This window comes from Chitinophaga eiseniae (assembly GCF_012641265.1).
GTDB classification, from domain to species: domain Bacteria; phylum Bacteroidota; class Bacteroidia; order Chitinophagales; family Chitinophagaceae; genus Chitinophaga; species Chitinophaga eiseniae_A.
Genome location: NZ_JABAHZ010000004.1, coordinates 634,386 through 803,114 on the forward strand (window position 1 = coordinate 634,386; position 168,729 = coordinate 803,114).

Sequence of the window (168,729 nt, forward strand, 5' to 3'; positions counted from 1 at the left end):
TCAGCTTAGGATCGTATTTCAACCGGTGTTTCTGCAGTGCCCTGATATAGCCGGTTGCCCGCTCTTTGCTGGCCACCATGGTTTCGGGACCATTGATCATGCCAATAACGCGGTGGCCTTGCTTTAGCAGGAAATCTACTGCTTGTACGGTGCCGGATTCCAGGTTACAGGAAACGGCGTGCATATTGGGAAGATCGGGAATGCGATCGAAGAATACTACCGGAATGCGCGCCTGTTGCAGCATCTCAAAATGTTCGTAATTGCTGGTATTTTTACCGATAGACACAATACAGCCGTCTACCCGGTGTTGTTTCATACTCTGGATGATCTGTTTTTCCCGGGCTTCATCATCGTGTGATTGCCCGAGTAACACCGTATAGTTGTTGCTATAAGCCATATCTTCAATACCGCTGATGGCACTGGCGAAGAAAGCTTCCGATAATTCGGGCAGCAGGATACCAATGGTAAATGTTTTACCCTGCTGGAAATAAATAGCTGTCTGGTTGCGCTCATAGTTCAGTTCAGCCGCCAGCTCTTTCACCCGGGCTTTGGTTCTTAAACCAATACTATGATGATCATGTAATGCTCTTGATACCGTAGATACAGAGATGTTCAGCCTTTTTGCAATTTCCTTTATTGTTGGTTGACCCGAAGAAACCACCTTTCTCATACATTTCAGCAATTAATAGAAAATAGATACAGCATATACTCTGGCGGACAAGTTACTTAGATATTACAAAACATTAACTTTTTTTTATGAATAAAGGTCATTAGATAAGATGAAGCTACTTTTTTGAAGGAAGAACAGCCCCTGTTTTAGGTATTCTAACAATTTTCTAACTATTGATGAGCTGCTTCGGCCTGCTATTTGCTGTGAACGGGTGCCTTCCATTGTATCCCTAAAAGATCATATATAGCCTATTATTAGATTAACAAAATTTGTCATTTTTATGAAAATAGCACACCTAGCCTTGCCGGTAGCTTTAGTAACCATTTTCGCTTCTTGTTCTGCCCCGCGCAAATTGCGGGAATCCCAGGCAAGAAATGCTCAGCTAGATAGCCTGTATAGGGCAACATACGGTAAGTTGAGAAATTGCGAAGAGGATGCTGCGCGTGCTGCCGCTTCCTATAAGGAGAAGGTCACTAACTTAACAGAACAGCAGCAGCAGTTGAAAGCCAATAACACGCAGATGCTGGATCACCTGAAGGAATTATCGGTTATTTCCAGCTCACAGGCGGAAAGTATTAAGAAGTCGCTGGATAATATCGGGGCTAAAGATGCCTATATCAAGGACCTGCAATCTGCAATTGCCCGTAAAGATTCCCTGAACATGCAACTGGTGATGAACCTGAAGGGCGCCATCGGTAACCTGGATGATAAAGACATCAATATCAAGGTAGATAAAGGTGTTGTGTACATTGATATTTCCGATAAGCTCCTGTTTAAGAGTGGTAGCTATGATATCAACGAAAGGGCGAAGGAAGTGTTAGGAAAAGTGGCCAAAGTATTGATTGCACAACCGGATATTGAATTCATGGTAGAAGGACATACCGACAATGTTCCTTACCGTCCTAATGTATTGCTGGACAACTGGGATCTGAGTGTAAAAAGAGCTACTTCCGTGGTGCGTATCCTGCAGAACCAGTACGGTATTCCGCCTGCGCGTATGACAGCTGCGGGTAGAAGTGAATATGTACCGGTTACTTCCAACGATACGCCGGAAGGTAAGGCGGCTAACCGCAGAACCAGGATCGTGATATTGCCACAGCTGGATCAATTCTTCAAGCTGTTGGAAAAGCCAGCCAATTAAGAGCTTAAAGCATAAAGCCTAAAGCAAAAAAGCCTAAAGCAAAAAAGCTATTGAGGTGAATGATCAAAGCGACTATTAAAAATCGCTAAGGTCATTCACCTCAATAGCTTTTTTACTTTATGCCCTTTGGTGATTGAAGTAGCAGGTAAGGCCTATTTAGCGGTAGGGTTGCTTTTCCCGAAGAACCAGGAGAGGCTGACCAGGAAGTATTGGGCCAGAACGGAGTTAGTTTGCTGTTCTATATAGGTAAAGGTTTGCGTGGTGAATAATGATTGGTTTTTTCGAAACAAATCATATACATATAGTTTTGCCTGTAAACTTTTTTTCCGAAGGAAAGTTTTCGATGTCCAGGCATTCATTACTACAAATTGTTGGTGCTGGCTGGTGTTGTTAACATATAGTGTACCAAGGCCAATATTTATATCCAAAGGGAGGTAGGTGTTGGTATTTAAGTTGACTAAATAATTAAGGAAGTCATAATGAGCATTGTCCTGGATGGAGTAGGTATTGTTGGTATATTCTATATTGGTCATGCCTTCTACTTCCAGGAATTTCTTATACATCCAGGAGACGTTTAGCCGTTGCTGGTAGTGGAATTGAGAAGTGGTGTTTTGTACTTTATTAACGAATGTATTTACGTGATTGAGATCATACCCGGTATAATAGTTCAGAGACAATCCAGACTTAGCAAAGCGTTTGCTAAGGGATATACTTTGACGTACTATATAGTTTCCGTTTGTATTAATCATCTGGGTGATTTGTTTTCCGGATGAATCAGAGAAGGTACTTTGCGTAACAGCATTTTGTGGTAGCTCAAGATTCAGGTTAGCGCTGAAGGAAAGTCCGCTGACACTGAAGGAACGGTAATCTATGCCGGCGTTGTTGGAAATTGTAGGCTTGAGATCGGGGTTACCTAATTGTATATATAATGGATTGGCAGTAGATATAACAGGTAAGAATGAAATGCGGGGTGGACGGGTATCCCGGGAGAAATTAGCACTAAGCGTTTTGTAGTTATCTATTTTATAATTTATAAATAAATTAGGCGAGAAGTAGTTGGCTTTTTGACGGTATTGTTTTGCCAGCGTAAAGTTGTTGCTATTGGAGCTGGTGCTGGCATAAGAGACGTTGAATGATACATCCAGTTTTTTCCCCGAACGGAATATACCTGTGGTAAAGGTATGGGTATTGAAGTCATTTTGGAAATCATAGGTCAGGTCTTTGTTGCTGCTATAGAATCCTTTTTTTACTGGATCAAAATCAAAAGCCTCCTGATCGTTGTCTGTATGTTGTCCATTGAATTTATACCCGAATGTCAGGGCCAGTTCCTGGATGACCAGGTATTGATAGGTGACTGAGGTATTGACGTTGCGGGTTTTAGTGGTTGTATTTATTTCCTGGTTAATGGTATCTGACGAATGTGTGCCTACATCGAAATTAAGGGTATTGTTATGCTGATCACTGCGTGTATTGTCCTGGTTAATGCTAATAAGAAAGTTAAAGGTGCCTTTCTTATTATGTGATATATTGGTATATGCGCCGTTGAATGCAAATGCGTTTCTTTTATTGTCAGCTGTATTATTGGTATTGCCGCTGTTGACGGTATCATTATTTTTCCCCCCGACAGAAATATATTTGTTTTGAGAATTGATGTTGCTGCCGGAGATAGTTCCTGAAATGTCTAGCCCAATGGTGTTCCTGTCGTTTGGCTGTATCGTGAGGTTGGCAAATAGTACGTTATGAGAGGCAGAATGGTTTGTTTGCGAATGGCTATTGTAGCTGAAGCTGCTGTCTGGCAGTATATTATCCCGGTGCAGCTGCTGGTCATTGCTGGCGCGATCATAATAAAGCATCAGGTTGGCATTCAGTTTAATTTTTGGCGAGAGGTCGATGGATGTGTTTCCATTCAGCATCTTTTTCCTGGAAATCCCCCGGCCAAAGTTTTCTACTGCCATGCCATCATCATTGGCGTAAGGTCCCTGTTGGGCATTCGTATTGTTGATATAACCGGTGGTGATGATTTGTTTATCATCCCTGAATAAATTGGCATTGGCGGCCAGGTTGTAGCGTTTGTCGGTACCGTAGCCGGCGCCGGCTACTCCATTAATTTTCTTCTTCATGTCCTGTTTCACGGTAATGTTAATGACCTTTTCATTTTTCCCGCCTTCAATCATGCCGTCTATGCCTTTTTTGTCGGCAATCTGTATTTTATCTACCAGGTTGGCCAGCAGCATTTTTGATATTTTTTGCGGATCGCCGGAGGAGTTAGGACCTTGTGAGAAAACCGGGCGCCCATTGATATAGAGTTCACGGATGCGACGGCCCAGATAATAGAAATTCCCGTCCTGGTCTATTGTTAAGCCGGGAATTTTTTGCAGCAGGTTTTTCATCGACGCGTTTTCCGCTGTAGGAAAATCTTTGGCGGAGAATTCGATGGTATCTTTCCGGATGATAAAAAGTGGCTTGTTTATTTTGATGCTGATACTATTCAGGGTGATGGCATTTTTTTGCAGCCCGGTTTGGGGAAGCGGTATTTGCCATAGTCTTGCTCTTTCTGTAAATTCTACGGGGAGCGTGGCCGCCCGGTAGCCCATAAAGCTGATAGTCAGCACATAGTTGCCAGGGGGTATATTTTTAATGACAAAGTCGCCATGCTGATCCGTCACTGCCTGTCCTTTCAGGATAGATTTTTCTGCTGTAAAAAGGAATACGTTGGCTTCCTGCAACGGTTTCCTGTCATCTTTATCGTATACGTGACCTTTTATTTCCCGTTGGGCAAAAACTGTGAAGTGAATAACTGTCAACCATGTAATGATAGTAACCGTGAATTTGACCATTGGTGTGATTTGGTTAAAAACAAGAATTACTGCAATGATACCGCGGGGGCGTCGACAGTTAGTTAATCAAATATGAATATTCGCAAAAACGTGAAAAAAGAATAATAATGATCGGATTAACGAATCATTTACAACTTTCGGGTGGGTGAGGATGTTATAGCGAAAACCCAGTACTATTTTATGACAACACCAACTTTAGTAAAGTCTTTAAAGGAAATGTTGTTGAAAGCCAATGCACATGTGACTTTCAAAGATGCGGTCAGGGATTTGCCCGCTGCGCTGAGTGGGGTAGTACCCAACCACATGCCCTATAGCATCTGGCAGCTGGTAGAGCATATCCGGATTGCCCAGTATGATATTCTTGATTTTTCACGTAATCCTGACTACAAGGAGCTCGACTGGCCAAAAGATTATTGGCCGGCGGCAGCTGCACCAGACAATGAAGCGGCCTGGAAGCATAGTATTGAGCAGGTGGATAAAGATCTGCATGCTTTTGTAGGCCTGCTGGAGACTTCAAAAGATCTGTTTGCCCCTTTTCCGCATGGTACAGGGCAGCATCTCTTCAGGGAGGCTGTTTTACTGATAGATCATAACAGTTATCACGTAGGGGAAATAGTGGCCCTGCGGCGGTTATTAGGCGCCTGGGGATAAACGCTCAGACACATTTCCATAAACAGTCGGTATACCAGTGCCGGTGATCAAAAAAGCGGGCTACTGGTTTGAAACCAGCTTGTGCGGCCAGTTGGTCCGTTTCTTCCAGGCTGTATTTCTGGGATATCTCCATGTAAAGCGATTCATTTTCTGCAAATGGGATGCTCACTTCTTCCCCTATGTGTACCACCTGGTCTTCCAGGCTGATAAGGTAACTTTTGCATGCGCCGGTAGCTGGATCGTAAGTAGGATAATGTTCAAATTTGCTGGTGTCAAAATCTGCCTGTAGTTCCCGGTTGATACGGTGCAACAGGTTAAAATTGAATGCACGGGTAATGCCGGCTGCATCATTGTACGCGTTCAGGATAATCTTTGGGTGTTTTTTCAGATCGAACCCCGTCAGCAGCAGATCACCAGGTTGCAGGTAGCCCCTCAGTTGCTGGCAGAAAGTCCTGGCAGCATGCAGGCTATAGTTTCCAATGTTGGCGCCCATGAACAGCAGCACTTTTTTCCGGCTGGTATGGAGATTGGCCTGTTGCAGCATATGAAAATATTCGCCGTTTAACCCATGCAGGCGCAGGCCGGGAATCATGGCCGGGAGTGATTTTTCCAGCTGGCTGATGACATTGGCAGAGATGTCTATCGGTAAATACGTATAGTCGATGCCGTTATTGATCAGCTGTTGTAGCAAATGTACCGACTTGGTAGCATCGCCGGCGCCCAGTTCCACGAGGTCGAAGGTGCCGGCATAGTATTGCAGGGCCTGCGCAATCTGTGCCGATTGCTGGCGGAGAATCTCCATTTCGCATCCGGTAAGATAATATTCATGGCATTGCATGATTTGTTGAAAGAGAGCATCGCCGGTGGCATCGTAGAAATATTTGGGATCCAGGTATTTCTGCGGTGCGGTAAGGCCCTGTATTACATCGTGGTAAAATACATCGGTTGCAGGCTTGCGCTTGCCGGGAGCCAGCATTGTCGGAATTACAGTCATACGCACTTTTTAATGTTCGGAAGCCGGGATGCCGGGTCTGTTACAGACGATGCCGGCAAGCGGATTTATCTCATAACGGTTGCTCAATCACCTTGCCAATCTTATTCCCGTAAATTGCCATCTCAACGGGGGATGAAAAAAATTACGATAGGTAATACGGCTGTGGTTGGGAGAAGTAACCTCGGAACTACCGCGCAACACCATCTGGTTTACCATAAACTTCCCATTATACTCCCCGATAGCGCCGGGCGCCTGTACAAAGCCGGGGTAGGGCAGATAGGCGCTGTTACACCATTCCCAGCGAAGGCCGAAAGAAAGATGCGGCGCCGCTGCTTCCCATTCAAATTCTGTGGGTAAGCGACAACCCTTCCAGGCAGCAAATGCGGCGGCCTCGTAAAAACTGATATGCGTTACCGGCGCTTCCGGCATCAATGGTTGTAGCCCCTGCCAGTTATAATGCATCCACCGTCCTTCTATTTGATACCAATATAGGGGGGTAGTGACCTGGTTATTTTTTACCCAATCCCAACCTTCAGCATGCCAGTAGCGGAAATCCCGGTATCCACCGGCATCGATGAAGGCAAGATATTCTGCGTTGGTCACGAGCTGATGACTGATGCTGTAATCGCCCAGATACACTTTATGTCTCCCCAGCTCATTATCAAAACAAAAGCCATCACCTGAAAATCCAATTTCGTAAATATCAGCCTTCATAGTTAACCATGAATCGCCGCGATTGTTCACCGGTAATATATCTTTACGGGTGATGTCGTAAGGAGGAAATAGTGGATTATGCCCCAGTATATATTTAATGTCGGTATAAAGCAGCTCCTGGTGCTGTTCTTCATGGTTGAGCCCTAAGATAAACAGTGCCTGTAGCTCCGGGGTGAGGGAATGCTTTTCCAGGAACGCGCCCATGGCTTCATCTACATACCGGCGATACCGCATAATATCTTCTACGGCCGGGCGGCTCAGGTTTCCCCGGTTGGTGCGGATAACGCGCGCACCTACAGATTCATAATAGCTGTTGAATACATAGTTGTACTGCGGATCAAATACCGTATAGGCCTCGTCGTTAGGAACCAGAATAAAGGTTTCAAAGAACCAGGTAGTATGGCCCAGGTGCCATTTCGGGGGACTTACATCCACTACGGGCTGTACTACATAGTCTTCGGTTTTTAGTGGAGTACAGATGCTCTCTGTTCTGCGGCGCACGGTTTCGTATTGTGTTTGTAGTGGTGTCATTGCCGTTTGTTTACAAAGTCTGTCAATGCTGAAATATTGTTGATATGCCATTTTTCTGCGTCTGCTTTGCGCATCATTAAGGCATATGTATTATTAAAACCTATTGGCGTCAGCCAAACGATGTCAAATTCTTTTTTGAAGGCCTGGCTCACATAGTCATATACTTTCTGTTTGTCGCCAATAATGCTATCGGTAATATGTTGTGGCGTTTTTAACAATACCAGGAGTCCGGTACCGGTATATTCCGGGTAGAGATCTATCTGGTCATTGGTCAGTGCATCGAAAACAATTTTGGTGCCGCCCAATCCTGTTTTGGTAACGGCTGCATAATTGGTATAACCTTCAATGAGCATTTTATAGATGCTGGCCAGGATATAGCCATCGCCAAAAATTTTGGAACCTATGCGGATGGTACCTTCCGTGCCACTACCGGTGGGTTGCAGCAGGTGCTGCGACCGTAGAAAATCCCTGGCTACCGTTTCCGGATTTTGTTTGAGATAATCTACCCGGTAGTTCAGTTCCGTCATGATACTATCATTCATCCTGCCGGCGAGGCGGTTCAGGGCAGGGGCCAGTGCAGGATATTTGGTGAGGGTAGCGCTACGCAGGATGGGGGCTGCATAGTAGGGTGGAAAAATATGTTTATCATCTTCCAGTACCACCAGGTCAAATGCTTTTACACGGCCATCGGTGCTGCTACCGCTGATTACATCCAGTTTTTTCTCATAGGCTGCTTTGTACATAATCATATCGCTGATCACCAGGGTGCGCATATGCAGGCCATAAACGGACCGGAGGCCGAGGTATCCATCTTTTCTTCCCATAAATTCCGGTGTAAATCCGGCCAGCATTTTACCCCGGTACGTGTCGGGCAGTAGGTAGAAGGAAGATAACACCCCGAAAATTAATGGCAGCAGGTATACCATTTTCCTGGTTTTGCGGATATTGATATGTTGCAGCAGGGACAGCAGCCAGTCGAACAGGATAGCCAGCAATGCTGCGGGGATGGCGCCGGCCAGCATCATATTGGTATTGTTGAGGGCAATGCCGCCAAAGATAAATTCACCTAATCCGCCGGCGGCAATATAGGCCGCGAGCGTAGCCACGCCTACGTTGATGACGGTGGCTGTACGGACGCCTGCCAGTATAACGGGCATGGCTAAGGGAAGTTGTACTTTGTATAATAGTTGGCTTCGGCTCATTCCCATACCGGTAGCGGCTTCCATTACGGTGGCATCTACTCCCTGTATACCAGTGTAGGTATTACGGATGATAGGTAGCAGGGCATATAGGAACAGCGCCACTATAGCAGGTTTGGGACCAATGCCCAGCAGGGGGATCATAAAGCCCAGTAATGCAATGCTGGGAATAGTTTGCATTACACCTGCAAAGCCGAGTACCAGGCCCGATATTTTTTTTCTCCTGGAGATGAATATACCGGCGGGTACTCCTATGGCTACGGCCAGCAGCACGGATATAAAGGTTAAACCGGTGTGTGTAAGGGTTTGTTCCAGTAATTTGCCGGACTGTTGTTGTAAGAAATCGAATAGTGTTTCCTTTGTTTCCATTCGTGGTATCAGTTTTTCCAGGCGGCAATGGCTTGTATTAGCCCGCTGCCATCCAATATTTTTTGTTCCTGCGCATATTGTACCAATATGGGTTGGGAGATGACGGCTTCCATGGCTTCCCAGCAGGTTTGATCGGCGCTGAGGGCTGTTGTCTGGCCTGGGCTGTGCTGATGTGGAAGCCAGGGCCAGAGATCCTTTATTTTTAATGCTTTTAATTCCAGCTGCAGGCGTTGGGGAGCCAGAAAGGCGGCCACAAATTCATTTGCCGGGCGGCGGAGGAGTTCTAAAGGAGTGCCCAGTTGCTGGATGGTTCCTTCGTTCATCAGGCAAATGCGGCTGCCCAGTTCAAACGCTTCTTCCACATCGTGGGTCACCAGGATGATGGTCCGGTTGCTGAGTTCATCGAGTGCTTTGAATTCCTTTCGTACGCTGATACGCGTGAGGGGGTCCAGGGCGCCGAAGGGTTCGTCCATCAGCAGTACCGGTGGATCGGCTGCCAGGGCGCGGGCGAGCCCTACGCGTTGTTGTTGTCCGCCGCTGAGCTGTTGGGGCCAGGCGTCGGCATATTCGGCAGGCGAGAGACGGAGTTTATCCATTAGTGTTATCACCCGTTGCTGAATGATAGCTTTATCCCACTGCAGTAAAGAAGGAACAATGGCTATATTTTCACTGACAGTGTAGTGGGGAAACAGCCCGGTATTTTGCAGTACGTAACCGATACTGCGACGGAGTGTTTCCGGGGCCAGTTGCCTGATTTCTTTACCATTTACATAGATGTGTCCGCTATCTGGTTCCAGCAGGCGGTTAATCATGCGCAAGGTGGTTGTTTTCCCGCATCCGCTGGTGCCGAGTAATACGAGGGTTTCTCCATCGGCTACTTCCAATGAAAGATCGTTGACGGCATTTTTTTGTGGTCCAAAATTTTTGAAAACATGATCCAGTTTAATCATCGGCGATAAATAAGATGGGGAAAAATTTGCTCAATATGCCGCCTATTTTTCCAGGGACATAAACAGGTTGTTCAGCGCTTCTGCATACAACGGGTGTGCAAATACCATGTCGCGTATCTGGGAAGCTGTAATGCCTCCCAGCATGGCCATTTGCAGGATAGACATGATTTCACCGCCTTCGGGTCCGAGTATGGCTACGCCCAGTATTTTATCGGTTTGCGGGTGCACCAGCGCTTTCATAAATCCTCTTGTTTGCCCGGTTTCAATGGCCCTGGCAACTCTTTCCATTGGCAGGTGCGCTACCTTCACCGGGATGTTATTATTCTTCGCTTCTGTTTCGGTCATGCCTATACGACCCAATTGTGGATCTGTAAACATGCAGTAGGGTACCTGCCTGGTTTGTATGGATAAGTTAGCGTTTTCAAACAGGTTTTTATAGATAACCAGGTGATCATTGTATGAAATATGGGTAAACGCAGGTCCGCCCTTTACATCGCCCAGGGCGTAGATGCCTGGTGCGCTGGTTTCCAGGCGGTCGTTTACCTGTATATATCCTTTTTCGTCCAGGAGTACCTGCGTGTGCTGCAGTTGCAGATCGGCGGTATTGGGCGTGCGCCCGGTAGCTATCAGTATATGGGTGCCCGTTAGCATTTCCCGGGTGGTGCCTGTCGCTATTTCTACGTTGATTAGCTTACCTGATTTGCTGATGCGGGTAGCCTGGGTGCCGGTATATATCTGCATATTTTCAGATTCCAGCATCTTCTTTATCACTGCGGCTACATCCGGATCTTCCTTACCGACCAGCTGCGGCGCCGACTCAATAACAGTAACGTTGCTGCCTAAACGCTGGTAGAGTTGTCCCATTTCCAGGGCAACGTAACTACCGCCAAGGATGATGAGATCTTTAGGAATGACTACTTCTTCCAACAGGGTGGTGGAGGTGAGATAAGGCACCTCTTTGAGGCCGGGGATATCGGGGATATATGGGCGTGCGCCGGTATTGATGAAGATATGTTCTGCGGTGAGGGCATCAGATTCGCCCTGGTGGCCGGTTACCTGGATACTATGCGGACCGTTGAATATAGCAGTGCCCAGGAACACCTCAACATGATCCTCGAGCAAGCCTTTCAGGGTTCCTTCCCGGAAATCTTCCACGATATTGTTTTTCCTGGATATGATGGCGGGGAGGTCGGCGGAGAGCCCATGCGAATGGATGCCCCAGAATTTGCTGTGAAACACGGTGTTCGCCACTTTTGCAGAAGCTATCATCGCTTTGGTGGGTGTACATCCGTCGTTGATGCAGGTACCGCCCGGGTATCGTTGTTCGACGAGGGCAGTTTTCCATCCTTTCTTAGCCAGTTTTCTTGCCAGCGGGTTACCACCCTGACCGGATCCGATGATAATAGCGTCGAATTTCAGCATACTGTGAGCTTTTGAGAGCGGGGCCAAAGATTATACCAATGGAATGTAGTTAAAATTTACGAATGCTGGCGTTCCATTGGTTCGGCAATATTTGTTTATCTTTGCGGTTTCTCTGAAAAAAACAGATTTTGGTAAAGATTGATAACATAACGCTGCCTGATTTTCCGTTGCTGCTGGCGCCTATGGAGGATGTAAGTGATCCTCCGTTCAGGGCTATCTGTAAGGATGCAGGGGCCGACCTGATGTACACGGAATTTATCTCCAGCGAGGGGTTGATCCGTGATGCCATTAAGTGCCGGAAAAAGCTGGATATTTTTGAGTATGAGCGACCGGTGGGCATCCAGATATTCGGAGGCGATGAAGATAGCCTGGCGATGGCTGCCAAAATCGTAGATGTTACCAATCCCGATTTGCTGGATATTAATTTTGGCTGCCCGGTGAAGAAAGTGGCTGGCCGTGGTGCGGGAGCTGGCGTGCTAAAGGATCTCGACCTGATGGTGCGGCTCACCGAAGCCTGTGTGAAAGCAACCCGCTTGCCGGTAACCGTGAAAACGAGACTGGGCTGGGATGAGGATTCCAAGAATATAGAAGAAGTGGCAGAACGCCTGCAGGATGTAGGGATAAAAGCCCTGGCAATACACGGGCGTACCCGCTGCCAGATGTATAAGGGGCAGGCCGACTGGGAGCTGATTGGTAAAGTAAAGAACAACCCGCGTATACATATTCCTATTTTTGGTAATGGAGATATCAACAGTCCCCAGAAAGCGGTGGAATATAAAAACCGCTATGGCGTAGATGGTATCATGATTGGCCGTGCCGTGATCGGGTATCCCTGGTTGTTCCGGGAAATCAAGCATTATGTAAAAACCGGCGAATTGTTGGCAGGACCTACGCTGGAGGAGCGAATTGCTGTTAGCAAGAAGCATTTGCGCCTGTCGGTAGAATGGAAAGGGCCCGTACAGGGGATTAACGAAATGCGGGGCTGTTATGCCAACTACCTGAAAGGGCTACCGGATATTAAACAGTTTCGTCCCCGTTTGGTAACCGGCAAAACGATTGAAGAAGTAGAAGCCACCCTGGACGAGGTAGCCGCTTATTACAAGGGCATTGAACTGGAAAATACGCCTATTGAACTGATTGATTATCACCAAAAGTGTCCATTATAACAGCGGAATTTTATGATATAATAAAACTTATTATGCGTTTGTTTTGTTATATCATAAAATTCAACAGATGTTCAAAAACTCCCTAATCACCGCTGCCTTGTTTGGCAGTGTAGCAGGCTTTCTTTCCTGTAATTCATCTCCAAAAGAAAAACCTTTATCAGACTCCAATAATATTTCTGCAGCATCTGCTGCCAGCACCGATTTTCATTACAGGGACCAGCGCCAGATTGAAAAAGTGGTATATGGTTTTTGTGAACACTTCGACAATGGAGAATTGAACAAATGTGTAGCGTTTATGGATGATAGTATCCGGGGCGAAATAGACGGGGTGAAATTAAAAGGTAAGCAGAACTGGACGGCCAAAATCGATTCCCTGTTATTAAGCGTACGTAATTCGCATTACCAGCAGCGCCATATGATTACCAATATGCAGTTTACGCCTGGTATGAACGACACCGTAAAAGTAAGTATGTATGCCAGCTGTTTATGGACCGATTTAACCAACGGACAGATTCAGCTGATGTCGGTGGGGTATTATAAAGGAAAGGTGGTGAAGAAAGGAGACGAATGGTATATTACCGTATTGAATTCGCTGCCGGACAGCAGGCTGGTAAAGCAATTTTACCAGGATGTGAGAGCAGATGCTCCTGTTTTAAAATAAGTTGCATATACTGGTGAAAAATGAGAATGGTGAAGGCTTGTAGACCTTCACCATTTCTTATTTAGCGAGTACCTGTTGACTGATGTTGCCAGGTACCGCCTGGTATTGTTCAAACGTAAGCGAAGCGGTGGCCCTTCCGGAGGTGAGGGTACGCAACGCGGTGATATAACCGAATAGTTCCGACAGGGGGACCATCGCAGTGATGGTTTGCACCTGCGTTTCCGTGGCTATCTGTTTGATCAGGCCACGGCGCCTGTTAAGATCGCCCGTTACGGCGCCGGTATATTCTTCCGGCAGGGTAACGCTTACTTTCATCCAGGGCTCCAGTAAGCGGGGGGCCGCCTGGGCTGCCACGTTTTTGAAACCGATGACCGCCGCATGTTCGAAATCAAGCGCGTGCGAGTCGGTGGGGTGTATAGCCCCATCCAGCAAGCGTATGCGCATTGACTTCAGCGGGTAGCCCGCCAGGGCGCCATTATGCATGGCTGACTCAAAGCCTTTGCTGATAGCAGGAATGAACTCTTTTGGTATGGCACCACCTTTTATTTCGTTGATGAATTCCAGTCCGGGTTCATCATCGGTTCTTGGCGACAATTCAAATTCAATGTTGGCAAAATTACCGGAGCCGCCATTTTGTTTTTTATAGATTTCGCGGTGAGTAATCGCCCTGGTGAATATTTCCTTGTACGCAATTTGTGGCTGGCCTTTGCTGACCTGCACCTGGTATTGCGTAGCCAGTTTTTCCAGCACCACTTCCAGGTGTAGTTCGCCCATGCCTTTGAGAATCGTTTGCCCGGTAGCGTTATCCACTGTTACGCTGAGGGTTGGATCCTCATCGAGGAGTCTGCTCAGTGCTTCGCCCAGTTTGTCGTTATCCCTGGAGGATTTGGCCTCGATGGCATAACCGATCATGGGTTCAGGGAAACTGATTTTTTCCAGCAATACGGGATGGTCCGGATCCGCGAGACTGTCGCCTGTTTTTACATCTTTCAGTCCCACTACGGCGCCGATGTCGCCGGCGCCTATTTCCTCCACCGTTTCATATTTATCAGACATGATACGCATCAGGCGGCTGATCCGCACTTTGCGGCCGGTACGGCCATTCCAGAGGGTGTCACCGTTGCGTAATACGCCGGCGTATACACGTACTAACGTTAACTTCCCTACGAAATCATCGGTGATGATTTTGAATGCCAGTGCGGCTAAAGGCGACTGCTCGCTGGCGGTAATAGTTACCGTGTTATCCGTATCGGGATCGGTGCCTTTCACTTCGGCAATGTCCGAGGGTGCGGGCAGCCAGGCGGCCACTGCATCGAGCAGGGGTTGTATGCCTTTATTTTTAAAGGCGGCGCCTGCCAGTACCGGCACCGCTTCGAGGCGGATGGTAGCATTGCGCAAAGCACGATGTATATCTGTGGCGTTGATGCTGGCCGGATCGGTGGCGTATTTATTCAGCAACGATTCATCTAACAGCGATAGTTCTTCCAGCAGGTAACGGCGTGCAGCCTGCGCGTCTTCCAGCAACGCAGCCGGGATATTCTGGGTGTCGTAGGTTTTACCATCGTCTGTCGTCCATACCAGGGCTTTCATGGCGATCAGGTCTATCACGCCGCTGAAATCATCTTCTGCACCGATGGGTATTTGTACCGGCAGTGCGTTGGCGTTGAGGCGTTCCCGTATTTCCTGCACTACACGTCGATAGTCGGCGCCTTGCCGGTCCATTTTATTGATGAACGCAATGCGGGGAATCTGGTAGTGGTTAGCCTGGTGCCATACCGTTTCCGATTGCGGCTGTACCCCGGAGCGGGCGCAGAATACGGCGATGGCGCTGTCGAGCACCCGCAGGGAACGCTCTACCTCCGCGGTAAAGTCCACGTGGCCCGGCGTATCAATAATATTGATCTGCCAGGTGTTATCATTGTATTTCCAGTAAGTAGTGATGGCTGCAGATGAAATAGTGATACCTCTTTTCTCTTCCTGTGGATCAGTATCCATCACGGTATTCCCATCGTCTACATTACCCAGTTTATGTGTAAGGCCGGTGAAGTAAAGCATACGTTCGGTGAGCGTTGTTTTACCTGCATCTACGTGCGCCATGATACCTATATTTCTGAAATCTGCTAAGCGTTTCATAAAGTCTTGTTTAAAAGAAGAATAAAAAAAGCCTCTCATCTGGTAATGAGAGGCTTTTGCAAACATGCAACAGGTAGCCCTGCATTACCGACAGGTAAGTGATAAAATTGCTTTAATAATAAATTTCCTGTTGCTGTTCATGATTAATAAATGTTAGTAGTGCTAATTATATTTGGGAGCGTGGGGGAAGCAAATAAAAAAGGCCTCTTCGGATGAAGAGGCCTCTTGAATAAATTCAGGAGTATTATATATTAACCTCTCATATCCGGGATGGATTTGCCTCCCCGTCTTGAATTAAGACAATACGCGTACTTGCAATTACCGCTCTGATAACGGCATTTGAATAGCTGCTTGTCTGATATGTGAGTATACGTTTCATACGTTTTTAAAATGCTCCGCAAAGATAGTAATAATTCATTAAAAAAACTAATTCATTGCATCATCAGTGATAGCAATACTTTTACAAAGTTACGAAATCGATGAAGAATGACGACCGGGACGTTTGTTGAAGCCTGCTAAGGCCACCTTCTTATATTTATACAAAAAAATCTTTAACTTTTACCGGTTATACGTCTGTGAACCGTTGTAAATTTGATGGTTGCTGAACGGGTAATTATTGTTCCGTTTGAACAAATATGCCTGACCGGCGTTTCAAATAACTGGATAAAATACTGTTTTATGGATATTACGAATTTGAAGGGGACCGTGCGGCTGTCCAATGGTATAGAGATGCCCTACCTGGGATTGGGTGTTTTTAAGACGAAGGAAGGAAAGGAAGTGGTAGATGCCGTAACCTATGCCCTGGACGCCGGTTACCGGCATATCGATACCGCTGCTGTTTACGGTAATGAAGAAGGGGTAGGAGTAGCCATTGCACAGCATGTGGTAGACCGGAAGGATATTTTCCTGACCACGAAAGTATGGAATGCGGATCAGGGCTACGACAGCACGCTGAAAGCATTTGACGCCTCCCTGGACCGTTTGAAGACAGACTACCTGGATCTATACCTGGTACACTGGCCCGTAAAAGAGAAGTACAAAGAAACCTGGCGTGCGCTGGAGCAGTTGTATGCGGATGGAAGAATTAAAGCCATTGGCGTGAGTAACTTCCTGCAACATCACCTGGAAGATCTTTTCCAGACGGCTAAAGTAACGCCTATGGTGAACCAGCTGGAGTTTCATCCTTACCTGGTACAACAACGTTTACTGGATTTCTGCCAGCAACACCAGATCCAGTTTGAAGCCTGGAGCCCTCTTATGCAGGGGAAAGCTTTTGAAGTGCCTTTGCTGCAGGAGCTGGCGGTAAAGTATAACGTGTCGGTAGCACAGTTGATCCTGCGATGGGATTTACAGAAAGGGGTGGTAACGATTCCCAAGAGCGTTCGCAGAGACCGGGTTATTTCCAACGCCGATCTCTTTAATTTCTCCATCAGCGAGGAGGATGTAGAAAAGATATCTGCGTTAGACAGGGGACAGCGGGTAGGACCGGATCCGGATAATTTTAATTTTTGAGGATTTTTTCTCGCAGAGGCGCAAAGCAGCAAAGACCAGAGCGAATATTAAGCCGCAGAGCGCGAAGATTATATAAATTCAGCGACATAATACTGACTTATATATCTTCGCGCTCTGCGGCTTAATATTCGTATTAATCTACGCTCCTTAGCTGCTTTGCGTCTCTGCGAGAAACTTATGCGATAGCTGCCAGGAGGCGGTCGATATCTTCCTGGTTATTGTAAAAATTGAGGGCAACGGTGAGCTGGTTGTTTTTATACCTTGCCACGATATTTTGCTGCGCAGCCCGGGCATATTGTTCCGGGGTGATATCCAGTCGCTGAATAGCAGAATGGTGCGCTTCCGGGTAAGCAGTAAGCAGTGGAACGCCGTGTGCAGCGGCTTGCTGCGCCAGGTAGCTGATCAGCGATTGTATATAATCATCAATATCGGCGATGCCTATACGCTCCAGGTATTGCAGGGCATGTCCCAGCAGCTGGATATTGATATAGGGTGGCGTACCGCTTTCAAACACCCCCGCATTTTTCCTGGGGGTGAAGTGGGTATAATCTTTCACCGACTGGAAATCGGGTATTTCGTATTCCACGTTATACCAGCCCATCAGCGCAGGAGGATATTGCTCCAGTATTTTTTGTGATACATACATCGCACCTGCGCCATAGCCGGCGGTTACCCATTTGTACCCGTGGAAAATGAGGATGTCGATGTTGTATTCCTGTACATCTATCGGGTTTACGCCGAATGACTGGGTAGCATCTACGATATGGATAATGTTATGTTGCCGGCATAGCTCCCCGATGGCTTTCAGGTCCTGGCGGAAGCCGGTTCTAAACATCACATGGCTGGTAATGAGGATGCGGGTTGCCGGTGTAATTTGTGCGGCTATATCTTCCAGGGAGATATGGCCGGTATCGTTGCTGTCGACGAAGCGGACCGTAAAGCCGTTGTGCAGCCATCCTACGAAGCTGGTAGGAAATTCATCCCGCATGGTGATGATTTCGTAGTCTTTCGGAAACATGCCATAGAGCATGGTCATGGCATGTGCGGTATTGATAACGAAAGCAATTTCCTGGGGCTGTGCGTGGATCATGCGGGCTACCAGGCTGCGTATTTCGTTGCTGGTATTATCCCAGGCAGGCATTACCTCCCGCCCCTTTTCCGACAATTCGGTCAGCAAGTGGTGTGCATGTTGCACAAAGGGCGTGCTTACGGGGCCTCCGCCATTGGTGAACAGGTATACGCATTTGCTGGTTACCGGGTAGTCGGCCCTTATTTTTTCCCATTTATTCATATGTGCCGGTTATACTATTTTATTAATTATTACACGATAATAAACAAAATAAACAACTGACGGGGCAACGCGTCGGGATTATGTTTTTTATATGATAACTTGCGCACAGGGCAGGGAACAATATCATTTCAAATTCACTTTTTTAGCATGTTGAGGAAACAGTATCTTGTTATTTATGCGGCCATATTTTTATTTGTGTTGAAGGCCGGGGCACAACAACCTGCGCTATTCAAAAGGCCGGACGCTCCTGTACAGGAGCGGGTTAATGATTTGTTGCATACGCTGACCCTGCCTGAAAAAATTTCGATGCTGGGGTATAATACACCGGCCATAGACCGGCTGCAGATCCCGGCGTACAACTGGTGGAATGAAGCCTTGCATGGCATTGCCCGTGGCGGAGAAGCCACCGTGTATCCGCAGGCCATAGGTCTTTCCGCTACATTCAACGCCCCTTTAGCCAAAGAGGTAGCCAATACGATTTCTACAGAGGCGCGTGCCAAATACAACCTGGCCGTACAGCAACACCGGCATGTACAGTATATGGGGTTGAATTTCTGGACGCCCAATATTAATATCTTCCGTGATCCCCGCTGGGGCCGTGGGCAGGAAACCTATGGAGAAGATCCTTACCTGACCGCTGCGATGGCCGGTGCTTTTGTGCAAGGTTTACAGGGAGATGTTCCCGGGCAGCTGAAAACCGCTGCCTGCGCCAAGCACTTCGCGGTACATAGCGGACCCGAAGCTGACCGTCACAGTTTTAATGCGATCATCGATGAAAAAGACCTGAGAGAAACCTATCTCTATGCTTTCAAAAAGTTGGTAGATGGGAAAGTAGAATCAATTATGTGTGCCTACAACCGGGTAAACAGTCAACCTTGCTGTACCGGTAATACCCTGCTACAGGACATTTTGCGGCATGAATGGAAATTTGGGGGCCAGGTAGTAACCGACTGCTGGGCATTGGATGATATCTGGTTAAGACATAAGGCGATACCTACCCGCGAAGAGGTGGCTGCTGCGGCTATTAAAGCCGGGGTAAATCTCGACTGCGCCAACATTTTACAGGATGATGTGATGAAGGCCATCCAAAAGGGATGGTTAACCAATGCGGATGTAGACAGCGCCCTGGCGGCCAGTTTACGTACCCGTATGAAGCTGGGATTATTTGATGCCGCGCCATCTGCCCTTTACAGCCAGTTTGGAGCAGATAGCGTTAACAATAACTGGCATGCGCAACTGGCCCGCCAGGCGGCCAGGGAAAGCATGGTGCTGCTGAAAAATGATGGAGTATTGCCGTTGAAGGCCGACAAATACGCGTCTATGCTGGTAGCCGGTTCTAACTCCGCTTCACTGGAAGCGTTGATGGGTAACTATCACGGCGTATCCGGCAACATGGTAACCTTTGCCGCTGGCCTTGCCAAAGCTGCAGGTCCGGGTATGGCCATGCAGTATGACCAGGGATGCGACTTTACCGATACCCTGCATTTTGGCGGTATCTGGGCTTCCCAGAACTGCGATGTAACTGTAGCAGTGATAGGATTAACGCCTTTGCTGGAAGGAGAAGAGGGAGATGCCTTCCTGTCGGCTTCCGGCGGAGATAAAAGCACGCTGAGCTTACCCCGTTCGCAGGTACTGTTTATGAAGAAGTTGCGGGAAGCACACAAAAAGCCCATTATCGCCGTGATCACAGCTGGCAGCGCGGTTGACGTATCTGCGATTGCTCCTTATGCCGATGCGGTGATACTGGCCTGGTATCCCGGTGAGCAGGGTGGTAATGCACTCGCTGATATCATCTTCGGAAAATATTCACCGGCAGGTCGTTTACCGGTCACTTTTTATCAATCCTTGCAGGACTTGCCCGATTATAAGGACTACAGCATGAAAAACCGTACCTATCGGTATTTTAAAGGCAAAGCGGAATATCCTTTTGGCTATGGCTTAAGCTATACTACCTTTGACTATGCCTGGCAACAGGCGCCTGCAAAGGAATATGGCAGTAAAGATACCATTCGTGTATCCGTAGCTGTAAAGAATACCGGCGCTTACGATGGAGATGAGGTAGTACAGGCATATATCAGCTACCCGGACGTAGAAAGGATGCCGGTAAAAGAACTGAAGGCATTTAAAAGAGTGATGGTGAAACAAGGAGGACAGGAAGTAGTACAATTGGAAATACCTGTTACCGAGTTGCAGAAGTGGGACCTGCAAAAGCACGCCTGGAAGTTATATAAGGGAACGTATAAAGTGAATATAGGCAAGAGTTCTGACGACTTTTTGCTAAGTGAAAATATCAAAATAAAGTAAGCAATAGTATATAAAAGCAAAGGGGCTGGTGTGATTGCACCAGCCCCTTTGCTTTTATGCCATGCGATCTACCACTCTCTTTAGCGTGAGTCCCTGTACAATGATAGAGAACAGCACCACGAAGTAGCTGGCGGATAAAATGAGTTCTTTATAGGGAGATTCCGGTAAAGACAGTGCCAATGCTACGGAAATGCCGCCCCGGAGTCCTGCCCACACGAGGATGGTAATTCTTTTGTAATTGAGTTTCAGCGTGCGTTTAAATATAGCGGAAGGCCCTACAATACTGGCTGCGCGGGCCATCAATATAAAGATTGCCGATACCAGGCCGGTAAACCAATAGTTTTGCAGGAAGGGCATAATTACAATCTGCAAGCCAATCATCACGAATAAAATAGTGTTGAGGAGTTCATCGATGAGATTCCATACATTATGAAAGTAGCGTTGCATATCTTCCGACTGTTTGGTACCCAGGGAGGTATTACCCAATATCAGCCCGGCAGAAACGGCCGCCAACGGAATAGATACGTGTAACATGGCGCCCAGCACAGAAATAACCATCACCATGGACAATGATACCATTACAATAATCTGGAAATCGTCCACCCGTTTCATAGTCCGGTAAGCGACAATGGCGGAAATGACGCCGAGTAGTATGCCTCCGAATACTTCCTGGGAAAAAACGGCGGCCGCATGACCAAAGGTAACATGTGGATCAGTGGTGCCGGCTACTTCCTTGAGAATGACGAAAAGGAGGATGCCGGTACCATCGTTGAGCAGCGACTCGCCACCGATAATCGTTTCCAGGGAGGGAGGCACTTTTGATTTTTTCAGGATAGACAATACTGCTACCGGGTCGGTAGGTGAAATCAATGCGCCAAAAAGGAGGCAATACACGAGTGGGATATCGATATGCATCAGCTCAGTGGCCCAGTACAGCAGGAAACCGAAGATGAAAGTAGAACCTACTACACCAATGGTACTAAGCACCAGCACGGGATAGCGTTGTTCTTTCAGTTTATTGAAATCGAAATGCAGGGCGCTGGCAAAAAGGAGGAAACCTAACATAATGTCCAGCAGGGTGCCTGTAAAATCGATGCCGTGGGTAACCTCTTTGATAAAAGAAAAGACATCCGGGAATATTTTACCAGTCAGGGAAATGAGGACCGATAATAAGATAGACACTACCATTACACCAATAGTGCCGGGTAGTTTGATAAACCGGTTGTTGAGATAGGAGATTAATGCACTAATGGTAACTAATGCCGTTATCAGCGTGAAAGTGTTCATAAGCAAATCGAATAATGCCAGTTAAAAAATCAGGTTCCTAATGATGCTACAGTTAATCCGGAGGGCTTTAAAGATAGAAAAAAAAGTAGGCAATCATGGGCTGATTCGCATTTTCGATTTACTTTTTCCTGGAAGATGGCGCTTTATCGTTAAATTCTAATGCCATTTTAATCCAATACTGCAATTGCTTTTTGGAGTGAAGGGTGTCTTCATCAACGAAGATGAATCCTTTCATTTCTTTGCCGCCATGCACCATTACTTCCGCGCCGCTGGCCTCTTCCAGCACTTCATCCGATTTGGCGGGATCTATTCTTACCATTATTTTATTGGGTCGTACGCCTATACACATTTTATCGTTGACCATAAAGCACAGGCCTCCGAACATTTTCTTTTCAACAATATTCGTGGTAGCGGCGGATAATATTTCGCGAACGCGGTCTGCCAGTTTTTCATTGTATGCCATGGCGTAAATTTTTTGGGAGATAATAAAGATACGATTTCCTGCTAATTGCCGTACTGCTTTTCCAGGGCTTCCCTTAATGCTGTAATAGCTTCGTATACGTTATCGCGTTGCAGGTTGGTGAAGAAGATATATGCCCTGTCAGCTTCCGGGATCACCCATACCTGGGTAATGAAGGTACCTGGGTTACCGGTGTTTTCAGATACCAGGTGGCCGGCGGCATTGCGCTGCCAGAACCAGCCGGCGGCAAATACCGGCATACCGTAATGCAGGCGGGCATAGGTATTGGCATCGAGCAGGGTGGATTTGCCGGCCAGGCCTTTCAGTTGTTCCTGGATAAAGCGGGCATAATCGGGCAGACTGATGTGTAGGTTGCCGGCTGCCATGAGCCAATTGAGTTTATAGTTGTTAGCAGGACCTTCGGGTTGTCCGTTAGCATCATGTCCCCAGGTTTGGGTGCTATCCCGGTCGTTCGGATTGCCTGTTCCAAACTGAATGTGCAGTTGTTGCCCCAGCTCAGTTACCAGCTGAGTGTAGCTTTTATGCGCTGCTTTTTCCAGCATGAGTCCTGCGAGGCAATACCCTGCGTTGGTCAAATTTATTTCGGTGGTATCTGTTACTGGTGGTTGTTGTAATAACCATTTTACAAATGCGTAACGTTGGGCAGCTTCCGAACCTTTGATCTGAGCGGGTGTTGGTGCGGAGTTGGTATAACTATATTTGGGTAATTTATTACGGAAAGTAATTGCCTGCCACAAGGTGATGTTGGCATACGCGCGGTGGCTATGCGGTTGCAGTTCCGGGAAAAGCTGGAAGAAGCGGGTGTCCCAACTGATCAGTTGTTGCTTTACCAGCAGGGCGGCGATCATGGTTGTTACGGCTTTGGTATTGGAGCCAATGCGAAAGTGATCATTACCGCTTATCGGCATGCCGGCTTTCTTTTCTCCCAGCAACTGTAGTTCCAGTATGCTGTCGGACGACACTACGGCATATCCCAACGCCGGGATGTGATATGCTTTCCGGAGACTGTCGGCCAGTGCGCGCGATGACTGGGCATGGGCCATAAAACTAAGCAACAGCAGAACGAAACAGGTAATTGTCTTCATAAAACTTAATGGCAGTTAATGTACCGGTACCGCTTCTTTGGTAGCGGCAACGGCGGTTTTAATATTCCTGCGGCAGACCAGCAAAATCAGTAATGCCAGGAGGGAAGTGCCACACATGGTTATGGCCATAGGGGTAGCAGTATGTGTATTAAACAAGCTCACTACACTAGATGCTAGTGCGCCGATCCCCATCTGAATGGCGCCCATCAGGGAAGATGCGCTGCCGGCATTTCTGGTGAAAGGGGCCAGCGACAGGGCGGAAGTATTGGGATTGATACAACCCAGGCAGCACAGGTATATAAAGAGCAGGGTAATAGTTCCCGCGAGGGATAGCCAATTATTCCAGGCACAGATAATAAAAATAAGTCCGGTGATGCTTTGTCCCACCAGGGCTACCGGTACTATCTGCTGGCTGCTGAAGCGTTTGAGCAGCTGGCTGTTGACCTGGCTGGAGCCAATCAATCCAATGGAAAGAAAGGCAAAGATCCACCCGTACGTTTTGTCACTCACTTTATAAATATCCATGAACACCTGCGGGGAGGCGGATACATAGGCGAAGAGGCCGGAGAAAGCTACTGCGCCGGCAAAGGTGTAAGTATAAAATTGCGGTTCACCCACAACAGCCAGGAAATTGTTGATGATAGGACGGGGTTTGAGCGACAGGGTAGTATCCGGTTTATAGCTGTCGGGCAGCCAGCGTATACTGGCTATCAGCATCAATGCGCCCATCAGGCCCAGCACCAGGAATACCGTATGCCAGCTGAAAGCGCTGGTTATATAGCTACCGGCGGTAGGGGCAATCATGGGAGAGGTGCCTACTACCAGCATCAGCAGGGCAAATACTTTGGCATTTTCACTCACGGGAAACAGGTCCCGTACCATGGCTACCGCTGCCACGGCCGCTGCGCAGCTGCCTATGGCCTGGATAAAGCGAAGGATGATCAGGCTGTTGAGGGAAGTGGCATACATACAACCGATAGAGGAAATGATGTACAGGGCGAGACCGATACAGAGCGGCTTCTTCCTGCCGAAGCGATCTAGCAGCGGGCCATACAGCAATTGTCCGGCAGATATGCCGATGAAAAAGCTGGAAAGGGATAGCGCCACTCGTGCAGGATCTACGCCCAGGTCTTTTCCTATGGCGGGAAAGCCCGGCAGGTACATGTCGATAGAAAAGGGGCCTAATGCCGTTAGGGCACCCAGTATGAGAATAAGAGAAATATATTTTGTGCGGGAAAGTTCGTTGGCCAAGGCGATACGGTTTTATAAAATGCAGCGCAAAGGTAGGCTGAAAAAATGAGGTTGGTGCCTGGCAATTGTCTGTTAAAGATCACTATTATGCCGTTCGATTATTTTATCGCGATTTTTCAAAATGGATGACACGATAATTTTATTGATTAGCAAAAATGATCATATATTTGCTCTACTTTAATACATCTGTCTTTAATGCACTTGCCACTTTTGAAAAACCTGCATGCACTGTTATTGCTATGCCTCTTATTTCCTGTGGCTGCATGGGCACAGGAAGGAATGCCAGTGAACATACGTCCTTGCGGCGCCGACGCTTTACAGGAGCGATGGCGGAAGGATGCCTCTTACCTGGCACGGGAGCAGGCCATTAACAATGCTATCCTGAAGCGCCAATACATTACCGCCCCAGGCTCGGTGGCTTCTTTTGCACCGGTAGTATTGCCGGTAGTTTTTCATATTATCAACGAAGATCCGGCGGCATTTCCAGATGCGGCGGTGATAGCGGCGCTCAAGGAACTAAATGATGCCTATGCTGCCACCGGCGCATTCACCGGCGCACGTACCGATACCAAGATCCAGTTTTGCCTGGCTAAAACAGCCCCTGACGGCGGTAAAACCAGCGGCATCGTACGCACACATTCCTATTTATCTGATTTTGATAACGAAATGGAAGGTAGCGATCTCACTGCATTGGGTAAGTGGGATGGCAGCCGTTACATCAACATATGGGTAGTTACCGATATCAAATCGGAGTATATGCAGGACTTTAACTGCGGCGTTTGGACCCGTCTTAAAATGGGCGGTTACGCCAGCGCCGGCGGCGATATTGTTGTGGCCGGGCTGGGAGTAGGCGTACTGGCGCATGAGATGGGGCATTACCTGAGCCTGTTGCATACTTTTGCCAACAGGGACTGTAAGAATGACGATTGTTTGGTAGATGGAGATAAAGTGTGCGATACGCCCCCGGAAAGAACGATTACCGGTGGATATGCCTGTTCTGCTCCGCAGAACTCCTGCAGCACCGATACCTTATCCGGGTTTACTACCGACGTGCCCGACCTGCCGGATAATTTCATGGACTATGGCCAGGGCACCGGATGTGTGTTATCATTTACGACCGGGCAAGCCCAGCGCATGCACGACTTTATTGGGGTGGCACTCACCGGGATGCTCGCCAGTACGGTATGTAACGATCCCTGTACAGATAACATCACTGCTGCTTTTACCCGTGACATTGAATACCCGGTAGTAGGCGACAAGGTTACCTTTACCAGTACCAGTACGGGTGGAAATGCCTATCAGTGGCTGGTAGATGGTGTGCCACAGGGGAATGCCCCCACTTTACAGCTTACTGTAACGCAAAAGAAGAACTATGAAATTATATTGCGTGTAACCAATACCGTGAGCGGTTGCTTTGCCACCACCAATGATGTGATACAGGTAAGTTGCGGCGTGGTAGCCCGCTTCTGGCCCAGCAAGAGAAAGATTGCTTCTAAAGTCGGCTTTTCGCTGGACAGCGTGTTATTTCATAACCGGTCGCGCAACGCTACCAGCTGGAGCTGGCTGATGAGCAACGACAAAGGCATGGCGGAACAGGAAATCAGCACCATCGAACAACTTACATACGTTTTTAAAACGCCCGGCAATTACCATGTCCGTTTAGCCGCTACCGATGGACACTGTTTTGACACCTCCAACGCCGTACAGATCATTGTAGATGATCCTACGCCTGATGGCGCCGTGTATGTGACTAAAGTAGAATGCTATCAGCAAACCAAGGTAAAGGTTACCTTATACTTCCACAATTTTGGGTACGATACTATCCCCAAAAACACACCGGTATCTTTTTACGACGGCGATCCCCGCAAGCCCGGTACAAAGAAGGTAGGCGCTGTATGGCCGCTGCCATCGGACCTTCCCGGTAAATGCTCCACGCCGTTGTTATCTACCGTGGTAGATGCAGGTAGAGCGGGAATAGATACGCTAAGCGTAGTGCTGAACGACAATGGCTCCACTTTGCCATTACTTCTCCCCAATACCAGCCTAGTGGAAACCAACTATGGCAATAATATCGCCATAAAAAAAGGGTTTAAGTTCAGGGTGGTCCTGGATCCGGCAGACTTTACCCTGACGCCCGAACAACAGGTGGTGTTAACGCCCAAAGGCGTGAATGGTACCCTGCAAAGCGCCAGCTGGACGGGCAACTATCTCAGCTGTACTAATTGTTTAACACCTACTTTCACGGCGCCCTACCGGAAAGATACCGTGACGACCGACCAGGTGCTGGCCTATTCGCCATATGCCTGTTACGACAGTACCATTGCCACCCTGCATATCCCCGTGGTAGATGATTATACCGTGCAGGTGAAAAGTGTAGATTGTTCCCACGGAGATAGTTTGCATGTCACTTTCTCCCTTTGCAACGGTTATAAGAAGGGTAATATTCCGGCGCAATTAACCGTGGCCTTCTACGACAGGACCCCGGGAGATCCCGCTGCCAACGTGTTGGGTAATGGGTTTATTACGCCTATCGCCAGTACCGGCGCTTGTGAAGACTATGGCAGTGATATCAAAGGCACGTCTACCGGCAATGTATATGCCATCGTGAATATGGATACCCGGCCACAGGTGCCGGAAACCGGGCTGAATGAAGCCGATTATCATAATAACACCACACAATGGCAATACGAGCGGCCTGCCGTATCTATCTTTCCACAAGATACCATGGTGATGCGGAAAACAACGTTTCCGCTGCGTTACCAGGTATCTGCCTTTACGCCCAGGGACATTTTATGGCAGAACGATAACGCCTATACGTTGAGCTGCTATACCTGCGCTACGCCCCAGGCGGTGATGAAAGACAGTGCTTTTGTAGGTGTGCAGCTGACTAACCGGTACGGTTGTACGATCCGGGACCGGCAGTATGTGCATATCTTCCCGCCGGATTTTACGATAGACCTGTTGCAGACCGACTGTTATGACAACCAGCATACGTTGGTGAAATTTAAGGTGTGTACCGCCAATGGTTATGACAGTATACCGGCAAAATTGCCGATATCTTTTTATGATGGGGATCCGGCCAGCGAACGGACGGGTGTGTTGTTGCCGTTGTTTTATACGCCGGTGACAGATGGCGTTTGCAGGGAATTTACCACGGTGGTGGCCTCGCCACAGGGCAGGGATATCACGGCGGTTGTAAACAGGCAGTCGGCGAACTATGTGGCAGAAGAAACAGATTATGCCAATAACCAGGCGAACATTGCCTATACGCCGTTTTCTGTTACCATGGACCGTACATTAATTGAGCTACCCCGTCCGGCGGCTACCGGGTTGCTGGCCATTGTAGCAGGAGGACCGGCAGTTTCTTACGCCTGGACGCCGGCTATAGGCTTATCCTGTAGCAATTGCGTGGCCCCGGTGGCATCGGCTTTATCATCTATGCGTTATACGGTGATGGCCGCCAACAAATATTATTGTACTGATACCGCATCCGTGTATATCAAAACATTCACCAATACAGGCATTACCATGCCTAATGCCTTTACGCCCAATGGGGACGGGCAAAATGATTGGTTTTATGTGATAGGCAGCTGGGATATTAAGATGATCCGGGACTTTTATATCTATAACCGGTCGGGAAATAAAGTATTTGAAGCGCATAACACGCCGGCCAACGACCGGAGCTACGGTTGGAATGGCATGATCAACGATAAGCCGGCAGCAATGGGAGCTTATGTTTATTACGCTACGGTGGAATTTATGGATGGCAGTACACAGTTGGTAAAGGGCGCAGTGACGCTGATCCGGTAGTTGCGCCACCTATCCCTTCACGCTGTTTAAAGCGCTGCAAAAGGTGTATCTTGATGTCAAATCCTGTTATGTTTGTTATGAGAATATTGAAAGCCACTGTTCTTCTTTTCGCAGCCTGGTTGCTGGCTACTACAGCTTATGCGCAGGTGAAAGTACAGTTGATAGATCCTGCAGCTACGCAGGCAGGTATACAAACCGTTCACTCCCCACATATGGCGATGCAGCCAGCGGCGGCTACCAACCAGCATCGACTGTTGCTGATGATCCCTGGTACCGGTGGGGCTGCAGTACAGATGCGTTCATTCGACAGCTGTTTTGCCGCCATGGGATATTATGTGATCAGCCTGGATTATATGAATAACGTGATTACCACCGTTTGTTCCAAGAGTGAAGACAGCACTTGTTTTGATCATTTCAGGCAGGAAATTATGTTTGGAACCCCGGTGAGTGACAAGGTAGCGGTAGATTCAATGAATAGTATTGTGCATCGTGTGACAGCGCTGTTGAAATATCTGGCAGGAAAAGATGCCGGTTGGAAAACGTTTTTAAGCCGTGGGATGCCTGCCTGGGATAAGATCGTTGTGGCAGGCCATTCACAGGGTGCCGGTCATGCTGCTTTTATGGGGAAGCATTTCCGGATGGGTGGTGTGCTGTTGTTTTCCGGACCGCAGGATTACCTGCAACAATTTCACCGGCCGGCTGGCTGGCAATGGGAACATGGATTGACGCCGGTAGGGAGGTATTATGCGTTCCTGCATGTACGCGATCCCTATGTGTTCGATTACCAGGCGCAGGATGTGGCGGCAGTTATAAGGCCTGCAACGGCAGATACCACCATGGTATCTCCTGGTGTAACGGTGGTGGGTAAACGGCAGGTACTGGTGACCGATATAGATCGCAAAGATACCCATGGCGCTACCCTGAGTACCGAATTTGTACCCGTGTGGCGTTATATGATCAGCAACGCAACAAAAAAATAGATTTATGCGCAAACTGGAGGCGGGAGTGTTTTTAGGAGAACCGGATGGGGTGTTTCACCAGGAGGGGGTGATTGTAAGCAAGGCTGTTTACAGGCAGCCCCCCGTGTACCAGGGTTGGCATTGTCACGAGCATCATCATTTAACGGTGGTGGTAAGAGGAGGAAATGTAGAACATCGTTCCGTTAAGGAGAAAGAGGTGCTGGCCGGGCAGGTATTGTTTTATCATAGCGGGGAGTTGCATAAAAACAGTCATACCCAGTGTCCTTCCGTTAACATCAACCTGGAGATACCGGATAGCTTTTTAAAGCATTATGGGTTGTCGTTCAGTGCGGTAGACCGTTTCCCGGAGCAACTGGAGCAAATGAAATATGCGGTGCTAAAGGCTTATCAGGCGTGTAAGCTGGGAGATGCCTCTCTCATTCCATCCCTGTTATTGCCCGGGTTTACCGCGCCGCTGGTGCGTAAAGCCGAAACGCCGCCCTGGGTATCGCAATTGAAAATGTTGTTGAACGACCGCTGGAATGAAACATTGTCGCTACAGGAGATGTCTGTTATCCTGGGCATACATCCGGTGACTATTTCCCGGTATTTTCCTGCTTATTTTAATTGTTCGTTGGGAGAATATATGCGTAAGATAAAAATAGACCGGGCGATGGTGATGATGCAAACGCAGGAAGCATCGCTTACCGACATTGCTTACAGCTGTGGATTCTTCGACCAGAGCCACTTTATACGTACTTTCAAGTCAGTTACCGGGTTTCTGCCCCGCCGGTATCAACAAATATAGCAGGCTAATTTTATACTATTTCAGGAAGGGAGAACATCGGATCTTTGTCAGATAAATTTATAAGTATGAAAAGATTTATCTGGCTGGGATTATGTTGTATGCCCCTGCTGGTAAAGGCACAACAGGAGTTGGCCCCCAAAGAGGTAGCCAGGGCGGTGGACAGTGCTGCGGCCCTTATCAAACGTCACTATGTTTTTGCTGACAAAGGCGCCGCTATTGCCACTCATCTTAAAACGCAATATAAAGCCGGTGCATTTAATCATTTGCCCGGCTGGAAAGCCTTTGACTCTATCGGTACTGCCATACTGCATCAATTTAGCCAGGATGGCCACCTGTATATGCGATACAGCCCTGAAAGGGTAAAGGGTATTCGTGCGCAGCGTGAGGAGAGCGGAGGTACAGATGATTTCTTTCACAGTCCGGAAGCGCGGGAGCACAATTATGGTTTCCGCGAGGTGAAGATATTGAAAGGCGATACCGGGTATATTAAACTGGACCAGATTAATATTTCTACCGAGAGCTTACCTGTATTGCAGGCGGCCATGGCTTTTGTGCACCGTACCAAGGCGTTGATCATCGATTTGCGCGATAATGGCGGTGGTGGTAGTGAAATAGACCTGGTGTTCGAGGGTTGCTTTTTGCCGGCAGGCTTAACGTTGCTGGAGTCTTACGGCGGTAATGGGCCCGGAGAAGTAGATCATACCGTGGCGGTAGATTCGGCCTATAGGTATAATGGTCCGCTATATGTATTGATTAACAAAAGGACCGCTTCTGCGGCCGAGGCATTTGCCTATGTGATGCAGGCGCATCACCGGGCGAGGATCATTGGCCAGGCGTCCGCCGGGGCGGCCAACCATAATGAATTTTATGCGGTAAATGACCAGGTATTTATTTCTGTGTCCGTGATGGCAGCGGTATTGCCAGGTACCCGGGACAACTGGGAGTTAAAGGGCGTACAGCCGGATGTAGTAACAGCGCCTGGCGAAGAAATGAATCATTTGCAGTAAAAGCGTAACCTATAAAAAAGAAAGCCGGTTCTCAGTGCAGAACCGGCTTCTTTGTCATCACACACATCACTATCAAACTACACAGGAATGGTTCTAAGCATGGTTCCGTTTTCCTGAAAGCGACTATGCCAGCTAAGGGCCTCCTGCAAGCTGTGGGGTGTTGGCCGCCTTTTCTTACAGGCATTGGAAAAGTATTCGTTCGGTGCGTCACGATAGCTGGCGTGGGCGCAGTTATTTTGCGAAAACAAAATTACACAGCCTGCTGGTGGCGGATATGCGTTTTTGGGTCAATTCTTTGTTTGAACCGGCCAATGCGTTATTGCGGGTATTTCGTTATATTTAGTGGGAGAGTCTATTTATTTCACCATTATTAAATTCCCTTCTTTATGAAGCGTATTGTTCTCGCATTATCATGTGTTTGTTTTTTAGGTATTTCCGGCGTACAGGCGCAGAGCATCCTGGATAAGGCCAAGCAGGCTGCCGGTACCGTACAAAGCCCTTCTTTGCCGGATGCAGGCAGTATATTAGGTCAACTTACGCCTGCGCTGGGATTAACCAATACGCAGCAACCCAAAGTACAAAGTTTGCTGACTACTTTTTTGAAGAAAAAAACGGCTATACTGCCCTTACAGCAAACTAACCCCAGCGCCTATACGTCGAAGTTTGGTGGTTTGAAGAGCGGACTTTTTTCCAAACTGAAAACACTGCTTACGATCAGTCAATACACCAAGTTACTGGGATTGAAGCCAAAGACCAATGATGTAACGAACGTGTTGTCGCAACTTTTTTTCTAGCAGAAATTTTAAAGTGAAAGTTTAGAGCAGCAAGCGAAACACTTTTTGTGTTTCGCTTGCTGCTTTTTTCTATCTTCGCGGGCGTTCGTTACCATTCCATGTCAAAGAAGAGAAAGAAGCAGAAAAAGCAACAGACGAAAAAGAAGAACCAGGGTTTCAGTAGTATAGTCGTTATTGTTATATTGATACTAGCTGCATTCGCCGTTACTACCTGTTCCCGCACAATTCCCGGAGATCCGGGCAAACCTGCGCATACTGCGAAGAAAAAATCTCACCGGAAAAAAAATAATAAATCACCTACCCGCATTGCGCCGTTATTGGCGGAAGACTTTGAAGCCGGCAGTAAAACCAATTACAACAACGGCGTAGTGACTTTGTCGAGTGGCGCCTGGAAATTCAAGGACGCAGTTACGGGAGCCTTAGACGAAGATCATAAAACCGGTAGCCAGGCATTGCGTATCAGAGACAATGGGATGGCAGGGATGAATTTTGATATCGTGGTGAATGGTACCGTTACCGTAACGTTGAAGTATGCGCTCTATGGAGCGGATGAAAGCGGAAGTTGGGAGTTATGGGCATCTGTGAACCGGGGACAAAGTTACGTTCGTATAGGCGCGCCGGTCATCGTTACGGCCGCTACTTTACGTAGTGCGGCCTTCACCGCTTCTACCAGCACCGGTACCATTCGTTTTGATATCCGGAAAACGGATAAAGGCAATAGCCGGATCAACTTTGATGTATTCCGGGTAACTGCCGGCGGTCAATTAACTCCGGCTGTGCCAGACACGAAGCCTGTTGGAGGTGTTGGTGGCGACGATGATAATATGTTGCTGGGAAATCCCAGTGGCGCTACAAGTTCGCTGGTAATGGCCAACAATTACCTGATGGACAAAGGTTATTACAAGCTTTCTTATAACCGCGACCGTGGTACGCCCAATTGGGTGTGCTGGCATGTATCGCGTAAAGACCTGGGGCATATGTCGCGTGCAAATGATTTCAGGCCGGATGCTGATTTGCCGGTTGATTGGTACCAGGTAACGCAATCGAGCTATATGGGGAGCGGCTTTGACAGGGGACATAATTGTCCTTCCGGCGATCGTACCGCTACACGCGAGGCCAATGAAGCTACTTTCCTGATGACTAACATGATCCCCCAGGCGCCTAATCACAATCAGCATTTATGGAAGAACCTGGAAGACTATACGCGGGAGCTGGTGATGGATGGCAATGAGGTGTACGTGATGATGGGAAGTTATGGCAGCGGGGGCGTTGGCAGTAAGGGATTGACCAAATCAATAGATCATAGCAATATCGTAGTGCCCGATCATATATGGAAAATACTGGTGATATTGCCGGAAGGAAACAACGACCTGCAACGTATAAATAAGCATACCCGGATCATTGCCATAAATACGCCTAATAAAAATGAGGTAAATTCGAGATGGTCAGCTTACCTGACTACCGTGGATGATATCGAGCGGGTCACTCATTATAAATTATTAGACAAAATACCAGTAGCAGTAAGACAGGAACTGATAAAAAAAATTGATACAGGAGAATAGCGGTTTTCGTGATCTAAAAAATATTATGTTGTTATGATAATTATGTTATAAATTGCATAAAATTATTATGTTTTTCCATTCCAACATTTTTAGCCTTAGAAAACTCATGATAAATTTTGGAAAAGGCCAAACTGGCATAATTTTATTGAAAGTACCATCGGAATGTAACTTATTGAATCCTTGGAACGTTATTAGTAATTACAAGCTAACTTGAAAATATAACTAGCCGATTTATTACAGCATTAAACCTACAATGTTAATCATATGCAACGCATGACTGGATACAACTATGCAGGTGAAAAAGCTCAGTACATAAAATAATGAAGGCAGGACGGCGTTATATGCTACAGAGATAGCAACGTGAGTATTTTAAATATTAATTTTATATCTAATCTATATGGGTGAAAGAGTGTCGGTGGCCTTACTGATAACAACGTATAACTGGCCTGAAGCGTTAAAGTTGGTACTTGAGAGTGTTTTAGCACAAACTGTTCTCCCTGATGAAATCATCATCGCGGATGATGGATCAGGGGCTCCTACCAAGGCCGTTGTGGACGCGTTCAGAAAAAAGACCAATATTCCGGTAAAGCACTTCTGGCACCCTGATGAAGGTTTCCGCAAAACGCTCATCATTAACCAGGCCATCACTGGCACCTCTTCCAAATATATTATACAGATTGACGGAGATATTGTTTTGCATGAGCTTTTCATACAGGATCATATCAGCGAGGCCGAACGGGGATATTATATCCGGGGAAGCCGGGTACTTTTACAGGAGAAGATCACCAAGCGTTGTATTCGCAATGGTAGTTTTGAACCTGTTTATACCCTTAGCAACGATGTTCGTAATAAATTTAACTCCCTTCGTATTCCATTCCTTTCTTATTTACTGATCAGGAGAACCAGCCGTTCCAGGAACTGGATTGGTTGTAATTGCGCTTTCTGGAAGGAAGACTTCATGAAAGTGAATGGCTATAATAATGAATTGGCGGGCTGGGGCCATGAAGATATAGAGTTGGCGGCGCGTTTCATCAACTCCGGGCTGCGTCAGAAAAGGGTAAAACTAAAGGCGGTATGCTACCACTTGTATCACCCTTATAATGACCGGGGACAGGAGAAGATCAACTACCGGGTATACCTGGATACGTTGAACAGGGGGATTGCCTACTGCGCTAATGGTTATCACCGGCATCACCACCATCATCAGCATCAGTTGACCGATTAAAAAAGATATTGATAAAAAAAAACGGATGTAGCCATATGGTTACATCCGTTTTTTTATGCGTTATAGTTGCCTATGAGTTGGCAAATGTCTGCATATCTATCAGGCGTTTGTAAATACCGTTATTTTCCAGTAATTGCGTATGCGTGCCTTGTTCTGCTACGCGACCATCATCCAGTACGATAATAAGATCGGCATTTTGTATAGTGCTGAGGCGGTGGGCAATCACCAGGGAGGTGCGGTTGAGCATCAGGTTATTCAACGCTTCCTGCACGAGTTTTTCAGATTCTGTATCCAGTGCGGATGTGGCTTCATCGAGCAGCATCAGTGGTGGATTAGAGAGCACCGCCCGGGCAATACAAATACGTTGACGCTGGCCGCCGGAAAGCTTGGAGCCTTTGTCGCCGATATTTGTCTGGTAGCCATTTTCTGTATTGAGAATAAAATCGTGTGCATTGGCGATCCTGGCGGCAGCTTCTACTTCAGCAGCAGTAGCATCCGGTTTTGCGAAGGCGATGTTGTTGAAAATGGTATCGTTGAAGAGGATAGATTCCTGGTTTACCACGCCCAACAGGGAGCGGAGCGATTCCATGGTAACCGCTTTCAGATTTTTTCCATCTATCGTTATATTTCCTGATTGTGGGTCCATAAACCGGGGAATTAAATCCATTAATGTGGATTTACCTCCACCGGAAGGGCCAACCAGTGCTACAGAAGTGCCTTTGGGAATCCTGATATTTATATTATCCAATATTTTTTTATCGCCGTAAGAGAACGACACATTTTCAAAGCGGATGGCGTCATTAAAGCCGGTCAGTACTTCCGCGCCTGGCAAGTTGTTGATCGCTGGTTTTTCATCGATCAGCTGCAACACCCTTTCGCCTGCAGCCACGCCAGAATGGATATTGCTGAATGCTGTGGATATCGCTTTAGCAGGGCGCATAATCTGGGAGAAGAGGGCAATATATACGATAAAGGTAGAACCGTCCATATCCCCCTGGTTATTGATAATAAGGGAACCGCCATAAAATACGATGAAAGCCACCATTAATACGCCCAGCGTTTCGGAAACGGGAGAAGCCAGTTGTTGCTTTTTAGCCATGGAGCGCGTAATCTTTGAATAGCGCCTGTTTTGTCCTTCGAAGCGGTCGGTAATAAACTTAACCGCGTTAAAGGCTTTTACGATGCGGATCCCATTCAGTGCCTCATCGAGGTAACTGATCATGACGCCATAAGTTTCGTGTGAATCGGTAGCCTGTGTCTTTAACCGTTTTACAATCCTGGATATGACCAGGCCAGCCACCGGGATAACCAGCATGGAGATCAGCGTGAGCTTATAAGAAATCAGGAACAGCATTACCAGGAAAGCTATCAGCTGGGCCGGCTCCTTGAATAATACCTGCAGCGTGCCAGTAACAGAGAATTGTACGACCTGTACATCTGAAGCGATTTTAGAGATAATATCTCCCTTGCGTTCATTACTGAAATACCCCAGGTGCAGGTCCATTACATTGTTAAACACCCTTCTGCGCAGGTTCAGCAAGGTTTGAATGCGGAGGCTTTCCATGGTGCGGTCGGCGAAGTAACGGAACAGGTTGCCCAGCAGTACCGAGGTGGCAATGGTAATACACACAAATTTTAAGCTGGTCAGCCGCCCATATTCTACCGAAATAAGAGATGTATAGTGTTTGAATATGTCAAATAATTTGAAGTAATTATCCGGCATTGGGACCACTTTCGTTACGGGCACCTTACTAAATAACGTGTCGAGTAAAGGGGCCAGCAGTGCGAGATTGAGAGTGCTGAATATAACAGACAGCAGCGTGCAAATAATATAGGGGAAAGCAAATTTATTAATAGGCTTCGCAAATGATAAAAGTCGGAAGTATGTCTTCATGTTTAAATAATAATCAATAATGATTGGAACAGTGCATAAAAAAAACCGCATCGTTGCTGATGCGGTTCCTTAAGTTTTAATTTCCTATTTATCAATAACTTAAAGAATTATTTTTCGAACACACATTCAAGCCTGCAGATCACCAGTAAATATCTGCCATCAAGCCCCAAAAGTAACCCTTTTGCCTAAATTGTCAAAAGATTTACGTGCAGGGCGGCAATTTCCGCTGATGAGGTTTTGCTTGTCTTGTCAGCCTGCGTAAGTTTCAGTAACTTTAAATACCCCTATTTATCCTCCATTAAATTCAAATAGCCATGCACCCGGAAACCCCTACAGTCCTGAAAAAGAAGGCTGCCGTTGTGGTAGCTCATCCAGATGACGAAACATTATGGGCTGGTGGAACGATCCTGTTTCATCCGCAATGGGATTGGACTGTGGCAGGGCTTTGCCGGGCCAGTGACCCTGACAGGGCGCCGAAATTTTTCAAGGTATTACAGGCATTAGGTGCAGAGGGGGTGTTGGGAGATCTGGAAGATGGACCAGAACAGACGCCCTTGCCGGAGGCAGAAGTAGAACACCAGGTGTTGTCATTGTTGCCCGCGCAACATTACGATCTTATTATTACGCATCATCCACAGGGAGAATATACCCGGCACCGGCGTCACGAAGAAGTGAGCCGGGCAGTGATCGCCTTGTGGGCGTCAGGAAAATTGGCAGCAACAGAACTATGGGTATTTGCTTATGAAGACGGGCAGCGGGCTTACTATCCGGAAGCAGTGCCACAGGCCACCATTTACCATGTATTGGAGAAAGAGATCTGGCAACGGAAATATGCGTTAATGACTAACACGTACGGTTTTAGGGAAGATAGCTGGGAAGCAGCCACCACGCCATTAGCAGAAGCATTCTGGTGTTTTCATCATCCTCAGGAAGCCCTGCAGTGGCTTCATACTTTATTGGCATCGTCATGAGAATACTTTTGTTGTACGACTATCCGCCAGCCCCGGGGGGACTGGCCACACAAGGTAATTTATTGTACCAGGGTTTACTGGAAATCGGCGTAGAAGCCCATGCGGCGCATTACGATTCACCCCTGGAAAAAGAGTGGTATTATCAATGGTTTAAACCAGACATCGTACTGGGTGTTGGTTACTGGGGATATACACCACAGCTGGTGCTGCATCCGCAGCAATTTGGTTTGCAGCCGGTCCCATGGTTGGTAGCTGATGGTTATATCGCTAACTACCAGGATGTATTGAACCAGTTGCCGCTGATATTGGTCACCTCCCAGTGGGTAAAGGAAATGTATATGCGTGATGGCATCTGCGGTGATCGCATCGTGGTATTGCCGGTAGGATGCAATACCGACCTGTTTACGCCCTTGCCCAAAGAACATCCCAGGGTGAGCGCTGTTCGCGCCTCATTGGGCGTAAAGCCAGATGAGCTAATGCTGCTGACAGTAGGAGGGGATGCCTGTTCCAAAGGGGCCAGGGAAGTAATGCAGGCGCTGGCAGGATTAGCTGACGCCGTGCCCTCCAACTGGAAATATATTTGTAAGGTATGGCCGCAGCCACGTACCCGGCTGCAAAATGAGCTGGATATGGAGTTGGCGCGACAGCTGGGACTGGAGCATAAAATACAGTATGTCACCAGTATCGTATCCCGGAACTACATGCCGTACCTGCTCAATGCCTGCGACTTGTACGTGGGGCCGTCGAGGTTAGAGGGCTTCGGCATGCCGCAGGTTGAAGCCGGCGCCTGTGGTAAGGCGGTGATCGGCATTCAGGCTATGGGCATGCTGGATACGTTGGTACATGAAGAAACAGCCCTGATGGCTGAAGTAGCGGAGCAAATTGTGGTAAATGAAGTCATCCTGGGACGGGAATCCGGCTACCCGGAAAATCATAAAGTAGTATTTGGCACGCCGCGTACAGTAGACTACCGTGCAAACATCAACGATATCCGCGCACATTTGCAACGATTAATGAATGATGAGACTTACCGGAGCCAACTGGGACAGGCGGCGCGGCAGCGGGTAGCCTCCAAATTTGATTATCGTACCGTGGCCCGGCAATTTGTGCAGATACTGGAAGAAAAATTTAATATTCATTGAACATGGAAGCTGCCAGCTGGTTAACGATCAACGCAGCAAGAGATGCTGCCCTGCAGGTATTACTGCATAATGTAAACGGTCCGTTTCATGGTTTGCCCCGCACCGCAGGCTGGGGCTACCCCGAGCCGTATACGAGGGATTTGTTGCTGTCTTTTTTCGGCGTGGCAGTAACGGGCAATGAAGTACTCATCAAAAGTATTAAACGGGTGTTGGAAACGCTGGCCAAAAACCAGACACGGCACGGACATATTGCCTCCCTGGTACATGATAAAGAAGACCTGGGCTCCAGTGACAGCACACCTTTATTCCTGCTGGCAACAGGCATGTACCGGCAGTTTTCCGGCGATGCCACTTTCCTGGAAGAAGCGGTGAACAGGTCGCTCACCTGGATGGAATACCAGACGCCCTCCGACCGCTACCTGGTTGCACAGCAGCCTACCAGCGATTGGCGGGATGAGCAATGGGTATTAGGTTATGGGCTATTTGTAAACACCCTGGTATATAGCTACCTGCGGATATTAGGTCATCATGAACGCGCGGCGAAGGTAAAGCAGGACATGGGAAGGTTTACCATCACCGCGGGTGTACAACACCGGCATGTACATGAAGGATTGATGGTGAAGTATAAACCCTACTACGCCATGTGGTCGTATAAAGTGCTGAGCAGCGAGCGGTTCGACCTGCTGGGCAATAGCCTGGCCATTCTTTCCGGCATAGCGCCACCCACACGTGCCACTGAAATGGTGGCCTGGATTGAAGAAGAATGTGCCGCACTAATAAACAGCGGGCAGCTGGCCGTAAAACTGCCGCCTAACTTCTTCCCCTATACGAAACCCGGGGATTATGACTGGCATGAACGGTATGCGATCTTCAACCAGCCTGGAGAATATCACAATGGCGGCATCTGGCCATTTATTTGCGGCTTTTATGTTGCCGCACTGGTGGCCGCCAAAAAGTACCGGCTGGCAGAAGAAAAGCTGGTGGAGCTGACACGGATAGTGACCATCAGCAACAGCGGCACTGTACAATATGGATTTAACGAGTGGCTTAAAGCGCAGGATGGAAGCGCGAAAGGGCAGGAATGGCAAACCTGGAGCGCGGCATTGTACTTGTATGCGGTGAAATGTGTCGCAGAAAGGCGGACGCCATTTTTTGAGGAGATCAGGATAGCGGGGTAGTTGGTGTTACTCGATAATTATATTTAACTAATTCTCTTCAGAATTACTTCCAGCCCCTATCTTTGCACCATAATCCCTTTTTTGTGTTTTTAAACCGATGAAAATGAGTCGTTTTACATCCCTGTATCTGTTGGCGTTTTCCCTGCTAACCCTTAGTGCCTGTGGCAGCCTTGAAATGGCGCATCCTGATGGGCCCACGCCGGTAAATCCACCTGGTACACCGTCTACTGGTGGTGGTAAGAATAAAATAGAAGGTACCTGGAGCTTTGTAGGGGTTACCAACAATAGTGTGGCTACCTCTTCTCAAGATGGTATGAAGGCGGTAATGACCTGCTTTTACAAAACCAGTAATAACCAAGGTGATTTTGTTTTCGATGGCAAGAATATCACTGTGAAAAACCTGAGTTATACAATTGCCGGTGATATTAGATCCGTATTATACGCAGGTACTGAGGTAGTGAACGACATGACTTTGCCAATGAATATGGCGATGCCTCCTTATGCTGCAATTATACCCTATAAGCAATTGGACGAAAACACACTTTATATGGAGAAAGGATTTATACAGGATGTTTCAGGCATGCTGGGTACTGAATCCCACGGTGGTCCTGCGAAAATATCGTTTAACGGTGATTCACTGGTACTGACAACAGATCTCGGACAGGTGGATATTCCTGGCTCAAAGCTTTCAGGATCTATAGTCAGTAAGTATGTGAAGAAGTAATACTTTTAAAAAATAGAAACCATCCTTTTTGTAATGCCCCCAGAAAGTGTTCAACTTTTTGGGGGCATTGTATTTTTCCCTATTGTATTTCCCTTTTAGTATTTTAATCGTTGATCTGCTTTTCGTTTAAACAGCTTTTTTCCAATGACGAAGTCATGTAAAAATAGTTTGTTTGAATGTTTGAACATATAAAGAGAAGTAGTAACTTACGAATATTCCAAGATCCCGTTATGAAAGAAATTGGGCTTTTCTTATTCCACTGTTATGTTCCCGGCATATCAACCAAATCAATGAAACATCCAGCAACACTCATTACTAAATCAACTGCACTATGCTAAAATCTACATTTGAGCGCACAAAACAGTATTACTTAAGAATTGCACTATTGGCTATACCTCTACTGTCGTTACAGGAATTGGCGGAAGCCCAGGGGTGTGTGGCCATCCGCAGTACAGGTGCTGTTTGTATGAAGCCACAGGCCGGAATAGAGTCGGGATGGCAGGTAAATATGATATACCGGTATTTCAGATCTTTCCGCCATTTTGTAGGAACGGAAGAACAGAAAGAGCGGCTGGAAAACCATACAGAGGTGATCAACTGGCAACATACGCTTGATCTGTCACTGGTTCGCACATTTAACAGTCGTTGGTCTTTGTCATTCAATGTTCCGGTGCTGGCCAACACCAGGTCTTCCATGTATGAGCACTATGGCAATGGTAGTAAGAGTCCTAATGCGCGTCAGCAAACGCATTCATTTGGGATAGGGGATATTCGTTTTGCCGTATACCGTTGGCTGCTAGATCCCGCCAAATCGCGGAAAGGAAATATACAGGCAGGACTCGGATTGAAATTACCTACGGGTGATTATCAATTCCAGGATTATTTTGTTAAGAACGACAGCACCAGGGTATTGGGCCCGGTGGATCAATCCATACAGCTGGGTGATGGTGGAACAGGTTTTACCACGGAGCTGAATGGATATTATAATTTCTCTCACCGCTTTAGTGTATATGGAAGTTTTTATTACCTGTTTAACCCGCGGGAACAAAACGGTGTATCTACCGCCAGAGGGGGAGCTGTTTCTGCTAGTGCCGTACAATACGGTACAGCAGTAATGAGTGTACCTGATCAATACATGGTTCGGCTGGGAGCAAATTATGTTTTACAGCATCTTACGCTATCAGGGGGTGGCCGCATGGAATGTGTGCCAGCGAAAGATCTCATCGGAGGCAGCGGTGGATTTCGCAGGCCCGGTTATGTTATTTCTGTTGAGCCGGGACTGAGTTATACATTTAAGAAACTGGTGTTTTTTTCAACGGTGCCCGTTGCATTGCAACGCAACCGTACCCAAAGCTATGGCGATAAATTACAAACGCAGGCAACAGGAGTATATAAACAGGGTGATGCTGCATTCGCCGACTATTCAATTAATATAGGAATGTCTGTGAGGCTTTGATGATTAGAAGTCCTGTGTTTTCAAAGCCGATAAAAAACGTATTTAAAATAACATTAAAAAGCCTCGCGGAATTTTCTGCGAGGCTTTTTAGTAGGTGAGGTAAATGCATACCTCATTTTGGGGCTATGAAATGCGATATGGACTATATGATCATTGATAGCCTGGATTTTGTTTTATAGCGTTGTGACTCTTTTTTATTTCTTCCCTCGGAATAGGCAACAGGTAATAATAGTCGCCTTTCCACGGTGCCCTTACTTCTGCTGCATCGATAACGCCATAGGTATAGGAGAGCTTGCCCAACAGATCGCCTGCCTGGGCGCCGGTCCAATCCATTTTCACGCTGGTTAATCCGCGGATCGGAATATCAATATTTCCCGGAGCAGCTTTCCAGCGCATCAGATCAAAGAAGCGATGATCTTCCAGGTGCAATTCAATGGCTCTTTCATTCCGGTAATCCCGTACCAGATCAGTACCAGCGCTGGTAATATTGGGCATATTGACAGAAGGTCTTTTCCTGACTTTGTTGATATAATCCCGGGCTACCGCTTCGTTGCCGAGGGCAATTTCAATTTCTGCATAATTCAGGTAAAATTCTGCCAGCCGGAGAAATACAATTGCCTGGCTATAATCATAGTCAAAACTTGCACGGGGGCCATTAAAATCACATAGTCTTCTGAAGGTATAACCCGTTTGAACTCTCCAATGGAAAGGCGTGAAACCTTTTACCCAATAGGTTTTGGAGTCACGTCCAAAATCGTAAAGTGTTTGCCCATTTTTAGGGTCCACTTTATTGGGGTTTGCATATGGTCCCGCATTGTCTGGATTAGGATTAGCATCTTCCCAGTATTCATATGTTCTTACGGTACTTTTTGCGCCATCATTGATGGTAAAAGGTCCGGCGCCCGGAAAGATAATATCACTATAATACCTGGGATCCCTGTTTACATTAGGGTGTTGCGGATCATACCCGGAAGTGGGGTTTACAGTCACGCCATCTGCCAGGTATGGATATTGTCCGTTGGTCATCTGGAACATGTTCACAAATGTTTGTGTTGGCATGATGCGTTGCCGGGCATCAAATCCGCTTGGCCAGTAGTCGTAGTTAAAGCCCCAGTCGGGTACCCGGGTGCCGGGAGTAAACGACTTACCGAGGATGATTTCATCTGTTTTTACTGGCCTGGTAAACAGGTCATCATGCGTGGGATGCAGGGTGAAACTTAGATCCAGCACAGCCTTGGTAGCTACTTCTGCAGCCTGCCATTTGGTTTTATCATTGGAAGGGTTGTTAAGCGGACTGGCTGCATACAAAAGCACTCTTGCCTTTAAAGCCATGGCGGCTGCTTTGGTTATTTTCCCGCTGGCGGGAGCAACATCCTTTAACAGGGTAGTTGCCTGGTCACATTCATCCAGGATGAATTTTACGCATTCGTCGTACGTATTCCTGGGCGTATCAAAATTAGTATCATCCAGTTTGTAACTTTTGGTGATAATAGGTACGCCGCCAAACGTTTTTATCAGTTCAAAATACATCCATGCCCGTAAGAAATGCATTTGCCCTTTCATGGGATCCAGTACGGTAGCATCGAAGGAGGAAGTAGTGGTTTTTTCAAAGAATACATTTGCTTTCCTGATATAACCATATTCTTCATTCCAGATGTTAGTCAGATCGGTGATATTATCCGGCGAGATAGTACCTTGAATATACTGACGAATACCAGCGGCTTTGTCATGTGTTTCCGGTTGCGACACAGCAATATCCGTTAATGTTTCGAATCCGCCGGTACCAGGATACCATATAGGTTTCATGCCATTGTATACGTTGTATACGTAATTCTGAAGAAAGGTGGCATCGGAAAAAACAGCATCGTCGGTTAGTTTGTCCAACGGCTTTTTATCCAGCAGGTCCCTGTTGCACGAAATGGTATTGACGGCTGCGCCGGCAAGCAGCAGGATATAGATTTTCGCAGCCCGTGTATTTAGAAGTTTCAACGATTTCATAATTGATTTTTAGAAAGTAAGATTAGCTCCGAAACTAAATGTCCGCATGTTTGGATAACCACCGCCATTGCCAAGTACGAATTCAGGATCACCGGCTCCGTATTTTTTAAGGTTATTAAAGAGCATAAATATGTTATCACCCGATAAATACAACCTAAGGGCGGCTATCTTAGCTTTTGATAATAGGTTTTTGGGTAGGGTATATCCCAGTTCGGCCGACTTTAAGCGCGCCCAGGTGGCCTTATGGTAGTAGAAATCGGCATCTTCCGCAGCTACACCGTTGGGGGCAATCATGGGGAGTACTGCATTGGTATTCTTTAATGAATAGGAGTTTAATGCTACATACTCCAGTCCATTTCCACCGGCACCTGAGTTAAAGCCATTGTTTAATCTCCATTTGGCGCCTGTTTGTCCCTGCAACAATATCGTCAGGTCGAAGTTGTCGTAATCGAATCCGATGGTCAGGCCAAACTGCATTTTGGGAAAAGGCGTGGCATCAAATCTATATTTGTCGTTTACGTCAATTTTGCCATCATTATTCAGATCGGCAAATATTAATCCCCCGGTGCGTGCTCCCGCATAGCTGGGATATTTGGTTAGCTCGGCATCTGTTCTGTAAATACCAATTGCCTTATATACCAATATGGAACCGAGCGGATTCCCTTCCAGCTTCTGATAAGGTTGTGCCTGTGGTGTTTCATCAAAAAATATGATTTTGTTCCGGCTATAAGAGATGTTTCCATTAGCTCTGAATCCAAGGCGTCCAAAGTTCTGTCTGTATCCAGCCTGAAAATCAAATCCTTTGCTATCCATTTTACCGATGTTTTCATCTGGTAATACTACGCCGGTGTACCCGGGAATAGAAGCTTGCCGCTGGCCCAATATATGGGACGTCTTTGAGCTATAGACATCTAATTCAAAGGTCAACCTGTTGTTTAAAAAACCGGTTTCCAGTCCGATATCCGATGTTTCGGTTACTTCCCAGGTAATACGTGGATTAGGGGTTCTGGTAGGGGCAATTCCCTGTACATCGGCCCCGTTAACTACCCAGCCAGGTGCATAACCATAGGATCCCAGGTATTGGAAGGGCGCTACCCTGTCATTTCCTAACTGGCCCCAGGAGGCTCTTAGCTTCAGATTACTGAATATATTTTTCGGTATAAAGGATTCCTGGCTAAGTACCCATCCTGCAGATGCCTGTGGGAAAAAGCCAAACCGTTTTTCTTTCGGAAAGATGGTGGAGCCATCATATCTTGCGCTGAACCCTAATAGATATTTGCCTTTATATTCGTAGTTTACCCGGCCAAAATAGTTTCGCCGTGCAGATTCGTTAGCGCCTCCATCATTATTCCAATTCTGGCGATCAGTGCTTCCGGCGGAAATCTGATCGATTAAAGGCGAGGCATAGCCAAGGCGACTTGTCCAGAAAAAGGCGCTATCGTATTTATTTTGCTCATAGGCAATGAAAGCGCTTATCTTATGATCTTTTATGATGGTGTTGTAGGAAAGTTTTATGTTTTCAGTCACTGACTGTTGTTGTCCAAAATTTTCTTTAAGTCCGATGTCTTCCACAGATCTTGATGGCCTTTTTACTATTTCTCCCGGGTTGGCGCCTCTTTCATAATAGAACCAGGTGTAGTTAAAAACTTTATCGTGGTTCAGTGTTTTAACAACAGATGCGAAGCCGTCCAATGATAATCCTTTCACGAAGGGAATATTGTATTTGAAACGGATCGTACCGTTCGTTACCCCTGCTTTATATCGCTGGTATCCCGGGCTGAGCAACCTTGCAGCAGGATTTAGCTGTGACCATCCCTGGCCCGGATAGCGATAGTCGCCGCCGATATAGGCTTCCTGTAACGGGCTGGTATTGGCGAAGTAGGCTATTTGTCCTGAGCCACCTTGTGGGGTCTGGGTATTTTTTTCCCTATAGGCAAGGTCTAATCCTACTTCAAGATCATCGGTCACTGAAACATCGATATTGCTTCTGACATTATACTGCCTTAGCTTTGTTTTATCGTCGCCACGAAGAATACCGCCCTGTGCGGCAGTTCCAAGCGATAGAAAATATTTCACCCTGTCTGTTCCGCCTCTCATGGTAAGCGATTGCCTGGATTGTTTGGCAGGGGGCGCCACCAGCGCTTTGTACCAGTCTTCCGGTCTTCTTGTTCCATTTTTAAATTCTGCGATCAGGTCATCGGGAAAATCAGGCGGTGTACCCTCCAGTGCTCTCCGGTCGTTGAGCACATTCATATAGTCGTAAACGTTAGCCGACCTTACTTTCATGGTGGGCGACTGATAGGATTGTGTGGTAGAAAAGTCAAAGGAAGGTTTTCCGGATTTTCCCCGTTTGGTGGTCACGAGGATAACACCTCCTGCTGCCTGGGCGCCATAAACGGCCGCAGAGGCATCTTTCAGGACTGATATAGACTCAATGTCATTTGGGTCCAACCTGTTTAATCCATCCGGATCGGCATTGGCCACTCCATCAATCACGATTAATGCAGAACTGTTGCGATAAGTTTTAGGGCCTCTTACCAATATTTCTGCATCATCAAACCCCGGTGCTGCACTTCTTTGGTTAACAAATACCCCTGAAAGTCTACCGGATAGGGAATTGGACATAGACGTGGCGGTAGATTTTTTAATTTCCGCTCCTGATACCTGTACAACTGCGTTGGTAAGTTCTTTCTTTTTCTGGGTGCCATATCCTACCACTACCACGTCGTTGAGGTTTTTTGAAAGCGTCTCCAGTTTTACATCAATGGCAGATAAGGTGCCTGTTTTTACTTCCCGGGCCAGGTATCCAATGGCATAAAATACAATAATACTGTTGGCGTCCTTTACTTTAATCGTATACCTGCCATCCTTGTCTGATGTAACCGTATTGCTGGTGCCTTTTTCGGAAACAGTGACACCGGCCAGCGGTTCTCCTTTTTCCCCGGTTATTTGTCCTTTTACTACCCGCTCTGTAATGCTAAACGTTTTTCGTTTGGCTGGAATATCAGGCGTCATGCCGGGAGGGGAGTGTTTGTCATTGGCCCACAGGGCTGTACACAGGAAACTTTGCAGCGTAATCCAGCAAAGGGTGTGCTGGGCTCTACGCCAGGTACGCGGTAGTTGTTTGGACTTCATAACTGTGGTTTATTGTTTTTTATGATCGCCCCATGTCGATGGAGCATAGATTTTGGTGATTTAAAGTGTTATAGGTCTTGCTGGTACTAAGTTTTTTTCATTTTCAGAACATGGACGGCATAAAAAGCGCCTTATTTATCAGGTCTTTTTACTTATATTTGTAGGTATGTGTGTATGTACATATGTATATACATACTAAAAGTAGTAAAAAAATAATTACCACCAACTTTTTTTTAAAAATCAATATTGGTGGAACTTTTTAAGTCAGGCAAACAGGCGATAATATACAGACAACCAAAATCAGCTGCTTTTTTTATCAGAAAGAGCTGGAGGAAAAAGACAGGAAATCCCGATACCTGATTATCCGTATTTTTTATTTATAAACGATTCAAGTATGCCATCATCCCGGTTCATGATCGCTTTGCTGCTTAGTTGGTTAATTGCTATATCCTGCAAGCAAAAGCAGTCCCTCTTTCGGCCAATATCCCCGCAACAATCGGGGATTACCTTTAACAATAAAATAGTGGAAAGTGATTCTCTCAACCCCATCGATGTCACTAATATTTATAATGGGGGAGGTGTGGGCATTGGGGATTTCAACAATGACGGTTTGCCCGATATATATTTCACAGGAAATATGGTTGCCTGCAAATTGTATTTAAACAAAGGGAGCTTGAAATTTGAGGACGTCACGGATGTTGCGGGAGTAGGCGGAAGCAAAAAATGGTGCAGGGGGGTAGCCGTTGTAGATATCAATAATGATGGGTGGATGGATATGTATGTATGCGCCTCTATGGATAAAGATCCACAAAAGAGAAAAAATCTTCTTTATATTAACCAGGGAGTGAATAAAGAAGGGATTCCTACCTTTAAGGAAGAAGCTGCGGCCTATGGGCTCGATGACAGCACACACTCTACCATGGCTACTTTTTTTGATTATGATAATGACGGTGATCTGGATGTTTACATTGTAGTAAACGAAATTCTTCCCAATGTAAATCCTTCCGTTTTCAAATCTAAAATTACAGATGGAACGTTTCCCAGTACCGGCCGGCTTTACCGGAATGATATGGATAGCGTATTGCATCATCCTGTATTTACGGATGTAACAAAACAGGCCGGCGTTACTATCGAAGGGTATGGGCATGGCGCTACCATTGCAGATATCAACAAAGACGGATGGAAGGATATTTTTGTAACCAACGATTTTATTGCCAACGACCTGTTGTATATCAATAATCATGATGGCACATTTACAGACAAAGCAGCGTCTTATTTTAAGCATACTTCTGCCAATGGGATGGGACAGGATGTAATAGACATCAACAATGATGGATTATCTGATATCGTGGAACTGGATATGAACCCGGAAGATAATTACCGGAAAAAGATGATGTTGGGCGCAAATAGCTACCAGACATTTCAACTTAATGATTTCTTTAAATATCAATACCAGTATGTCAGAAACTCCATACAGTTGAATGAAGGGCCGCGACTCAATGCCAACGACTCAATCGGGGACCCTATATTCAGCGAAACAGGGTACTTTTCGGGCGTATCGGAAACAGACTGGAGCTGGTGTCCTTTGGTAGCAGATTTTGACAATGATGGATGGCGGGATCTGGTTGTAACCAACGGTTTTCCCAAAGATGTAACAGACCGCGATTTTATTGCCTACCGGCAGGAGTCGGCGCCTGTTACGCCACAGTCCAATACCCTTGCACAAATTCCGCAGGTAAAACTACATAAATACGCGTTTCATAATAATGGTGATGGCAGATTTACAGACGTATCGCTTAGCTGGGGGCTAACCACGACCGCGTTCTCAAATGGCGCGGCTTATGCCGACCTGGACAATGACGGTGATCTGGATATGGTGATCAATAATATCAATGATGAGGCGTCTGTTTATGAGAACACGATGATGGATACAAAACCCAAAAACAAACATTACTTGTCGGTACAGCTGACAGGCGATTCACTGAATATAAATGGACTGGGGGCATGGATCGGGTTATATTATGGAAATCAGCAGCAAGCCTATGAGCAAACTCCTTATCGGGGATACCTGTCGAGCATCCAGTTAAATCCTCATTTTGGACTTGGAGAGGTGTCAACAATTGATTCGCTGGTGATTAAATGGCCCGATGGAGGCAAGCAGGTGGTGATGAATGTAAAAGCTGACCAGGTTATAAAGATCAATAAATCCGATGCCAGGGAGCATTACGATTGGTTCGTTCCCGCACTTGCTCAGAACAACCTTTTCAGGGAAATTACTGATTCATTGGGTATCACATACAAACATTCCCAGGAGGACTATATAGATTTCAACATCCAAAAATTACTGCCGCATAAGCTTTCAGAATATGGTCCTTCACTGGCGGCGGGTGATCTGAATGGCGATGGCCTGGATGATATGGTGATTGGAGGAAATTCGTACCTGGGCGCCAGCGCTTTATTTCAACAGTCCAACGGTTCATTTCTCCGGAAAGTGATTGTACCACCCGTTGATGGAATGGGCAAAGATTTCCAGGATATGGGTATTGCACTGTTTGATGCGGATGGAGATGGAGACCTGGATCTCTATATTGCACATGGGGGCTATGAAAGTAAGTCCAACACGGCCGCCTACCAGGATCTTTTTTTTATTAATAATGGCAAGGGCGATTTCCAAAAAGATTCACTGGCGTTTCCCCAGAATTATACCAGCAAATCATGCGTGCGTGCAGTAGATTATGACAAAGACGGGGATCTCGATCTGTTTGTTGCCGGGCGGGTAGATCCATGGCATTACCCGGGCGCGGTATCAGGGTTTATTTATCGTAATGACTCAAAGAACGGGCAGATAAAATTTGTAGATGTGACCCGCGATGTTGCCGGAGGGTTAAACAATATAGGCCTGGTGTGTGACGCGCTTGTTACTGATTTTGATAACGATGGCTGGCCAGACCTGGTGCTGGCAGGAGAATGGATGCCGCTTACCTTTTTTAGAAATGAAAAAGGTCACTTCAAAAATATAACTGAAAAGACAGGTATATCGGACCAGGTAGGCTGGTGGAATAGTTTAGCAGCAGGTGATTTTGATAATGATGGAGATATAGATTTTATTGCAGGAAACCTGGGTCTTAATTCATTTTACAAAGCATCGCAGCAATACCCTGCTACTATTTATGCGAAAGACTTCGACAATAACGGCAGCTTCGATGCCATCCCTGCCATATATCTACCGGCAAGCCAGGAAGATACTACCCGGAAAGAATTTCCTGTTCCCGGCAGGGACGACCTGGTAAAACAGATCATTGGGATGCGCTCAAAATTCCAGAATTATAAATCGTATGCTACCGCTACCATGGATCAGTTATTCACTAAAGAGCAGCTGGCTGGCGTATTGAAGCTACAAGCCAATAATTTCCATTCTTCTTTTTGCAGAAATGATGGAAATGGAAAATTCACCCTGATCGCTTTACCGCTTAAAGCCCAGCTGTCTGCATTGAATGGAATGGTGACGGATGATTTTGACGGAGATGGTAATCTTGACCTGGTCATCAATACAAATGATTATGGAACAGATGTATCTGTTGGCCGCTACGACGCCTTAAATGGTTTGATGCTAAGAGGGGATGGCAAAGGAAATTTTGTGCCGCAATCTATTCTCCAGAGTGGAATCTTTATTCCGGGTAATGGAAAGGCCCTGGTAAAACTGAGAAGTAAGAAAGATGCCTACCTGCTGGCAGCGGCACAAAATCGCGGGCCGCTCAAAGTATTTACGTCGAAGAAGGATAGCAGACATATTCCCTTACAACCTGGCGATGTAACTGCCGAATTTTTATTTAAAGATGGGAGAAAACAAAGACAGGAATGTTATGATGGCTCCTCCTTCCTTTCACAGTCAGCAAGGTTTCTTCGCGTTGGTAACCAGGTGGCATCGGTGGCTATTACCGACCGCAATGGCAAAATAAGAAAGCAGTCTTTCTAACGGATAAATAAAAATTCACTATACCAGTTTTTTCCTGTTAAAATAGAAAAGATGAAAAGAAAATTTGTGAAGTGTTGTTGGCTGTCCGGCTGCATCATTTTTTTGATGGCCTGCAGCGGTAAAAAGACGACCAATCATATATCCGACGCAGTAATATTACATCAAAACCAGGATCTTCTCACAGAGGTGATTATTTATGATGTATTTACGCCTCCGGTAGCTGCGCGGCTTTATATCTATACTTCATTGGCTTCCTATGAGGCTATCAGGTTTAGCAAACCAGGCGAGGCTTCTATTGCCGGGAAATTGAGAGGGTTTGCAAAAATGCCCGAACCGGAAAAAGGGAAGTCTTATGATTATACCCTGGCTGCTTCCGAAGCTTTTTTCACAGTGACCCGTAACATCAAGGTTTTTTCGGTCGACTCTCTGAAACAGCATGAAGATTTTGTGTATGGTATGTTCAGGGAGAAATTAGATGAGGAGACCTATAAACGATCGATCGCATTTGGAGATACCATTGCCAAAGCAATACTGGCCAGAGCAAAGAATGACGGGTATTTAATATCAAGGGGAAAACCTAAATACCTGGGTAGTAAAGCACCCGGAAAATGGAGGCCTACACCACCTGATTATTTAGACGGCGTGGAATGGTGCTGGAACACAATGAAAACAATGGTACTGGATTCTGCTTCCCAGTTTATGCCTCCCCGGCCCCCACAGTATAGCATAGACACTAATAGTTTTTTTTATAAAAATGCCAACGAGGTATATGCCATCAATAAAAACTTAACAAAAGAACAAAAGATTATTGCCCGGTATTGGGATGATAATCCTTTTGTAATAGAACATTCCGGTCACCTGATGTTCGGTACAAAGAAAATAACGCCTGGGGGGCACTGGATGGGCATCGCTGCTATTGCAGCCAAACAAACAAACGCCGATCCGGTACAGGTGGCAAAGGGATATGTTATGACTGCCATAGCCTTGTATGATGCATTTATAGCCTGCTGGGATGAAAAGTACAGGAGTAGTGTAGTGCGCCCGGTAACATACATTAATGAACACATAGATAATAACTTTGTACCCTTTTTACAAACACCGCCATTCCCGGAATATACCAGCGGACATAGTGCGATCACGGCTGCAGCTTCTACCGTGCTGGGATATATGTATGGTAATAATTTTTCTTTCCAGGATACCAGTGATCTTCGGTATATCGGCATGCAGCGGCATTTCAACTCGTTCCAGGCGGCAGCGGCGGAAGCTTCTATCAGCCGCGTATACGGCGGTATTCATTATCGCACAGGTGTTGAAGCCGGGGCTGAACAGGGAAAGAAAGTAGGAAATCTAATTATTGAGCGGGTGCTGGAGAAATAATTATTAAGCCCCCTGGAAAGGGGGCTTATTGCTGCCAGATTTGCTCTTGCATTTAACTATCGACAGCGGTTTAAAACAGGAATTGGTTTGTAACACTATCTATTGTAAAATATAACCTATATCTTCTATTGATCTGATCCTGCCTGACGGAAAAATTTGTTAAGTCTTTTTTATGAGTATAGTTATTTTTTTGTTCCCCAGGAGAGATTCGGTTTGGCTCCCAGCCATAGTTCCAATAGTCCCCCTTTGCTGAAGTCTGCATGGGAAAAGAAAAATTGTTGATGATCCCTGCCATTCAGGGATGCTTTTTGTATGTAACAATTTTCCCTGGAGTTATTATAGGTCTTAATCACGAATGTTTTTCCCGGGTAATAGTTGTTATTGAGTTTTATGACTATTTCGTCAAAAACCGGGCTGGTAATATCATACACCGGGTCAATAGCGCAGGTGCCATTGAGACTGAATAGCCCGATGGATGTTAAAGCGCTTACGCCTCCCATCTGTCCCTGGTCTTCATCATGGCCGCCATAACCTTTATCCGGTGTAACGGCACCATAGGCTTGTTCATTTACCCTGCGTACCCAGTATTGCGTCAGATCGGGGCGCCCGGCATAATTAAAAACATGCGCATTGGAGCAGCCCGGCTGATTAGCATAGCTTACGTACCCTGACCCATAGCCGTATACAAAATCCTGATCCTTTGATTGTTCAAATGCGAAATTCAGTTTTTTGCAAAGGGTATCTGCACCACCCATTAATTCGGCGAGTTGGGTGATACCGTGAGAAACAGACCAGGTTGCCTGCCAGGCATTTGCTTCCACCCAGCCGCTGCCGTCCAGCGGGTTCCGGTGTAACCAGGCGCCGTCTTCCTTTTTTGGAAAGAGCAGCTTTTGATCGGCGTCAAAAAGTTTTGTCCAGCCTTGTGAGCGTTTATAGAAATAATTAAAATCATTCTTTTTGCCTAATTTCTTTGCCATTTGAGCCAATGCCCAATCCTGGAAAGTGATTTCCGTGGTGATGCCTGCATTGGATGGGTAGTATCCATTTTTAATATAAAACTCCATTTCTTCTTTACCTCCCATCATACCTCCTGGTGCGTGATTTTGTTTCATTGCATCATAAGCCTTTAGCACGGCAGTTTTTTTCAGCACTCCTTTCTGATAGGCAGAAGTGATCAGGTTGGTAGCCGGGCAGCCTGTCATGATAAACGTATATCCGCCCGCGTTCGGCCCCCTGGGAAGTAGTTTGCCATTTTCGGCGTATTGGACCAGGCAGGCAGCAAAATCGTCGAGTACTTCCGGCCAGGCCAATCCCCATAATATGTTTAGATTCCATTGGGTGAGCCAGAAGGCATCTGAATTGTACATGTGGAACTTCACCTTACCATTATCATCTTTGGGTAATGTCCGTATTTTGAACTTTGTATTCACGGTAAAGTTTCCACGTCTTTCTCCTTCGGTATTATCGGGATAGTCTCCTGATACATCATCGAGTTTATGACGTCCCAGTAAAACATGCCAGAGGTCTGTATAGAATTTTTTCCGTTGGTTGTCACTGCCGCCTTTTACAGAGATGCGGCCCAGCATTTCATTCCATTCTTTTTGAGAATCTTCACGGAGTTGATTGAAATTCCAATGTTTGCATTCTGATTCCAGGTTACGACGGGCGTTTTCAACACTGGTATAGGAAACGGCGACTTTTAGCTGCACTGTTTCTCCGGCTTTTACATGATATCGTGCAGATACGCCTGTGGTAGGCGCATCATAGTAACTCATGCTACCGCTGTTTTTTGCTGTTTTCTCCGGGCTGCCCGCCAGCGTTTTTACATCGGATAGATCACGATGTCCATCCCAGCCATTAAGGGTTTCGAATGGTTTTTCAAAATCGATGGCGAAGTAAATCCTGACATTTTCGGGACCGCCCCATAGCCTGCCAGTTGTATTAACCGAGCCTTCAACGCGTGTTCCGCTTACTCTTTCCACGTGGGCATCGGTCATGGTGGTGGTAGACACATACCCGCCCAGGTTGATTAAAATATCAGACAGGGCATCCTGCGTATAAGTGAAGCGGTAAAAGCTTACCCGGTCGCCGGCTGTTTGTTCTACCCATACTTTATAATCATCCAGAAAAAGGCGATGATAACCAGGTTGGACAATTTCACCATCATGGGAAAACTTCGATTTCCATCCTTGTTCTCCTTTATTGGGAGCAACAATGCCTGTTGTTGGCATCAGCGTTATCCCTGAAAGCATCCAGCAATGAACTTGTGGAAACCCCAGTACTTCTGTTGAATTAAAGTTATATCCTCCTCCGTATTGATTCTTGTTGCGGGTGAGCGGAGCTGCGCCGATCATGCCAAATGGCTGGCTCCCGGTAACAAAGAAAAAGTAACGGCCGCGTGTTGTTTCTATATAAGGATCTACCAGGGAAATGGGGTCTGAAACCTGGGAAACAGCGGGATAAACTTCCACTTCCGACAAACCAATGTTGGGGCCGTCGCCGTCTGTTGTTTCGAAGCGTACCCAGTTGACCGTCTGGTCTGAAAAGGTAACTACCTTCGGTGCTCCGTCGTTAGGTATTTCAAAGACCGGTATCCGGGTGCCATTACTGAAGATGAGCATCCCTCCGGCGTTATGAGAGGTTTTTGTAGGGCGGTCGTAAAGGATAATTTTATTGATGGTCTGTGGTTGTTCCCAATCCAGTTGTATCCATGGATAGTCAATTAATCCCCAGAAGGTGACCGCACTTTTTGATATCCATTCTCCTGCGCCATCAGTCCTTATAATGCCATCAATCACATGAGCAGCGCTTCCCTTTTCATTCAACTCAGAGGATGCCGTTATCTTTGCTTTGCTGGCGATACTACCGGGTCCGGCATATAAGGAACTGCAGCAAAACATCAGTAATAAAACGATGCTGCCGGTGATCAGTAATTGTATTCTTTGCATACGAATAAAGGTTTAAGGGATGGCGACAGGCCACCTTAGTTTACTAATCGGGGTAAATAAGCTGGAATGATGCCGGTGAATATTTACCCAGGTGAAAGTCAAATGATCCGTTCTTTACGGCAATGGCCGGCCCTGTTTTATTTCCGCGCAAGTCAATGGGCAAAACAGCTTTCACTTTCCTGCTATTATTGAATTTTACTGTACAATTTCCTGAGATACCTGCCTGCTCCCATAAGCGCACAATCGTTCCATTGCCATCGGGATTTTCGCCAAAAGCAGTTATCAGCACACCGTTCCTCGAGATAGCTATTCCACCCTGTTTTGCCGGCAACTTGCCGGATTGGCCTGCTGCTACGCCGGTTAGTAGTGGCAAACGTGTTTCCCATGAATGTTGTACCAGGTTGGCCACGGTCGACGCACCTTTGTCTACCGGCCAGATACGGACGCTTTCGCTCCATGAGCCGTCTTGCCACAATGGGAAATTGGTATTCCACATATTGTTGTACAGATTCACAAACACGGCAGGTACTTTGGGGACGTAGTCCATGGAATATTTCCATAAGCCAGGTTCTCCCGGACTGATTAACGGCGCATCGGCAGACGACAGGGCCATTCCGGATTGATCAGGTTGAGTAACCGATACACCGGAGTTAACGGCCATCAGGTACCTGTTACAACCAGGTATAATATCTGTTGCCGGGTTAACAGGGCCTCCCAGGCGCCCAATCGTAAAGGTGGGTTGTTTAACGTTGAAAGGAAAACAGAGCCATCCTCCTTCGGGTTGTTTGTCTGCCGTTTTAGCGGTAACAGCCCATGAAACATCTACATAGGCAGTATTTCGGGGAAAGGTAAAGGTCAGGGTATAGTTTGTGGCGAAGCCTGATGTTTCGGTGGTTGTCAACGTAACAATATCTGTTACGTTAGTATGGGCGACGTTAATTTTCCATGCCCTGGGTGTAAATGCGAGGTAAGGCGCTTTGGAAGCATCGATCATCCCGGGTTTGCCAAGGTCGTTTAGCCCCCATCCTTCTTTAATCCGGCTGTAGGCATTAAACCATTTGTTCACTTCATGGGTACTGAATCGTTCATGCAGGAACTGGCCTATCACATATGTAGAGGAGGTATCCACCAGCTGGCGGCCGGTTGATTTTTCAATTAGTGATGAGATACCCCCTCTTGTCAGATCAAATACCACGTTGAAGTAAGGCGTACTGAATTCGGTTTTTTCATCGGTGGTAACGCTTTGTGCTTTCAGCTCATCCAGGGAATAGGAAACATAACCAGATGGCGGAACATCTTTGATGTAGCAATAGCTTCCTTTCTCCGAGGGATTTTCGATCATACCGGATCTTGTCCATGGGAGAGGATTATAAATCACGATACGTTTCCCGCTTTTATTTACAGCAGCTGCCAGCATATCCAGCCGCTGATGTAGCTCCTTGTCTACAATATCGTTGGTGTTAAGAATATACTGGCGTTTTTCATCGTAGGAACGAAGCCATTTTCTTTTACTACCGGTCGCTGTGTTATGTGCATCACTGTTTTTAAGGGTGGCGTAATTACCATTTTCGGGAAGGGGTTCAGCAGCTGCTTCGTCCATCCATTTCTTCCAATCGTCGCCATAGCTATAGCGGGGGCCGTATTCGGCATTCATTCCCCAGGTATGTTCACCATACAGGAGGCTTTGTTCATAAGCTTTTGCCAGTTTTTCCGAAAGGGGAGATGTTGATATTCCCCAGCATTGCATTTGTGTATTGAGGCCATCGAGTGCAGACTCGAGGGGGCGGATATTTCTGGCAATTTTGGTTTCCCTGGGATTTGATTGTATACCATGAATCCAGGTATCAGGGCAGTCGCCTTTTACAGTTGGTAAATCCGGATGTTCTGCCAGCACGGCTTTTGCGAAATCATCCAGGGTGCCAAAATGTATTTTAACACCGGGCATTTCCTTTGCCGCATAGGCGAGCAGCTTATCAATTTCCTGTGAGGAAGGGGGGCCATGATTATCGCCTGTCATTTGCATGGCCAGGTAATTTTTACATGGCCAGTTCTCAGTTGGCCTGATGTCAGATCCATAGAGGGAAGTGTAGTTGCATAGGATTTTTGATCCATCGGGGCCTTCCCACCAGAACAACTCTGGAAACCTGGGATATTGACTGGCGGGGTTACAACCCAGCTGGAGAAACTTAATTCCTGCATGGTGCAGTAATGTGGGCATTATCCAGGAATGACTGGGTACATCTGTCATTTTAGCGCTGATAGTCGTAGGAAGCCCATATTTCCTCGTAATTGCAGTCGAGTAACCAAGGCCCCGCACCAGGTCTTCATAGTCAAGCGATTCTGTATGGGTGGTAAATGGGAGGCCATGTACGACCAATGCCCCTGATTTTATGGCCTTTTCTATCCTTGCCCTTCGTTCCGGGGTTTGGAGCGGGCCGAGTATCTGGGCATAAAGCGGCCATCCGGAAACAGTCCAGGCAAAATGTTTTTCGGGGGGAAGGGTGGCGCTTTTCTCAATAACTGTGAGTGCATTATCCATCATTTCTTCCCGGTACCGTCGGAACACATTTTCCGGTAAATCTGTAAAGCCCAGATCAAAGTGGGTCTTAAATACAACCCATATATCTGTCACTTTGGGGTGGATGTTTTTCCCCCCTTGCTGCTGTGCAATAGCTGTTGCTATTGACATTAACATCAATAGCAGTATGATCTTGGTACGTTTCACTACGTGTAATTTTTAATATCTGGTGATCTATTTCTAAATATCGCGCTGGAATGTTATCTAAACTGGTTGATCATCATCACAATCCTGAAGTTATTTTCAAATGTATATACATATATACATATTGACAACATTTTTCTGATTTTTTTGATGTACGGTTTACTTTTCCGGCAAAATGGTTCAAAAGAAGTAATATTGTTGCTTCATACAAGCATATGAGCTTCAGCATAGATCATAAGAGCCCCATTCCGCTGCATATTCAGACAGAGGAGCTTCTCCGGGTAATAATCAGGCAGCCGCAATATCAGAAGGGCAAGCATTTGCCTAATGAAGTTGAGTTGGCCCATACCCTGAATATTTCCAGGGGGACGTTAAGGCAGGCGGTGAATAAGCTGGTGCACGAGGGCCTTTTGGTGAGGAAGAAAGGAGTTGGTACCAAAGTGAATAACATGGTTAGCTCGCGGGCTATGAACTGGTTGAGCTTTTCCCAGGAAATGGCTGCGAGGGAGATTCCTATAAAGAGCTTTGAGCTTCATCTCAGCTGGGTTAAACCGGAGGAGAGCATTGCCAATTTTTTTGAAATACCCGGGGATAGGAAGGTGTTGAAACTGGAGCGATTAAGAGGCCGGCCGGAAGGGCCATTTGTTTATTTTGTATCCTACTTTCATCCACGAATAGGGCTTACGGGGGAAGAGGATTTCGAAAGACCGCTGTACGAAATCCTGGAAAAGGATTACCTGGTAGTGGCTAATCTCTCCAGGGAAGAAATCAGTGCAAAAGCTGCCGACAAATTTTTAGCGGGTAAATTACAGCTGGAGTTGGGCGGGCCGGTTCTGTTTAGAAAACGGTTCGTTTTTGACCAGGCCGAACGTCCAATAGAATATAATCTGGGCTACTACCGGGCCGACAGCTTTATCTACAGCATTGAGAGCCGAAGAGAACAATGACCACGTTATTCTTATCATATAACAGCAATTAAATTACCGGGATACTTACTCCCCGGATTTAACCGACAGGTGTGTTTATAAGCCCTGCTATTGTTCTTACCGGGAGCAACTGCCTCCCTGGTGGCCCATTTCCGTATATATACTATAAGCAGTATTATTTTCATCAGCAGTTTAACGGCGATTTTGAAAGAAAATATTTTGGAAATTATCAATTTAGCAATATGTTTGTACATATGTACATACAAAGTGGGCGATAAGGACCAGGAAATTACCCTCGATGATCTATTGAGGAATTTCATGTCCCCTGATAACAAGAGATCGATTTACCAGTAAATTTTAAATACCCGGAAACGGATGAAAATCGGGAACAGGAAAATAGGAATGGATGTGGGCGGTAGTCATATATCGGCTGCTGTTATTAGTGGTGACAGTGGGAACTCTATCCTGAAAACCAGGACAGGACTTGATTCCCATGACAGTGCTTATAGTATCGTCGAAGCTCTGAGCCGAAGTATCAAGGCATTAGATACCGGGGAAAACGAAGTTGAATCGGTGGGGATTGCTTTTCCCGGCCCGTTCGATTATGAGAAGGGCATTTGCGCTGTCTTTAATGTAGGGGGGAAATTTGAGCAAACATTTGGCCTGCATATGGAACAGGCGATAAAGGATTTCACGGGTCTTCACGATACGCATTTCAAATTTTCCAATGATGCGCATTGTTTTGCAGCCGGCGCTTATCAATTGCACGGGCTAACCAGCAAACGGACTATTTTTATTACGCTGGGTACAGGATTTGGCTCCGCTTTCATGCAGGATGGTATATTATTACAAATTCACCCGGATATTCCAGCCTCCGGCGCGTTTTATGACCAGGATTTTCGCGACGCCAAAGCAGATGATTATTTTTCTACCCGGTGGATACTAAATACTTATGCGGAACTGAGCGGGGTAACCATTTCTTCCGTAAAGGAATTAGTGGAGAGCGGCGCTGCCAGTGCATATTCCGTAATGAGCCAATATGGCGAAAATATGGGTCGTTTCCTGTTGCCCTGGGTATTAAAATTTCAGTGCGACGAACTGGTCATCGGCGGTAATATCGGGAAAGCTTTTTCTTTATTTGGACCTTCCTTAAAAGCAGCCATAGGCCCTCTTTCGGATAAAATAAATATGGTACTGTGTGAAGACACAGAGGACTGCATTATTACCGGCGCAGCAATAATAGCCGGTAACGATAAACATTCAAATAGTAATAAGATAATGAGAAAAACATCACAGGCGTTATTACCATTAACGGCATCAATAGCGGAGACAGGCACTTACGATTTGTATCCTTCTTTTTCTTCCGGTGAAAAAGTGTATAAAGGATTTGATTCACTGGCAGGGGAGATATGTAACGAAAAGGTGGTAATCATTGACGGTTATGGCGGCGTATTATGGGAGAAATTCAGAGAACAGTTGCACGCGGCGCTGGTGACTGAAAACAAACGTATATTCTGGTATGACATCAACACCTGTCTGAAGCCACCCGCGGAAATAGATGCTATGATAGCCGCCAGTATGAATGGCGACGATCCGGTATTTGGGAAAAGATATACCGGTGACCTGATGGATTTTTTTGATGAAGGAAAATTAAAGCTCATCCATCCCGATCCTACCGCAGACATTTCCATTGTTTACGGAACAGGCGCGGCGTTGGCTGGATTCAAAGGAAAGCTGCTTTATGCAGATATCCCTAAAAATGAAATTCAGTATCGTATGCGGGCTGGCAGCATCGCCAATCTGGGTGCGAATGACACAGCAGAGAGTACGCAGATGTACAAGCGTTTTTATTTTGTTGACTGGCCGGTGTTGAGCAAGCATAAGGCAGCGCTGTTATCTCATATAGATTATATTATCGATGAACAACGTATAGAACAGATTACCTGGATGAAAGGAGAGGCGTTCAGGAGCACGCTGAACCAAATGTTGCAACAGCCGTTCCGGGCCAGGCCGTGGTTTGAAGCCGGTGTGTGGGGCGGAAACTGGATGAAGAAACATATTCCCCAGCTGAACCAGGATGAAGTTAACTATGCCTGGTCTTTTGAGTTGATTACACCAGAAAATGGAATTGTTATAGCCGGTGATAATAATTTACTCGAAGTATCTTTTGATTACCTGGCGTATGCAGATAATAAGAAATTACTTGGTAAAGCAGCGGAAAGATTTGGAACAGCATTTCCGATCCGTTTTGATTTCCTCGACACCTTCGACGGCGGGAACCTCTCTGTTCAATGTCATCCAAGGCCAGCATACACCAAAGAACACTTTGGAGAGGATTTTACGCAGGACGAAACTTATTATATACTCGATTGCGACCAGGATGCCGCCGTTTATCTTGGTTTCCAGGATCAGATCAATCCGGAAGCATTTAAAACTGCGTTACTGGATGCACAGGAAAATGGAGTTGAAATGGAGGTGGAGAAATATGTACAGAAGTTTTCCGCCCAAAAACACGACTTATTCCTTATTCCTAACGGTACTATACATGCATCCGGGAAAAATAACCTGGTGCTTGAGATCAGCAGCACCCCCTATATTTTTACCTTCAAAATGTATGATTGGCTGCGCCTGGGACTTAATGGCCAACCACGTCCGATTAATATCGAACATGGCATGAATAACCTTTACTTCGACAGGAAAGGTGATTATGTCGGCAACAAGTTAATATCTCATCCCGTAGTAGAAGAAGAATGGGAAGGCGGCAGAAAAATAAAGCTTCCTACCCACGAAGAACATTTTTACAGCATTTACCGGTATGAATTTACGGGCAGCGTTAGTATCAACACAAATAATCAATGCCACGTGTGTATGCTGGTAGAAGGCGATAAAATAGCTGTTGGTAGTGATGGTCATTCCTCCTGCTTCCATTATGCTGAAACCTTTGTAGTGCCTGCTGCTACCGGGAATTATGAAATCACCAATAAAGGGGGCGGTAAAGCATTTGTAGTAGTGGCGCATGTAAAGGACGAACATTGTTGAATCTATTTCAGCGAATAATATAATTCATCATCCGACAACCAAAATTTATGGCGCAGGCAAAAACAAGCCGGTTTATTGTATTTATAACGCTTATTGCAGCGTTGGGAGGTTTTCTTTTTGGCTTTGATATGGCCGTTGTAAGCGGTATCATAGAACCTGTGAAGTTACAGTATGGACTATCCTCTTCGCAGGAGGGCTTGTTTGTTTCCTGTGCATTGTTGGGATGTATTGCCGGTGTGGCGTTCTCCGGTTATCTCAGTGATAAAACCGGGAGAAGAAAAGTATTATTTATTGCGGCCTTTCTGTTTCTTATCAGCGCAGTGGGGTTTGCATTTTCAAAAGAGTATGCGGTATTAATTTTCTTCCGCATAATGGCGGGGATGGCAGTAGGGGTGGCCTCAAATGTATCTCCGTTGTATATTTCAGAAATTGCACCTGGGCACAAACGTGGAGCGCTGGTAACTTTTTATCAATTGGCCATCACCATTGGTGTGTTATGTGCTTATTTGAGCAATCTATTTTTACAGCGGAATGCAGCAGCCCATACAGGCGGCGGAGCAGGCCTGTTGTATTGGCTGTTTATAGAAAATGTGTGGCGCGGTATGTTTTTAGTGGCGGTAATTCCGGCAACGGTGTTTGCCTTACTGTTGCTGATCGTACCTGAAAGCCCCCGTTGGCTGGTACAATATGGGAGGACAGATGAGGCGCTGACCGTGCTGACAAAAATTTCCGGTGAACAGGAAGCGGCCGCTGAGCTGAAAGCCATCCAGGAAATGGCGTCACAACAAAAAGGCGGCTTTTCTGAGCTATTGCGTTTGCCTTTGAGTAAGCTACTGGCGCTGGCCATGATACTCACGGCCTTGTCGCAGCTCAGTGGTATTAACGGCATTATCTTTTATGGCCCCACTATTATGAAGTCGGCCGGTATTGTTACGAGCGACGCCCTTTTTTACCAGGTAATACTGGGGCTGGCCAATACTATTTTTACCATTATTGCCATTGTTAAGGTAGATAGCTGGGGACGCCGTCCGCTATACCTGTACGGTTCCCTGTTCTCCGCGCTGGCATTACTGTTAACCGGTTTTTGCTTTTTAACAGGCATAACAGGATGGCTGATGCTTGGGGCAATTATTCTCTTCCTGTTATTTTTTGCACTCTCACTTGGACCCTTAAAATTTGTCATCTCTACAGAAATATTTCCTACACATATACGAGGAACGGCGGTATCGGTTTGTATCATGACAATGTGGGTATCCGATTGGTTCGTAAATCTCCTGTTTCCGGTGATGAGAGATGGTTTGGGGATTGCTGTTACCTTTTTTATTTTTTCCTTTTTCTGTTTGCTCTCCTTTTTCTACGCTAAGAGCAAGCTAATGGAAACGAAAGGGAAAAGCCTGGAAGAGATAGAAAAAATGCTTGCTTAAGAAGAACAGAAATGGCAGGATAATTAATCAATAGGAGATATATCCGGAGAACGAACTTATACCAACGGGCCCTACGCTGACGCGCAGTAAGGCAGGGAGAAGCTACGTCATTTTTCTTAAAGCAAACACCTTTAAAATAAACCCAAGTTATTCCATATGAAATTACTAAAACTGATACTTTTATTAGCCTTTCCGGCCATGTTAAATGCGCAGATTGCGGCTGTGGATGCCGGGAAAGGGGGGGTAAACAACACGGTTACAGATATTGTGGTGGCCTTTAAAATGCATGTTGATATAGGTTATACAGACTGGGCTGAGGCCGTGCTTCAAAAATACTCAGGCCCGATGTTGGAAAAGACACTCAGCTTCATAGATCAAACGGCTTCGCTGCCTAAGAGTGAGCAGTTTGTATGGACCATCCCTGCATGGCCGCTGCAGTACATGCTTGACAATTGTACGCCGGAGAATAAAGTGCGGCTGGAAAAGGCTATTAAAGAAAAGCGTATCATTCCGCATGCGTTGCCTTTCACCGTGGAAACGGAGTCGAGCGACATGGAAAACCTTACCAGGGGACTATCCTTTGCCGACAATATCAACCGCCGGTTTGGACTTGAACCTGCCCGCGATGCCAAGTTCACCGATGTGCCTGAGCATTCCTGGGTCATTCCAACTTTGTTAAAAAATGCAGGGGTAGATATTTTGCATATTGGCTGTAATCCGGGCTCCGCTTCCCCTGATGTGCCCACCTTGTTTTGGTGGCAGGGACCCGATGGCTCAAAGCTGCTTACTTTTTATTGGGCAAAGTATTATGGTTCCGGAATTTTGCCCCCCAAAGATTGGCCCCATAAAACCTGGCTGGCGATGATCCACACGCACGAAAACACGGGTGCGCCTGATCCCAAAGACGTAGCTGCGTTACTAAAAGAAGCAAAAGAAAAAATGCCCAACGCACGGATACATATCGGAAGGATTGCTGATTTCTACGATTTGTTGATGAAGGAAAATCCAAAATTGCCGGTTATAAAAGGTGATATGCCGGATACCTGGATTCATGGCTTTATGTCGATGCCGGGGGAAGTGAAAACAAATAAAGTTTTCCAACGTGAAACTTATGTAACAGAGCAGCTGAATACCCATATGAACTTATGGAAAGGTAAGGATGTTTCCATAGACCGGTATGTAAATAAGGCGATGGAAAATATGTTATTGTTTGACGAACATACATTTGGCGGGGCCATTTCACATGGACATCAGCTGTTTTGGAAATATGGGGATGAATTTGAAATTAACAAAGCAGCGGATAATTATTACTTCCTGGAGAAGTCATGGGAGGAGAAAGCAGCCTATACAAAAATGGCAGAAAGAACTATGTGGCCATTGAAACGTAATCTCCTTTTTGAGTTAGTGAAATCTGTGCAGGATAAATCGCCACACGTTACCGTTTACAACTCCCTGCCATGGAAAAGAAGCGGGAGAGTGACGCTCTTCCAGAGCCAATATGAAAACCCGGTACATCCTGTACCGCCCATTACTGCATTAAAGGACATAGAAACAGGAAGGATTATTCCAGTATACCAGGATCACAATTTGCTCTCGTTTGATGCAGTTGATATTCCTGCCGGCGGGTATAAGACCTTCGTCGTTTCAGCTGAGCAGGCAGCAATTTCCCCAACGCTTTCCGCCAATGAGCAGAACAAGGTATTTGAGAACAAGTATTTTAAATTGACCCTTAATGCCTCCACAGGAACACTGCTGTCAGTCTTCGATAAACAAAACAACCGGGAACTGGTGGATACTCGGAGTAAGTATGCTTTCGGTGAGTATGTTTATGAGCAATTGGGACAGGAAGATATAGCGACCTACAACAATAATTACATAAAGCCAGGAAATGCGGACTGGGCGGGACAGGAGTTTATCCGGTTAAAAGAACAGCTGCCAAATCAAAAACGGATAAGATTCACGGGCAAATGTGATAGAATAGATTGGCTTAAAGACAAAAACATGATACGTGCGACAGCGATGTGCCAGCTAAATGACAGTAGCGCACAACGTTACCTGGTTAGTTACACGCTTTATGAAAATCAACCTTATGTAGAGATTACAGTCGGGTTGGATGGAAAGAAGCCTGTAGCCAATCCTGAAGCCGGTTGGGTAGCTTTTCCATTTGCTTTAAATAAACCGGAATACCGGTTGTTGCGCACCGGTGGTATAGTAGACCCGCAAAAGGATCTGGTGAAGAGCACAAATCACGATTTTTATTTTCTCAACACGGCAATGGCGATGTATGATAAGGCGGGTGGCATTGGACTGAATTGCCCACACACGCCGGGCGTGAGTATTGATCAGCCAGGAATAGGTGTTTATTCCAACACAAGAACCCTTTCTACGGGTACTGTATTCTCTAACCTTTACAACAATGTTTGGGGTACAAATTTCACAGAATGGGTGGAGGGGTCACACGCAGCGAGATTCTATGTCTGGAGTTATAAAAACTATGATGCGGAATCGTCCTTTATTACGCCTGCTGAAGAAACACGTACGCCATTGAGCGCAGCCTTTTATGCGCCAACGGGGTTGGCGTTTGCGCATAATTATGAAACCAGCGGCGAGTTACCCAATACCCAAAGCGGGCTTACACTTGATCGCAAAGGGATTTTGGTTACTGCATTCAACAAAACTGGAGCTGAGGCGAAGATTCGGTTTTGGGAAGAAGCAGGCCGTTCAGGAAAGTGCATCGTAACGCTTCCAAAGAATGCTTCGTTCAGAAAAGCCTACCTGTGTAATTTGCGTGGGGAACAATTAGATAAAGATGGGATTGTAATTTCAAACGGTTCTTTTTCATTTGAAATCGGGGCTAACCAGCCACGGACATTTATATTGAGGTAGTTCCGTAAAGGTCATAAACCACGTTACCTTATATGTTATTACGACATACGAGTGGCAATCGCGGGCCTCAGTGATCAGCAGGGCAGTAAAACCACGAATGAAGGTTTGATAAATAAAAATCTTAACTATGAAAAAATTTAAGATAGCTCTTTTTATGCTGATGCTGCTGCACATAGCAACAGAACGGGTATTGAGTCAAATCCCGATGCAAAAAAACAGGCATGTTAAGGATTCTATTGTCAACACGCCTGTGAAAGAGATCATCGTCGTTTTTAAAACACATTTTGACATTGGCTATACACACCGTGTGAAGGATATTGTACAGTACTACCGCACTGATATGATCGACCGCGCCATTAAAACTATGAACGCTTCACAGTCGGTACCTGCAGCGCAACAGTTTAAATGGACCTGCCCGGGGTGGGTGATGTCGAAGGTGATGGAGCCCTGGCCCGGACAAACAGCCGAGCGGAGAAAGCAACTGGATGAAGCTTTCACACAAGGGCGGTTTATCACCCATGCCATGCCTTTTACAATTGAAACGGATGTATGCGAACCAGAAGTGATTACAAGGGGGCTTGGTTTCGCATCAAGGCTTACCAGGCAGTACAAGCTTCCGCTTCCACAGTCGGCGAAAGTAACGGATATGCCTTCCCATTCAGGGGAGTTGGCAACGGTGTTGGGCAATGCGGGAGTAAAGTTTTTGCACATCGGGTGTAACTGGCCCAGCGGGTTTGTACAAACGCCGGGTCTCTTCTGGTGGGAAGGGCCGGATGGTTCCCGGGTGCTGACTTTTTATTCGAATATTTACGGTACAGCTACCGGTCTTGGCTGGCCTCACGAGTGGGGGAATGGTGAACATTTTGTGGGCCATGGATTACTACCACCGGCAGATTGGCCTTATAAAGTATGGCCGGCGATTTTTGTAACCCTGGATAATAGCGGTCCGCCCAAAGAACAGGACGTGAAAGCATTGTTTGATGAGGCACAGAAAAAGATGCCGGGGGTAAGGATACATGTAGGAACCATGGACGATTTTGCCCGTATCATCCTGGCTGAGCATCCCAAATTACCGGTGGTGAAAAAGGAAATGCCGGATACCTGGGTCCATGGTGTGATGTGTGATCCCGGAGGCGCGAAATTGTCGAGGGAGTCGGTACCGTTATTAGCGACGGATGAAGTATTGAATACGCAATTAAAGATCTGGGGATTACCGGCAGCAACCATTGCTGATTCGGTAGCAAAGGCCTATGAACTGATGGCATTGTATGCAGAACATACCTGGGGAGGTTCGGCTTCTGTTGATCAATATGGTGAGGCGTTCAAGAAATTGCCTCCTTCAAAGTATGCCGACCTGGAGGCATCCTGGGACGATAAAACCGGCTATATCCGGGATGCATCGGAAATTTCCCGTCGCCTTGAGCAGGAAAACCTGGCGCAGCTGGCAAAATCAGTAAAGTGCGCAGCCAACAGTGTTATTGTTTACAACCCACTGTCGTGGCAACGAAGCGGAATGATCACGGTGAACGGGCAGCCATTGATGGTAACAAACATTCCAGCCGGAGGCTATACTACCGTTGTTGTACCGGAAAAGCACGGAACGACTTCTTTACCCGGGAATGTTATCGAAAATCAATATTATAAAATAACATTTGATGCGAATAGCGGCACTATATCGTCGCTGATCGACAAGCACAGCGGGCATGACTGGGCAGCGGGAATATCAGGCTGTCAGACAGGCCAATATTGCAATGAACGATTCACCTACGAGCAGACGGCGGAATTTACAGCCGCGTATCAGCAGCACCGTGCATGGAAGATGTTTGGTGAAAAAGGAGATTGGTTGCATCCCGGCATAGAGAAACGGGGCATGATTTCCGAAAAAGAAGTTCCTTACCGGATGGCATCTCCCGCAGGGGGAAAAATAAGTATCCAGGTTGCCGGCCCTCAACAAACAGCATGGCTGGAAATGCCTGCCGATACAGCCAGACATTTACCGGCTTCAAGATTGACAGTATCGCTGATGGATGGACAACCCTATATCGACCTGGAGATGACTATCCTTAACAAGGCGAAGGACAACTGGCCAGAAGCGGACTGGCTGGCCCTTCCGTTCAATATTAAAGCACCGGTTTTTAATGTGTACCGCCCTTTGGGTGTAATGGATCCTGCAAATGGTATTTTAAAAGGCGCCAACAAACATCTTTATTCCGTTGGTACAGGCGTTACGCTTACAGATGCAAATGGAAGCGGTATCGCTGTTTGTCCGATCGATCATCCGCTGGTTAGCCTGGATACGCCAGGTTGCTGGAAATTTTCACTCGATTTTGTCCCTAAAAAGCCAGTAGTGTATATCAATTTATACAACAATCAATGGAACACCAATTACCGCTACTGGTATCCGGGTACCTGGAGTTCCCGCGTAAGAATCTGGACCTTTGATAGCCATACGCAAAAGGATGAAAAGATGACTGTACCCGCTCTGGAAGCCCGGTACCCGTTGCAGGTAGTTGCTCCGGAGAATAGCAACAACAGGTTGCCGGCAGAACAAAGTGGTGTGTCGCTATCAAGAAAAGGGGTATTAGTGACAGCTTTTGGGGAAGATCCGGATGGAAATAAAGGGACGTTATTACGCCTGTGGGAGATGACTGGTACTTCGGGAGAAATAACCATTTCCCTGCCCGGGCATCAGCATTTTACCAAAGCAAAACCAGTAACGCTTCGCGGGGAAACAAGCGGTAAGGTAATAGCCATTGTAAATGGAAAATTCAGATATGCCCTGAAAGGATTTGGCCCGGCGAGTTTTATCATAGAATAAAATAACAATTATAATAAAGGATGACGCTGCACTTACTTATTACCTTGTTGATACTGCTGTTGTTATTGCTTATTCAAAAAAGAATGCTGAAGAAGCCGGAAGATACCGTTTTTTTTAGCTCATTGAATATCCTGATCATCTATTTATTACTACCGCTATCGGTCCCATTGATGGCAGTGATCGCGGATTTTCTCTTCGAGGGATTTACCGACAATCTGGTTTGGTACTCTCTTGTTTTTATTCCGCTGTGGATGATCAGTATGTACCTGATGTTCAGGAATTTGCCATTACAAAAGGGGCAGGGCCGGGTTCGAAAGGTATGGCTGGTAAGCATGAACATCCTGTTGCTGATAGCTTATATCTGTGCTGTTTTTACGAGTCATCATGAACATGGTCCTACGCCAGCTGTTACAGATACTACATACCTGTTGGGTTATTTTACAGGTATCCAGGCAGTTATTATTTTTTCTGTAGTGATGCAAGTCTGGTTGCTGGTAAAAAGCGGCTGGGAAGCTCCTTTTATCTGGATAAAAATGTTGCTCACGGTTATTGCTATAGCACTCTATTTAGCCATATTATTTGATATAACTTTGCAAGTTAATTTTTGAAAGGAATCATTAGCCTTTTAATTTACTACCCGGGAAATAGGCACAGAGAGGCGTAACGGTCCGTCTCTGTGCTTTTTTTATTTTAAGTTACCGGTGTTTATAGTACTGGTAATAAAGGGAAACGGTATACTTCATGGGTAGGGATATTGTTAGTCCGGGGAGCATTTTTCATTGTCTATATAGATAAACTGTCCTATATTTAATTTTTCAAGCCACTCTTATAGATTATGCACCATTTGTTCCCCAATCAGTTTCCTGTGCTGCAAACCTCACGGTTACGCCTCATCGAAATACAGCATGTACATCAGCCGGATTTATTTTACCTGTTTACCGATAAGCTGGTAACCCAATACTATCATGTAATTCCATTGCGGGAAGTGGCCGATGTGAGGAAGATCGTGGATATGCTGCAACAGCGTTTCCGGGATAAACAGGCCATACGCTGGGGGATCGCGTTAGAAAACCAGCAGGAGTTAATCGGTACCATTGGTTTCAACAGCTGGGTGCCGGGGCATAAAGCAGTATTGATTTATGCGCTGGTGCAGGAATACTGGGGTAAAGGTATTATGACAGAAGCGATTAACGCCGTGGTACAATATGGGTTTGACACTTTGCGGTTAAAACGGATAGAAGCCGAAGTATTACAGGGAAATACAGGATCCGAACGGGTGTTGTTGAAAACAGGTTTTCAGCATGAGGGCTTGTTGCGGCAGGGGATGATATGGAATGGAGCGGCTTATGATATTAATATGTATGCGCGGTTGGCTACTGATCCACAGCCGGGAAGTATCTTTATTGACCGCCGTTGAACAGCATGACAATGCCAGCTGTTCCGGTGCAGCGGAACAATAAAGACACTTTTTATACCGTGGTTATTGAGTTAGCTTTTGTGGGCAGCCGCTTTTTTAGGAGCCGCTTTCTTGGTGGCAGTTTTCGGGGAGCTGGCTTTAGGGACGGCTGTTTTTTTAGCAGCTGCTTTTTTGCTGGCTGCTTTCTTTTTAGGCGTTACCGCTTTCTTGTCTGAAAGTCCTGCTACCATGGCCTTACTGGCTTTCTTAATGTTGCGGAGGAATTTCTTCTCTCCCAGCTTCTCTTTTAAATCAACCAATGCGGCTGTTAATACTTCGGCAACTTTTAAACCAGCCTCTTTTTTCAGATGCTTGCCGCCTGGTTTCCTGGAATCGCTCATGGATTTAAATTTTTTACAAAAAGTGATGATGTCCAAAATTAACAATTATATAATATTGCCAATGTTAAGTTTTATAGTCCTTTGGGCAAAAGAGGTATGTGTAATGTGAAAAATAAATATATGTGTTCCTGGCACTTTGAATTGGTTAAAGGGAAATCATTATAAATTCGTTATATTGGAGGTAGGCTGCTACAATGTGTTGGAGCTTGTTATTGTTTTAACCATAGGGGTATGGGTTCAAGAGATGTCATTATTATCGGGGGTGGACTATCGGGGCTCACCAGTGCCATTCATTTATCGAAGGCCGGATTGCATGTAACGGTGATTGAGAAAAGCACCTATCCATTGCATAAAGTATGTGGGGAGTATGTTTCCAACGAGGTATTACCTTACCTGGGCTCGCTGGGAGCCGATCCTGCTGTTCTGGGTCCTTCCCGGATCAGCCGTTTAATTATTTCAGATCATTATGGTAAAACCCTGGAAACGGTTTTGCCGCTGGGCGGTTTTGGGATCAGCCGTTATGCATTCGACCAGTTCCTGATGCAGCAGATGCTGCAAAATGGGGTGGAGCTGATTACCGATACGGTGACCAATGTATTTTTCGAAAACGACCGTTTTTTTATTGATACCAATGAGCAGGGCGTATTTTCGGCGCCGGTGGTATTGGGAGCATATGGAAAAAGAGCGGCACTGGACCTGAAGTTGGCCCGTCCCTTCATGAATGAAAAATCGCCCTGGTTGGCGGTAAAAGGGCATTACCGGGGTGAATTCCCCGCCGATACCGTAGGCCTGTATAATTTCGATGGCGGCTACTGCGGGGTTTCCAAGGTAGAAGATGATATTTTGAACATCTGTTACCTGGTAAGCTATGAAAGCTTCAAAGGCTATAAACATATAGAGGCACACCAGGAACAGGTACTGGCGCGGAATACGCACCTGAAAGACATTTTTGAAAGAAGCACCCCGTTATTCGATAAACCTTTAACGATTAGCCAGGTATCTTTCTCGGAAAAAGAAAAAGTGGTCAATCATATTTTAATGACAGGAGATACGGCGGGACTTATCCACCCGCTTTGCGGCAACGGTATGGCGATGGCCATCCAGAGCGCGCAGATAGCGGCAGAAAACGTACTGGCCTATTTTAATGCAACAGCAAGGAACAGACTAGCGATGGAACAACATTATACGAAAGCCTGGAATAAAATGTTCAGCGGCCGTATGCGCACCGGCCGTGTATTATCCCGATTATTCAGCAACGAAAAATTGTCGGCTACCATGATGAAGGGATTGATTCTCTTTCCTGGACTCCTGCCCGGTATTATCAGGCATACCCATGGTAAACCGTTAAAAGAGGCCGAAGTATGCGTGTAGATACCCGGTATCGAAGCGAGGCTCCTGAGATCATGGATGATTTTAACATGGAAGGGGCCTTATTGAAAGATACCCTGCGTAAAATTGCAAAAATCAACCGCCTCCTGGGAGGCAACTGTATTACCAGGAATGGCGTATCTGCACTGATAAAAAATATTCCCGCCCACCAACGGATTACCATCCTGGACGTGGGATGTGGTAATGGAGATATGTTAAGGGAATTGGCTGATTATGCCAGGAAAAACAACCGGTCATTTCAACTGGCCGGAATAGATGCGAACCCGGCTACGGTAACGTATGCACGGGAATTATCAGCATCCTGGCCGGATATTCAGTATTATTGCCAGGATATGATGGATCCTGCTTTTCAGCAACAACAATATGATATTATTTTATGTACCCTCACTTTACACCATTTTAAAGAAGAAGAAATTTATCGTCTGATGAATATTTTCAGGCAACAAGCCAAAATCGGGATTGTCATCAATGATCTTCACCGGAGCGCATTGGCCTACCGGCTGTTTCAACTGATCTGTGTGGTATTTAATCTCAACAGTATGGTCAGGTATGACGGGCAGGTATCTATTCTCCGTGGTTTCAAGAAAAAAGAGTTACATCAACTATCAGCCGTTCTCAATATCGGTCGGTATTCCCTTCAATGGAAATGGGCTTTCCGGTATCAATGGATAATTAATAATTTATGAGCGTTAAAATTCAGTCTGTCGCGAAAGCATTACCACCCTATACCAGAACTACCCAGGATATTTTTCCTTTTTTAGATATCTGGTTATCCGGGCAGGAAGAGCGTTTCGTAAAGAAAGTAAAGAAGATATTTGAGAATGCGGGGGTAGATAACCGTTATGGGATTATGGGACCGAAAGATGTGTTTACCAAAACTTCTTTCGAGGAAAAGAACAATATCTACATGCGCGAGGCCGTGGCGCTGGGAAAGGCCTGTTTGCAGAATGCGTTGCACAAAGCACATTTGCAACCTGCCGATATCGATTTTATTATTACCGTTAGCTGCACCGGCATCATGATTCCTTCCATGGATGCTTACCTGATCAATGACTTGCAGTTGCGGCAGGATATTGTGCGGTTGCCGGTAACGGAAATGGGCTGTGCTGCCGGCGTATCAGGCATTATCTACGCTAAAAAGATGTTGCAGGCCAACCCGGGCAAAAGAGCGGCCGTAATTGCCGTGGAATCGCCTACTGCCACTTTCCAGCTCGATGATTTTTCTATGGCTAATATTGTCAGCGCTGCTATTTTCGGTGATGGCGCCGCCTGTGCTATTTTGTCGTCCTATGAGCAGGACCCCGGACCGGAGATCATCGGGGAGGAGATGTATCATTTCTACGATGCCGACTACCTGATGGGTTTTCACCTGTCTAATACCGGCCTGAAGATGGTGCTGGATGTAGAGGTACCGGAGAAGATCGAAGCGCACTTCGGGGATATTATCCATCCCTTTCTCGCCAAACATCAGCTGACCATTGAAGATATTGACCACCTGATTTTCCACCCCGGGGGGAAAAAGATTATCAGCCTGGTAGAGGATCTTTTCCGCACCATGGGCAAGAAACTGGATGATACCAAAGAAATATTGCGGTTATATGGCAACATGTCGAGCGCCACAGTGTTATATGTACTGGAACGATTTATGGACCGGCAGCTCCCCAAGGGAGATAAAGGGCTGATGCTGAGCTTCGGACCGGGATTTTCCGCACAGCGAATTTTATTACAATGGTAAAAGAATTTAGCGATTACTGGGCATTAATACTGGGCGGTAGTACAGGATTGGGCCTCGCGGCTGCGCATAAGCTGGCGGCGCACGGCATGAATATCTGTATTGTACACCGCAATACGCGGGTAGAATGGCCGGGTATTGAGCAGTCTTTTGCCGCTATCAAAGCAACAGGGGTGCAATTGTTGCATTTCAACGCCGATGTACTAAATCCTGAAAAGCGTAACGATATCCTGTTGCAATTACAGGCTGCCATGGGAGCAAATGGGCGGATACGATGCCTGTTGCACAGCATTGCCAGGGGTAATCTCAAGGCTATGCCGGCATTGAGTGGAGATGATTTCCAGCTCACGATGGCACATATGGCTACCAGCCTGTATGAGTGGACAGCGGAAATACTTCAACACCAGTTGTTTGCTCCCGATGCCCGGGTATTGTCTTTTACCAGCGACGGGAGTTATAAAGCGATACCGCATTACGCGGCGGTATCTGCCGCCAAAGCGGCACTGGAAGCTATTACCAGGAGTATAGCGTTGGAATTCGCCCCACAGGGCGTACGCGGCAATTGTATTCGTGCAGGCGTTACCGATACTGCCTCGCTGCAACGGATTCCCGGTGGTAGTGAGCTGTTGCAGCATAGCAAAGCGCGTAATCCTTTTCAACGGGTTACCACGCCGGAAGATGTGGCAAACGTGGTATACCTCTTGTGTAAAGATGAAGCCGCATGGATCAATGGGGCTATAATACCTGTGGATGGCGGCACACATATTCATTAGGCTATGACAACAGCAGCAATATTACAACACCTGCCTTATGCAGCGCCTTTCCTGTTTGTAGATGAGTTGATAGATATCGACGAAGAAACGGTGACAGGCAGATACACTTTTCAGCCGGATATGCCCTGTTACCAGGGGCATTTTAAAGGGCACCCGGTTACGCCGGGCGTTTTGCTGACGGAAGTGATGGCACAAATTGGTGTAGTGTGTTTGGGTATTTATTTATTGAGAGATAGTATTGGGCAACAGTTTCCTACGGTGGCCATGACTTCCACCCAGGTAGATTTTTACCTGCCGGTGCTTCCCGGTGAAACCGTGGAGGTGAAGGCAGAAAAGATATATTTCAGATTCAATAAACTGAAATGCCGGGTATCGCTATATAACGCAGCCGGGAAACTGGTTTGCGATGGCGTTATTGCCGGTATGATCATACATCCGCAACATGCATAACAGGGTTGTTATAACAGGACTGGGTGTAGTAGCGCCCAATGGTATAGGGGTAGCGGCTTTCCGGGAAGCCATTAAAAATGGTATATCCGGTATCCGTTATGAGGAGCAGCTGGCTGCGCTGCAGTTTTCCTGCCAGATTGGAGGCCGCCCTCCGCTGGAGGAAGCGATGCTGCGTCCTTATTTTGATGAGCTGGAGCTGAAACAATTAAAAGCATCGGGCATTATTTATGGGGTGATGGCGGGCATGGAAGCCTGGGCAGATGCCGGTTTACCGCTGCTACAGGAAGCATCGCCGGATTGGGACAGTGGGACGGTGTTTGGCACCGGCACTTCAGGCGTCGACAAATTCCGGGAGGCCGTTTACAAGCTGGACGAGCTACAGGTACGTCGCCTGGGCAGTACCGCTGTTACCCAAACGATGGCCAGCGGGATCAGCGCTTTTTTAGGCGGTAAGCTGGGGCTGGGCAACCAGGTAACGACTAACTCCTCCGCCTGTACGACCGGTGCGGAAAGCCTGCTGATGGCTTATGAGCGGGTAAAGTACGGTCATGCCAAACGTATGCTGGCAGGGAGTACCAGCGACAGCGGCCCCTATATATGGGGTGGCTTTGATGCTATGAAGGTGAGTACTTTCCGGCATAACGACCGGCCGGAAGCCGGTTCGCGACCTATGAGCGCCAGCGCCAGTGGTATTGTGCCGGGCAGCGGCGCCGGCGCTTTGTTGCTGGAATCGCTGGAGAGCGCACTGGAGCGGAAAGCTATCATCTATGCAGAAGTGTTGGGCGGTAATATTAATTCCGGCGGGCAACGAAATGGCGGTAGCATGACAGCACCCAACAGCGAAGCCGTGCAGCGTTGCATTACCGACGCATTGATACAGGCGGGTGTGAAGGCGGAAGCTATTGACCTGATCAATGGACATCTTACCGCTACCGGTAAAGATGCGGAAGAAGTAAAAAACTGGAGTGCCGCGCTGGGCCGGTCAGGGGCCGATTTCCCTTATCTCAATGCGCTGAAATCACAAATAGGACATTGTCTTGGGGCCTCAGGCAGCATAGAGCTGGTGGCCGCCGTCTTGCAACTGAAAGAAGGATTTATATTCCCCAATATTAACTGCGAAGACCTGCATCCCGACATACTGGAATATGTAGCCCCGGAAAGAATTCCCCGGCAGCTATTGTATAAAGACCTACATTTAGTGGCAAAAGCGAGCTTTGGTTTTGGCGATGTGAATGCCTGTGTGATATTGAAAAAATACCCGCAACCTTAAACGAACAGACATGGATCAAGCAACATTTATTGCAGAATTAAGAGAGATAGTAAAGCCTTACGCGAAGAACCAGGAAGCATTGGCACAGATTAGCCTGTCGACCGACTTTATCAACGACCTGAAAATTAATTCTGCCAACCTGGTAGATGTGGTGCTGGATGTGGAAGAAAAATATGATATCGTTATCCAGAATGAAGAGATGGAACGTATGCTGAATGTACAGGCCGCGATGGATATTGTCAACGCCAAGTTGCAGGAAAAATGATCGGCAACGATATCATCGATCTTCACCTGGCGGAGAAAGAAAGTAATATCTGCCGCCGGGGCTTCCTCGACAAATTGTTTTTGCCGGCGGAGCAGGATATCATAGCTGCCGCCGCTCAACCAGCTGCTATGGTATGGTTACTATGGAGTTGTAAGGAAGCCGTATATAAAATTATTCACCGTCACTCACGGGAACGCCTATACGCCCCGCACCATTATGTTTGTGCATTACAGCAGGTTACCCCCACTATAGTGACAGGCACCGTAATGCATCATCAACAACGCTGGTATTTCAAAAGTACGGGGATGGGCGCCTGCATTCATACCCAGGCGGCTGCCAGCCTGTTGTTGCTGGAACAGGTACAAGTGTTTACAGGTTATTATCTTACTACTAACTATACCGACCTGTTGCCCGGGCGTGTTTTTTATAAAGACGCCGCCGGAATACCGTTTACCCGCAACCGTTATACCGGCGAGTGCCGTCCCGTTTCAGTAAGCCACCACGGGAAATACCTTGGCATTGCCAGCATTTAAGCCTTCTTATCAACCTCTTCCATTTGCTGTTTTCAAATTTTTTATTTTTATTTGTATGTATGTATATACATAGTTAGCAAAAATAGTGTTACTTTACATCAAAATACTGCCGGAAATGTAGGGTTGAATACCCGATATTTACTGAAAGTAAACACACCATTAGCTATAGTTTGACAATCAGACCGGAGTTTCCATGTTATTAATGTATCGCGATCATCGAGGGGAGACGCGAACAGTGAATATTTAATATTGTAAGGATATGTTCCAGCGTTATGTAGGATCCATGATCTGTTTCCTGGCGGTTTTATCGGCGTGCCACAACGGTGGTGCACCCGGCCAACAGGAAGAGAAGTTACCTGAAATAGTGGATTACAACTTTCATATAAGGCCTATCTTATCGGATAAGTGCTATGCCTGTCACGGTCCCGACGCTAACAAGCGGGAAGCGGGATTGCGCCTCGACATTGCCGACAGTGCTTATAAAGCGCTCCGGGAAACGCCGGGCGCCCATGCACTGGTACCAGGCAATCCCATGGCATCGGCAGTATATCAGCGTATCAGCAGTAAGGACACTGCGATGCGTATGCCGCCACCGTCATCTAACATGTCGCTTTCCGCATATGAAATCAAGCTGATTGAAAAATGGATTAAACAAGGCGCCAAATACAAACCGCACTGGGCTTTCGTAGCACCAGTTGCACCTGCATTGCCTGCAGTGAACAATGAAAAATGGTCGCGTAATGAAATAGACCGTTTTGTGCTGGCAAAGATGGAAGAGAAAGGGCTGGAACCCAATCCCGCGGCGGATCATGAACGCCTGCTGAAACGCCTTAGCCTCGATCTTACCGGCCTGCCTCCATCCCTGGACAGAATGGAGCGCTTTGCCAAAGATACCAGCGATAAGGGCTATGAGCGCATGGTAGATGAGCTGCTGCAAGACAGCGCCTATGGCGAAAAAATGGCGGTACACTGGATGGATGTGGCCCGCTATGCCGACTCCCATGGTTACCAGGACGATAACTACCGCAGCATGTGGCCCTGGCGCGATTGGGTCATTCATGCGTTTAATGAAAACCTGCCGTATAAAGACTTTGTTACCTGGCAGCTCGCCGGCGATATGATGCCTAACGCTACCCGGGAACAACTACTGGCAACTGGTTTTAACCGCAATCACAAAATTACGGAAGAAGGCGGGGTCATCGATGAAGAGTACCGCATAGAATATGTAACTGACCGTACCAATACCTTCGGAAAAAGTTTGCTGGGTATTACTATAGAATGCGCCCATTGCCATGACCATAAGTATGATCCTTTTTCACAGAAGGAATACTACGAGCTGTTTGCCTTCTTTAACAACGTAAAGGAAGTGGGCCTGCAATCTACTGTGGGCGGTCCTAATACCTATGCTAAAAACCCTTATATGGAGATCACGAAAGAAGATCTCCAGGGCGTGTTGCACTTCATTAACAAACAAGACACCAACCGGCTGATCGTATCTGTAATGGGAGACCGGGATACTACGCGGAAAACGTATATCCTTGGACGTGGTAACTACGACAACCCAACGTTGGAAGTAACTCCGGAGACACCACATGCCGTATTGCCTTTCGATGTAAAGCAGTATCCGGCTAACCGGCTGGGACTGGCCGCCTGGTTGTTCGATAAACGTAACCCACTCACCGCCAGGGTTTTCGTGAACCAGCAATGGCAGGAGATCTTTGGTCGTGGTATTGTAAAGAGTACCGGCGATTTTGGCATGCAGGGCGACCTGCCCGTAAATCCGGCGTTGCTCGACTGGTTGGCCACCGACTTTATGCAGCATGGCTGGGATATCAAGCGATTGATGAAACAAATGGTGATGTCGGCCACCTACCGGCAATCGGCCACTACTTCTAAAGAAAAGCTCAAAGCAGATCCCGAAAATATGTACCTCTCCCGTGGCCCACGTTTTCGCCTGCCGGCAGAAGGCGTACGTGACCTGGTATTACAGAGCAGTGGGTTACTGGTACACACTATCGGCGGTCCGAGTGTGAAGCCCTACCAGCCAAAAGGGTTATGGGAAATGGCTACCTCAGGCAGGGGTATATTAACCACCTACAAACAGGATCATGGCGACGATCTTTACCGTAGGGGCCTGTATACGTTTATTAAGCGCACTGTGCCACCACCTTCCATGATGATTTTCGATGCCAGCAATCGTGATCAGTGCGAGGTAAAACGCTCCACTACCAATACACCGCTACAGGCATTGATTATGCTGAATGATCCTACGGTGTTGGAAGCCTCCAGGGTATTGGCTTCCCGGCTGCTGGAAAAGGATACTAACCCGGCAAAGAATATTACACAGGCATTTAAAATGATTGTGTGTCGTACGCCGCAACCACAGGAAGTGGCGCTGTTGCAAAAGTACTATGACCAGCAACAACAGCAGTATAAACAACAGCCGGCAGCGGCAGTGAAGTTGTTACACCACGGGGAGTATCCCATGGCCGCGCACCTCGACAATGCCTCCTGGGCCGCCATGATGCAGGTTATTACCACGATTTATAACCTGGAAGAAACATTGTCAAAAACATAATTCACCGGGATATCCCCTTTCAATACCAGGCAAATGAAAAATGAATTCATAGAACATCACCTGAATATGAACCGCCGCAAGTTCCTGTCACGCCTCAGTTTAGGCGTAGGCAGCATTGCGTTGGGTTCTTTACTGATCCCGGATATCTTTGGTAAGGGCGGTGCAGAAGAGGCGCCGTTTATTCCCGGTATTCCACATTTTGCGCCGAAGGCAAAACGGATTATTTACCTCTTCCAGAATGGCGCGCCGTCGCAGCTGGAGAGTTTCGACTATAAGCCTAAGTTGCGGGAGATGATGGGGCAGGAGCTGCCGCCGTCGATCCGCATGGGGCAACGGTTAACCGGGATGACTTCCGGTCAGGCTTCTTTCCCGCTGGTAGGTTCGCACTACGATTTTAAACAGTACGGCGCTTCCCGTGCGTGGATCAGCGACTTATTTCCGCATACTGCCAAAGTGGTAGATGATATCTGTATAGTAAAGTCGATGTTTACAGAAGCGATCAACCATGACCCGGCGCTTACCTTTTTTCAGACCGGTGCACAGCAGGGAAACCGCGCCAGTTTTGGCTCCTGGATGAGCTACGGATTAGGTAGTGAAAATAAAAACCTGCCGGCATTTTGTGTGCTGCTATCCCGTGGAAAAGGAAATGGACAGGGGGTATATTCCAAATTATGGTCTAACGGATTTTTAGATAGTATACACCAGGGCGTACAATTCAGCAGCGGGGAAAGCCCGGTGTTGTATCTGAATAACCCCGATGGTATTGACATGGCCAACCGCCGGCAGATGCTGGACCAGCTGGCAGCATTAAATGACCAATCTTACAAGGAGTTTGGCGACCCGGAAATCAACACCAAAATACAGCAATACGAAATGGCGTATCGCATGCAAACCGCGGTACCTGAGTTGACCGATTTGTCGAAGGAGCCGGATGATATTATTAAGTTATATGGCCCGGATTGCCTGATACCAGGCACTTTCGCGGCCAATTGCCTGTTGTCGAGGAAGCTGTCCGAAAGCGGGGTACGCTTTATACAGCTGTATCATCAGGGTTGGGACCAGCATGGTAACCTGCCCAATGAAATGGCCGGACAGGCAAAAGATGTAGACCAGGCTTCAGCTGCACTGATCACCGATCTGAAACAACGGGGGCTGCTGGATGAAACGCTGGTGATCTGGGGGGGCGAGTTTGGCCGTACCAACTATTGCCAGGGTAAGATGTCGGCCGACAATTACGGCCGCGATCACCATCCCCGCTGCTTTTCCATCTGGATGGCCGGGGGAGGCGTAAAGCCAGGTATTGTTTACGGAGAGACAGATGAATTTGGATACAACATCATCAAAGATCCTGTACACGTGCATGATTTTCATGCTACGGTGCTGCACCTCATGGGGCTTGATCACGAAAAACTAACTTTTAAACACCAGGGTCGCCGCTACCGGCTTACAGATGTTGCCGGTAAAGTACTGCCGGGATTAATGGCCTGATAAATCACTACTATGGAAAGAAGAAAATTCATACAATCGTCGGCGTTAGTAGCTGCTTCCTTTTATATTTCCCGGGATCTTTTTGCCAAACCCAAAGGGCCTGTATACGGCCATAACGGGATGCGGTATGCCCTCGATACCAAATGGGGAACACTGGACAGCAGCCGGTACCCGGTAAAGGATTGCCATGAAATGGTACAGGACAAGAACGGCCGTATTATCCTGCTCACCAATGAAACCAAGAACAATATTCTCGTCTACAATAAATCCGGCAAACTGCTGGAAAACTGGGGACATGAATTCCCCGGGGCACATGGCCTTACGCTGACGAATGAAAATGGTACCGAGTTTTTATTCATCACCGATACAGAAAAACACCAGGTATATAAAACCACGATGGACGGCAAGATCCTGCTGACCATCGATTACCCGGCAGAAACCGGCGTGTACAAGAAGAAAGAAGAGTTTGTACCTACTGAAACCACCGTGGCAGCCAATGGCGACTTTTACATTGCAGACGGTTACGGTGCGCAGTATGTAATGCGTTATGACCGCAATGGTAAGCTGCTGGGGTATTTCGGAGGCCGTGGCGAAGGTCATGAACACCTGGACAATGCCCACGGTATTTGCGTAGATACCCGCCGGGGCGAACCTACGTTGATCGTAACCGACCGGACCCGCAACAGCTTTAAGCGTTTCAGCATGGATGGAAAACTGCAGGAAGTCATCACCTTGCCAGGGGCCTGCGTTTGCCGCCCGGTGATCAAGGGCGATCACCTGTATGCAGCAGTGCTTCGCTCGCCCAATATGGATGCAAATGGCAGCGGCTTTGTAACCATCCTGGATAAAGACAATAAGGTAGTATCCAATATAGGCGGTACTGCGCCAGTGTACACCAATGGCCAGTTACAGCCTATGCAGCAGGCAGAAAAAATATTCGTTCATCCCCACGACGTATGTGTGGACAATGACGAAAACTTATATGTAGCGCAGTGGAATGCCGGGAAAGTGTATCCCTATAAACTCAGGAGGGTGTAATGATATTGAAACAGCGCTTTCGTTGGCAGCAAGTGGGCAGTAGCCTGTTATTTGCTGCAAATATTTTTATCCTGTTTTTGCTGGTTTTCAGCAGCCGGCTGGTATTACCGCCCTGGTTGCAGGTATTGGGACGTATGCACCCCTTGTTGTTGCATTTTCCCATTGTGCTGATCATCATCGCAGGTATTTTAACGTTTATCCGTTTACGGGAGCCGGCCGCCGAAAGCTGGAAACAGCAGCTCTCCGCGGCCCTGCTGCTGGCAGGCGCACTCAGTGCCGCCATTACCGTTATTATGGGCTTGTTCCTTTCTACGGAAGATGGTTACCATGGCAGCGGGGAACTGCAATGGCATAAGTGGAGTGGTGTTACCATGCTGTGGCTGGCCTCGGCGCTATACTGGCTGGGACAATCGGCCGTACCCCGGCTGCGATGGCAGCAGGCAGGCGCCGTGATAACAACCCTGCTACTGGTGATTACCGGGCACCTGGGAGCAAACATTACCCATGGCAACAACTTTGTGCTGGGACCCGTAATGCCGGCAGGAAAGCCACAGGTACCCTTTGACCAGGCATTGGTATATGAGCACCTGGTGAAACCTGTATTGGAAGAGAAGTGTATGAGTTGCCACAACGCCGGCAAGGCCAAAGGAGAGCTGGCCATGGAACTACCACAGCAATTGCTGAAGGGAGGGAAAAGTGGCAAGTTGTTTATAGCGGGCAAACCGGAACTGAGCTTACTCATGGATAGACTGCACCTGCCGCTGGATGCTAAAAAGCATATGCCCCCGGCGGGAAAGCCTCAACTAACGCCCGAAGAAACGGAACTATTGTATTATTGGATAAAGAGCGGCGCCGACTTCAAAACGAAAGTGGCCAGCTTGCCTCCGCAGGATAGTTTACGCCTGGTGGCCGCTACCTTGCTGAAACCGGCTGCAGCCGCCCCGGAAGTATACGATTTTTCTTTCGCCGATGAAAAGCTGGTACAAAAGCTGAACAATAACTACCGCGTTATTTACCCGATAGCCCTGCACGCAGCACCACTGGTGGTAAACTGCTATAACAAAGACCAGTTTAACAGCAAAGTAATAGAAGAGCTGTTGCCGTTAAAGAAGCAGATCATTGAAATGCACCTGCAGAAAATGCCGGTGCACGATGAGGATTTAAAAACCATTGCGCGGTTTGAGCAACTGCGGGTACTGAATCTCAGCTTCACTAACGTAAAGGGACAAACGTTATCTGCCCTGGCGAGCCTGCCGCACCTGGAAAGCTTATCGCTGTCGGGTACGCCGGTTACGCTGGCACAACTGCAGGCGCTGAAGTCGGCCACCAAGCTGAAAGAGCTGTACCTGTGGAATACGGCCCTATCGCCGGCAGACCTGGACCGTTTGCAGGCTTCCTTTAAGCAGGTAGCGGTGATCAAAGGGTTTGTGAACGATGGCAGCGAGTTGCTGAAATTGAATCAGCCGCAGGTAGCCAACAATGTCATGGTATTTGACCAACACATGCAGTTACTGCTAAAACATCCTATCAGGGGAGTGGAAATACGTTATACGACCGATGGTTCCATGCCCGATAGTGCCAATTCACCGGTATTTAAAGACAGCCTGTTGCTGGAAGGCAATACGACGATCCGGGCTATCGCCTGCAAGAAAGGTTGGCTGGCCAGCGACCCGCTACAGGTATCGTTTTATAAATCTACGTATAGGCCCGACAGTGTGATCCTGTTAACACAGCCCAATGGCACGTATACCGGCAGTGGGGCCAAAACCCTGTCGGACGGCCTCAAAGGAGGACAGGACCAGGGTAATGGGAAATGGCTGGGCTATACCGGCAATAACCTCGAAGCGATGTTGCTGTTTAAGCAACCCGTGTCGGTGCAGTCGGTGTCGGTGGGCATCCTGAGAAGCATCAACGCCTATATCTTCCCGCCGACTAAGGTGGAAGTGTGGGGAGGTATGGATGCGCGACATATGAAGTTGCTGAAGCGCATTATTCCGGCTGCGGGCCAGAAAGACGACCCGCTCACGGCCATGAATATTGATTGTACCTTTCCGCAGACCACTGTTAGCTGTGTGAAGCTGGTACTAACGCCTATCGATAAGCTGCCGCTGTGGCATCCGGGGAAAGGAGGCCATGGTTGGGTATTTGCCGATGAGGTCCTGTTTAATTAAAAGCTACGTAAAAAATAAAAGGAATGTATTAATTTAATACCCATCATTCCACGTATTTTATGCAACAGCTTTCCCGGTGTTTTTTGCTTTTATCAGTGCTGTTAAACAGCGTTATCACATCCGCACAACAACCACATCCTATAAAAGTAGCCTGTTTAGGTGCCAGCATTTGTGCTGGCGCCGGACTGGCGCATCCGGAAAATGAATCGTACCCGGCACAGCTGGGGCATAAGCTGGGAGCCCGTTACCAGGTAATTAACTACGGCGTAAGCAGCACTACTTTATTAAAAAAGGGGGATCATCCCTATTTGGATACAGATCAATACAAAGCCGCCCTGGCGGCAGCGCCGGATATTGTACTAATCGACCTGGGAGGTAACGACAGCAAACTGGTAAACAGGATACACCTGGATGAATATGTAGCTGATTATCGGGCATTGATACGTGCGTTCAGGGCCTTGCCTTCGCATCCGCGTATTTTGTTGTTACAACCTATCGTGTCGTTTGTTACTGATACCAGTCAAATCTGGGACCCGGTGATTACTCTGGGCATTCTACCCAAAGTACAGCAGGTGGCTTATGAAGAACAGGTGGAGCTGGTGAATATGAATGCCCTGCTGAAAGGCAAGCCTGCCTTATTGCCGGATGGTATCCATCCTAACCTGGAAGGTACTACGCTGATGACCAAAACACTGTACGAAGTATTGCATACCGGGAGAGACGACGCCTACGATCTTATTGGCCGGTTGAAGCACGATAAAAGCATCTCCTCTTTTTATGGTTATCGTTGTGCCGATTTCCAGTTTGCCGGGCATGCCTGTAAAGTAGTAGCGCCGAAGAAAGCGGCGGTAGGCCATCCCTGGGTCTGGAGGGCCCGTTTCTGGGGGCATGAGCCGCAAGCTGATATTGCTTTGCTGGAACGAGGCTTTCATGTGGTGTTTTGTGATGTAGCCGAATTATTTGGTAATGCGGAAGCTATACAGGTATGGAACCGCTATTATGCTCATCTGCATGAAGCCGGATTATCAACTAAAGCGGTGATGGAGGGAATGAGCAGGGGAGCGGTGTATGTATATAACTGGGCAGCGGTAAATCCCGGGAAAGTGGTCGCTGTATATGTAGATAACCCCGTGCTGGACCTATGCAGCTGGCCTGGTAGCGCAATAAGGCGGGGAAGTGGCAGTAATGAGTGGAACCAGTTTAAGCAGGACTATGGACTGACGTCCGACAGTGCTGCGCTGCTTTTTAAAGGTAGCCCGCTATACAAGACTAAAGAAATAGTAAAAGGAAAGTACCCATTATTACATGTACTGGCAGATGCCGATACTGACGTTCCACCGGCTGAGAATACGCTTCCTTTTGAAGAAAAGATAAAAGCATTAAAAGGAGATATAACGGTGATGCATAAACCGGGTTTTGCCCATCATCCGCATAGTTTCCCGGATCCCACGCCTATCGTGGATTTTATCTTGCATGCTGTATATCACTGAGGCTTATTGCAGCAGCCATTCCAGTTTATACATGCGGTGAAAGGAATCGTAATGCAGTAATTCCGCGTCCCGCTTAAACAGTGCATCCACCTGGTCAGGCAGACTGGCATGTGTGTCGGCGAACGCCTGCTTTATATTCCAGGTCGTGAGTGCCTGCATGGCGCCATTAGAGGCGGAAAAATAGTATTTAAACTGGTCGGCAGGTCCCTCTTTGGGAGAAGTGGGTTTTTTCCGTTTGTAGAGCAGCAGCTTAGGATTGTTGTTTAAAATCTGGTAACTGTGATTCCCTTCAATGCGGTAAATTTCCCCAGAGGTGAGCTGATAGGCAAAGATATCTTTTTTATAGATGTGGGTGGCGGTACCGGCAGCGCTAACAGTTACATAACTTTTAGGCGCCAGGGTATATAGCTTTATTTTGGTAGTCTGACCATTATCTGCGGTATAGCTGAGCTGTTTGTTCAGGTAGTCATTCATGTTACGATAGATGCCTGTGATCTTCTTTTGTGCACTTAGCGCTGTGCTGATACACATAAAAAGGACCAGGCAGATCGTCTTCTCCCGATGTTTTATAATGCTGCTACAATACTCCATATGACGTTTTATTTGTTTCGGTGTACGGCAATTTTACAAAAACTGTGCTTCATTTTGTTATATAATAGCAAAAAAGTGCCATAAAAAGCTAAGAATGATGTGGTATAGCGGGGGTGGAATATGCAAATTTACATGCTTGTCAGAAAGCGTATTCTTTTATTCAAGTAAAAAATCGAAATGAAACCAAGATGTTTCTTTAAAAGTCTGTTTGTATTCCTGGTAGTTTTGACAGGAGTGGCTGTGCTGCCGGCTGGGGCACAGGTAAATTTCAAAACCCGGCAATGGAGCCTTCAGCTGGATAATTCCGGAAAGCTCACCAGTATGAAAAGCCTTGCCTTGCAGAAAGAATTCCTGTATGCAGACAAAGCAACGGCGTTAATGAGTATCAAAAAGGATGGGACTATCCTTCCTTCTCAGAGCTGTACCTGGAATCCGAAAAAATCGGAGCTGGTGTTATCTTACCCGCAAGCAGGGGTTACAGCAACCGTAAAAGTGCAGCGCAACGACAGCTATATCAGTTTTGAATTGATCAACCTGGCGCCAGCCGAACACGTTGACCTGGTGTTATGGGGCCCGTACCCCACCACCGTAGCAGATACCGTAGGTGAAGTGGTGGGAGTGGTACGTAATAAGGAATTTGCGATCGGTATCCAGGCATTGAATATAAAAACGCTGGGAGGCTATCCCAACGCGGAAAACGATGTGGAACCATCGTACGATATATTTGAAAGCGGCCATAGAGTGGATGTAACGGCAGATGACATGAACAAGCAATTGTTCAGGGGCGATGTAGCACGGCCAACAGAATATGGGGCTTCGTTGCAGGCCTATTGCCGCAATCGCGATAAAGACCGGGTGATTGAGAACTGGGGGCATGCCGCTTACCTGGCGCCAGCCTTTAAAGATGGAGGCGTTATTGGCAGCAAGATTGCACTGTTTGGCGTGGCCAATGCGGATGTGTTACCCACCATTTCCCAGATTGAACTAAAGGAAGGGTTACCACATCCTTTACTGGATGGCGAATGGGGTAAACAGGCCAGCCATGCGTCGGAATCGTACCTCATCATGGATTTTGGCGTGGATAACCTGCAAGCTGCGATAGCGGCTACCAAACAGGCTGGTCTCCGTTATCTTTATCATGGCGACCCCTTTGATACGTGGGGGCATTTCAAGCTGCACGCGAAGGAATTCCCGCAGAACTGGGCAAGTATGAAACAGTGCGTTGAAACAGCGAAAGCTGCGGGTGTGCGGTTGGGTGTACACACCTTATCCAACTTTATCACTACCAACGACCCCTATGTAACGCCGGTGCCTGATGCGCGGTTAGCGAAAGTGGGTTATTCAAAACTTAGCCAGGCGATCGATGCCAATGCCAAAGAAATAGGCATTGAAGACCCGGTTTTCTTTAATCAGTTTCAGAATAATACACTGAAGTCGGTAGTTATCGGTAATGAAATTATCCGTTACGGAAGCGTATCTGCCGCTGCTCCGTGGAAGTTGCTGGACTGCCAGCGCGGGGCTTTTGGTACTACTGCAGCAGCGCATACGCAAAATGATACGATAGGTAAGCTGATGGATCATGGTTACAAAGTATTTCTTACCAATTACGCGCTACAGGAAGAAATGGCCACCACCATTGCCAACCTTTTCAATGAAACAGGCCTGATGCAGATTTCTTTCGATGGCGTTGAAGGAGTTTGGTCTTCTGGTATGGGACAATATGCCAAACAGTTATTTACTAAAACATGGTACGATCATCTAAAGCCTGAATTAAAAGGGAAAGTGATCAATGATGCCAGCTTGCCAGGTCACTACTTCTGGCATATTTACACCAGAATGAATTGGGGAGAGCCCTGGTACGCAGGCTTCCGGGAAAGTCAGTTGCAATTGCGTCTCAAGAACCAGCAGTTCTTCCGCCGTAACCTGATGCCTTCCATGTTGGGTTGGTTCAGCCTTCGTCCGGAAACCACACCGGAAGATATAGAGTGGATGCTGGCCATGGCAGCTGGGTACAATGCCGGCTTCGGGCTGTCGACCAGCCTGGAAACGTTGCAGAAACACGGCAAAAAAGACGAGGTGCTTGGATTGATCAAAACCTGGGAACAGGCGCGTATGCAACATATTTTCAGCGAAGCTCAGCAAGCGCAGATGCGGAGCCTGAAACATGAATTCCACCTGGAGCTGACAGGCACTAATGAATACCGGTTAACGCCAGTTTACAATGCTTACTTTAAGCATAGTCAACAGATGAAACAACCCGGAGAGCCTGTCTTTTCCACGTTTCAGTTCAATAACCCGGCAGCCAGCCAACCTGTTTCTTTTATTATTTCCCTCGCTGGCGGCAAGGATTTTGACCCGGATGTTACCTTCGATCAGATATCCATCGCTATCAATCACCAGGATGCGTTGGTGTTGCCGGTAAGCCTGAAGCGGAACCAATTCCTGAAATGTGATGGTAAAGTAGTGAAGTTGTATAACAAGCAATGGCAGGTGATACAAACGATGGAACTGAGTAAACCCTTGCCAGTTCTTTCCAGCAACGCCAATGAAATTGTTTTCGATGGAAAGTATTCCGGGGAAAATGGAGCAGATGTGAAACTGGAAATACGTGCCAGTGGAGCGCCTGAGCTTATTCATGCAGGTCGCTAAGATCGTGGGATAAATGTCTTTTCATTAAAAAGGCTGTCCAAAAAGCTCTTCGCTTTTTGGGCAGCCTTTGGTTTTTATATGAAGCTTTAACTTTATTTACCAATCTCAAACACGCCGCCTTTCATCAGGTCTTCATGCCGTAGTACCAACGCTGAATACGGCTTACCATTTCTTTTAACACCGGGTTGCGTACCGGTTGTCAACGTAGTGACCGTGTTTTGCCCGGTATGAATGACAACGCGGTCAAATGAAGGAATGGTTAGTGCATATTCCGGCGCTACGGGGTTGACCGGATAAAATCCCATGGTTGCAAATACGTACCAGGCGCTGATCTGGCCGGCATCGTCGTTGCCGCAAAGTCCGCCGGGACCCTCATCATATTCATTGGCCAGTATTTCCCTGATGCAGGCCGCTGTTTTCGTACGGTTGTTGACGTAGTTGTATAAGAATGGAATCTGTTGCCCTGGTTCATTACCATGCCAGTATTCTTTTTTGATAAAGAGACTGTCGAGCGCCTGTTCAAACTTAGCCTTGCCGCCGGTGAGGCGGATCAGGCCGGGAATATCCTGCGGAACATAGAAGCCATATTGACGGGGCGTTCCTTCTGTGATAAAGAAAAGTTTCTGATCACGGTTAGGATGTTGATACCAGCTGCCATTGGCGTAGCGGCCATTTACATCGCCCAGCGCGGGGTCGAATACATGCGTATAGTTTTGGGCACGTTGTTCCAGTGCACGATAGTCATCGTTTTTTTGCAGCGCTTTTGCCACGGTCGACAAAGCATAATCATCGTAAGCATATTCGAGGGTGCGTGACACCTGTTCCCTGCTGTGGAAGGCAAAGGGCACGGCATCTTCCAGCGGCACATAGCCATATTGGAGGTAGGACGCCAGGGCTCTGCGGCCTTTACCCTGCTGATAATCGGTGGGTGCAGCGGTATCGAAAGCATTTCGCCGCATGAGGCGATAAGCTGCTGTTACATCGTAGTCGCGAATCCCTTTGTTATAGGCCGATGCAATGAAGGCAATAGCATGGTCGCCGATCATGGCAGCAGTATAGTTGTTCCAGCAGGGGAAGATGGGTAGCCAGCCACCCTGTTGCCCTTTCAGGATCAGTGAGCGCACGAAATCATTGACCAGCTCCGGGTTTAGTATTTCGTACAGTGGTAACTGTGCCCGGTAGATATCCCACATGGAAAAATCGTCATAGTAATTGCCCGTCGCCAACTGTTTTACCTGGTAGGATTGAGAGAAGGCAGGGTAGGTGCCTTTAACGTCGTTAAAAAGACGGGGATGCTGCATGGTGTGATACAGGGCGGTATAAAATATTTTTTTTGTTTTTTCTTGAGACCCATCCACGATGATTTTATTCAAAGCCTGGTTCCAGGTATCGTTGCCTGCTTTGGTTACCGCATTAAAATCCCAGTGATTGATTTCGGCGCGGAGGTTTTCACGGGCAGCGGCAATGCTGGTAAAAGAGGTGCCAATACGTACTTTAAGGATGCTGCCTTTATGCACTTTGAACTTAACGATGCTGCCAATGCCTGGTTGCGATTCGATACTGCGGGCCTCCAGCAGCATGGTATCATTGAATACCCTGGGTGTTTCAAAACGTTCTTCAAATTGTACCACAAAATAGCCACTGAAACCGGCGGGTTGCCCCTGGCCCTGGTAAATACGATAAGCTGGATTGTAGCCGCTGATTTCGTGTTGCTGTGGATCGATGTATATGGCGCCTTTGCCACGGTCGCTGTTGGGGCGTATAATAAAGTAGCAGTCGTCGTCCTGATCGAAGCTGAATTGCATCATGCTGCAACGGGCGGTAGCCGACACTTCTGCCTTCAGGTGATATTGAGGCAGGGTAATACCATAATAAGCGGGCGTGGCGATTTCACTGTCGTGCGAAAACGTAGTGGCGTAATCGTTAGGCCGCGTTTTCGGTGCGCCGCAAATGGGCATGATGGTAAAGCTGCCGTAGTCCTGGGTGCAGGAGCCGCTGAGCCAGTGTGTGCCCCGGAAGCCGCTGAAAAGGTTGTCTTTGTAATAATAAGGAGCCACGCATTTTTGCTCGGTGAGCCGCGTTTGTGGCGTCCATTGTGTCATCCCAAACGGGGTACCTACTGCCGGGATGGTATTGGCCAGTTGTTCTGTGCCTGCGCCATGTTTGATGGCAGTCAGCGTAGTACTGTTGGCGGTACCTGTCAATGGATTTACATAGGGCACCAGGTCGCGTTGTTGTGCGATGGCGGATAAGGTGGTCAGCGAGGAAAAGAAGAGTGTATAAAAGAACGGACGCATTATAGATTCATTTAACTTTGGCTATCCCAATAAAAGTAATAAACTATTATGACCAACAAAATAAAAGTGCTGGCTATTTGCGGCAGTACCCGGCAATCTTCTTCCAATCATAATATTATCAAGGCTTTTACGGCTTTAAGCAATGATATTTTTGACGTACGGTTGTACGAGGACCTTACCCATTTGCCGCATTTTAACCCCGATGAAGATATAACGCCCGATAGCGCCCCCGCGCCGGTACAGGATTTTCGCCGGCAGTTGGAGGGAGCCGACGTTGTATTGATCAGCACACCGGAATATGCTATTGGGGTGCCGGGTACCCTCAAAAATGCGATTGACTGGACCGTGTCTTCCCTACATTTTTCGAAGAAGCCAGTGGGGCTGATTACAGCGGGCACCTCTGGCCATAAGGCGCATCAGTCGCTGTTAGGAACTTTGCTGATCATTGAATCGCGGATCAGTGAAGATACGCAGGTGGTGGTGTCTTCGGTGAGGACTAAGGTCAATAACCAGGGTGTAATTACCGATGAGGTAACGCTGACGGCCATACGTAAGTTGATACAATCCCTGGCGGGATTGACAGATGGTAGTATTACTGCCTGTTTGCCGCCGCCGTCGTTGTTTTAAAGATATCCATAATGAGCAACGGTGACATGGCGCCCAGGGCGCCATGTCACCGTTGCTGCTGATACAGTTTTAGTTAACCGTAAATTGATTGTTTTCCGTAATGCCTTTCCAGTTATCTGTGCGGAATGGCGCTGCCGGGAATCCTTCTTTATTAAACAGGTTGTCTTCTATATTATCGTCGGCCCAGCCATAGCGTACTGCTACAGGGGTGGCTACTTCATCGCAGGATACGATTACTTTATCGCCGTCCACATAGGCTTTCGCGTAGTGGAATTGTTGATCGGCGCCGGCGATTTCAAATCCGCGGATATAGCCGTATTTATCTTTTACCACCAGGCCGGAACCGATGCTGGTAAAGCTGAGTTGGGCTTTGTTGCCATTGATCTGCATAGATTGGTATATGGGCCCGCTATACACGATGTTTTGTCCGTAAGTGTTGTGAAGTGCTACGGCGGCGAGGCGTTTACCTACGTCCTGTTTATTCCGGGGATGTATATCTTTCGGATCGCCCACGTCGGTAATCACCGCCATGCCGGTGTTAGGCAGCTGGAGGGTAAGGGTTTGGGCTTCCCGGAGCTCTGCCCAGTCGCTTCCTTTTTGGCTGTTGCCATTGTTGGCATTGAAGCTGGCCAGCTGAACGAAATAGAACGGGAAATCGCCCTGGTTCCACAGGCGGCGCCAGTCGCTGATCATCAGCGGAAATGCTTTCCGGTACTGGTAGGCGCGACCGGCGTTGGTTTCGCCCTGGTACCAGATAGCCCCTTTGATGGCGAAGGGCAGGATCGGGTGTATCATGGCGTTATACAACAGGGAAGGGTAGCTGTTGGGGCCTACGCTTTTTTCCGGCGAAATGGCCGATGCGATATGGAAGGCCCAATCGCCGGCCAGCGGTTGCTGATGACCATCTACCTTAATAAAGATATTGGCCGCTTCGCCATAGAACCCGCCACCACCGGAATTATCCTCTATCTTAACCGCAATCACGTTGTTACCGGCTTTTAATACGCCGGCAGGAACCTGGTAGGTACGCGCGGTATTATAGGAATTGGTATTGCCTACTGCTGTGCCGTTGATATAGGTAACGTCGTTGTCATCTATTGTGCCCAGGCTGAGTACTGCCGGTTTCCCGGCATCGGCGGCATCGATGTTAAAGCTGCGGCGGAACCAGACTACCCCGTCAAAGTTAGGCAGCTGTTGCTGTTCCCATAAGCCGGGGACTTTCATTTTCTTCCAGGCCTGGTCGTCGGTATTAACGGAAGACCAGGACGCAGCGGTGGCTGCGTCGGGAAGACTACCCTGTACCTTTTGTATGAGTTGGGCCTGTTTTTCTTTGGCTACCCGGGAAAGAGAGTCGATATTGAGCACTGGCAAGTCTTTCATCAGGTCATGGAAGGTTTCGCTGCCAGCCATGCCATCGCGGCTAATCCAGGTTTCCACCATGGTGCCTCCCCAGGACGTATGGATCAGGCCAATAGGTACATGCAGTTGTGCCTGCAAGGTGCGGGCAAAGAAGTAGCCTACCGCCGTGAAGTTGCCGGTAGTAGCAGGATCTGCGGCTTTCCAGGCGCTTACTTTCACATCGCTTTGGGGTGTAATGGCTATATCTTTCGGTAAATAAAAATGACGGATATTGGGGTTGGCGGATCCGGCTTCCTCGGCAGCAGCGTTTATCACGCCATTCACCTGGAATTCCATGTTTGATTGTCCGCTGCACACCCATACGTCCCCCATCAGGATATCGTGCAGGGTGATGGTATTATTGCCTTTTAAAGAAAGACTGTAAGGACCTCCCGCGGTTTCAGGTTGCAGGAGTACTTTCCATTGACCGTTTTTATCTGCTTTTACGGTTTTTACCTGGTCATGGAACTGGATAGTAATTTTTTCATTTTTATCGGCCCAGCCCCATACCGGGATGGGTTTATCACGCTGCAGCACCATATTGTCCCCGAATATATTGGGCAAACGAATGGTGGCAAAACTGGCAGTGCTGATCATGGCAGCCGCCAATAAAAGAACTGTTTTTTTCATGATGTCGGTATTGTCAGTATAAAGAAAGGAGGGTAACTCCGTGGAATCGCGCCTGTAAATGTAGCAAACACAAATTTCATATTTATATTTTTTTTGTTGGCGGCCAACGGAGGGCTTAAAAAGATATAAAACTAACCTGCAATAGTGTAACAAGACCGGTCCGGGGGCGGCGTAGCTTTGCATTAAATCGAATAAATTATGTCAACCGCTATATCAATGCAACCTTTTGCACACACGAAACGCCTGGTAAAAGAAACATTCCCCGTATTGGAAATGACTTGTGCAGCCTGTGCTGTCAGCGTAGAATCTATGTTGAAATCCGTGCCCGGTGTGGCAGATGCCGGCGTTAACTTCGCTAACCAGAGCGCCTGGGTAGCATATGATCCGGGAGCTGTTACCCCGGAGCAACTGCAACAAAGTGTACGCAGCGTGGGATACGACCTGCTGATCGATAAGGAAAACCAGGAAGAAGAACAGGCCAGCGCCCAGCAGCGGCATTACCGCCAGGTGAAACAACGCACCATCTGGTCGGCCGTATTGTCGCTGCCTGTAGTTATTATTGGTATGTTTTTCATGGATATGCCTTATGGTAATTATATCATGATGGCCCTGGCTACGCCGGTAGTATTTTTCCTGGGCCGCCACTTTTTCGTGAACGCCTGGAAGCAGGCCCGCCACGGCAAAGCCAATATGGATACGCTGGTAGCGCTGAGCACCGGTATCGCCTGGATATTCAGTACATTCAACACCTTTTACCCTGAGTTTTGGCACCAGCGCGGCTTACATGCCCACGTATATTTCGAAGCAGCAGCGGTAGTCATTGCATTTATTTCTCTCGGAAAATTACTGGAAGAAAAAGCAAAGTCCAATACCTCTTCTGCCATCAAAAAGCTGATGGGATTGCAACCCAAGACCGTACTGCTGGTAGGCGCCGATGGCCATACTACCGAAGTACCCATTGCACAGGTAAAAGTAAATAACCTGCTGCTGGTAAAGCCAGGCGAAAAAATCCCTGTAGATGGTAAAGTAGATAATGGTAATTCGTACATAGATGAGAGTATGATCACCGGTGAGCCGGTGCCGGTGGCCAAAAAAGCCGGAGATCCGGTGTTTGCAGGGACCATTAACCAGAAAGGCAGCTTTCAGTTCAGGGCAGAGAAAGTGGGCGCCAATACCCTCCTGGCCCAGATCATTAAGATGGTGCAGGAAGCACAGGGTAGTAAAGCCCCGGTACAGAAGCTGGTGGACCGTATTGCCGGTATCTTTGTACCCGTAGTCATCGGGATCGCGATACTGACCTTTATTACCTGGATGGTATTGGGCGGCGATAATGCCTTTACCCATGCGTTATTGACCGCGGTTACTGTATTGGTGATTGCCTGTCCCTGTGCACTGGGCCTGGCCACCCCTACCGCCATTATGGTGGGTGTAGGAAAAGGTGCTGAGAATAATATCCTGATCCGGGATGCAGAAAGCCTGGAGTTGGCCCATAAAGTAGATGTGCTGATATTGGATAAAACCGGTACCATTACTGAAGGAAAACCAGTAGTAACCGATGTGCTCGACTATATTGAGGAGGAAGCCGCCTGGTCTGTGTTGTATGCCCTGGAACGTCAGTCTGAGCATCCGCTGGCTGAAGCTATTGTATCTCATCTCTCTGAAAAAAACATACAGCCGGTAACGTTATCCCATTTTGACAGCATCACCGGGCAGGGAGTAGAAGCCCGTTATCAAAACCGGACCTGGTATGCAGGCAACCGGCAACTGATGGCCAGTCGCCAGGTGGTGATCAGCGACGCTACCGCCGCCAGTGCCAGCGCCTTACAGGCTGCCGCCAAAACCGTGATCTACTTTGCTTCCGGCACCACCTTACTGGCAGTGATAGCCATTGCCGATAAAGTGAAAGCTACCTCTAAAACTGCCATCGAAACCCTGCAGCGTAGTGGTATCGAAGTATATATGCTCACCGGCGATAACGCTCATACCGCCGCCGCGGTAGCCCGGCAAACAGGTATTAAACACTACCGGGCGGAAGTACTGCCGGCCTTCAAAGCCGCTTTCGTAAAAGAGTTGCAGCAGGCAGGTAAAGTGGTGGCCATGGCCGGCGATGGTATCAACGACTCCCAGGCGCTGGCACAGGCAGATGTAAGCATCGCCATGGGTAAAGGGTCAGATATCGCGATGGATGTGGCCAAAATGACGCTCATCACCTCCGACCTGAATAGTATTCCCAGGGCCCTGAAATTATCCGGAAAAACAGTGCGCACCATTAAACAAAATCTCTTCTGGGCGTTTATATATAACATCATCGGGATACCGGTAGCAGCAGGCGTATTATTCCCGATCAACGGGTTTCTGCTCGATCCTATGATTGCCGGCGCCGCCATGGCACTGAGTTCTGTGAGCGTGGTGAGCAATAGCCTGCGACTGAAAGCCGCTAAATTATAAGCTGGTAATTATATAAAACGAAACATGAATTATATAACGATATGACCCCTGGGCCGAAGTAATTTTACATCATCAAACAAATCATAACAATATAAAAAACAGTATATCATGGAAACGACTCAATTCAAGACCAATATCAAATGTTCAGGATGTATAGCCACTGTAACTCCCGTATTAAATGGCCTGGTAGGCGAAGATAACTGGGAAGTGGATCTGCAGAGCCCTGATAAAGTGTTAACCATCGCCAAAGAAAATATCGATAAAAGCGAAGTACGCAACGCCATAGAAAAGGCCGGCTATAAAGCAGAAGCCCTGGCATAAAATAAAACAGCCGCAGGCATCATTCATTCAACATTAAAACCGATTCATATGAAAAAGATATTATTGACAGGTATAGCACTGGTAGCAGCATTTTTACAACCCGGCATGGCGCAGGATCGCCCGGTATCCAAACAATTATCGCCTTTGCTGACGGAGTATTACAATATTAAAGATGCACTGATTGGCAGCAATGCCGGTACCGCATCCGCAGAAGCTGCCGCCTTCGTAAAAACTGCTGCCGCCATTGATATGAATAGTATGCCTGCCGCTGCACATGATGCGTATATGCCACTTTCTGCTAAACTGGTGGCCGACGCCAAAGCCATCGCCGATACAAAAGATATCAGTACACAACGGGCTTACTTTAAAACATTCTCCGATAACTTTTATCAACTGGCGAAAGCAGTATCTTTATCTGCTCAGCCAGTATACCAGGAATACTGCCCCATGAAAAAAGCCTACTGGTTAAGCAGCAGCAATGCCATCAAAAATCCTTACTTCGGCAGCCAGATGCTGACCTGCGGAAAAGTAAGCGATACCATTCAGTAGTTTTTTAATTTCCATCATGAGAGCACTATTTTTGTATATCACCTTTATGAGCCTGTGTAGCATAGCTGCCGCACAGGCTTCTTTGAACCCGTCACCCCGCGTGGTACGCTACGACCTGTATGTAGGCGATACCATGGTAAATTATTCCGGTAAACACAGCCACGCACTGGCCATTAACGGATCTATACCCGGACCTACCCTGGAGTTTACCGAAGGCGATACCGCCGAAATTTATGTACACAACACCCTCAAAGGAGAAACCTCTATCCACTGGCATGGCGTAATCCTGCCCAACCAGGAAGATGGCGTACCTTACCTGACTACCCAGCCCATCAAAGGCGGACAAACACATAAATTCCGTTTCCCGATCGTGCAACATGGTACCTACTGGTATCACAGCCATACCATGTTCCAGGAGCAAAGTGGTATGTATGGCGCGCTGATCTTCCGTAAAAGAAATGAAAGTCCCGGTAAAGAATATACGTTGTTACTCAGCGACTGGACTGATATGCATCCACATACAGTAAACCGCTACCTGCACAACGCCAACGACTGGTTTGCCATTAAGAAAGGATCTGTACAAAGCTATTCCGAGGCGATACAACACAAACATTTCGGTACCAAAGTCACCAACGAATGGAAACGCATGAACGCCATGGATGTGAGTGATGTGTACTATAACCGTTTCCTGACCAATGGTAAAGTGAGCAATGAAGCTCCGCAGTTTAAAGCGGGCGACAAAGTAAGGTTGCGGGTTATTAACGGTAGTTCTTCTACCTATTTCTGGCTGCACTATGCCGGGGGCAAAATAAAAGTCGTAGCCAATGATGGCGCGGAAGTAGTACCGGTAGAAGTAGACCGGCTCATCGTGGGGGTATCAGAAACCTATGATGTAGAAGTGACCATCCCGGATAATATGCAGTATGAGTTTATGGCCACTGCGGAAGACCGCACCGGCGCTACCTCCCTATGGTTGGGCCAGGGTATGAAAATGGCCGCCAAGCCACTGCCCCGCCTCAAATACTTCGAGGGTATGAAGATGATGAACGACATGATGAAGATGAATGGCAACCTCGATACCAGCGGTGGCATGCAGATGGCCAACCAGGAAATGGATATGAATACCGTGATGTATCCTGAAATAACCGGGGAAGAAAAACCAGCGCCCATGCAACATGATATGCGTGGCATGCAAATGGACAGCGGTACCGGGGACATCGTAACCCTCAACTATGGCATGCTGCGGGCGCCGGAGAAAACCACGCTGCCGCCGGGGCCGGTAAAGCTGCTGGAATTTGAACTAACGGGCAATATGAACCGTTACGTATGGACTATCAATAACAAAACCGTATCTGAAACCGATAAGATCCTCATTAAAAAAGGAGAGATTGTACGTATTGTGTTGTACAATAACACCATGATGCGGCACCCGATGCACCTGCACGGGCACTTCTTCCGGGTACTGAACGGTCAGGGCGAATACTCCCCGCTGAAAACCGTGCTGGACATTATGCCGATGGAAAAAGATACGATTGAGTTTGCCGCAACGGAAAGTGGCGACTGGTTTTTTCACTGTCATATCCTGTATCATATGATGAGCGGAATGGGAAGGGTGTTCAGCTATGAAGATTCGCCTCCCAATCCACAGGTGCCAGATCCTGCTATGGCATACCGCATGTTGAAAAAAGATGATCGCATGCTGCATCCGATGGCGAGGGTAGGATTGGAAAGCACCGGTAGTGATGGAGAGATCATGGTGGCCAATACGCGTTACCGCTTATCTACCGAGTGGAGGCTGGGATTGAATGATCGTCATGGTTATGAGAGTGAAAGCCATTTTGGACGTTACCTGGGAAAAATGCAGTGGCTGTTTCCTTACATCGGTTGGGATGTGCGTTACCGCAAGATGCATGAAGAAGAAAAGAATTTATTCGGGCAAAGTAATACGAAAGATTTCAGGCAGGTATTTCATGCGGGCCTGCAATATACACTGCCCATGCTGATTGTAGCCGATGCGTCGGTAGATACCGATGGCCGGGTGCGGTTGCAGCTGATGCGCGAAGATGTACCAGTCACCAAACGTTTGCGGTTTAGTTTTATGGTCAACACAGACAAGGAATATATGGCCGGCTTCCGTTATATCGTTACCAGGAACTTTGCTTTTTCAACACATTATGATAGTGATATGGGACTGGGAGCGGGAATTACCTTAAGCTATTAATTTTTTATTATGGAACATCAGCATCAGCACGATCACACGCACATGGACGGAGGAAAACCAACCCATGATCATAGTGCTATGGAACACAGTGAACATCAGCACCAGGGCCAACAGGGTCAACAGAAGCAACACGGTCAACATGACCACCACGGCGGCCATCATGATCATCATGCAATGATGATTGCAGATTTCAGAAAACGATTTTTCGTTGTATTGGTACTCACTTTCCCTGTCATGTTGCTTTCGCAAATGATCCAGCATTGGTTGGGTATTAATATTCATTTTCCGGGAGATAATTACCTGCTGCTCCTGCTTTCTTCTGTAGTCTTTTTCTACGGTGGCTGGCCATTTTTAAAAGGCTGGTGGGAAGAAATGAAGGGCTGGGAACCGGGTATGATGACACTGATAGGATTCGCTATCACGGTAGCTTATATCTATAGCGTAGCTACTGTAGCGGGGTTGATGGGAATGGATTTTTTCTGGGAACTGACTACGCTGATTCTCATCATGCTGCTGGGACACTGGATTGAGATGAAGTCTGTGGCCGGCGCTTCGCGGGAGCTCGAGTTGCTGGTACAGCTCATGCCCGACGATGCTCACCTGGTACATGGGGAACATATCATGGAGGTGAAAACCGCCACGTTGAAAGAGGGCGATGTGATCCTGGTAAAGCCGGGTGAAAAAGTAGCGGCAGACGGTAAGGTGATAGAAGGAACTACCTGGTTGAACGAGAGTATGCTGACCGGCGAATCTAAACCGGTGGAAAAGCAAAAGAATGATAACGTGATTGCGGGATCTATTAACGGCAACGGCGCTATTAAAGTAGCCGTTGCGCACGGTGCTGCTAACTCTTACCTGTCGCAGGTGGTAAAGCTGGTACAGGATGCGCAGCAGTCGAAGTCAAAAACACAGCTATTGGCCGACAAAGCAGCGCGTTGGCTAACCGGCATTGCCATCTTATCGGGTATTGCCACTTTTTTGTATTGGTGGGGAAGTGGCCGTGAACTGGCTTTTGCAATAGAACGTATGGTAACGGTGATCGTGATCTGTTGTCCGCATGCGCTGGGACTGGCGGTACCACTGGTTATTGCCCGTTCTACGGCTTTATCGGCGCGGCATGGATTGCTGATTAAGAACCGTACCGACTTCGAAAACTCCCGTAACATTACTACAATCGTATTTGACAAAACAGGCACGCTCACAGTCGGCCGTTTTGAAGTAGTACGGTTTGAGTCGCTACAGCAGGGTGTATCCAGGGACACGGTATTGCAATTAGCTGCCGCTATAGAAGGAAGTTCGGAACATCCTATTGCCACGGGTATTATCAGTAAAGCGAAGGCCTTGCGGTTATCCTTACCTGCCGCAGCCAACATCCAGGCCATTACCGGGAAGGGGATCACTGGCAGCGTGGATAGCAAACAGGTACAAGTGGTAAGCCCCGGATATGCTACCACGGCGTTTAGCAACGCGCCGGCGGTAGACATACAGGCTGGGGAAACGCTGGTGTACGTAGTGGTAGATAATGCTATTGCAGGATTTATAGCCCTGGCGGACCAGGTAAGACCAGAATCGGCGGGGGCCATTGCCACGTTGCAGGCGAATCATATCAAAACTACTTTATTGACGGGCGATAATAAAGTAGTGGCAGAAAGTGTGAGCAAGCAGCTGGGTATGGACAGCTTCATTGCCGAAGTGTTGCCGCATCAGAAACTGGACAAGATCAAAGAATTGCAGCAGCAGGGCGAATTTGTGGCTATGACAGGAGATGGTATCAATGATGCGCCGGCGCTGGCCCAGGCAAATGTGGGCATTGCCATAGGCAGCGGCAGCGACATTGCGGCCGAAACCGCCGGTATCGTGCTGGTCAACAGCAATCCCCAGGATGTGGTGAACCTGGTATTATTTGGAAAAGCCACCTGGCGTAAAATGATGCAGAACCTGGCCTGGGCAACGGGCTATAATGTCATCGCCCTTCCCCTGGCAGCCGGGGTGCTGTACAAGGAAGGTATCTTGCTGAGCCCCGCTGCCGGCGCGGTATTGATGACTGTCAGCACTGTGGTGGTCGCGATTAATGCCAGTCTCCTGAAAGTAAAGAACGGGGGGAAATAAACAGGGTCCTGGAAGTCACATTGTGATATTATGTATATTCGTGCATTGATCGCTATTTTGCCGGTAAAAGGCAGGGTAAAAACAAAAAGAGGATTTAAATACTATTATGGTGACGAATATCCAAAGCCTGGAGAATATACATTTGGCAGTTATCGGCCTGGGGTATGTTGGATTACCGCTGGCTATTGAGTTTGGCAGAAAATACGATGTGCTGGGATTTGACATTAACCGGGAAAGAGTAACCGAATTGGCGGCGGGAGCAGACCGCACCCGGGAAGCCAATATGGAAGACCTGAAGACGGTGATGGAATTGAAAACCCAGGGGTCGGTCGGACTTTCTTTTTCCTCCGATACCGCAGATCTTAGCAAATACAATGTTTTTATTGTAACCGTGCCTACGCCCATAGATGCTTTTAAAGCGCCGGACTTAGGCCCGCTCCTGAAAGCCTCTGAAATGCTGGGGAAGATATTGAAGAAAGGAGACCTGGTCATTTATGAATCCACCGTTTATCCCGGTTGTACGGAAGAAGACTGTGTTCCGGTACTGGAGAAGACCTCCGGGTTGGTGTATAATACAGACTTCTTTGTGGGCTATTCGCCGGAACGTATTAACCCGGGGGATAAAGTGAACACCCTGACCAAAATCAAAAAGGTGACCAGTGGTTCTACGCCAGCCATCGCCGACAAGGTAGATGCGTTATATGGTTCCATTATCACAGCAGGTACCCATAAAGCGCCCAGCCTAAAGGTAGCGGAGGCCTCTAAAGCCATTGAGAATGCCCAGCGCGACGTGAATATTTCCTTTGTAAATGAGCTGGCATTGATCTTCGACAAAATTGGTATTGATACCAATGATGTAATTGAAGCTGCCGGCACCAAATGGAATTTTCTGAAATACAAGCCAGGGTTAGTGGGTGGCCACTGTATAGGGGTAGACCCATATTACCTGGCGCATAAAGCGGAATCCTTGGGATATCATCCACAGGTGATCTTGTCGGGCCGCCGGGTAAATGATCATATTGGTCACTTCGTAGCCAACAAGGTAGTGAAGCTGATGATTGACAAAGATCATAAGATCAAGGGCTCCAGGGCGTTGATCATGGGTATTACCTTTAAGGAAAATTGTCCGGACGTACGGAATACACGGGTGGTGGATATTTACCATGAGCTAAAACAGTTTGGACTGGAGGTAGATATTTATGATCCCTGGGCCGATCCGGCAGAAGTGGAAGAAGAGTATGGACTGAAGATCATAGGCGCTATTGACGAAGCGGCGGTGTATGATGCCATTATTGTGGCGGTGGCGCATAAAGAGTTCCTGAGCTTCGACTACGCGAAGCACCGGCGCAACAATGGCGTTATCTTCGATACCAAAGCCTGTATAGACCGGGAGTTGGTAGATGGAAGACTATAAAATAATTGCGATAACAAATGAAAAATGACGGCGTTTCCACAACGGAAACGCCGTCATTTTTTTGAAATCTTTTTACTGGTTGATTTCCCCTGGAATTACTTCCACCACTTGTTTGGCGCCATTCCTCAAAATAGTGACCGGTATTCTTCTGCCAATTTGTTTTTCAGAGAGCAGGAGATGGAGATCATCCACAGCGGCTACAGGTTGCTGGTCGAAGGCAACGATGATATCGCCGATATGCAGTTCGCTGTTATAGAAATTTCCGTCCGGTACAATTTCAAAAATGTATACGCCTGTTTGCGTGGTCAGTTTGTTGGCGGCAATCATACGGCTGCTAAGGTTTACCGGTTGAGCGGCTATTCCCAGCTGGGCTCTTCTGATTTTGCCATGCAGGATCAGTTGACCGGCTATCTGCGCGGCCAGGTTGGAGGAGATAGCAAAACAAAGGCCTTGCGCCGCGGCAATCACGGCCGTGTTAACGCCAATCACATGACCCGCCGAATTAACCAGTGGTCCGCCGCTGTTGCCAGGGTTGAGGGCGGCATCCGTTTGAATAACGTTGTCGATCAACCGGCCATTGGCTGCGCGTAGCGTACGTCCGAGGGCGCTGACTACGCCTGCGGTAACGGTATGTTGCAGTCCCATAGGATTACCGATGGCAATAGCAATCTGCCCTACCTGCAGCGCAGCCGAATCCGCCAGCTGCATGGCTTTTAGCCCGGTTTCATCAATTTTCAGCACCGCAATGTCGGTAGAGGGGTCGGTACCCTTGATCTCTGCTGCTACTTTACGGCCGTCTGCAAAAGATACCCGGATGCTGTCGGCATTTTCTATGACGTGGTGATTGGTAATAACAAAGCCATCGGAAGAAATAACAAAGCCGGAACCCGCACCGGTTTGTGGCCGCTTATCCCGCGTTCGCGAATCATTTGTCTTTATCTTTTTCTGTACTTCTATATGTACCACAGATTCAGCCACCGTACCTACCACGCCGGTAACGGTCCGAGAATAGGCATCTAATAAACTCCTGTCTTTCGACGCCTGATGCGTAAGAAATGAAATTGAGTTATCCATAATCTTTAGCGGGTCAAATATATTTCCAGTTTACTGTAGATGCCGTTTTGGCACCTTATCGACGTTTTTTTATGACAAGTTAGCTGAGCGGGAAGCCATGGCTTTCAGCTGAATACCTATTTTGACGTAAAACAGCCACCACCGGTATAAAACAACAGCAGCGAATGACCAAAGTCATTCGCTGCTGCCATTTTAAGTGAACAGCTAGGGCTGTTTTATTTCCGTTCTTGGCAGGTCCCTGTCGTGGCACCAGGGACCATTGGCATGCCGGAAAGCAAATCGCATCAACAGCACATTAGTGCCGATAAACAATACAATCACCAGTATAGCCGCCACTTTGGTGATGGTACGGAGGGCCGGTTTTTTCGAAAAGCCGCCAAAAACATAACCGATAATAAACACCATACAAGCAGCAAATAATATGCGCAGGATGATGATAAACACGAATCCCATCATAACACAGATTTAAAGATTATTTGAATTTGCTCAGCAGAGCCTGGTCTTCTGCCTTACCCCAGCGCGGATAGTTGCCATTGGCGGGGGTATTCAGTTTAGACAGGCTTTCGCCGGCGAGTTTTTTTGCGAGGTCTTTGTCGCCGCCCCACATCTTGGGAGTATAATATTTCACCCAGGCGGATACATACAAGGCTCGTGGATTTTGTGCATCCAGGGCGTTGGCCTGTTTCAGGAACTGGTCCGACAGCATGCCGTATTTACGTCCGTATGTCATCGGATTGATAAATACCTTGGTGCGGTAGATCATGCTCAGCACGGTGTATACTTCTGCCACTTCCTTTTGCTGGGAGCCAGTATCGAGCAATGACAATGCTTTCTTAGCCTGTTCTTCTCCTCGGTTGGCATAGCTTTCAATTTTATCACCATCGTCTTGTAAGAGGAAACCGATTTTTGCATTGCAGAGGGCGGCATAGTAAGGCGCCAGCCAGGTAGGCTGTTCGCTGATCCCGGTAAATGTTTTTTCCAGTTGTTCGTAATCTTTTACCGTTTGCGCCTGGTCCAGTTTAGCGATAGCCGCCGACAAGCCGCCAGACTGTGCATGCGAGGCGTACTGCAATAAAACCGCTGAAAATAGGGTGAAGAGTAGCTTTTTCATTTTTCTTTTTTTGTGAGATTTATAAATCATTGTTGAGAAAATCTTCTGTACGGTCTATGCCTAAGCTCATAAACACCCCGATGAATAAACTACGTGTAGCCGGCGGCGTTATAGCTTCTTTGATTAGCCCGTTATAGCTGTAATTATATCCAAATACCTGCCGGGTACCGGTAATATTGTTGATGCCCATAGCGAACCCGGAAAAATCTTTCCAGCGGCTATGCTTAAAGAACGAGCAGAGGTAGGCCACGTGCAGGTTAAGCGTGTTGTAAGCATTGGTGGTACCCTGGTCGGTGATACTGTTGCTGGTAATATGATAGTAGGGCCGGCCGGTAGCAAAGGCCCAGGATACGTTCACGCTGGTGTTGATATCGGGCAGGAACTTTTTTACCGCGATGGTAGCCGTATGCGGCGCGGCAAAAGAAGGACGGATGGAGTAGGGAAAGTCCAGGAAATCGCGTTTGGTATCCAGGTACGTATAGGTGACCCAGTAGTCGAGGTTTTTGAACGTTTTTTTATCTCTCCAGAATAGTTCCACTCCCTGCGCGTAGCCTTTACCGTTATTGTCCAGTGCCGGCACTGTTTTAACCAGGTGTTGGTACTGTTTATAATACGCTTCCACACGGAACAGGCGGTTGCTGGCTTTCCGGGTATAGTTCAGCACATAGTGCGTAGCGCTGGAAAAATCGAGTTGTCGCGATTGGTAGAGAAAGTCATTCGCCGGCTCCTGGTAAAAGATACCATAGGCCAGGTTAAATTGCCCCCCGTTATGCAGGTGGTAGGCGAGGCTTATCCTGGGCGCCAGCACCACCTTGCCCAATGCGCTGGCATATTCCATACGCATGCCGGCTTTGGCGGCGAGATTATTGGCCAGGTAAATATCCCCTTCGGCAAACACGGCTGTGAGGTGGTCGGTGAGCCCGATGGCGCTGTCGTTGGCATTTCCCTGGTCGTGCGTATAGAATTGTTCTGCTCCTACACGCAGCGCTTGTCCCTGTGGAAAGAAATGGGTAAGCAATATCCTGGCTTGTGCAAAGTTGCTGTTAATGGTGCGCTGGCCGTTTTTATAGCTAAACGGAATGGCAGGCAGGTGTACCGGATCTCCTTTGGCATCAGAGAGCAGGGAGCTATTCTGTTGCTTGTTGTAGCTGTAAGCCGCACCCAGTTCTATCTTCCAGTTGTTGGGGAGCAGGCTGCGAAAACTGAGATTATTATAGCTGTTCCAGCCTTTTACCCGGAAACCTGCTTTAAGGGCGCTGCTGTCGATATCAGGGGTGTTCAGGCCTACATCGCTGTAGCCCCAGTTGCTGTAAAATTTGAGCATACCGGTTTTGCCGGTGCGTATCCTGAAGTTGGCGTTGCCATCGAGGTAAACGGGGCCGGCATAGAAATCGGGCTTTTGCGGTACAATGGAGTTATACAATGCGAGGTTGCTATAAGAAATTTTGGCGCCGTAGCTGCTGCGGTTGTCTGGCGACAGGTATTGCATGCCGGCAGAGAGGTTCATCGGAAATATGCTGAAGCTGGCCGACGTTTTTTCCGGAAGGTCTACACTTTCCAATATGAGTGCGCTGCTCATGGCCTGGCCGTATAAAGCGGAGTAGCCGCCGGAGCTGAATAAGATACCTTTAAAGAGAAAGGGATTAATACGGGCATATTGTGGTACGCCGGGAACAGCGGGATAGTTAGGTGTTCTGAGCAGGGTGCCGTCTATAAATTGTTTGGTTTCATCGCTGGTACCGCCGCGTACAAAAAGCCCTTCCTGTTCGCCGATCTGCTGCGCGCCGGGAAGGGAGCGCAATGCCTGGGAAATATCGCCGTTGCTGCCGGCTACGGTAACGGCATCTATTGGTGTAAGGGCGGCGCCTTTGGCTTTATCGCTGGCTTCAAAGGCACCAGCGCTAACTACCACCTCGCGTAAGCCCCTGGTACTTTTAATGGTCGTATCGGGCTTCATGGTACTGTCGGCTGCCGGCGTTTTTTGCCGTGCAGGTGCGCCAGAGGCAAACAGCAACAGGAGACCTATGATGGAGAGTGTTTTCATCGCTTGAAGAATGATCTGTCCACAAAGCTATCGGGAATAGCTACTGCGTTTTTGATGTGTAGACAGGATGGGTAAGTGTCGCGATGAAATGGGAAAAGCTTACTGGTTCAGCAGTTTGTTGACATTGTCTTTGTAAAATTCGCTGACAGGAATTTCGATATCACCGATACAAACCAGGTCGCGTTTGATCGTAGTGATTTTGTCGACCGCTACCAGCAAGGATTTATGGGTACGTATGAAAGCGGGGGCAGGTAGTTTTTCCTCCATGGCTTTCAGGGTCATGCGGGTGAGTATCGGTTTGGGGTGGTGGAGGAGATGTATTTTGACATAGTCTTTCAATGCTTCGATATAGATCACCTGGGCAGGTACAATTTTTACCTGTGTATATTCTACGTTCACAAAGAAAGGGGGGATCTCTTGGGGACTGGCTGCAGGCGGTTGTTTTAGCCGGAACAGTTCACTGGCCCGGTTACAGGCTTTCAGGAAGCGTTCAAAGCTAAAGGGCTTCAGCAGGTAATCGACTACCTGCAGGTTGAAGCCTTCCAATGCATACGATTCGTAGGCTGTTACGAGGATGACCAGCGGAGGCTGCGGTAGTGACTGTAATAACTGCAAACCATTGATTCCCGGCATTTGTATATCGAGGAACAATAAGTCAATTTTTTCCTGCTGCAAGACGGCGAGGGCTTCCATGGCATTTTTGCAGGTAGTGACTAATTGCAGGAAAGGTACCTGCCGGATGTTATCTTCCAGTAATTCCCTGACCAGGGGTTCATCATCTATGGCAATGCAGTGTATCATGATAATTGCAGGATAAGTGTTACATGGAATAAGGGCGCCTGCCGTACCACCGACAGCTGGTGTTTGCCCGGATATAGCAGCTGCAGCCTGGATTGTACATTGGCAAGGCCAATGCCTGAGTTGCTGTCTTTGCTGGATAGCGGGTCGTCGTCAAATTTGTTTGCTACTTCAAAAGTAAGGATGGCATCGTGAACAGTTAAACGAATATTGATTTCCGGCTGCGCGGTATAGCTGGTACCATGTTTAAAAGCATTTTCCACGAAAGGGATCAGCAGCATGGGTTCTATGGTGTAATGGGCGATGGCTGCATCTGCGGCAATGTGCGTGTTGATGTTGACATCATTACCGAAACGCAGCTTTTGCAGGGAGATGTAGCTGTTGAGATATGCTACCTCTTTACTGAGCAATACTTTTTTCCCGGTGGTATCATACAGCATATAACGCATGAGGTCGGAAAGCATGATCAGGGCAGGTTCCAGCTGATCGGATTTTTTCCGGGCCAGCGATACCAGGTTAGTCAGTACATTAAACAGGAAATGCGGGCTTACCTGCGACCGGAGAAATTTGAGTTCCGTGCTGAGTTGTTCCGCCTGTTTCTCCTTTAGGATATTTTCTGCCCGTATTCTATCTACTACCTTACAGTACACTACGCTGATAAAATAGATGCCTACCGAAGGTGCAAATACAAATTTGTATACCGAATAGTGCCGTAGCATTTCAGGAAACCAGTTGGCCATTATCGCATATTTCAGCGGAAAGGAGCCACCGATCAGCACGAGCACGGCAGGTACATATAACCACCAGTATTGCCGGTTGCAGAATGCCGGGTAAATCAGTAACGCATGGATATAAAATATGGCCATGTGAATGACCACTATCAGGGAAAAGAATAGCCCGGGAATAGCGCCAATGCTGTATTGACTGGCAGCGTTGGATACCAGGTAGGGAAGCAGCAGCAATACACTCCAGATCAGGATATGTAATGCAATAGTTATTTTTTTGAATGGAATACGAATGCTCATTTGTTGCGCTCCTTAAAGCTACTGATTTTTCGCTGTTATCCGGTAGCGAGGTGAAATTACTGCTAATAGACAGCGATAGGGAAAGCTGTAGATAACACCCGTAAATGTTGCGATGAGACCGTAAAGTACAGCGATGGGAAGTAATTATTATACTCAGAGAAAATACCATTATTATGGGCAACGGAAGTTGCTATTTTTGAGTTCGTATAGATTTAAATGAAAAACGAGTTATGAAAAAACGTTGTATCGGGTTGTTGTTACTATTACTAAGTACTTCACTTGTTTTTGCCCAAAAATATGAAGCCAACTGGGAGTCGCTTAATAAGCGGGGTATTCCGGCGTGGTTTAATAATGCCAAGTTCGGGATCTTTATTCACTGGGGCGTTTACGCGGTGCCATCTTATGCCGTAGTAGGCCCGGGTGGGTATTCTGAATGGTATTGGTATAACCTGAGGGGAACGCAGGAAGGGTCTCATGCGCAGGTGCAGGCATTTCATGATAAGAATTATGGAAAGGGCACTCCTTATGAGCAGTTTGAGAGCCAGTTTACTGCATCGCTGTTTAACCCGCAGCAGTGGGCACAGGTATTTCGCCGCTCCGGCGCTAAATATGTGGTATTAACTTCCAAACACCATGAAGGTTATTGCCTGTGGGATAACAAACAAGCCAATGAATCCTGGGGCCATTCCTGGAATGCGGTGACGGGCACGCCTAAACGCGATTTGTTGGGCGACCTGACGGAAGCTGTGCGGAAAGAAGGGCTGAAGATGGGATATTATTATTCCCTGTATGAGTGGTTTAACCCGCTGTGGCTGAAAGACCGCCAGCGTTATGTAAAGGAAGTGATGACTCCCCAGTTCAAAGACCTCGTGACCCGCTACAAACCTTCCGTTATTTTTTCTGATGGAGAATGGGAAATGTCGGATACCGCCTGGCAGAGCCCTTCGCTGCTGGCCTGGCTGTTTAATGAGTCGCCCGTAAAAGATGAAGTAGCCATAGATGACCGCTGGGGCAACAATACCCGTGGGAAAAATAACGGCGCTACTTACCTGACTTCAGAATATGGCAGTGGTATGCAGTCCGGCGTGATCTGGGAAGAGAGCCAGGGAATAGGGCAGTCGTATGGTTACAACCGTATGGAAACTGCCGATGATTACAAGAAAAGCAGCGACCTGGTGCTGATGCTGGTAGACATCGTATCAAGAGGCGGCAACCTGTTGCTCGATATAGGCCCCACGGCCGATGGACGTATCCCGGTGATCATGCAGCAGAAATTGCTCGACATCGGTAAATGGCTGGAAGTAAACGGGGAAGCTATTTACGACACCAAACCCTGGAAAGAAAGCCGGCAGTGGAGCAATGGCAAACGCCCGGAAACCAAAGAAGCGGCGTATATGGCCCACTATAGTGTAAACGACCTGGTGAAGAAATCGGCCGATCATGCCAACATCGAATTATTCTTTACCACCAGGCCGGGAGCATTGTACTGCTTTGTACCTGCTTACCGGCAGCAGGTAACTATCCGCAATTATACACCAGCTAAAGGCGCCGTGGTGACCGTGTTGGGCAGCAGCAAAGCAGTGAAATGGGCGCAGAAAGGAAAAGATTGTGTAGTGGATTTGTCAGCACTGCATCCCGGCGATGTATCGGAAGGTTTGCTGGTGATTAAAGTAAAAGGATAAATCGCCAGAATTTTTTCTCGCCAAGGCGCAAAGCAGCAAAGGATCGGAGATTGAAGCGTATTTTAAGCCCGCAAAGCGGGGAGATTATGTAGTATATTCTTTGCTACATAATCTCCCCGCTTTGCGGGCTTAAAATTTTCTCTCTTCTTCTTTTTAAATTCTTTGCTGCTTTGCGCCTTGGCGAGAAAAAATTCCGGAGAGAAAAATTCACCACCGCTGTTGTAGTTTTCTTAAAAAATTATTTTAAAAAGTATATTTTTAAAGGAGTAGAAAACCAATAGCTATTTTTCATGCGTTCCACTCTGTTCCAGTGGCTGCTCCTTTCCACGTTATGGGCTGCCTGTACTCCACAAGATAAGTCGCACCGTACCTGGCAGGTATATGGCGGGAGTAAAGAAAATATTCATTACAGCGCTTTAACAGCGCTCGACACCAATAATGTATCGCAGCTGAAAGTTGCCTGGGCTTATCATACCGGCGATGCGAAGGAGATGACGCAGATGCAGGTAAACCCCGTGGTGGTAGGCGACCGGCTATATGGCGTTTCTGCCGGACTGAAATTATTTGCTGTAGATGCGGCCACCGGCAAAGAAATTTGGGTGTTTGATCCGCATACCAGGCCTTCCAATACCTGCCGGGGCGTAGCATTTTATGATAATGGCTCATCTGATCAACGCCTGTTTTATACCGTAGGGGCCAGGCTATATTGCATCAATGCCGCCACTGGCCGGCCCATTACTACTTTTGCAGATAGCGGATTCGTAGACCTGCACCGGGATATGGGATGGAATATGGATGGTATGTATATTACTTCCACCACGCCCGGCACTATTTACAAAGACCTGATCATTATCGGCACCCGGGTATCGGAAGAAGCGGGTGGCGCACCGGGTTACATCCGGGCGTATGACGTACATAGCGGGCAGCGGAAATGGATATTCCATACCATTCCGCAGCCTGGAGAGCCTGGATATGAGTCCTGGCAGGATACCGCCGCCTGGCGGCATACCGGTGGCGCCAATGCGTGGGCCGGTTTCAGCCTGGATGAGCAAAACGGGGTGGTATATGCACCTATCGGGTCGGCGTCTTACGATTTTTACGGTGGTAAGAGAAAGGGCAATAACCTGTTTGCCAACTGCGTACTGGCCCTGGATGCAGCCACAGGCAAGCGTATTTGGCATTTTCAAACAGTGCATCATGACGTGTGGGACCGGGATTTGCCTACTGCGCCCATGCTGTTAACGGTCAAAAAAGAAGGTAAACCCATCGATGCCGTAGTACAGGTAACCAAAACCGGCTTTATTTTCCTGCTGGATAAGAAAACCGGGCTACCCCTGCACCCGGTTACGGAAATGCCCGTACCGGGAGATACGGCATTGCCGGGAGAACTATTATCGCCCACACAGCCGGTGCCCACTTTTTTTGCACCTTTTGTACGTCAGTCGCTAGCAGAGCAGGACCTGAACCGCCTGGTATCTGACACTTCCTATGCAGATATCCGGGCGCGACTCGCCTCCTATAAGAAAGGGCATCTTTTTATGCCTCCGTCCCGGCAGGGTACAGTCATCTTTCCGGGATTTGATGGCGGCTCGGAGTGGGGTGGCCCGGCCGCTGATCCGGCTACCGGCATCCTGTATGTAAACGCCAATGAAATGCCCTGGGTGCTCACCATGGTAGATGCCGATGCCAGGCCTGCTGTAGCCAAGGAAACACAATTACAGGCCGGTAAACGCCTGTATACCACTCACTGTATGGTTTGCCACGGACCGGAGCGGAAAGGGGGCGGTAATTTCCCGTCTCTCCTGGACATTCATCAACGCTATGATGAAAAAGGATTTGCACAGCTGGTAGATGCCGGGAGGAGAATGATGCCGGCCTTCAAACAACTCGACAGCAGCGAAAAACACGCCCTGGCCACTTTTATCCTGGACCTGAAAACGCAGCAGCAAAGCACTTTTGTGGCCATGCGGAAGACGTTGGACCCATATGTAGATTTACCTTACCGGGCTACCGGCTACAATAAATTTTTAACGAAAGAAGGTTACCCTGCCGTATCGCCTCCCTGGGGCACGCTCAGCGCCATTGACCTGAACACGGGGAAACTGCTGTGGAAAGATACGCTGGGCGATTACCCGGAGCTGAAAGCCAGGGGTATTCATAGCGGTACCGAAAACTATGGAGGCCCGGTAGTTACCGCCGGCGGCCTGCTGTTTATTGCCGCTACGGCCGACAGCAAATTCAGGGCATTTAATAAAAGAACCGGGCAGCTGCTATGGGAGACTACCTTGCCTGCCTGTGGTTTTGCTACACCTGCTGTATATGAAGTGAAGGGGAAACAATATGTGGTGATCAGCTGTGGTGGCGGTAAACTGGGAAAACCCTCCGGAGATACTTATCTCGCTTTTTCGCTGTAAGCAGCACCAAGATGGCATCTATTCCACATTTAAATATCTGTTATTATGCAAATTTCAAGAAGAAATTTTCTGCTGAAAGGGAGCCTGGCTATTGCCGGCACCGCGCTGCTGCCTAAGTCGCTGCTGGCGGCAGCTGCATCGAAGCCCGTACTGAGCATACAGCTGTATTCTATCCGCGAGGATATGAAGAAGGATCCCGCCGGCACCCTCAAACAGCTGGCCGCCATGGGATATAAATATGTAGAACATGCCGGCTACAGCAACCGGAAATTTTACGGGTATAGCGCTACCGAATTTAAAAAACGGCTCAGCGACCTGGGCTTATCTATGCCCAGCGGTCATACAGTGATGCGCAAAGACCACTGGGATACGGCGAAAAAGGATTTTACCGATGAGTGGAAATACACGGTAGAAGATGCCGCCACGGTAGGCCAGCATTTCGTGATCAGCCCCTGGCTGGATGAAAGCCTGCGTAAAAATTACGACGACTTCAAAGCCTACATGGATGTTTTCAATAAAAGCGGCGCCCTGTGCAAACGCTCCGGGATGAAGTTCGGGTACCATAACCACGACTTTGAATTCAGCCAGCAGCTGAATGGACAAAAAATCTTTGACCTGATATTAACCAGTACCGACCCCACGTTGGTGGCGCAGCAGCTGGATATCGGCAACATGTACCATGCCGGTGGCATCGCACTGGATATCATCAAAAAATATCCCGGCCGTTTTGAGCTCATGCACGTAAAGGATGAAATTAAGAGCGCCAAAGGCGAAATGGGCAGCAGCTATGAAAGCACTGTACTGGGCAAAGGTGTGATCCCGGTGAAGGAAGTGATCGACCTGGGAAAGAAATCAGGAGGTACCCGCTACTTTATTATAGAGCAGGAATCCTACCAGGGACAGGCGCCGCTGGATGCTGTAAAAGAAGATTTACAGGTAATGAAAAAATGGGGGTATTAGTCAAATTAAATCCTAAACTATTCAATGAAAAAAATCACACAAGTATTAGGTGTTGCCGCCTTACTGTTGCCCGTAGCCCTCACTGCGCAGCAGATCAGGTTACAGGGAGCAGAATCAGAACTCATTGCCGGCCCCGGATCCCCCTCACAACGGGCCCAATGGTTAGATTCTATACAACAGTGGCGGCTACACGAAAAAGACAGACTGCAATATAACGGTAACGAATATAGCAGAAAGGAATTCAGCTGGATCAGCACTACTTTTATGTATGCACAGATCATGGCGCATGACCGTTACCTGTATGACCCGGCAAGCCGGAAATATACCGTAAATCGCTTTCTGGGTGATCTGGAAAAACGGTACGGCGGACTGGATGCCGTATTAATATGGCCCACCTATCCCAATATAGGAATTGATAACCGCAACCAGTTTGACCTGGTAGCGGATTTACCCGGAGGAAAAGAAGCGGTGAAACAAATGATCCGCGACTTTCATCAACGTGGTGTGCGGGTATTCTTTCCCATTATGATCTGGGATCATGGCACCCGTAAAATAACCATTCCCATGGCCGCTGCACTCACCGAAGAAATGAAGGAGCTGGGCGCTGACGGATTGAATGGCGATACCATGAACGGCGTAACGCTCGATTTTAAAGAAGCGTATACCCGTATGGGTTATCCACTGGCATTACAACCCGAAATACATATCGGCGACCTGAAGATGGTAGCATGGAATACGATGAGCTGGGGCTACTACTGGTTAAAATGGGGTAGCCCTGCCTTTGGGTATGTTCCTGGCGTGAGCTTGTACAAATGGCTGGAACCCCGGCACCAGGTACATGTAACCGACCGCTGGTCGGTAAATAAGACAGACGATTTACAGTCTGCCTTTTTCAATGGCGTAGGCTATAATACCTGGGAGAATATATGGGGCATCTGGAACCAGCTGCCGGAGCGCTATGCCGCCGTCATTCGCAGAATCAGGATGATATACCGGCAGTTTCCTGATGTGTGGAGCAGCGAACAGTGGGAGCCGCATATCCCGGTGATGCAACCGGGCGTGTTTGCCTCCGCATTCCCTGGAAAAACAGCCACCCTGTATACTTTCATCAACAGGGATTCCGTAGCGCGTAATGGCCGGCAAATAACGCTGGCGGCTAAACGGGGCTGGCGGTATTACGACGTCTGGAACGGGGTTGAGCTGCAACCCATAAAAGAACAAGGCAACGTGATACTGCGCTTCAATATGGAAGCCTATGGCTATGGTGCAATAGCCATTCTTCCCGACACCGTTGCCGGCAAAGGATTCAGCGCCTTCCTGGATAAGATCCGGCAACAAGCCCGTGTACCTTTGTCTGGGCTATCCGCCGATAGCAAGCCCCTGATGCAGCGGCTTACGCCGGTTGCCACCACCAGGAAACCCACACAAGCGCCGGAAGGCATGATCCTTATTCCTGCTGCAAAGGAATACCTGTTTGAATCGCATGGAGTGATGATTGAAGGCAATGAACTGCCCAACGCCATCGGGGTGCAATATCCCTGGGAGGCGCATCCGCAGCGTGATCATCAGCACACCATGGCCATTCCCGCTTTTTATATAGACCGCTACCCGGTTACCAACCAGCAGTTTAAACAATTTATGGATGCCACCGGGTATCATCCGGCGGATGATCATAATTTCCTGAAAGACTGGCAGCAGGGCACTTATCCTCCCGGATGGGAACAGCGCCCCGTGACATGGGTAAGCATAGAAGATGCCAGGGCTTATGCCGCCTGGTCCGGGAAAAGACTTCCGCATGAATGGGAATGGCAATACGCCGCGCAGGGCAACGATCAGCGGTTGCATCCCTGGGGCATGACTGCCGACTCTAGTCGCATGCCACTGGCTGATACCAGCCGGGAGCGGAATGCACCACCTTTTGTAGATGCGTACCCCGCCGGCGCCAGCCCCTTTGGCGTGATGGCACTCACCGGCCATGTATGGCAGTGGACCGATGAATACACGGACACGCATACCCGTTCGGCCGTACTGAAAGGAGGTAGCTACTACCACCCGCAAACGTCTTACTGGTATTTTCCGCAGGCGCAGCAGCTGACGCAGCATGGAAAATACCTGTTGCTATCGCCTGGCATGGATCGTGCCGGCACGTTAGGATTCCGCTGTGTGATGGACCATTAAGCAGTCATCCTTTTTTTTGAAGGAATCGTCCCGCTTTTTGTATTTTATCCGCTGCTGAAAAAAGCAATTACAATTTACCTGGTCATATGAAAATGAAAATAATTTCCACGATGGCTATTCTTCTCCTCACTACAGTGGGAAGCATGGCGCAACAAACTGCTTCACGTACCTATAAAACCTGGACCCCTGCTACCGATACCGCGTATGCACTCGAAGGACAAGGGTGGAAAACAGGGCTTAGAAATTACTACGACCGCTTACCGGAAAGGGCCCAGAAAGATGTACGCCCGCCCGTTTGGACCCTGTCTAATAACAGCGCCGGCTTGAGTCTCCGCTTCCGTTCAGATGCCGACGAAATCATCGTCAAGTATGCGGTAAGCGGTGACAAGCAAATGCCTCATATGCCTGCTACCGGCGTGAGTGGCGTAGATATGTATGCAAAAAGCATAGACGGCAAATGGATGTGGTGTGGAGGTAAGTATAGTTTTGGCGACACCATCGTATACCGGTTTTCTCACCTGAAACAAGCCGATCAACATGTAAAGCATGTGGAATATACCCTGTACCTGCCGTTGTACAACACTGTGAAATGGCTGACAGTGGATGTACCAACAGAAAGTATGTTTACACCATTGCCGGTGCGTACAGAAGCGCCGGTAGTCGTTTACGGAACTTCCATTGCGCAGGGCGCCTGTGCCTCCCGTCCGGGTATGGCATGGACCAATATCCTGAGCCGGCGGCTGGAAAGCCCGGTCATTAACCTGGCGTTTTCCGGGAATGGCCGGCTGGAAAAAGAAGTGCTGGACCTGGTAGGTGAGCTGGATGCCCGCCTCTATGTGCTGGACTGCCTGCCCAATCTCACCGGCGCCGCTTATGCAGGTGCAGAACTGAAAAAACGGATCACCAATGCGGTGACTATGCTGCAAACCAAACGGCCGGGCGTTCCTATCCTGCTCACCGAGCATGATGGGTATACGACCGATGAAACCAACACCGACAGCAAGGCAGCCTATGAACAGGTGAATGCTACCCTGCGGGAGGTAGTGGATTCGCTGCAAAAGGCCGGGGTAAAGGGACTTAGCCTGTTGTCCAAAGCTGAGATAGGGCAGGACCTGGATTGTATGGTGGATGGCACGCATCCCAACGACCTGGGCATGATGAACTACGCCAACGCCTATACAAAAAAGATCCGGGAGATCCTGCACATGCAAAATGGGGAGGGTGTTACCGCTACGGCCGTTACCCAGCGGCGCGACTTTGCCACGTACGATTGGGAAGTACGCCACCAGGAGGTGATGGCATACAATAAAACACATCAGCCACAGGTGGTGTTTATGGGCAATTCCATCACGCATTTCTGGGGTGGCGAGCCGGTAGCCCGCACCCGGAGAGGTACCCAGTCGTGGGATAAATACTTTGCGCCCAAACAAGCTGAAAACATGGGTTTTGGCTGGGACCGCGTAGAAAATGTGTTGTGGCGGGTACAACATGGCGAACTGGATGGCATAGCCCCCAGATACCTGGTACTCATGATTGGTACCAACAACCTGCAGCTCAACACCGATGCGGAAATCACGGCAGGACTCAAATACCTGTTGCAGGCGATCCATGCCAGGCTGCCTACTACGCACATCATACTCATGGGGCTTTTACCCAGGAGAAATATGGAAAGCAGGGTAGCAGGTATCAATAAGCTTTACGCCCATATCCCTTCCGGTAAAGACATACAGTTCCTGGATGCAGGTAAACTGTTCCTGAAACCAGGTGGAAAAATAGATGAAAGTCTTTTTTCTGACGGGCTACATCCTAATGAAGAAGGCTACGGGAAGCTGGGAGCGTTGATCGACAAGTACCTGAAAATGTAACGTAAAATAACCACTTTTAGCAAGAGGATCACCTATACCGGTGATCCTCTCGTTTATCCGGTAGTATGGTGGCCTTCCTTCCCTTCGAGCCAGTTTTTGAATTCAGTAACTCTTTCACGGCTAATAATAACATCAGTATCAACATCGGGTGCTAATTGAAGAATTAATCGGCTATTGTAATAGGTGGTAATTTTTTTGATGGCGTCCAGGTGAATGATGAACTGCCGGTTAATACGGAAAAACTGGTTCCTGTCCAGCAGCTTCTCTATCTGGTCCAGCGAATAATCCAGCGGTACCCGTTGGTTGGCATTACTTGTAGCCCAGGTGGTGCCTTTGCTAAACTGAAGCCAGGCAATGTCCTTCGCTTTTACATAAATCAACTGGTTATTGATCCTGCCAATAAAACGGGTACTGTCGCGGCGCAGGAACTCTTCTGCAATGCGGCTGATATCCAGGGTGTAGTTATTAGCAGGGCGGAACTGTTCATATTTTTTCAAGGCATTCCGCAGTGCTTCCACTTCAATAGGCTTCATCAGGTAATCAATGCTGTTTACCTTAAATGCCTGTAAAGCAAAACCATCGTAGGCTGTCGTGAAAATAATGGGCGTTTGCACTTTTGTTTTATCAAACAGTTCAAAGCAGTTGCCATCCGATAACTGGATATCCATCATCATCAGGTCTACCCGCTGTTGCTGTTCCATCCATTTCAGGCCTTCTGCCACCGATTCAATCACCGCCACAATTTCTATGTCCGGATCACATTTATGCAGCAATTGAATCAGCCGTTCGGCATTGTGCATTTCATCTTCAAAAATTACTATTCTCATGAGGAAGTGATAATGGGTAATTTTACAATAAACTGATCATCCCGCTGACACACAATTACATTGTTATTCCCAACTAAGGCATACCGTTTCTGGATATTTTCCAGGCCTATGCCGGAAGATATTTCCGGGTTGGTGCGGGGGCGTATATGATTGGATACTACCAGGCAGTTGTCTTCTTCGCTGATCTTTACCAGTAGAGGATCCTGTGCCGAAAAGCGATTGTGCTTAATGGCATTTTCGATCAGCATTTGCAGGGTCACCGGCGGTATCATGCCTTTGGTTTTCACCTTTTCCGGTAACACTACGCTAAACTGTATGCTCTGCTGGTGGCGGATACGAATGAGAAAAAGATAGGCATCAAGAAAGTCGAGTTCCGTTTGAATGGTGACGAGGTTCTCAAATTTCTTATCGAGGATGTACCGGTAAGTTTTCGCCAGCTGCGTGATATAATCGGCCGACAGGTCCGGGCTTTTATATACCAGGTTGGTCAGCACGCTTAACGAGTTAAAGAAAAAATGCGGATCTATCTGGTTTCTCAGCGCATCGTAGCGGGCTTGTATATTTTCCCGCTTTAACCGCTCTGCCTGTAGCTGGTATTCTTTCCAGCCGGAGTAATAAAAAATAATACCGTTGAAAGTCAGGATCAGCAGGTAAAACATAAAGGTGCCGAAGTTCAGGTCGTAACTGAAATTACGGAAGCTTTCCCAGGCTTCATACCGGTGAAACAGCAGGATGTCTGAAGCTGCATACCCGAAGCCAAATAGGAATGCCACGATCATTCCATATAGTAATAGGCCACCACAGAGGATCACCAGCCGACCTGAGTTGTTATGACGGCTCGTTTTCTTTTCCAGCCAGCCGGCCAGGCGGGCTGCGCCTTCCCATACAATGAGGCCGAACACCACGTAAAAGAGACTGAACATTTGTCCCCTGAAATCCAGTATCCGCAACCCTTTTACAAAGGTGTGGTCAAAGGATTTGAAGATGGTACTGAAGGTGTACAGTATCAGTATCCGGGAGAGGTACAGAAACAGCTTGCTGGAAAATAGCTTTTCATTCTCTTGAAAATTCATCGGGTCGTTTGTCTGTTACTAAAAATAGTTATTTTCCTTAAACCAGGTAAATGCACCTTTCACGGCTGTTTCAACCGGTGTATAGCTTAATTGCAGCTCCCGCTCGGACTTTTTGCCGGAATAATAGTTATCCAGGCATAACATATAAGCAGTGCTATAGTTTAATTTTCCGGAGATACCGGGAATAGAGCCAATCAATCCACCCAGTTTCAGTACAAAGGCCGGGATACGGATGAGTACCTGGCGTTTGCCGGAAATTTTTTTCAGTAGCCGGAAAAACTCTCCGTAGCTGAGGTTTTGCCCGGCCAACAGGTAGCAATCGCCTGTTTTTCCCCTGGAGATAGCATTGATGATACCACGACACACATCTTTGATATGTACGAAATTCTTTCCTCCCGGCGGATAGAACAGCAGCCGGTGTTTGAGCCCATAAAGCAGCAACTGGCCGGAGCTGGGCTTTACATCGTGTGGGCCTATCATGAAAGTAGGATTGACCACCACTGCGGGCAATTGCCTGTTTGTTACCTGTTCCAGCACATATTGCTGTGCAAGGTACTTACTGTTGATATAGCCAGAGTTGGCCTGGAACAGCGTAAACCCATTGAGTTCATTGCCGGGATTATTTTTCTTGCCGGGGCCAATGGTGTTGGCCGTGCTCACATAAATGAATTTTTCTACCTTGTGGGCAATAGAGGCGGCCGTGATATATTTGGTGGCGGTGAAATTAGCCCGTTCATACGCTTCGAACGAAATGCCCCACTGCCCGGTGATACAGGCGGCATGGATCACGATATCGCAACCTTTTACGGCTTCGTGTACCTGGTCGCTGTTATCGATGTGGCCATAGAAAACATCGCAGGGAATATCCGCAATGCCTTGTATATCGGCCGTGGGGCGAATGATCACCCGGATATCATATCCCAGCCGGAACAGTTCCCGGGTAAGGTTAGCGCCAAGGAAGCCATTGGCGCCCGTAATGAGTACTTTCTTCCTGTTCATTTTATACAGATAATGCGTATGGTATTTCCTTTTTTACTTCCCTGGATACAATTCTCATTTTAAGCGACAGGGGCAGTAATTGCATCAGGGTATGGTTAATTTTATTCATCATCCCCGGGATAATTACCGGTTTACCTGCCAGTGTCATTTTCAGCGCAATGCGGGCAATAGCGGGGGTAGACAATAACCCCATCTTCCCCTTGATCCCCTGGCTGATGATACGGCGGGAGGTATGTGAGTTGGTCATGATAGGGCCGGGATATACCACGCTGACAGACAGGCCGGTATTCGCCATTTCTTCTTTTAGTCCGAGTGAAAAAGAAGAAATGAAGGCTTTTGATGCCGGGTAAACCGTTTTATAGGCAATGGGCGTAAAAGCAGCCATGCTGGCAATGTTCATGATATAGCTCTGTGGGTGCCGGAGCAGGTGGGGCAGGAGTTGATGGGTAAGCAGTACCGTACTTCTTACATTCAACATAATAATATCGTCTATCCGTTCCCGTGAGGTATGGGTAATGGGAGAGGTGCCGCCTACGCCGGCGTTATTGATAAGAAAATCGATGTCATATAGTTCTGTCATGCGTTGTAGCTTCTCTTTGAGCAGCTGACTGTCGGTCAGGTCAAATTCAAACACTTTTACCTGCACCCGATATTCCAGCATCAGGTTGTCGGCTACCGATTGGAGGTGGCTGCCTGGTAAGGCCACCAGGATGATATTCCTGCCCATGCGGGCGCATTGAATGGCAAATTCTTTCCCCAGACCGGAGCTGGCGCCGGTGATGAGGGTGTAGTTATTGTTTGGCATATACGTCATTTTCAAGCAGACCTTTGAACTTTGTCATGGTCTTAAATAGGTTGTCGTGAATGATCGGATCAGATACCCAGCGGGGAATTTTCTTACTGCGATCGGTGGTAACGAAGTAGGTAATTTTCAGTTGCCCGTCGCTGGCGGGCTCCATCATCCATTTCCCCCGGGTGCCGGTAATCCGCGTAGTTTTATTGGAGAGTGGAAAGCGGTGGTCGGTCGTACTTTCAAAGCGTATTTCCGCCTGGTTGCCGGCCCTGGGCTGGTACATATAGAGGAGGCAGCAGTCCTGGTCGTCCATAGGCCAGGGAATGGCGTACCGGATATAGGTAATCCACTGCCCGGCTTCAGGGGTGGATGCAATTTTATAGTCGCTTGCATTGGTATTCCATTGCCGTCCTTTTGCCTGGTTTTTGAAAAGCGCTACTACGGCGGGCACAGCAGTCTTTACCCGGAATACTGCTTTTATTTCCCTTACATTTTCCCCATCGGCGCCGGGAATCCACCTTTCATACAGTGCAATAGCGTCGTTTTGCTTTACCAGCTTAAAGTCGCTGGTATCCGCAAATAGCGACCTGATCACCATTAAACTGCCGATACAAAATAGCTGCAAACGCTCCATACCTTCATGATTTATAGCAAAAGTGCCACGGCATAGCCGGGCAACAAACGATTTTCCGATGAGTTGTAGGATAAAAGGGCTGACCTGTAAACAGGGGCTGTTTTATTGCAGGATCTGGTTGTTTTTATTATTTTGGCCGCCATTCGTCCCGTGGAGGGCCTTTTGTGTGTAAAATCAATCGTTTATGAAGCATTTCCTGTTAGCGCTGATCGGTGTGGTGGTATTTTCTGTCAGTAGGGGGCAAACTGTTTGCCCGGTGATTCCACTGCCTGTAAAGGCCGTAAAGGAGTCTGGCGTATTTCCCTTGGATGCACAAACCGTTATCTGTGCAGGCGATGCATCGCTGCAGCCCCTGGCGGTGTACCTGGAAGCAGCGCTGCAACGGCGGTACCAGTTGCCGGTAACTGTCAGCAAAAAGGCAGGAGCTACCACCATCTATTTAAAACAAAATGGAAAGGATACCAACGTAGACGCCTATACGCTTGCTGTGAATAAGAAAGCGATCACCATTACTGCCGCTCACCGGGAAGGCATCTTTAATGGTATCGCTACGTTGTTGCAGCTAACCACTGCAGCTGTCTTGCACAACGGCGTGCTGGCCATAGATGGCTGGCAAATTACCGATGCGCCTCAATATGCCTGGCGGGGGCTTATGCTGGATGAATCGAGGTTTTTCTTTGGGAAGAAAAAGGTGTTGCAGCTGCTCGACTGGATGGCGTTTTATAAATTGAACCGTTTTCACTGGCACCTGACGGATGTTCCCGGCTGGCGCCTGGAGATCAGGAAATATCCTTTACTGACTACTATAGGCGGGATTGGTAATATTGTTGATTCCGCTGCGCCGGCGGCTTATTATACCCAGGAAGATATCCGGGAGATCGTGGCTTATGCCGGGCAGCGCAACATTACCGTGATCCCGGAGATAGATATGCCTGGTCATGCTGCGGCCGCCAACAGGGCCTATCCCGCATTTGATGGCGGCGGCACCGACAGGTATCCGCGGTTTACGTTTAACCCGGGCAGGGAAGGTACTTACCGGTACCTGTCGGATATACTAACGGAAACGGCTCAACTTTTTCCTGCCGGTATGATACACCTGGGCGGTGATGAGGTTACTTTCGGCAATGCAGGCTGGGATAGCGATACGGGGATTGCCAGGTTGAAACAGGAGCATGGCCTGAAAGATCGTAAAGCGGTAGAAGACTATTTCATACAACGTATGGCCGATACCGTATTGCAACTGCATAACAAAGTAATGGCCTGGGACGAGATTGCTACTGCCACCTTGCCGGCCGATAGTACTATTGTATGCTGGTGGCGTCACGATAAACCGGAAGCCCTGGCGATGGCGCTAAATAAAGGATATTCCGTGGTATTGTGCCCACGGTTACCGTTTTATTTTGATTTTGTGCAGGATAGCAGTCATCACATCGGGCGCAGAACCGGCAAAGGGCAGTTCAATCCCCTGGAAGCGGTCTATAATTTTTCTGCGGCGAAGCTGCCGGCGGTACCCGGGCATGAATCGCAGATCCTGGGCGTGCAGGCTTGTATATGGACCGAAACCGTGCATAATGACAACCGGCTGGACTTCCTTCTTTTTCCCCGTATTTCCGCCCTGGCGGAAACCGCGTGGACGCCAGCTGCCCGGAAGGATTTTAAGGGCTTTGCCGACCGTTTAAAGGCCCAGCAATTACTATATAAGCAGGCCGGTTTATACTATTTCGATATATTCAACCCCGGCTGGCATAAGGAGTCGGGCAAATCGGCCGACCACTATCTTGATTAGTGTCGGTTTTGTTCTATTTCAGGAAGGGGGAGGGTGGTAATATTGCCATGGGAATATAAAACACCCCCTTCCAATAATGAAGACTTTTTTACTGGCGCTTGCCACTATTGCCACAGGACTTATTGCCGGCGTGTATTACGCATTTTCTGTTTCTATAAACCCGGCTTTTGCGAGTTTACCAGACGGCGCCTATATCGAGGCCATGAACAGGATCAATGTGGCCATTGTTAACCCTGCATTTTCCCTGAGTTTTTTCGGTGCACCTTTACTGTTGCCGGTAGTGACCTGGATGTATGCGCGTCCTGCTTTTTCGCGGAAGGCCGGCTACCTGCTGGCGGCATCGCTCATATTCTGGATCGGTTCTTTAGGCGTTACCGTAGCGGGCAATATACCGCTGAATGATAAGCTGGCCACTTTCGTAGTGAACGGGGCTACTGCGGAGCAGGCAGCTGCTGCCCGGAGAGCGTTTGCCGGCGCCTGGAACAACTGGCATACCGTACGCACCTGGGCCAGTATTATAGCGCTGGTATTGACGGTGATGGCTTGTTTAACCAAAGATGCTCCTGTGCAGGCAGCTAAAAGATAAACATTCTTTGTAATTTAGGATATGCGTTATGATACCATTCTGCCACCGCCGCACCTGGCACATCTCATCCGCTTTTTCTGGATCATGGAAGGAGCAGGGGGATATACACATCACAATATGGCAGATGCGTGTGTGGAGTTGTTGTTTCACTATCGCGGACAGTTCGATGAGATCACTGCCAGCGGCCGTTTAGCCAAGTCATTTACTTCCGGTTTGCATGGCGTAACGCATGTGCTGCGTCAATACACTATCGAAGAAGGATTTGGCATATTTGGTGTCTACTTTTACCCGCATGCGATTCCTTTATTGTTTGATTTGTCTGCCACGGAGTTAACCAATGAAACGGCTGAATTGCGGTACCTGCTGAAACACGAAGGAAGTATACTGGAAGAGAAAATAATGCTGGCGAAAAGTACCAGGGAACGTTGCAGGATTATCTGCGACTTTACGGAGCAGCGGCTGGCGGCAAGGTATACTATTGAGCTACCGGTTTTTTCCGCTATCCGTGATATCATCCGTTACCGGCCACAGGTGCCTATTGCAAAGCTTTCGGGGCAGTACTATTTATCAGAACGGCAGTTTGAGCGGCAATTTAAACAGTATGCGGGTCTATCGCCGCGGTTGTTTTCCCGCATCGTCCGTTTCCAGGCAGCGGCTTCTTTTTACAAGCGAGAGGTGAGTAGCCTGGGTAGTATTGCACTGGAATGTGGGTATTATGATCAATCGCATTTTATCAACGATTTTAAAACCTTTTCCGGCCTGCATCCACGGGAGTTTTTCTCTGGCAGGTCGCCGGCTACCGCCTGGCGGGATGAAGATCAGGCATAAACGTCGGTTTTTTCCAATTTTAAGTTAGCCGGATATTGCAATTTTGTGTGACTATCTCACCTTAAAATTTTATCAAGATGAAATTACCAGAAGGATACCAGCAAGTAATCCCTTATCTCGTGATAAGAAATGCAGAACAGTTTTATGGATTTGCACAGCAAGCCTTTGGCGCTGTAGAAAAGATGCGGGTGTATGATGAGGAGACCAAAGTATTTAAGCATGGAGAAATATCCATTGGCGGCAGTGTGATTATGTTTGGGCAAACCAATGACAACTGGGGCACCCAGAATGCCGGTCTGTTTATTTACGTAGAAAACGCGGATGATAGTTATCAGAAATCCATCGAGGCAGGAGCAAAGGAAGTGTTGCCTTTATCGGACCAGAGCTATGGACGTACCTGCGGTGTAGAAGATCCATTTGGCAATACGTGGTGGATTACGTCTGTGCAGTAAACCTTTTCCCGTTCATTAACTGAATACTTCCTAACGAGCTGTAATTATCCGTATCTTCAACATAGATCAATTCAGCCACAAATGTTGTCTTCGATAATCGCCCAGTTGAAAAAGGTAGAGCATGGTTTTAAACATATCATGGAAGCGGGGGATGAGCTCATGAAAAACCAGCAAACCAACCATTTCAACCTCGCTGTTGCCTTATTGTCGGGAGAAAGCTACCAGGAGCGGATGCTGGGCACCTACCTGCTGGGACTACTGGCCCCTGAAAACAGGGAGGCATTGCGGCTGCTGGAAACGAAAGTGGCGGCAGATGATAACTGGCGGGTACAAGAGATGCTGGCCAAAGCAATTGATCATTATTGCCAGGCAAAAGGGTATGAAAAATCGTTGCCAGATATCCGACGCTGGCTGCAAAGCTCCTCTGCCAATGTAAACAGGGCCGTGGTAGAAGGGCTAAGGGTTTGGACCAGGCGCCCGTATTTTAAAGATCATCCCGAAGTAGCCATTGGCCTGATCAGCCCATTAAAATCAAAGGAAAGTGAATACCTGCGAAAATCGGTGGGTAATGCGTTACGGGATATCAGTAAGAAAAATGCGGCCCTGGTGCAACAGGAAACTGATACCTGGGAATTGGGCGATCCTGTTATTGCATTTGTGTATAAGCTAATCGTAAAATAAAACACCGGTTCATTGAAGTTAACAACATTCAATGAACCGGTGCTCGCGGGAAATGGTGTAACTATTCCCAGTATTTTTCTCCCTTCTTCATTTTCTCCAGGGTAGTTTCATAATTCTTTCTCTCTTCGCTACCGGCCTTATTCATGGCTTTTTCTTCCCAGGCCAGGGCTTCACTTTTTTTACCGGCTTTGTATAGCAGGTTGGCGTAGGTGTCCATGAAAGCAGGGATTTCCTTGTCTTTGAAAGAACGTTTGCTCCATTCCAGGGCTTGTTCTATGCACTGCATATCGTTACATTTTTCGAAGACAGTCCATGCAAATTCATTCAGGGACTGCGGATCTGCTTTGTGGCCATATTTTTTCATATAGGCCACAATGTTAGCCACCGCGTTGTTGGCATCTTTTACATAGCTGTAGTACTGGATTTTTGTTTTCAGGATCAGTTCTTCAGCAATAGATGGATATTTGGCTTTCACGGTTTTTTCCACGCTTTCCCAGTCCGGCGCGCTCTTGTCTTTCTTCATCAGCTGGGGATATACATCTTCTTTAGCAGCAATTTCCATCACTTTGTTTTCAGCTACATCTTTGCCCAGCGCTTTATTTACTTTATCGGCGTGGTGCAGGAACACATCAAAGCCCGGGTCTTTGCTGGATTGGGTGAATTTGCCCAGGAACTCCAGGTTAACAGGCGTGTAGAGGTCTTTCTGCTGCGCCAGGTATTCTTTGGCAATTTTACCGGCATTGTCCATATCGTATTTGTCCTGCGCCAGGTAAGCCAGCTTACGGAGGAAAGCGGTGTCTTTCTGGCCCTGGGTGTATTTATCCAGCTGGGTATAATATTGCTGGGCGGGGTCCAGGGAGGCGGTAAAACGGTTGATGAACTGGTCGGCTTCACTGCCTCCTACCTGGCGGTCTACGATGCGGCCATCTGGCGCAAATACCAGGAAGGTAGGATAAGCACGAATGCTGTAATCTTTTTCAATCTGTTGGGCATCGGCATACCATTGTTTTACTTCCTCGTTGTCTTTGGCGGTTTGATCCATCTGCACCTTTACGCTGACATACTTATCATTCATAAAGTTGCCGACTTTTTCCTGTGGAAAAATCTGTGCAGACATCATCTTACAGGGACCGCACCAGGTAGTGAAGCAATCCATAAAGATGTACTTGTTTTCCGCTTTGGCTTTGGCTTTTACTTCCGCCCAGGTGCTGCCATGTTCAAAATGGATGCCCTGCTCCTGAGCAAACGCCATCATGGGCGCCAGGAAGGTTAACAGAAATAGTTTTTTCATGCTAATGTGATTTTGGTGGTTTTGATTGTCTGCTAATTTAATGTAGTTCGGGATATAATCGGGAAGCTATGGGAATTTATTTGACATGATAAGTTGATAGAAGGCAGCTACTCGTGGTGAACGGCCGGTGTAACTTTTCTATTATTTCCCACGTCCTACAGGCAACCATTCTGATATCTAAACGCATCCATGTATGAAATTTTTTTTTTACGGGATACAACCGGCATTTTCCATGTAAGCACCACACAAAATAATGGCAGAACGGTGTAACTGATTCGCTTCGGCGATAGCCCGGCCAGTCAATATCACTTTGAAAAAGATATCCTGGTGCTGACGCCATTTGAAGGTATTGCGTATACCTCTTATGCTGTATGGGAAGTTAAGTATACACGCATGGGCCATTAGTATACTGACATCCACTTTGAGGCGGCTCCCGGTATAACAGGGAGCCGCCTTTTTTTGTGCTTGTGTTTCGCGGGATAATTAAATTGTATTAAATTGTTATGGGTTAAAACTGTGACCATGGCCGGAAAACATTATGTACAACCAGTAGCGCTGACTTCCCACAAACATTTGCAGCAACTGGTGGAAAACAGGCGCGTATTCAATTTAAAGAACTGTGAACTAAACATCTATGAAAGTTATGAACAAGCATGGCGGGTCCCCCTTACCTTCAACAATTTCGTGATCACAACCATGGTGCAGGGCAAGAAGGTCATGCATCTTTTTGATCAGCCGGCCTTTGACTATCGCCCTGGCGAAACAGTGGTTGTACCGGCCAACGAAACGATGGTGATCGACTTCCCTGAAGCCACCATGAACAATCCTACCCAATGTATGGCGCTGGCCGTGGATGCAGGTTATATCCGTAAAACACTGGATTACCTGAATGAGTACCACAACAGCGAACGGACAGAAACCAAAGACTGGCACCTGCAATTTAACCAGCATCATTTCAGCAACGACCAGGATATCACTGCCCTGATAGATAAATTAATGCGGGTATGCTCCAGTGCTGACCGTGCCAGGGATATATATGCGGATCTCGGTGTAAAAGAATTGCTGATCCGTATTATCCAGCAGGATCATTTGGGCATGATTGCGCAGGAAAGTAACACCAACAGTAACGGCAGCCGTTTGCATTATATACTGCATTATATACACGAACACCTGACGGAAAATATTTCTGTAGATGTGTTGTGCCACAAGGCTTGCCTGAGCCGGAATGTATTTTTCAAATGGTTCAGGGAACAATTCGGCATTACGCCACTGCAATACATCAACCGCGAGCGGCTCAAGCTGGCCAAGCAACTGCTGACCGACCGGAACAAAACGGTGAGCGAAGTAGGATTGTTATGCGGCTTCAATGATACCAACTACTTCATTCGGTTGTTCAGGAGCTCGGAAGGCGTTACGCCGGGTACGTATCAACTGGTTTGTGCTAAATAGTGTAGAGTATTTTTTCAGACGGAGTACACCTTGTTGTCTTTTTTGAGATCAACCTTTGCCGGTTGTTTTTTCCTGGCCAGCAAAAATATAGTGGAGATAATACAGATACTACCCAGCCAGTCCATAACAGTAAACGGCACTTTCAACCACAGCAGGGAGAACAGCGCCGCTGAAAGCGGTTCTGCAGATGCCAGCAGGCTGGTAGTCTGTGGGCCGATTAGTTTAATGGCCGTGAGGTAAGCGTAAAATGCCACCAGGCAGCCCAGCAAAATAATGAATGTGGTGAACGCCAGTGTATAAATATCCCACTCGCCGGAAATGCTCCAGGGAGCGTGGGTGAATCCCAGCAGTGTGCCCCCGATGATCATTGCCCAGCCAATAATGACAGGTGTTTGATAGCGGATAAGCAACCCGGCGGGATAAATGCTGTAGAAAGCCATGCTTACCGCCGATCCCAGTCCCCATGCCAATGCCTGACCGGAAATGGATAAGCTGTCGGTTTTCCCATGGGTAACCATCAGGAAGGTACCGGCTACGGCCAGCACAATTGCCAGGTATTCCAGGAGTGTGGGCCATTTACGTGAATGCCAGGCCATGTACACTGCAATCATCACAGGGCCGGAGTATTGTAATACAGTAGCAGTAGCGGCGTTGGAATGTTTAATGGCTGCAAAAAAAGTGTATTGTACGGCCAGCATACCCAGAATGCTGAATACTAACAACTGCGTGGCCGATTTTTTATCCTTCCAGATCGCAAACACTTCCAATGGATGCTGACGCATGGCTATCAGCAACAACAGGATACCGGCTACCAGCAACCTTACGGTAACCAGCCACTCCGTATTGATGTTGCGGTACATAAAGAGGAATTGCCCACAGGTGCCGGATATTCCCCACAATATTGCTGCCGTAAGCGCCAGGATAATACCCCGCCATTTAGTCTTTTGTTTCATATATGATTTCCGGTGAGATAAGGGATCAACGGGTATGCAAATTTGCAGATATTATGGGAAATTATCTCCTGGTGAGTGATGTGCTCCTGGGTTATTTATCAGGAACGGCCGACATAAATATCTGGAGATAGTTTTTTACATAGCGGTTGTATACCACCGATTTCCCGTTGTGCAACCAGGTAACGGCGCCGGTTAGTGGATCTTCGCTGTTGTTCTTTGTCAGCGGCCAGCTCCGCTGGGTGGCGGGTTGAGTGATATAAACGGTGTTGTTGGCAATATAGGCGAGGCGGCTGCCATCGGGACTAAAATTAAAGCCGCCCTGGATATTAAACCGGTGGAAGGTGAGTTGCTGAACGGCGCTACCATTGGGGGATACGGCAAATATATTGATAAAGCCGGCAGTATCTTTAGCGAGGAACGCGATGAGGTGGCCGTCGGGCGTAGTGCGCAGCCAGTGCCGCGGTCCCTGTATGCCGTTTGCAGTGAAGGTGATCCGTCGTTGCCGCGCGCCTGCAGGTATGCCTGGTGGCTTATCTGCCGTGCCTTCTAATGGCTGCCCGGCAACGGCAGTGGTCAAATCATCGGGCAGATCTGTTACAAATACTTCGGTCTTCGTCTTGTTATCTTTATCTCTCACATTGCCCTGAAAGGCAATGGCTCTTCGCTGGCGGCTGCCATCCGGGCGTGTGTAGCCGTTGGCGCCTATCCAGCTTTCATCAAATGCTTTGTCTATTTCATCGCTCCCGGGTTGGGGCGCCGGTGTAACGGCGGTGACAATAACGGCAAACATGGCGCCGCTGTTATTCTCCGTCGTATCGTTTGCAGGAACAGTTACCGGCCCTGGAAACATTACGCCCACAGTGCGCAGGTCTTTTACCGTGGGATCGGATTTACCTAATGCTGCTATCACGTAGTCATTATACGTAAAGCTGATCCACTGCCCGTCGCCGCTCCAGGTATGCGCATGTGTGCCGCCGCGTAGGGCGCCGCGGGTGAATGGCGGCGTGATATTCCGGGCATCCATAAACAGGGGGCGGAAGGGCGTATCAATATCTACGGCCACACCTGTGCGACGACTTACACTATACGGATGATCTTTATCTGCATGACGGATCCCGTGGAGAAACAGTACCCTGTTTTTCACCGGGGAGAAAGTGGCGGCGCCCACTCCCGGCCCGAAATCCGTTTGGTGGGAAGTACGGTATAATGTTCTTATTTCTTTTGTATGGACATTTACCATAGCGATGCATCCCGTGGCTGCGACCAGTGTATCGTAGTTGCGGGTGTCATATACTATCCAGTTGTCATCGGGGGAAACGCATTGTGTGCTATTGAGAGTGTGGCCTTCGGCAGTATAGGTAAGTTGTACGGTGGTCGCCTGTTGTTCCGGCAGGAGCGGCTCGTAGGCTTTACTGGTTTTGAAGTGCCTGAAATCATGGATCCGGTGAAAGGTCAGGTAATTGGCGTTATGCTGGTTATCGGCGCCGCCGTTAGCGTCGTCGTAAGCTGTTCGCGATACCGCTATGATGTCATTTCCATCAAACTGAAAATCCATGTACTGGAAACCATGTTTTACTACATCGTCGTGATGCAGTACAATTCCTTTTATCTGCCAATGGTACAGGTCCGATGAATAGAGCAGTGCCTGGGTATTCCTTGTTCTTTCCGGATTCCCGCCTTTGTCTTTCTCCGGAACGTAATTGGCGAGCGACCAATACAACCTGCTTTTGGGATCATATCTTACCGCAAATTTTTTACAGCCTCCGGGGAAATCAATAAAGCCTGTTTCCGGGTAGAAGGAAGCTGTTTTACCATCGTGGCTGATATCGATGATGGCTGCTTTTTCGTTGCCGTTAACGCGATAGTCGGTTCTGAGCATCATCACCATATGTCCGTCGGGGGCGGGTACTGCGTTGCTTTCGAGCCAGCCGCCGAATTGTCCGTTCAGGTAGCTGGCATTGTAGCCCAGCATATTGCTGGTAGTCCAGTTGCGGGCGTCGAGGTAGTTGCACCCAAGTGGGGCCGACATGATAAATGACCGGAAGTGTTTACCCCATCCACCGCCGCCGTTCACATCTTCCATGCCTTTCCAGATACGGCCATTGGCCACGACTACGGGGGTAGGTGCGCAATGATGCCGCCCTTTCAGCAGCCGGCCGGTGGTATCATTTTGCGGATCGCTCCAGGTATGGCCACCGTCGGTCGATTGCCGGATCACCACATCGCCGCCTTCTTTTTCCGGGCCTAGCAGGTATAGCGTATTTTTTTCTGCAAACAGCTGCGACCAGGTCTGTCCCCGGATTTGCCCGACTTGCTGCCAGTTTTTACCCTTGTTGCGCGATGCAAAAACATGCACGGTATTGGGTTGATTTTTCAGACCGGGGCCAAAAAATTCATGGGAAGCAATGTAAGTGCCGTCCTGCAGTATACAGATGCTGGGAGAGCCAATGTACAGGCTGTCGGCCGCAGGCCGGTGATTGATAACCGTGCCGGGGACCTGCGCCTGGCTATTAGCCTGACAAAAGGTGATACTGACCATCAGGCCCAGGTATATTTTATGTAAAAGCATGCTTTCATTCAGTTAAGCGTAGGGACTACGTGGATCATCTTTGAAAAATAAGAAAATCAGGGGAACCTTACAACCACCCATCGGGCAATATTGGCACAAATCGCCTCCTAATTGTCGTGATTATACCCGCCCTGTCATCAGCCATCTACAGATATTTGTAATAGAAAACAAGATCACTTTTAAACACGATTGCTATGCGGAAATTAAAATTACAAATGCAAATGACTATCGATGGTTTTGTAGCGGGACCGAATGGTGAGCAGGACTGGGTATGGCTGGCAGGGCCGGATGAAGTTGGTTTCAGGGAAATAATTGCGCTGGCCGACAGCAGTGATACCATTTTGCTGGGGCGCAAAATGACCCGTGAATTCATCGATCACTGGGAGCATATGGTAGACCATCAGCCTGACCATCCCGCACAGCTTTTGGCGCAACTCATTGTAAAGATGCGCAAGATTACTTTTAGCCATACCGAAACAGCTATTACCGGCAGAAACCTGGAGGTAGAAAACGGGGACCTGGCTACGGCTATACAGGCGCTAAAAAAAGAACCGGGCAAGGATATCCTGGTGTATGGCGGCGCCGGTTTCGTGAGGTCGCTGATCGATCATAACCTGGTGGATGAATATTTTATTATCATTAACCCGGTGGCTATTGGCAGCGGACTTAGCATTTTTAATGAAAGGAAGGTGTTGAAATTAGAAAGTTCCACTCCCTTTAAAAATGGAAAAGTACTCAACAAATATCTGCCGGCATAGGAAAATTTTTGCCGTTCCAAACGAATAAATTATATTTACGTAATTAATTACGTAACTTGATTCGTATGGACTTCTTTAATAAAACAGGTAAAGCTGCCATAGGCAGCAGGCTCCGTATGTTGACGGAAACCATTATGGAAGATGCCGCCCGGATTCACCAGTTGTATGGCTCCAACCTGCAACCCAAATGGTTCCCGGTATATTATGTATTAACGGAGGGGGAGGCTAAAACCATCACGGCAATTGCCAAAGAAATCGGTCATTCCCATCCTTCTGTGTCCAAGATTATAGGGGAGATGAAGAAAGCGGGACTGGTAGCCGAAAAGAAAGACAAGGCCGATGGCAGAAGGAACCTGGTGCAGCTTACCAAAAAAGGGTTGGAGATCAATGAAACGCTGCAGCTGCAATTAATAGATGTAGGTAATGCTATCGAGGCCATTTCTGCGCAGGCTACCAACGATTTGTGGAAGGCCATTGCGGAGTGGGAATACCTGCTGGAGCAGCAATCACTGATCAGCCGGGTAACCGCCTTATGGAAGAAAAGAGAAGCCGATAAAGTAAAGATAGTAGATTATCAACCGGCATATAAAACCGCCTTCAAGGCATTGAACGAAGAATGGATATCCCGCTGGTTTAAAATGGAGGCAGCTGATTATCAGTCGCTCGACAACCCGGAAGGCTATATCCTTAAAAAAGGAGGACATATTTTTGTGGCGCTGTACAATGATGAACCGGTAGGGGTGTGCGCCTTAATAAAAATGGATGACCCGGACTACGATTACGAAATGGCTAAAATGGCGGTATCTCCCAAAGCCCAGGGCAAAAGCATAGGCTGGTTGCTGGGCCAGGCCATTATTGAAAAAGCACGTTCCCTGGGCGCCCGTAATGTATTCCTGGGAAGTAATACCGTCCTGAAACCAGCCATCAGCCTATATGAGAAGCTGGGTTTCAAAAAAGTAGCGGACCGGCCTTCTCCGTACGAACGGGCCAACATCCAGATGGCGTTGGATCTCGTATAGGCGTTACTGTTAAGAGCAAAAAGGAATAAAGCGGAAAGCAAAAAAGCTATTGACGCGAATGATGTTAGCGGATATAATATCCGCTCTGGTCATTCCCTTCAATAGCTTTTTGCTTTCCGCTTTATGCTTTTTGCTTTCTACTCCGTATATTGGAACATTGAATACGACAGATCCACGTTATATAAAAAAATTAAAAACTCAGAAGATGCTATCACCCGAATCGCTGATGGAAGAGAAAAAGACGACTTCCATTTCCCCGGCAAAATTCACCGAGAAAAAATATGTGATTACACTGATATTCGTTACCTCTCTGTTCATGTGCTGGGGTATTGCCCTCACCATGGGAGATGTGCTGAATAAACACTTTCAAAACGTATTAAATGTATCCAAGTCCCAATCCGGGCTGGTACAGTTTTCCATCTTTGGCGCCTATGCGTTGATGGGTGTCCCGGCGGGGTTATTTATTAAGAAGATGGGATACAAAAATGGGGTGCTTTTAGGGCTTACTTTATATGCCATGGGTGCCTTCCTGTTTGTGCCTGCCGCCAACGCCGGCTCTTTTGCTGTTTTCCGCATTGCCCTGTTTGTACTGGCTTGTGGCATGGCTACACTGGAAACGGTGGCGCATCCCTTTATGGCCGCCCTGGGGGATCAACGCACCAGCGACCAGCGTATTAACTTTGCGCAGTCGTTCAATGCCGTTGGTGCAATGGTGGGCCCTACACTGGGCACACATTTCCTGCTGAGCGCCACCCACGAGGCCGGAAATGAATTGGTGTCAGTTAAACAGTTATATATTTATATCGGTGTGGTGATCACTGCCATCGCCATTGCATTTGCTTTGGTGAAAGTACCGCCGGTTACAGACCCGCACGATGGCGCCGGGGAAGTATCAGCCGTGAAGGATGACCACAAAACATTATTCCAGCATAAACACTTCGTATGGGCGGTTGTCGCCCAGTTCTTTAACGTAGCTGCACAGGCAGGCACCTGGGCGTTTTTCATCAACTACGGGCATGAGGTGATGCATTTCTCCGATGAAAAAGCAGGTTACTTTATGCTGCCGTTTATGGGTATGATGCTGGCCGGTCGCTTCGTGGGCACCGCCCTGATGCGTTATATTGCTCCTAATAAATTGCTGGCAGCCTTCGCACTGGGCAATATGCTGATGTGCGTACTGGTAGCGCAAGGCTGGGGTTGGACCTCCTACATCGCCCTGCTGATGATCAACTTCTTCTTCAGCATCATGTATCCCACTATTTTCAGCCTGGGATTAAAAGACCTGGGACCTAAAACCCAACAGGCTTCTTCCTTTATTGTGATGGGGATGTTTGGAGGGGCCATCTTTCCTTTCCTCATGGGCCGCATCGCCGACACCAACATCGCTACCGCGTACTACCTGCCGGTAGTTTGTTATGCGGTGATCTTCCTTTTTGGTTATAAACTGTATAAACTAAGATAAGCAGATGAACTACCGCTTTGTAATATGCCTGCTCCTGGGGTGGGCCGGTAATGTTATGGGCCAGGCCAGTCATAACCCGTTCATCCCGGATATGGTGGCCGATCCTTCCGTGGTAAAGTAGGGATAGGTCCGCTGGGGAAAGTAAAACAGCCCCGCAACCTGGCTATCGGCGCTACCGCCACTGCTTCCAGCATGCTGCCCGATTTGCGTGTAAAACCTATCGCGGAGGCAACATTACTTCGGGGCGAACCGGGGATATGGGAGCTGGGGGTGTATTGATGAACAAACAGGCCGCATTCATTGTTCCTAACTTTGTAGATGCATTGATTCATCAAAGATCGAACAGCTATGGTCCGTACACCAAAAGAAATTATCACTCATCTTTTATCTTCCGCCGGCATTACGGTCAACGGCCAACAACCATGGGACATACAGGTACATGACGACACTTTTTATAAAGCAGTATTGCACAACGGCTCCCTGGGATTAGGGGAGTCGTATGTGCAGCAGCAGTGGGACTGCGAGCGCCCCGATGAGTTCTTTGCCAGAATATTGAGGGCCAACCTGGACGTACAGGTCAAAAAGAGCCTGTCGTTCCAGGCGGAGATTTTGGTGGCCCGGCTACTGAATTTCCAGACCTCTTCCAGGGCTTACCGCAATGGCAGCGCGCATTATGATATCGGGAATGATCTTTTTGAAGCCATGCTCGACAAGCGGATGACTTATACCTGCGGCTTCTGGGAAAAGGCGCATACTCTGGATGAAGCGCAGGAATATAAGCTGGAGCTGAGCTGCCGCAAATTGCAGCTGCAACCCGGTATGCATGTGCTGGACATCGGTTGTGGGTGGGGGAGTTTTGCCCGCTACGCTGCCGAACATTATGGCGTAAAGGTAACCGGCATTACCATCTCCAAAGAACAAGCCGAGCTGGCAGCCGCCCGTTGCAAGGGCCTGCCGGTAGACATACGGCTAACCGACTACCGTGCGGTACATGAATCGTTTGATGCCATTGTATCCCTGGGCATGTTTGAACACGTAGGGTATAAAAATTATGGTACTTACCTGCAAATGGTACACCGTTGCCTGAAAGATGATGGGTTGTTTCTATTGCATACTATTGGCGGTAATACCGCTAATCCGTTTACAGACCGGTGGCTGAATAAATACATTTTTCCCCACGCCATGATTCCCACCATCCGCCTGATAGGACAGTTTATAGAAGGATTGTTTGTGATGGAGCACTGGCAGAATTTTAGCGTCAACTACGATCATACGCTGATGGCCTGGTACGACAATGTAGTACAGCATTGGGACCAGCTCAAATCCCGTTATGACCCCACTTTTTTCCGCATGTGGAAGTATTACCTGCTTTCCTGCGCTGGTTCTTTCCGGGCGAGGAAAAGTCAGTTGTGGCAAATCGTGCTTTCAAAAAATGGCGTTCCGGGAGGATACCGGTTTAACCTGCCTTAGGGGCAGTTACAGAAAGCACTATCCCTCTTTTTTCAGGTAGTCGAATCCGCCTGTTCTCAGGTTAATATTGTACTCCAGATATGCTTTCAAACAAGCGAGGAAGTTAGCCCATCCTTCGGTGTTTCCTTTCAGCCATTTGATACCGGCTTCATTATTATCCATTTTGCCTTCGGAGATCTTTATCAATGTAGCGTTACCGGGCCTTTCCGTGAGCGCAATGTTTACGGTGAGATGATGATCTTTAGCGCCTTCCCATTCAAAGGAAACCAATTCATCCGGTACAATTTTCAGCACTTTGACGGTAAATTGGTCGGGAAATTCAGGGAATTGCCAGGTCACTTCTTTACCGGCTTCCATAGTGGCAGAGCCCCTGGAAATGAAATAGCCTGACATTTTCTTCGGGTCGATAATGGCCTGGAAAACTTCCTGCCTTGGTTTGGCTACCTGGATAGCAGCATTGATTTCTAATGATTGCATAACAGGGCGTGTTTGGTGAGGATAACGAATATACGAAAAAGAGCCTTGTGAAGCCCTTTCTAAAATAAAACTGACCTTCTTTTTTTTAGGAAGAAGGTCAGTGGGTAATAGCAGGTAGCTGATTTTGTTAATAGCTCAGCGCTTTAAAGATGGCAATATCTTCAATACTCAGGCGGCCATTGAAGATGTGGAGATTATCGGTAGTCCCTAATCCCAGCTTGTTGATACGAAACCGTACAGGGCCTTTTATATTCATCAGGAAAGTAGCGGTTTTAGCGGTGGCGCTGGCATCGCGGATAGTATCGCTGGCGGGCAACCAGTTAGCGCCCTGGTTGGTAGAGTATTCCAGCAACCAGCTGCAGCTGGCATCGGTATAGTAGGAGCCATACGACAGTGTTACTTTCGACGCGCCATTGGGCAGATCAAAGTTCATCTGTACATATCCGGATTTGTCGAGGTTTTGCTGCATACGTATACACTGTTTGCCGGTAGGATTGAACCGGTCGCGATCTTTCGTGGTTCCCAATATCGCCTGGTCGAGCAGCCACAGGCCTGTTTTTAAGGTGATGGCTTTCGCGGCATAGCTTCCTTTTTCTGCGGCGTCGGGCGATTCAAAATCTTCCGGGTAGCCAGCATATAAAGGTCCGCTGGCATTACTAACGTCTTTGGCTGTACGTAAACGTAATTGTTTAACCGTATTACTGTCCGTGAAGTTCCCATTGGCGTTGTAGTACACCGGGATACCGGTGAAGGTAGCGCTGGCAGGCATTTTGTCCTTTGCAAAGGCAGCGCTTTCCAGGGTATGTAATACGATGGAAGCATTCAGCCCATCAAACAGCTGTTTATCTCCGGCATAGGTATCGGTGGGGGACGGCAGGTTTTTAAAATCTGCATTCACTTTTACCAGGGTGCCTTCGTAGTTGGAGAAATTGGCTGCCAGTTCAGACAGGGAAATGCTTTTCACCGTGACTTTCGCTTTCCGTTTCAGCAGGGTAATTTTATCCGGGCCGATGCCGCTGAGTTGCAGGGAGCCGTTTACATTCGACAGCGTGGCGCCTACAATGTTGATGGTAACGGAGTCGCCTACACTATAATTAACGGCGGTATTGGCGCCCATGGCAATGGTAATACCACGGAGGATACCACGGCCCTGGTCCTGTATCACCAGGTTGCCGGCGGACAGGTTGCCGGAGCTGGTATCGGAAATTACCACGCCATTGATGCGACCGGCGCCCATCAGGTGGTCGGTGGTCAATTGAAAGGTGGTGCCTTTATAGGTGTTGCGTAATACTTCCACGGCGGCCACGGGACTGGGGGTGCCATGTGCATAATCGATATCTTTCTTCAGACAACCGGTGAAGGCCATGCCTGCCAGTAAGAGGGCTGCTGAGAAACGTATATATTTCATGATTGATATTATTTATTTCCGCTAAAGAATTAATTTTTGTTCCACCATACTTTCACGTTCAGGTCATCGCCACCCATGGCTGCTACCGCTTTCTGGTAGTTGGTACGGTTGAGCGATTGTACATATACCGGGTATTTGAAGCGTGCCGGCATCACACCGTTGTTCTGCAACCCGGGGCCTTTAGGCAATACGGGGTGGCCGGTGCGTTTGTATTCATGCCATTGCTGGAAGTCGGTAAAGAAGAGGCTATAGTATTTCTGCACCATGATCATCTCCATTTTATCTTCCAGGGAGAGGGCGTCGTTCCATTTCACCCCTTCACGGTTGGTATACCCTGATGGTACGGCGAGCCCCCAGAGTGTAATCCCGGCTTCCACCCCTTTATTGTAGTAGGTAGCAGGGGCGCCGGAGATATAGCCTTTAAGGGCCGCTTCCGCCAGGATAAACTGTAGCTCGGAATAGTTCATGATATTACCCAGTAACGGTTCATTCATGAGTGCTTTGGGATAGTAAGACATGCGTTGGGGAATATTACCCGGCGCATATCCGCTGGGAATACCTTCATAGGCGCCGCTTACGGTAGTGGCCCATTTGGCGATGCGGGGATCGCCCCATTCTTTCAGGTTGTTGATGAAGAAGGTAGAGAGTCCGTTATCACCGTTGAAGTCAAATTCCCGGTAAGTATAGAAAGCAGAAGTATATGGAGGTACGCCGGTAAAGCGGAGGATGGCAGATTCTTCGTTGTTCTGGAAGATGGGATAGTTGCCGGTATTCGTTTCTGCGATCTCTTTTATCTTGGCCGCTGCATTGATTTCCGCTTTTGCTGAAGCGCGCATCAGCAGGCGCAGGTAAAGAGAGTTGCCGAATTTGCGCCATTGGTTAACCGTGGAATCACCTTTGTACAGGGGATCCAGCGGGGCATCGTCGGTAGGAACGGTTTGCTTTTTAGCCAGCAAGGTATTGGCTTCTTCCAGCTTGCGAAACAGGTCGGTGTAAATATCCTTTTGCGCGTCGAATTTGGGTTGGTAAATCGTATCGCGCCCCCTGTTGGCTTCTGAGTAAGGCACATCTCCAAACATATCCGTGATCATGGAGGTGGTCCATACATCGAGGATCAAACCAATACCCATATAGGTACTGGACTGTAATTTTTGGGCGCCTTTGTACATATCTATGAAGTTGGTGCGGGCCAGGTACCAGTTATTCCACATGTTATCTGATTCGCCGGGACGGATGATATAGCGGTGTATTTCATCGGAATTGGTGGTGGTCACATGGTCCTGCATCAACTCATTGGTGAGGCGAAGGGCGCGGGTTTGGTTATTATTAATTACACTATATAATGCTGGCGCCAGCAAGGTTTCCGGGGTGGCTACCGGAGATGTGTTGGGATCGTTGTTGATGTTGATGAAATCCTTTTTACAGGCCATCGTACCGATACAGAGGGTGGCCATTAAAGAAAAGGCAGTGATCCTGATATTTTTCATGATACTTCTTTTTGCGATAAAAACTAGAATGATGCGGTAAGGTTAATACCAAAGCTCCGGGTGGAGGGGAACTGACCGATTTCAAAACCGGCGTTGATGTCTCCATCTCCCAGTGTACCAAATTCCGGGTCAAAGGAAGGCCAGTGGCTGAATACCAGCAGGTCGCGGCCATACAGGCCGATGGTGCCTTTGGTGAACCCGATTTTTTTCAGGAATTGTGGTGTGAGGGTGTAATCCAACCGGGTTTCCCGTAGTTTGATAAAGTCGGTGCTGAACAGGTTGGATTCAATATTATCCCGCTTAAAATGTTCGGAGTAATAAGTTTGAATGTTAGCCGCTACCACCTCATTTTTACGGAAAGTGCCATCTGCATTCCTGATCACGCCATCGCCAATGATGCCGTTATAGCGGCCGGGGATGGTCTTTTTCAGTTTGCCTTCTTCTGCCAGCACAGAGTGGGTGAGGGAGTAGGCTACGCCACCGGTTTGCCCGTCGAAGAGGAAGCTGAAGCGGAATTTTTTATAGGTAAAGGTGTTGGTGATCCCTGCTTTCCAGTCGGGGTTGGTATTACCGAGGTAAGAAGCGGTTTCGGACAACAGCGGATAGCCCTGATCGTTATAGATGATTTGTCCGTCGGGAGAGCGTTGATAGCCCAGGCCATAGATATCGCCCATTCGTCCGCCGGGGCGGGCTTCAATGGACCCACGGCCAGCAGGACCCGTAGACATTACATAGGTTTCAATGCCATCGGGGAGAGAGCTGATGCGGCTGCGGTTAGCGGCAAAAGTACCGTTCACGATCCAGGTAATGCCTTTGGGCTTTTTCACCGGTGTGGCATTAGCTTCTATTTCGATGCCTTTGTTGGCCACCGTACCGGCATTGATGATGGCGCCTTTGAAGCCTGTGGCTTTGTCGAGTGGCGCTTGTATGATCTGGTTATGGGTATTGTTTTGATAGAAGGTGATACCAAAACCCAGGCGGTTCTGGAACAGGCTGGCGTCTATTCCTGCTTCCACGCTGATGGTCTTCATCGGCTTCAGGTTGGGATTGGCAATATATCCCGGGTTGGAAAGACCGCTCTGGAATTGTTCTTTCAGATAACCGAAGCGGGTAAAGTAAGGAGTGGTACCACCACTACCTACACCTGAAACGGACGATCTTACCTTCAGCAGGGAGATGGCTACCGGCAGTTTAAAGATATCCGACAGGATAGCCGATGCATTGATGGAAGGATAGAAGAAGGAGGTATTATCCGTGGAGGTTTCCGATGCAAGGGTGCTGCTCCAGTCGTTACGCGCGGTCACATCCAGGAACAGGTAGTTATTGTAGCTGAACTGGGCCAGGCCATAGAAGCTGTTCACTGCATATTGGGAGTTGTATGGCAATGCTACCGGGATGTTTTTGCTGTTGGCAAAATTGTATACGCCGGGATACCTGAGTTTGTCGGCCCGTACTTCATCGCGATTGTAGAAGTTGTGCATCTGGCTGCCTCCCAGGGAGATGGTGGCGTCGAACTTGCTGGTAACCGCGCGGTGGTAACGCAGGAGGAAGTCGTTGTTCAGTTCACGGGAGTAAATGTTTTGTGTACGGAACATACCATCTGCAAACTTCTGGGTATTTTTTGGACGTTGCTGGGAACGGCTTTCGGTGCTGTAATCCAGCGATGTGCGCACCATCAGGCTGAGATCTTTTGTGAAGTTGTAGGTAGCGGATATATTACCAATAACGCCGTTGCGGTTTACTTTATTCAGCATTTCATAGGCTTGCAGGTAAGGATTGTCGAGCAGGCTGCTGAAAGGACGGTTTTGCGCCATTTGTTCCTGCCCGGGTAACCAGTATTCCCTGAACCAGTCGAGGTTGGCGTTGGGCACCATGCCCCGGATGAAATACATGATCGTTTGGTTGTTGTAACCACTGGAGGGCAGGTTATCACTTTTCTTATTGGTATAATTTACTTTGGTAGCTATCTGCAGTTTATCCGATACTTTATGGTTGACGGATAATGCCACCGTGTTCCTGCCATAGCCGGTATTGGGTACGATCCAGTTGTTATTCAGGTTGGTGTAGGACAACCGGATGGAGGTATTGTTATTACCGCCTTCCAGTGTTACACTGTTGGTAAAAGTTTTGGCGGTATTGAAGAAATCTTTACGGTTGTTTTTATAAGGCACCCACGGGGTTCTGACGGTGCCACCGGTATGGGTAACGGGATCATACTGGTAGTACATTTGTCCGTCGAATTTAGGGCCCCAGGCAGAGCTGGTGCTGCGGGTGCTGGCGCCATCGGCGGTAGCGCCGTAGGAGTACCAGGTATCTTGTCCGGATGCGCCCTGCCCGTATTCGTATTGATAGTCGGGCCAGCGGTTAATTGTTTCGAAGGTAGCATTGGAGTTAACGGTAACGCCTAATCCTTTTTTCACTTTACCGGATTTGGTGGTGATGATGATGGCGCCGTTGGCTCCCCTGGCGCCGTATAGGGCGGCAGCGCCGGGGCCTTTCAATACAGATACGCTTTCAATATCATCGGGATTGATATCATTGAGGCTGGTACCAAAATCGGTGGGAGAGTCGCCATCGAGATAGGAGCCGCTGCCATTACCGGTTTGTTTGCCGCTGCTACCATTGATAATAACGCCATCTACCACGATGAGGGCTTCGCTGTTACCAGTGATATTGTTTTCGCCGCGCAGTATAATTTTAGTGGAACCAGCGGGGCCTCCGTTGGATTTCAGCATATTGAGGCCGGCTACTTTCCCGGTGAGGGCGTTGGTCCAGTTGTTACTCAGTGCATCGGTAAGCTGTTCATTGCTTACTTTGCTGACGGCGTATCCCAGTGCTTTTTCATCGCGCTTGATGCCCAGCGCCGTCACCACTACGCCTTCCAGCTGGGTGATGTTTTGCTGCATTTTTATTTTGAGATTGGCAGCAGCGCCGGCTACCGGGTAGGTATATGGATCGAGGCCGATGGCGCGGAATACCACGTGGCTGCCAACGGGTGCCTGTATATCGAAGATGCCATTTTCGCCGGTAACGGCGGCGGTTTTTCCATCGATAGAGATGCTTACGCCGGGTAAGGCTCCGTCGGCGTCGCTGCCCAACACTACGCCTTTTACGGGTACTTTTTCTACCGCGGCGGTGTCTTTGTCTTTAATGTAGATATTGTTGCCCTGCAGCTTTATATCGAAGCCGGTTTGCGCGGCGATCAGGGCCAGCAGCTTTTCCAGCGGCATTTTTTCTGCCGGCAGTTGTAGTTCATGGCGTGTGCGCACTATTTTATCGTTGTACAGCACCGCTATTTTTTCTTGTTGCTGGAGGGTGGTGATCACCTCCTGGAGGGACATCTTTTTTTTGCTAAACTGGATGACACGGGTAGCCGTCTGCGCCCATACTGACCCCGCCAGTACCAGGCAACACAGCCCGCCAATAATTTTTTTCATGCTACATTATTTATTTGTTGTTCCGGAGAGAATTTGATTGTAAAGAAAGAATAACACTGTCTGCGGTCACCTGGTATTGTATCCCTGCGAGGAAGCTGAGTCCCCCGAGTACGGCGTGAATGCCGTTGTCTTCTACACTACCGGTGAAGGATACCCGTTGTGGTGTACCACGGATAATAATTTTACGGTTATACCATTGTTCCAGTTTTGCGGCGATGCCGGGTAAGTCGTCGTTTTCAAATACCAGTTTATTATCTCTCAGGCCAGTTACCTGGTGCAGGGAAATATGGCTGCTAGTAGTCTTATGAGTAACCGGGTCGTAGGTGATTTTTTGTTCCGGCAGCAGGTTGATATTGAGTTGCTCGGCGGTCACATTAATTTTACCGGTGGCCACGGCAATTTCCTGTGGTGCATTTTCGCGTGCGTTGATATGAAAAGAAGTACCTAATACGGTAATGGCTGTATGAGGTGTTTGTACCCGGAAAGGTTGGGCTGCGTTGCTGGTAACGTTGAAGAAGGCAGTTCCCTTGAGGGTCACGCACCGTTCGCTGTTGTGGAAGGTGGCGGCATCGTAGGTAATGGAGGAGTTGTATTGGAGCCATACCTCGGTGCTGTCGGGCAGGGTAATGCGTTTCTTGTCGCGGGCCGTGGTAGCCAGTTTTACCAGGTGTGGCGTAACGGGGCCTGGGCGATGCACTCCGTACCAGGCGGCGGTGCAGAGCAGGGCTGCTATGGCGGCAGCTGCGCTGTATCGTTTCCAGGGAAACATTTTTCTGACGGGCGCTTCCTGTATACCGGTTTGTATTTTGAGCCAGTCGGCGGCGGCGCTGTCTTTATCGGCCGCTTTTTCGAGCGACAGTTTGCGTTGCGCCAGTGCGGCCAGTATATCCCTGTTTTTTTCCGATTCCTGCAGCCAGGCAACTACCATTTCCCGTTCGGCGGCATCTGATAGTTCATGGATATAACGAAATAAGATATTAGCGTTCAAAGTAAGCCGTTTATTATAGAGGAGGAGGCGACGGGCGCAAATTCCTGTGAATGTGTGTTAAGGAATTGTTAACAAGTGATTTTTTGCTACCGTAAAGGGTTTGGTGGGATTGTCAGGAAGGAATTAGCAGCAACAGGGAGCCGATCATGAGGCCAATTTCGCAGTCCTGCGCAGTGAGCTGCATCGTTTTGATTTCATCCTGTAATACCCGGATGGCGGTGTTGAGCTGGTACTCTACTTTCTTGGGAGTAACATGGAGGAGGTGGGCAATTTCTTTATTGGTGAGGCCCAATAGTTTGAGATCAATGATTTCTTTTTTTACCGGGTCGAGTCGCAATAACAATTGTTGCAGCGCTGCTTTTGATTCTTTATGGACCATATGCGTATCGGGGGTATGATGCGATATGCCTTCTTCTAATTGGTCGTTTGCGATGGTGACGGTGATCGGGAGTTTGTCTTTATGTTTTTTGCAGCGGCGGCGTGCGGCTACCAGCAGGTAGTTTTTGATATTGGCGTTCACGCGGATGTTGGCACGTTGGCGCCAGAGGTCACAAAACAATTCGGCGGCAATATCCCGGGCCAGTTCATAATCGCCCGTAAACGCGTAGCAGTACCGGCTTACCAGTACATAATACTCATCATACAAAACTTTAAAAGTCTGCTGATTCCACTCCGCTCCATTTAGTTCTGATACAGGTTGCATATAGGGTGGCGAAATTAAGTAAGGCGATAGTTTAATTACTTCAACGTTCTCTAATTTAATAAAAAGTTCATACTGCGCGGGGGATATTTTCGGATGCGCAAATAGGGTGCGTTGCGGTGCTATAATTTTATTTTCCCGGTATAGGTATGCCATCGCTGATCATATGCATGCAGGCCTGCTATGATCTTCCTGTCGGGGAGTTACCCTGAAAACGCAGTATATGAGAAGGCTATTTATTTGGATGGTGATGATGGGTATTGCTGTCAATGCCGGCGCGCAGCATATTACCATTGTTACCGGTGGTAAACCGGAGAACAGCCCGGTGGCGCGGGTTTTCGGGAAAGACAAGTTTACGCTGGTATCAGGCTATCTTCATATCACTCCCGAGGAGGCGATCGCATTTGAAGCTGCCTGGAGCGACTATGAGAGGGATAAAAGGTCCTGGTTATCGGAGTGCTATGCATTGCTGACGATGTACCATGACGTCAATGCTTTACCGGACAACGCCCGGGCGGATATGCTCAATAGGCAGCTGATCAGCAATGACCTTGCTTATGTACGCCTGCAAATGAAGCACAGCCCTGCCATGAACGAGCTGCTGGGCGCCACCAGGGCCAGTTTGTTCTTTCAGCTGGATAGTCATATTGAACAGGCCGGCCGTGTGTATATCCAGCAGCAGTTACCATTTACCCGGCAGCCGGAACCTTTGCCGGGGATGCCACCATATTTTTTGAAGTAAGTCAATTTATTAACCCAGGTGCATCAGAAAGGAGGTACGCCGGGATAGCTTTGCAGGTATAACAAATCAATTTTATTCACATGCTGTTATTCAACATTATACTGATCATTCACGTGAGCGCTTTCCTGCTGTACTTATGCCGCCTGGCGCTTTTATTTCCTATAAAACAGCCTGCCAAAGATAAGTGGGGGCTTCCCCTGGGTATCCTGATCCTGTGCACCGGTATTGCCCTGGTGGCCCTGAAATACCCGGCAGTCAACTATTACAAGATAGTCCCTAAGCTGAGTTTATTTTTACTGGTCGGAGTGATCAATGGTATCTATGATAAACGGCCGCTGTCGAGATGGGCTTATTACCTGTTGCTGGGCGCAACGGTATTGGCGGCGCTGATTGCGGTGGTGAAGGTGTAGTGGAGGGGGCCCGGGGCTCCTGGTTTGGGGCCCCGGCGAGTGGGAAATGAAACGGGCGGATCAAGGTTGCGGTAGCAGTGGGATGATTTGAAAAATTAATTTTGTTTGAAATTCAATTTTTTATACTAGTTTTATAATGCGTGTTAACCTCGAAAGTGAGCAGCGCTATTGTTGATTTAATCCTATATTTTATGAAATTGTCATTCCTATTCCTTTATGTACGCATGGCCCGTGAGGCTATATTATTATTTTCCCGGATTCATATTTTTTCTATGAGATAGTGTCTTGTCTGTGGTATTCAAAGATTAATCCGAATCCCTGTAGTGAGGCCCTTGTCAGGCATTTCTAATCCCCCAAATCCTGTTTTGATTAATATGTCAAGAAATCTACTTTCTGTCGTGGTGGCTATATGCCTGCCTGGGCTGCTTTGGGCGCAGCGGCAGCCACAGGTGCCCCGTGATCGTGTGGGTACCACCGAATATTATAATCGCCTGTTGAATACCAATCCGGCATTGCAAGTGGCGGTGATAGATTCACTGAACCGGAGAAGTGGTTCCGGCGATGTTTTTCATCATATAAATGGGAAACCTCTAAACGATTCTGTACGCCAGCTTTTCTCCCGGCATGTTAATGCTGTATATGGTGCCAAACAGTTGCAACAGGTAAACCGCGGCCTTCAGCTATTTCGCGATACCGCCGGACTGCCGGCTTACCTGGCAGGAAAGCTGAGAGGCTTTTATGCTTTGAAAAATGAGACAAACGCTTTATCCCTGATGAAAGCCGGCGCTTATAGCAATCATCTTAAAGTGCTTTCTGGTAGCGCGTTTTATGACAATACCCCTGGCGCCGTTTTACAGTCCGGTATAGGACTCCAGTTGGAGGATATGGTTGTAGTGGGTAATATTCCTGTTAATATCGTATTTAACAACCTGGCTGGCAATTCACCATTTGACCAGGGCTGGGCGGACCAACAGCTGAAGAAATTTTCATTTGACAAAGACGCCTATATGGATAGGCTCAACGGGTATCTCAACAAATCGTACGACCTGAAGAAGTATTTCCTGGGAGATATAGATGTAGCCGGTGCGGTGAAGTCTTTCGCTACCCAGCAGGTGAATGATATACAGGAAGAAATGAAAGCGATTACCTCTCCACAGCAGGCATTGGCATTTAGCAACCTGGTGTCGGCAGAGCAACTCATTTACCTGGACAGCAACCAAATCAGGCGCCTGTTACTGGACAACAAAACATTGCAACTGACAGCCGAAGATCTGAACAGTAAAGTACCTGATAGTACAGGGATGATGTCCGGGCATCAGCAAACTGTATTGGCAGCGCAACAATACCTGCGACGGCTGAGTGAAGTGAAAAACAATGTAGTACAGGGGTTACAAGCCAAAGAAGCCCTTGCCGCACAACATAAAATGAATGGTACCATACAGCAACGGGTGAATGATCCGGAAGCGCAAAAAAGGAACATAAAAGAGTTGCTGCCACTGAATTTTATCCAGCGCCTGTTATTACAGACAAAGCGTTTGAATATAGGAAATATTGCAGCCAATGGCAGCAAAGGGGGTGTGCAGGATTTATTTATGTCTGGTGTACAGGGTGAATTTTTAAACAAGCAAAAGTTCCTTATGCTGGGCTTGGGTACTACCCGCCTGGGAGGTGATTTAAAAGACAGGCAATTTACGTCTTCCCTGGATCCCGGAGCTTATAGTATGCAGTTCCTGCAAACGGGGCAGGGAGATATAAATGCGTCCCATAGTCACATCGCGCTGATGAATGCGAATACCAGGAATAAGAACTACGGCGGGTTTGATGCGGAGAGCCTGAAGCGGAATATTTTTGTTGGGGCATTTTCCGAACAAATCGACCTGGGAGAATATGGCGCTATTACTGCGGATATTTCCAAGTCGAATACCTCGTTTAATAATGCGGCCACAGGCAACACTGCAGCGCTATCTTCCAAGACGGCTGCTTTTACCCTGTTGGATGATTTCTGGCAAACTTTTTCTGCCGGACTTGACTATAACGGGGAATGGAAGGCCGCCAGGATGTCGCAAAGAGTGTACTTTAACTATTCCGGGCTCGCCTATACGAACCCTGGATCGCCTGGCGGTAGCCGTGGTACCATACGTTATGGATTGAACGTGAAACGCTATTGGAACAAGCGGAAAGTAATGGTGGGCTTCAGAACAGATCTGCAGGATATGAATACGGCTGCCAGCGGTAGCGCAGGGTGGAAAAACCGTCAATATACACTGGATACCCGTATCAGGGTAAAAAAGAATTTTTCATTGTCGGCCCGTATAGGACAATCTACTATGAAAAACACCAGCCATTTGTTTCCTGAGATGGGATATCTTAACCGGCAGATCAATGTTGCCTCACAGTTAAGTGGAAAACTATTTTCCTACCAGCAGAATAATAACATCAGTTTCGGCGTGCAGCAGATGGATATTCTGCCCATGAAGAGTTTGTTGATCAACCTGAATATTAACCATAGCATCGTGATCGGTACCCATGTGTTATCCGTATCAGTTTTCTATAATAAAGATGTAAAAGACCAGGCCTTGTACGGTAACCTGTTTACCGCTGAAACCGGGTGGAGTTACCAACTGGGTAAAATCTGGTCTTGCAGCAGTGGTATCAATTACCTCGATAATAAAAATGTGGTACGGCAGATAGGTTTGCGGCAAACGGTGAGCGCCTCACTGGCAGAGCGTTTGCACCTCAACCTGTATGCAGATTGCAGGAAGCAGCTGTTGAATACACCCCAGAATTATCTCTTCGGCAACATCAACACACAGCTGGCTTTAAATTACCAATTGAACAGATAGTATATGAGAAGGTTAAAATATTGGATCATAAGCTGCTTTCTTTTGATGCAGACTTATGCAGCAGCCCAGGTATCTTTTGTATTCCTGCCGGAAGTGCAGGGCAGAACATTGGATGGTCTTTTCCAGGTAAGGATCGCAGGGCCTGCCTCGGAACGCTTTATGGCGAGGCTACAGGTGACAGTTACTGTTCCCAGGGAGGGAAAGGTAGTAACTATCAAAACAAAACCATTTGAAGTAAGACCTGGTGTAAATCCGCTGCCAGCGGGTCTTATCTCTGGTGCCGGAATTAATTTCGGAAATGGTAAAATTGCCACCATATGCCGCCAGTCGGGTTACTTTACAGAGGGGGATTATGAGTATTGTTTTGAATTACTCGGGGAGGCTAATCATGGTGGAGAGTCGTTAGGTACGCAATGCTTTGACTACTACCTGCAACCATTTTCTCCCCTGCTCCTGACCAGCCCGGCAGATGAAGATGATATTTGTGACAAGCGTCCTTCTTTCTACTGGCAGCCGTTGTTACCTGCTATTCCCGGTTTGCAGTACCGGCTATTACTGGTGGAATTAAAACCAGGACAGGCGAAAACAGAAGCGCTGCGTTATAATTTCCCTGTTATCAACCAGCAATATATCAATCTGCCTATGCTTTTTTTTCCACCTTCTGCTAAGGCACTGGAAGAAGGGCGTGAGTATGTATGGCAGGTAACAGCATACAAAGAACAATTGATATTGGCCAATTCAGAGATATGGACGTTTAAAGTTAATTGTACCGATAGCAGTAAACCCTTTGTGCCGGAAAGCTTCCGGAACATTGAAGACCTGGTAAAAGGAAACTTCTATGTAGCAAGGGGCCGGCTATTGTTTGCAGTGCATAACATCTACGATAAAGCCGATTTACAGTATAACATTACGTGTATCACGAAGCCGGAACAGGTGGTTAAGAAGCTACCAACGATAAAGTTGGAGCGGGGTAATAACCATGTTATCATTGATCTCACAGACAACAAGTCATTTACCGATGGTTACTATTACCAGCTATCCGTCCGTTTACCAGATGGAGAGAGCTACCAGTTAAGATTTTTATATAAAAATGAAGTAGAATGAAGATACGGCTCACAATTTTTCTCCCGGTTATTTTCATCGGTATGATGGCTTGTCATGATCGTTCCCGGAATGAACTGCAACAATTGATGACAGATGAACAGAGCGGACTATTGCAGGAAAAGCGGATCGGCGATGTAGTGATAAGGCTCACTTATTTACCGGAATGTTGGGAACGGATGAATAACCGGCCTACATCGGTAGATCATTCAGAAATGTGCTTTAAAATAAATGTATTGCCTGCCAATAATAATATGGATCAGCGAAAGGAAGAGCCGATGAGTACCAGTTATGGACTTGATACCGTATTTCAGTTGATCCTGAACCGGGATACCCTGGCGCCATTGATGGCGCAAAGGATGGCCAATGGTCAGTTGAACGGCGTGGAATACCTTGTCATTTTTGAACGAAAGCCCTTAGCTGCAGTACAGCAGGCGGCATTGGTATATAAAGACTGGCTTTTCAGCGCCACCCGCCTGGTATTTCCATTGCAAAAAAATTATCTCCAAAAATCAGATTCTTTAAGCTGCAGGTTATGATGATTAAAAGTATAAAAGCGAAAAAGGCGCTGGCTATATTCTTCCTGTCATTGCTGACAGCAGAAACTTTGTTGCCCCTTCACAGTATGGCGCTTACCTCCGGACCTACCCAGCCGGAACATGCACAGTTTACCCCCTATAGCAGCAATGATATGGTGGACCTTTTTACGGGTGCTTTCAAATATAATATTCCGGTAATGGATGTAGATGGCTACCCGGTAAATCTTAGTTATGCCTCTGGCGTTGGCATGGATGATGAGGCCAGCTGGGTTGGACTTGGCTGGAATCTGAATGTAGGCGCCATTACCAGGCAGCTGAGGGGCGTGCCGGATGATTTTTCCGGCGACACGGTGAAAACGTTTCACGATGTGGCTCCCCGGTATGTATATGGAGGGCGTGGCATGGTGAGACTGGAGTTGAAGGGATTAGATGTAGCCAAAGTATCCGGAAGCGTGTCACTGGGTGTATTCAGTGATAGCTATACTGGCATGGGAGCAGAATTTGGTGTGAATGCCGGTATATCTGCCGGACTGGTGAACTCGGGCATGCTGACTGCGGGGCTCGATGGAGGTATCAACTCCAGTACCAGCAGCGGCGTATCGGTATCGAGTGGCTTGTCTATGGACTTGTTTGCATCACAGAACATTGCAGCCAGTGTAGGCGTATCTGCCAACCTGGGCTATAACACCCGGGAAGGACTGAAAGAATTAACGCTGGGTGAATCTTTTGGTGTAGGTAAGTTGCAGTTAACAGCAGGCAGAACTTACATGTATAATACGCCGCCATTTAATCCTAAAATAAATTTCGGATATAGATCCACTTCTCAAACCTATACCTTGTCTGTAGGAGGAACGGCCTTCACGGTATTTGGAGGAGCTAGTCTTACCGGGTATTTCAGTAAGCAGGAGATGCTTTCTACTAATCACCTGAACCCCGAGTTTGGCTATTTATATGCCCACAGGGGGACAGGTATAAAAGAATCGATCCCCGACTTTATGCGGGAGAAAGAGAACCCGGTGATACGCAACCTGCCCAACATTGCTGTACCCATAGCTACCCCCGATGTATTTAATTACACCAGCCAGGCTGGCAGCGGGCAGTTCAGGCTGCAACGGGGAAATACCGGGGTTGTATTTGATCCATACGCAGCCGATGAATCAGACAACTCTTCATTTGGCCAGGACCTCGGGTTTGGCGCTTATTTTCATGGAGGCACTACTATCTATAAACAGAGTATTACCAACATTACCAGGAAATGGCAAAATGCCAACGACTTCCTGGCAGCTGCAGATTATAAATCGGATGCTACCAAGCCTATGGAAGAGCAGGCGTATTTTAAAATGATGGGGGAGCAAACGGCCGAAGATCCAAACTATATCAACCGGATACAGGGCGATAAGCTATTGGCGGTATCATTGAATGGTAGATCGGCGCAGGCAAAGGTGCATGATAAAGAAGGGAACATTGCTAACACTCCGACCGAGGGGTACAAAAAGGATGGCAGGCAAATGCGGGTATCCCCTATCAGTTACCTGACGGCAGATGAAGCCTCCATGAATGCCAGCAACAAAACCTATCCTTCCTATAAGTTTTACGATTCTACTATGACAGCGGCGCCCGCCTGCGGCCCGGAGAAACAGGCAGATATCAGCCGGCGAAGAGGAAAAAACGGGCACCATATTTCTGAAATTACTGTCACCGAAAGAGATGGAAAGAGAGCTGTGTATGGATTGCCTGTTTACAATCTGCAGCAGGATGAGTATACTTTTGCCGTTAATCCCGCATTAAAGGACGCACAGGCCGATAAAACGAACCTGATAGGCGCTGAATTGGATAATAATAATGAAGTAAAACACAATTATGGCAAAGATCAATATTATCATCATGAAACGCAGCCAGGTTATGCGTCTTCTTATCTCCTGACTGCGATATTAAGCCCTGATTATGTAGACCTCACCAATAATGGCATTACAGATGATGACCTGGGAACAGCCGTGAAATTTAACTATTCAAAAGTAGCGAGCGACTATTGCTGGCGCACGCCATTGTCTCCCGGAAAAGCGCTGTTTAACCGTGGGCTGAATGCAGATGTGGATGATGATAAGGGTAGTATTGTGTCGGGCAGGAAAGAACTCTGGTACCTGAATTCTATCGAAACCAAAACCAAGATTGCCTATTTTATTACGGCAGACAGGGAAGATGGCCTGGGGACCTCCGGTAGTGTAATGGGGTATGTTAATAGTGGGGTAAAGCAGCGCCGGTTAAAGGAAATACGTTTGTACTCCAAGAGCGACCTGTCGCAGCCCATTAAAACAGCTTATTTTAATTACGATTATACCCTTTGTCCCGGTATACCCAATAGTGTTAATGGTGGCGGAAAGCTGACGTTGAAGAGCGTATACTTTACGTATGGTTCGTCAAAGAAAGGAGCGCATCATCCTTATACTTTCGAGTATTCAAATAATAAGTCTTTTGGCTACATGGCTTCCGACCGGTGGGGAACTTATGCCCCCGATTCAGCCAGTAAAAAGGCCGGTTTTACCATGAAAAATGACGAGTTCCCTTATACGGTCCAGGACACGGCACAAGCCAACAGTAATGCCCGGCTGTGGAACCTGTCGAAAATAACGCTGCCTACCGGCGGTAGTATCGACGTAGAATATGAATCAGGGGACTATGCTTATGTGCAGGATCGCCGCGCCATGCAGATGGTCGGATTACTAGACCTGGTGAAAGATACATCGGGAACAGTGACCACCAACCTGCGGAATGCGCAGGGGATCAGGATTACAGCCCCCGGACCGCTGAGGGGGGCTAATGATGCAGGTATCCTGGACAATTTTGTTACCGATTATCTCAACGGGAGGAATGACTGCTATGTGAAGATGAATGTAAACGTAACAGACCGCCCTGGTATTACTGCGGATAGTTATTATGACAACGTCTCCTGTTACGGGGAGGTGGCAAAGGTGCGCAACAACAAAAATGGCACCTACGATCTGATCTTTAAAAATGTGACGCAGGGAGGCGTTACCGTTAATCCTTTCGTGATGGCCGCCTGGCAGAAGATGAGATTGGAATATCCGAAGTATGCTTATCCGGGTTATGAAGACCGGATCCGGAATGCGACGGGTATAGAGCGGGCATTGAATGCCATTGTAAATGCTATCGGGAATATCTCAGAGCTGCGAAAAAATTTCAATGAAAGAGCCCGCGACAATGATTTTGCGATCAATATCAATAAAGGTAAAAGTTTTACCAGGATAGTAAAGGGAGATGGAATAAAGCTGGGTGGACCTGCCCGAGTAAAACGTGTGCGCATGAACGATGACTGGAATAATATGAGTGGCAAGTTAGCCCCCGGCGCTACTTATGGACAGGAGTACGAATATCGGACTACCGTAAACGGCGAAACCATCAGTAGTGGGGTGGCGTCTTATGAGCCGGCTATTGGCGCGGATGAAAATCCTATGCGTATGCCGGTACCCTATAGCCAGGAGTCCAAGGGTACGTTAACGAATTACTTTTATCTTGAAGAGCCGTTTGGAGAATCATTGTTTCCTTCCCCACAAATAGGTTATAGCAAAGTAACCGTACGCGACCTGGATGCCACCGGTAAGGCGGATGCCCAGAAAGCTACCGGGTGGCTGCAGCATGAATTTTACACGGCCCGGGATTACCCGGTGATTGTGGCAGCTCAGTCACGGCCGGATGTTTCGCAAAATGGACCGGCAGGATGGGCCAATTTCTCAGGCGCTAACCAGGTATATGAACTGGCCATGTCGCAGGGGTACGTGATCTGGCTCAATGATATGCATGGCAAGCCCAAAGCGCAAAGGGTGTTTAACCAGAGTGGGAATGAAATTTCTTCCACTGTTTATTATTATAAGTCCGATCCGCTGGATGCCGATAAATTAAAGTTAAACAACTCGGTAACTACGGTAGATGAAAAAGGGAATATCAATCCTGCAGAAATGCTGGGCCGTGAAATAGAAATGGTGACCGACATGCGGGAGCAGGAAACCAAAGACATAGGGTTAACAGTACAGGCAGGTGTGGACGTAATTCCCTTACTAATTTATGTAGTGGCTATTCCTCACTGGCCCAGGAGGGACAATGATAGCTACCGGTTATTCCGTTCGGCTTCCATTCTCAAAACAGTACAGCAAACGGGTATCCTGAGCAGTGTGGTAAAAACCATCAATGGCTCTACCGTCACCTCTGATAACCTGGTGTTTGACCGGAATACCGGGCAGCCGGTGGTAACCCGTACCAACAATGAATTTAATGACCCGGTATATTCCGTTAATATGCCTGCTTACTGGAAATATGAAAAAATATCGGGCGCCTATAAGAATTTGAATGCCGTATTTCCGGCATTCACAACAGATGCCAACGGTGTAGTGCTGGGCTCTTATGCATCTTTTATCACAGGTGGTGATGAACTGATGGATATAACGCCTGGCGGTAGTACGCCCGGTAAGCGATATTGGGTGATCCGTTCTGCAACTACCGGTGATCCAACCCTCCGTTTAAGGGTGATCGACGATGCAGGATTGTTAGTAAAGAATATGGCCCGGCAGGTGAAACTGTATCGCTCTGGTTTCCGGAACCAGTTCGACGGTGTTGCAGGAACGGTAGTGAGCATGAAGAACCCGGTAGCAGGAGGAAAAATTGCCATTTTCGATACAGTAGATAATACGGCCTACAAAGTACTGGACGCCAAGGCAGTGTTATATGAAGAAGAGTGGGGGGCGAAGTTATGCGCCACCTGTCCCTTCGGTTTTTCTGTGAGTACCGATGGCACACGGTGCGAACGTTATGCTGTAGAGAATGTAAACGATACTTTGCAGCTGGTACCAATGGTTAGCAGCAAGACGGACGTTGGGATCAACGGTGCTTCTTTTAAGCTGGCTAACAACAGCGTAGTTACGAAGAAAAACTATTATTGGGGAGGAGATTGTAGCGGTGGAGGAACATCTTCGCTGATGGCTAAATCGGCCGGTGCACAAAGCCAATCATTGCTGGTATCCGGCAGTTGCGGACGTTTATATTGGACAGGCGTATGGCTGAATAGATCGCAAAGTGTGACGGATACCTGGATGGGAATGGAAACCTGTTTTACAGCTACTACCTCCGGTACTTATTCCCTGGGTTATGGCGTGGACGATTTAATGAGGATATATATTGATAATGTGCAGATCGTGAATACACCAGCCCCTGGCAGTTACTGGAGTACCTGGACAGTGATTCCTATTTCAATGACGGCGGGCAAGCATACCATCCGGATTGAGTTTCTCAACAGCTATATGGCGGGAGGAACAGAAACCACTAATCCTGGTGTTGCGGGCGTGGAAGTCTATAACCAGTCGCCTGATGTGTTATATGGTTTGTCGGATGCCAGCGCCAATACCATTTTTTCTACCAAAAACATGGTATATCCCAACAACAGCGTAAATACCTATGTACTAGACGCTAACAACGTGAGAAGAATAGCCCGGTATGACTGCATTGAGAACCTGTGCAATACACCGTTTGTGTGCGAGTCAAGGCCAATCAACGGTCCGCTGAACCCTTACCTGGCTGGATTCCTCGGCAATTGGCGGGTATCTGAAGAAAAAGCCTATGAAGTGAACCGGGTAGACCAGCAGATATTTGCTAATAAGGGCGCCGGCCTGAACCTGCGTAGCAGCGGTTATTTCAATGGGTTTAAGTCTTACTGGTATTACGACGCCGCCAACGCTCAGTGGAGTGCAGTGCCAGCCAACGATAAGTGGGTGACCAGCCGCTACGTTACTTTATACGATCAGTACGGACAGGAAATGGAGAATAAAGATGCCCTCCTGCGGTATAGCAGTGCCTCGTTCGGATATAGAGGGGCCGTGCCGGTAGCAGTAGCCGGCAATGCCATGAGAAGAGAAATCTTCTACGATGGTTTTGAAGACTATAACTATAACGGCCTTTGTGGAGCTGTAAGCTGTAATATGGACAGCTTCGATATACGGAATACACTGGGCGTTAATTATATTTCAATGCTTAAATCCGACGACGCGCATAGTGGTAATTTTAGCCTGAAATTAACCCTTCCGCTTACACTGTCGGCGAAAGTACATACCCTGGAACATCAGCCGGGAGATGGTAAATACCTGGACAAAGATGCTTTCGGGCAATATATCACAAAGCTCACCAAAGGGCTGTATCCACAAGGATTTCAGCCGCAGCCATCCAAAAAGTATATTTTCTCTGCCTGGGTAAAAGATGGAAGTGTAGGCAATACAGTGCCCAATATTACACCATCCGTCAATGGAACGAATCTTAACCTCACTTTCAAAGCGGTAGTAGAGGGATGGAAGCTGGTAGAAGCAGAAATTGACCTGCCGGCTAATGCGACGGACTTAAAATTGATTATACCAGCTTCGGCATCGGCGGCTATTGACGATATACGATTGTTCCCTTATAATGCCACTATTAAAACATATGCTTATGATGATAAGACCTTGCGTTTAATGGCAGAAATGGACGAAAATAATTTCGCCACTTTCTATGAATACGACGACGAGGGAACACTTATCCGTGTGAAGAAAGAAACAGATCTTGGCATTATGACCCTGAAAGAGAGCCGTTCCGTTTACCGTAAAATGAATTAATTAAACTGATTGAATCCCCTTACTATGAAGAAAGTAGCATGGTTATTAAAAATACTGTTACCTGTAATAATCCTTGGCGGCGTAATTGTTTCCTTTGCCGGTATCCCGAAATGGATGCATCGCGCAAAAAAACTGGCAGTGGCTCCGGTAGCGCCGGCAACACCGGAGCGGGGAATTGTTTACTCTGCAGAAGAGAAACGCAAGCTGGGACAGCTGGCGGCGGTATATGATCACATGAATGGCTGCCAGGAATTGTATATCTCCGGGTTGATGACAGCCTATGACCCGGCGGATAGTTCGGCCACTCTTCATAATCCTTTCCGGCTTTGCCGGAAGGGGAAGGAGCTGTATTATCAAACTGGTGATATGGAGATGATTTCGCTGTCTGATATGTATATATCCGTTAGTCATAAGGCCAAGAAGATATTTATAGGGCCTGCAAAAACGGTATTGCCTCCTTTCCAGCTACCCACCGACAGCCTGGCGGTTACCTGGCAAAGTGATAACTACCGGATGGTGACCGAAGATCTCCCGGGAAAAAGCAGGATGCGTATGTTATGCGATAACCATATTACCTGCAAAGAATACCGGTTTGACTATGATACTTCTACCATGGCGATAAAACAGGTATACATGCGACTTACCAATTTGCGGGATCCGCTCAATAACAAATTGGATAAAGAGGTGATCCTGACGGTGAATGAGTGGAGAGAGCAGCATATTCCGGCTGCTCTACTGAAAACAAGTACTTACCTGGTAAAGGAGCGTGATGGCTGGCATGCTACTGCAGCTTATGCCGGATACGACCTGGTTAGTTTATATTAATGTTAACCCTATTAATGCCCGTGTAATATGGCGCTTATCAACCGCATAAATAAATTATCTGCCACTGTGTTCATGGTAATGCTGCTGATGCTGGCAGCAGCCGTGAAAAGCATGGCTGCTATAGAGCCCTATCAGCAAAAGATCCAGGGCAAGCTGAAGAAGGGGGATACACTGCTTGTGAAAGACGAAAAGTTTGAGAACCCTGCATATGACTGGAATAATATCCGGAACAATGGCGTATCCAACGTGATTACTTTTGGATTGCAGCCGGAAGCACTGGCCAATATACACCAGTCTTTTTCCTGTAAAGCCGACCTGAAAGTAGAATACTGGAGCCAGCCGGGTCAGGAATTGCCCATTACGCTGGAACATGTGAAGTTGGATATCAACTACGATACCGCCGTGGGGGCGGTGTACCAGATAGACGCCCGGTATGAATTCCAGAATGCCTACAAAATAAAGGTTTCTATTAATGAAATAAACAGCGATGAGCTGCAAGACCTGCCGGCAGCATTTTACCTGGAAGCTTATGTAGTGGTAAACAGGGATTACCTACCGCAGCCTAATGCTTCGCTGATTCCTACAGTGACGCTGGACCCGGGAAATGATGGTAGTGCACCGGCAGGAAGAATGATGGCAAGAGCTGCTATTGTGCCCACTGCTAACGCCGTTACGGTGAACTGGGACGTTATCCCCGGTGCGCAGAAGTATGACCTGGAATGGACCTTTATCGATGAAGAATCCGCCAACGGCACTATTTTGAACCAGTCCGGCACCTCAACGCCTGCGGCTACCCTTGCCCAGATGTTTCGTAACAATGCCACCAGGGTGACCGTCAGCAATAACAGCTACACCATTTCGCTGGTGCATAATACTAAGTATCTCCTGATTCGCATGCGTACGGTAGATGAAAGCAATCAATACCGGAACGAGGGCGCCTGGAGCTACCAGGTCAAATCCGATAACGTTACCGTGTCGGGGGTGATCATACTGAGTAATACCTGGCATCAGCCGGGGCTCAACTGGCAATATGATGCTACCTACGCCGAAGAGGGCAAGAAAAAGGAAGTGGTAGCCTATTTTGATGGTACGCTGAGAAACCGGCAGGCGGTTACTTTGAGTAATACCGATACTACTACTATTGTTCAGGAGAATATCTATGATCAGTTTGGCCGGGTGGTAGCAAACATATTGCCGGCTCCCGCCGACGCCAATATCCTGACCTATGTGCCGGGATTCAGCCGGAATAATAATGGGCAGGCATATACTTACAATAACGTGTTTAAAGGCCTGAGTGGTGCTTGTATTGGTCTGCCGGATCCGTTGAAAACAGATACCGGCGCCTCCAAATATTATTCTGTTAAGAACAAATACCTGAATACAGATCCGTTTAATAAATACATCCCGGATGCCGAAGGATATCCACTGTCTGTTACTTCTTACACGCCGGATAACACTGGCAGGATAGCGTTGAAAGGTGGTGTAGGCGCCGCATTTCAGCCGGTTACCATATTACAGAACCATACCACCCGGTATTACTATGGCAAGCCGGAACAATGGGAACTAGACCGGCTATTTGGTAACGATGCTGGTTATGCGGATCACTATCTTAAAAACATGGTGATAGATCCCAACGGGCAAATCAGTGTCTCCTATCAGAATGCTGCAGGTAAAACAGTAGCCACAGCGCTCACTGGTAGCACGCCGGATACTTCATTGTTGGCATTAAATTCCCTTACACCGGCTGTGAAGAAAGACATTATCCTGCTGCAACCAGAGCGGTTTGTATTTGATCCGGCTACGTTGAAGCTTACCGCCAACACCACTTACCTGGCTTCGGTGCCTGATTCTGCGGCTGTTTTTAAATTCAGCATGGAGAAGCTGATCAAAAAATATGTACAGGGAGCCGTTACCATTTGCAGTAATTGTTATTATGAGCTGAAGGTAGGGGTAAGCGATGATTGCAATAACAAAATACTTGATATCAGCAATGTAAAGGCTGGTAGCGCCATTTCAGATTGTAATCAATCGGCCAGTTATGATACTACTTTCAATGTTTCCCTGAAGAAAATAGGAGAGTACTATATCACTTTTGAACTGGCATTGAATCCGCGGGTGATAGAGGCATTTACCACCGATTTTATTGCCCGCAATACGAACCTGAAAACCCAGTTCCAGTTTGTTATGGAGCAGCTGAAGAGAGAAGATTTTACCGGTTGCTTCTCCGAATGTACTACCTGTAAAGATGCGTTGGGACTAAAAGCTGACTTCCTGTTGGGGATGAAGACCCGGATGTTCAAGAATGGGGTAGATACGTTGGCCAACCTGGCGGCTATTAACACCTGGGCCGGTGGATTGTACGACGCGTTGTACAGTAATTGTCAAACGATTCGGGCTGCCTGCCTCGCATCGCCCTGCGACCGCCTGAAGTCGCTGATGTTAATGGATGTGAGCCCGGGTGGGCAGTATGCGCTGTTCGACAGCACCTATACTGCGCAGGAATCGGCGATCAACGTTATCTTCCAGCATTGGCGGGATGCCGCAGTATTTCCTTTGCAGTCGCCAGGGGGGGCTACCTATGAGGCGACGAAATTCCAGCTAGAGAACGGGAGATATATTTCTCCCTGCGATCCATCCTTTACACTGGCAATGCTGATCACCTATTGGAAACCAGAATGGAGTGATAAATTTCTGTCATTTCACCCTGAGTTTTGTGCCCTCACTTTTTGCGGAGATCATGCCGCCTATAAAACCTGGGACGACCGCATCGCACGGCTGTATACCACGGCTGCAGATATTCCGCTTATAAAAACCGGACTGGCTTACGATGTCAGCAACGGCGCCTGGTTACTGGATGCGGATCCGTTTTTTGCAGCAAGTGGAGCAGGGAAAAATTACTATCAGAATATTAAGACAGAGTTGAATTCCTATTCCCGCCAGGTCGTGCAGGCGCCAATAGGTTTAAATAACAAAAGCCTTTCCGCCTATGTAGATTACCTACTGTACTGCGCTGATTCTACCGGTTCTGCCAATACCGGTACGAACACCAGTATGACTACCCGGTGGAATAACTGTACACCTAATGCCACCTGTCGGGTACCGGACAGGCAATGGCAGATGTATGCCAATATGTACCTGGAGTTAAAGGAGAAGTATTACCAGCAGTTGAGGGACTCGTTTTATTGCCAGGGGATATGTATACCAGGAGTGGCGCCAAAACGGTATTACGATTGTAGTGGCTTTACTGCCAGCATGTTTAGCTTCTCACCAAATTCGGGAATTGTATATGTGTACCGACCTGAAGACAGGCTTATACCCCCCGGTATTACCATCGATGTTACCTTTAGGACCGCGACAGCGGCTCCGGGTGTTACGTTCACATCTACGAGCCCAGGTTTTTTAACGATGCAAACTGCAGACCCTATTACATCAGGTCCATTCATTCGTTGTACTGGTACACCTGTTTTCCCGCCTACCTGTCCTTCTGAATATACCAATAAGGAAACCCGTGTTAATAGGATCGATTACAAAACCCAGGACCCAATAGACACCTCGGAAGTAATTGGAGAAGGTAGATATAACCTGAGTTTGCAAATTCAAACTGCTTGTGATGTTACCATCACCAACCTGCTCACACAGTTAAAACCCTGTATGGGGGCAGTTGATTCCGTATTATTCCGTAACCGGCTGATGGAGGTATGCACACAGGGAGGTGATATGAATCGTATGTACGGCGGTAGCAGCACCATTGGCGGAAAAGTAAACAGTGATGGCGATTCCACTTTTGAACAGGTAATTAAACGTTATCTCGGAAAAACTTCGTTTACGCTGGATTGCAATCCGTGGGTGGTAGACCTGCCTACACCTTCCGGCGTAACGGCGCAAACATCGGAGCGTACCCTGTCATTTACGGATGCTGGTATTTGTAATAAGCTCAATGCATTGAAGCTGGAGCAGCAAACGAACCAGCCTGCCATGACGTTGTATAATTACCTGGTATCGAAGTATGGCGCTGGTATGAACATAACATCCGCTGAGCTGGATGTGCTGGTGAAAGGCTGTAGCAACTGTCGTTACCTGATGGACCGTGATGTGAAACTCCCTGTATTCCTCGATGGTGGAGCAAAAGGATGTATTACTCCTACGGAATTCTGGGCTGCCAGGGCAGCTTTTGCAGCAGCGATGGGCAATTCGGTAGATACGACCAATTCAAACTATAAGAAAGTATATAGGAATTATCTCAATCAGAAATTGGGCTTTTCGCTCAGTTTCTCCGATTATGATAATTACCGGAAATCGTTATTGCCCGGTTCAACACCCATGTTGTGCAACCAGCCTGTCTTCTCCACAATACCTACAGATCCCTATGATTGTATGTATATGCTGGTAGATGGCGCGATTGCCGGCGCCAACAGGGCGTATGCTATTTATATTGATTCTGTGAAGCGCGATTTCCGCCAGCAGTATGTGAATGTGTGCAGTAAGGCAAAAACGAAGGTAAGGCTCAATACTTCTCAACAGATTTACCACTATACCCTTTACTATTATGACCAGTCGGGGAACTTACTGCGCACCGTGCCACCGGAAGGCGTTACCCTGATTGATGATACAGATTTGCTGGACCAGGTAGACCAGGCCCGCCGGGCGGACTATAGTCAATGTAATTACAGCGGTCCACAAAACAATACCAATCCCGATACTACGCTGAGCAGGCTGGGCACCGCCTTGACTGCTACCGGTAATCAGTCGCTCGAAATGTGGCTATATAATGCCGATGGAGGACCTACGCAGGTATTGGCAGCGAGCAACGGCAAATCCTATTTTGATGTTTGTATAGATGGAAGCTACCTGCATGCATCTATTTACAAGCAAGGACCAGCGCCCCCTGCAGGATCCGCCGACCTGGTGGCCTCCAATATTGTAGATGCAAATATCAGCTCCGTGTTGCCGCTTGATCAGTGGGTACACGTGGTATTGCAGGGAGCAGATCTTGACAGTAGTGGCGCAATCAGTGTATTTGTAAACGGGGTTAGTTGCCCGGTTGTTACCAACGCACCTTTCGGCGGTTGCGGCTGGGATATTACTGCCAACACCAGCGGCACGGCTACCTATGCGCAGAACCTGGCTTATTTACGGCAATTGCGGGTGTATAAACGCTTAATGACCACCGCCGAAATCGCCGCCAATGCCAAAGAAAACTGCCTTGGCCTGGCGCCTGCCTATGCCGTAGGCTTGCTGAAGGATACCATCACCTGGGGACGTTTTAACACCCCAGCGCCTGGCTCTCCGACTACCTTGCCTGATGGCGGTACTACCGAAGTATATACTTCTGCTGTCTACCCCCGTCATCGGCTATCTACCGATTATGCATATAACTCGCTGGGACAAGTACTGCAGCAGAACTCCCCTGATGCCAATACCAGTTATTTCTGGTATGATGTAAAGGGGCGCCTGCTGGCTTCCCGCAACGCCAATCAATACCTGGGTACTAACCAGTACAGCTATACGGAGTACGATAACCTGGGACGTATTACCGAAGTAGGGGAGAAGAAAAATGCCACCAGCCTGGGTTCGCCCGGATTTATTGCAGACGCTACCGCCACACTGTTTTTAAATAGCGGTACCAACGGGCAGCTTACACGGACAATTTACGATATCGCCCAGTTAGATCCTGCGACCTACCCGCAGAGCAACTTGCGCAAAAGAGTAGCCGCCAGTATTTACCAGGAAACTGATGGCACCACTGAGCAGGGAACTTACTACAGCTATGACGCCCTGGGTAATGTGAAGACCCTATGGCAAAAGCTGTACGGTCTCTATGAAATGAAGAAACTGGATTACGCCTACGACCTGGTGAGCGGAAAAGTGAATGCAGTGAGATATCAGCAGGCCAAGCCAGACCAGTTCTTCTACAACTATAAATATGATGCGGAAAACCGGATCATCAAAGCGCAAAGTGGCATTACCCACAACGGTGATAACTGGACGATCATGAACCCGGCCACCACCGACGCCTACTACATGTACTATAAGCATGGACCGCTGGCCCGTACCATTATAGGTAAGAACGGTGTACAGGGCATCGACTACGCCTACACGCTGCAGGGATGGCTGAAAACGGTGAATGGCACCGGCCTGGTACCCACCAGCGACATCGGTCAGGACGGTGTGGGCAGCACGGCCACCATCGCCAAAGATGCAGCCGCCTATTCGCTGGATTATTTCGCCGGCGACTACAAGCCTATCGGCGGCGCTGGCGCCACTGCACTGGGTACAAAATATACTGCCACCACCACCGATATTACCGGCCAGGATCTGTTTAATGGCAACATCAGCAGAACGACGATGGCGTTATCGAAATTCAACAGCGGCAACCCGGTAGGGTACAGTTACCGCTACGATCAGCTGAATCGCCTGGTACGTATGCGCCAGCACCTGATATCCGGAACTACCTGGGGTAAGGCACAGGCACAAACCGATTACCAGGAAGATATCAGTTATGACGGCAACGGTAACATCCTAACCTACCTCCGTAATGGCACCAGGGATACCAGTGTAGCCATGGACAACCTGACCTATTATTATCCCCGCGATGCTGCCGGCAACCTCACTGCCAACACATTGCGGCATGTTAAGGATGCCGTGAGCAGTACCGCCTACCAGTCGGACCTGGACAATATGCCGGATGACAACTACACCTACGATAAAGTGGGTAACCTGGTAAAAGACAATGCCGCCGGTATTACCAATATCACCTGGACGGTATACGGTAAAATAAAAAGTATTACATTTAGTGATAATAGTTCTTTGTCATATAAATATGATGCCACCGGCAACCGTATTTATAAAGAATACACCAAAGGCGGGGTAGTCAATAAAACCTGGTACCTGCGCGATGCCCAGGGCAATACCCTCGCTTTATACGGCAACCGAAATGGCGACGCAGAAACCTATTGGAAAGAGCAACACCTCTACGGTAGTTCCCGTCTGGGTATGTGGCAACCGGATATGAAAGTAACCAGTACCCCCGGCAATCCTGCCACCCTCTGGAGCCAGGCTAACCTGACCCGGTATGAACTCAACAACCACCTCGGAAACGTGCTGGCGACTATATCGGATCAACAAGCCAGCCATAGTGCTACCGTTTATAATATGACGGATTATGCGCCGTTTGGAATGCAGATGGTGGGGAGGAAGTGGGCTTTGGGGGGAGTATATCGTTATGGGTTTAATGGGAAGGAAAACGACAACGAAATCAAAGGCGAGGGGAATCAGTTGGACTACGGAATGCGTGTGTATGATCCGAGGATAGGAAAGTTCTTATCAGTAGATCCAATTACTGCGAAATACCCAGAGCTTACACCTTACCAGTTTGCAAGTAATACGCCTATCTGGGCAATAGATATAGACGGTGGTGAAGGCGGGATTATGAGCCCCTTTGATGCAAATAAATATACTGTTGCGTCACAAACTATTTCAAAAGGTGTTGATAATTTGTTAGATGCTCCCGCAGATGCAGGTCAAGCCTATTCTTGGAATCTTGCCGCTAACTTACCTAAAGGGACAGTGAAAACGAATAGAGATATGTTGGCAGCAATGTTTATATACATGGGTAATAATTATATGAACCGTGTAGGAAATAGTAGGATTGTAGCGAGAGTAAATGCTAGTAACCTTGCTCCTCAAACACCGAAAGCCGTTGTAGCTGCTGAGCCGGACCAGCCCGCAATAAAGGTTCCTTCAGCAAATAATGTTAAGCCTGTAGTTGTAAATGATGACCTCTATCCAATTTTGAAAGAAAGTCAGGTTCTTGATGGTCAAAGTGTTGTTGGTAGTGTAAAAAATTCTTATGGAAATTTAGATTTCTATGTAAACACTAAGGGGTCTGGTTATGATGGTAGGGGGAATGAAGTTTTTGATGCTCTTTATAAGAGTGCAGCATCCAAAGGTGAGATAACGGGAATAAACGGGACTTGGAGTCGAGGTTCATTGGGATCAAATTTAAGGTCCTTTAATAATGCAATTCAACAAGAGTTGACAAGAAGAGGTGTTACATTTGAGCAGCTATCACCATCGGAGAGCCAAGCCCTTCTTAAAAATGCTGCATTTAAAACCTTTACAGGCTCAAATGCAAAGGATCGAGGATTTAATAATGTAACGATAAATCGTACAGAAGGAACTCCCGGTAATTATACTAATGCGTCTGTGACTTATACAAAATAACAATTATGAATGAAGAAGAATTAATGCGAATAGGCTTTTTTAGAATAGAAACAGATCCGTCAGATAAAGGAATAAATGTTAAGCGTTTCCAGTTATACGAATATTACAAAGGAGCATTTGTTCGTATAATTGTATCGAAACGGAACGAAGTTTTTGTTGTGGAGCATATTTATTTTAATTCGCCTAAATCAGATGAACTACAATTAGAATTATTTGGTACTGATTTATCAGCGGAAAACGTAATAAATAAAATCAGAGAGCATAAGAAAAATGTCATTCCTCCAGATCAGATGCCTGAAAGCTTTTAGTAATAGTTATAATGATAAAACCCGGTCAGCTGTAGTGCCCCCAAAAAGTTAGACACTTCTTGGGGGCATTTTTATGGATAAAAGGATAAAATACAGCTTAAAGCAAAAGTTAGCGGCAGTTGTCGCTGTAGAAAAAGGGAATGAATCTATACATTCA

The 168,729-nt window shown here is 47.7% G+C and carries 114 protein-coding genes (1 of these 114 cut by a window edge); 72 read left to right on the forward strand and 42 right to left on the reverse strand.

Annotation, left to right across the window (positions count from 1 at the left end):
- Positions 1-670, reverse strand: partial view of a LacI family DNA-binding transcriptional regulator gene (locus tag HGH91_RS19560; RefSeq protein WP_168740470.1) — the 5' portion only. It extends 356 nt beyond the left edge of the window; only the first 670 of its 1,026 coding nucleotides appear in the window; its start codon is at positions 668-670; the stop codon falls past the left edge of the window.
- A gap of 415 nt (positions 671-1,085) precedes the next feature.
- Here HGH91_RS19560 and HGH91_RS19565 point away from each other — a divergent pair, with 415 nt between their 5' ends.
- On the forward strand, positions 1,086-1,811 hold the full coding sequence (locus tag HGH91_RS19565) for a flagellar motor protein MotB (RefSeq protein ID WP_247651785.1): 726 nt from the start codon (positions 1,086-1,088) through the stop codon (positions 1,809-1,811).
- A gap of 152 nt (positions 1,812-1,963) precedes the next feature.
- Here HGH91_RS19565 and HGH91_RS19570 read toward each other — a convergent pair whose 3' ends face one another.
- Positions 1,964-4,648: a TonB-dependent receptor domain-containing protein gene (locus tag HGH91_RS19570; RefSeq protein ID WP_168740472.1), complete on the reverse strand. Its 2,685-nt coding sequence runs from the start codon at positions 4,646-4,648 to the stop codon at positions 1,964-1,966.
- A gap of 180 nt (positions 4,649-4,828) precedes the next feature.
- Between HGH91_RS19570 and HGH91_RS19575 the strand changes: the two genes are divergently transcribed.
- The gene (locus HGH91_RS19575) at positions 4,829-5,299 is read left to right on the forward strand and encodes a DinB family protein (RefSeq protein WP_168740473.1); all 471 of its coding nucleotides are present in this window, start codon (positions 4,829-4,831) and stop codon (positions 5,297-5,299) included.
- A 4-nt stretch (positions 5,300-5,303) separates the two neighbouring features.
- Here HGH91_RS19575 and HGH91_RS19580 read toward each other — a convergent pair whose 3' ends face one another.
- The 5 genes from HGH91_RS19580 to HGH91_RS19600 form a co-directional block, all read right to left on the reverse strand.
- Positions 5,304-6,293, reverse strand: a complete 990-nt coding sequence (locus HGH91_RS19580; RefSeq protein WP_168740474.1) for an L-histidine N(alpha)-methyltransferase — start codon at positions 6,291-6,293, stop codon at positions 5,304-5,306.
- Positions 6,294-6,380: 87 nt separating this feature from the next.
- Positions 6,381-7,538, reverse strand: coding sequence for an ergothioneine biosynthesis protein EgtB (gene egtB / locus HGH91_RS19585; protein ID WP_168740475.1), 1,158 nt, complete (start codon positions 7,536-7,538; stop codon positions 6,381-6,383).
- Complete coding sequence (locus HGH91_RS19590) at positions 7,535-9,106, reverse strand: ABC transporter permease/substrate-binding protein (protein ID WP_168740476.1); 1,572 nt, start codon at positions 9,104-9,106, stop codon at positions 7,535-7,537. The genes egtB and HGH91_RS19590 overlap by 4 nt, the downstream gene beginning before the upstream one ends.
- Positions 9,107-9,114: 8 nt before the next feature.
- Positions 9,115-10,056 (reverse strand): ABC transporter ATP-binding protein, encoded by a 942-nt coding sequence (locus tag HGH91_RS19595; RefSeq protein WP_168740477.1) that lies wholly within the window; start codon positions 10,054-10,056, stop codon positions 9,115-9,117.
- A gap of 42 nt (positions 10,057-10,098) precedes the next feature.
- On the reverse strand, positions 10,099-11,478 hold the full coding sequence (locus tag HGH91_RS19600; protein WP_168740478.1) for a mercuric reductase: 1,380 nt from the start codon (positions 11,476-11,478) through the stop codon (positions 10,099-10,101).
- 128 nt (positions 11,479-11,606) lie between these two features.
- Here HGH91_RS19600 and dusB point away from each other — a divergent pair, with 128 nt between their 5' ends.
- Positions 11,607-12,644 (forward strand): tRNA dihydrouridine synthase DusB, encoded by a 1,038-nt coding sequence (dusB, locus tag HGH91_RS19605; protein ID WP_168740479.1) that lies wholly within the window; start codon positions 11,607-11,609, stop codon positions 12,642-12,644.
- A 67-nt stretch (positions 12,645-12,711) separates the two neighbouring features.
- Entirely contained in the window at positions 12,712-13,305 is a 594-nt protein-coding gene (locus HGH91_RS19610) for a nuclear transport factor 2 family protein (protein ID WP_168740480.1), read from the forward strand.
- A gap of 57 nt (positions 13,306-13,362) precedes the next feature.
- Here HGH91_RS19610 and fusA read toward each other — a convergent pair whose 3' ends face one another.
- A complete protein-coding gene (gene fusA / locus HGH91_RS19615; protein ID WP_168740481.1) occupies positions 13,363-15,438 on the reverse strand; it encodes an elongation factor G in 2,076 nt (691 codons plus the stop codon).
- Between the two features lie 678 nt (positions 15,439-16,116).
- Between fusA and HGH91_RS19620 the strand changes: the two genes are divergently transcribed.
- On the forward strand, positions 16,117-16,950 hold the full coding sequence (locus HGH91_RS19620) for an aldo/keto reductase (protein WP_168740482.1): 834 nt from the start codon (positions 16,117-16,119) through the stop codon (positions 16,948-16,950).
- A 175-nt stretch (positions 16,951-17,125) separates the two neighbouring features.
- On the opposite strand, the gene HGH91_RS19625 is transcribed toward HGH91_RS19620, so the two are convergent.
- Positions 17,126-18,241: an aminotransferase class V-fold PLP-dependent enzyme gene (locus HGH91_RS19625; protein WP_168740483.1), complete on the reverse strand. Its 1,116-nt coding sequence runs from the start codon at positions 18,239-18,241 to the stop codon at positions 17,126-17,128.
- 147 nt (positions 18,242-18,388) lie between these two features.
- Here HGH91_RS19625 and HGH91_RS19630 point away from each other — a divergent pair, with 147 nt between their 5' ends.
- Entirely contained in the window at positions 18,389-20,545 is a 2,157-nt protein-coding gene (locus HGH91_RS19630) for a glycoside hydrolase family 3 protein (protein ID WP_168740484.1), read from the forward strand.
- Positions 20,546-20,599: 54 nt separating this feature from the next.
- On the opposite strand, the gene HGH91_RS19635 is transcribed toward HGH91_RS19630, so the two are convergent.
- From HGH91_RS19635 to HGH91_RS19650, 4 genes are all read right to left on the reverse strand, one after another.
- Complete coding sequence (locus HGH91_RS19635; RefSeq protein ID WP_168740485.1) at positions 20,600-21,832, reverse strand: cation:proton antiporter; 1,233 nt, start codon at positions 21,830-21,832, stop codon at positions 20,600-20,602.
- Positions 21,833-21,950: 118 nt separating this feature from the next.
- On the reverse strand, positions 21,951-22,295 hold the full coding sequence (locus HGH91_RS19640; protein WP_168740486.1) for a TfoX/Sxy family protein: 345 nt from the start codon (positions 22,293-22,295) through the stop codon (positions 21,951-21,953).
- Between the two features lie 41 nt (positions 22,296-22,336).
- A complete protein-coding gene (locus tag HGH91_RS19645) occupies positions 22,337-23,398 on the reverse strand; it encodes a serine hydrolase domain-containing protein (RefSeq protein ID WP_168740487.1) in 1,062 nt (353 codons plus the stop codon).
- A 15-nt stretch (positions 23,399-23,413) separates the two neighbouring features.
- Positions 23,414-24,649: a multidrug effflux MFS transporter gene (locus HGH91_RS19650; RefSeq protein ID WP_168740488.1), complete on the reverse strand. Its 1,236-nt coding sequence runs from the start codon at positions 24,647-24,649 to the stop codon at positions 23,414-23,416.
- Between the two features lie 195 nt (positions 24,650-24,844).
- On the opposite strand from HGH91_RS19650, the gene HGH91_RS19655 reads away from it, so the two are divergent.
- From HGH91_RS19655 to HGH91_RS19685, 7 genes are all read left to right on the forward strand, one after another.
- Positions 24,845-28,459: a gliding motility-associated C-terminal domain-containing protein gene (locus tag HGH91_RS19655; protein WP_168740489.1), complete on the forward strand. Its 3,615-nt coding sequence runs from the start codon at positions 24,845-24,847 to the stop codon at positions 28,457-28,459.
- A gap of 77 nt (positions 28,460-28,536) precedes the next feature.
- On the forward strand, positions 28,537-29,439 hold the full coding sequence (locus HGH91_RS19660; RefSeq protein WP_168740490.1) for a BPSS1187 family protein: 903 nt from the start codon (positions 28,537-28,539) through the stop codon (positions 29,437-29,439).
- A gap of 4 nt (positions 29,440-29,443) precedes the next feature.
- Complete coding sequence (locus tag HGH91_RS19665; protein ID WP_168740491.1) at positions 29,444-30,226, forward strand: helix-turn-helix domain-containing protein; 783 nt, start codon at positions 29,444-29,446, stop codon at positions 30,224-30,226.
- A gap of 65 nt (positions 30,227-30,291) precedes the next feature.
- On the forward strand, positions 30,292-31,233 hold the full coding sequence (locus HGH91_RS19670; RefSeq protein ID WP_168740492.1) for a S41 family peptidase: 942 nt from the start codon (positions 30,292-30,294) through the stop codon (positions 31,231-31,233).
- A 386-nt stretch (positions 31,234-31,619) separates the two neighbouring features.
- The gene (locus HGH91_RS19675) at positions 31,620-32,027 is read left to right on the forward strand and encodes a hypothetical protein (RefSeq protein ID WP_168740493.1); all 408 of its coding nucleotides are present in this window, start codon (positions 31,620-31,622) and stop codon (positions 32,025-32,027) included.
- 98 nt (positions 32,028-32,125) lie between these two features.
- Positions 32,126-33,589, forward strand: a complete 1,464-nt coding sequence (locus HGH91_RS19680) for a DNA/RNA non-specific endonuclease (protein WP_168740494.1) — start codon at positions 32,126-32,128, stop codon at positions 33,587-33,589.
- Between the two features lie 397 nt (positions 33,590-33,986).
- On the forward strand, positions 33,987-34,814 hold the full coding sequence (locus HGH91_RS19685; protein WP_168740495.1) for a glycosyltransferase family 2 protein: 828 nt from the start codon (positions 33,987-33,989) through the stop codon (positions 34,812-34,814).
- 70 nt (positions 34,815-34,884) lie between these two features.
- Here HGH91_RS19685 and HGH91_RS19690 read toward each other — a convergent pair whose 3' ends face one another.
- A complete protein-coding gene (locus HGH91_RS19690) occupies positions 34,885-36,708 on the reverse strand; it encodes an ABC transporter ATP-binding protein (RefSeq protein WP_168740496.1) in 1,824 nt (607 codons plus the stop codon).
- A 314-nt stretch (positions 36,709-37,022) separates the two neighbouring features.
- On the opposite strand from HGH91_RS19690, the gene HGH91_RS19695 reads away from it, so the two are divergent.
- The 5 genes from HGH91_RS19695 (at position 37,023) to HGH91_RS19715 (ending at position 42,179) form a co-directional block, all read left to right on the forward strand.
- Positions 37,023-37,679: a PIG-L deacetylase family protein gene (locus tag HGH91_RS19695; RefSeq protein ID WP_168740497.1), complete on the forward strand. Its 657-nt coding sequence runs from the start codon at positions 37,023-37,025 to the stop codon at positions 37,677-37,679.
- A complete protein-coding gene (locus tag HGH91_RS19700) occupies positions 37,676-38,821 on the forward strand; it encodes a glycosyltransferase family 4 protein (RefSeq protein ID WP_168740498.1) in 1,146 nt (381 codons plus the stop codon). The genes HGH91_RS19695 and HGH91_RS19700 overlap by 4 nt, the downstream gene beginning before the upstream one ends.
- A 2-nt stretch (positions 38,822-38,823) precedes the next feature.
- A complete protein-coding gene (locus HGH91_RS19705; RefSeq protein ID WP_168740499.1) occupies positions 38,824-39,999 on the forward strand; it encodes a glycoside hydrolase 100 family protein in 1,176 nt (391 codons plus the stop codon).
- A 103-nt stretch (positions 40,000-40,102) separates the two neighbouring features.
- Positions 40,103-40,723, forward strand: coding sequence for a hypothetical protein (locus HGH91_RS19710; RefSeq protein WP_168740500.1), 621 nt, complete (start codon positions 40,103-40,105; stop codon positions 40,721-40,723).
- Between the two features lie 331 nt (positions 40,724-41,054).
- Entirely contained in the window at positions 41,055-42,179 is a 1,125-nt protein-coding gene (locus tag HGH91_RS19715) for a hypothetical protein (protein ID WP_168740501.1), read from the forward strand.
- A gap of 150 nt (positions 42,180-42,329) precedes the next feature.
- Here HGH91_RS19715 and HGH91_RS19720 read toward each other — a convergent pair whose 3' ends face one another.
- Both HGH91_RS19720 and HGH91_RS19725 read right to left on the reverse strand, forming a co-directional pair.
- The gene (locus HGH91_RS19720; RefSeq protein WP_168740502.1) at positions 42,330-44,177 is read right to left on the reverse strand and encodes a RagB/SusD family nutrient uptake outer membrane protein; all 1,848 of its coding nucleotides are present in this window, start codon (positions 44,175-44,177) and stop codon (positions 42,330-42,332) included.
- Positions 44,178-44,186: 9 nt separating this feature from the next.
- Complete coding sequence (locus HGH91_RS19725; RefSeq protein ID WP_168740503.1) at positions 44,187-47,312, reverse strand: SusC/RagA family TonB-linked outer membrane protein; 3,126 nt, start codon at positions 47,310-47,312, stop codon at positions 44,187-44,189.
- Between the two features lie 412 nt (positions 47,313-47,724).
- On the opposite strand from HGH91_RS19725, the gene HGH91_RS19730 reads away from it, so the two are divergent.
- Positions 47,725-51,288, forward strand: coding sequence for an FG-GAP-like repeat-containing protein (locus HGH91_RS19730; protein ID WP_168740609.1), 3,564 nt, complete (start codon positions 47,725-47,727; stop codon positions 51,286-51,288).
- A gap of 51 nt (positions 51,289-51,339) precedes the next feature.
- Positions 51,340-52,665, forward strand: a complete 1,326-nt coding sequence (locus tag HGH91_RS19735; protein WP_168740504.1) for a vanadium-dependent haloperoxidase — start codon at positions 51,340-51,342, stop codon at positions 52,663-52,665.
- A gap of 182 nt (positions 52,666-52,847) precedes the next feature.
- On the opposite strand, the gene HGH91_RS19740 is transcribed toward HGH91_RS19735, so the two are convergent.
- Together HGH91_RS19740 and HGH91_RS19745 are read right to left on the reverse strand one after the other, a co-directional pair.
- Complete coding sequence (locus tag HGH91_RS19740; RefSeq protein ID WP_168740505.1) at positions 52,848-55,613, reverse strand: GH92 family glycosyl hydrolase; 2,766 nt, start codon at positions 55,611-55,613, stop codon at positions 52,848-52,850.
- A 43-nt stretch (positions 55,614-55,656) separates the two neighbouring features.
- Positions 55,657-58,338, reverse strand: coding sequence for a hypothetical protein (locus HGH91_RS19745; protein ID WP_168740506.1), 2,682 nt, complete (start codon positions 58,336-58,338; stop codon positions 55,657-55,659).
- Positions 58,339-58,550: 212 nt separating this feature from the next.
- Here HGH91_RS19745 and HGH91_RS19750 point away from each other — a divergent pair, with 212 nt between their 5' ends.
- The 7 genes from HGH91_RS19750 (at position 58,551) to HGH91_RS19780 (ending at position 70,845) form a co-directional block, all read left to right on the forward strand.
- Positions 58,551-59,282 (forward strand): GntR family transcriptional regulator, encoded by a 732-nt coding sequence (locus tag HGH91_RS19750; RefSeq protein WP_168740507.1) that lies wholly within the window; start codon positions 58,551-58,553, stop codon positions 59,280-59,282.
- Positions 59,283-59,636: 354 nt separating this feature from the next.
- On the forward strand, positions 59,637-62,300 hold the full coding sequence (locus tag HGH91_RS19755; RefSeq protein WP_168740508.1) for an ROK family protein: 2,664 nt from the start codon (positions 59,637-59,639) through the stop codon (positions 62,298-62,300).
- 47 nt (positions 62,301-62,347) lie between these two features.
- Positions 62,348-63,724, forward strand: a complete 1,377-nt coding sequence (locus HGH91_RS19760; RefSeq protein ID WP_168740509.1) for a sugar porter family MFS transporter — start codon at positions 62,348-62,350, stop codon at positions 63,722-63,724.
- 282 nt (positions 63,725-64,006) lie between these two features.
- Complete coding sequence (locus tag HGH91_RS19765; protein WP_247651794.1) at positions 64,007-66,610, forward strand: glycoside hydrolase family 38 C-terminal domain-containing protein; 2,604 nt, start codon at positions 64,007-64,009, stop codon at positions 66,608-66,610.
- Positions 66,611-66,737: 127 nt separating this feature from the next.
- Entirely contained in the window at positions 66,738-69,428 is a 2,691-nt protein-coding gene (locus HGH91_RS19770; RefSeq protein ID WP_168740511.1) for a hypothetical protein, read from the forward strand.
- 20 nt (positions 69,429-69,448) lie between these two features.
- Complete coding sequence (locus HGH91_RS19775; protein ID WP_168740512.1) at positions 69,449-70,036, forward strand: hypothetical protein; 588 nt, start codon at positions 69,449-69,451, stop codon at positions 70,034-70,036.
- A 227-nt stretch (positions 70,037-70,263) separates the two neighbouring features.
- Entirely contained in the window at positions 70,264-70,845 is a 582-nt protein-coding gene (locus HGH91_RS19780) for a GNAT family N-acetyltransferase (RefSeq protein WP_168740513.1), read from the forward strand.
- 71 nt (positions 70,846-70,916) lie between these two features.
- Here the strand turns inward: HGH91_RS19780 and HGH91_RS19785 are convergent, their stop codons facing one another.
- Positions 70,917-71,225: a histone-like protein 2 gene (locus tag HGH91_RS19785; RefSeq protein WP_168740034.1), complete on the reverse strand. Its 309-nt coding sequence runs from the start codon at positions 71,223-71,225 to the stop codon at positions 70,917-70,919.
- Between the two features lie 231 nt (positions 71,226-71,456).
- Between HGH91_RS19785 and HGH91_RS19790 the strand changes: the two genes are divergently transcribed.
- From HGH91_RS19790 to HGH91_RS19850, 13 genes are all read left to right on the forward strand, one after another.
- Positions 71,457-72,596, forward strand: a complete 1,140-nt coding sequence (locus tag HGH91_RS19790; protein ID WP_168740514.1) for an NAD(P)/FAD-dependent oxidoreductase — start codon at positions 71,457-71,459, stop codon at positions 72,594-72,596.
- Positions 72,587-73,300 carry a methyltransferase domain-containing protein gene (locus HGH91_RS19795; protein WP_168740515.1) on the forward strand — a complete coding sequence of 238 codons (714 nt, stop codon included), beginning with the start codon at positions 72,587-72,589 and terminating at the stop codon, positions 73,298-73,300. The genes HGH91_RS19790 and HGH91_RS19795 overlap by 10 nt, the downstream gene beginning before the upstream one ends.
- Complete coding sequence (locus HGH91_RS19800) at positions 73,297-74,349, forward strand: type III polyketide synthase (protein ID WP_168740516.1); 1,053 nt, start codon at positions 73,297-73,299, stop codon at positions 74,347-74,349. Before HGH91_RS19795 ends, HGH91_RS19800 begins: the two co-directional genes overlap by 4 nt.
- Positions 74,343-75,119, forward strand: coding sequence for an SDR family oxidoreductase (locus tag HGH91_RS19805; RefSeq protein WP_168740517.1), 777 nt, complete (start codon positions 74,343-74,345; stop codon positions 75,117-75,119). The genes HGH91_RS19800 and HGH91_RS19805 overlap by 7 nt, the downstream gene beginning before the upstream one ends.
- 3 nt (positions 75,120-75,122) lie before the next feature.
- Positions 75,123-75,569: a 3-hydroxyacyl-ACP dehydratase FabZ family protein gene (locus HGH91_RS19810; RefSeq protein ID WP_168740518.1), complete on the forward strand. Its 447-nt coding sequence runs from the start codon at positions 75,123-75,125 to the stop codon at positions 75,567-75,569.
- Complete coding sequence (locus HGH91_RS19815) at positions 75,562-76,839, forward strand: beta-ketoacyl-[acyl-carrier-protein] synthase family protein (protein ID WP_168740519.1); 1,278 nt, start codon at positions 75,562-75,564, stop codon at positions 76,837-76,839. Before HGH91_RS19810 ends, HGH91_RS19815 begins: the two co-directional genes overlap by 8 nt.
- A gap of 10 nt (positions 76,840-76,849) precedes the next feature.
- Positions 76,850-77,104: an acyl carrier protein gene (locus HGH91_RS19820; protein ID WP_168740520.1), complete on the forward strand. Its 255-nt coding sequence runs from the start codon at positions 76,850-76,852 to the stop codon at positions 77,102-77,104.
- Positions 77,101-77,637, forward strand: a complete 537-nt coding sequence (locus HGH91_RS19825; protein ID WP_168740521.1) for a 4'-phosphopantetheinyl transferase superfamily protein — start codon at positions 77,101-77,103, stop codon at positions 77,635-77,637. The genes HGH91_RS19820 and HGH91_RS19825 overlap by 4 nt, the downstream gene beginning before the upstream one ends.
- Positions 77,638-77,896: 259 nt before the next feature.
- Positions 77,897-80,215: a PSD1 and planctomycete cytochrome C domain-containing protein gene (locus HGH91_RS19830; protein ID WP_168740522.1), complete on the forward strand. Its 2,319-nt coding sequence runs from the start codon at positions 77,897-77,899 to the stop codon at positions 80,213-80,215.
- Between the two features lie 33 nt (positions 80,216-80,248).
- A complete protein-coding gene (locus HGH91_RS19835) occupies positions 80,249-81,703 on the forward strand; it encodes a DUF1501 domain-containing protein (RefSeq protein WP_168740523.1) in 1,455 nt (484 codons plus the stop codon).
- Between the two features lie 12 nt (positions 81,704-81,715).
- The gene (locus HGH91_RS19840; protein ID WP_168740524.1) at positions 81,716-82,741 is read left to right on the forward strand and encodes a 6-bladed beta-propeller; all 1,026 of its coding nucleotides are present in this window, start codon (positions 81,716-81,718) and stop codon (positions 82,739-82,741) included.
- Positions 82,741-84,912 (forward strand): FN3 associated domain-containing protein, encoded by a 2,172-nt coding sequence (locus HGH91_RS19845; protein WP_168740525.1) that lies wholly within the window; start codon positions 82,741-82,743, stop codon positions 84,910-84,912. The genes HGH91_RS19840 and HGH91_RS19845 overlap by 1 nt, the downstream gene beginning before the upstream one ends.
- A gap of 59 nt (positions 84,913-84,971) precedes the next feature.
- Entirely contained in the window at positions 84,972-86,402 is a 1,431-nt protein-coding gene (locus tag HGH91_RS19850) for a GDSL-type esterase/lipase family protein (RefSeq protein WP_168740526.1), read from the forward strand.
- 3 nt (positions 86,403-86,405) lie between these two features.
- Here the strand turns inward: HGH91_RS19850 and HGH91_RS19855 are convergent, their stop codons facing one another.
- Positions 86,406-86,993 carry a hypothetical protein gene (locus HGH91_RS19855; RefSeq protein WP_168740527.1) on the reverse strand — a complete coding sequence of 196 codons (588 nt, stop codon included), beginning with the start codon at positions 86,991-86,993 and terminating at the stop codon, positions 86,406-86,408.
- Between the two features lie 177 nt (positions 86,994-87,170).
- On the opposite strand from HGH91_RS19855, the gene HGH91_RS19860 reads away from it, so the two are divergent.
- A complete protein-coding gene (locus HGH91_RS19860; RefSeq protein WP_168740528.1) occupies positions 87,171-89,642 on the forward strand; it encodes a hypothetical protein in 2,472 nt (823 codons plus the stop codon).
- A gap of 92 nt (positions 89,643-89,734) precedes the next feature.
- Here the strand turns inward: HGH91_RS19860 and HGH91_RS19865 are convergent, their stop codons facing one another.
- On the reverse strand, positions 89,735-91,939 hold the full coding sequence (locus tag HGH91_RS19865; protein WP_168740529.1) for a GH92 family glycosyl hydrolase: 2,205 nt from the start codon (positions 91,937-91,939) through the stop codon (positions 89,735-89,737).
- A gap of 48 nt (positions 91,940-91,987) precedes the next feature.
- On the opposite strand from HGH91_RS19865, the gene HGH91_RS19870 reads away from it, so the two are divergent.
- Complete coding sequence (locus HGH91_RS19870; RefSeq protein ID WP_168740530.1) at positions 91,988-92,566, forward strand: NADPH-dependent FMN reductase; 579 nt, start codon at positions 91,988-91,990, stop codon at positions 92,564-92,566.
- 69 nt (positions 92,567-92,635) lie between these two features.
- Here HGH91_RS19870 and HGH91_RS19875 read toward each other — a convergent pair whose 3' ends face one another.
- Positions 92,636-94,594 carry a sialate O-acetylesterase gene (locus HGH91_RS19875; RefSeq protein ID WP_168740531.1) on the reverse strand — a complete coding sequence of 653 codons (1,959 nt, stop codon included), beginning with the start codon at positions 94,592-94,594 and terminating at the stop codon, positions 92,636-92,638.
- Positions 94,595-94,792: 198 nt separating this feature from the next.
- Between HGH91_RS19875 and HGH91_RS19880 the strand changes: the two genes are divergently transcribed.
- From HGH91_RS19880 to HGH91_RS19905, 6 genes are all read left to right on the forward strand, one after another.
- A complete protein-coding gene (locus HGH91_RS19880) occupies positions 94,793-97,042 on the forward strand; it encodes a heavy metal translocating P-type ATPase (protein WP_168740532.1) in 2,250 nt (749 codons plus the stop codon).
- A 108-nt stretch (positions 97,043-97,150) separates the two neighbouring features.
- Positions 97,151-97,363, forward strand: a complete 213-nt coding sequence (locus tag HGH91_RS19885; protein ID WP_168740533.1) for a heavy-metal-associated domain-containing protein — start codon at positions 97,151-97,153, stop codon at positions 97,361-97,363.
- 48 nt (positions 97,364-97,411) lie between these two features.
- On the forward strand, positions 97,412-97,912 hold the full coding sequence (locus tag HGH91_RS19890) for a DUF3347 domain-containing protein (RefSeq protein ID WP_168740534.1): 501 nt from the start codon (positions 97,412-97,414) through the stop codon (positions 97,910-97,912).
- 16 nt (positions 97,913-97,928) lie between these two features.
- Entirely contained in the window at positions 97,929-100,133 is a 2,205-nt protein-coding gene (locus HGH91_RS19895) for a multicopper oxidase domain-containing protein (RefSeq protein WP_168740535.1), read from the forward strand.
- Between the two features lie 9 nt (positions 100,134-100,142).
- Entirely contained in the window at positions 100,143-102,242 is a 2,100-nt protein-coding gene (locus HGH91_RS19900) for a copper-translocating P-type ATPase (protein WP_168740536.1), read from the forward strand.
- 106 nt (positions 102,243-102,348) lie between these two features.
- Positions 102,349-103,656: a nucleotide sugar dehydrogenase gene (locus HGH91_RS19905; RefSeq protein ID WP_168740537.1), complete on the forward strand. Its 1,308-nt coding sequence runs from the start codon at positions 102,349-102,351 to the stop codon at positions 103,654-103,656.
- A gap of 72 nt (positions 103,657-103,728) precedes the next feature.
- Here the strand turns inward: HGH91_RS19905 and HGH91_RS19910 are convergent, their stop codons facing one another.
- The 6 genes from HGH91_RS19910 to HGH91_RS19935 form a co-directional block, all read right to left on the reverse strand.
- A complete protein-coding gene (locus tag HGH91_RS19910; protein WP_168740538.1) occupies positions 103,729-104,730 on the reverse strand; it encodes a S1C family serine protease in 1,002 nt (333 codons plus the stop codon).
- 204 nt (positions 104,731-104,934) lie between these two features.
- Positions 104,935-105,186 (reverse strand): hypothetical protein, encoded by a 252-nt coding sequence (locus HGH91_RS19915; RefSeq protein ID WP_168740539.1) that lies wholly within the window; start codon positions 105,184-105,186, stop codon positions 104,935-104,937.
- Between the two features lie 16 nt (positions 105,187-105,202).
- Positions 105,203-105,841: a hypothetical protein gene (locus HGH91_RS19920; protein WP_168740540.1), complete on the reverse strand. Its 639-nt coding sequence runs from the start codon at positions 105,839-105,841 to the stop codon at positions 105,203-105,205.
- Between the two features lie 19 nt (positions 105,842-105,860).
- Entirely contained in the window at positions 105,861-107,885 is a 2,025-nt protein-coding gene (locus tag HGH91_RS19925) for a TonB-dependent receptor plug domain-containing protein (RefSeq protein ID WP_168740541.1), read from the reverse strand.
- Between the two features lie 99 nt (positions 107,886-107,984).
- A complete protein-coding gene (locus HGH91_RS19930; RefSeq protein WP_168740542.1) occupies positions 107,985-108,686 on the reverse strand; it encodes a LytR/AlgR family response regulator transcription factor in 702 nt (233 codons plus the stop codon).
- A complete protein-coding gene (locus tag HGH91_RS19935) occupies positions 108,683-109,708 on the reverse strand; it encodes a sensor histidine kinase (RefSeq protein WP_168740543.1) in 1,026 nt (341 codons plus the stop codon). The genes HGH91_RS19930 and HGH91_RS19935 overlap by 4 nt, the downstream gene beginning before the upstream one ends.
- Positions 109,709-109,938: 230 nt before the next feature.
- Between HGH91_RS19935 and HGH91_RS19940 the strand changes: the two genes are divergently transcribed.
- The 5 genes from HGH91_RS19940 to HGH91_RS19960 all read left to right on the forward strand — a co-directional run bounded on the left by HGH91_RS19940 (position 109,939) and on the right by HGH91_RS19960 (position 118,807).
- Complete coding sequence (locus tag HGH91_RS19940) at positions 109,939-111,390, forward strand: alpha-L-fucosidase (RefSeq protein ID WP_168740544.1); 1,452 nt, start codon at positions 109,939-109,941, stop codon at positions 111,388-111,390.
- A gap of 290 nt (positions 111,391-111,680) precedes the next feature.
- A complete protein-coding gene (locus HGH91_RS19945) occupies positions 111,681-113,804 on the forward strand; it encodes a PQQ-binding-like beta-propeller repeat protein (RefSeq protein WP_168740545.1) in 2,124 nt (707 codons plus the stop codon).
- 45 nt (positions 113,805-113,849) lie between these two features.
- Positions 113,850-114,764, forward strand: coding sequence for a TIM barrel protein (locus HGH91_RS19950; protein ID WP_168740546.1), 915 nt, complete (start codon positions 113,850-113,852; stop codon positions 114,762-114,764).
- 24 nt (positions 114,765-114,788) lie between these two features.
- Positions 114,789-116,942: a formylglycine-generating enzyme family protein gene (locus HGH91_RS19955; protein ID WP_168740547.1), complete on the forward strand. Its 2,154-nt coding sequence runs from the start codon at positions 114,789-114,791 to the stop codon at positions 116,940-116,942.
- An 86-nt stretch (positions 116,943-117,028) separates the two neighbouring features.
- Positions 117,029-118,807 (forward strand): SGNH/GDSL hydrolase family protein, encoded by a 1,779-nt coding sequence (locus tag HGH91_RS19960; protein ID WP_168740548.1) that lies wholly within the window; start codon positions 117,029-117,031, stop codon positions 118,805-118,807.
- Between the two features lie 53 nt (positions 118,808-118,860).
- On the opposite strand, the gene HGH91_RS19965 is transcribed toward HGH91_RS19960, so the two are convergent.
- Genes HGH91_RS19965 through HGH91_RS19985 form a run of 5 tightly spaced genes read right to left on the reverse strand, consistent with a single transcriptional unit; the run spans position 118,861 to position 123,133 of the window.
- Positions 118,861-119,634: a LytR/AlgR family response regulator transcription factor gene (locus HGH91_RS19965; protein ID WP_168740549.1), complete on the reverse strand. Its 774-nt coding sequence runs from the start codon at positions 119,632-119,634 to the stop codon at positions 118,861-118,863.
- Entirely contained in the window at positions 119,631-120,707 is a 1,077-nt protein-coding gene (locus tag HGH91_RS19970; protein ID WP_168740550.1) for a sensor histidine kinase, read from the reverse strand. Before HGH91_RS19970 ends, HGH91_RS19965 begins: the two co-directional genes overlap by 4 nt.
- An 18-nt stretch (positions 120,708-120,725) precedes the next feature.
- A complete protein-coding gene (locus HGH91_RS19975) occupies positions 120,726-121,706 on the reverse strand; it encodes an NAD-dependent epimerase/dehydratase family protein (RefSeq protein ID WP_168740551.1) in 981 nt (326 codons plus the stop codon).
- A gap of 1 nt (position 121,707) precedes the next feature.
- A complete protein-coding gene (locus tag HGH91_RS19980) occupies positions 121,708-122,511 on the reverse strand; it encodes an SDR family NAD(P)-dependent oxidoreductase (protein WP_168740552.1) in 804 nt (267 codons plus the stop codon).
- Complete coding sequence (locus HGH91_RS19985) at positions 122,498-123,133, reverse strand: START domain-containing protein (protein WP_168740553.1); 636 nt, start codon at positions 123,131-123,133, stop codon at positions 122,498-122,500. The genes HGH91_RS19980 and HGH91_RS19985 overlap by 14 nt, the downstream gene beginning before the upstream one ends.
- A 184-nt stretch (positions 123,134-123,317) precedes the next feature.
- Between HGH91_RS19985 and HGH91_RS19990 the strand changes: the two genes are divergently transcribed.
- The 5 genes from HGH91_RS19990 to HGH91_RS20010 all read left to right on the forward strand — a co-directional run bounded on the left by HGH91_RS19990 (position 123,318) and on the right by HGH91_RS20010 (position 127,466).
- Positions 123,318-124,919, forward strand: a complete 1,602-nt coding sequence (locus HGH91_RS19990) for a beta-N-acetylhexosaminidase (RefSeq protein ID WP_168740554.1) — start codon at positions 123,318-123,320, stop codon at positions 124,917-124,919.
- 76 nt (positions 124,920-124,995) lie between these two features.
- The gene (locus tag HGH91_RS19995; protein ID WP_168740555.1) at positions 124,996-125,505 is read left to right on the forward strand and encodes a DUF1772 domain-containing protein; all 510 of its coding nucleotides are present in this window, start codon (positions 124,996-124,998) and stop codon (positions 125,503-125,505) included.
- A 21-nt stretch (positions 125,506-125,526) separates the two neighbouring features.
- Entirely contained in the window at positions 125,527-126,333 is an 807-nt protein-coding gene (locus HGH91_RS20000) for a helix-turn-helix transcriptional regulator (RefSeq protein WP_168740556.1), read from the forward strand.
- 77 nt (positions 126,334-126,410) lie between these two features.
- Complete coding sequence (locus HGH91_RS20005) at positions 126,411-126,785, forward strand: VOC family protein (protein WP_168740557.1); 375 nt, start codon at positions 126,411-126,413, stop codon at positions 126,783-126,785.
- A gap of 81 nt (positions 126,786-126,866) precedes the next feature.
- Positions 126,867-127,466, forward strand: coding sequence for a DNA alkylation repair protein (locus tag HGH91_RS20010; RefSeq protein ID WP_168740558.1), 600 nt, complete (start codon positions 126,867-126,869; stop codon positions 127,464-127,466).
- A gap of 61 nt (positions 127,467-127,527) precedes the next feature.
- Here the strand turns inward: HGH91_RS20010 and HGH91_RS20015 are convergent, their stop codons facing one another.
- On the reverse strand, positions 127,528-128,757 hold the full coding sequence (locus HGH91_RS20015) for a thioredoxin family protein (protein ID WP_168740559.1): 1,230 nt from the start codon (positions 128,755-128,757) through the stop codon (positions 127,528-127,530).
- Between the two features lie 522 nt (positions 128,758-129,279).
- Between HGH91_RS20015 and HGH91_RS20020 the strand changes: the two genes are divergently transcribed.
- Positions 129,280-130,206, forward strand: coding sequence for an AraC family transcriptional regulator (locus HGH91_RS20020; protein WP_168740560.1), 927 nt, complete (start codon positions 129,280-129,282; stop codon positions 130,204-130,206).
- A 14-nt stretch (positions 130,207-130,220) separates the two neighbouring features.
- Here HGH91_RS20020 and HGH91_RS20025 read toward each other — a convergent pair whose 3' ends face one another.
- Positions 130,221-131,159: a DMT family transporter gene (locus HGH91_RS20025; RefSeq protein ID WP_168740561.1), complete on the reverse strand. Its 939-nt coding sequence runs from the start codon at positions 131,157-131,159 to the stop codon at positions 130,221-130,223.
- A gap of 91 nt (positions 131,160-131,250) precedes the next feature.
- Entirely contained in the window at positions 131,251-133,728 is a 2,478-nt protein-coding gene (locus tag HGH91_RS31115; protein ID WP_211092361.1) for a DUF3748 domain-containing protein, read from the reverse strand.
- A 194-nt stretch (positions 133,729-133,922) separates the two neighbouring features.
- Between HGH91_RS31115 and HGH91_RS20040 the strand changes: the two genes are divergently transcribed.
- The 4 genes from HGH91_RS20040 (at position 133,923) to cfa (ending at position 138,437) form a co-directional block, all read left to right on the forward strand.
- A complete protein-coding gene (locus tag HGH91_RS20040; RefSeq protein WP_168740562.1) occupies positions 133,923-134,486 on the forward strand; it encodes a dihydrofolate reductase family protein in 564 nt (187 codons plus the stop codon).
- 65 nt (positions 134,487-134,551) lie between these two features.
- Positions 134,552-135,505 (forward strand): bifunctional helix-turn-helix transcriptional regulator/GNAT family N-acetyltransferase, encoded by a 954-nt coding sequence (locus HGH91_RS20045; protein WP_168740563.1) that lies wholly within the window; start codon positions 134,552-134,554, stop codon positions 135,503-135,505.
- A gap of 205 nt (positions 135,506-135,710) precedes the next feature.
- Positions 135,711-136,967 carry an L-fucose:H+ symporter permease gene (gene fucP, locus HGH91_RS20050; protein ID WP_211092362.1) on the forward strand — a complete coding sequence of 419 codons (1,257 nt, stop codon included), beginning with the start codon at positions 135,711-135,713 and terminating at the stop codon, positions 136,965-136,967.
- 348 nt (positions 136,968-137,315) lie between these two features.
- Positions 137,316-138,437: a cyclopropane fatty acyl phospholipid synthase gene (gene cfa / locus HGH91_RS20055; protein WP_168740564.1), complete on the forward strand. Its 1,122-nt coding sequence runs from the start codon at positions 137,316-137,318 to the stop codon at positions 138,435-138,437.
- Positions 138,438-138,455: 18 nt separating this feature from the next.
- Here the strand turns inward: cfa and HGH91_RS20060 are convergent, their stop codons facing one another.
- From HGH91_RS20060 to HGH91_RS20085, 6 genes are all read right to left on the reverse strand, one after another.
- Entirely contained in the window at positions 138,456-138,914 is a 459-nt protein-coding gene (locus HGH91_RS20060) for an SRPBCC domain-containing protein (RefSeq protein WP_168740565.1), read from the reverse strand.
- A gap of 127 nt (positions 138,915-139,041) precedes the next feature.
- The gene (locus HGH91_RS20065; RefSeq protein ID WP_168740566.1) at positions 139,042-140,322 is read right to left on the reverse strand and encodes a DUF5689 domain-containing protein; all 1,281 of its coding nucleotides are present in this window, start codon (positions 140,320-140,322) and stop codon (positions 139,042-139,044) included.
- Positions 140,323-140,351: 29 nt separating this feature from the next.
- Entirely contained in the window at positions 140,352-141,809 is a 1,458-nt protein-coding gene (locus HGH91_RS20070) for a SusD/RagB family nutrient-binding outer membrane lipoprotein (protein ID WP_168740567.1), read from the reverse strand.
- Positions 141,810-141,832: 23 nt separating this feature from the next.
- Positions 141,833-145,246 (reverse strand): SusC/RagA family TonB-linked outer membrane protein, encoded by a 3,414-nt coding sequence (locus HGH91_RS20075; RefSeq protein ID WP_168740568.1) that lies wholly within the window; start codon positions 145,244-145,246, stop codon positions 141,833-141,835.
- A 10-nt stretch (positions 145,247-145,256) separates the two neighbouring features.
- The gene (locus HGH91_RS20080; RefSeq protein ID WP_168740569.1) at positions 145,257-146,234 is read right to left on the reverse strand and encodes a FecR family protein; all 978 of its coding nucleotides are present in this window, start codon (positions 146,232-146,234) and stop codon (positions 145,257-145,259) included.
- A 112-nt stretch (positions 146,235-146,346) separates the two neighbouring features.
- Positions 146,347-146,937 carry an RNA polymerase sigma factor gene (locus tag HGH91_RS20085; protein ID WP_168740570.1) on the reverse strand — a complete coding sequence of 197 codons (591 nt, stop codon included), beginning with the start codon at positions 146,935-146,937 and terminating at the stop codon, positions 146,347-146,349.
- Between the two features lie 220 nt (positions 146,938-147,157).
- On the opposite strand from HGH91_RS20085, the gene HGH91_RS20090 reads away from it, so the two are divergent.
- The 9 genes from HGH91_RS20090 (at position 147,158) to HGH91_RS20130 (ending at position 168,572) form a co-directional block, all read left to right on the forward strand.
- The gene (locus tag HGH91_RS20090) at positions 147,158-147,676 is read left to right on the forward strand and encodes a hypothetical protein (protein WP_168740571.1); all 519 of its coding nucleotides are present in this window, start codon (positions 147,158-147,160) and stop codon (positions 147,674-147,676) included.
- Positions 147,677-147,756: 80 nt separating this feature from the next.
- Positions 147,757-148,086, forward strand: coding sequence for a hypothetical protein (locus HGH91_RS20095; RefSeq protein ID WP_168740572.1), 330 nt, complete (start codon positions 147,757-147,759; stop codon positions 148,084-148,086).
- 374 nt (positions 148,087-148,460) lie between these two features.
- Complete coding sequence (locus HGH91_RS20100; protein WP_168740573.1) at positions 148,461-150,929, forward strand: hypothetical protein; 2,469 nt, start codon at positions 148,461-148,463, stop codon at positions 150,927-150,929.
- A 42-nt stretch (positions 150,930-150,971) separates the two neighbouring features.
- A complete protein-coding gene (locus HGH91_RS20105; protein WP_168740574.1) occupies positions 150,972-152,033 on the forward strand; it encodes a DUF928 domain-containing protein in 1,062 nt (353 codons plus the stop codon).
- Positions 152,030-152,569, forward strand: a complete 540-nt coding sequence (locus tag HGH91_RS20110; protein WP_168740575.1) for a hypothetical protein — start codon at positions 152,030-152,032, stop codon at positions 152,567-152,569. The genes HGH91_RS20105 and HGH91_RS20110 overlap by 4 nt, the downstream gene beginning before the upstream one ends.
- Positions 152,566-159,216 (forward strand): hypothetical protein, encoded by a 6,651-nt coding sequence (locus HGH91_RS20115; RefSeq protein ID WP_168740576.1) that lies wholly within the window; start codon positions 152,566-152,568, stop codon positions 159,214-159,216. The genes HGH91_RS20110 and HGH91_RS20115 overlap by 4 nt, the downstream gene beginning before the upstream one ends.
- Before the next feature lie 24 nt (positions 159,217-159,240).
- Positions 159,241-160,041 (forward strand): hypothetical protein, encoded by an 801-nt coding sequence (locus tag HGH91_RS20120; protein WP_168740577.1) that lies wholly within the window; start codon positions 159,241-159,243, stop codon positions 160,039-160,041.
- A 27-nt stretch (positions 160,042-160,068) separates the two neighbouring features.
- Complete coding sequence (locus HGH91_RS20125) at positions 160,069-168,264, forward strand: RHS repeat-associated core domain-containing protein (protein WP_168740578.1); 8,196 nt, start codon at positions 160,069-160,071, stop codon at positions 168,262-168,264.
- 5 nt (positions 168,265-168,269) lie between these two features.
- The gene (locus HGH91_RS20130) at positions 168,270-168,572 is read left to right on the forward strand and encodes a hypothetical protein (protein WP_168740579.1); all 303 of its coding nucleotides are present in this window, start codon (positions 168,270-168,272) and stop codon (positions 168,570-168,572) included.
- Positions 168,573-168,729 lie beyond the last annotated feature (157 nt).

What these genes read in the sequence shown, in the direction of transcription:
- HGH91_RS20000 (WP_168740556.1), top strand. Translation starts at nt 125,527, where the DNA reads ATGCGTTATGATACCATTCTGCCACCGCCGCACCTGGCACATCTCATC.
- HGH91_RS19590 (WP_168740476.1), bottom strand. Translation starts at nt 9,106, where the DNA reads ATGGAAACAAAGGAAACACTATTCGATTTCTTACAACAACAGTCCGGC.
- HGH91_RS20060 (WP_168740565.1), bottom strand. Translation starts at nt 138,914, where the DNA reads ATGCAATCATTAGAAATCAATGCTGCTATCCAGGTAGCCAAACCAAGG.
- cfa (WP_168740564.1), top strand. Translation starts at nt 137,316, where the DNA reads ATGGTCCGTACACCAAAAGAAATTATCACTCATCTTTTATCTTCCGCC.
- HGH91_RS19695 (WP_168740497.1), top strand. Translation starts at nt 37,023, where the DNA reads ATGCACCCGGAAACCCCTACAGTCCTGAAAAAGAAGGCTGCCGTTGTG.
- HGH91_RS19835 (WP_168740523.1), top strand. Translation starts at nt 80,249, where the DNA reads ATGAAAAATGAATTCATAGAACATCACCTGAATATGAACCGCCGCAAG.
- HGH91_RS19925 (WP_168740541.1), bottom strand. Translation starts at nt 107,885, where the DNA reads ATGAAAACACTCTCCATCATAGGTCTCCTGTTGCTGTTTGCCTCTGGC.
- HGH91_RS19985 (WP_168740553.1), bottom strand. Translation starts at nt 123,133, where the DNA reads ATGGAGCGTTTGCAGCTATTTTGTATCGGCAGTTTAATGGTGATCAGG.
- HGH91_RS19870 (WP_168740530.1), top strand. Translation starts at nt 91,988, where the DNA reads ATGACCAACAAAATAAAAGTGCTGGCTATTTGCGGCAGTACCCGGCAA.
- HGH91_RS19600 (WP_168740478.1), bottom strand. Translation starts at nt 11,478, where the DNA reads ATGCTGAAATTCGACGCTATTATCATCGGATCCGGTCAGGGTGGTAAC.
- HGH91_RS19570 (WP_168740472.1), bottom strand. Translation starts at nt 4,648, where the DNA reads ATGGTCAAATTCACGGTTACTATCATTACATGGTTGACAGTTATTCAC.
- HGH91_RS20025 (WP_168740561.1), bottom strand. Translation starts at nt 131,159, where the DNA reads ATGAAACAAAAGACTAAATGGCGGGGTATTATCCTGGCGCTTACGGCA.
- HGH91_RS19780 (WP_168740513.1), top strand. Translation starts at nt 70,264, where the DNA reads ATGCACCATTTGTTCCCCAATCAGTTTCCTGTGCTGCAAACCTCACGG.
- HGH91_RS20085 (WP_168740570.1), bottom strand. Translation starts at nt 146,937, where the DNA reads ATGCAACCTGTATCAGAACTAAATGGAGCGGAGTGGAATCAGCAGACT.
- HGH91_RS19755 (WP_168740508.1), top strand. Translation starts at nt 59,637, where the DNA reads ATGAAAATCGGGAACAGGAAAATAGGAATGGATGTGGGCGGTAGTCAT.
- HGH91_RS19905 (WP_168740537.1), top strand. Translation starts at nt 102,349, where the DNA reads ATGGTGACGAATATCCAAAGCCTGGAGAATATACATTTGGCAGTTATC.
- HGH91_RS19995 (WP_168740555.1), top strand. Translation starts at nt 124,996, where the DNA reads ATGAAGACTTTTTTACTGGCGCTTGCCACTATTGCCACAGGACTTATT.
- HGH91_RS19805 (WP_168740517.1), top strand. Translation starts at nt 74,343, where the DNA reads ATGGTAAAAGAATTTAGCGATTACTGGGCATTAATACTGGGCGGTAGT.
- HGH91_RS19865 (WP_168740529.1), bottom strand. Translation starts at nt 91,939, where the DNA reads ATGCGTCCGTTCTTTTATACACTCTTCTTTTCCTCGCTGACCACCTTA.
- HGH91_RS19935 (WP_168740543.1), bottom strand. Translation starts at nt 109,708, where the DNA reads ATGAGCATTCGTATTCCATTCAAAAAAATAACTATTGCATTACATATC.
- HGH91_RS19655 (WP_168740489.1), top strand. Translation starts at nt 24,845, where the DNA reads ATGCACTTGCCACTTTTGAAAAACCTGCATGCACTGTTATTGCTATGC.
- HGH91_RS20005 (WP_168740557.1), top strand. Translation starts at nt 126,411, where the DNA reads ATGAAATTACCAGAAGGATACCAGCAAGTAATCCCTTATCTCGTGATA.
- HGH91_RS19875 (WP_168740531.1), bottom strand. Translation starts at nt 94,594, where the DNA reads ATGAAAAAAACAGTTCTTTTATTGGCGGCTGCCATGATCAGCACTGCC.
- HGH91_RS19820 (WP_168740520.1), top strand. Translation starts at nt 76,850, where the DNA reads ATGGATCAAGCAACATTTATTGCAGAATTAAGAGAGATAGTAAAGCCT.
- HGH91_RS19675 (WP_168740493.1), top strand. Translation starts at nt 31,620, where the DNA reads ATGAAGCGTATTGTTCTCGCATTATCATGTGTTTGTTTTTTAGGTATT.
- HGH91_RS19680 (WP_168740494.1), top strand. Translation starts at nt 32,126, where the DNA reads ATGTCAAAGAAGAGAAAGAAGCAGAAAAAGCAACAGACGAAAAAGAAG.
- HGH91_RS19630 (WP_168740484.1), top strand. Translation starts at nt 18,389, where the DNA reads ATGTTGAGGAAACAGTATCTTGTTATTTATGCGGCCATATTTTTATTT.
- HGH91_RS19685 (WP_168740495.1), top strand. Translation starts at nt 33,987, where the DNA reads ATGGGTGAAAGAGTGTCGGTGGCCTTACTGATAACAACGTATAACTGG.
- HGH91_RS20040 (WP_168740562.1), top strand. Translation starts at nt 133,923, where the DNA reads ATGCGGAAATTAAAATTACAAATGCAAATGACTATCGATGGTTTTGTA.
- HGH91_RS20130 (WP_168740579.1), top strand. Translation starts at nt 168,270, where the DNA reads ATGAATGAAGAAGAATTAATGCGAATAGGCTTTTTTAGAATAGAAACA.
- fucP (WP_211092362.1), top strand. Translation starts at nt 135,711, where the DNA reads ATGCTATCACCCGAATCGCTGATGGAAGAGAAAAAGACGACTTCCATT.
- HGH91_RS20110 (WP_168740575.1), top strand. Translation starts at nt 152,030, where the DNA reads ATGAAGATACGGCTCACAATTTTTCTCCCGGTTATTTTCATCGGTATG.
- HGH91_RS19575 (WP_168740473.1), top strand. Translation starts at nt 4,829, where the DNA reads ATGACAACACCAACTTTAGTAAAGTCTTTAAAGGAAATGTTGTTGAAA.
- HGH91_RS20010 (WP_168740558.1), top strand. Translation starts at nt 126,867, where the DNA reads ATGTTGTCTTCGATAATCGCCCAGTTGAAAAAGGTAGAGCATGGTTTT.
- HGH91_RS20020 (WP_168740560.1), top strand. Translation starts at nt 129,280, where the DNA reads ATGGCCGGAAAACATTATGTACAACCAGTAGCGCTGACTTCCCACAAA.
- HGH91_RS19620 (WP_168740482.1), top strand. Translation starts at nt 16,117, where the DNA reads ATGGATATTACGAATTTGAAGGGGACCGTGCGGCTGTCCAATGGTATA.
- HGH91_RS19785 (WP_168740034.1), bottom strand. Translation starts at nt 71,225, where the DNA reads ATGAGCGATTCCAGGAAACCAGGCGGCAAGCATCTGAAAAAAGAGGCT.
- HGH91_RS20100 (WP_168740573.1), top strand. Translation starts at nt 148,461, where the DNA reads ATGTCAAGAAATCTACTTTCTGTCGTGGTGGCTATATGCCTGCCTGGG.
- HGH91_RS19640 (WP_168740486.1), bottom strand. Translation starts at nt 22,295, where the DNA reads ATGGCATACAATGAAAAACTGGCAGACCGCGTTCGCGAAATATTATCC.
- HGH91_RS19705 (WP_168740499.1), top strand. Translation starts at nt 38,824, where the DNA reads ATGGAAGCTGCCAGCTGGTTAACGATCAACGCAGCAAGAGATGCTGCC.
- HGH91_RS19725 (WP_168740503.1), bottom strand. Translation starts at nt 47,312, where the DNA reads ATGAAGTCCAAACAACTACCGCGTACCTGGCGTAGAGCCCAGCACACC.
- HGH91_RS19795 (WP_168740515.1), top strand. Translation starts at nt 72,587, where the DNA reads ATGCGTGTAGATACCCGGTATCGAAGCGAGGCTCCTGAGATCATGGAT.
- HGH91_RS19815 (WP_168740519.1), top strand. Translation starts at nt 75,562, where the DNA reads ATGCATAACAGGGTTGTTATAACAGGACTGGGTGTAGTAGCGCCCAAT.
- HGH91_RS19965 (WP_168740549.1), bottom strand. Translation starts at nt 119,634, where the DNA reads ATGAGAATAGTAATTTTTGAAGATGAAATGCACAATGCCGAACGGCTG.
- HGH91_RS19775 (WP_168740512.1), top strand. Translation starts at nt 69,449, where the DNA reads ATGACGCTGCACTTACTTATTACCTTGTTGATACTGCTGTTGTTATTG.
- fusA (WP_168740481.1), bottom strand. Translation starts at nt 15,438, where the DNA reads ATGAAACGCTTAGCAGATTTCAGAAATATAGGTATCATGGCGCACGTA.
- HGH91_RS19980 (WP_168740552.1), bottom strand. Translation starts at nt 122,511, where the DNA reads ATGCCAAACAATAACTACACCCTCATCACCGGCGCCAGCTCCGGTCTG.
- HGH91_RS19960 (WP_168740548.1), top strand. Translation starts at nt 117,029, where the DNA reads ATGAAAATGAAAATAATTTCCACGATGGCTATTCTTCTCCTCACTACA.
- HGH91_RS19890 (WP_168740534.1), top strand. Translation starts at nt 97,412, where the DNA reads ATGAAAAAGATATTATTGACAGGTATAGCACTGGTAGCAGCATTTTTA.
- HGH91_RS20070 (WP_168740567.1), bottom strand. Translation starts at nt 141,809, where the DNA reads ATGAAAAATATCAGGATCACTGCCTTTTCTTTAATGGCCACCCTCTGT.
- HGH91_RS20095 (WP_168740572.1), top strand. Translation starts at nt 147,757, where the DNA reads ATGCTGTTATTCAACATTATACTGATCATTCACGTGAGCGCTTTCCTG.
- HGH91_RS19670 (WP_168740492.1), top strand. Translation starts at nt 30,292, where the DNA reads ATGAAAAGATTTATCTGGCTGGGATTATGTTGTATGCCCCTGCTGGTA.
- HGH91_RS20065 (WP_168740566.1), bottom strand. Translation starts at nt 140,322, where the DNA reads ATGAAATATATACGTTTCTCAGCAGCCCTCTTACTGGCAGGCATGGCC.
- HGH91_RS19970 (WP_168740550.1), bottom strand. Translation starts at nt 120,707, where the DNA reads ATGAATTTTCAAGAGAATGAAAAGCTATTTTCCAGCAAGCTGTTTCTG.
- HGH91_RS19920 (WP_168740540.1), bottom strand. Translation starts at nt 105,841, where the DNA reads ATGAAAAAGCTACTCTTCACCCTATTTTCAGCGGTTTTATTGCAGTAC.
- HGH91_RS19595 (WP_168740477.1), bottom strand. Translation starts at nt 10,056, where the DNA reads ATGATTAAACTGGATCATGTTTTCAAAAATTTTGGACCACAAAAAAAT.
- HGH91_RS19720 (WP_168740502.1), bottom strand. Translation starts at nt 44,177, where the DNA reads ATGAAATCGTTGAAACTTCTAAATACACGGGCTGCGAAAATCTATATC.
- HGH91_RS19635 (WP_168740485.1), bottom strand. Translation starts at nt 21,832, where the DNA reads ATGAACACTTTCACGCTGATAACGGCATTAGTTACCATTAGTGCATTA.
- HGH91_RS19625 (WP_168740483.1), bottom strand. Translation starts at nt 18,241, where the DNA reads ATGAATAAATGGGAAAAAATAAGGGCCGACTACCCGGTAACCAGCAAA.
- HGH91_RS19700 (WP_168740498.1), top strand. Translation starts at nt 37,676, where the DNA reads ATGAGAATACTTTTGTTGTACGACTATCCGCCAGCCCCGGGGGGACTG.
- HGH91_RS19765 (WP_247651794.1), top strand. Translation starts at nt 64,007, where the DNA reads ATGCATGTTGATATAGGTTATACAGACTGGGCTGAGGCCGTGCTTCAA.
- HGH91_RS19740 (WP_168740505.1), bottom strand. Translation starts at nt 55,613, where the DNA reads ATGCAAAGAATACAATTACTGATCACCGGCAGCATCGTTTTATTACTG.
- HGH91_RS19660 (WP_168740490.1), top strand. Translation starts at nt 28,537, where the DNA reads ATGAGAATATTGAAAGCCACTGTTCTTCTTTTCGCAGCCTGGTTGCTG.
- HGH91_RS19915 (WP_168740539.1), bottom strand. Translation starts at nt 105,186, where the DNA reads ATGATGGGATTCGTGTTTATCATCATCCTGCGCATATTATTTGCTGCT.
- HGH91_RS19860 (WP_168740528.1), top strand. Translation starts at nt 87,171, where the DNA reads ATGAAACCAAGATGTTTCTTTAAAAGTCTGTTTGTATTCCTGGTAGTT.
- HGH91_RS19850 (WP_168740526.1), top strand. Translation starts at nt 84,972, where the DNA reads ATGCAACAGCTTTCCCGGTGTTTTTTGCTTTTATCAGTGCTGTTAAAC.
- HGH91_RS19800 (WP_168740516.1), top strand. Translation starts at nt 73,297, where the DNA reads ATGAGCGTTAAAATTCAGTCTGTCGCGAAAGCATTACCACCCTATACC.
- HGH91_RS19855 (WP_168740527.1), bottom strand. Translation starts at nt 86,993, where the DNA reads ATGGAGTATTGTAGCAGCATTATAAAACATCGGGAGAAGACGATCTGC.
- HGH91_RS19840 (WP_168740524.1), top strand. Translation starts at nt 81,716, where the DNA reads ATGGAAAGAAGAAAATTCATACAATCGTCGGCGTTAGTAGCTGCTTCC.
- HGH91_RS19910 (WP_168740538.1), bottom strand. Translation starts at nt 104,730, where the DNA reads ATGGATAACTCAATTTCATTTCTTACGCATCAGGCGTCGAAAGACAGG.
- HGH91_RS19750 (WP_168740507.1), top strand. Translation starts at nt 58,551, where the DNA reads ATGAGCTTCAGCATAGATCATAAGAGCCCCATTCCGCTGCATATTCAG.
- HGH91_RS20015 (WP_168740559.1), bottom strand. Translation starts at nt 128,757, where the DNA reads ATGAAAAAACTATTTCTGTTAACCTTCCTGGCGCCCATGATGGCGTTT.
- HGH91_RS19770 (WP_168740511.1), top strand. Translation starts at nt 66,738, where the DNA reads ATGAAAAAATTTAAGATAGCTCTTTTTATGCTGATGCTGCTGCACATA.
- HGH91_RS19580 (WP_168740474.1), bottom strand. Translation starts at nt 6,293, where the DNA reads ATGACTGTAATTCCGACAATGCTGGCTCCCGGCAAGCGCAAGCCTGCA.
- HGH91_RS19880 (WP_168740532.1), top strand. Translation starts at nt 94,793, where the DNA reads ATGTCAACCGCTATATCAATGCAACCTTTTGCACACACGAAACGCCTG.
- HGH91_RS19645 (WP_168740487.1), bottom strand. Translation starts at nt 23,398, where the DNA reads ATGAAGACAATTACCTGTTTCGTTCTGCTGTTGCTTAGTTTTATGGCC.
- HGH91_RS19610 (WP_168740480.1), top strand. Translation starts at nt 12,712, where the DNA reads ATGTTCAAAAACTCCCTAATCACCGCTGCCTTGTTTGGCAGTGTAGCA.
- HGH91_RS19845 (WP_168740525.1), top strand. Translation starts at nt 82,741, where the DNA reads ATGATATTGAAACAGCGCTTTCGTTGGCAGCAAGTGGGCAGTAGCCTG.
- HGH91_RS19810 (WP_168740518.1), top strand. Translation starts at nt 75,123, where the DNA reads ATGACAACAGCAGCAATATTACAACACCTGCCTTATGCAGCGCCTTTC.
- HGH91_RS20115 (WP_168740576.1), top strand. Translation starts at nt 152,566, where the DNA reads ATGATGATTAAAAGTATAAAAGCGAAAAAGGCGCTGGCTATATTCTTC.
- HGH91_RS19975 (WP_168740551.1), bottom strand. Translation starts at nt 121,706, where the DNA reads ATGAACAGGAAGAAAGTACTCATTACGGGCGCCAATGGCTTCCTTGGC.
- egtB (WP_168740475.1), bottom strand. Translation starts at nt 7,538, where the DNA reads ATGACACCACTACAAACACAATACGAAACCGTGCGCCGCAGAACAGAG.
- HGH91_RS19735 (WP_168740504.1), top strand. Translation starts at nt 51,340, where the DNA reads ATGAAAAGAAAATTTGTGAAGTGTTGTTGGCTGTCCGGCTGCATCATT.
- HGH91_RS19825 (WP_168740521.1), top strand. Translation starts at nt 77,101, where the DNA reads ATGATCGGCAACGATATCATCGATCTTCACCTGGCGGAGAAAGAAAGT.
- HGH91_RS19790 (WP_168740514.1), top strand. Translation starts at nt 71,457, where the DNA reads ATGGGTTCAAGAGATGTCATTATTATCGGGGGTGGACTATCGGGGCTC.
- HGH91_RS19950 (WP_168740546.1), top strand. Translation starts at nt 113,850, where the DNA reads ATGCAAATTTCAAGAAGAAATTTTCTGCTGAAAGGGAGCCTGGCTATT.
- HGH91_RS20125 (WP_168740578.1), top strand. Translation starts at nt 160,069, where the DNA reads ATGGCGCTTATCAACCGCATAAATAAATTATCTGCCACTGTGTTCATG.
- HGH91_RS20045 (WP_168740563.1), top strand. Translation starts at nt 134,552, where the DNA reads ATGGACTTCTTTAATAAAACAGGTAAAGCTGCCATAGGCAGCAGGCTC.
- HGH91_RS19690 (WP_168740496.1), bottom strand. Translation starts at nt 36,708, where the DNA reads ATGAAGACATACTTCCGACTTTTATCATTTGCGAAGCCTATTAATAAA.
- HGH91_RS31115 (WP_211092361.1), bottom strand. Translation starts at nt 133,728, where the DNA reads ATGCTTTTACATAAAATATACCTGGGCCTGATGGTCAGTATCACCTTT.
- HGH91_RS19730 (WP_168740609.1), top strand. Translation starts at nt 47,725, where the DNA reads ATGATCGCTTTGCTGCTTAGTTGGTTAATTGCTATATCCTGCAAGCAA.
- HGH91_RS19930 (WP_168740542.1), bottom strand. Translation starts at nt 108,686, where the DNA reads ATGATACACTGCATTGCCATAGATGATGAACCCCTGGTCAGGGAATTA.
- HGH91_RS19715 (WP_168740501.1), top strand. Translation starts at nt 41,055, where the DNA reads ATGCTAAAATCTACATTTGAGCGCACAAAACAGTATTACTTAAGAATT.
- HGH91_RS20090 (WP_168740571.1), top strand. Translation starts at nt 147,158, where the DNA reads ATGAGAAGGCTATTTATTTGGATGGTGATGATGGGTATTGCTGTCAAT.
- HGH91_RS19955 (WP_168740547.1), top strand. Translation starts at nt 114,789, where the DNA reads ATGAAAAAAATCACACAAGTATTAGGTGTTGCCGCCTTACTGTTGCCC.
- HGH91_RS19940 (WP_168740544.1), top strand. Translation starts at nt 109,939, where the DNA reads ATGAAAAAACGTTGTATCGGGTTGTTGTTACTATTACTAAGTACTTCA.
- HGH91_RS19990 (WP_168740554.1), top strand. Translation starts at nt 123,318, where the DNA reads ATGAAGCATTTCCTGTTAGCGCTGATCGGTGTGGTGGTATTTTCTGTC.
- HGH91_RS19900 (WP_168740536.1), top strand. Translation starts at nt 100,143, where the DNA reads ATGGAACATCAGCATCAGCACGATCACACGCACATGGACGGAGGAAAA.
- HGH91_RS20120 (WP_168740577.1), top strand. Translation starts at nt 159,241, where the DNA reads ATGAAGAAAGTAGCATGGTTATTAAAAATACTGTTACCTGTAATAATC.
- HGH91_RS19760 (WP_168740509.1), top strand. Translation starts at nt 62,348, where the DNA reads ATGGCGCAGGCAAAAACAAGCCGGTTTATTGTATTTATAACGCTTATT.
- HGH91_RS19710 (WP_168740500.1), top strand. Translation starts at nt 40,103, where the DNA reads ATGAGTCGTTTTACATCCCTGTATCTGTTGGCGTTTTCCCTGCTAACC.
- HGH91_RS19885 (WP_168740533.1), top strand. Translation starts at nt 97,151, where the DNA reads ATGGAAACGACTCAATTCAAGACCAATATCAAATGTTCAGGATGTATA.
- HGH91_RS19665 (WP_168740491.1), top strand. Translation starts at nt 29,444, where the DNA reads ATGCGCAAACTGGAGGCGGGAGTGTTTTTAGGAGAACCGGATGGGGTG.
- HGH91_RS20075 (WP_168740568.1), bottom strand. Translation starts at nt 145,246, where the DNA reads ATGAAAAAAATTATTGGCGGGCTGTGTTGCCTGGTACTGGCGGGGTCA.
- HGH91_RS19895 (WP_168740535.1), top strand. Translation starts at nt 97,929, where the DNA reads ATGAGAGCACTATTTTTGTATATCACCTTTATGAGCCTGTGTAGCATA.
- HGH91_RS19830 (WP_168740522.1), top strand. Translation starts at nt 77,897, where the DNA reads ATGTTCCAGCGTTATGTAGGATCCATGATCTGTTTCCTGGCGGTTTTA.
- HGH91_RS19945 (WP_168740545.1), top strand. Translation starts at nt 111,681, where the DNA reads ATGCGTTCCACTCTGTTCCAGTGGCTGCTCCTTTCCACGTTATGGGCT.